Source organism: Enterobacter quasimori (assembly GCF_018597345.1).
Classification (GTDB): domain Bacteria; phylum Pseudomonadota; class Gammaproteobacteria; order Enterobacterales; family Enterobacteriaceae; genus Enterobacter; species Enterobacter mori.
The window spans coordinates 797,581-1,021,524 of sequence record NZ_JAHEVU010000001.1 but is presented as its reverse complement, the minus strand read 5'-3'; the positions used below and the strand labels follow the sequence as shown (position 1 = coordinate 1,021,524).

Genomic DNA, 223,944 nt, shown 5'->3' with positions numbered 1-223,944 from the left:
GAACCGCATCAACAACGTGCGTACCATGCGCGGCCTGCAGTTTGCGGAAGATGCCAGCCCAATGGCGCACCCGATTCGCCCGGATAAAGTCATCGAGATGAACAACTTCTACACCCTGACGGTGTACGAAAAGGGCGCTGAAATCATCCGCATGATCCACACCCTGCTGGGCGAAGAGAATTTCCAGAAAGGGATGCAGCTCTATTTCGAGCGTCACGACGGCAGCGCCGCCACCTGCGACGATTTCGTCCAGGCAATGGAAGACGCGTCCAACGTGGATCTGTCCCATTTCCGCCTCTGGTACAGCCAGGCCGGTACACCTGTTGTGACCGTTAAAGACGACTACAATCCGGAGACCGAGCAGTACACCCTGACCATCAGCCAGCGCACGCCGCCAACGGCCGAGCAGGCGGAGAAACAGCCGCTGCACATTCCGTTCAGCATTGAGCTGTACGATAACGAAGGCAAAGTGATCCCCCTGAAGAAGGGCGGTCACCCGGTACACAGCGTGCTTAACGTCACTCAGGCGGAGCAGACGTTTATTTTCGATAATGTCTACTTCCAGCCGGTACCTGCGCTGCTGTGCGAATTCTCCGCGCCGGTAAAACTGGAGTACAAGTGGAGCGATCAGCAGCTGACGTTCCTGATGCGTCACGCGCGCAATGACTTCTCTCGCTGGGATGCAGCGCAGAGCCTGCTGGCAACCTACATCAAGCTGAACGTGAACCGTTATCAGCAGGGCCAGCCGCTGACGCTGCCGGTTCATGTTGCGGATGCCTTCCGCGCGATCCTGCTGGACGAGAACATTGACCCGGCTCTGGCGGCTGAAATTCTGACCTTACCGTCCGCGACTGAAATCGCCGAGCTGTTCGAGATTATCGACCCGATTGCGATTGTCGCAGTGCGTGAAGCGCTAACCCGCACGCTGGCTGCCGAACTGGCGGATGAGTTCCTGGCCATTTACAACGCCAACAAGCTGGATGCGTACCGTGTTGAGCATGCCGATATCGGCAAACGTTCCCTGCGCAATACCTGTCTGCGCTATCTGGCCTTTGGTGAGGTGGAGCTGGCGAACACGCTGGTCAGCAAGCAGTATCACGAAGCCGATAACATGACCGACGCGCTGGCTGCGCTCGCCGCAGGCGTGGCCGCCGAGCTGCCGTGTCGTGATGCGCTAATGCAGGAGTACGATGACAAATGGCATCAGGATGGTCTGGTGATGGATAAATGGTTCATTCTGCAGTCCACCAGCCCGTCCGCCGATGTGCTGAGCACCGTACGCAGCCTGCTGAAGCACCGCTCGTTCACCATGAGCAACCCGAACCGCGTGCGTTCTCTGATAGGCGCGTTTGCCAGCAGCAACCCGGCAGCCTTCCACGCGGAAGACGGCAGCGGCTATCAGTTTATGGTGGAAATGCTGACCGAGCTGAACAGCCGTAACCCGCAGGTGGCGTCGCGTCTGATTGAGCCGCTGATCCGCCTGAAACGCTACGATGCGAAGCGTCAGGCGAAGATGCGTGCCGCGCTTGAGCAGCTGAAAGGGCTGGAGAATCTGTCTGGCGATCTGTACGAGAAGATTGCTAAAGCGTTAGCGTAATATAAGTTAACCCTCCCTCTCCCTGTGGGAGAGGGCCGGGGTGAGGGCATCAGGCATTAGCCTTAGCTCGCTGTAACTCTATGCTCCCCCGCTTCATCACTCGATCTAATACCTCAGCTTCGAGCTCCGCCAGTCTTACCGAGCCCACGCGACGCGGGCGCGGGATATCCACCGTCAAATCCAGACCAATCTTCCCGTCCTCTATTAACAGCACCCGGTCCGCCATCGCGACGGCCTCGCTCACGTCATGCGTTACCAGCAGTACCGTAAAGCCATGCTCCTGCCACAGGGACTCAATCAAATCCTGCATTTCAATCCGCGTCAGTGCGTCAAGCGCGCCCAGCGGTTCATCAAGCAACAGCAGGCCGGGACGGTGAATCAACGCGCGCGCCAGCGCCACGCGCTGCTTCTGCCCCCCTGAAAGCGCAGCAGGCCACTCGCCTGCGCGGTTTTCCAGCCCGACGGCGGCCAGCGCCTGACGTGCGTTATCCCGCCAGCTGCCCTTCAGGCCGAGACCGACGTTATCGATGACCGTTTTCCACGGCAGCAGGCGCGCGTCCTGGAACATCATGCGCGTATCGTCCTGAATATTGGCCAACGGCGTTGTCCCTGCCAGGATTTCGCCGCCGTTGGGGGCTTCCAGCCCGGCCAGAAGGCGTAGCAGCGTACTCTTGCCGCCGCCGCTGCGTCCGACAACGGCCACAAATTGTCCGGCGGGAATATGCAGATCCAGCCCGTTGAGAATAGTATTTTCGCCGTAGCGTTTGGTGACGCCGTTAAGCAGTAACGGCGTCCCCTGGTTCAGTCGTGCAGTATTCATGCTTTTGCCTCCTGAAGGGTATAAGCCGGGTTCCAGCGCAGCCAGCTGCGCTCCAGCCACTGGGCGCTGACGTCGGCGAGTTTGCCGAGCAGGGCGTAAAGGATGATGGCCACCACCACCACGTCGGTTTGCAGGAATTCACGGGCGTTCATCGCCAGATAGCCAATGCCGGAGTTAGCCGAAATGGTTTCCGCCACAATCAGCGTCAGCCACATCAGGCCGAGCGCAAAACGCACCCCAACCATAATCGAGGGCAGGGCGCCCGGCAGGATCACGTGTATAAAGAGAGAAAAACCGGACAAGCCATAGCTCCGCGCCATTTCGACCAGACCGCGATCGATATTGCGGATGCCGTGCCAGGTGTTGATATAAATCGGGAAAAGCGTGCCCAGCGCCACGAGGAAGATCTTGGCGCTCTCATCAATGCCAAACCACAGGATAACCAGCGGGATCAGCGCCAGATGCGGCACGTTGCGCAGCATCTGTATAGACGTATCCAGCAGCCGCTCACCCCAGCGCGAAAGGCCGCTGATCAGGCCCAGAACCAGACCGATACTGCCGCCGATGGAAAACCCAATCACGGCGCGCCATGAGCTGATCGCCAGATGCTGCCACAGCTCTCCGCTCACGCTCAGCGACCAGAACGCTTCAACAACGCCCTCCGGAGAGGGCAGAATGCGGCTCGACAGCCAGCCGGTGGACGACGCGAGCTGCCAGAGGGCCACGATGCCGACGGGTAAAAACCACGGCGCGGCGCGCAGCAGCCATTTTTGTGAGGTGGCAGACATGGTCACTCCTTAGCTCTGCGCGGCTTTTCGTGGAATAAATTCGTTCGCCACGGCTTCGCCCTGAAGCTGGAGTTGCTGCGGCTGCGGAATTTCCGGGATGGCGACATCCAGGTGCGGGAATAACAGTTCGCCCACCTTGTAGGCCTCTTCCAGATGCGGATAGCCGGAGAGGATAAAGCTGTCGATGCCCAGGTCTGCGTATTCATTAATCCGCGCGGCCACCGTTGGACCATCGCCGACCAGCGCTGTACCTGCGCCGCCGCGTACCAGACCAACACCCGCCCACAGGTTCGGGCTGATCTCCAGGTTCTCGCGCTTGCCGTTGTGCAGGGATGCCATCCGGTGCTGCCCGACGGAGTCGGTTTTAGCAAACGCGGCCTGCGCCTTCGCGATGGTCTCATCGTCCAGATGCGAGATCAGCCGGTCGGCAGCCTGCCAGGCTTCCTCATTGGTTTCACGCACAATCACATGGAGGCGAATACCGAAGCGCACCTTCCGGCCGTGGGCTGCCGCTTTGGCGCGGACCTGGGCAATTTTTTCTTTCACCAGTTCAGGCGGCTCGCCCCAGGTCAGGTAGAGATCGACCTGCTCGGCGGCCAGATCCTGGGCTACATCCGACGATCCGCCAAAGTAGAGGGGAGGGCGCGGCTGCTGTACCGGCGGGAAGTAGAGTTTCGCGTCGCGAACGTGAATATGCTTGCCTTCGAAGGTGACGGTTTCACCTTCCAGCAGGCGTCGCCAGACGCGGGTGAACTCGGCAGAGGCTTCATAGCGCTCCGTGTGATCGAGGAACACGCCGTCGCCCGCCAGCTCCTGCGGATCGCTGCCCGTCACCAGGTTAAACAGGGCGCGGCCGTTGGACAGTCTGTCCAGCGTTGCCGCCTGACGCGCCGCCACGGTAGGAGAGACGACGCTCGGGCGTAACGCCACCAGGAACTTCAGACGCTGGGTGACCGGGATCATCGACGCGGCGACCAGCCAGGCATCTTCACAAGACCGTCCGGTCGGGATCAGCACCCCGGTGAAGCCGATTCGGTCCGCCGCCTGCGCAATCTGCTGCAGATAGCCATGGTCAACCGGGCGTGAACCCTCTTCTGTGCCAAGATAGTGTCCATCACCGTGGGTGGGTAAAAACCAGAAAAGATTCAGACTCATGATTTAGCTCCTTCTTTGCCCGCGGGCTGCCAGATGCGTTCGCGAATAGTGACCTGTTTTGGTACCAGGCGGTTTTGATAGAAGAGGTCAGCGGTTTGCTGCTGAAGCGCGGCGACGTGTGCGTCAACGGGCGTGATGGTGGTCGGCGGACGGTGGCTGAGATAGCTCGCGATCACCGGCTCAGGTAAGCCCATCGTTTTCGCCAGCAGGGTAATGCTTTCCTGACGCTGGCTCTGGGTCAGGGCATCGGCCTGGGTAAAGGTGTCCAGCACGCCCTGAATGAACGCGCCGTTTTTCTCCGCGTAAGGACGTGCAGCGAGGTAGAACGAACCGGTCTGCTTCAGCGTGGTGCCGTCTTTCAGCACCCGCACGCCGCCCTGCAGTAATGCGGCGGAGTAGTACGGATCCCAGATGGCCCAGGCATCCACGTTCTTCTGCTGGAACGCGGCGCGCGCGTCGGCAGGCGTCAGGTAGACGGGCTGAATGTCGGTGAACTTAAGCCCGGCCTCTTGTAGGGCGCGCAGCAGCAGGTTGTGTGAGCTGGAACCTTTCTGAAAAGCCACTTTGTGGCCTTTAAGATCGGCAACGCTTTTAATCTCGCTATTTTCAGGTACCAGAATGACCTCGGCTTTCGGTTTAGCGGGTTCGACGCCCACATAGACCAGATCGGCCCCGGCAGCCTGAGCGAAGATAGGCGGAATATCACCCGTGCTGCCTAAATCGATACTGCCGACGTTCAACGCCTCCAGCATCTGGGGGCCTGCAGGGAACTCTACCCAGGAGAATTTGGTGTCCGGGAAGCGTTTTTCCAGAAGCTGGTGGCTTTTCGCCAGCACCATGCTGACGCTGCCTTTCTGATAGCCGATGCGCAGGCTTTCCGGCGCGGTTTCCGCCGCATGAGCCAGCGATGACAGAGCCACCAGCCCTGCCAGCCCGATACGTGTCAATGCTTTAAACATGAGCGACTCCTTGCGACGGATTAAAAGCGGGAACCTGGATATCCCGGCGATGCAGCGCATGCCAGAAGGTTTCCAGTGCGGCATCAAGGCGGGTTTGCAGATTCGGCGTAAAGTGGGGTTTGTGTTGATAGTCGATGACCTGTGAATCATCTGCGAAAACGCCGTGCAGGATCTCCTGTGCTTTCAGGGCGTTAAGCACCGGTTTCAGGGCGTAATCCACCGCCAGTAAATGGGCAACCGTACCGCCCGTAGCCAGCGGCAGTACGACTTTGCCGTCCAGCGCGCGCTCCGGGAGCAGGTCGAGCAGGGTTTTCAGTGCGCCAGAAAAAGAGGCTTTATAAATGGGAGTCGCCACAATTAGGCCATCAGCCCCCTTGAGCTGCTCAATCAGGGTTTTAAGCGCGGGACTGTCGAAACGGGCATAGAGCAAATCTTCAGGTTCGAAGTTATGCAGATTCCAGTGGCACACTTCCACATCCAGAGCCGTGAGCTTTTCGCGGGCATATTCCAGCAGGGCGCTGGAACGCGAGGGGAACCGTGGACTACCAGCCAGGGTGATGACGCGCATGTTTGCTCCTTATAACTAATTGTTTGCTTTTATCTAACATTCATAACAATTTTAAGGAGTGTGACATCGCCGGGTTATTCCACTAAATGATTTATCTGCAATTTAAATGCGAAAAAGTGCATAAGAAACAGGCGCGGAAGTAAACGTTTGCGTTTTGCGTGATTTTTTTGCCGCAGGTCAATTCCCTTTCCGGGCGGGATCGCACATAATCCCCTCCCGGTTTGCACACCGGGAATCCAGGAGAGTTCATGTACTACCCCTTCGTTCGTAAAGCCCTTTTCCAGCTCGATCCTGAGCGCGCTCATGAATTTACATTCCAGCAATTACGTCGTATTACAGGCACGCCTCTGGCTGCGCTGGTGCGTCAAAATGTGCCGGAAAAACCTGTCCAATGCATGGGCCTGACCTTTAAGAATCCGCTGGGCCTGGCGGCCGGTCTGGATAAAAACGGTGAATGTATTGATGCCCTGGGCGCGATGGGGTTTGGCTCCATTGAAATCGGTACCGTTACGCCGCGTCCGCAGTCGGGAAACGACAAGCCGCGTCTGTTCCGCCTGGTCGAAGCTGAGGGTTTGATCAACCGCATGGGCTTCAACAACCTCGGTGTCGATCATCTGGTTGAGAACGTGAAAAAATCCCATTTTGATGGCGTATTAGGCATCAATATTGGTAAAAATAAAGACACGCCGGTAGAGCAGGGTAAAGATGACTATCTGATTTGTATGGAAAAAGTCTATGCCTATGCCGGTTATATTGCGGTGAATATTTCTTCACCCAATACCCCTGGCCTGCGTTCATTACAATATGGCGACGCGCTGGACGATCTTCTGAGTGCCATTAAAAATAAACAAAACGAACTCCAGGCGATCCACCATAAATATGTTCCGGTAGCGGTTAAGATCGCGCCGGATCTTTCTATTGAAGAATTGATCCAGGTTGCTGACAGTTTGGTGCGTCATAATATTGATGGTGTGATAGCAACCAATACGACGCTCGATCGTTCTCTCGTTCAGGGAATGAAAAACTGTGACGAAGCGGGTGGGTTAAGTGGCCGTCCGGTACAATTAAAAAGTACGGAAATTATTCGCGCACTGTCTGCTGAATTACAGGGACGTCTGCCCATTATTGGCGTGGGCGGTATCGACTCTGTTATCGCTGCCCGCGAGAAGATGGCTGCCGGGGCATCACTGGTGCAAATTTATTCCGGCTTTATTTTTAAAGGCCCGCCATTGATTAAAGAAATCGTTACTCATATCTAATCTTTTCTCCTAATCAGACAACCAGGGCTTTATTTCCGGCCCTGGTTGTTTTATATTCCGTCACTGTTGCTTATTTAGTCATTATAGTCTTTTATTAATGGTGTTATAAACGAGGCGGCAAACAGGACATTTTTAGTACAGGACGTTTGGGGACGGGAGAGACACATGCGAATTAAACCTGACGATAACTGGCGCTGGTATTTTTGCGACGAGCACGATCGCATGATGCTCGATTTAGCCAATGGCATGTTGTTTCGTTCACGTTTTCCGCGCCGAATGTTAACCCCGGACGCTTTCTCGCCGTCAGGCTTTTGCGTGGACGATGCGGCGCTTTATTTCTCTTTTGAAGAAAAATGCCGCGATCTGGTGCTCTCGAAAGAGCAGCGTGCCGAGCTGGTATTAAACGCGCTGGTGGCCATCCGTTTCCTGAAACCGCAAATGCCAAAAAGCTGGCATTTTCTTGCACACGGCATGAGCTGGACCCCGGCAACGGGCGATGCGGCAAGCGTCAATCTGAGCGATACCGCAGAAGAGGTGAATTTACTGGTCGTGGAACCCGGTGAAAACGCCGCGCTCTGTTTGTTAGCGCAGCCCGGCGTGACCATTGCCGGGCGAGTCATGCAGTTAGGTGATGCGATTAAAGTCATGAATGACCGGCTGAAACCACAGCTGCGCGCTGATTCGTTCAGCCTTGAACAGGCCGTTTAAGCTTCCAGCTGAACGGACGTTTTCGGCACACAGCTGCAGCATAAAATCGTACCGTCATCACCTACCGCCGATTTCTTCAGCGCAGTGACTTCACCCTCGACCAGTTTGATTCGACAGCATCCGCAAATACCAGCCCGACAGGAGTAAGGTACGCGGATCCCTGCCTGTTCCAGTTGCTCAAGTAATACCTGCTGATTGTTGCCACGGATAACCTTACCCTGCCAGTGAATATCGACCCCTGACGAGGGCGCGGATTCGATATCAACAAACTCCTCTTCCTGGCTGGAACCATAAATCCTGGCGGGACCACGGGTGAGGATTTCTACTTCGTCACCGACGCGGATCGCACCGCTGGAGCGCGGGATCAGGTTCTGACCGAAATCCACATCACCGCTGTCCTGGGCGGTACGGAATGACTGCAACGTTTTCAACGGTTCGCCGGAAGGGTGCTTCTGGCCTTTCTCCGGGCTGACAGTGGTGAAAATACAGCGACTACAGGGCTTCACCACGTCGAAAATCACGCTGCCGATGCGGATCACCTTCCAGGTATCTTCGTCCCAGGCGTCGGCACCCGTCACTACCAGGTTTGGGCGGAACTGCTCCATCTGAACGCTGGCTTTGCAGCGGCCTTGTAAATCACGCAGCGAGGCTTCGTTGGTCAGCAGGAACGGGAAGCCATCGGCGAAGGAGAGGGGAACGGCGTCGTGGCGCTTCACGCGACGCGTCAGTTCAGGCCCAACCCAGCGCAGCTGCACGTCGCGGGAGAAGAAGCCGCTCAGCCAGCGGTTAATCTCATCCGGGGCGATGCGCGCGGTAAAATGGTTACCCCACACTTCCGTTGGCGCATCGACGGGCGCAAAATCAGCAAAGCGAATCACCGCGCTGGAACCGTCCGGCGCGGTCAGGTGCAAACCGTCGTGAAGCGGGGAAGGGGTAAAGCGAACCATCTGAGGGAACTGGCGTGCGGTAATGAACGTGCCGTCAGGCTCGGTGACCATAAAAATACGATCGAAGGCGAATCCGCTCATGTCGGCCAGCGCGTGAGAGACGCCGATGCCGCGCATGGATTTCACCGGATGAATAAAAAGCCTGGATAACGTCGCCACTGCACACTCCCTCGAATGAAAATAAGCCTTCAACTTTATGACATACACGCCATATTAGCTATAATGCGCGACAATTTTCTAAGAGTAAAAGTGACGATATGAATTCTCTGTTTGCCAGTACGGCCCGTGGGCTGGAAGAGCTGTTAAAAACTGAACTGGAAAGCCTGGGCGCGCAAGAGTGCCAGGTGGTTCAGGGTGGTGTCCATTTTGAGGGCGACACGCGGCTTATTTACCAGAGCCTGATGTGGAGCCGCCTGGCGTCGCGCATCATGCTGCCGATGAAGGAGTGCAAGGTCTATAGCGATCTTGACCTCTATACCGGCGTACAGATGATCGACTGGACAGAGATCTTCACGCCAAATGCCACCTTTGCGGTGCATTTCAACGGCGTGAACGACGAGATCCGCAACAGCCAGTACGGTGCCCTGCGCGTAAAAGACGCCATTGTGGACTGCTTCACGCGTAAAAATAAGGAACGTCCAAACGTCGATCGCGAAAACCCCGATCTGCGTATTAACGTCTGGCTGAACGGCGACACAGCAAGCATCTCTCTCGATCTGAGCGGCGCGGGCCTTCACCTGCGCGGCTACCGCGATCGTACCGGCATGGCACCCATCAAAGAGACCCTGGCGGCCGCCATCGTGATGCGCTCCGGCTGGCAGCCTGGCACGCCGCTGCTGGACCCGATGTGCGGTTCCGGTACGCTGCTGATTGAAGCGGCTATGCTGGCAACCGACCGCGCGCCGGGACTGCACCGCGGTCAGTGGGGGTTTAAAGGCTGGGCACAGCATGACGAAGCGCTCTGGAAAGAGGTCAAAGACGACGCGCAGACCCGCGCGCGCAAAGGCCTGGCGGAGTATACCTCCCACTTCTACGGCTCGGATAGCGACCCGCGCGTCATTGAGCGCGCGCGCAGCAACGCCCGTCGCGCCGGTATCGGCGAGCTGGTCACCTTCGAGGTGAAAGACGTGGCGAACCTGACCAACCCGCTGCCGAAAGGCCCGTACGGAACTGTGATCAGCAACCCGCCATACGGCGAGCGTCTGGACAGCGAACCGGCGCTGATTGCCCTGCACAGCCTGCTGGGCCGCAATATGAAGGACTACTTCGGCGGCTGGAACCTGTCTCTGTTTAGCGCCTCGCCGGAGCTGCTGAGCTGCCTCCAGCTGCGCGCCGATCGCCAGTTTAAGGCGAAAAACGGCCCGCTGGACTGCGTGCAGAAAAACTATCATCTGGCGGAGAAGGCGGCCGACAGCAAGCCGTCCGGCGTGGCGGAAGATTACGCCAACCGCCTGCGCAAGAACCTGAAGAAATTTGAGAAGTGGGCGAAGCAGGAGGGCATTGAATGCTACCGCCTGTACGACGCCGACCTGCCGGAATACAACGTGGCGGTTGACCGCTACGCGGACTGGGTGGTGATTCAGGAATATGCGCCGCCGAAAACCATAGATGCGCAAAAAGCGCGTCAGCGCATGCTGGACGTCATTGCCGCCACCATTGCCGTGCTGGGTATTGCGCCGAACAAGCTGGTGCTGAAAACGCGTGAACGTCAGAAAGGCAAAAACCAGTACCAGAAGATGGGCGAGAAGGGCGACTTTATCGAAGTGGGCGAATACAACGCGCGCCTGTGGGTCAACCTGACCGACTATCTGGATACCGGTCTGTTCCTCGACCACCGTATCGCCCGCCGCATGCTGGGCCAGATGAGTAAAGGCAAGGACTTCCTGAATCTCTTCTCCTATACCGGCAGCGCCAGCGTGCATGCCGGTCTGGGCGGCGCGCGCAGCACCACCACGGTGGATATGTCACGCACCTATCTGGAGTGGGCGGAGCGCAACCTGCGTCTTAACGGCTTAACCGGACGTCAGCATCGCCTGATGCAGGCCGACGTGCTGGGCTGGCTGCGCGATACCGACGAGCAGTTTGACCTGATCTTTATCGATCCGCCGACCTTCTCCAACTCCAAGCGTATGGAGGATAGCTTTGACGTACAACGCGATCACCTGCGCCTGATGACCGACCTGAAGCGCCTGCTGCGCAAAGGCGGCACCATTATGTTCTCGAACAACAAACGCGGCTTCCGTATGGATCATGACGGCCTGGCAGCCCTGGGACTGAAAGCACAAGAAATCAGCCAAAAAACGCTGTCTCAGGACTTTGCCCGTAACCGTCAAATCCATAACTGCTGGTTGATTACCGCGGTCTGAAAGGAAAAATAAATGTCTTTAATTAGTATGCACGGCGCGTGGCTCTCTTTCAGCGACTCACCGCTTCTCGACAATGCAGAACTGCACATCGAAGATAACGAGCGCGTCTGTCTGGTGGGCCGTAACGGCGCGGGTAAATCCACGCTGATGAAAATCCTCAACCGTGAACAGGGTCTGGATGACGGGCGTATTGTTTACGAGCAGGATCTGATTGTCTCCCGCCTGCAGCAGGATCCACCGCGTCACGTGACCGGCAGCGTTTACGATTTCGTGGCGGAAGGGATCTCCGAGCAGGCCGAATACCTGAAGCGCTATCACGAGATTTCGCATCTGGTGATGACCGATCCGAGCGACAAAAACCTCAACGAACTGGCGAAAGTGCAGGAGATGCTCGATCACCACGGTCTGTGGCAGCTTGAAAACCGCATTAATGAAGTACTGGCGCAGCTCGGTCTGGAACCCGATATGGAGCTGTCGGCGCTCTCCGGCGGCTGGCTGCGTAAAGCGGCCCTTGGCCGCGCGCTGGTCAGCGGGCCGAAGGTGCTGCTGCTGGACGAACCGACCAACCATCTGGATATCGAAGCGATCGACTGGCTGGAAGGTTTCCTGAAAACCTTCAGCGGCACCATCATCTTTATCTCGCACGACCGTTCGTTTATTCGCAATATGGCGACGCGCATTGTCGACCTCGACCGCGGCAAGCTGGTGACCTATCCCGGCGATTACGATACGTATCTGCTGGAGAAAGAAGAAAACCTGCGCGTGGAAGAGCTGCAGAATGCCGAGTTCGACCGCAAGCTGGCGCAGGAAGAGGTCTGGATCCGCCAGGGCATCAAAGCCCGTCGTACCCGTAACGAAGGCCGCGTGCGTGCCCTGAAGGCGATGCGTCGCGAGCGTAGCGAACGCCGTGAAGTGATGGGCAGCGCCAAAATGCAGGTGGAAGAGGCGTCCCGTTCCGGCAAGATTGTCTTCGAAATGGAAAACGTCAACTATCAGGTTGACGGTAAGGTGCTGGTAAAAGACTTTTCCGCTCAGGTTCAGCGCGGCGACAAAATTGCGCTTATTGGCCCGAACGGCTGCGGTAAAACCACGCTGCTGAAGCTGATGCTGGGCCAGCTGCAGGCCGACAGCGGCCGCATTCACTGCGGGACCAAGCTGGAGGTCGCCTACTTCGACCAGCACCGCGCGGAGCTGGATCCGGACCGTACGGTGATGGACAACCTCGCCGAAGGCAAGCAGGAAGTGATGGTGAACGGCAAGCCGCGGCACGTGCTGGGCTACCTGCAGGACTTCCTGTTCCATCCGAAACGCGCCATGACGCCGGTGCGCGCGCTGTCCGGCGGCGAGCGAAATCGTCTGCTGCTGGCGCGCCTGTTCCTGAAGCCAAGTAACCTGTTGATTCTCGATGAACCAACCAACGATCTGGATGTCGAAACGCTGGAATTACTCGAAGAGCTCATTGACGGCTATCAGGGTACCGTGATGCTGGTGAGCCACGATCGTCAGTTCGTTGACAACACCGTGACCGAGTGCTGGATTTTTGAAGGTGAAGGGCGGATTGGTCAATATGTCGGCGGTTATCACGATGCAAAAGGGCAGCAGGCGCAGTCGCTGGCGACGAAGCAGTCAAAGTCCAAAATAAGTTCTGAACCTGCTGTAACAAAAGCAGAAACTGTCAAGAAAACCTCGGCTAAACTAAGCTATAACCTGCAGCGCGAACTGGAGGGGCTACCGCAGCGTCTTGAAGAGCTGGAGGCCGCGCTTGAGGATCTGCAAAAACAGGTTGCTGATGCGTCATTCTTTACTCAATCGCATGACTATACTCAGAAAGTACTGTCAGAACTGTCCGCGGCTGAAAAAGCCCTGGAAGAAGCATTTGAGCGCTGGGAGTACCTTGAGTCTCTGAAAAACGGCGCATAAACAGGGATAACATATGTGTGACCAGCACCATGCCGACAGGCATATTTTATGCTCGCAATGCGATATGCTCGTGGCGTTGCCAGAGCTTGGTCACGGACATAAAGCCCTGTGTCCACGTTGCGGCGCAACGTTGACGACGGAGTGGGACGCGCCAAGGCAGCGTCCCACTGCTTATGCCCTTGCTGCATTGTTCATGCTGCTGCTTTCCAACCTTTTTCCTTTCATTTATATGAAAGTGGGCGGCATGACCAGCGAGGTCGATCTGCTTGAAATTCCTGGCGTGATGTTCTCGGAAGATTACGCCAGCCTCGGCACCTTTTTCCTTCTCTTTGTCCAAATCGTCCCGGCGTTCTGTCTGGTGGTGATCCTTTTGCTGGTAAACCGCGTCAGGATGCCCGCATCCCTTAAAATTAAACTCGCACGTATCCTGTTCCAGCTGAAAAGCTGGGGGATGGCCGAGATCTTTCTGGCGGGGATTCTGGTCAGTTTCGTCAAGCTGATGGCCTATGGTGATGTGGGAATTGGCAGCAGCTTTATTCCCTGGTGCCTTTACTGTGTATTACAGCTGCGCGCCTTCCAGTGCGTAGACAGGCGATGGGCGTGGGATGACATCGCGCCAGCACCAACGCTTTCGCAGAGGGTGAAAGTCGGTGTGCCGGGTATCCGTCAGGGGCTGCGCTCTTGCTCATGCTGTACCGCCGTTCTGCCCGCGGATCTCGATGTGTGTCCTCGCTGCGAAACGAAAGGCTATGTACGTCGTAAAAATAGCCTGCAGTGGACGATGGCGTTGCTGGTCACGTCAATCATGCTCTATCTGCCAGCCAATATTCTGCCCATTATGATCACCGATTTACTCGGCGACAAAATGCCCTCAACCATCCTTGCTGGGGTCATCTTGCTGTGGGGCGAAGGATCGTATCCGGTGGCTGGCGTGATCTTCATCGCCAGTATTATGGTGCCAACCTTAAAAATGATCGCTATTGCCTGGCTGTGCTGGGACGCGAAAGGCCACGGCAAACGCGACAGCGAACGCATGCACCTGATCTACGAAGTTGTTGAATTTGTTGGCCGCTGGTCAATGATTGATGTGTTTGTTATTGCCGTTCTCTCTGCGCTGGTGCGCATGGGAGGACTGATGAGTATTTATCCCGCAATGGGAGCGCTAATGTTTGCGTTGGTCGTGATTATGACCATGTTTGCGGCCATGACCTTCGACCCTCGTTTATCGTGGGATCGTGAGCCCGAGTCAAGCCATGAGGAAGAGTAAGAGCATGGAAAATAAGAGTGGAGAGGCGAAAGTGCAGAAGGTCAAGAACTGGTCTCCGGTGTGGATTTTCCCCATCGTAACCGCGCTGATCGGTGCATGGATCCTGTTTTATCATTACAGCCATCAGGGACCGGAAGTCACGCTTATCACCACCAATGCAGAAGGTATTGAGGGGGGCAAAACCACCATCAAAAGCCGCAGTGTGGATGTGGGGGTGGTTGAAAGTGCAACCCTGACGGATGATTTGACGCACGTTGAAATCAAGGCGCGTTTAAATTCCGGTATGGAAAAATTGCTGCATGGCGACTCGGTTTTCTGGGTGGTTAAACCGCAGGTAGGACGTGAAGGGATCAGCGGGTTGGGGACGCTGCTGTCCGGCGCCTACATTGAGCTGCAGCCGGGTAAAAAAGGGAGCCAGCCGGGTCAATACGAGCTGCTGGACTCTCCGCCGCTTGCGCCACCGGATGCGAAAGGCATTCGCGTGATCCTGGACAGTAAAAAAGCGGGCCAGCTCTCGCCTGGCGATCCCGTGCTGTTCCGCGGCTATCGCGTGGGTTCAGTTGAAACCAGTACGTTTGACGCGCAAAAACGCACCATTAGCTATCAGCTCTTCATCAATGCGCCAAACGATCGTCTGGTCACCAGCAACGTCCGCTTCTGGAAAGACAGCGGGATCGCGGTAGATCTGACCTCGGCGGGTATGCGCGTTGAAATGGGCTCCCTGACCACGCTGTTTGGCGGCGGCGTCAGCTTTGACGTGCCGGAAGGGCAGGATTTGGGCCAGCCGGTTGCAGAGAAAACGGCGTTCAGGCTCTTTGACGATCAAAAAAGTATTCAGGATGCGCTCTATACCGATCACGTTGATTTCCTGATGTTCTTTAAGGACTCGGTTCGTGGTCTTCAGCCGGGGGCACCGGTCGAGTTCCGCGGCATTCGACTCGGGACGGTTGGACAGGTTCCGTTCTTCGTGCCGGGTCTTCAGCAGATGCTGGATGACGATTACCGTATTCCGGTGCTGATCCGCATTGAGCCGGAGCGTCTGCTTAACCAGATTGGCGAAAATCAGGATATTGCCACCCATATCAGCCAGCTGATGGAACGCGGCCTGCGCGGCTCGCTGAAAACCGGAAACCTGGTCACCGGCGCGCTGTATGTGGATATGGACTTCTATCCTAAAGCGCCAGCGATTACCGGTATTCGTGAATTCGGGGGCTATAAAATTATCCCAACGGTCAGCAGCGGTCTGGCGCAAATCCAGCAGCGTTTGATGGATACGCTCGATAAGATTAACAATCTGCCGCTTAATCCGATGCTGGAAGCCGCGACCGGTTCGTTACATCAAAGTCAGGCGACGATGCAACGTCTGCAAACGACGCTGGATAACATTAATAAGATCACGGCAAGCCAGTCCATGCAGCAGCTGCCGCAGGATATGCAGAAAACGTTGCGTGAACTCAACCGTAGCATGCAGGGCTTCCAGCCGGGTTCAGCGGCGTACAATAAGATGGTGGCCGATATGCAACGTCTTGATCAGGTCTTACGTGAACTGCAGCCTGTGCTGAAAACGCTCAATGAGAAGAGCAACGCACTGGTGTTCGAAGCGAAAGATAAAAAGGATCCTGAGCCGAAGAGGGCAAAACAATGAAAAAATGGCTAGCGATTGCAGGAGCGATGGTATTAACGGCCTGTAGCTCAGGTAGTGATAACAAAAGCTACTATCAGTTACCGCTGACGACCCAGGCGAGCGCACAAAGCACCGCCTCGCAGGGCAACCGTCTGTTATGGGTAGAGCAGGTTGCGGTGCCGGATTATCTGGCTGGCAACGGCGTGGTGTATCAAACCAGCGATGTTCAGTACGTTATTGCCAACAATAACCTGTGGGCCAGCCCGCTGGATCAGCAGTTGCGCAATACGCTGGTGGCGAATCTCGGCAGCCAGCTTCCTGGCTGGGTTGTAGCGTCACAGCCGCTGGGAAGCGACCAGGACACGCTTAACGTCACCGTGACGGGTTTCCACGGACGCTATGATGGCGTCGTTGTGGTGAGTGGAGAATGGCTGCTGAATCATCAGGGACAGCTGATTAAGCGTCCTTTCCATCTGGAAATGAAGCAGCAAAAAGATGGATATGATGAGATGGTGAAAGTGCTGGCCCAGGGTTGGGCGCAGGAGTCTGCGAGTATCGCCAGAGAGATTTCCAGACTGCCATAAGTAAAATTCATCGACAAAAGCCGCCGTCAGATCCCCGCTGATTGCGGCTTTTTTTTCGTTTTGGCTTCAGGTTGTTACTTGTGCTGCATCACATTTTTTGTACAAATGATCTTCTGCTTAGCTCACAATTATGACACCCGTATGAATTTTGAACGTTGACGCTGAGGCTAATTCGGGTTATTCGTTATCTGTGCTTGCACACTTTGCAATCACTGTTTTCTTTCCACCAGACAAAAGAATGAGGGAAACGAGGCATGAAGAGACAGAAACGAGATCGCCTGGAAAGGGCTCATCAACGTGGTTATCAGGCTGGCATCGCCGGACGTTCTAAAGAAATGTGTCCCTATCAGACTTTGAACCAAAGGTCTCAATGGTTAGGGGGCTGGCGAGAAGCCATCGGAGACAGGGCAGTACTTGCTTGATAGCGTCTCTTTAAAAAAGAAACCTCCGCAGAGCGGAGGTTTCGCCTTTCTGAAGCAGCTAAAAGTCGGGCTTAGAAAGCAGAGGTATCCTGGAACAGACCCACTTTCAGATCGTTCGCGGTATAAATCAGACGACCATCTACCAGCACTTCACCATCCGCCAGGCCCATGATCAGACGACGGTTAACGATGCGCTTGAAGTGGATACGGTAGGTCACTTTCTTCGCGGTAGGCAGTACCTGACCAGTGAATTTCACTTCACCCACGCCCAGCGCGCGGCCTTTGCCTTCACCGCCGAGCCAGCCCAGATAGAAGCCAACCAGCTGCCACATCGCGTCGAGGCCCAGGCAGCCAGGCATTACCGGATCGCCAATAAAGTGGCAACCGAAGAACCACAGGTCCGGGTTGATATCGAGTTCTGCTTCTACGTAACCCTTATCGAAGTTACCGCCGGTTTCGGTCATTTTCACGACACGGTCCATCATCAGCATGCTTGGGGCCGGTAACTGTGGGCCTTTAGCGCCAAACAGTTCACCACGACCAGAGGCAAGAAGGTCTTCTTTTGTATAGGATTCGCGTTTATCTACCATGTTCTCAGTAAGCCTTATTTTAGTGAAGGACGCAGGATAGCTAACACGTGTACGCTGAACAAGTCCGATCAGTTTGAACTAAACCAACTTAACCAGCGTAACGGCCAGGGATAACGATGACGAGCATCCGGCTGTGTTGCCTGAGCAATGCGCTCCTGAATGGTCTGCATCAGCGTGGTTTGACCCTCGCCATCCCATACCAGGTTTGTCAGTAAGGGTAGTGCATCCTCAATGCCTTCGATGGCCCACAGGGTGAATTGTTCCTGTTCCACCGCATCAAGCAGTGCCTGACTCAGGCTCAAATGGCGCGCGTTTGGCGCAGGGATAATAACGCCCTGTTTGCCGTTTAACCCACGCTGCTGACAAATAGAGAAGAAGCCTTCGATTTTCTCGTTCAGACCACCGACCGGCTGGGCGCGGCCAAACTGATCCACGGAACCCGTAATGGCGATGTTCTGATTAATCGGGACTTCCGCCAGGGCGCTGATCAAGGCGCACAGCTCGGCCATTGAGGCGCTATCGCCGTCGACTTCACTGTAGGACTGCTCGAACGTCAGGGACGCAGAGAAGGGGATCTGCTGCTCAAGCTGCAGCTCGGACATCAGGAAAGCCTGCATGATCATCATGCCTTTAGCATGAATGTTGCCACCCAGCTCCGCTTTCCGCTCAATATCCGTAAATTCACCGTCGCCAATGTGAACAACACAGCTGATACGGGAGGGCTCGCCGAACGCACGGGGATGGCCGGGGAACTCGATCACGGACAAGGCGTTAATCTGACCGATTCGTTCGCCTTCGGTCTCGACCAGAATCTGTTCCAGCAGGATTTCATCCTGCATGCGGTCGGCAAGATAGCCTTCGCGCCACTCACGCTGAGCAAGCATCTGGGACAATTGTTCGCCTGTAAACGCGCCTTCGCCGCCGATCGCACCCACTTCACGCAGCTGTTTGCCGATCCAGAGTGGGCAAAGCGGCAGGGTTTCCTGGTCGCCGGTGTAGCGAACCGCTTCGCGGATTAAGCCCGGCCATGCGTCAGCCGCAGGGGTTGGCAGCGCAAAACGTTCAGCAACGGCCATCACCCACTGGCACCACTGCGCCATATCATCCGCATCGGCAATTTGAATGTTGTCTTCGTATTCGCTGTAAATCGCCTGATCCGCCAGTTCTGGCTCCATTTCCTGGAAGTCGGCCAGAGACTCACGATCCCCCGTCAGCACGACGGTTAGAGAGAGCGGCATGGACGGGATGGATACAGGCAGAGGGCGAGACTCGTCATAGCCTACCCAGTCGAAGCGCTGCTGGCTGACGATCGTTTTCAGACGCATCCACAGCAGCGGTTGCGACATCAGGGTGCGCAGGGAAATAATAAGTACGCCGCCATTTGCGCGATGCACCAGCCCTGGCTGCAGGGAGAGCTCACCGTTAAACTGACGAAGACAACCAAACAGTTGTTCTGCTTCGACCCAGTTAGCGGTAACCACTTCGCCCTGCGCTGCAAAACGGTCATCAGCCTGCGTAGCGGGGGCGAAAGTGACATTATGCCCTGTGATACGATACTCGCCGCCGAAAACAGCATTCGCTTCCGGTTTCAGCTCGCGCATGGCATCACCCAGAAGCGTCAAATACTCGGCTTCTTCCGGGGCTTTGAGCAGCATGAAGGGAGATGTCGCCCATGGGCTTAACACCTGCTCCAGCGCGTAATGCAAACGCGGTTGTGTATCGCTAAGTATGAATTCGTGTTCTTGTGCGAGGCCTGGCTGTGCAAACAGTTCCTGATAGCTCTCGGTATCCGGAACCAGGTCACGCCATGCTAGTTTCGTAATGGTCAAAGTTGATGTTTTTTAGTCAGATGTAAAACCGTGGAGTATACCGTAAGCGGGGGGCTCTTCCCAAGCAGGATTGGGGATTTCAGTGAGTGAATCTCAAGCGATGTTTCACAGGATATGATTTCTTTTCAGCAGATTGCCAAAAAACTGATATTCTGAACAGAGTTACATGGTAACACTGAGATCGCAATGAAATATCAACAACTGGAAAATCTCGAAAGCGGCTGGAAATGGAAGTACTTGGTCAAAAAGCACCGTGAAGGGGAGTTGATCACCTGCTACATCGAAGCCAGCGCTGCGCAAGAAGCCGTGGATATTTTGCTGACCCTCGAAAATGAACCGGTACAGGTGAATAGCTGGATTGAGAAGCATATTAATCCCGCCCTGTTAAACCGGATGAAGCAAACTATCCGCGCGCGGCGAAAACGGCATTTTAATGCCGAGCATCAGCACACCCGTAAAAAATCAATTGACCTGGAGTTTATGGTCTGGCAGCGTCTGGCGGGGCTAGCGCAACGGCGAGGAAAAACGCTGTCAGAGACCGTAGTACAACTGATTGAAGATGCCGAGCACAAAGAGAAGTATGCCAGCCAGATGTCGACGCTGAAGAACGACCTTCAGGCTCTGCTGGGTAAAAAGTAGTTTCTTACTTTTCTTCAGACAATAAAAAACCCCGCATGGCGGGGTTTTTTTATAAGACGATAACTTATGCCGCAGGCTGAGTTACAACGTCTTTGATACCTTTAACTTCGATCTCAACGCGACGATCTGGTGCCAGGCAGTCGATCAGTGCAGCGCGAGCTTTCACGTTGTCACAGGTAGAACCGGTCACTGGGTTAGATTCGCCCATACCACGTGGGGAGATCTTGTTAGCTGGGATACCTTTAGATACCAGGTAATCAACTACAGACTGAGCACGTTTCTCAGACAGTTTCTGGTTGTAAGCGTCAGAACCGATACGGTCGGTGAAGCCCAGAACCACTACAGAACCATCTTTAGGATCCAGGTTGCTCAGCTGGGTGTACAGCTGATCCAGTGCCTGCTGACCTTCTGGTTTCAGGGTAGCTTTGTTGAAGTTGAACAGAACGTCAGACTTCAGAGTGAAGTGCTTGGTCTGTACTTCTGGAGCTGGAGCCGGAGCTGGAGCTACGATTGGTGCAGCATCTTCCTGCTGACCGAAACGGTAGGAAACACCAACGCTCAGCATGCCGTTGTCTGGACGAACGCCAACGGTAGCACCGTCACCAATGTTGTTAACCCACTGGTATTCCAGACGGGTAGCGATGTCACGGGTCATAGCCCACTCAACGCCACCAGCGAATACTGGGGAAACACCGGTGTCATGGTCGTCGCCAGCACGGTTGTTGCTGGAGTCTGCACGCCATACCATGCCGCCCAGACGGGTGTACACGTCCAGATCGTCAGTTACTGGGTAACCCAGTTTAGCGGTCAGCTGTACGCCTTGAGCTTTGAAAGCGCCATTGATGTTGTCGCCTTTGTATGGCATACGACCTAACCAGTCGTAACCCATTTCAAAACCAACATACGGGTTAACCTGATAGCCACCGAACGCGCCTGCACCCAGCTGGCTCTCGTGAGTCGGGCCATCGTTGTTCAGGCTGCTGTTGTACCAGCCGGTGTCATGGAACTGAGACCAGCCCAGTTTACCACCTGCATACCAGGTATTATCTTTCGGAGCGGCCTGCGCTACGGTAGCGAAGCCAGCCAGTGCCACTGCAATCGCGATAGCTGTCTTTTTCATTTTTTGCGCCTCGTTATCATCCAAAATTTGCCATGAAGATCTCTGCAGAGAAATCACGGTTAAATCCTTCACCGGGGGGCGTGGTCAAATATAAATCTACCGATATCTTCGGCTTAGGCCGAGCACCCCTGGCGATGTAAAGTCTACAACGTAGATGAAAACTTACAAGTGTGAAGTCTGTCAGGCATATGAAAAAAAAAGTTCCGTATACCTAATATTTAACATTTTTTGAACGAAAATTGTGCAGCTAAATTAACGAGAACCGCTCCAGACAAGCCTTGCCGAAGATTTGACGCGTTGAACTATTTCTGCATCTTATGGTCGAAAAAAATTCCAGGAAAAATCTTAATTTCACTCAATGATACAAATTTGAGTGAATTTTTAGCCCGGAATGTTGTCCTCTGCGATAAGAATCTGCACGAACCGGTCGCATAATAAACCCCATCGCGTGACCTTCTTCCGCTGCTTCCGTCAGTCTCAGGTGTTCCTCTTCCGAGAGTTCCTCAGGCAGCCATCCGATCACCACACTGTAATTCCCTGTACGTAAGGCCCGAATCATTGAATCTACCGTATCGCAGGGTGAGAGTTGGTTAATCTGCATCACTTTCGCCAGCGGCAGGCCCGCAGACAGAACCCACTCGCGGCTTAATTTTTGCTGTGGCGTCAGCCAAAGCTGCCAGCGTGATTGCTGACCAAGCTGTTGCAACAGCGGCAGTAATAAGAGTTGCGTCAACAGAGGCTGGTCTTCACGGTAAACCACTTCACTGATAAGCCCTGTAGAATCACGCCCGACGGATTTCTGCGCGACATTGCCAGCGGTAGAAGAGAGAGATGTTGAGCGATTTGCATAGCCTGAAGTGTACATATTCATTCCAGCCCTGTGGTTACTGTATGGATATACAGTAACCCCTGTATGCATAAAGATCAACCTCATTTTCGGAAAGAGACTCGCAAATTTCACCCATTCTTGGTGCGCCATAAAAAATCATCTTGCCCTCCAGCAATAAGTTGCCTATTTTCCTGCTAACGGATCCGTTAGTGAGAAATATCGTTGTTAATAATTGATTTTTAATGGAATTATCATGAAAAAGATATCTTATGAGCGGATTTATAAATCGCAGGAATACCTCTCACCGTTAGGCGAAATTCATCATCGGGCGCTATTTGGTGGGTACACTCTGGCGGTGGATAACGCGGTGTTCGCGATGGTGTCTGAAGGAGAGCTTTACCTTCGGGCCTGTGAAGAGAGTGCCAGGTATTGTGTAAAAAACGCCTCTTCGTTTCTGACGCTAATGAAACGAGGCCGTCCCGTCCTGCTTAATTACTATCGGGTGGACGACGGGCTGTGGCAGGACAGGGACAAATTGCTCCAGCTTTCCTCCTTTGCTCTCGACGCGGCAAGGAAAGAGCGCTGCCAGCGCCATCAGCGCAACCGGCTAAAAGATCTTCCGAACCTGACCTTTCAACTTGAGGTGCTGCTTTTAGAAGCAGGCATCACTAATGAGGAAACCTTACGGGAACTGGGCGCCAGGAAATGCTGGTTAAAGATGAGATCCAAAAACAAGGCCTTAAGTATAAAGGTGCTGTTCGCGCTGGAAGGTGCCATCGAAGGGCTACATGAAGCGGCGCTCCCGGCCGACATTCGCCGGGAGCTGACAGAGTGGTTTAATGCGCTGCCCGAGAGTCAGGAGCATCATTCCTCAAGGTAGCGATCTGCTGCTGCAGCCGGCAGATTTCCGGCAGCAGGGCAATCAGCAGGCCGATTTGCTGCAGGACCAGCGGTGCTTTGTTGTCGGCACCCGGATCAAGGTGGGCAATACGTTGGGCCAGTTCATCCAGCGATTGTTGAACGCGCGGCTCATCGGCTGGCCGATGATGTAGGGCATCATCGACGTAGCAGACAGCATCATCCAGTAAGGCAAGAATGCCCGGGTTGGTCAGTTTCTCACGGTGTGCGCCCAGCGTAGAAATATAGCTAGTGAACGTATGATTCAGACACAGCAGACGAAAAGCGGTTTCACGAATTTCCGCGGTGGCGCGCGGTTCCGTGGACATGTTCGAGACCACCGACGCCAGTTCGGCATCGCTGTTATGCGCATCGCGCCGGGCAATGCGATAAGCAAGGCGGTTATCGCGCCCCTGGTGGTATTGCTCCAGGATCGCATCAAGGTACCGGCAGTTTGCATTCATCGCCCTGTCTAACACCCGCGGCAAATTACGAAAACGCCAGTCGGGCCAGATGAAACTCACCGCCGCCCAGGCGATAGCGCAGCCAATGAGCGTGTCGATCACGCGGGGCAGGGCAACTTCAAACCCTTCTCCCAGCAGGTTAAAGCACAGTAAAACCAGCAGCGTGATGAACATCGTCGCGTGGGCGTATTGCACATTACGGAAGGCGAAGAACAGCACGCCGGTAATGACGATCAGCACCAGTTGGCCCTCGATGGACGGCACGAAATAGAGCACCGGCAGACCAATGGCGACGCCTACCAGCGTTCCAATAATACGTAACGCCAGGCGGTGGCGGGTGGCGTTATAGTTGGGCTGGCAGACAAACAGGCTGGTGAGCAGGATCCAGTAGCCGTGGTGTAAACCGGTTATTTGAATAAACGCGTAACCCACGCACAGCACCAGTGACATTCTCACCGCGTGACGAAACAGGGCAGATTCCGGCGTAAAATTGCGGCTCAGCCGCAGCCACATGTCGCTAACGCTATGCACGCTGTCATCAGCAAGCTGATTATCGGCATCGTTGCCCGGCATGGCCATCGCCTGTTCGGATTCAATGGTCGCCAGCTGAGCATCGATTGCCCGCAGGTTATTAAGCAAAAACCCCAGCGCTTTTATATGTTCCGGTGCGGTTCCACTGGCCTGCACGCGGTCGATTGCCGCATCAAGATGGCTAAACGCGCGCTCAAACCGCGGGTCATGCTGATAGGGCGTCCGCAGCAAAATTGAACGCGCTAGCTGCTGACACGCCTGAGACTGCATTGAAAGTAACCGCTGGAAGCGGAACATTACGTCGCTGTAGCGGAACGTTTCACGCAGGGCGGCATACTGAACGTGTGAAGAGCTGGCGCGCTCATGGATGTCCTGCGCGGCAAAGTAGTAGTGAAGCGTTCTTCGCGTCCCGCGTTGGCCGCGGTCTCCGCGCAGGCGGGTCAGAAGGGAGGCTTTGGTCTGGTTCAGCGTGGCGACCAGTTGGCCGTTTGCCAGCGCCAGATCGTAAAGAGGGGCCTGGCTTTCCTCTTCGATATCCGGGTCAAACAGCCGGGATTTCAGCTCCAGATAATGAGCCAGCTGTTCATAGCTGCGGGCAAGGTTATCCTGCAGAGGGCGCACCGGGAAGATGAGGTGCCCGGTTAACGTCAGCAGGTTATACCAGATGGCCCCCAGCAATAGCAGCACGGGTTGCTGGTACCACTGATCGTACAGGGACACACCCAGCATGGTGTAAATAGCAATCAGCAGCGCGCCAAATGCGATGGTGGCATAACGCTGTCCAAGCCCGCCGAGCAGAATAAAGCCGCTGGTGGAGAGCGTAAGGCCTAAGGCAAACAGCCAGGGCCACGGGAAGAGCAGCTCGACAGACGCGGACGCAATAAAGAAACAGACAAGAGTGATAACCAGGTTGCGCAGACGCCCGGCCAGACGGTCATCGAGGTCCGCAAGCGCCCCCGCAACCACCCCTAACGTGAGCGGAATCGTGAGCTTAACGTCATTCAGCCACCACGGCAGAGCAACGGTGCCACAGAGGGCGATAAAAATTCTGACGTTATAAAGCCAGATGCTGTTCCAGGTATAACGGCGAAGCAGTGGGCTTAGCATGAGCGCGGCCAGTCCTTATTACTGAAAACGACGGCGAGCATTGGCCTCACGCGCGGCTTGCGCCACCTCAACCGGGACGACCCTACGTCCAACCGGCCACAGGGCAATGACGGCAATTTTAAAGTTCGCGATCCCAACAGGAATGCCAATAATCGTCACGCACTGGGCGATACCGGCAAAAATGTGCATCAGGCACAGCCACCAGCCAAAGAAAATCAGCCACAGAATATTCAGCACGGTGCCGCCGGTATTCATCAGCGCGTTTTTACCTTCCGGGTTCAGCTCATCGACGTGGACAGCCTCATTACCGTAGGGAATAAAGGAGAGTTTGGTGATTTCCCAGCAGGAGCGCGTCAGCGGCAGGGTAAAGATAAGCACGATGCTGACCAGAGTGGCAAAAAGCCAGGAAAGGGTGGTGGCAAAACCGCCCAGCACAAAATTCAACACATTCAGAACGGTACGCATAAACCCTCACTTCCTTTCGATAAAATTAACGCCCACTGATTGTAACGTTTTTTTAGGCTGGAGCACCTTAAAACTGGCAGTTAAACTATCAGGCAAATTATCTTTTCGTGGATCCGGCTGGATATGGAACTGAAAGCAACGTCAATGGGCAAACGCTTGGCTCAACACCCTTACGACAAGGTTGTGCTCCTTAACGCGGGAGTGAAAGTCTCCGGGGAACGCCACGAATATCTCATTCCCTTCAATCAAATGTTGGCGATCCACTGTAAACGTGGGCTGGTGTGGGGCGAGCTGGAGTTCGTTTTGCCTGCCGATAAAGTGGTGCGCCTTCACGGCACCGAGTGGGGGGAAACCCAGCGTTTTCATTACCATCTGAACACGCTCTGGCAGCAGTGGAGCCAGGATATGAGCGTGATTGCCGCCCAGGTTTTGCAACAGGTACTGGATGAAATCGCGCAGAGCGATGCCCAACATAAATGGCTCACGCGCCAGCAAACGGCGGGACTGCAGCAAAAAATAAAACAGGCGCTGACTGCGTTGCCGTTCCCCGTGGCGCGTCTCAATGAGTTTGATAATTGCCGCGATGCATGGCGGAAGTGCCAGGCATGGCTGAGCGATATTGATAAAAGTCGCCTTGCGCATAACCAGGCCTGGACCGATGCCATGCTCACCCAATACGCTGATTTCTTCAGCACGGTTGAGTCATCGCCGCTTAACCCTGCGCAGGCGCGTGCGGTGGTCAACGGTGAACAATCTCTGCTGTTGCTGGCGGGAGCCGGGAGCGGTAAAACCTCGGTGCTGGTGGCTCGCGCAGGCTGGCTTCTGACCACGGGCGAGGCCGTTGCAGACCAGATTCTGCTGCTGGCATTTGGCCGCAAAGCCGCACAGGAGATGGACGAACGTATCCAGGCGAGACTGCATACCCAGGATATCTCGGCCAGAACGTTTCATGCGCTTGCATTGCATATCATTCAGCAGGGCAGCAAGAAAGTCCCGTCCATCAGTAAGCTGGAAAACGACACGCAGACGCGCCAGGCGCTGTTCATTGAAACGTGGCGGCAGCAGTGCAGTGAGAAAAAAGCACAGGCAAAAGGCTGGCGTCAGTGGCTGGAGGAAGAGCTGAACTGGGCGGTGCCGGAAGGCAGTTTCTGGCAGGATGACAAGCTGGCACGTCGGCTCGGCTCGCGTCTCGATCGTTGGGTCAGCCTGATGCGCATGCACGGCGGTTCGCAGGCCGAGATGATTGAAAGTGCCCCGGAGGCGATCCGCGCGGTGTTTTCAAAGCGCGTGAAGCTGATGGCTCCGATGCTAAAAGCCTGGAAAACGGCACTGAAAGAGGAGAACGCCGTCGATTTCTCCGGGCTTATCCATCAGGCCATTATCATTTTAGAGAAGGGGCGTTTCGTCAGCCCGTGGAAGCACATACTGGTGGATGAGTTTCAGGATATCTCTCCGCAGCGTGCCGCACTGCTCTCGGCGCTGCGGGCGCAGAACAAACATACGTCGCTGTTTGCGGTGGGGGATGACTGGCAGGCCATCTATCGCTTTAGCGGGGCGCAGCTTTCACTGACGACAGCGTTTCACCACTATTTTGGCGAAGGCGATCGCAGCGATCTGGACACCACCTACCGCTTCAATGCGCGCATTGGCGAAATAGCCAACCGCTTTATCCAGCAGAACCCGCACCAGCTGACCAAACCGCTCAACAGCCTGACGCCGGGGGATAAAAAAGCGGTCACCCTGTTAGCAGAAGATCAGCTTGAGCCGCTACTGGATAAACTGAGCGGCTACGCGAAACCCGACGAACGCATTCTGGTGCTGGCGCGCTATCATCACCTCAAACCGGCCGCGCTGGAAAAGGCCGCTACACGTTGGCCGAAACTGCAGCTTGAATTTATGACAATTCATGCCAGCAAAGGGCAGCAGGCGGATTATGTCATTGTGGTGGGGCTTAAAGAGGGCAGCGACGGTTTCCCGGCCCCGGCCCGTGAGTCGGTGATGGAAGAGGCCCTGCTGCCGGTGCCGGAAGATTTCCCGGATGCAGAAGAGCGACGTCTGCTGTATGTGGCGATAACCCGCGCGCGTCATCGCGTATGGCTGTTGTTCAATAAAGAGGAGCCATCCGTGTTTGTCGATATTCTGAAGAGTATTGATGTGCCGGTGGCGCGTAAACCATAGCGATGCCCGGCAAGATTTTGTAGGCCGGGTAAGGCGCAGCCGCCACCCGGCAAAAAAGCTACTTCAGTCTCTCGGAAAGATAGCGCTGATAGTCCGGGATCAGGATATCAACCGGCGAATTAAACTGCGGCGATTCGATGATGAAATCCGCCGTCGACAGGTTCGTTGCCACCGGGATGTTCCACACCGTCGCCAGGCGCAGCAGGGCTTTCACGTCCGGGTCGTGTGGAACCGCATTCAGCGGATCCCAGAAGAAGATCAGCACATCAATTTTCCCTTCCGAAATCTGCGCGCCGACCTGCTGATCCCCGCCCATCGGGCCGCTCAGCATGGCGTTCACCTCCAGACCCGTTTCGCGCTGGATCAGGTTACCGGTGGTGCCGGTCGCGGAGAGGGCGTGCTTTTCCAGCAATGACTGATGGCGGCGAACCCAGTTAAGCAGCATTTGTTTACAGTGATCGTGCGCAACCAGAGCAATGTGTTTGCGTTCCGGGAGCGTGCGTGTTGTCAGTTCCATAATCATATCCATCAGGTTAACTGACTACACGATGACGGGAACCGCCTGATGCTGCAAGAGAAAGGCGTAAAAAATGTGGCTTACGACGAAGGTTGTTGTTTTGCCCACTGTAAAAAGCGGGCGCGCGTATCGGGATCGGCCTGCTGAAACCAGAATTTCAGGCGTTGCTCCGTCAGCGTCTGGGACTGAGGCGGAATAACATCCAGCTCTGAAACACCGGATAACAGCGTACTGTCGTCGGCCATCATGGTGGCAAACTGCGGAAGAGAGGCGCGTTTGCCCGCTTTGTTATAAGACTCGGTTGCGGCCTCGTAGTCCGTGCCTTTTGGCGAGGTGGTTAGCGCCAGAATATCAAGCTTCACCGGGATCGGCATCGAATCCCCATCCAGCAGCTCAACGCGCGGCGCGGCGTCGAAAGCGACGGACTCTTTTTCGCTCTCAAGCCGCGGCAGGGTAATATTTACCTGACTGACCCGCTGGGTATTAAAGCTGACAATCAGTGGGGGAGAGATGTACATCCGTTGTTCATGGTTCGCAAGACCGATCGTTTTTTCTACCCGAAACACCAGCTGGTGCGGCCCGTTATCCAGTTCGATGCTCTCTGCGCCGCGCAATAATGAACTGGAGACTTTTTTTCCGTCCAGCACCAGCAGGTCAATATCAGTCGAGAGCCGAAGCGTGGTTGCAAAAACGCAAACCGGCATCACTAACGCAATCACAGCAGAGACAATGCCGGTTTTCATAGGTGACTCCAGTTGAAAATTATACCCGCAAGAATGTATCAAAATTTTTCGATAATCACGTTTACTAACATATAGACATAAATCACCGTTTTGCCCTCATACATCTGTATGGGATGGATGGTTGAGATGTGCGCTTTGGCGTACACTTTGTAAAAAGCCTGGAGAAAAAGCATGAAAGAGAATGATATTGCCGAGATTTTGACATCCACGCGCACTATTGCGCTGGTGGGTGCCAGCGATAAACCGGATCGCCCAAGCTATCGCGTGATGAAATACCTTCTCGATCAGGGCTATCACGTGATCCCCGTTTCGCCGAAAGTGGCGGGAAAGACGTTATTAGGCCAGCAGGGCTACGCCACGCTTAACGATGTACCGGAAAAAGTGGACATGGTGGATGTGTTCCGTAATTCCGAAGCGGCATGGGGCGTCGCGCAGGAGGCGATTGCCATTGGTGCGAAAATGCTGTGGATGCAGTTGGGCGTCATCAACGAACAGGCTGCCGTGCTGGCGCGCGAGGCGGGTTTACAGGTGGTTATGGACAGATGCCCGGCGATTGAAATCCCCCGGCTGGGGCTGGCGAAGTAAAAAAAAGGCCCGATTACCGGGCTTTTTTTACACGCTCAGTTGCGCAGGCGCGGCGCCTGCAACTGCTTGCGGATAGTCTGCGCTAATTCATCCATCGTGGGTTGCTCCGGATGTTCATCCTGCAGTTCGCTGCTTAACTGCGCCTCAGCGAGATAGGTGTGAACGGGTTGCCCGTCGTCACCTTCCATCACCACGTGGTACCAGGGCGCGGCACGAAGCTCTGCATTAACCGCCAGCTCGTCGGCTGAGGGTTCGTCAAGGGAATACTCCGGGTCGATATCCACGACCACACCCAAATACCCAAGCAAGGTGTGGCGGACCTGCTGGCCGATACCGAATTTGCTGGCAATCATAGTCACCTCCCGGGAAACATTACTTACACACGATGTGAGGGCAATATTTCTCTTTTCAAGTTACATGACGCGACAGGCAAACCCTTTCAGATACAGCCCTTCCGGGTAGGTAGCGATCACCGGATGATCGGCCGCCTGACGGAACTGCTCTATAAATTGTACATCACGACCAGCATCTATTGCGGCATCGGCGATGATTTTCTGAAATAAATCTGTGGTCATCAGGCCGGAGCAGGAGAAGGTCAGCAGCACGCCGCCCGGGTTCAGCAGCTGGATAGCCAGCATGTTGATATCTTTGTATCCACGGCAGGCACCCATCAGCTGGCTTTTGTTTTCCACAAACTTGGGTGGATCCATCACGATGACGTCGAACTTCTCGCCCTGGTCGCGATATTTACGCAGCAGCTTGAAGACGTCATCACGCACAAACTCCGCTTTGCTCAGGTCCAGCTTGTTTAGCTCAACGTTCTGTTTTGCCACGTCCAGCGCTTCCTGCGAGGTGTCCACGCTCACCACCTGAGCACAGCCGCCCATCAGCGCCGAAACGGCAAAACCGCCCGTGTAGGAGAAGCAGTTCAGCACGCGCTTGTTCGCCACGTACTGACGGGTTGCCAGACGGCTATCGCGCTGGTCGAGGTAGTAACCTGTTTTGTGGCCGCCCTGAATATCCACCAGCAGCTTCATGCCGTGTTCTTCGATAGGCAGCAGGGCTGGCGGTAATTCACCGGTAACTGGCCCTTGCGTCAGCTCCATGCCTTCTTTTTTACGCACCGCCACATCGCTGCGGTCGTAAATGGCGCACTGTGGGAACAGCGTTTGCAGCGCGCTAATCAGCGCGGCACGCTGGTATTCCGCTCCGGCGCTCAGGAGCTGTAGCACCATAAAGTTACCGAAGCGATCGATGGTCACGCCCGGCAGGCCGTCGGACTCACCGGCAATCAGGCGGTAGCTGTCCAGCCCGTCGCGTTTTGCCAGCCACTCACGCCACTGCTGAGCCTGCTGCAGACGACGCACGAAGAAGTCGATGTCGATGGTTTCATCTTTATCGAACGTCCAGACGCGCGCGCGGATCTGCGATGCTGGCGAGTATGCGCCGCGCGCTAACCATTTCCCCTGATGGTCAACGATATCGATGGTTTCACCGAGGTTGGCTTTACCTTCCATACGCGCAACCGCGCCGGAAAAGACCCAGGGATGGCGGCGCAGCAATGACTTCTCGCGCCCTTTGGCTAACACTAAACGTACACTCATAATTTGCTGTTCTGTCGATTGCATGGAAATGGCGCGTAGATTAGCACATTCAGCAAGGCGCAATCATCTGCGGATGCCGTTGAGCGTTTCGGCACAAAATCAAATCGCTTAGGCACATTAGGGCATGGTTGCGTGCTTTATCTTAGGGCTTCCGGTTCAGCAGAGGAAATACCCATGAAAAAGCGCAGCGTCATCACAATAGCCGCTCTGACGGCAATGAGTTTTCAGGCTTTCGCAGCACCGTCTTTCAGCATGACCAGCCGGGATATTTCCGGTGAACGGCGGTTAGCGTCACCGCAGGTGTTTGAGGGATTTGGCTGCCACGGTGGGAATACCTCACCGCGGCTGGCGTGGACAAATCCGCCCGCGGGTACGAAAAGTTTTGCCGTCACGGTCTATGACCCGGATGCGCCTACCGGCAGCGGCTGGTGGCACTGGACAGTAGCCAACATTCCCGCGAAGACAATGACGCTGCCCGCTGACGCCGGTAACCCCAATGGAGAAAAATTACCTGCTGGCGCCGTGCAGGGGCGTAATGATTTCGGTTATTCTGGATTCGGCGGCGCATGTCCGCCCGCAGGCGATAAGCCTCACCGTTATCAGATGACCGTCTGGGCGCTGGACGTGGATAAGCTGCCCGTCGACAAAAATGCCAGCGGCGCGCTGGTCGGCTTTATGCTCAATAGTCACGTTCTGGCAAAGGTTCAGTTAACGGCAACCTACAGCAGATAAGGATGGCGGGGTGCAGGAGTTCCATTTTCGACATAAACATCTCACGGCGGGTGAAGTGAGTGCCAGCAAAATGCATCGCCTGCACCAGGTTAAGCTCTTTTTTCCGGCGATTTGCCATATCACTCACGGCAGTAAGGTGATTGTGCAGGACGACAACCGCCTGGTGGCAACCCGGGATGAGCTCATCATTATTCCTGCCAATACGGCGATGGAGATCATTAATCAGCCTGCAAATGGTCTGTTTCACTCGGACTTGCTGATGTTATCGCCGGAAATTGTTGCCGAGTTTAAAGCGCATTACCTGAAATCCTGGCCGCGCACGGCGCTGCATTCGCTCTGTGCTCCGCTGAGTGAAGGGCTTGCGTTTATGTGGGATAACCTGCTGCACGCCGTGCGTCAGGAGTTACCGGAGGCGCTGCAAAAACATCAGGCCTTCGGTCTGTTGCTGGCCTTGCTGCATGACGGCGTGGCAGGCCCGCTGCTTATCGAGCGAAGCAATAACCTGACCGAGCAGGTGCGGCAGTTTATTATGCTGTCGCCCGCCAGAGCCTGGACCGCGCAGGACGTCGCCAGCCGTCTCGCAGTAAGCGTACCGACGCTGCGCAGGCGGTTACGCGAGGAGTCTCAGAGTTTTCGCCAGATTGTGGAGGAGGTGAGGATGGCCGTTGCGCTGTCACAGCTACAGTCAACCCGATTACCGATCGGCGAAATCGCATTACAATGTGGTTATCTGTCCAGCTCTCGTTTCACCGCCCGTTTTCGGCAACACTACGGCTGTTTACCGAAAACGCTACGTTAAGGAGAAGAAGAATGTCTAAAGTCTGCACCATTGCCTGGGTTCACGGCGTCGTTCAGGGCGTCGGGTTCCGATACAGCACCCAGCGCGAGGCCGTTCAGCTTGGGCTAACGGGATACGCGCGCAACATGGACGACGGCAGCGTTGAGGTGGTCGCCTGCGGCGAAGCGGAGCAGGTCGACAAGCTGGTGGCGTGGCTGAAAGCGGGCGGGCCGCGCAGCGCGCGGGTTGATAAGGTCTTAACGGAACCGCATCAACCCGGTCGGGAGTACGTTAACTTCGGTATTCGCTATTAAATGCACTTCACCGGCTTTGGCAGGCCAGCAATCTTTGTTGCCTGTTTTGCCGGGCCTTTTGGAAACAGGCGATAGAGATAGCGGCTGTTGCCTTTCTCTTCACCGAACTTATTGGCCATGGCTTTGACCAGCATGCGGATGGCCGGAGAGGTGTTGAATTCGAGATAGAACTCGCGCACGAAGCGCACCACTTCCCAGTGTTCGGGGGAGAGGACGATACCCTCTTTCTCCGCAATCACCGCTGCCAGCGCTTCACTCCACTGGCCACTCTCTTTAAGATAACCGTCGTTATCGGTCTCGATCTCTTTGCCTTCAAAACTCAACATAATCATTCACGCATCAGTCAAAAACCGCAGCAGTGTACCAAAAAACAAAGCCCCGCATAAGCGGGGCCAGATTTACATTGCTGTGGCTTTAATCGCGGCTGGCGAAGCCCAGGATGCTCAGCAGGCTGACGAAGATATTGTACAGCGACACATACAGGCTCACGGTAGCGCGAATATAGTTCGTCTCACCGCCGCGAATGATGTTGCTGGTTTCAAACAGGATGGCACCTGAAGAAATCAGAATAAACACGGCGCTGATCGCCAGATGCAGGGCAGGCAGCTGCAGGAAGATGTTCGCCACCATACCCACCAGCACCACCACGACACCCGCCATCAGCATACCGCCGAGGAAGGACATGTCCTTACGGGTGGTCAGCACGTAGGCCGAGCAGCAGAAGAACACCAGTGCGGTACCGCCCAGCGCCATACCGATAAGGTCACCCATACCGGCAGACAGATAGGCATTCAGCATCGGCCCCAGGATATAGCCCAGGAAGCCGGTGAAGGCAAACGCAGACAGAATACCGACCGGTTTGTCAGCGGTTTTGTAGGTCAGGAACATCAGACCATACATCCCCACCAGCGTCAGGATCAGCCCCGGAGACGGCAGCATCAGCACGGTGCTGGCGGTGGCGGTGATCGCTGAAAATGCCAGCGTCAGGCTAAGCATGAAATAGGTATTGCGCAGCACCTTATGGGTACTGAGTAGCGATGTGCGGTCGCGTGAAGATGTAATTATACGATCCATGAGTCACTCTCTTATGACAGATGTAATTAACGGCAAGAATAGGAAACGGCGCGCCAGTCTCAAAGTGGTTTTACCCATCTTTACTCAGCACGTTAGCGCTGATGCTGGTTATTTCTTCTGCAAAAATCATTTCCCACAGGATGAACAGCGGATTACGAATTTTATTCAGATCAACCTCTTATAGGTTACTGAAAAATATTGCCTTATTTCAATGCGGGCGCTAAGAGTTATTCCCGGATCGTCATAAAACAGACAATAAGGCGAAGGACATGAAACCACAAACACGCACTAACTTTACACTCTCTTTGTTAACCGCGGCCATACTGTGCACCAGCACGGCAAGTTGGGCGGCTAACGTGCCGGCAGGAACCCAACTGGCAGAGAAGCAGGAACTGGTCAGGAACAACGGTAATGAGCCGGCCTCGCTCGACCCGCATAAAGTCGAAAGCGACGTCGAATTCAATATTATCAGCGATTTATTCGATGGGCTGGTCAGTGTCTCCCCGGCGGGGGACATTCAGCCACGGCTGGCGGAAAAATGGGAGAACAAGGACAACACCGTCTGGACGTTCCATCTGCGCCCGGGCATCACCTGGAGCGACGGCACTGCCATCACCGCGGAAGATGTGGTCTGGAGCTGGCAGCGTCTGGTTGATCCTCAAACCGCTTCACCGTATGCCAGCTATCCAGGCAACATGCACATTGTGAATGGTGCGGATATTGCGCAGGGGAAAAAAGCACCCGATACGCTGGGCGTGAAAGCGATAAACGACACCACGCTGGAAGTCACATTGACGCAGCCTAATGCGGCATTCCTGGCCATGCTGGCGCACCCGTCACTGGTGCCGGTGGACAAAGTGCTGATTGGCCGCTTCGGCGACAAGTGGACCAAGCCTGAACATATCGTTACCAGCGGTGCCTATAAGCTGTCCCAGTGGGTGGTCAACGAACGCATTGTGGCGGAGCGCAACCCGCGCTACTGGGATAATGACCATACCGTGATTAACAAGGTGACGTATCTGCCTATCACCTCCGAGGCCGCAGATGTGAACCGCTATAAAGCGGGCGAAATTGATATTGTCTACACGGTGCCGATCAACCAGTTCGCTCAGCTCAAAAAAACGCTGGGCAGCGAGCTGGATGTCTCTCCGCAGCTGGCAACCTATTACTACGAATTTAATACCACCCGGCCGCCGTTCAACGACGTCCGCGTGCGCAAGGCGCTGAACATGGCGCTCGATAAAGACATCATTGCCGGGAAAGTATTAGGGCAGGGGCAGCGTCCTGCGTGGCTCATCAGCCAGCCGGATATCGGCGGCGTTAAGCTACAGAACCCGGATTACGCCAGCTGGCCGCAGGACAAGCGCATCGCTGAGGCGAAAAAATTGCTCGAAGCGGCCGGGTATAACGCCAGCCATCCTCTGCGCTTCAACCTGCTCTATAACACCTCTGAATCGCACCAGCGTATCGCGATTGCGGCCAGCTCCATGTGGAAAAAGAACCTCGGCGTGGAGGCGAAGCTGCAAAATCAGGAGTGGAAAACCATGCTGGATACCATGCATACCCACAACTTTGACGCGGTGCGTTACGCCTGGATTGCCGACTACGACGACGCGGCGACATTCCTGAACAACTTCCGCACCGGCGACAGCGAAAACACCAGTCAGTACAGCAATCCGGAATACGACCAGGCGCTGGTGAATGCCGCAAAAGCCAAAACAACGGAAGAGCGGGGTAAGTTCTACCAGCAGGCGGAAGATCTGCTGGGACGTGATGTGCCCGCCATTCCGGTGTATCACTACGTCCGTACGCATCTGGTCAAACCGTGGGTGGGCGGATTTACGCCGGATAAGCTGGGGTACTATTACACGAAGGACATGTACATTAAAAAACACTAAGCCTGTGCTGATAAAATCGTCGATGTGTTGTCAGTTCAACCGATTAAACACGTTTTGACTATTTTTACAGCGAACGAATGCCGCGACTCTTTACAGCACGCAGAGAGGTGTTTATAGTTCGGCTCACTTAGGAAGCGTGGCCGAGCGGTTGAAGGCACCGGTCTTGAAAACCGGCGACCCGAAAGGGTTCTAGAGTTCGAATCTCTACGCTTCCGCCAAATATGAACCCCAGGTTGCTCGTCAACCTGGGGTTTTTCTTTTTGTTTTAACGCGGATTTGCCCTTCACCAGATTCTGGCCATTCCTTCGCTTGCCGGGCGAACGAGCGTAAAACCAAATTTTGCATAAAGCTCAGGCACATCCGCCATTAAACAAACGTAGGCACCTTTGCAGGCATGGTTATCCAGCCAGGCAACAAGCGTTTCCATAATGACTCTGCCAAGCCCTTGCCCCTGATAAAGGGGATCAACGGCGACGTCGACAATATCGAAATTCAACGCACCGTCCCCCACGATTCGCCCCATACCCACCGGTTTACCCTCACACAGAATATGCATGCCATAACAGCTGCCGGGCAGCGCTTTTCGTGCCGCCTCCAGCGGGCGAGGGCTAAGGCCCGAAATTTCGCGCAGGCGGCAAAAAGCCTCTGCAGTGGGGACGGTTTCAACCACGGTATAGTTATCAGGCATAAAAAAACTCCAGTCAGTGTCAGTAAGGTGCTCCAGTCTGGCAGTAAAACTGACTAAAGACGATTTCACGGATCGATCCACTTCACACTTTTAACCTCCCGCTATTTCCCTGTAAAAAACAGGCGTTATCATTCACACCGCAAATATCTTTTCATCTCTCACCGAGGCTTTGATGCTGGAGAATGTTTTCATCAGATAATCAGTTTCCCGCTCTTTTCAGGACGGACTGGTTATCGCTGCGCTTAAACCTTACGCACGCACCTGCGGGTGTGGGCTTGTTTTTACGCATGATGATTACACAGGTTTTCCAGTATGAATTTATCCCGTCAGGAACAACGTACCTTACACGTTCTCGCCAAAGGTGGACGTATTGTGCACGTCCGCGACAGTTCTGGCCGCGTCACGTCCGTTGAGTGCTACACCCGTGAAGGGCTGGTGCTGAGCGACTGCACGCTTAACGTCTTTAAAAAACTCCGCACTAAAAAGCTGATCCGGTCCGTGAACGGGCAGCCTTATCGCATCAATACTACCGGGCTGAACAACGTTCGCGCCCAGTTGGATAATCGTTAAGCGGAATAAACAACGCCACCCTTGGGTGGCGTTGGCGGACGGTGGATCGTGCGAAATGTAGGCCGGGTAAGCGCAGCGCTACCCGGCAAGAAAGGTGACGTCTAAGAGCGGATAAAGGCCAGAATGTCCGCGTTGATGGTATCCGCATGGGTGGTATGCATCCCGTGCGGGAAGCCCGGATAAACTTTCAGTACGCTGTTCGCCAGCAGCTTGTCCTGCAGTAGAGCAGCATTTTTATACGGCACGACCTGATCGTCGTCGCCCTGCAGCACCAGTACGGGAACCGTGATGGCTTTTAAATCCTCCGTCTGGTCGGTCTCTGAAAACGCCTTAATTCCCTCATAGTGCGCTTTTGCGCTTCCGATCATTCCCTGACGCCACCAGTTCTGAATGGTGCCCTGTGAAACCTCGGCCCCCTCCCGATTAAAACCGTAGAAAGGACCGCTGGCGACGTCGAGGTAAAACTGGGCGCGGTTAGCCGCCAGCGCCTTGCGGAAACCGTCGAAAACCTCGATGGGCGTCCCACCGGGGTTAGCGTCCGTTTTTACCATCAGAGGAGGGACGGCGCTGACGAGTACCGCTTTGGCGACGCGCCCCTGCGGTTGTCCGTATTTCGCAACATAGCGCGCGACCTGGCCGCCCCCGGTGGAGTGGCCGACGTGCACGGCGTTGCGCAGGTCCAGGCTTTCAACCACGGCCGACGCATCGGAGGCATAATGATCCATATCGTGGCCTTCACTCACCTGATCCGAACGCCCATGGCCACGACGGTCGATAGCGATAACGCGATAGCCTTCCGCAAGGAAGAAGAGCATCTGGTTATCCCAGTCATCGGCACTCAAAGGCCAGCCGTGGTGGAAAACAATGGGTTGCGCCTCTTTTGAACCCCAGTCTTTGTAGAATATGTTGACGCCGTCTTTCGTTGTTACGAATGCCATACCGCAAACTCCTCAGTTAAAGGCAACATGATCGCAGGCTGAAAGGCTCACACCCTCATCGCCCTAATCGATCCGGCTTTTTGACGTTCACCGTACCGGTAGAACCTTTAAAGTGTAGGAGAAATTCTGGAGGTAGAAGGTTTCATTACCGTTAAAGGCAGCCATACACCCGCTGGCTGCGGCGGAACGGGCCTTACGTTTTACACCTCGGTTGAATGAGTTTTGCGCAGGCATGGAGAAATAGAAAAATTCCTGCTTTACAAGGCGCTAATAGGTGTTTATAGTGCGCCTCACTTTGGAAGCGTGGCCGAGCGGTTGAAGGCACCGGTCTTGAAAACCGGCGACCCGAAAGGGTTCTAGAGTTCGAATCTCTACGCTTCCGCCAAATTCGAAAACCCTGCGATAGCAATATCGCAGGGTTTTTTCGTTTTACAGCGCAATCACCAGTTCCCCGGAATGGCTCCGCGAGCAGCACAGTGCAACCTGCTGGTCCGGCGCGCCTTTTTCCGCCTCCGACTGCACGCTATCCCGGTGATCCACCACGCCGTCAATCACCGGGGTCAGGCACGCGCCGCAAATCCCCATTTCACAAGACAGCGGTACCGCTACGCCGTTTTCCTGCAATACCTGGGCGATGGTTTTATCCGCAGGCACCGGCCAGCGTTCGCCGGTGGAGGCCAGTTTAACCGTAAAGATCTCGCCCGCGACGCCGCCTGTGACAGGGGATGCGGGTTGAAACGCCTCGCTGTGAAGATGGGCGTCATCCCATCCCTTCGCCGTGGCGACCTCACACACTTTTTCCATAAACCCTGCTGGACCGCAGATCCAGGCGTGAAGTCCCGCATCAGCCGCCGGAAGATGCTCACCCAGCGCTGTGCGCGGGCTGATGGTATGAATGATGCACTCACCGCACTGCGAGAGCTCGCGCGCAAACGCCGCGCTTTCGCGCTTCCTGACGTAATAGTGCAGCGTAAACGGCGTTCCGGCCGCCGTCAGCTGCAGGGCCATCGCATACAGCGGCGTAATGCCAATGCCCGCCGCCAGGAGCAAAACCCGCTCAGCCTGCTGAAGCGGAAACAGGTTGCGCGGGGCCGATATCATCAGCTTCTGCCCGGGACGCAGCGTCTCGTGAACGTAGCGCGACCCGCCGCGCGAGGCGGTTTCCCGGCCCACGCAGATAAGATAGCTCTCTTCCTTACAGGCCCCGGTCAGGGAATACTGGCGCACCACGCCGCAGGGCAGGTGGACATCAATGTGCGCGCCGGGCTGCCACGGCGGCAGCGCTTCACCGTCTTCAGCCACCAGCCTGACGGCGAGGCTTTTGTCGCCCTCGCGCCACAGCCCGTCAACAATCACGCTCAGCATAGCGGCCTCCGTCATACCAGGAAAAATTCGCCAAAGCCCATCTTCTTCAGTCCCCGACGGTAGGCAATTGAGCTTTTATCGGCGGGAATATGGGCTTCCAGGGTCAGATCCAGCGGCAGGCTTTCCGGGCGCTGGGTTTCCACCATCAGACGATCTTCCTCGAAGATGCGCAGGTTAAAGGCATGCACGTCTTCCACCGGAATATGCAGGTCAAAATTGCGGGCGATAGGGGCGAACATGCGGGTCACGCGCGACGACACGGGCGACGCGGCGTTCATAATGACCAGTCTCGACTCTCCCGGAAAATGAATCGTCAGGGTGGCGGTGAACGGCAGATGCATTTCAAAATGGCGCAGCCACTGGAAGCCTTCTGGCGCCTGCACGGGTGAACCGGCGGGATAGTTGCTCACGGCGCTCCAGTAATCCGCCACGAAGCCGAACGGCGTCTCCCGGGGCTGATAGTCGGGCACAAGCTGATTATTGGGATCGGCAAAAGTATCGGTGTGGATCCACGCAAAGTGCGCCACGTCCAGAAACCCCTCCACCTGTCGCCCGGCGAAGCCATTCACCTCAAACGCCGGGCAGTTGATCTGCTGAAAGCCTGCGTCATCCCAGTGCGGCATGGTGGGCAGCGGCGCAGGTTTGTCCGGGTCAAAGGCCAGGCAGGTCCAGATCAGGCCGAAGCGCTCCTCCACGGCGTAGTTAATCAGGTTCAGCTTCGCCGGAACGGGCTGGTCGGGGCTGGAGGGAATGCGGTTGCAGCGCCCGTCCTCTCCAAAGCGTAAGCCATGATAGGGGCAGATAATCCCGTGCTCGTCGTGAAAGCCGAGCGTCAGCGGCACGCCGCGGTGCGGGCAGACGTCCCGGGCGACCACGACCTGGTCGTTAATGCGGTAAATCACCAGCTGTTCATCCAGCAGGGTCGCCTTGACCGGCGCCGGGCCGACGTCGCAGGCGCGCGCGACCGGATGCCAGCATTTCGCCAGGCGCAGCCAGTCCTCTGGCTCAAAGGTACAGTGGGCGGGTGGCGTCGGTTCTCTTTTCATCGTTATCCCTCTTACGTTCAGCCTAACGGGCCGCCCTGAATGGTCTCGCACAGACCGTTGATGATGCGCTCGCCAGTCTCCTCTTTGAGCTCCTGATACCAGGCCTGCGTCAACGCCATGTCTTTCCCGTGGGTGACGTCGCAGCGCTTGCGCGCCTTCAGCACCAGGTCGCGCACCCGGTCGCAGCGCAGCGCTTCGTACTGCCGCAGCGCCAGCGTAATGCTGTGGTTTTCACGCAGGCATTCCCCCAGCACGACGGCGTCTTCCATCGCCGCACAGCCGCCCTGGCCAATATCCGGCGTGGTGCTGTGCGCGGCATCGCCGAGCAGCGCGACGTTGCCGCGCACCAGGCTGTCGAACGGCTCAATATCGTGGATTTCAATGCGGTTGGTCGTTTCAGGATCCAGCGCCGCGATAAGCGTCTGCACAGGCGGCGCCCAGCCGCGGAAATAGCCCGTGAGATCGGCGCGCAGGGTGGTGCGATCCTCCGCCAGGCCCGCGGGCAGCGGCACGTCAAAAAAGAAGTAAAACCGTCCGCCGGAGACGGGCATCAGCGACACGCGTTTGCCTTCGCCAACGAAGGTGGTCCACTGGTGCGCCGGGGCAATCTCTTCATCAATCTTCACCAGCCCGTTCCAGTTCACGTACCCGGCGTAGCGGCGCTCCGGGGTGTATCCCAGCACGTACGGACGAACCGCCGAGTGGCTGCCGTCGGCGGCAATCAGAAAATCGCCTGTTGCCGTGGTGCCGTCGGTGAAGGTCACGCTCACGCCCGAGTCGTCTTCATGAACGTGTTCCACACGCTTGCCGAACTGCACCCTGTCGCGCCCCCAGAAGTCCAGCATTTCGCGCTGAAGCTCAGCGCGCGAGACGGGGCAGGGGCGCCCGCCGGTACGCTCAACCAGCGGAGCAAGGCTAAAGCGGGTCAGGGTTTCGCCGCGCCGGTAATCCTTATAGGCCATAAAACGCATCGGGCCGCCGTAGGTCTCGATGATGTCGCCCATGCCGAGGTGCTGCATGCATTTCACGCCGTTAGGCCAGATGGAGATGGCCGCCCCGACGGGCCTGATCTCTTTTACGGCTTCAAACACGGCACAGTCGATGCCCGCTTTCTTCAGCGCGACGGCGGCGCTCAGGCCGCCAATTCCCGCACCAATAACGATTGCTTTCATGCTTCTCTCCTTTTGCAGGGTGTAAAAACATTCAGCAATTTGCGTACCAGGCTGCATAGTGGCGAAAACGGCGTTGTGAGCGGTGAGTTTGCACTGCTAAGGTGCGCAAACGCGGTGAAGGTGCCTTTTTATGAATCAATAATTTCCTGTTGAGCTATACGGAATCGACTGTTTCACACCTGCGCTCAGAATGGCGTGGTTTGTGCAAGAGCCCGGAGGATGACAATAAAGGAGACGCTATGATCGCACTGCACGAGTTCAATCATCTTCCCCACGAAAAGGCGTTAGCGCTGATTCACCCCTGCGTGGCGCTTCCCGACTGGGCTGAGGCACTTGTTCGCGGGCGGCCTTACTCAAGCCGGAGTGAAGTGTTCAGCACGGCGAAAGCGCTGACGCAAAACTGGGGCGACGCGGCGCTGGCGCAGGCCCTGAGCGCCCACCCGCGCATCGGGGAAAAGCCGGCGGGCTCACAGGCAGAGGCGGCGCTGTCGCGTCAGGAGCAGGGCGCGGTAAATGAAGGCGATGCTGCACTTGCGCGGGCGCTGCGCGAGGGCAACGCCCGCTACGAGGCCCGCTTCGGGCGCGTCTTTCTGATCCGCGCGAAGGGACGCAGCGGCGAAGACATTTTACAGGCGCTGCACGCGCGTCTGGAAAACAGCGACGCGCAGGAAGTACGGGACGCGCTGGAACAGCTACGGGAAATTACGTTACTACGTCTGGAAGGAGTCATTAGCGAATGAGCACACTCAGCACCCATATTCTGGATATTTCGACGGGCAAACCCGCAGAGGGCGTGACGGTTCATCTCGAACGGGAGGGCGAAATCATGGCTACGGGCGTGACCAACGTAAAGGGTCGCATCACCGAATTTGTCCCTTTCCTGCCAAAAGGTCGCTATCGGCTGGTGGCGGAGATCGGCGCGTGGTTTAGTGAAACCGGTCGCGACACGCTCTACCCCTGCGCGCAAATTGATTTTGTGACGGGAGAAACGGCAGGCGAGCACTTCCACCTGCCGTTTGTGATTGCGCCCGGCGGGTGGTCAACCTACCGGGGCAGCTGACCACACCCGCTCGCCGTTAACCCAGGTCTCGCTGATGTTGCGCTCGTCGCCCAGGGTCATCAGCACGAAAAGCTGCTCGTAGATATCCTGACAGCGGCGATTGCGCAGGCGCTGCAGCGGCGTCACGTCAGGATCGATAACCACGAAATCCGCCTCTTTGCCGGGCGCGAAGTTGCCAATCTTATCGTCCAGCCGGAGGGCGTGCGCGCCGCCCAGCGTGGCGTGATAAAAGGCCTCGCTGGCGCGCAGGCGGTAGCTCTGAAGCTGGCCCACCTTGTAGGCTTCCCCCAGGGTGTGCAGCATGCTGAAGGTGGTACCTGCGCCGACGTCGGTGCCGATGCCCATCCGCACCCTGTGCTGCCAGCAGGCGGGCAGGCGAAACAGCCCGCTGCCGAGAAACAGGTTAGAGGTGGGGCAAAACGCCACCGCCGAACCGGTGTCATGCAGGCACTGCCACTCGCTGTGGTGAAGATGAATCGCGTGGGCAAACACGCTGCGCTCGCCGGTCAGGCCGTAGTGGTGATACACGTCCAGATAGCGCTCGTGCTCCGGCCAGAGGTCGCTCACCCAGGCTACTTCGTTGGGGTTTTCGCTGAGATGGGTCTGCAGCCAGGTATCCGGGAACTCCTCTCTCAGCAGGCTGACCGCGGCAAGCAGCTCGGGTGATGAGGTCGGGGCAAAGCGCGGCGTAATGGCGTAGCCCAGGCGTCCCCGGTGATGCCAGCGCTGGATCAGCGCCCGCGTCTGCCGGTAGCTCTGCTTCGCGTCTTCGCTCAGGTAGTCCGGCGCGTGTCTGTCCATCATCACCTTTCCGGCGATAAGGCGCATGTCGAGGCGCAGGGCTTCGGTAAACAGCGCCTCGACCGATTCCGGATGCAGCGTGCAAAACACCATCGCGGTGGTAGTGCCGTTGCTCACCAGCTGCTGTATGAAAAATTCGGCGATCTCTTTCGCGTAGGCCTCATCGGCAAACTGGCTCTCCACCGGGAAAGTGTAGGTGGTCAGCCACTCCAGCAGCTGTTCGCCAAAGGCGCCGATCATCTCCGTTTGCGGGTAATGGACGTGGGTGTCGACAAAACCGGGCAGCAGCAGCCTGCCGCGCAGGTCGGTGTAGCCCTTGCGGGGGTCAAGATACTGCTCGCCCTCCTGCCACGGCATCTGCGCCAGGATTTTCCCGCTCTGGATAAACAGCAGGCCGTCCTCAAGGTAGCGCGCGTGTTGGGCAATCGCGTCTGCGCTGTCGCAGACCCGGGCAATATCGAAAAATGCACCGCGTATCGCAGTCTGGTACTCCATCATGGTTCCTGCCTTAGTGTTTGCGTAGCGGGGTGATAAGGCGCAGCAAGAACGGTGCCAGAACGAAAGGGCCGCAGATAATCTGCGGCCGGAGGGAGGGGTTACTCTTTTTGCGTCACCACGCGGGAACCGAACGACGTCGCGCCTGCCGTCTCGCGCTCTTCACGCGCCAGCCAGCGGTAGGTGACGCCGCCGAGGAAGACGCCGATGAACCAGCTGAAGTTCGCCACCTCATGCAGGGCCGGGATAAAGCTAATTACCAGACCGACGGCAACGGACGGGATCAGCGCGCCAATGGCTTTCGGGTTAAAGCCGTTGTGGTACCAGTATTTGCCCTTTGGCGTGTCGTCGAACAGATCGTCGACCGACACCTTGCCGCGCTTAATCAGGTAGAAGTCGGCAATCAGAATGCCGAACAGCGGGCCGATAAACGCCCCGAGCACGTCCAGGGTGTAGTGGATAAGCTCCGGCGAGTTGAACAGGTTCCACGGGGTGAGCAGGATCGAGCCGACGGCGGCAATCATGCCCCCGGTGCGGAAGCTGATTTTCTGCGGCGAGCAGTTAGAGAAGTCAAATGCCGGCGAGACGAAGTTCGCGACGATGTTGATCCCGATGGTGGCGGTGATCATCGTCAGCAGGCCAAGCGCTACGGCCAGATCGTTGCCCACGCGGCTGACGGTCTCGATCGGATCGGTGATCATGCGGCCAAACAGCGACTGGGTGCCGGAGACAATCACCACGGTGACGATGGAGAACAGCAGGAAGTTAAACGGCAGCCCCCAGCGGTTGCCGCGGCGGATCTCCCCCATGCTTTTGCCGTAGCGGGAGAAATCGCCAAAGTTGAGCAGCGGGCCGGAGAAGTAGGAGACCACCAGCGCCGTGGCGGTGATCATCTGCCAGGTCTGCTCGCCCGCGCTCAGGGATTTGCTGGCGAGGGTAAAGGAGATCCCGTCGAAACCGGTCTTGTATACAATCCAGCCGGCGAGGGCCAGCATCACCACGTAGACCGCCGGACCGGCGATATCAATAAAGCGCTTGATGGCGCTCATGCCGTGCCAGAAGACCATCGCCTGCAGGACCCACATGATGGCAAAGCAGATCCAGCCCAGATGCGACAGGCCCAGGAACGCGCCGGTAGTAAGTGAAGAGAGCGACGGCCAGAACTTCAGCGCCACCAGCATCAGGGCGTTGGCGGCCAGATAGGTCTGAATCCCGTACCACGCAAAGGCGATAAGCCCGCGGATCACCGCCGGAATATTGGCCCCGAAGACGCCAAACGCCTGACGGCTGATCACCGCATAGGGCACGCCCGCCATCTGGCTCGGTTTGGCCACCAGGTTGGCGCACAATTGCACGATGCAAATCCCCACCAGCAGGCAAAGCAGAACCTGCCAGCTTGCCAGCCCGAGCGTAAAGAAGCTCGCGGCGACAACATAGCCCCCCATGCTGTGGACGTCCGACATCCAGAACGAAAAGATGTTGTACCAGCTCCAGTTCTGGTCACGCGTCGGTGCCAGATCCTCATTGCAAAGACGTGGGCTGTAAACCGCACCGGAATCAGCGGCCGTACCCTGCTGCGCGTTTTGACTGTTTGGCATGAAACCTGCTCCTGTGAATGAAAACCCGTTGAGTGGGAGTGCAAACGGTGTTGCAGGATCCAGGCCAAAATAATAAATCTTGTATGCAATATTTTATTTTTATGTATACGATTCGATAACGGAAAGTAAAATTCGGAGTGGTAAATGAACAACATAAACGCCCTGCAGACCGCGCCAGACCTGCATGAAAAAGACGAATCGATCTTTCAGGCGCTGATGACCGCGATTGTCGAACACCAGCTGCTGCCGGGGAGCAAACTGCCGGAAGAGGCGCTGGCCGAGGTCTTTGGCGTAAGCCGAACGGGCATCCGCAAGGTGCTTCAGCGACTCGCGGCTGTGCAAATGGTCACCCTGACGCCCAAGCGTGGTGCACACGTCGCCAGCCCGACGGTGGAAGAGGCGCGGCATATCTTCCGCACCCGCGCCCTGCTGGAGGTCGCCAACCTGCCGGACGTGCTGTCGCACTGCCAGCCGCCGCACCTTGCCGCGCTGGAAGCCATTATTCGCCAGGAGCAGCAGGCGCACGAGGCCTACGACGGCCCGGCGGCGATCCGCCACTCCGCCAATTTCCACATTCAGCTGCAGGCCATCTCCGGCAACCAGGTGCTTACTGAGATGGTGACCGGCCTGAGCCAGCGCTCGTCGCTGGTGATCGCCACCTGGGGCGCGCCGTGGCGTCAGGGCTGCCGCTGCAACGATCACGAACAGCTGGTGGATCTGCTGCGCCAGAAGGCGCTTGAGCCATTAAGCGATGCCCTAATGCACCATTTTGAACATATTGTCGCCAGCCTCTGCTTCGAGCGGGCGGGCGAGTGCCTGCCTGATTTTGCCCGGCTGTTTGCCGGCCACAAGGAGTCGTAATGTCTGTCTGTATACAAGTGATCAACCCCAACACCAGCCTCGCGATGACGGAAACCATCGGCGCGGCGGCCCGCGCGGCGGCGGCGCCGGGGACGGAGATCCTCGCGGTCTGCCCGAGCGCGGGCGTGCCGTCGATAGAAGGCCACTTTGATGAGGCCATCGCCGCCGTTGGTGTTCTGGAGCAAATTAAAAAAGGCAGGGAGCAGGGCGTGGACGGTCACGTGATCGCCTGCTTTGGCGATCCCGGACTGCTGGCGGCGCGCGAGCTGGCGCAGGGGCCGGTGGTAGGAATTGCGGAAGCCGCCATGCATATGGCGACGCTGGTGGCGACGCGCTTTTCGGTGGTCACCACGCTGCCGCGCACGCTGATCATTGCCCGTCATCTGCTGCACCAGTATGGCTTTCAGGGCCATTGTGCGGCGCTGCATGCCATTGACCTTCCGGTACTGGCGCTGGAAGACGGCAGCGGTCTGGCGCAGGAGAAAGTGCGCGCGCGCTGTATACAGGCGCTGAAAGAGGACGGCTGCGGCGCCATCGTGCTCGGCTGCGGCGGCATGGCGACCCTGGCGCAGGAGCTGACCCGCGAGCTGCGCGTGCCGGTGATCGACGGCGTCAGCGCGGCGGTGAAGATGGTGGAATCGCTGGTGGCGCTGGGGCTGTCGACCAGCAAGCACGGGGATCTGGCGTTCCCGGAGAACAAAGCGTTAAGCGGGCATTTTCAGGCACTGAATCCATTTTAATTTTTGGGGGTGGCAATGGGGCTTTTCGAACAGGATTATCCGCGGGATCTGCGCGGCTACACGGGCAACCCGCCGCACGCGCGGTGGCCGAACCAGGCGCGCATCGCCGTGCAGTTTGTGCTCAATTACGAAGAAGGGGCGGAAAACCACGTTCTGCACGGCGATGCCGGTTCCGAGCAGTTCCTGTCGGACATCATCGGCGCGGCCAGCTACCCGGACAAACACATGTCGATGGACTCCCTCTACGAATACGGCAGCCGCGCCGGGTTCTGGCGGATCCATAATGAATTTCAAAAGCGCGGCCTGCCGCTGACGGTCTTCGGCGTGGCGATGGCGCTGGCGCGTCACCCGGAGATCGTCGAGGCAATCAAGGCCGCGGATTACGACGTGGTCAGCCACGGCTGGCGCTGGGTCCACTATCAGAATATGGATATCAACCAGGAGCGCGAACACCTGCACAAGGCGGTGCAGGTGCTGACCGACCTGTTCGGCAAGCCGCCGACGGGCTGGTACACCGGGCGCGACAGTCCCAACACCCGCCAGCTGGTGGTAGAGCACGGCGGTTTTGACTACGACAGCGACTACTATGGCGATGATTTGCCCTTCTGGACGGAGGTGGCCTGCAGTGACGGCTCCCGTAAACCGCACCTGATTGTGCCGTATACGCTGGATGCGAACGACATGCGCTTCGCGACCGCGCAGGGGTTTAACACCGCCGAGCAGTTTTATACGTATCTGAAGGACAGTTTTGACGTGTTGTACGAAGAGGGGGAAAGCGCGCCGAAGATGATGTCCATCGGCATGCACTGCCGCCTGCTGGGGCGACCGGGGCGTTTTCGCGCGCTGCAGCGGTTCCTGGATTATGTGCAGCAGCACGAGCGGGTGTGGGTCTGTACCCGCCAGCAGATTGCCGACCACTGGCGGGAGGTGCATCCGTTTCAGAAGTAAGTGTGCCGTGTGTTGCCGGGTGGCGGCTGCGCCTTACCCGGCCTACAGGACGTCGCATGCCCGTTGGCGTTACACCATCAAACTCACCTGCGCCGCCACAATGCGCCATCCACAGGCAAACCGTACCCACGTCTGCTGCTGGCGGCCAATGCGTTCCGTGCTCTCGCGGGTAAACTCGGTGCTGCACACGGCATAATCCTCCCCAAAGGTGGTAATCACGGTGTGGCGCAGCGTCCGCTGCAGCCCGGCGGCGGGGCGCGCCGCGCGAAAGGCGCGGATTTCATCGATACCGTACAGGTTTTCACCCGCCCCCAGCCGCACCGTGTTTTTGTCGTGCCAGAACAGCTCGTCCAGCACCGCAACGTTGTTGCTCACCAGCGCGTCTTCATAGCGGTAAAACGCGGCGGTCACCTCGGCAACCACCCACGGCAGGTTAATGTCATCGTGATTCATCATGCTGCTATCTCCGCCGGACGGGCATCGGTGATGCCGCTCTCCTCCAGAACCCGCGCGACGCGCAGGCAGGCCTGCTCGTTAAACGGCGCGGCAATCAGCTGCAGGCCAATCGGCGCACCCTGGGCGGTGCGCAGCGGAACGGTGGTCACGGGCAGGCCCAAAAAGGATATCGGCTGGGTCAGCATCCCCATGCTGGCGCGAATGGGGAGCGGCTGGCCGTTAATCTCCATGGTCTGCTCGCCCGCGAGCGTCGCACTGCGCGGCGTTGCCGGCGCGATCAGCACGTCGGCCTGCGCGAAGAGGGTTTTAAACGCCTGCCGGGCGTGTGCGCGAAACCGCTGGGCCTGTATATACCAGGCGGAGGGGATCATCGCCCCGGCCAGCAGCCGTTCGCGGGAATGCGGCTCAAAACGCTCGGGCTCGCGGCGAAGCGCAGGCAGGTACTGGTTTCCCCCTTCGGAGGCGCTGATGATAAACGCTGCCGAGCGCGCCAGCTCGGCGTCCGGAAACTGCAGCTCATCCTGCACGTCGAGCGCCTTCGCCACCCGCGCCACGGCGTCTCTGGCGTCCGTGTCGCACCAGGTGGTGAAGTAGCCGCCGAGCACCGCGCAGCGCAGGCCGTCAAGCCCGCGATCGAGCAGGGGGGGCGTCTGCTCGCGGGAGCTCTCTGCCTGAAAACCGTCGCTGCTGTCCCGCCCCTGCAGCGCGTCATACACGGACGCCAGGTCGCACACGCGGCGGGCAAAGGGACCGATATGATCCAGGCTCGCGACAAACGGATGGCTGCCGGATCGCGACAGGCGGCCAAAGGTGGGCTTCAGGCCATAGATGCCGCACAGGGAGGCCGGAACGCGAATCGAGCCGTTGGTGTCGGTGCCGAGCGAAAAGTGCACCAGCCCGGCGGCCACGGCGGCGGCTGAACCACCGGACGACCCGCCCGCAATGCGCGCCAGATCGTGCGGGTTACGCGTCGTGCCGTAGTGGCTGTTTTCGGTAGTGAAGCCGTAGGCGTAGGCGTCCATATTGACCATCCCGGTCAGCAGCCCGCCCGCGCTGCGCAGCTGGCGCACCGCGAAGCCGTCAGCGGCCGCGGCGGGGCGCTGGCTGAACAGTTCGGCCCCGGCGAGAGTGGTGTGACCGGCAACGTCGAACAGGTTTTTCACCGCATAAGGCACGCCCGCCAGCGGCGGCAGGGGACGCTTTTCCCGTCGCAGGGTATCAATATTGTCGGCCTCGGCGAGCATGCGTTCTTCGGTCACGGCGGTCCAGGCATTGATCTGTGGGTTCACGCGCGCAATCGCCTCCAGCGTCTGGCGGGCAATCTCGCGAGCGCTCAGCTCGCCGGCGTTAAGCGCATGCTGGATCGCGCCGATACTCATCTCGTGTAGCCTCATGCTTTATACACTCCTGCAATCTCCAGGCGGTCATCGAGCGGCAGCGCCATCAGCGGGGCGGCCATGCTGGCAATGCGGCTGAACTGCAGCTGCAGCTCGGCGCGGCGGGCGTCGTCCAGCTCAACGCCGAGCACGGACTCCATTTGCGCCAGATAGGCCTGCCAGTCGGGTTGGTGTGTCGTCATTTTTTTCTCCTCAGAATCCGGCGGCCGCGCCGTTGCTGCGCGGGTCAAATGCCCCTTCGAAAAGCCCGTTGGGGTGGCGAACGATGGCACCCGCGTGGCCCATGGCTTCACTAAAGTCAGGGAAAAGCTCCACCTCGTGACCGAGTGCCTGCAGGCGCGTGACCGTCTCGGGTGAAAAACGCCCTTCAAGCTTTAAGGTGTCCGAGGTTTGTCCCCAGGTACGTCCCAGCAGCCAGCGCGGGCGGGTGATGCTCTCCTGCAGGGGGACGCCCTGAACAACGTAGCGGGTAAAGAGCGCGGCCTGGGTTTGCGGCTGCCCGTCGCCGCCCATCGATCCGTAGACCATCACGCGACCGTCCTTCAAACGCGCCGCCGCCGGGTTCAGGGTGTGGAACGGCTGTTTGCCCGGCGCGAGGGCCAGAAGATGAGCCGGATCGAGGCTGAACGATGCGCCCCGGTTCTGCCAGACGATGCCGGTATCGGGCAGCACCACGCCGCTGCCGAACTCGTGATAGATACTTTGGATAAACGACACGGCGAGCCCGCTTTTATCCATTACCCCCATCCACACCGTATCGCCGGGGCCTTTTCCGGTGCCCCACGGCGCGGCGCGGCGGTCGTCAACCCTGTTGGCAAGCGCCTGCAGAGCGGCGGGATCCAGCAGTCTCTGAACATCGGTTTTCAGCTCGCGCGGGTCGGTGATGTGGGCATCGCGCAGGCCAAAGGCCAGCTTGGTGGCTTCAACGATGCGGTGAATGGTGTCGGCATCGTCGGCTTCCGCCATGTTCAGGCGGTCGGTAATGCCGAGTATCGCCAGCGAGACCAGCCCCTGCGTCGGCGGGGCGTGGTTAAAGATCTCCCCCTGCTGATGCTGCAGCTTCAGCGGCGCGGTGCGTCGGGCGGCGTGCGCGTTGAGATCGGCCAGCGTCACGGGGAGATCCAGCGTCTCCATGCCGTGCGCCAGGACTTCCGCCAGCGGGCCGCGATAAAAGCTGTCCAGACCGTCTTCCGCCAGGCGCGTCAGGGTCGTGGCCATGGCGGGCTGGTAAAAGCGGCTCCCGACCTGCGGCGGCTTGCCGTCCACCAGCCAGGTTTCCGCGAAGCCGGGAACGTCCTTCAGCTCGTCGAATTTACTGGCCGTGGCATGGGCCTGAGAGGCCGTGACCGGGGTGCCGTTCTGCGCATAGTCAATGGCGTCGGCCAGCAGGCGAGCCAGCGGCAGCGCCTTGCCGGTCATCTCGCGCGAAACCTTCAGCGCCTCGTCCCAGCCGCTCACCGTACCGGCGACGGTCAGCGCCGCACGGGGCCCGCGATGGGGGATATGCGCCAGCCCGTCGTAGGCGGCGAGCGTTGCCAGCGTTCCCGCCGCGCCGCTGGCATCAATGGCGACAGGTTCGCCTTCCGGCGGCACGATGAGCCAGAAGCCATCGCCGCCCAGCCCGTTCATGTGCGGATAAACCACGGCAATGGTGGCCGCCGCGGCGACCATTGCCTCTATCGCGCTGCCGCCTTCGCGCAGCACCGCCAGCGCGCTCTGGCTGGCGAGATGGTGGGGCGCAACGGCCATGCCGTGCGTGGAGACATTACTTTGCATGAAGCGTCCTCGTAACCCTGAAAGTCACAAGGTGCTGCAAAAGCTGTTCCAGTTCTGAAAGAAAAGTTTCAGTAAACTGGCACGTATAATGAATACGCAGAATAAAAGGTACAATGTAATGAAACAAAAGTTACAGAGGCGCTATGGAACAGTTAGATGAACGTCTGAAAGCACAGTACCCGTCGCTGTCGCCGCAGGAGCAGCGGGTGGCGGATTTTATTTTCGATCATTTTGACGATCTCATTAGCTACAACAGCGCCGAGCTGGCGCAGCTGAGCGGGGTGTCGAAAGCCACGGTCAGCCGTCTGTTTAAGCGGCTGGGCTATGAGAAATATAAGGATATGCGCGACGAGCTGCGCACCCTGCGCCAGAGCGGGATGCCGCTCACCGATAACCGCGACGCGGTGCAGGGCAATACGCTGCTGGCGCGCCACTATAAGCAGGAGATGGCGAACCTGACCCAGTGGGTCAATGCCCTCGACGCGCAGCAGTTTGCCGACGCGATGGCCTGCATGGTTAAGGCGCGGCGCATTGTGATTATCGGCATGCGTAACGCCTATCCGGCGGCGCTGCACCTGCGCCAGCAGCTTCTGCAGGCGCGCGGTCAGGTGCTGGTCCTGCCGCAGCCGGGGCAGAGCCTGGGCGAGGAGCTGGTGGACTTAACGCCGGACGATCTGGTGGTGATGATGGCCTTCCGCCGCCGCCCGCGCATTATCCGCCCGCTGATGCAGCAGCTTCAGAGTAGCGGTATTCCGGTGCTGCTGATGTGTGAGCCGCAGGCGCACAGCCTGTTCCCGCTGGCGAGCTGGCAGCTCTGCGCCCCGCTGGACAGCGTCTCGGCCTATGACAGCTACTCCTCGGTCAACAGCCTGATCAACCTGCTGGCGAACGCCTTCCTGCATGAAATTCTCGATAAAGGCCGTCCGCGCATTCACGAAATTGCCTCCCTCTACCAGCAGCTGGACGAACTCGAACAGCGATAATGGGGCATCAGGCTGGTGCTTTGCATTAAAATGGTGCAGCTTTCGGGTCGGGAAAACGCACGTTTTTTCGACCCGTCCTTGTTTTATCAGGCTTTACAACAATATTCCCCGCTTCGCCTTATCTGGCACATTAGTTGCAAAATCACACTAAAAGAATCTTTTGTTTCATGTTAACGTTACGGGGAAGCACCATGAAAAAATTGTTGATTGCACTGGCCGGGGCCGCATGCCTCTTCACGCAGCTGCCGGCAAAGGCTGACCAGCTTCAGGATATCGAGAAGCGCGGCACCATTCGCATTGCCGTTCCGCAGGATTTCCCGCCGTTTGGCTCGGTGGGGACCGATCTGCAGCCGCAGGGCTATGACATCGACATGGCGCGCTATCTGGCCAAACAGATGAAGCTCAAGCTGCAGCTGGTGCCGGTGACCAGCGCCAACCGCGTGCCGTACCTGCAAACCGACAAGGTGGACCTGGTCATTTCCAGCCTCGGTAAAAACCCGGAGCGCGAGAAGGTCATCGACTTCAGCCGCGCCTACGCGCCGTTCTTCCTCGGCGTGTTTGGTCCGAAAGGTGCCGAGCTGAAGGATGCCGCCGCGCTGAGCGGAAAAACCATCGGCGTGACGCGCGGGGCGGTGGAGGACATGGTGCTGACCGGCCTGGCGCCGAAAGACGCGGACGTGAAGCGCTACGAAGACAACAACACCACGCTGTCGGCATATCTGTCCGGCCAGGTGCAGTACGTGGCGACCGGCAATCTCGTGGTGGCGGCCATTTCGCGCCAGAACGCGGCGAAAGCCCCGGTGCCGAGCTTTATGCTGAAAGACTCGCCGTGCTTCATTGGCCTGAAGAAAAACGAACCGGCCCTGAAGGCAAAAGTGGACGCGCTGATCGAGCAGGGCATTAAGGACGGCACGCTGAACGGTCTGTCTGAGCAATGGCTGAAGGCCCCGCTGCCGGCAAACCTTGGCGCCTGAGCCGATGACTGAGCAACTTGATTTTTCCGCCCTCTGGCCGCACTGGCCGGAGCTGCTGGCCGGACTGTGGGTCACTATTCAGCTGACGGTGATGGCCACCGTCGGCGGGCTGGCAACAGGGATTGTCGGGGCAGCGATCCGCAGCGGACGCACCACCTGGTACAGCCGGATTTGGGGCGGGTATGTGGAGATCATCCGCAACACGCCGTTTGTGGTGCAGCTGTTTTTCATCGTCTTCGGCCTGCCGAACCTGGGGCTGAAGATGACGGCGGGGGAAGCGGCGCTGCTGGCCATGGTGGTGAACCTTGGCGCCTACAGCACCGAGATTATCCGCGCGGGCATTCAGGTCACGCCGAAAGGGCAGTGGGAAGCCGGACGCGTGCTGGGGCTGACCCGCCTGCAGACCTTTATCCGCGTGGTGCTGCCGCCCGCGCTGCAGCGCATTTACCCGGCGCTGGTGAGCCAGTGCATCATCGTGATGCTCGGCTCGTCGGTGGTGTCGCAGGTCTCGTATGAAGAGCTGACCTTCGCCGCCAACCTGATCCAGTCCAGAACGTTTCTGAGCTTTGAGGTTTATCTGGTGACTACCGGCATTTACTTAGCGCTGTCGATTACCCTGCGCCAGCTGATGATGGCGGCAGGTCGCAAATGGCTGGGGGTGCAGGCATGATGACCACCTTTACCGACTGGGACATTATTCGCAACCTGCTGCTGGCCGGGCGCTGGACGGTGCTGCTGTCGCTGGTGGCGTTCGTCGGCGGCGCGGCGGTGACGCTGCCGCTCCTGCTGCTGCGTCTGACGGGTGGGCGCGCGGTGAGGCGCATCATTCGCTGCTATATCGAGCTGTTTCAGGGCACGCCGCTGCTGATGCAGCTGTTCCTGGCCTTCTTTGGCGTGGCGCTGTTCGGCATCGACGTTTCGCCGTGGACCGCCGCCTCGCTGGCGTTAACCTTCTACACCAGCGCGTTTCTGCTCGACATCTGGTTTGGCAGTATTCGCGCCTTGCCAAAAGGGCAGTGGGAAGCGTCGCGCTGTCTGGGGCTGACCTTTGGCCAGACCCTGTTTCGCGTGGTCGCCCCGCAGGCGCTGCGCATCGGCATCGCCCCGACGGTCGGTTTTGCCGTGCAGGTGATCAAGGGCACCGCGCTGGCGTCGATCATCGGCTTTATCGAGCTAACCAAGGCCGGGACGATGCTGACCAACGTGACGTATCAGCCGTTTAAGGTCTTTGCGCTGGTGGCGCTCGGCTACTTTATTCTGTGTTATCCGCTGTCGCGCTACAGCCGCTATCTGGAGACGAAATTCAATGCCTCTCATCACCATTAATCAGGTGCAGAAGTACTACGGCGATAACCACGTGCTCAAGGGCGTCGATCTGGATATCGACATGGGCCAGGTGATCTCCATCATCGGGCGCAGCGGATCGGGCAAAAGCACGCTGCTGCGCTGCATTAACGGCCTGGAAGGGTATCAGGACGGCAGCATCAAGCTGGGTGGCATGACCATTACCGACCGGGATTCCCAGGCGCGTGAAATCAGCCGCTCGGTCGGAATGGTGTTCCAGAGCTTCAACCTTTTCCCGCACATGACGGCGCTGGAGAACGTGATGCTCGCCCCGCGCCGGGTGCTGAAGAAAAGCGCCGCCGAATGTCGGGCGCTGGCGCAGCAGATGCTGGAGAAGGTTGGCCTCGGCGACCGTCTGGATTACTACCCGTCGAGCCTCTCCGGCGGCCAGCAGCAGCGCGTGGCGATTGCCCGCGCGCTGGCGATGTCGCCGAAAGTGTTACTCTGCGACGAGATCACCTCCGCGCTCGACCCGGAGCTGGTGGGCGAAGTGCTCAAAGTGCTGGAGCAGCTGGCGGCCGAGGGGATGACGCTGATACTTGTTACTCATGAAATGAATTTTGCCCGCGAAGTGGGCGACCGCGTGGTGTTTATGCACCAGGGGAAAGTCTGGGAGCAGGGCGACAGCAAAACGCTGTTCGCCAACCCGCAGACCACGGAACTGAAGCAGTTCATCTCCTCCGTGCGCGGCCTCAACTGATAAGGACTGAACAATGGATATCGCACGCTTTCCGCAAATCAACCCGCCCCAGCGCCTGCTGATGGGGCCGGGCCCGATCAACGCTGACCCGCGCGTGCTGCGCGCCATGTCGAGCCAGCTGATCGGCCAGTACGATCCGGCCATGACACACTACATGAACGAGGTGATGGCGCTCTATCGCGGCGTGTTCCGCACCGAAAACCGCTGGACGATGCTGGTGGACGGCACCTCCCGTGCGGGAATTGAAGCCGTCCTGGTCTCCGCCATTCGCCCGGGAGATAAGGTGCTGGTGCCGGTCTTTGGCCGCTTTGGTCACCTGCTGTGCGAAATTGCCCGCCGCTGCCGCGCGGAGGTGCATACCATCGAGGTGCCCTGGGGCGAGGTGTTTACCCCGGACCAGGTCGAGGATGCGGTTAAGCGTATTCGTCCGCGCCTGCTGCTGACCGTGCAGGGCGACACCTCCACCACCATGCTGCAGCCGCTCGCGGAGCTGGGCGCCATCTGCCGCCGCTACGACGTGCTGTTTTACACCGATGCTACCGCGTCGCTCGGCGGTAACGCGCTGGAAACCGATGCCTGGGGGCTGGATGCCGTCTCTGCCGGGATGCAGAAATGCCTCGGCGGCCCGTCGGGCACGTCGCCGATCACCCTGAGCGCGCGCATGGAGGAGGCAATCCGCCGCCGCAAATGCGTTGAGGAAGGCATTCGCACCGACGCCCACCGCGACGGCGACGAGGAGATGATCTACTCCAACTATTTCGATCTCGGCATGGTGATGGACTACTGGGGGCCGGAGCGGCTGAACCACCACACCGAAGCCACCACCGCCCTGTTCGGCGCCCGCGAATGCGCGCGGCTGATCCTGCAGGAAGGGCTGGAAAACGGCATCGCGCGCCATAAGCTGCACGGTGACGCATTGCTGAAGGGCATTCAGGCGATGGGGCTGGAGACCTTCGGCGATCTGAAGCACAAGATGAACAACGTGCTGGGCGTGGTGATACCGCAGGGCGTCAACGGCGACCAGGTGCGCAAGCTGATGCTGGAGGATTTCGGGATTGAAATCGGCACCTCGTTTGGCCCGCTGCACGGCAAAGTGTGGCGCATTGGCACCATGGGCTACAACGCGCGCAAAGACTGCGTGATGACTACCCTGAGCGCGCTGGAGTCGGTGCTGAACTACCTGAAGTTCACCACCACGCAGGGTGCCGCCATGCAGGCCGCGTGGGACCACTATCGCCGCGAGACGCCGCAATGAGCCCGGCAGCAGAACGGGTGATGGCGCGCGCCGACGCGCTGGCCGCCATCAGCGAAACCCCGGATGCGCTGACAAGGGTGTACCTCTCGGCGCAGCATCTGCAGGCCAACCAGCTGGTCGGCGAGTGGATGCGCCAGGCGGGAATGACCGTCTGGCAGGACGGCGTGGGCAATATCTGCGGTCGCTATGAGGGCCTGCAGGAAGGGGCGCAGGCGGTGCTGCTCGGCTCGCATCTGGACACCGTACGCAACGCCGGGCGCTACGACGGCATGCTCGGGGTGCTCACCGCCATCGAAGTGGTAGACAGCCTGCACCAGCAGGGTCTGCATCTGGCGCAGGCCATAGAAATTGTCGGCTTTGGCGACGAAGAGGGCACCCGTTTTGGGATCACCCTGTTGGGCAGCCGGGGCATCACCGGCACCTGGCCGCAGGGCTGGCTGGAGACGTGTGATGCCGGTGGCATCAGCGTGGCGCAGGCGATGGTGCAGGCGGGGCTCGATCCTGCCCGCGTGGCGCTCGCGGCACGCCATCAGGACGATTTCAGCGCCTGCCTGGAGCTGCACATCGAACAGGGACCCTGTCTGGAGCAGGAAGGGCTGGCGCTGGGCGTGGTGGAAGCCATTAACGGCGCGCGCCGCCTCAGCTGCCGCTTCACCGGCGAGGCCGGGCATGCGGGTACCGTGCCGATGAGTCACCGCAAGGATGCTCTGGCCGCCGCCGCCGAGTGGATGGTGCTGATTGAAAACACCACCCGACAGCAGGGCGGCAACCGGGTGGCGACGGTCGGTGAGCTGCGCTGCGTGCCCGGCGCGGTCAACGTGATCCCGGGCGAGGTTGCGCTCTCGCTGGATATTCGCGGCCCGCAGGATGCCCCGCTTGACGCGCTGCTCGCTGAACTGCTGGCGCAGGCGCAGGCGATTGCCGCGCGTCGCGGTCTGCGCTTCAGCGCCGAGGAGTTTTACCGTATCGCCGCCACGCCGTGCGATGCGCGTTTGCAGGATCTGCTGGGGCAGGCCGTTGAGTCGGTGCAGGGGCGCTCGTTATCCCTGCCCAGCGGCGCCGGGCATGACACCATCGCCCTGGCAGAACGCTGGCCGGTCGGCATGCTGTTTGTGCGTTGCAAAGGGGGCATCAGCCACCATCCGGCGGAATCGGTGATGGCTGACGATGTTGCCCTGGCGATTGAGGCGTTTGGGCGGGCGGTGAGAAAGCTGGCTGACGGTGGCGAGCGTTAAGCCACCGAACGCACCGCATCGTCGATATCCGCGCTCACCCGGACATCCTGCTCGTCAAAGACCATGCAGTGGCGATCGTCGAAGGCCACGTCTATCTTCTGCCAGGGCGCGAACTTCACGTCGCCCGGCAGCAAAATCTTCACGTTGTCATGGCCATAGCATTGCCCAAACAGGTAAGTATTGTTTCCCAGTCGCTCCACCACTTCACAGTTAAATTCCAGCCGCGTGCCGCTGTGAAGATCGGTGGTTAAATGTTCCGGACGGATGCCCAGCGTGACCTGACTGCCCGGCTGCAGCGGTGTGGTGGTTATCGCGAGCGTGAGCGACTTCTGCTGTGATAGCCTGACGTTAAGCTTGCCCGGCTGCCAGGCTTCAACGGTCGCCAGCAGAAAGTTCATCTTCGGCGAACCGATAAACCCGGCGACAAACTTATTCGCCGGCTTGTAGTAGAGATCCATCGGCGCGCCCATCTGCTCCACCTTGCCGTAGTTCATCACCACAATTTTATCGGCCAGCGTCATGGCCTCAATCTGGTCGTGGGTGACATACACCATGGTCGTTTTCAGCTCCTGGTGCAGGCGGGCGAGGTGCAGGCGCATCTCCACGCGCAGTTCGGCATCCAGGTTGGAAAGCGGCTCATCGAACATAAAGACGCGCGGGTTCCGCACGATAGCGCGGCCAATCGCGACGCGCTGGCGCTGGCCGCCGGAGAGCTGTTTGGGCTTGCGGTCCAGCAGGTGGGAGAGCTGCAGCGTTTTGGCGACCATCTCGACCTGATGGCGGATCTGATCTTTCGGCACTTTATTCACCTTCAGCCCGTAGCCCATGTTTTCGGCCACCGTCATGTGCGGATAGAGCGCGTAGGACTGAAAGACCATCGCCACCCCCCGGTGGGAAGGGGCGATGTCGTTCATCACCTCGTTACCGATCAGCACTTCACCCTCGCTTATCTCCTCCAGCCCGGCAATCATGCGCAGCATAGTGGATTTGCCACAGCCGGAAGGCCCGACGAATACGGCAAACTCACCGTCCTCTATATCAAGATTAACGTTGTGGAGCGTGACGGTGTCGCCAAAGCGCTTGGTGACATTCCTCAATTGTATGTTCGACATCAGTGTTCCCCAGGTAAACCGCCGAGTATGTTTTACGTATAACAATTGCGTTCAACGTGGCCGGACGGTGCAATTTGTCTGCCTTGACTATAACTTCCAGCATTCATGCGCCCTATACAGATATTCCATTAATGTTATGACGATCACACAACTTGCAGTTTTATGTAGAGTTATCATGATGTGAAGGGTAGCGTATAGCCAACCAAAGGCATTTGATGTCATACGTACAGCGCCAGTTTTATCAGGATATATAGCGGGGTTTGTAGGGCGTCAGATGCAATAACAACCATAAAATTGTTATACCTTCACATGAGGTTGATAATGAAAAAGAACATACTCGCTGCTCTGATCCTCTCTACGCTCGCGGTACAGGCTCACGCCACCGCGCAGCTTAACGTCTGGGAAGACATCAAGAAGTCGTCCGGTATTAAAGATGCGGTCGCGGACTTTGAAAAACAGTACGACGTTAAGGTCAACGTGCAGGAAACCCCTTACGCACAGCAGCTGGAAAAACTGCGCCTGGACGGCCCGGCAGGCATTGGCCCGGACGTGCTGGTCATTCCTAACGATCAGCTGGGCGGCGCCGTCGTGCAAGGGTTATTGACCCCCCTGAATCTGGACAATAAGCAGACCGAACAGTACACCCCGGCCTCGATTAACGCCTTCAAAATGGATAACGCCATCTACGGCGTGCCGAAAGCGGTTGAGACGCTGGTGCTGATCTACAACAAAGATCTCATCGACAAGCCGCTCAACTCGCTGCAGGACTGGTATGACTTTTCTAAACAGCAGCGCGCAAAAAACCAGTACGGTCTGCTCGCCAAGTTCGATCAGATTTACTACAGCTGGGGCGCGATCTCCCCGATGGGAGGCTACATCTTCGGTCAAAACGATAAAGGCGGCTATAACGCCAGCGACGTCGGCCTGAACAAGCCGGGCGCGGTAGAAGCCGTGACGTACCTGAAAAAATTCTACGCTGACGAGATTTTCCCTGCCGGCATAGTCGGCGACAACGGCCTGAACGCAATCGACTCCCTGTTTACCGAAAAGAAAGCGGCAGCCGTCATCAACGGCCCGTGGGCGTTCCAGCCGTATGAAGCGGCAGGCATCAACTACGGCGTGGCGCCGCTGCCCACGCTGCCGGACGGCAAGCCAATGAGCTCATTCCTCGGCGTGAAAGGCTACGTCGTTTCCACCTGGAGCAAGGACAAAGCGCTGGCGCAGAAATTTATCGAATTCATCAACCAGCCGCAGTACGTGAAAACCCGCTACGTGGCCACGCGGGAGATCCCGCCGCTGACCGCAATGATCGACGATCCGGTAATCAAGAACGACGAGAAGGCGAGCGCCGTTGCGGTGCAGGCCGCGCGAGCCACCGCCATGCCGGGTATCCCTGAAATGGGCGAAGTCTGGGGGCCGGCCAACGCCGCGCTGGAGCTGAGCCTGACCGGCAAACAGGATCCCAAAGCCGCGCTGGACGGCGCAGAGAAACAGGTCCAGATGCAAATCGAAGCCATGCAGGCCAGCAACCAGTAATTTTCTGACGTCGCAGAACGGGAGGCCACTCTCCCGTTTTATTGAAAGGAGTTGTCTGTGAGTATCATCCCGGAAAATTTTGCCAGACCGCACGGGGCCGGGCGTCACGCCTGGACCGGCCTGCTGCTGGCGGTCATCCCCGGCTTCGGCCAGTTCTATCACCGCCAGTGGCTGAAGGGCGTTATCTTCCTGGTGCTGCTGGCCAGTTTTATCGGCGTTTTTGCCGATTTCCTGCGCGAAGGACTTTGGGGGCTGGTGACGCTGGGGGAGGAAGTGCCGCGGGATAACTCCATCTTCCTGCTGGCAGAAGGGATCATTAGCGTACTGATCGCCGCCTTTGGCGTGATGGTGTATTACCTGTCGATGCGCGATGCCTGGGTTAACGGTCGAAAACGTGATGAAGGGCTGGGGCTAAACAGCGTGCGTAAGCAGTATCAGATGCTGCTGAGCGACGGCTTTCCGTATCTGATGATCACGCCGGGCTTTATTCTGCTGGTGTTTGTGGTGGTTTTCCCGATCCTCTTCGGTTTTGCCATCGCCTTTACTAACTACAATCTTTACCACACGCCGCCGGCTAAGCTGGTGGATTGGGTTGGGTTTAAGAACTTCGTCAATATTTTCACGCTCTCCATCTGGCGCTCAACCTTCTTCGACGTCCTGCAGTGGACGGTGGTCTGGACGCTGCTCGCCACCACGCTGCAATGTACCGTGGGCGTGCTGCTGGCTATCCTGGTGAACCAGAAAGACCTGCGCTTTAAGCCGCTTATCCGCACCATTTTCATTCTGCCGTGGGCGGTGCCGGGTTTTGTCACCATTCTGGTGTTTGCCGGAATGTTCAACGACTCTTTCGGTGTGATAAACAACGCCATTCTGGCCTTCTTCGGCATTGCGCCGAAAGCCTGGATGACCGATCCGTTCTGGACCAAAACGGCGCTGATCCTGATGCAGACCTGGCTCGGCTTCCCGTTTGTTTTTGCTATGACCACCGGCGTGCTGCAGGCGATCCCTGACGATCTGTACGAAGCCGCCACCATGGACGGGGCCAGCAGTGCGACCAAGCTGCGCACCATCACGCTGCCGCTGGTGCTTTATTCCATTGCGCCAATACTGATTACCCAATACACCTTCAACTTCAATAACTTCAACATCATCTACCTGTTCAATAACGGCGGACCAGCGGTGGTGGGGTCCAATGCGGGTGGGACAGATATCCTGGTGTCGTGGATCTACAAGCTCACCATGTCGTCGTCGCAGTACGCGATTGCGGCGACCATCACTATCCTGCTGTCGATCTTTGTCGTCGGCCTGGCGCTGTGGCAGTTCCGCGCCACCAAATCTTTCAAAAACGACGACATGGCGTAAGGGACGTAACAATGGCTCAATCACAAAGTATTAAACGTGAGAAGTGGGTACGCCTCTCGCTCTCCTGGCTGGTTATCGTGCTGGTGTCGACGATTATCATCTATCCGCTGGTGTGGACGGTCGGCGCGTCGTTTAACGCGGGTAATAGCCTGCTCAGCTCCTCAATTATTCCTGAGAACTTTTCGGTGCAGCACTATGCCGACCTGTTTAACGGCCAGGTGAACTACATGACCTGGTACTGGAACTCGATGAAAATCAGCTTCCTGACCATGGTACTGACCCTCATCAGCGTCAGCTTTACCGCCTATGCCTTTTCGCGCTTTCGCTTTAAGGGACGCCAGAACGGGCTGATGCTGTTCCTGCTCCTGCAGATGATCCCCCAGTTCTCGGCGCTGATTGCCATTTTCGTGCTGTCGCAGCTTTTGGGCCTCATCAACAGCCATCTGGCGCTGGTGCTGATCTACGTGGGCGGCATGATCCCGATGAATACCTACCTGATGAAAGGCTACCTCGACGCCATCCCGAAAGATCTGGATGAATCCGCGCGCATGGACGGGGCCAGTAATTTCCGGATTTTCATCGAAATTATCATGCCGCTTTCGAAGCCGATTGTGGCGGTGGTGGCGCTGTTCTCCTTCACCGGGCCGCTGGGGGATTTCATCCTCTCCAGCACGATTCTGCGCACCCCGGACAAATACACCTTACCCATCGGGCTCTATAACCTGGTGGCGCAAAAAATGGGTGCCAGCTACACCACCTACGCGGCAGGCGCGGTGTTGATTGCGGTGCCGGTAGCGATCCTCTATCTGGCATTACAAAAATACTTCGTCTCCGGCCTGACCTCCGGGAGTACCAAAGGATAATCATGAAAAGACTCAAACCTGCTTTACTTGCCGTTTGCCTCTCCTGTGGCCTTGCCGCGAGCGCGTTTGCGGCGGACGGGGTCAAAACGCGTCCTTTTAACGCCATGCCCGCGGACTTTATCAAGGGCGCGGATATTTCGACGCTGCTGGAAGCGGAACAGCACGGCGCCAAATTTTATAACCACAGCGGCCAGCAGCAGGACGCGATTGCGATCCTGAAGGCCAACGGCGTGAACACCGTGCGCCTGCGCCTGTGGGTTGATCCGCAGGATGCCGACGGCAACACCTACGGCGGCGGCAGTAATAATCTCGAAAACACCCTCGCGCTGGCGAAGCGCGTAAAGGCGCAGGGCCTGAAGCTGCTGCTCGATTTCCACTACAGCGATTTCTGGACCGATCCGGGCAAACAGTTTAAGCCAAAAGCCTGGGAGAAGATGGACTACCCACAGCTGAAAACGGCAATTCATGACTACACCCGCGACACGATTGCCCGCTTTAAGAAAGAGGGCGTATTGCCGGACATGGTGCAGATAGGAAACGAAATTAACGGCGGCATGCTGTGGCCGGAAGGAAAAAGCTGGGGGCAGGGCGGCGGCGAATTTGACCGCCTGGCCGGGCTGCTCAACGCCGCGATTGGTGGACTGAAGGAGAACCTGACCGACGGCGAGCAGGTGAAAATCATGCTGCATCTGGCCGAAGGCACCAAAAATGACACCTTCCGCTGGTGGTTTGATGAAATCACGAAGCGCGGCGTGCCGTTCGATATCATCGGCCTGTCGATGTACACCTACTGGAACGGCCCGATTAGCGCGCTGAAGACCAACATGGATGACATCAGCAGGCGCTATAACAAAGACGTAATTGTGGTGGAAGCGGCCTACGGCTATACGCTGGAGAACTGCGATAACGCCGAGAACAGCTTCCAGGCCAAAGAGGAAAAGGACGGCGGCTATCCCGGCACTGTTCAGGGTCAGTACGACTATATTCACGATTTAATGCAGTCCGTGATTGATGTGCCTGACCGTCGCGGCAAGGGCATCTTTTATTGGGAACCGACCTGGATTGCCGTTCCGGGCACCACGTGGGCCACCAAAACCGGCATGAAATATATCCATGACGAGTGGAAAGAGGGTAATGCCCGCGAGAATCAGGCGTTATTTGATTGCCAGGGCAAAGTGCTGCCGTCAATCACGGTATTTAACTAGTTTTTATCTTCATTCAGGACGTTTTAAATATGAATAAATTTGCGCCTTTAAGTCCAAAGGTCGCGGCGTTATTGCATGGCGCCGACTATAACCCGGAGCAATGGGAGAATTACCCCGGTATTATTGAAAAAGATATCGCCATGATGCAGCAGGCGAAATGTAATGTCATGTCGGTGGGGATATTTAGCTGGGCGAAACTGGAGCCTCAGGAAGGGGAATATGATTTTGCCTGGCTGGACAGCATTATTGAAAAACTCTATGCGGCGGGCATTCATATATTTCTCGCTACGCCGAGCGGCGCGCGTCCGGCATGGATGTCGCAAAAATATCCTGAAGTGCTGCGCGTCGGGCGCAACCGCGTCCCCGCGCTGCACGGCGGGCGTCATAACCACTGCATGTCGTCTCCGGTTTACCGCGAAAAGACGATGAAAATTAACCGCCTGCTGGCGGCGCGTTATTCGCATCATCCGGCGGTGCTGGGCTGGCATATCTCCAATGAGTACGGCGGCGAATGCCACTGTAGCCTGTGCCAGGAACGCTTCCGCGACTGGCTAAAGGCGCGCTACAAAACCCTCGACGCGCTGAACCATGCGTGGTGGAGCACCTTCTGGAGCCATACCTACACCGACTGGTCGCAGATTGAGTCCCCCGCGCCGCAGGGAGAAATGTCGATTCACGGCCTGAATCTCGACTGGCGCCGCTTCAATACCGCGCAGGTCACCGATTTTTGCCAGCATGAGGTGGCACCGCTGAAGGCCGCCAATGCCGACCTGCCGGTGACGACCAACTTTATGGAGTATTTCTACGATTACGACTACTGGCAGCTGGCGAAAGCGATCGACTTCATCTCCTGGGACAGCTACCCGATGTGGCACAAGGAGAAAGACGAAACGCAGCTGGCCTGCTATACCGCCATGTACCACGACATGATGCGCAGCCTGAAGGGCGGTAAACCCTTTGTGTTAATGGAGTCCACGCCGAGCACCACCAACTGGCAGCCGACCAGCAAGCTGAAAAAGCCGGGGATGCATATTCTCTCCTCTATTCAGGCGGTGGCGCACGGGGCGGATTCTGTGCAGTACTTCCAGTGGCGTAAGAGCCGCGGGTCGGTGGAGAAATTCCACGGTGCGATTATCGATCACGTGGGGCATCTTGATACTCGCGTCGGGCGCGAAGTGACGCGTCTGGGGGAGATGCTGGCCCGTCTGCCTGAGGTGGTGGGGTGCCGAACTGACGCGCGCGTGGCCATTATCTTTGACCAGCAAAACCGCTGGGCGCTGGACGATGCCGAAGGCCCGCGCAACATGGGGCTGGAGTACGAAAAAACCGTCAACGAACACTATCGTCCGTTCTGGGAAAAGGGCATCGCGGTCGACGTCATCGACGCTGACGGCGATCTGAGCCGCTACGCGCTGGTGATTGCCCCCATGCTCTACATGGTGCGCGAAGGTTTCGCCGAGCGGGCGGAAGCCTTTGTGGCCGCGGGCGGGCATCTGGTGACGACCTACTGGAGCGGGGTAGTGGATGAGACCGATCTCTGCCACCTCGGCGGTTTCCCGGGCCCGCTGCGCAAGCTCCTCGGCATCTGGGCGGAAGAGATTGACTGCCTGGGCGAGGGGGAGCGAAACCTGGTTCAGGGGCTGGCGGGCAATGCGGCGGGCCTGCAGGGGCCGTATCAGGTCAGGCATCTGTGCGAGCTGATCCATACTGAATCCGCGCAGGCGCTGGCGACCTACCGGGATGATTTCTACGCCGGTCGCCCTGCGGTGACGGTCAACCGCTTTGGCAAAGGCAAGGCGTGGCACGTGGCGTCGCGTAACGATCTGCCGTTCCAGCGCGATTTCTTTGCCGGGATTATCGACGAGCTGGCGCTGCCGCGCGCGGTCGAGGAGGATTTCCCGCCGGGCGTGGTCGCGACGGCGCGCACGGATGGCGAAACCGCCTGGGTGTTTGTGCAGAACTACACGGCCCAGCAGCAGCTCATCACGCTGCCGCAGGGGTATACCGACTGCATGACCGATGCCGCCGCTGCGGGCGATACCGTGCTGCTGGCGTGGGACTGTCGGGTGCTTAAGCGCAAAGCGTAGTTGATTTTCTCCCTCTCCCTGTGGGAGAGGGGTGGGGTGAGGGCATCAGACTGCACCGCCCGGGCAAAAAAGCACAAAACGCCTGCTCCCCGAGCAGGCATTTTTTTATCTGCATAACAGAGAGGCGTATTATGGACAGTCAAATTACCCAGCGTTTAATTCCGGCATTTGGTGGCGACGATAATATCGAGCACGTCGAAGCCTGTATTACCCGCCTGCGCGTGACGGTAAAAGATTTAAATAAGGTCGATTCACAGGCGTTACAGAATGAGGGGGCGCTGGGGGTGATTATTATCGGTCAGCAGGTGCACGCTATATTCGGCAGGCAGTCTGATACATTACGGAAATTATTAGACGAACATTTTAATCAGTAAATATAAAAAAGGGATAGCCAAAGTAATGGCTATCCCAAAGCAGTAAAATAGACTGCAGGTTGTTGGAGATACGATAACGATTAACGCAAATTATAAATTAAGACTTACCACCAGGCCTCGACCTGCACACCGAAGTTCCAGGTATTATTCGCGGTGCCATCTTCGAAGGATTGCCCTTTTTCGGAGTCATTCAGGTAAGAGGCAAAGACGCGCAGCTCAGGACGCGACATAAAATCAGGTCCATCTGCCAGCCCCAGCGCGAGGGTGTACTTCTCGCCGCTCTGCTTGTACTTAGCCCCGTCGGTGTAAGTATCTTCCTGATAGAATCCGCCCACTTCGCCAATCAGACGCACGTACTCGGTGAACTGATACTGCGCGCGCCCCACCAGCGATACCAGGCGTGATTTGTCCGTGTACTGCGTGGTGTCGTCTGCCGAGCCCCATGTCAGGACGTGGTTAAAGGAGAACTTGTCGGTAATCGGAATTAAGCCGGTGTTAATCACGCGGTAGCCGGTGGCGTCGTTCACGTAGTTCCACATGTCGTACCAGCCCCCACCCTGTGACACCATGTTCTGGGCCAGACCTTTATTGGCGTACTGCAGCACCAGCTTGTTATAGCCGCCAAACATATCCTGGCTGATCTCACCGGTGACCATTACGCCGTTATCGGCCTCGTACAGCCCGCCGTACTCTTTCTGCTTGTTGGTCGGGTTTGGCATGGCGTAATCAATACCCACTTCCGTCCACGCGCCCGCCCACGGCTTCCAGCCCGCATAGCGAAGGTCGATGTAATTGATGTTAACGTCGCTGTCGCCATCCACGCGGTAGTCCACGTCGTTGGCATCGCCGCGGATCCACGCAACGGAGACTGCGCCCGGGCCAAGCGTGTAGTTCTCGATACCCGCACCGGAGCCGGAAATATTCCAGTATTTGGTATCAATGATGTGCAGGTCATGGCGCTGGTAGTAGCGCTTACCGCCCCAAATCACCGCATTGGGATCCCCGGGGATCAGCCCCTTGATCTGCAGGTTAAGCTGGCGCAGGCCGAACTGGGCATCGTCATCTAAGGTGGTTTCATTGTCGTTGGAGCCGTCTGAGACCATGCTCACCATGCTGTCGAGATAGAAACTGACGTCGTTCTTTTTGTATACCTCGGAGCCCAGCTCCAGCTCGCCGTAGGTGTCGGCCTCGTTACCCAGACGGCCAATTTTGTTTTTTTGCCACTCCTCCATCCCACCATCCCGTGAGACGCCCACGCCGGAGCGAAGATATCCATGAAAATCAATCGGTACTGAAGACGCTGCAAACAGCGAAGGCGATGCCAGCGCGGCAGCCAACGCAACAGATACAGAGCGGATCGTCGTGTTCATTGTAACCCTCTTATTGTTTTGTAATACGTTCACAAATCCGCTGTCATAAAATGCCTAAACCCGTTAACTGGCAATTGCACGATCCGAAATGTGTGATTAACTGCAAATAAAATAGACAATTTTGTTACGAGTAATGAGATCGGACACAAATTATGGCATTGTGAGCGTCATACTTTTTGATGGTGTTATGCCCACAGCGAGAGGGTGGTAAGCGTTTTTTTTCAGCACCCCTGTTACAATCAGCGCATAACAACATAAGGAACCGGACCATGAAGTCGAAAAGCGCAACGTTAGAGGACGTGGCACGCCATGCGGGCGTCTCCTATCAGACCGTGTCCAGGGTACTGAATAAATCTGCCAATGTATCCGACGCCACGCGCATCAAGGTGGAGAAATCCATAGAGTTATTGCGGTATGTACCCAACCGACTGGCTCAGCAGCTGGTGGGCAAGCAGAGCCAGACCGTTGGGCTGGTGACCATTTCGCTGGCGCTGCACGCGCCTTCGCAGGTTGCGGCGGCGGTGAAACGCTATGCCAATGTGGAAGGCTACCAGGTACTGATCTCAATGATTGATGAGAACGTCAACCACAGCATCCAGGATTCCATCAACGAGCTGAAATCCCAGCTGGTGAGCAAAGTGATCATCAACGTGCCGCTGGAGGCTGAAGCGGCGCAGAAAATCGCCGCCGACAACGACGACATTGTCTGCCTGTTCCTCGACGTTGACCCGTACAGTTCCGTGTTTAACGTTTCGTTTAATCCGGCGGACGGCACCCGCGCCAGCGTCAAATATCTTTACGAGCTGGGGCATCGCGACATTGCCCTGCTGGCGGGGCCGACGTCTTCCGTCTCGGCGCAGTTGAGGCTGAAAAGCTGGATCGAGACCCTGAAGGGCTACGGCCTGGAGCCAGCATCGGTCATTCGCGGCAACTGGGATGCGCAAAGCGGTTATTCGGGAGCGTTGCAAATGCTGCGGGAGACGGCGCAGTTTACCGCCGTGCTGGTGGCGAACGACCAGATGGCGCTCGGCGTGCTGAGCGCGTTCCATCAGCAGCAGATTTCAATTCCGGGCGAGAAGTCGGTGATTGGCTACGATGACACCTATGAAAGCTCATTCTTCTACCCGGCGCTGACGACGGTATCGCTGGATTTAGATCTGCAGGGTAAAGAGGCGGTGCGCCGCATTCTCGACAGCGGTGAAGAGAGTGTCCAGCGCATGTCCTCGATTTTACCTGCCCGTCTGGTGGTGCGTCAGTCCACCGGGCCGAAAGGGGAGAAAGGGAAAAACCTGCAGGCGCTTGCCCAGCAGCTGCGTGAGATCGCGCATCAGCTCGGCGATGCGTAGCGAAGTGAGCACCTCAATCACGTGCGTGAATGAGGTGCTCGCAAGCTTACTCCAGCCCCAGCGTGTACTGGGCAATTTTGAAGTAGATAATCAGCCCGGTACCGTCGATAAGCGTCGCGATAAACGGCGCGGAGACGACCGCCGGGTCGATGCCGCAGCGCTTGAGCACCATTGGAATCACGGACGAGACAATCGCACTCCAGAGCGTAATGCATACCAGCGTCAGGCTGACGATAAGCGTGATCTCCAGGCCGATACCCATCATCCAGGCGCGGATACACCCGGCGATACCGAGCGTGGCGGCAATCATCAGCGAGGTGGTCATCTCTTTGCGCAGCACGCGCCCGACGTCGCGAAGGTGGACTTCCCCCAGCGCCATGGCGCGCACCAGCGTGGAGGTGATCTGCGTCCCGCTGTTGCCGCCCGTGCCAATCAGCAGCGGAATAAAGAACGCCAGCGCAATGGCGGACTCCAGCGCCTCCCCGAAGTGCTGGATCACCGAGCTGGTATACGCTTCCGCGACAAACAGCAGCAGCAGCCAGACGGAGCGTTTTTTCCACAGGCTAAAGGCGCTGGTTTCCAGATACGGCTTTTCCAGCGGCAGCGTTGCACCCTGAAGCTGAGCATCTTCGGTGACGTCATCTTCCAGCAGATGGGCGATCTCGCGCTCGGTCAGGCAGCCGACGAGCTTGCCGTGGGTGACCACGGGCACCACATCCGCGCCGCCGTGCGCCAGCAGTCCCGCAACGTCGGCACGTTCATCCTCCGGTTTGACCTGCAAAAACTGCGAAATCATCAGCGATTTTACCGGCTGCACCGTATCGGCGGTCTGCAGCAATTTGCGCACGGCAACCATCCCCGCCAGGCGGCCATGGTCTTCGATAAAAATATGCGACGGAATATCATCGTCTTTTAATTTTTCGAAAAACTGTTCGCGCGCCAGCGCCACGCATAATGCAATATCGAGGACAATAAAATCGGTATTCATATATTGCGCGATCGCGCTGTCATTGAATGCCAGGTTCTGGTTGTGAATAGCGTAAGACATAGTGAATTCCCTTTGAATAATAACATCTCTCAGGGGCGAGCAAGACAGGGCATGTCGAAGAGGAGATCCCCACGTCCTGGGTTCAGCACTGTACACCGTATCCCGTAAGGGAAGTTATACTGACAAAGCCTTGATTCGACAGTGCCTGTTTTACCCTGTGCCGGTTCTCTCGAACCCACCAGAGCGATAACGTGTATTTGTACAGGAGCCTCGCCATAACGAGATCGTTGTAAAACGTGAGAGATAATACGCTTATTTTATTTTATCGCTCAGGAAATTAAATAATGTTTAAGAACGGTTTAGGAGAATCAAATTAATAAAACGTTGAGGGTTTATTTAAGGTCATTCATTTCTAATGGAGGATTATATAATCAATAGCGGAGAAGATCATGGCGTGGTTTGATAATCTGCTGAATCATTTTGCGCTGTATCCGGCACATCTTTTCGGGCTGTTATTTATGATGGCGCTGAGTAAATCGACGGTGCTGATCTCCTCCGTGCTGCCGCCCGCTTCGGTAATGCTGCTGGCGGGCATGACCGTCAGCCAGGCGAGCATGCATCCTGCGCTGGCGTGGCTCGCCGTGGTGTTGGGGGCAACGGCGGGCTCGGTGCTGAACTACCATATCGGCCAGCTGATGGGGCACACCCGGCTGGTCATGCGTTTTACCTCAAAGCATGCCGACAAGTTCTTGCGGGTACAGCATCAGCTGCAAAAGAACGGTGTCATCGTGCTCTTTACGTCGCGCTTTCTGGCGGTGTTGCGTTACATCGTGCCGCTGGCGGCGGGGATGCTCAGGCTGAATGCAGCAAAGGTCTACGCCGTCAGCCTGCTTTCCGCCAGCGTATGGGCGGCGCTGTACGTCGGCATCGTCACCGGCATCAGCGCCTTTTGAGTTACAAACTTCCCATGCCGCCGTCCACCAGCAGCTCCGTTCCCACCGTGTAGCTCGACTCGTCGGACGCCAGATAGAGCGCGGCTTTTGCCAGCTCCGTCGTCGAGCCCATTCTGCCGAGCGGCACCAGCTTGATGACCTCTGCCATCATCGCGTTAAGCGCCTCGTCGCTTAGGCCCGTCTTCGTAAACGCCGGGGTTTCCACCGGACCGGGGCTCAGGCCGTTGACGCGGATCCCGCGCGGCAGCAGCTCCGCCGACAGCGTGCGCGCCAGCGACAGCAGGGCGGCCTTGCTCGCGGCATACACGCTGCTGGTGGGCAGGCCGATGCGCGCGCTCACGGAGCCGCAGAGGATCACCGACGACGGGTTATTCAGCAGCGGCAGCAGAGCCTGAATTAAAAAGAACGGTCCCTTCAGGTTGATGTCCATCAGGCGATCCCACGCATCCTCCTGCCAGGCTTCCAGCGGCGCGTGCGTCACGTCGCCGGCGTTGAGAAACACCGCGTCCAGGCGCGGCCAGCGGGCGGCGAGGGTTTCCGCCAGCGCTTTCTGCGACGCGATATCGCCCGCATCGGTTGGGATCACCCAGGCCTTATCGCCCAGAATGCGCTCTGCTTCGGCGAGGGTGTCCGGTTTGCGTCCGGTCACGGCGACGCGCGCGCCTTCGGCGATAAACGCCTGCGCGGTGGCAAGACCGATGCCGCTGGTGCCGCCGGTAATCAGCGTATATTTATCTGTTAAACGACCCATGTTCTTCTCCTGAAATGTCACTGGAGAAAGCACTATAGAAACGTTAGTATCGAAAGGAAACCAGGTACCAAATGGATACTAAAGAGGCAAGAGGTGTGCTATGGCAGAAATGCTGGACGCGTCATGCGAAAAAAAATCTGAGGTTTACACCTGCCCAATGACGCAGTTTGTGAACCTGATTTCCGGTAAATGGGCGATCCCGATCCTCTATCGCCTGATTATCCTCAATACGCCCGTGCGGTTTGGCGAACTGCTGAGAGCGGCCGCGCCCATCACCCAGAAAGAGCTGACGAAGCAGCTGCGCCTGTTTGAACAGCGCGGGCTGGTGACGCGGACGGTCTATCCGGAGATCCCGCCGCGCGTGGAGTATCAGATAACCGACCTGGGGCTAACCCTTCAGGATGCGCTTTCTCCGCTGGCCGCCTGGGTGAGCGAGTACGGCGACCAGCTGGAGCGTTAGGCTAGCGTTTTACGTAGCGCGGTGCCGGAATGCCGGTGCGCGCGCTGCTAAACAGCTCAAGGCGCGCCGCTTCGTAGCGCTCCCACAGGCCTTCGTCATGCATCGGCGGGATGGTGATCGGTTCGCCCTGATCCAGACCCGCCAGCGACGCATCCACCATATCGTCGGTGGTCATCACCGATCCTTCCGGCAAATCGTCCACCGTGACGCCTGAATGGCTCCAGATTTCCGTCGCCGTGGCGGCGGGCAGCACGGCCTGAATGCGCACATTGCTCTCGGCAAACTCTTCCTGCAACCCTCGTGTAAAGCTCAGTACCCACGCTTTGGTGGCGCTGTAGAGCGCGCTGCCCGCCCGCACATGCAGGGCCAGCACCGACGCGATATTGATCAGCGTGCCGCGATTGTTCTGCGCCAGGCGCGGCAGGATGGCGTAGGTCAGACGCATCAGCGCCGTGGTATTCAGGGTGTTAATGGCCTGATGCTGCGCCACGTCACCTGCGAGGAACGGCGCCATCTGGGCGGTGCCCGCGTTGTTAATAAGCGTGTCAATGGCGGTATTGCTGCGCAGCTCCTCTTCCACGGCGCGGATCCCGGTTTCGTCGGTGAGATCGGCCACCAGAATATCGACGGCCACGCCATAGCGCGCGTGCAGGTCGGCAGCGAGGGTTTTCAGGCGATCCTCGCGGCGGGCAACCAGCACCAGGTTAGCACCGCGCGCGGCAAGACGATCGGCATAGACGGCACCAATCCCGGAAGAGGCGCCCGTAATCAGGGCGGTGGTGATTTGCGTAGTCATCGTGTGTTACCTCAAGGCAAAGTGGGTTATTTGGTTTCAAGATGAAACTGAATTAACTTTCTGCCACTTGGTTTTATAATGCAACCATTTTGGTAGGCATTTTGTGCTTTTGTCGTCGGGAACGATCAGGAGGGGAGTTTAGCCACGATCTCTTCAGGCGTCAGTTCCCGCCCATCGTCGGCAATAAGCGCCAGCCTGCGCAGGGGTTTGCGCTGTTCGCTATCGACCAGCACGGTGCCGCATTCGTTTTCAGCAAACAAAAATTCATTGCCCCACTGGGACAGGGCAACCAGCACGGTTTGCAGGGCGCGTCCCTTTTCGGTCAGGACGTATTCCTGCCAGGCGCTGCCGTCGGACGCGGGCTGAAGCCGGAGGATCCCTTCGTCGACCAGCAGCTTCAGCCGCGTGGTCAGCATGTTTTTCGCGATACCGAGGCTTTTCTGGAACTCGCCGAAGCGTTTAATCCCGCGCAGCGCGTCGCGCACGATCAGCAGCGACCACCAGTCGCCGATGATATCCAGCGAACGGGCGACGGGGCAGGTGCTCTCTTCAAGGCGGGTACGTTTCACGGTCAATTCTCCGGTAGGGTGTGGTTTTATTATAAAACTAATTGGCATACACCGTAAGCACGTTAATCATCACTTTGAGAAATGCTTCCCGAAAAAGCTGTCACGAATGTGTCACACTCCCCGCAACAATAAAACGCGTGAGGAATAAGGGATGAGAAAAGCACTACTCGCAGTTGCAGTCGCAGGTACCCTTTCAGTGACCTTTGGCGCACAGGCGCAGGAGACGCCAGACGGATATCAGCTGGAGCAAGTTTTAATCATGAGCCGTCACAACCTGCGCGCGCCGCTCGCCAATAACGGCAGCGTGCTGGAGCAGTCCACGCCGAAGCAGTGGCCGGAGTGGGAAGTGCCGGGCGGTCAGCTCACCACCAAGGGTGGCGTGCTGGAAGTCTATATGGGCCATTACATGCGCGAGTGGCTGGCGCAGCAGGGAATGGTAACCACCGGAGAATGCCCTCCAGCGGATAGCGTTTATGCCTATGCCAACAGCCTGCAGCGCACCGTCGCCACCGCGCAATTCTTTATCACCGGCGCGTTCCCGGGGTGCGACGTTCCCGTGCACCATCAGGAAAAAATGGGCACCATGGATCCGACCTTCAATCCGGTGATTACCGACAACTCACCGGAATTCCGTGAAAAAGCGCTGAAGGCGATGGAGACGGAACGGCAGAAAATGCAGCTTGGCGAAAGCTATAAGCTGCTGGAGCAGATGACGAACTACGCGGATTCTCCGTCCTGCAAAGAGAAAAAGGTCTGCTCGCTGGCAGACGCGAAAGACACCTTCAGCGCCGACTATGAAAAAGAGCCAGGCGTATCCGGGCCGCTGAAGGTGGGTAACTCGCTGGTGGACGCGTTTACGCTGCAGTATTACGAAGGTTTCCCGGCCGACCAGGTGGCCTGGGGCGAAATCAAGACCGACCAGCAGTGGCGCGTACTGTCGAAGCTGAAGAACGGCTATCAGGACTCGCTGTTTACCTCCACCGAGGTGGCGCAAAACGTGGCGAAGCCGCTGGTGAAGTATATCGATAAAACGCTGGTCACCGACCAGGCGAAAGCGCCTAAGATCACACTGCTGGTGGGGCATGATTCGAACATTGCTTCCCTGCTCACTGCCCTCGATTTCAAACCGTATCAGCTGCACGACCAGCAGGAACGTACCCCGATTGGCGGCAAGATTGTCTTCCAGCGCTGGCATGACAAAAATGCCAACCGCGAGCTGATGAAAATTGAGTATGTCTACCAGAGCTCAGAGCAGCTGCGTAACGCCAGCGTGCTGTCGCTGCAGTCGCCTGCGCAGCGCGTGACGCTGGAGCTGAGGGGCTGTCCGGTGGATGCGAACGGCTTCTGCCCTGTCGATAAATTCAATGCGGTCATGAATAACGCGGCGAAGTAAAAGAGAACCCCCCCCGCTTCGGCGGGGGGGTAACGCTTAGACGTTTTTACGTTCGATGGTTTGCTCGCCCCAGAAGAGCGAGTCTTTATCCGTTTTTTCGAAGGCGCGCACCAGCACCTCATCATTACCTTCCTCCCAAATCTGCTCGGCCAGCTTTTCATCGTATTTCGCGACTTCAAAGATAGCTTCGGCAATCTCCGGAGAGGTATTGCGTAAACTTGCCCATTCGCCCACGTGGTGAGCTTTGGATTCTTGAGTTGGCATGCTTGTCCTCCTGTTGGGTGTTAGCCGTTCAGTTTTTTGGCCAGACCCGCGACGTGTTCACCCTGATAGCGGGCGATAGCCAGTTCTTCATTGCTTGGCTGGCGTGAACCGTCCCCACCGGCAATGGTGGTTGCACCGTAAGGCGTACCGCCGCGCACCTGGGAAACGTCAAACAGCTCCTGCGCGCCGTAGCCAATCGGCACAATCACCATCCCATGATGAGCAAGGGTCGTCCAGGTTGAGGTAATCGTCTGCTCCTGACCGCCGCCGGTCCCGGTAGAGCTGAATACGCTGGCGAGTTTGCCGTAGAGCGCACCGGATGCCCAAAGTCCGCCGGTTTGATCGAGGAAGGTGCGCATCTGGCCTGACATATTGCCGAAGCGGGTCGGGGTGCCGAAGATAATGGCATCATAATCCGCCAGCTCCTGCGGGGTGGCGACCGGGGCGTTTTGCGTTTTTCCCCCGGCTTTCGCAAAGGCTTCCGCCTGCATGGTTTCCGGTACGCGTTTCACCACAACCTCAACGCCATCAACCCTGTTTGCACCTTCTGCTACCGCGTGAGCCATGGTTTCAATGTGTCCATACATGGAATAATAGAGCACCAGAACTTTTGCCATTTTGCATCACTCCTCGTTTGTTTTTTCTGACAGCGGATCGCTGCGTTCTTTTAAAGATATGCCATCACAGCCAGACTGCAAAAATGAACGGCATTTCTTTGATTTATAACAATATGATTACAAAAATGGCTTTGTAGCAAAATGAAACAACTTTCTCTCAGTCGAATTTTGAAATGATAAGAAAGGCTTATGAGTCACCGTCGCGTCCTCTCACCCAAAAGACTGAGATCATGTTGCAGAATATTACCTCTGGCTTGCTGGATAGCGGCATTCCACTAAGCTTAGTTTCACGCGGCACAGATAAAGGCACTGTCCTTGAGCCGCGAGGTGAAAGAATCCTCTTTTACTGAATGCAATATGATGTCTAATGTTTCACACTCTGGAGGTTAGAGATGGCAAACCATCGTGGTGGTTCAGGTAATTTCGCTGAAGACCGTGAAAGAGCATCAGAAGCAGGTCGTAAAGGTGGCCAGTCTAGCGGGGGTAACTTCAAAAATGACCCTCAGCGCGCATCAGAGGCTGGTAAAAAAGGGGGTAAAAACAGCCACGGCAGCAATAAGTAACACGCCGGGTTAAACCCCTGCCGCCGGGATCTCCCGGCGGTTTTTTTATTTCTGCAACATTGAACTGTAACCAAAGGCAACGCACACTAGAGAATTGATCTTAATTGCGAGTGCCGCATGTCTGTCTCACGCTTCAAATTCTCCGTAAAACCGCAGGAAGCCATCCTCATTCTCATCACCATGTTCTGGGGCGGGACGTTCCTTGCCGTCCAGTACGCGGTGACCCTCAGCGATCCGTTCTTTTTTGTTGGCCTGCGCTTTGCGACGGCGGCGCTTGCCGTAGGGCTGATTTCGCTTAACACGCTGCGGGGGCTGACGCTTAAAGAGCTTAAGGCCGGCGTGGCGATTGGTGTGGCGATAGCGATGGGCTACAGCCTGCAGACGTGGGGATTGCAGACCATCTCCAGCAGCAAATCCGCGTTTATTACCGCCATGTATGTGCCGCTGGTGCCGCTATTGCAGTGGCTCTGTCTCGGCAGAATGCCGGGCCTGATGTCCTGTATCGGCATCGTGCTGGCGTTTATCGGTCTGATCTTACTGGCCGGGCCGGAAAACAACCTCCTGGCGCTGGGGCCGGGCGAGATCATCACCCTCGTCGGGGCGGTTGCGATTGCGGCGGAAATTATTCTGATCAGCGCCTGGGCGGGCAAGGTCGACGTCAAACGGGTGACGGTGGTACAGCTCGCCACCGCGTCGCTGGTGGCGTTTGCGACGATGGTGCCGGCAGGGGAGTCCGTACCGCCGATGTCCACTGGGCTGATTGTGGTCGCACTGGGGCTGGGTATCTTCAGCGCCATTATTCAGGTCACCATGAACTGGGCGCAGCGCAGCGTATCGCCAACCCGCGCGACGGTCATCTACACCGGTGAACCTGTCTGGGCGGGCATTTTCGGGCGACTGGCCGGGGAACGTCTGCCGCTGCTGGCCCTGGTGGGCGCGGCATTTATTGTCGCCGGGGTGCTGGTGAGCGAGTTGAAGTTAAACAAACGACGTAAGGCGATTGCCGGGTTGGGCGCAGAACAAGGGGCAGATCGCTAGCAGCGTGCTGCCCGTTTTGCCCGGCGGCGCTTCGCTTGCGCGGGCCTACAACAGGCATGTAGGCCGGGTAAGCGTAGCGTCACCCGGCAAAAAAGCAGCACTCATTTCAGGTGGAGGGGGTGATGGCTTCTCCTTGCGTTTCATCCCCTTTTCGGCGGCTCAGCAGGGCGTTAAGCAGGATCGCGCCGAAGGTCGCCGTGCCAATCCCGCCAATCGTAAACCCGCCCAGCGTCAGGGCAAAATCGCCCGCGCCCAGCACCAGCGTGACCGCCACCATAATCAGGTTGCTGTTCTGGCTGAGATCGACGTGGTGCTGCACCCAGATGCGCGCCCCGGCCACGGCGATCAGCCCAAACACCACAATCGATGCGCCGCCGATAACCGGTGACGGAATAGTGTGGATCAGCGCGCCAAATTTCGGTGAGAAACCGAGCAGTATCGCCATCACCGCCGCTGCGACGAAGACCAGCGTGGAGTAGACTTTGGTGACCGCCATCACGCCGATGTTTTCGGCATAGGTGGTGACGCCGCTGCCGCCTACGGAACCGGAGAGCATGGTTGCCAGCCCGTCACCGACGAACGCGCGGCCCATGTACGGATCCATACTGCGCCCGGTCATTCCCGCGACCGCCTTCAGGTGGCCTAAGTTCTCCGCCACCAGGATCACCGCCACCGGTGCGATAAGCATCATCGCCTGAGCGTTAAAGGTGGGTGAGGTCACCTGCGGCAGGCCGAACCAGGCAGCCTGGTGCAGCAGCGTAAAATCAACCGGTTTGCCCAGGCCAAAAACGTTCGCCAGCAGGGCGTAGACCAGGCAGGCGACAATCAGCCCAACCAGGATCAGCAGACGCTGGATCATGCCCCGCGTAAACACCGCCACCACGCCGATGCACAGCACCGTGATCACCGCCATCCAGCTTTCAAACGGCGAGGCGGAGACGCTTCTGACCGCAATCGGTGCGAGGTTCAGACCAATCGCCATCACCACGGCGCCCGTCACGACGGGGGGCATCATGCGCTCGATCCAGCGCGTGCCGATTTTCATGACCACCAGACCAATCAGGGTATACACCAGGCCGCAGGCGATGATGCCGCCGAGGGCCACGCTCAGGTTGGGGTTGATCCCCTGGCCGTTAAACCCGGTGGTGGCGATGACCACCCCGACAAAGGCGGCGCTGGAGCCGAGATAGCTGGGCACGCGCCCGCCGGTAACAAAAAAGAACAGCAGGGTACCGATACCCGACATCAGAATAGAGAGGTTGGGATCGAGTCCCATCAGCATCGGCATCAGCACCGTCGCGCCAAACATGGCAACCGCGTGCTGCACGCCCATCACCATCGTCTGCCCGAGCGGGAGGCGTTCATCCGGCGCGACCACGCCTGCTTCTGTGGAGGTCGATTTCAACTGCCAGTGGGGAAATCCGAACATGGTCTGTCTCCTTAAGGCGGGTTAACAGGCGGGTCGCATCAGCGCATGGTAGCCGCGGTCAAACCACACCAGCCCTTGCGGCGCGGGGTGGCGAATAATCGAAACAATGTCGCAAAACAGAATGTCGTGGGTACCGACGCTGACCACCTGGCTGATGCGGCAGTCAAACGAGGCCAGCGCATCCTCCAGGCGCGGGCAGCCGGTGTCGCCCGTCTGCCAGCGGGCGGCGGCGAAGCGTTCTTCCATCGGCGTTTTGCCGCCAAACAGGTTTGAGAGCGGCTCCTGCCCGGCGCTCAGGGTATTCACGCACAGGGTGCGGTTTTCGCTGAACGTCGGCCAGACGGACGCGCCGCGGTTCAGGCACACCAGCAGGGTGGGCGGGGAATCCGTGACGCTGCACACCGCGCTGGCGGTGAAGCCCGCCATCCCCGCCGGACCGTCGGTGGTGATGATATTCACCGCCGCGCCGACGCAGGCCATGGCATCGCGAAAGGTTTGTTTATCCGGTGTCGTCATCATCGCTCCTTACGCCAGCCCGCAGGCATCGTCGAAGGCCAGGCGCGGCAGGCGGCCGTAAAGTTTGCCCGGGTCGCCGTAGCCAATGTTGATCAGCAGATTGCTTTTAAGCGAGGTGCCGGTGAAAAAGGCCTCGTCGACCTTTTGTCGGTCAAAGCCCGACATGGGGCCGGTGTCCAGCCCCAGGGCGCGACAGGCGAAAATCAGGTAGCCGGCCTGCAGCGAGCTGTTGCGAAAGGCGGTCTCTTCCGCCAGCGCGGGGCTTGCGGTAAACCAGCTTCTCGCATCGCCGTGCGGGAACAGTTCAGGCAGGCGTTCGTAGAATTCACCGTCCCAGGCGACAATCGCCGTGACCGGAGCGGTGAGCGTTTTCTCCAGGTTGCCGCTGGAGAGGGCCGGGCGCAGCTTCTCTTTTCCCTCTGCGCTTCGCACAAACACAATGCGCGCCGGGGAGCAGTTGGCGGACGTTGGCCCCCATTTCATCAGGTCGTAGATTTCGCGCAGCGTCTCGTCGCTGACGGCAATATCCTGCCAGCCGTTATGGGTGCGGGCGCCGGTAAACAGCGTTTCCAGCGCGGTGGGATTAATGGCTTCGCTCATTACAGCTCCTTATAAAGCGTGTTCATTACTGTGCAGCAGGCTGGCCAGCCCGTTCAGCAGCAGGGTGTTAAAGGTGTCCGGCTCGGTGACGTTGCAGGCATGGCCACCCTGGCGCATCACCACGCTGTGGCTGTGTGGGATCGCCGCCTGCAGCTCGGACGAGCAGACAGCGGGCACCAGCATGTCGTCGGCGGAACAGATAATGTGTACCGGGCAGCGAATGCGCGCGGTATGGCGTCGGAAGTCGGCTTTTTTCAGTGCGCTTAGTCTGCGCAGCAGATTGGTTTTACCCTGGAAATGGGCCAGCGCCAGCGCTTCTTCTGCCTCCAGGCGAGGCGCGCGGGCGGCCATCCAGTCTGCCGGGTAGAGAAACAGCGGCTGCGCCTCGACCCAGGCCTGCGGGCCGCCGGAATGCAGCAGACGTTCGCGAACGTCAAAACAGCGGCGGGTATGGGCATTGAGGGTGAGCCAACCGTTAATACACACCAGCGAAGAAACCGCGTCGGGTTTATCAATCGCCAGCTGCAGGCCGACCAGCGCGCCCAGCGCGTGGCCCACGACGGTGTAGCGTAAGATCCCGGCATCCGTAAGCGCCTGAGCCAGTTCATCGGCCATCTGCGCCAGGCTATAGCCTTCAGGAAGGGTATCCGGGTTATTACCCGTCCCTCGCTGGTCATAGCACACCACCTGATACTCCGGTTCCAGCGCGGCCAGCTGGGGCAGCCAGTAGCTGCCGCTGCCGCCGAGACCGGCTATAAGGACCACCACGGGCGCACCCTCATACGGGGGCGGTGAGACGGAGAGTTTCATGGCCGCCTCACTTCGCAATGTGCGCAACGGTGGCGATTTCAATCAGCGCGTCCGGCTTCACCAGCCCGCACTGAATGCAGAACCGCGCCGGCTTATCGCCGGGGAAGAACTCGGCGTAAATCTCGTTAATCGCGGCGTAGTTTTTCCAGTCGGTGATAAAGATGCTGTTGAAGGTCACATCCTCCATCGTGCCACCCGCCGTTTCGATCACGGTTTTGATCGTCTCCAGCACGTGGCGGGTTTGCGCCTTTGGGTCGTTGATAAACACCACGTTGTTGTCTTTATCAAACGGCAGCGTGCCGGAGACATACACCACGCCGTCGGCGAGGGTGCCGGGGACAAACGGGGCGATGGGCGTGCTGGTGCCCGGCGGGATGATTACGGATTTCGGCATCGTGTGTCTCCTCAGGCGATACGGGCGAGCGGAGGATTCAGGGCGTCGCAAAACTCGGCGACGCTGCTGACCCAGCCAAAAAAGGTTTCGATATTGAACAGGGCCGCCTTCTGGGCGAACTCCGGCCCGGCCTGATGGGTCGCGTCTTCCAGCACCACGCCGAAATACTCGAGGAAAAAGCCGTCGCGCAGGGTCGACTCCACGCAGACGTTGGTGGCAATGCCGGTGAACACCAGGTGGCGAATGCCCCGGCTGCGCAGCAGGCTGTCGAGCGGCGTGTTGAAAAAGCCGCTGTAGCGCGGTTTCGGCAGGACGATATCGCCCGCCTGCGGGACCAGCTCATCCACCAGCTGATAGTCCCAGCCGCCCTTCGCCAGCAGTTTGCCCTGCAGCTCGGGCCGTTTACGCATGGTTTTCAGGGCGTTCGACTTGTGGAAGTTGGGCGAGCCGGGGCCACCGGCCTCAACGTACTGGTCATCCCAGCCGTTCTGGAACCATATGATAAGCATGCCCGCTGCGCGCGCGGCGGCGACGGCGGTTTTGATGTTCTCAATCACCGGCCGGGTGGCGGAGACGTCGAACCCCGCCAGGTCCAGATAGCCGCCCTGGCTGGCATAGGCGTTTTGCATGTCCACCACGATCAGCGCGCTCTGCTCCGGCGCAAAGGTGATGGCTTCCGGGCGTGCGTTAAGGGTCGTCATTACGCCACCTCCTTCGTGACGGCAGGGATGTGGGCGCGGCACTGCATCAGCGGCTGGATGCGCTCGCCGAAGGTCTCCACGCCGGTCAGGAAATCGTCGAAGGTCAGCAGGACGCCTTCCGCACCGGGAACGGCCGCCACTTCATCGAGCATTCTGGCAACGCTGGCGTACGAGCCGACCAGCGTGCCCATGTTGATATTGACGGCGGAGGTCGGGTCGGCCATCTGACGAACGTTGGTATCCGCCCCGGAGCGGGTGTCCTTCTGGCTCTGCTCGGTGAGCCAGCTCAGGGCTTCCTCGTCGGCGCCGTCCTTATAGCGCTCCCATTTTGCGCGCGCGGCGTCGTCGGTTTCGTCGGCGATCACCATAAACAGCACGTAGGAGCCCACGTCGCGCCCGGTTTTGTCGGCGGCTTCTTTCATGCGCGCGGCGGTCGGGGCGAAGGCGGCAGGCGTGTTAACGCCTTTACCGAAGCAGAAGTTAAAGTCGGCGTACTTCGCCGAGAATGCCATTCCCGCGTCGCTCTGCCCGGCGCAAATCACCTTCATCGGCACCGACGGCTGCGGGCTGACGCGGCAGTCGTTCATGGTGAAGAAGTCGCCCTTGAAATCGCTTTTGCCGGTACCCCAGAGATCGCGCAGGACCTGCACGTACTCGGTCAGGTAGTCGTAGCGACGCGAGAAGTAATCGTCACCCGGCCAGAGCCCCATCTGCTCGTACTCGGGTTTTTGCCAGCCGGTCACCAGGTTGACGCCAAAGCGTCCGCCGGAGATGGAGTCGATGGTGGAGGCCATGCGCGCCACGATCGCCGGGGGCAGGGTGAGGGTGGCTGCGGTGGCGTAGATCTGGATCCGCGAGGTGACCGCGGCCAGCCCGGCCATCAGGGTGAAGGACTCCAGGTTGTGGTCCCAGAATTCGGTTTTGCCGCCGAAGCCGCGCAGCTTGATCATCGAAAGCGCAAAGTCGAAATGGTAGTGCTCCGCTTTCTGCACGATGGCTTTATTCAGCTCAAAGGTCGGCATGTATTGCGGTGCAGCGGTCGAGATAAGCCAGCCGTTGTTGCCGATGGGTACAAATACGCCAATTTTCATCACGAACCTCTCTTCATTTCAGTGTGGGGTGAAAGTCAGACGTGGCGCTGCATCCTGCATATCCTGTTTAGCCTCGTGAGAAAGGATTTGCAAAGGGGATGCCAGTTTTCGAAATTGCTTTGTTATTAATGTGTTAATTAGGAGTTGGTGAATTGGATGTAAATAAAGTGGACTAAATGGTCAAAAGAAATGCACGCAAAGCAGGCAACGGTGCGCGATAGCGGTGCAGGGCGATGAGGGGAATGAAGCACGATCCCAGTGCGGGCCGGGATCGAAGGTTAGCATTTATTGTGGCTTCACGCATAAAAACGTCTTTTATTTCATTGCATAAGCCTGGATTAGTCTCCACAACAACCGACCCATAGGTAATCGATAGATATCGCTATGAGCATCCCCACCTGTACCAAAGGAATTGAATTGTGTAATTCCGTTTGATGTATCAATGTAATCAATAACTCTTGCCCCATTAATACCGTTAAGAGGATTTGCACATTTTTCTGATGTATCACCACGGTTGCATAGTGAAAATTTACCTTTTTTTTCTGTAGCTGATGTATCTGAGGCAGTCATACAGTGAAATGTTCCCGAGTAAACTGGTTGCGTACAAGCTTTCACATAACTTTTCACTGCTCCTGCAGGGTCAGTCCATTTCGCAAATTTTACTGCTGAGTCGAATTTCGATGCTGTTAATACTAATTTAGTATTACCCAACCTCATGTAGTCTCTGTATGGCGCTCCTTCTTCACTTAACCCAGGAAAGAACCTGTTGATACTCATGGCACCCTGCAATGACACAGCTAAATCTACAGGGCTCGAGACCGTGGTGTCATTTTTTATTAATGGACTGCTAAATAGCGCTCGAGTCATAGCGCGAGCACCGAAACTATGACCTATGGCGATGACAGGAAGTTTGATGCCTGATTCGCTTATGCTCTCAGGTATAGTTTGATTGATAATTTTATTAAGCCAGATGAGACCCAGTTCGTCCGCATCGTTTGCTTTGTTTGGGTAACTGGCAACATTATCTAGTCTTGTGGACCAATATGAAGGCCAGGTAATACCAATTACGAGCGGCCTAAAATGAAGGTTATTTTTTTCGGAGGAGTTTATGACTCGTACTCTGGGGATTAGCATGTTACTTGTGGAACTTGAAGGGTTTTCTTTAACATCATCCTGTTGTTCAAGAGAGGCTGTTATTATATTCCCAGTAATGTCATTAAAATTACGAATTGCGTCACTTTGAGACGTATTCCAACCCATAACGATGATCAGAATATGGCTATAAGCGCCACTTTTAAGATCATGCTTGAGATTGCTTTTAAGCGCAGTAAGCCCAACGTCACTATTTTTATAAAATGAGTATAATTTAGCGTCACTTGCATCTTTAATCGAACTTGAAATGTCACATGCATTCCACCCGCTTATTTTAGCTATGTCGACACTTGATTTATCAACCAACTCTTTTGATATATAGGAGTTATAAACAAAACAGTAATTACTAGTAATATAAGGAGTGACTGATTTTTCATTTATGATATTAAAGTCATTTTTTATGATGTGAGAGATAAACATGGATTTTATATTGTATTTTGTAAGTGATTTTATTTCACTTGGTCCGCCAATAATTCCTTTTGGTGATTTTTCAACCCCAATGATATATCCGGGGCTGTGAAGGGCTATACCTGAAGGATAATATAACATTGAATGAAAACTTCGAGTGGTTGAGTCATTGAGCTCAAGTTTTTTTTCATAAGGAGCCATTACCGTATCAGCATTGCTACAGTTGCTGGCAGCAGAACAAAACATGATGGTGAAAATTTTTGATAATTTCATGTGCTTTTACCCAATCAAGTGCTGTGATTTGAATTTTTTTTGAATGCAATAATTCATAAACAATAGAATCTATTTATAAAAAGACCTTAATATCACTTAAAAACAATTCAATGTGTTAAAGAATAAATGTGATTTGTTCTCATGCCCCCCATCAAATAGTTTTCTAATCATAAAAGCACAGTGGTTCAAGTTCGAGTAGGTAACTTCATTAAACTTAGACCTGCTTAAAAACAACTCCAGTGATTTCCGTTTAGAAATGAAAATAACATTAAAATACTGAGTTTTATTTTTATTGTGGTGTTTAATTTCATGGCATTAAACTCTGTCAGGATTTTATTGATTTTACTTTGGTAGAATAGAAAGCTTTAACAATAGATTCATTCACCAAATGAATAAATGGTGTATTGAAAAAAGCATCAGTCTGTTTCTAAAAAAATTTATGGTTCATATAGTTTTAGCAACCGCACCAGGCACTAAGCGGACCGTCTACAGGACCGAGTAGTCAGCGATAAAGAAGGGGTAACAGCATTCGCACCTGACCTCCCACAACAGCTTTTCTTTTTCGATTTTGCACTGAGCCTGTACCCCAAAATGTCGAGAGAAAGCAGGGCTTTTGCTATGCTATGGCAAACCAATAAGGAGAGCGGGAATGACACAAGGCGCAGTGAAAACACCGGGTAAACGTTCGCAGGCGGTGAGTGCGAAAAAGCAGGCCATTCTGAGCGCAGCGCTGGATACGTTTTCGCAGTTTGGCATCCACGGCACGCGTCTGGAGCAGGTGGCGGAGCAGTCCGGGGTATCCAAAACCAATCTGCTCTACTATTACCCGTCGAAAGAGGCGCTCTATGTCGCGGTGATGCAGCAGATCCTCGATATCTGGCTGGCGCCGCTGAAAGCCTTCCGCGAAGAGCTGGCCCCGCTGGTGGCGATCAAAGAGTACATTCGCCTGAAGCTGGAGGTGTCGCGCGATTACCCGCAGGCATCACGGCTGTTCTGCCTTGAGATGCTGCAAGGGGCGCCGCTGTTGCAGGCGGAGCTGACCGGAGATTTAAAACAGCTGGTGGACGATAAGTCGGCCATTATCGCCGGATGGGTGGCCAGCGGAAAACTGGCCCCGGTCGATCCGCATCATCTGATCTTTATGATTTGGGCCTCCACCCAGCATTACGCTGACTTTGCGGCCCAGGTCGAGGCGGTGACCGGAAAAACGCTCCAGGACGAAGCGTTTTTCCACAGCACCCTGGAAAACGTGCAGCGGATGATTATCGAAGGGATCCGCTTGCGCTAGTTCCCCTGCGGGAGAGGGCAGCTTAAGTCGCCCTCTTCACACTGCATCAGCGAGGCCAGAAACGCTTCGCGCTCCACGGTTTTCTCCGCCAGGCACTGATTCACGATCATCGGCTGAACGCTTCCCCCTTCCGTCCCCGAACCGATAAACGCGCAGTCCGCATCGCGCAGGGTAATCCACGCCTGCTGCGCTTTTTTCAGCAGGTCGCGCTGGGGGGCAGCCGCGCGCTTGATGGCGGCCTGATAGGTCTGGTTGAGCTTTTTATCGGCAGCCTGGTACTGCTGCGCGCTACAGGTATTCAGCTCAAGCTGGGTGGTCGCTTTGTCGCACTCGTCGGCCAGCGCGCTGGCGCTGAGCAGCAGTGCTGCGCCTGCAAGAAATACTCTTTTCATCATTCCCTCCGTGTAAAAAAAAGCCGGATGCGCTGCGCTTATCCGGCCTGGGGTGATTTTGTAGCCCCGGTAAGCGTAGCGTCACCGGGGAGAGTTTACACGATTAACCGATGGTCATCAGGCTGGCGTTACCGCCTGCCGCCGCGGTGTTGACGCTGAGCGAGCGCTCAACGTACAGACGCTCCAGCAGCAGGTTGGTTTCCCCGCGCGCGAAGCCCTGCACGGAAACGATGGCACCGCTGCGGGCCGCAACCTGCTCGCAGAGCTCGCGCAGCTGGTCGGAATCACCGTGATAAATTACGGCATCAAACGGCTGCGTCAGCAGCGTATCGGCCTTCGCAAAGCGAATGCGCGCCGAGACCGCTTTCGGCAGCTGTTTGGCGAGATCGCGATGCAGCGCATCTTCCGGCCACAGCACTTCACAACCGGTTGCCACCGCGGCCGCCAGCTGAACCAGCGCGTCCTGCTCGTTATCGGCCACGCACAGTACGCGCTCGCGCGGCATCAGCGTCCAGGTGTTGCGCTCGCCGGTCGGCCCCGGCAGCAGACGCTGGGTGCCCGCCTGCGCCAGCTCGCCGTACTGCTGCGCGACGGCACGCAGTTCAGGACGTTTTTCCGCCCAGGCGATCAGCGCCTCCAGCGGTTGGGTTAGGACGGTTTTCACCTGCGTATCCACCGGATAGTGTGCGTCCTGACGCGCCAGGGTCACGCCCAGGGCGTTCTCCGGACGGTTAGCGAGCAGACGGTACAGGTAGAGCGGGCCACCCGCTTTCGGACCGGTGCCGGAGAGACCTTCACCGCCGAACGGCTGCACGCCCACGACCGCGCCAACCATGTTGCGGTTAACGTACAGGTTGCCCACTTTGGCGCTGCCGGTGACCTGCGCGATGGTTTCGTCGATACGGGTATGCACGCCGAGCGTCAGGCCATAGCCGGAGGCGTTGATCTGCTCAACCAGCTCGTTAAGGTTGTTACGGTTGTAGCGCACCACGTGCAGTACCGGACCGAAGACCTCTTTTTTCAGCTCGTCGAAGCTCGCCAGCTCGATAAGCGTAGGCGGCACAAAGGTGCCGGTCCGCCATTCGCGGGCATCTTCGCTGTTTTCACGCACCGCCTGGAACACCGGACGGCCTTTCGCGCGCATGGTCTGAATGTGGTTTTCGATGTTGGCTTTGGCTTCCGCGTCGATCACCGGCCCGATGTCGGTGGTGAGACGGCCCGGGTTGCCCATGCGGCATTCGGCCATCGCGCCGCGCAGCATCTTCAGCGTGTGGTCCGCCACGTCGTCCTGCAGGCACAGCACGCGCAGGGCGGAGCAGCGCTGACCTGCGCTGTCGAACGCGGAGGCCAGCACGTCAACCACCACCTGCTCGGTGAGCGCGGAGGAGTCAACGATCATGGCGTTCATGCCGCCGGTTTCCGCGATGAGCGGCGTAGGACGGCCCTGCGCATCCAGACGGGTGGCAATATTACGCTGCAGCAGCGAGGCCACTTCGGTCGAACCGGTAAACATCACGCCGCGCACGCGGTTATCGGAGGTCAATTTGGCACCCACGGTTTCACCGCGGCCCGGCAGCAGCTGAACCACGCCCGCCGGCACGCCGGCTTCCAGAAGAATGTTGATGCCCTGCGCGGCAATCAGCGGGGTCTGCTCTGCCGGTTTTGCCAGCACGCTGTTGCCTGCGGCAAGCGCGGCGGCAATCTGGCCGGTGAAGATCGCCAGCGGGAAGTTCCACGGGCTGATACAGACGACCGGGCCGAGCGGACGGTGGGTTTCGTTGTCGAAATCATCGCGCACCTGACCGGCGTAGTAGTGCAGGAAGTCGACCGCCTCGCGCACTTCGGCAATGGCGTTGCTGAAGGTTTTACCCGCTTCGCGCACCAGAATGCCGATGAGCGACTGCATCTGATCTTCCATCAGCACCGCCGCGCGCTCCAGAATGGCGGCACGCTCCTGCGGCGGCGTGGCGAACCAGATAGGGGCGTTATTTACCGCGCTGTCCAGCGCCTGATCCACTTCCGCATCGGTGGCTTCACGCACGTAGCCGACGATATCTTTTGGCTCTGCCGGGTTGATGACCGGCTGCATGTCGCCGTCAGCAACGGGCTGTTCCAGCATCGGTTTGGCCTGCCACTTCTGCAGCGCGCTGTTGAGCAGGGCAGAGGAGAGCGACGCCAGACGGTGTTCGTTGGCGAGATCCAGACCCGCCGAGTTGACGCGGCCTGCGCCGTACAGCTCGCGCGGCAGGGCAATCTTCGGATGCGGCAGGCCAATCTGGCCTTCCTGCGCAGCCATCTTCTCTACGGCCTGCACCGGGTCGGCCACCAGCTCGTCCAGCGGCAGGGTGGTGTCGGCGATGCGGTTAACGAAGGAGGTGTTCGCGCCGTTTTCCAGCAGACGACGCACCAGGTACGCCAGCAGGGTTTCGTGGGTGCCTACCGGAGCATAGATACGGCACGGGCGGTTCAGCTTGCCGTCCGCCACTTTACCGGTCACCTGCTCGTACAGCGGTTCGCCCATGCCGTGCAGGCACTGGAACTCGTACTGGCCCGGATAGTAGTTTTGTCCGGCCAGGCTGTAGATTGCCGCCAGGGTGTGGGCGTTGTGGGTGGCGAACTGCGGATAGATCAGGTTCGGCACGCCGAGCAGCTTTTTCGCGCAGGCGAGGTAAGAGACGTCGGTATAAACCTTGCGGGTATAGACCGGGTAGCCTTCCAGCCCTTCCATCTGGGCGCGTTTGATTTCGCTGTCCCAGTAGGCCCCTTTCACCAGGCGGATCATCAGGCGACGGCGGCTGCGGCTGGCCAGGTCAATCAGGTAATCAATGACGAACGGGCAGCGCTTCTGGTAGGCCTGAATAACGAAGCCGATGCCGTTCCATCCCGCCAGCTCCGGCTCGAAGCACAGTTTTTCCAGCAGGTCGAGGGAGATCTCCAGACGGTCGGCCTCTTCGGCGTCGATGTTAATGCCGATATCATACTGGCGCGCCAGCAGAGTCAGGGACTTCAGGCGCGGGTAGAGCTCTTCCATCACCCGGTCGTACTGCGCGCGGCTGTAGCGCGGGTGCAGGGCGGAGAGCTTAATCGAGATGCCCGGGCCTTCATAAATACCGCGACCGTTGGACGCTTTACCGATGGCGTGGATCGCCTGCTGGTAAGAGACCATGTAGGCCTGCGCGTCGGCGGCGGTCAGGGCCGCTTCGCCGAGCATGTCGTACGAGTAGCGGAAACCTTTATCTTCCAGCTTGCGGGCGTTCGCCAGCGCTTCGGCAATGGTTTCCCCGGTGACGAACTGTTCGCCCATCAGGCGCATCGCCATGTCCACGCCCTTGCGGATCAGCGGCTCGCCGCTCTTGCCGATGATGCGGTTCAGGGAGCGGGAGAGGTTGGCTTCGTTATGGGTGGAGACCAGCTTGCCGGTAAACAGCAGGCCCCAGGTCGCCGCGTTAACGAACAGCGACGGGCTGCGGCCAATGTGGGAATGCCAGTTGCCGTTGCTGATCTTGTCGCGGATCAGCGCGTCGCGGGTGGCTTTATCCGGAATACGCAGCAGCGCTTCCGCCAGGCACATCAGCGCCACGCCTTCCTGCGAGGAGAGGGAGAACTCCTGCAGCAGACCCTGAACCATCCCGGCGCGGCCGGCGGCGGTCTTCTGGTTGCGCAGCTTGTCGGCTAACTGATACGCCAGGCTGTGCGCCTGCGCGGCAATAGCTTCCGGGAGGCGAGCCTGCTCCAGCAGCATCGGCACCGCGTCGGTTTCGGCGCGGCGGTACGCGCCGGTAATGGCGGCGCGGCTGACGGACTGCGGCAGGATCTGCTCGGCGAATTCGAGGAACGGCTGATGGTTCTCGTCGCCAGCGGCTGGCGCTTCCTCGCTTTCGTTCGCTGCACCGGCCAGCAGGGCAGGCAGTTCCGGCAGACCTTCATCGCTCTCAAGTCTTTCGAGATAGTTAAAAATCGCCTGCTTAATTAACCAGTGCGGCGTGCGGTCAATGCGGGTTGCTGCGGTCTTAATCCGTTCGCGGGTTGCGTCATCCAGCTTAACCCCCATGGTGGTCATACCCATGCCAAAGCTCCTGTTGTGCTTTCATCGTGTTTGGTCGTTAGCGTGAAATATCCCCCATGTTGCAACTTTGTGCAACCGTGTTAAATGTGACTTGGTTTGCAACCCGGAAAATGAATGGATTGTTAACGAATGGTTAGCTGGAAAAACGCGCTGGCTTTTGGGCTGGAAGCCTGTTTTTATGCGGGAGTTAACACTTTTCAAAGGTGCAACCCGTAAAAGCGTGAGCGAGTGCAACCTATAGGAAACTCGTATCAAACCGGGGATGAAATTGATGTAAATGCAGTGTTAAATCGTTTGTCAGCGGGATGCGCATACGGCAGGATAGCGCGCCCAACAGAAACACAAGATACATTCACCTCGTTCCGGTGATCATATAACAAGGCAGCCCGGATGGCTGTCGCTCGACATTTTGGAGAATTTGAATGGCTATTAGCACACCGATGCTGGTGACATTTCTCGTTTATATTTTTGGCATGATCCTGATAGGGTTTTTGGCATGGCGTTCAACAAAGAACTTTGACGACTACATTCTGGGCGGACGCAGTTTAGGCCCGATGGTCACCGCGCTTTCTGCGGGGGCTTCCGACATGAGCGGCTGGCTGCTGATGGGCCTGCCGGGCGCGATTTTCATCTCCGGTATCTCTGAAAGCTGGATCGCCATCGGTCTGACCGTCGGCGCGTGGATCAACTGGAAGCTGGTGGCAGGCCGTCTGCGCGTGCATACCGAGGCCAACAACAACGCCCTGACGCTGCCTGACTACTTCACCGGACGCTTTGAGGACAACAGCCGCGTGCTGCGCATTATCTCTGCGGTGGTGATCCTGGTATTCTTCACCATCTACTGTGCCTCCGGCATCGTGGCGGGCGCGCGCCTGTTCGAAAGCACCTTCGGCATGAGCTATGAAACCGCCCTGTGGGCCGGTGCGGCGGCAACCATTCTCTATACCTTCGTGGGCGGGTTCCTGGCGGTAAGCTGGACCGACACCGTGCAGGCGAGCCTGATGATCTTTGCCCTGATCCTGACACCGGTGATTGTGATTTTTACCGTTGGCGGCTTTGGCGATTCGCTGGAAGTGATCAAGCAGAAGAGCATCGAAAACGTCGACATGCTGAAAGGGCTGAACTTTGTGGCCATCGTCTCCCTGATGGGCTGGGGCCTGGGCTACTTCGGTCAGCCGCACATCCTGGCGCGCTTTATGGCGGCGGATTCTCACCACACCATCGTTCACGCGCGTCGCATCAGTATGACGTGGATGATTCTGTGTCTGGCGGGCGCGTGTGCGGTCGGCTTCTTCGGGATCGCCTACTTCAGCAATAACCCGGCGCAGGCGGGTGCGGTAAACCAGAACGCCGAGCGCGTGTTTATCGAGCTGGCGCAGATTCTGTTTAACCCGTGGATTGCCGGTATTCTGCTCTCCGCGATCCTTGCGGCGGTGATGTCCACCCTGAGCTGCCAGCTGCTGGTCTGCTCCAGTGCGATCACCGAAGACCTCTATAAGGCCTTCCTGCGCAAGGGCGCGAGCCAGAAAGAGCTGGTGTGGGTAGGGCGCTTTATGGTGCTGGTGGTGGCGCTGATTGCCATCGCGCTGGCGGCCAACCCGGAAAACCGCGTGCTGGGCCTTGTGAGCTACGCGTGGGCGGGCTTTGGTGCGGCGTTTGGTCCGGTCGTGCTGTTCTCCGTCATGTGGTCCCGTATGACCCGTAACGGCGCGCTGGCGGGGATGATCATCGGTGCGGTTACCGTTATCGTCTGGAAACAGTTCGCGTGGCTGGGCCTGTACGAAATCATCCCGGGCTTCATCTTCGGCAGTATCGGTATCGTGGTGTTCAGCCTGCTGGGTAAAGCACCGTCTGCCTCCATGCAGAAACGCTTTGCGGAAGCTGACGCGCATTACCACTCGGCACCGCCGTCTAAGCTGCAGCCGGAATAATTTTCTCACGCAGTACCGTAGGCCGGGTAAGCGCAAGCGCCACCCGGCTTTTTTCTTGCCAAAATCCGTATTTTCCTGTGATATCCATGTGCTTATAACAATGAGGATAGCGAAGCATGACAATCAAAACAGGGTTGATGGCGGCGGCATTATTGATGCTGGCGGGCTGCAACGCGCCATCGCAGCATGCGGCGGTAGAAACCTGCAAAGCGGATAACCAGATGCAGCAAACCACGCTCTATTTCGGCTTAAACCGTCCTGCCGGGGCGCAGATCACCAGCAACGAGTGGCAGCAGTTTGTTGACCAGGACGTGACGCCGCGTTTTCGCGATGGCTTAACGGTATTTGATGCCCGCGGGCAGTGGCTGGGGAATGACGGGAAAGTGGCGCGTGAGCCGAGCAAGGCGCTGATGCTGATCCACGGTAAAGATGCGCAGAGCGAGAAGAACATCGAAGCGCTGCGCGGGATTTATAAATCACGCTTCGCGCAGGAGTCGGTGATGCGTGTCGATCAGCCGGTGTGCGTGCAGTTTTAATGAAAACGGCGGGATAACCCGCCGTTGTTGTTTTGTCGGCCGGGATCGCTGCGCGCCACCCGGCATTGCATCAGAGCACCAACCCCGCAAAGCTCGCCGACAGCAGGCTCACCAGCGTTGCGCCGTACACCAGACGCAGACCAAACCGCGACACCACGTTACCCTGCTGCTCGTTCAGGCCCTTAATCGCCCCGGCCACGATGCCGATGGAGGCGAAGTTAGCAAACGACACCAGGAAGACGGACAAAATGCCCAGCCCGCGCGGGGACATCTGATGGGCGATTTTTTGCAGCTCGATCATCGCCACAAATTCATTCGCCACCAGCTTGGTCGCCATAATGCTGCCCGCATTTAAGGCATCGCTCAGCGGAATACCCACAAGCCATGCCAGGGGATAAAATACATAGCCCAGGATCTGCTGGAAGCTCATGCCAAATACGCTGGAGAAGAGGGCGTTAACGGCGCTAATAAGGGCAATAAAGCCAATCAGCATCGCCAGAATAATCATCGCCACCTTAAAACCGGCCAGAATATACTCGCCCAGCATCTCGAAGAAGCTCTGGGATTCATGCAGTTTTTCAAGCCGGATATCCGGCTCCGCTTCCGGGCGCGTCGGGTTGATGACCGTGAGAATAATAAAGGTGCTGAACATGTTCAGAATCAGCGCCGCGACGACAAATTTGGCGTCGAGCATGGTCATATAGGCACCGACAATCGACAGGGAGACCGTTGACATGGCCGTGGCCGCCATGGTGAACAGACGGCGAGAGGAGAGATCGCCCAGCACGCCTTTGTAGGCAATGAAGTTTTCCGACTGACCGAGGATCAGCGAACTCACCGCGTTAAAGGATTCCAGCTTGCCCATACCGTTCAGCTTTGACAGCAGCGTACCGATGACCCGAATAAAAATCGGCAGGATCCGCCAGTGCTGAAGAATACCAATCAGCGCGGAAATAAAAATAATTGGACACAGCACGCCGAGGAAAATGAACGCCAGCCCTTTTTCACCCATACCGCCAAAGACGAAATTCGTCCCTTCGGCCGCAAATTTAAGCAGCGATTCGAAGAAACCGGAGACGTATTTAATAATAAACAGGCCGCTTTCTGCATGCAGGAAAAAGAATGCCAGCGCGATTTCAATAACAATCAGCTGTAAAACAAAACGAATGCGAATTTTTCGGCGGTCGAAACTCACCAGCCAGGCAAGCGCAAGAATAATCACCAGCGCCAGCAGGAAATGGATAATCTTAAACATGGTTTATTTTCAGTTAGTTTTCGAGGCGGATATTTAGCCACAGCGCTGATTAACCGTAAACGGGCATTTTCGTTATAACTTATAAACGTAATCGTAACGGATGGAATTATTATCCTGCAACGCGGTTACAACTCGTCATCAAAAGGCCACATATTTCGCTTGTTTTTCTTCTTGCCGTAATGATAATCACTATCACAAGAATTTACCTTTCTTTGCATCAGTTGACCGCGATAAACATTTAAGGTGTCGGCATGTTTGTTCCATTTCTCATTATGTTACGTGAAGGCCTTGAAGCGGCCCTGATTGTCAGCCTTATCGCCAGCTATCTGAAGCGAACCCAGCGCGGACGCTGGATTGGCGTCATGTGGGTTGGCGTCTTCCTTGCCGCGGCGCTCTGCCTGGGCCTGGGTATCCTCATCAATGAAACCACCGGCGAATTCCCCCAGAAAGAACAAGAGCTGTTCGAAGGGATCGTCGCCGTGATTGCGGTGGTTATCCTCACCTGGATGGTGTTCTGGATGCGTAAAGTCTCCCGCAACGTGAAGGTTCAGCTGGAGCAGGCGGTGGACAATGCCCTGCAGAAGGGGAACAACCACGGCTGGGCGCTGATCCTGATGGTCTTTTTTGCCGTTGCGCGTGAGGGGCTGGAGTCGGTCTTCTTCCTGCTGGCGGCGTTTCAACAGGATGTGGGTATCTGGCCGCCGGTTGGCGCGATGCTCGGGCTGGCAACCGCCGTTGTACTGGGCTTTCTGCTCTACTGGGGCGGCATTCGTCTCAATCTGGGCGCCTTCTTCAAGTGGACCAGCCTGTTTATTCTGCTGGTGGCCGCGGGTCTGGCGGCAGGGGCGATTCGCGCCTTCCACGAGGCGGGCCTGTGGAACCACTTCCAGGACGTGGCGTTCGATCTCAGCAACGTTCTCTCCACCCATTCACTGACCGGCACCCTGCTTGAAGGTATCTTCGGCTATCAGGAAACGCCGAGCGTCAGCGAAGTGGCGATGTACTTTATCTATCTGGTTCCGGCGCTGGTGCTGTTCGCTATGCCGCCGCGTACCGGCACCCAGGCGACGCGCGTTGCGCCGTAATGTGTAATTTAGTTACAACATACTTTTAAAGGGAAGAGTCATGGCAATTCAGTTCCGTCGTAGTGCGTTATGCGCAGGCATTGCCGCGCTGTTCGCTTCTTCATTCTCTGCCTGGGGCGCTGATGTTCCTCAAGTCAAAGTGACCGTCAATGATAAACAGTGCGAGCCGATGACCATCACGGTCAACAGCGGCAAAACCCAGTTTATCATCCAGAACCACAGCCAGAAGGCGCTGGAGTGGGAGATCCTCAAAGGCGTAATGGTGGTGGAAGAGCGTGAAAACATCGCTCCTGGCTTCAGCCAGAAGATGACCGCCAACCTGCAGCCGGGTGAGTACGACATGACCTGCGGCCTGCTGACCAATCCGAAAGGCAAGCTGATCGTCAAGGGCAACGCCACGAAGGATGCCGCGAAGGGCGAAGCGCTGCTGAGCCTGGGCGAGGCCATCACCGCCTATAAAGCCTACGTCACCAAAGAGACGGCGGACCTGGTTGCGGGCACCAAAGCCTTTACCGATGCGGTGAAAGCCGGGGATATCGAAAAAGCGAAATCCCTGTACGCGCCAACCCGTCAGCACTACGAGCGCATCGAGCCGATTGCCGAGCTGTTCTCTGACCTGGATGGCAGCATCGATGCCCGTGAGGACGATTACGAGCAGAAGGCCGCCGATCCGAAATTCACCGGCTTCCACCGACTGGAAAAAGCCCTGTTTGGCGACAACTCCACCAAAGGGATGGAGAAATACGCCGAGCAGCTGAACGGCGACGTGCTGGAGCTGCAAAAGCGCATCAGCGAGCTGGCCTTCCCGCCGTCAAAAGTGGTGGGCGGCGCGGCCGGCCTGATTGAAGAAGTAGCTGCCAGCAAAATCAGCGGTGAAGAAGATCGCTACAGCCACACCGACCTGTGGGACTTCCAGGCTAACGTCGACGGCGCGCAGAAAATTGTCGATCTGCTGCGTCCTCAGCTGCAAAAAGAGAACGGCGAGCTGCTGGCCAAAGTGGATGCCAACTTCAAAAAAGTCGACACCATCCTGGCGAAGTACCGCACCAAAGACGGGTTTGAAACCTACGACAAGCTGACCGACGCTGACCGCAACGCGCTGAAAGGCCCGATCACCACCCTGGCGGAAGATCTCTCCCTGCTGCGCGGCGTTCTGGGTCTGGACTAAGCATAATGAACAAGCATGACGAGCACGACGTGGCGGAACCTTCCCGACGTCGTTTGTTAAAAGGGGTAGGGGCGCTGGGCGGCGCGCTTGCCCTGGCAGGCGGCTGCCCGGTGGCGCATGCGGCGAAACCGCAAAGCGCCCCCGGCACCCTGTCGCCGGATGCGCGCATGGAGACGCAGCCGTTTTATGGCGAGCATCAGGCGGGCATTCTGACGCCGCAGCAGGCATCTATGATGCTGGTGGCCTTTGATTCGCTGGCCAGCGATAAAGCCGATCTGGAACGCCTGTTCCGCCTGCTGACGACGCGCATCGCGTTTCTCACCGCGGGCGGTCCGGCACCGGAAACGCCAAATCCGCGTTTGCCGCCGATGGACTCCGGTATTCTCGGGGCGTTTATCGCCCCGGATAACCTGACCATTACCGTGTCGGTGGGCGAGTCGTTGTTTGATGAGCGCTATGGCCTGGCAAAACAGAAGCCGAAAGCGCTGCAAAAAATGACGCGCTTTCCAAATGATTCCCTCGACGCGGCGCTGTGCCACGGCGATCTGCTCCTGCAGATTTGCGCCAATACCCAGGACACGGTGATCCACGCCCTGCGCGACATCATCAAACACACGCCGGATCTGCTGAGCGTGCGCTGGAAGCGGGAAGGATTTATCTCGGACCACGCCGCCCGCAGCAAAGGGAAAGAGACCCCGGTGAACCTGCTGGGCTTTAAGGACGGTACGGCCAACCCGGACAGCCACGATAGCGCGCTCATGAAGGAGGTGGTGTGGGTCACTGCCGATCAGGGCGAACCGGCATGGGCGGTGGGCGGCAGCTATCAGGCGGTGCGGATTATTCAGTTCCACGTGGAGTTCTGGGACCGCACGCCGCTCAAAGAGCAGCAGACGATCTTTGGTCGGGATAAGCAAAGCGGGGCTCCGCTCGGTATGAAGAACGAGCATGATGTGCCTGACTACGCCCGCGATCCCAATGGCGATGTAATTGCGCTCGACAGCCACATTCGCCTTGCCAACCCGCGCACCAAAGAGACGCAGTCGAGCCTGATGATGCGTCGGGGCTACAGCTATTCGCTGGGCGTGACCAACTCCGGTCAGCTTGATATGGGGCTGCTGTTTGTCTGCTATCAGCACGATCTGGAGAAAGGCTTCCTGACCGTACAGAAGCGGCTCAACGGCGAAGCGCTGGAAGAGTATATTAAGCCCATCGGCGGCGGTTATTTCTTTGCCCTGCCTGGCCCGCGCGACCGGAACGCGTACCTCGCTCAAGGGCTGATCGAAGCCTGATAATCGTCCCTGCGATAGTTCGCGGGGACATTATTTTTTCATATGACTATCTTGTTGTTATATTTCTGTAATATTTCTATATAAGACTGAATCCACTGCAGGTGCAGTCTTAAAAGTTGCATTCAGGTAAAATAAATGTTGCATTTGTGATAACTCCTGATGTACTTAAGATAAGACAGCGGTAGTTCCCGGCAGTGATGCTGAATCACTATGGAGATCGCGAATGGTTGCGTCCTGTACTGGACAAGGTAAACATAACAACCGCAGCACCCGGCGCGGAGGCTCAGACTCCGGCAGCGATTTCCTCACCACTAAATTCTCCCCCATCCCTCAAGAATCTGATTCGACCGACGTGCAGAACGGTGCGCGTAGCTGTTCCGTATCGTCATCCGATAAAGCAAGCAATGGCTTACAAGGAAGCCAACCCTCTGATGTTCGTGCGCATAATCGTGCCGACGCTGGCGCGTGTGATGAATACCAACAACTCAAGGTGCTATCCATGGGAAGACAAAAAGCAGTGATCAAAGCTCGTCGCGAAGCAAAACGTGTGCTGAGACGGGATTCACGTAGCCATAAACAGCGTGAAGAAGAATCGGTCACCTCGCTTGTGCAGATGAGTGGCGTAGAAGCAATTGGCATGGCCCGAGACAGCCGTGATAATTCTCCAATTGTGGCGCGCAATGAGGCTCAGGCGCACTACCTGAATGCTATCGAGAGTAAACAGCTCATCTTTGCAACCGGTGAAGCCGGATGCGGGAAAACCTGGATCAGTGCAGCCAAAGCGGCGGAAGCGCTGATCCATAAGGACGTGGAGCGCATTATTGTTACCCGTCCGGTACTGCAGGCTGATGAAGATCTCGGCTTCTTGCCCGGTGATATTTCGGAGAAGTTTGCCCCGTACTTCAGGCCCGTCTATGACGTGCTGGTGAAGCGGCTGGGTGCATCCTTCATGCAGTACTGCCTGCGACCAGAGATTGGCAAGGTGGAAATCGCGCCGTTCGCCTATATGCGCGGACGTACATTTGAAAATGCGGTCGTTATTCTTGACGAGGCTCAGAACGTGACCGCAGCGCAAATGAAGATGTTCTTAACGCGCCTCGGGGAGAACGTGACGGTTATCGTTAACGGCGATATTACCCAGTGTGACCTGCCGTCCGGCGTGAAATCCGGGCTGAGCGACGCCATGTCACGTTTTGAGGAAGATGAGATGATTGGGGTGGTACGTTTCACCAAAGATGACTGCGTGCGCTCGGCGCTCTGCCAGCGCACGCTGCAAGCGTATTATTGAGTTTGCTGTTGCGTTCAAGGCCCGGGAAACCGGGCTTTGTTTTTTGTGCGGGCATGTTGTCGGGTGGCGCTGCGCTTACCCGACCTACAATACCCGTAGGCCTGGTAAGCGCAGCGCCACCAGGCATAAAGAGCGCAGGGAGTCTCAAGGTTCGAATCCCCTGGTGCGATCCAAAAGAAAAAAGCCCGTACTTTCGTACGAGCTCTTATCTTAAATATGGCGGTGAGGGGGGGATTGACTCGCTTCGCTCGCCCTGCGGGCAGCCTGTTCGCTACGCTCTCAGTCTGTCCAACTGGCTGTCGCCAGTTGTCGAACCCCGGTCGGGGATTCTCATCCCCCCGCAGGCGTGCAACATGCGAAAAAAAAGCCCGCACTTTCATGCGAGCTCTTCTTCAAATATGGCGGTGAGGGGGGGATTCGAACCCCCGATACGTTGCCGTATACACACTTTCCAGGCGTGCTCCTTCAGCCACTCGGACACCTCACCATATTGTTTTGCTGCCTGACCGCTTGGGGGGCAACGGGGCGCTACTATAGGGAGTTGCGCTAAAACGGTCAAGCAGATTTTCTCTATTCGTGTGCGTTCGGTTAAGCCTTAATCAGCTCTTGTCGCAGCACGGCTTATTAACGCTGTGAATCGAGCACTTCGCTGTTTTTCACCACTTCCTGTGCTTTGCCGTAGCTTTCGATCAACAGCTGATAAGCAGGGAAGATGTGGGTGTATACCTCAGCCCACTCGGCCGCGTCTTCACGATTCCATGTCCGCTGGATCTCAGAGGCCACAGCCGCCGTATCCATTGGCACCACGCCAGCCTGCACAACACGCGCCAGGGTGATCTCCTGGGCCATCTTGCTGTAGGTGCCGGAGGCATCAATCACCGCAAACACTTTATACCCATCCGCAACCGCGCTGATTGACGGGAAGGCCATGCAGACGCTGGTGATAGTGCCCGCGATAATCAACGTCTTACGTCCGGTCGCTTTTACCGCCGCAACAAACTCTGGGTTGTCCCAGGCGTTGATTTCACCTTTACGGGCAACATATTGTGCATGCGGCGCGTTAGCGTGGATCTCCGGGATCAGCGGTCCGTTCGGCCCCTGAGGTACGGACGCCGTAGTGATAACCGGGATCTTCGCCAGAGTAGCGATCTTCGCTAACGCCGCGGCACGAGCACGCAACTCCGGCATTGGCATGTCACCAACGGTCTGGAACAGACCGCTCTGGTGATCGATAAGCAACATCACCGCATCGTTAACATCAATAACCGGACGGGTGCCATTAAAATTAGCAGGTGTAGACATCTTCTTCTCCTTTATTACTTTCAGATCTGGCCGAAGCGGCCGGAGTTGAAATCACGAATAGCTTCCGCGATCTCGGTTTTAGTGTTCATCACAAACGGGCCATAGCCGACGATGGGTTCATTGAGCGGCGCGCCGGCCATCAGCAGCACTTTGGCATCGCTGCTTGCCTCAAGGTGCAGTTTGTCGCCTTCCTGACTCAGCACCACCAGCTGGGCTTCTCCCGCCTGAGCAGTGCCGTTCACCGTAACGTGACCTTCCAGCACCACCAGCGCCGTGCTCCAGCCTTCCGGCTGAGCGAGCGTAAGGTGGCTTCCCTGATTAAGGGCGAGATCCCAGACGTTCAGCGGCGAAAAAGTGTGCGCAGGGCCGGTAATATCGTCGTAGCGTCCGGCGATAACCCGTATCGTTCCGCCGTTGTCCGGCAGCGTCACCACCGGGATGTCGGCTTTCGTGATGCTCTGGTAGCCCGGCGTCGCCATTTTGTCTTTGGCCGGCAGGTTGACCCAAAGCTGCATCATTTTCAGTTCACCGCCTTTCTGCGAGAACGCGCTGGAGTGGAACTCCTCGTGCAGGATGCCTGCGCCTGCCGTCATCCACTGCACGTCGCCGGGGCCAATGACGCCACCTTTACCCGTGGAGTCGCGGTGCTCCACTTCACCGGAATAGACGATGGTGACCGTTTCAAAACCCCGGTGAGGATGCTGGCCTACGCCGCGTTTCGCGCCGTCTGCCGGAAAGGTGTACGGGCCCGCGTAGTCCAGCAGCAGGAACGGACTCAGCGGCTCGCCGTGGGTTTGATAAGAGAACATTGAACGGACCGGGAAACCATCGCCAACCCAGTGCTGACGAGGAGCGGTATAAACGCCTGTTACGTTTTTCATGATTTACTCCTGATGTTCTGTTGATGTAATTAGCTTATATTCAGAGTTAATGTCCCGGTAGATAGTGAAAATGGCATTCACTGTTCCTAAAATAGAACAATGAGGGTTTATGCAGGATCTCAATGACTTCGTCTGGTTTGTGAAGGTGGTCGACTACGGTGGGTTTGCGGCGGCGGGAAGGGCGCTTGACCAACCCAAGTCCAAACTGAGCCGCAGGATCGCGCAGCTGGAGGAGCGGCTTGGCGTACGGTTGATACAGCGCACGACGCGGCAGTTTACGGTGACGGAAGTGGGGCAGACTTTCTATCAGCACTGTAAGGCAATGCTGATAGAAGCAGAAGCGGCAGAGGAGGCCGTTGCTGCGCTGCAGGCTGAGCCGCGCGGCGTCGTCAGGATCACCTGTCCCGTCACGTTACTGCACGTCCACGTGGGACCGATGCTGGCGCGGTTTATGGCGCGCTACCCCGGGATTAATCTCCAGCTTGAGGCCACCAATCGTCGGGTCGATCTTGTTGGCGAAGGTATTGATGTGGCTATCCGCGTGCGTCCGCGTCCGTTTGATGACAGCGACCTGGTGTTAAGGGTGCTGGCTGACAGGGGGCATTGCCTGGTGGCAAGTCCGCAGTTGATTGAACGTATGGGTAAACCGCGAATGCCTTCCGAGCTCAGTGAATGGCCTGGATTAAGTATGGGGGCCGGTAAACAGGTGCATAAATGGGAGCTCAGTGGTCCAGAGGGGGCGAAAGCGGAGATCCACTACGCGCCGCGCTTTATTACCACCGACATGCTGGCACTGCGGGAAGCGGCGATAGCGGGCGTGGGCGTTGTGCAGTTGCCGATATTGATGGTGAAGGATCAGCTTGCGTCAGGTGAACTGGTACGGGTGCTGGACGCGTGGGAACCCCGACGGGAAGTGATTCACGCGGTTTATCCTTCGCGGCGCGGCATGCTGCCGTCGGTCAGGACGCTGGTGGATTTTCTGACTGAAGAGTATGCGAAGATGGTGGAAGAGTAGCTTTTTTGTAGGTCGGGTAAGCGCAGCGCCACCCGACATAAAGAGCGCAGGGAGTCTCAAGGTTCGAATCCCCCTCAGGCATGCAACATACAAAAAAAAGCCCGTACTTTCGTACGAGCTCTTCTTCAAATATGGCGGTGAGGGGGGGATTCGAACCCCCGATACGTTGCCGTATACACACTTTCCAGGCGTGCTCCTTCAGCCACTCGGACACCTCACCATATTGTCATCCCGTTGTTGCCGGGACGGGCGCTAATGTAAGGAAAAGCCGAACTGGCGTCAACCCACTTTTTCAGTAATTTAGCGTATTTAGACAAACTTCAGGCAACCTGACTCCTAAATGTGCACAAAGCGCCTCTTTTATCAGCAACGCGGTTTCCTGATAAATTTGTTATGCTGGCAATCCACTTGAAAATGAAAACAAAACAGCGCACTAAAAGGCAGGAATGACCATGGATATTCTCTTCTATCACCCTACATTTGATACCGATTACTGGATTAACGCACTTTCGGCGGCGCTGCCCGGCGCACGCGTACGCGAGTGGAAGCGTGGCGATAATGAACATGCTGACTATGCGCTGGTCTGGCACCCGCCAGTTGAGATGCTGCAGGGCCGCAGGCTGAAGGCGGTTTTCGCCCTGGGCGCGGGCGTTGATTCGATACTCAGTAAACTGAAAGCGCATCCAGAAATGCTGCCTGACAATATTCCGCTGTTCCGTCTCGAAGATACGGGGATGGGCCAGCAGATGCAGGAGTATGCCGTGAGCCAGGTGCTGCACTGGTTCCGCCGCTTCGACGATTATCAGGCCTTTAAACAGCAATCTCACTGGGAGCCGCTGCCGGATTATCGACATGAAGATTTCACCGTCGGGATCCTCGGCGCAGGTGTGCTCGGCTCAAAAGTGGCAGAAGCACTCGCTCCGTGGGGCTTCCCGCTGCGCTGCTGGAGCCGCAGCCGTAAGGATTATCCGGGCGTCGAGAGTTATGCCGGAACGGATGAGCTTCCTGCATTCCTGAAAGGGACACGCGTGCTTATCAACCTGCTGCCGAATACCGCCGAAACGGTGGGCATTATCAATAGCACTCTCCTGAACCAGTTATCCGAGCAGAGCTATTTGATGAACCTCGCGCGCGGGGTCCATGTCGTGGAAGGCGATCTGCTGAAGGCGCTGGACAGCGGAAAGCTGAAAGGCGCCATGCTGGATGTCTATAGCCGTGAGCCGCTGCCCGCGGAAAGCCCGCTGTGGGCGCACCCGCGCGTGGCGATGACCCCGCACGTGGCTGCCGTGACGCGTCCGGCTGAAGCGGTGGCGTATATATCGCATACCATCAGCGAAATGGAAAAGGGCAACCCGGTGACCGGGCAGGTCGACAGACAGCGCGGCTACTAACGGAAACCCGGCGTTCGCCGGGTTTTTGCTAATATTCGCCGCTGATAACTGCTATCCTTTGGAAAAACCGCAGAGGAGAGAAAGATGTATCCCGTAGACCTGCACATGCACACCGTCGCCAGCACCCACGCGTATAGTAACCTCCATGATTATATCGCCCAGGCTAAGCTCAAGGGCATCAAGCTTTTTGCGATTACCGATCATGGCCCGGATATGGCGGATGCGCCGCACTACTGGCATTTTGTGAATATGCGGATTTGGCCACGTCTGGTGGACGGTATCGGGATACTGCGCGGCATTGAGGCGAACATCAAAAATACCGACGGTGAGATCGACTGCACCGGCCCGATGGTGACCTCTCTTGACCTTATCCTTGCCGGTTTCCATGAGCCGGTCTTTGCGCCGCAGGATAAAGAGACCAACACCGCGGCGATGATTGCCACCATTGCCAGCGGCAATGTGCACATTATCAGCCACCCCGGTAACCCGAAGTATCCCATTGATATTCAGGCTGTCGCGCAGGCGGCAGCAAAACACCGCGTGGCGCTGGAGATTAATAACTCCTCCTTTGTTCACTCGCGTAAGGGCAGTGAAGCCAACTGTCGCGAAGTGGCGGCCGCCGTGCGCGATGCGGGCGGCATGGTGGCGCTCGGTTCGGATTCGCATACCGCGTTTACGCTGGGTGATTTCAGTGAGTGTATGAAAGTATTAAATGACGTTGATTTCCCGGAAGCGCAAATCCTGAACGTGACGCCACGCCGCATGCTCGATTTCCTCGAGTCGCGCGGAATGGAGCCGATTGCCGAATTTGCCGATCTTTAATTGTGTAATGGAATAAAAAATGAACGAGTTCTCCATCCTTTGCCGCGTGCTGGGTACGCTCTATTATCGCCAGCCGCAAGACCCGCTGTTGGTTCCGCTTTTCACGCTGATCCGTGAAGGCAAGCTGGCGCAGAACTGGCCGCTGGAACAGGATGATTTGCTGGAACGTCTGCAAAAAAGCTGCGACATGCAGCAGATTTCAACGGATTACAATGCGCTGTTTGTCGGTGACGAGTGCCGTGTTTCGCCGTACCGTTCTGCCTGGCAGGAAGGGGCGACGGAAGCAGAAGTGCGTGCGTTTCTCTCCGAGCGCGGGATGCCGCTGAGCGATACGCCGGCCGATCACATCGGTACGCTGCTGCTTGCGGCCTCCTGGCTCGAAGACAACGCCGGTGATGACGAAAATGAAGCCATCGAAACCCTGTTTGAAACCTATCTGCTGCCGTGGGTTGGGACGTTCCTGGGAAAAGTAGAGGCCCATGCAACCTCGCCATTCTGGAGAGCCCTGGCACCGCTGACGCGTGATGCGATTGCTGCGATGTGGGATGAGCTCGAAGAAGAAAATGAAGAGTGATTCGGATCACGAAAATCCTGCAACGATACATTTCAACTTGCACATAATGTGCTTCTGATCGCATTTCTATGGCGCGCTTCTGCTAAGATGCGCGCCATGAACATATTACTTTGTATTGCACTGACAACAGGCATTCTCTCCGGTATCTGGGGATGGGTGGCCGTGTCTCTCGGATTGCTTAGCTGGGCCGGGTTCCTCGGCTGCACCGCCTATTTCGCCTGCCCGCAGGGTGGCGTCAAAGGGCTATTCATCTCCGGATGTACCCTGATGAGCGGTGTGATTTGGGCGCTGGTGATCGTGAAGGGCAGCGCGATGGCGCCTCACCTGGAGATCCTGGGCTATGTCATGACGGGCGTGGTCGCATTTTTAATGTGCGTTCAGGCAAAGCATTTGCTGTTGTCGTTCGTACCGGGAACGTTCATGGGGGCCTGCGCGACCTTTGCAGGGCAGGGGGACTGGAAGCTGGTCGTTCCCTCGCTGGCGCTGGGACTTCTCTTCGGCTATGCCATGAAAAACAGCGGCCTGTGGCTGGCAGCACGACGAGAAAAAGCGCAAAACATCACCGCGGTGAGTGAATAAAAAAAGGCGAGACAGGGATCTCGCCTTTTTTATGCGCTTTCGATCAGGATTCCGGCGGCACCGACATATCGCGGTATTTGACCAGTACCGGGTTTTGCGCTTCTGATTTGTTCTGCAGATCCCACAGACCGCGATCGATACCATCGTTAATCAGGAAGATAACCCCGGTTTCGATAGCCGACATCAGACACAGCATCACCGGTTCGTTAGAGGTATACCCAATTTCACCCTCCAGCAAACGCTGGTAGTCGATGAAGCGGAATACCCCGGCCTGAACTTCATACGAGAGAATGGTTTTGCTGGTGTTCACGGAGGATAAGATCTCACCCGTGCTCACGTTAACCACGCGCAGGTTGACGGCAATCTGGTCGAGTTGATACTGGGTGTCAGCACCGATACCGAAGTAACGCGCACCTGCTCCCCCCGATTTCACGTTACTTTCGTAACCGATAATCGAGCCTTCAACCATGATATTGGCCGCGGTAAGCGACTGAAGTGGCATACGATTATTCACGCCAACGGTTCCGTTTTCCTGCGCGGCGCGGATGATTTTTCGTTCATTCAGCAGGTTTTGCAATCCCTGGCGTTCCAGAGGGATAAACCAGCGTGAATCCTTCAGGGCAGTGACCAGCATGGCGGTTGCGCTCTGCGGCACGGCCGTAGAGAAGTTACTCGCCGGATACGGTTTAAACTGTCCTGTTTCATCCTGAATGTTATATACCGAGACAAATATCTTACCGGTTGGTGTCGGCAGATGGGTTAAATCGCGGTAGCTTTGTGCCCGAGGCATTAATGTTGGCTTAGCGGCTTCTTTGGGTGGAGCAGTTAAACAACCGCTCAATAAGCACACTGCAACAATGATCAAAAAGCGCTGCATGATAATTGTCCTTATTTGGGGGTTGTTTAAAAATCAGTCGAACTGGTTTGCAAACCCGACACCTGGATTGTCGATGTTTTTCCGGTTTTGCGATCCGTTACGTTCAACTGAAGTTGCCCATCTTTGTTGGCGATATCGACGATAAAGTCGTTAGTCACCATGCGGCCGGGTTTACCGGTATTAATATTGGTTAATAAGCCACCTAATATTTGCGACTGGATGGCCTGGGTGAAGTTATCCAGCGCTGACGGGGTTTCGATACCGAAATCGTCGTCAAAGCTTGGGTCTTTGTAAGAGTTTTGAGCCTGGGCTTCGTTAAGCATGAATGCCCCGTTGTTCGGGTTGCCGCCAAAATTAGGGTTGCGGAACTGGAAGGTCATATTCCCGGCCCAGCTTAGCGGTGCAATGAGCATTAACGAAATCACTGTGTGTGCGAGACGCATTACAGCCTCCGAAATAAGTATCGTTGCTAGAACTCATCTTTTGCTAAATCGCCTGTACTCAGCAGGGCTTTATCTAACTGCAGACGATTAATAGCTTCTTCTGTTTGTGCCAGGGCAAAAGCGACGTTCTGATCGAAGTCTCTTTTGGTGGGGAACAGGAAGGTCTGGTAAATAACATCCTGATTGGCTGTTATTGTGATCCAGCTTCCCCACCGTGCACTGGGCCGTTCGTTGATTGTTAAGTTACCGGGGTAGTCACTTTCCCATTTATCGCTGAAGGCGCGGTAGAAATCGTGCCCGATAGATGTGACGGTGTGGTCGGTTAACAATCCGGGAACCTCAACTTCCACTGCCTGGAGGTTCCCGGCCGCAAGCAGGAAACCTGCTGCAGCAATCCAACTCAACGTGCGTTTCATGCTATTAACGCCTGAGGTTATCGTTTGCCCATGAAACGGCCTGAGTCCGGTTTTTAACAGCTATCTTCTTGAAAAGATTATAAAGGTGCGTCTTGACCGTATTTTCGCTGATAAATAACGAACGGGCGATTTCAATGTTTGAAGCACCAATGCGCAACTTGTTAAGGATCTCTTTCTCACGATGCGTCAGCAGTGCAGACTCAGTACTGTTGTAGCGATAATTTCCGGAGTGTGTAATGAGGTAGCTGGCAAGCTTTTGCGAGAAATAGCATTCGCCTCGCAATATGCCCTGCAAGCCTTCCACGACACGATTCTCTTCTTCAGTGACGTAGAACACGCCATTGATATGCGGCCAGCTTTCTATGTCTCTAAAAGGATATTCATCAGGGGTATTCAATAATAACACGCGGATATTATTGTTTTTCCTGCTTAAGTTATCTTGCCAGTAATGGATCAGCTTTTTATCCGCTTCCATCATATCGAGCAGAATGATACTGCCAGGTGCAATGTCATCAAAAGAACGTTGAATATTATGCAATTTCCCGTTCAATGAAAGAGATTGCTTTAAATGCTGCAATAATGCTGTCGCTTGTAAAGAAGGTTTGGTGATCAACAATAATGTATGACCATGTAAACTATGGACTTCATTAAACATGATGAAACCCCACTTTATTTATGACACCCGGCAGTTATCCCTTGTTAATAGATAAGGAATACCAGAAGCACTGACAGATGTGGCACTGCTGTGTGTAGAATCAAACCATTCCTCCAGAGGAGGACGGAAATAAAAATAAAATGACTTACTACTGTTTTCAATCTAGCTATTACAAACGTTAAAGCAAGTGTTAATCATGTAACTAAATGTAAAATTCAATATTAAATTGTGTATTTACGGTAATAAATTAGTTTTTGTTTAAGATAAAAGTTGTACACGAGAATAACACTGCACACATTTTAAAAATCATACAAATAATTATAGTTGTATGAAAAAGAACAGTTTTTATAATTCTGATCCCACCGGTAAAAGGTATGAGACACATAAGAAAACTAAGCCTTCCCTCATCAGGGCATTCCTTCTTAAGAAAACTCACCCTGTGTGACAAGGTTTCCAGATTGTCTCGCTTGGATGTGGTGAAGCCAGGCTGCGTAAGGCTGGACAAGAAACCTGCCATTGTACAGGATCTGAGAGAGACGATTTTTTTCTCGCGCTAAACCTAACGTCTGTCAGCGTATTTTTAGCGGAATTAATACTTTGAGGTGAAGTCATTAATTAAAATAAGCCGCGCGGGTGAGATATTTAAATTGTTTCGACAGACATACTCTTTTTCGTAACGCGGCGTTAACAAAAAAACGATTCGCGTTTGTGCATGAAGAAACGTTATTTTGTGTATAGCCAGGTCCAGGGTGACAACATGAAAAACAGAACGTTATTTATGATGTTTACATTACTGGGTGCGCCTGGATTTGTAACCGCAGGCGGTTCGGACTTAGCCGGTTCTGAATATAACTTTGCGGTTAATGAATTAAGTAAGTCTTCCTATAATCAGGCAGCCATTATTGGTCAACAGGGTTCAGGTAATTCTACTGATATTCGTCAGGACGGTTCCAAATTAATGTCCGTTGTCTCTCAGGAGGGGGGAGGCAACCGAGCGAAGGTTGATCAATCAGGAACTTATAACCTTGCTTATATCGATCAAGATGGAAATGGTAATGACGCGAGTATTAAGCAGGACGCTTTTGGTAATACCGCAATGATTATCCAAAAAGGGTCGGCTAACAGAGCGAGTATTACGCAGTATGGTACGCAGAAAACAGCAGTTGTAGTGCAGAGACAGTCACAAATGGCCATCCGCGTTATTCAACGTTAGGGCGTTGTGGCGACTTAATCAATCCGATGGGGGTTTACCATGAAACTTTTTAAAGTGGCAGCAATTGCAGCAATCATCGTTTCTGGCAGTGCTTTCGCAGGTGCGGTACCTCAATTTGGCGGCCACGGTCATGGCCACGGTGGCGGTAATAGTGGTCCTGACTCAACCCTGAGCATTTACCAGTTTGGTGGCGGCAACTCTGCTCTTGCCTTGCAAACGGATGCGAGAGATTCAGAAGTGACAATTACCCAGCATGGCGGCGGTAACGGTGCTGATGTTGGACAAGGATCTGATGACAGCACCATCGATCTGCTGCAGAAAGGCTTTGGTAACAGCGCAACCATTGACCAGTGGAACAGCAAAAACTCCGTCATCGATGTTAAACAGTACGGCGGCGGCAACGGTGCGGCAGTGGACCAGACAGCATCTGGATCGACTGTTACCGTGCACCAGGTCGGCTTTGGCAACAATGCGACCGCACATCAATACTGATTTCAAATCTGTGCTACAAAAAACAGGGCATTTGCCCTGTTTTTTTTCGGGAGTTCATCATGAATACCTTAATTCTCCTTGCCGCGCTTTCCAGCCAAATAACCTTTAAAACATCGCAGCAGGGAAATATGACCACCATTATTCCCCAGGTTACCCTGACGCATGCGTGCGATTGTCAGGTTCAAATTTTGTCCGTTCGCCAGGGAGAGGGAGGCCAAAGTACCTCACGCCAGCAAAATACCTTATCTATACCCGCTAATCAGACGATTGATTTGATGAGACTGAGTTTAAATATTGGCTCAGGGGATACGGTGAACATTACGGTCACCGTCTCTGACGGAAAATCGCTGCATTTATCACAACAATGGTCGCCTGCAGAACGCTCGCTTTAATCATTCACGAAATCAATGGTTTGGGAATGTGGCGGGAGTTGAAAGGTGTAACTATGATGTTATCAGGAGCTGAACACGTTTCGCTGTTCAATTACCTGATACGGCGTTGTCATACTGGAGCGTTTTTACCCCTCAAGGATGATTTATTTTGAGGAGTACTGCTTGTGACCAAATCTACCGCTCTGCTCATCTCAGGTTTTAGCCTGATTGTCTCGGCTTTTATGACACCCGCATTTTCAGCAACGGTTGTTGAAGGCGGTGTTATCCATTTCCGCGGTGCCATTGTTGCCGATCCCTGTGAGATTACTCCCCAACATCGTCAGTTCGCGATGTCCTGCCCGGAAAATAACCGTATTCAGACCCGGATGGTCAGCTATGAGGATGCACTGAATGGGCGCTCGGCCTATCCGGGGCTGACAACCGTGAGTATGCATTATCTCAATCCTGAAAAAACGCTGGCCGTTGTTAAGGTGGAATATCGCTAGCCGTTTTAAACGATAGTTTTTTCTGTCCCTTCCCTCTGCGATACACTTAAGAAAAAGGCGGGTAGCAGGGGGAATGTATGAGACCGCAAATCGACATTATTCACGGCGATATCACAACGTTACATGTTGATGTGATCGTCAATGCAGCGAATTCATCGTTGCTCGGGGGAGGCGGCGTGGATGGCGCTATTCATCGCGCTGCCGGACCGCAATTGCTCGAAGCCTGTAAGGCCGTGCGTCAACAACAGGGGGAATGCCCGCCGGGGCATGCCGTCATTACGCTGGCAGGGGATCTGCCCGCCAAAGCCGTAATTCACGCCGTGGGACCGGTGTGGCAGGGGGGCGATCGCCACGAGGCTCGGATCCTTGAGGATGCTTACCGTAACTGCCTGCGCCTCGCTGCGGACAATGGCTATAAAACCCTGGCGTTTCCTGCCATTAGCACCGGTGTTTATGGCTATCCCAAAGCGGCTGCCGCGACCATTGCGGTGAATACCGTTTACCACTACCTTTCCCTGAAGCCCATGCCGGAAAAGGTCATCTTTGTCTGTTTCGATGAAGAAACCACGCATCTCTACCAGAGACTTCTGACCCAGCGTGGAGAAGAACTGGACGGCTGATACAAAAGCGGCGCCCTATTGGCGCCGCTTTTTCGATCACGCTTTAACCTGCGGTTTTCCGGAGAAGAGGAACCGCAGTAGCGGGATCCGCAGATGGATTTCGTACAGCACGATGGCAATCCCAATCACGAAGACCAGCCCGGTGAAGAAGCCCAGCGTGTTGGAAGCAATGTGCGGGGTAATGTAAGCGCCGAAGAACAGCGTCAACGGGTGATGCACCAGATAAATGAACAGTGACGCATTAACGAAATAGGTTACGCGACTGGATTTAAAGTTCAGCAGGCGGTGGCCGAGAGCAAACACCACGTTCACCATCCACAAGCCCAGCAGCATGGTAATGACACTTTCCGTTTCGTACATCCACGCGTCACCGCTGCCGTAGCGCTGATTGAGAAGATAGGCCACGAAGGCAAGGGCGGCACCGACAGCACACCAGGGCGACGGTTGGGTAAACAGCGCCTTTAACTGCGGATAGACAAACGCCAGCGCTCCCACCAGGAAGAAAGGAATGTAGAACAGCGACTGCATCACCACGAAATTAAACAGCCCGTCGCTCAGGATGGGTGGATAGACAATGAACAGCGTGCGTCTGATGGCCGCGTAGACAATCCCCAGCAGCAAAAAGAGCAGGGACAGTTTACCGAGCGTAATGTTGGCAAAGAAAGTGTCTGACGTAGCGCTTAAATGACGGCGCAAACGGCTGAAGATGACCAGACTGACAGTGGTAAGAACCACCAGAACCAGCAGGAACCAAAGGTGTGAAACCAGCTCCCAGACCAGCGTATTGTACTTTTCATACAGCGACAGGTTAGGCCAGTTTTCCGCTTTGCCTTTCACATACTGCAGCATAATAAATTGCGGCAGCGTCAACAGGGGGATAGCGGTGAGCATCGGTATCCCGACGCGCTCTACGCGCACCTTCCACCATCGCTTAAGCGGGTAGCGCAAAAACAGCATATAAGAGAAATAGCCGGATATGACAAAAAACACCTGCATACGGAAGGCGTGAATGAAGTCATTGAACAGCGTCAGCCACCAGGAGGGCATTTGGCTGTTCACGTGCCAGGTGTGGCTGGAATAAATCAATGAAATGTGAAAGGGGATCCCCAATAGCATCAGCCATGCCCGGATCGAGTCGAGGAAATATTCACGTTGTACGGGTGTTGTGCTCATATAACTCAGTACATTCTCAGACTAATCGTCTTATCCCTAAGACGCATAATGGTTACATTCGAAGCCAACCCTACACCAAGACCGACACCCTGTCTCCAGGATAAGCACGCAAAGTGAAAAGCGGGTTCTTTCATTTGCTTAATCCCTGAGCCAGCGAGCTGAACAAAGCAGTGATAATGTTGTCGGATTGCCTGAGTTTCCATTAAAATGGATCGGATCGATATAAGCACACAAAGGGGGAAGTGCTTACTTATTATGAAACATAAATCACAAATGATGAAAATGCGTTGGTTGGGTGCGGCAGTGTTGTTGTCCCTGTATACCTCATCGGCCTGGTCCTTTACCATCGATGACGTTGCTAAACAGGCCAAGTCTATGGCTGGCAAGAGCTACGAAGCGCCAAAAAGTAACCTGCCCTCCGTTTTCCGTGACATGAAGTACGCGGACTATCAGCAGATCCAGTTCAATCACGACAAAGCGTACTGGAACAACGTTAAAACCCCGTTCAAGCTTGAGTTTTATCATCAGGGTATGTATTTCGACACGCCGGTTGCTATCAATGAAGTGACGGCAACCGCGGTACGTAAAATCAAGTACAGCCCGGATTATTTCAATTTCGGCGATGTGCAGCACGACAAAGAGACGGTTAAGGACCTGGGCTTCGCTGGCTTCAAAGTGCTTTACCCAATTAACAGCAAAGATAAAAACGACGAAATCGTCAGCATGCTCGGTGCCAGCTACTTCCGCGTGATTGGCGCAGGGCAGGTATACGGGCTTTCCGCGCGTGGTCTGGCTATTGATACCGCGCTGCCATCAGGTGAAGAATTCCCACGTTTCCGTGAGTTCTGGATCGAGCGTCCAAAACCAACGGATAAACGTCTGACAATCTATGCGCTGCTGGACTCCCCTCGTGCAACCGGCGCATATCGCTTCGTGATCATGCCGGGACGCGACACTGTCGTTGACGTGCAGTCCAAAGTTTACCTGCGCGATAAAGTGGGCAAGCTGGGTGTTGCACCGCTGACCAGTATGTTCCTGTTCGGGCCGAACCAGCCGTCTCCGGCGACCAACTTCCGCCCGGAACTGCATGACTCTAACGGTCTCTCTATCCATGCCGGTAACGGCGAGTGGATCTGGCGTCCGCTGAATAACCCGAAACATCTCGCGGTGAGCAGCTTCGCGATGGAAAATCCGCAGGGCTTTGGTCTGCTGCAGCGTGGCCGTCAGTTCTCTCGCTTTGAAGACCTGGACGACCGTTACGATCAGCGTCCAAGCGCCTGGGTAACCCCGAAAGGTGACTGGGGTAAAGGAAAAGTCGAGCTGGTCGAAATTCCAACCAACGACGAAACCAACGATAACATCGTCGCTTACTGGACCCCGGACCAGCTTCCGGAAGCCGGTAAAGAGATGAACTTCAAATACGCCATCACCTTTAGCCGTGACGAAGACAAACTGCACGCGCCGGATAACGCGTACGTGATGCAGACCCGCCGTTCAACGGGTGATGTGAAGCAGTCAAACCTGATCCGTCAGCCTGACGGCACCGTGGCTTTCATCGTGGACTTCGCGGGCCAGGACATGAAAAAACTGTCCCCGGATACCGCCGTGACTGCGCAGGCGAGCATCGGTGATAACGGTGAGATCGTTGAAAATGCCGTACGTTACAACCCGGTAACGAAAGGGTGGCGTTTGACCCTGCGCGTGAAAGTGAAAGATCCGAAACAGACCACTGAAATGCGCGCTGCGCTGGTCAGCAACGATCAGCCGCTGAGTGAAACCTGGAGCTATCAGCTACCTGCCAATGAATAATACATCTGAATATATCGATGCCATGCCGCTGACGGACATAGAAAAAGCGGCACTGCCTAAAAGCGACATCCGTGCGGTACACACCGCGCTGGATGGCGATCGTCGTCAGTTTACACGTGATGATGATACGCCGCTGGGGTCAGTAAAGGCGCGTCTGGAGCAGGCCTGGCCAGACTCGCTGGCAGAAGGACAGCTGATCAAAGACGACGAAGGGCGCGATCAGCTTCAGGCGATGCCGAAAGCCACGCGTTCTTCTATGTTCCCCGATCCGTGGCGCACCAACCCGGTGGGTCGCTTCTGGGATCGCCTGCGCGGACGTGATGTTACGCCGCGCTATTTGTCGCGTCTGACCAAAGAAGAGCAGGCCTCAGAGCAGAAGTGGCGTACTGTCGGAACGATCCGTCGTTACACGCTGCTGTTGCTGACGCTGGCGCAGACGGTGGTGGCAACCTGGTACATGAAGACCATTCTGCCGTATCAGGGCTGGGCGCTGATCAACCCGGCTGACATGGTAGGCCAGGATATCTGGGTCTCCTTCATGCAGCTGCTGCCGTACATTCTGCAAAGCGGCATTCTGCTGTTGTTTGCCGTGCTCTTCTGCTGGGTCTCGGCGGGTTTCTGGACCGCACTGATGGGCTTCCTGCAGCTGCTGATGGGGCGTGATAAATACAGTATTTCAGCGTCAACGGTCGGGGATGAACCCCTTAATCCTGAGCACCGTACTGCGCTGATTATGCCTATCTGTAACGAAGACGTTGACCGCGTGTTTGCGGGGCTGCGCGCAACCTGGGAGTCTGTTAAGGCGACCGGTAACGCAGAGCATTTCGACGTTTACATCCTGAGCGACAGCTACAACCCGGATATCTGCGTAGCAGAACAAAAAGCCTGGATGGAGCTGATTGCGGAAGTGCAGGGCGAAGGGCAGATCTTCTACCGCCGCCGCCGCCGCCGTGTGAAGCGTAAAAGCGGTAACATCGATGACTTCTGCCGTCGCTGGGGCAATCAGTACAGCTACATGGTGGTCCTGGATGCCGACTCCGTGATGAGCGGCGACTGTCTGAGCGGTCTGGTCCGCCTGATGGAAGCCAATCCGAACGCCGGTATCATTCAGTCTTCGCCAAAAGCGTCCGGTATGGACACGCTCTATGCGCGCTGCCAGCAGTTCGCAACCCGTGTGTACGGCCCGCTGTTTACGGCTGGTCTGCACTTCTGGCAGTTGGGTGAATCCCACTACTGGGGCCACAATGCGATTATCCGCGTGAAGCCGTTCATTGAGCACTGCGCGCTTGCGCCGCTGCCGGGTGAAGGGTCTTTTGCCGGGTCGATTCTGTCGCATGACTTCGTGGAAGCAGCGCTGATGCGCCGCGCAGGGTGGGGCGTCTGGATTGCCTACGACCTGCCAGGCTCATACGAAGAACTGCCGCCGAACCTGCTGGATGAGCTCAAGCGTGACCGTCGCTGGTGCCACGGTAACCTGATGAACTTCCGCCTGTTCCTGGTGAAAGGTATGCACCCGGTTCACCGCGCGGTATTCCTGACCGGCGTGATGTCCTATCTCTCTGCACCGCTGTGGTTTATGTTCCTGGCGCTGTCGACTGCCCTACAGGTGGTTCATGCCCTGACGGAGCCGCAATACTTCCTGCAACCGCGCCAGCTGTTCCCGGTGTGGCCGCAGTGGCGTCCGGAGCTGGCAATAGCGCTGTTTGCGTCGACAATGGTGCTGCTGTTCCTGCCTAAGCTGCTCAGTATCATTCTGATCTGGTGCAAAGGCTCGAAAGAGTATGGCGGTTTCTGCCGCGTGACGCTCTCGCTGCTGCTGGAAGTGCTGTTCTCCGTGCTGCTGGCGCCGGTGCGCATGCTGTTCCATACCGTGTTTGTGGTCAGCGCCTTCCTCGGCTGGGAAGTGGTCTGGAACTCACCGCAGCGTGATGACGACTCCACCCCGTGGGGCGAAGCCTTCATGCGTCACGGTTCGCAGCTGCTGCTCGGTCTGGTGTGGGCGGCCGGGATGGCGTGGCTGGATCTGCGCTTCCTGTTCTGGCTGGCACCGATTGTCTTCTCGCTGATCCTGTCGCCGTTTGTGTCCGTGATCTCCAGCCGTTCAACGGTGGGGCTGCGTACCAAACGCTGGAAGCTGTTCCTGATCCCGGAAGAGTATTCTCCGCCGCAGGTGCTGGTGGATACCGACAAGTATCTGGAGCAGAACCGCAGCCGTTCGCTGGATGATGGCTTTATGCACGCGGTGTTTAACCCGTCATTCAACGCCCTTGCGACGGCAATGGCGACCGCGCGTCACCGCGCCAGCCAGGTGCTGGAGATCGCTCGCGATCGCCACGTTGAGCAGGCGCTGAACGAGACGCCGGAAAAACTCAACCGCGACCGCCGTTTGGTGCTGCTGAGCGACCCGGTCACCATGGCGAGGCTTCACTATCGCGTGTGGTCTGCTCCGGAGAAATACTCTTCGTGGGTGGGCTACTACAAAGAGCTGAAGCTGAATCCGCTGGCGCTGAAGGCGAAGTAAGCTGCTAAGTAGGGCGGGTAAGCGAAGTGCACCCGCCAGATAAAATACCGGCTGCGAGGCCGGTATTTTTTTAGAGGTAATGAATGAAAATAATTGTCGTGGTGTTGATGACATGTCTGCTCAGCGGCTGCGGCAGCATTATCAGCCGCACTATTCCGGGGCAAGGTCACGGGAATCAGTATTATCCCGGCGTCAAATGGGACGTACGAGATTCCGCCTGGCGCTACCTGACCGTGCTCGATCTGCCGTTTTCGCTGATCTTCGACACGCTATTGCTGCCCATCGATGCCAGCCACGGCCCTTACGAGTAGTGAGAGCTTAACGTTCGTCCCACTCGTCGGCTGCGGTCTGGCCCTCTTCGGTATCCAGCGGCGGTTCGAGTTGAAATTCTCCCTCATCCCATTCATGCAGGGTATTTTCCTCAAGCCATTCCTGGCGTAATTCAATTTCGTCGTAATCGCCGTCGAAGACGGCCTGGGCACCTTCACCGCTCAATATCGGCAAACATTCTCCCTCTTCACCGTCGTCGGCAAAGAATTCGGCCTGCCACATAATATCGCCGTCCTGCAGGACATATTTTTGGATATTGAGTTGTTGCACGTCAGCATCTTCTTCCTCAATGCCGGGATTATCGGCGAGGAATTCTTCACGAGCGGCATCAATTGCTTCTTCCAGCGTGGCGTACATGGTCATCGGTGTCTCCCTGTTTTTCATGAAGGTATTCAGGGAAAGAATAGCTGATTCTCTGATTTTGCAAGTATGAATGCGAAAATAAGCCGTCAGGCATTTGTCTTATTCAGTTCAGAACGCATCGTCCGGGACAAACTGAGCCAGGAATAAATGGCGTTAAACAGCACGACACCGGCCGTGACGATAAAAACGGCGCGAAAGCCGAAGCTGGCGGAAATCCCCGCCCCGACAAGCGGCCCGGTGACGTTGCCGATATCACGAAACGACTGGTTATAGCTAAAAATACGTCCGGCGATTTGGTTCGTTGAGTTGTAGACCAGCAGGGTCTGTACGGCAGGTAATAACGCACCGTCTGCCGCGCCGAGCAAAAAGCGCAGCAGGCCGAGTTGCCAGGGTGAGTGCACCATCGCCATCGGGATGAGTAACAGAACGGAAATCACCAGGGCACAAATCAGGATCTTTTCGGGCCCAACGCGGTCGCCGAGTTTGCCCAGCCTTGGCGCGCTAAGCAGTGCCGCCACGCCAGGTACTGAAGCAATCAGCCCGCTGATAAAGGCAATATTACTGACGTTGCCCGCCAGATCGCGCACGTACAGCGTTAAAATAGGGGCGATCGACCCGGTCGCCACCTGAATGATCATGGTTGTCACGAACAGGCTCAACACCAGTTTGGGGTTTTTCAGCGAGGTAAGAACATCCCGCGCATGAAGCATCTCTTTTTTGGCGACCGGCGTGAATTTTTCACGGATGCAGAGCAAGGTGACGACAAAGCAGAGGAACAGCACGCTGGCGGTGATGAAAAAGACGGGCCGCAGGCCGTAGCTATCCGCCAGCAAGCCGCCCGCCAGAGGTCCAAGAAGCGCACCGCTGACGCCACCCGTTGAGAGCGTACCGAGAGCCCAGCCGCTTTTATGGCGCGGAATTTGTGTGGCAATCAGGGCGTTAGCATTGGGAATGAATCCGCCCAACAGGCCAAGCAGTGCGCGCAGCACCAGGAACTGCCAGACGTTTTGCGCCACGCCCATCAGCGCCATAATGATGGCCATCCCCAGCGCTGAACGCAGCAGCATAATTTTTCGCCCCTTGCGGTCGGCAAGGCCGCCCCAGAATGGCGAAGCGATGGCGGAAAACAGAAAGGTGATGCTAAACACCAGACCTGACCACATATTGAGCGCGCTGTGGCCCGTAACGCCAAGCTGTTCAACGTAGAGAGGCAGGAAAGGCATGACCAGGCTGAACGCCGCGCCCGTCAGAAAGCAGCCGAGCCAGGCAACCGCGAGGTTACGTTTCCAGTTTATGGGAGCATCTGAGGGTGACATAACTCTCCGCAAATTAAGATACAGTGCGCCGGGAAGGGGAAGTAATAAGCGTGCTAATTATGCGCCTGGGTCAGGATTGCCGCAATGAGGGGGAGCTTTTAAAGCTAAAACAGCATGCGGCCCGGAGGCCGCATGACAATCAGTATCGGGAGGGAACGCCCTGCGGGCGCGTTTTAAAGCGGCGATGAAGCCACATGTATTGCTCTGGTGCCAGCATGATGCATTTCTCTACGATACCGTTCATCCAGCGCGCGGTGGTTTCTGCGTCGTCCAGAGGCGGCGTGAGCTCTGGCTCAAGCATGATGAGCTGATAGCCTGAACCATCCGGCTTGCGGCGTGGGACAAAGGGAACAATGGCCGCTTTAGACATTCGGGCGAGCATCCAGGTCCCCGTGGTGGTCGCCGCTTCATCGACGGCAAAAAACGGCACAAACACGCTGGATTGCGGGCCGTAATCGTGATCGGGGGCGTACCAGACCACCTCACCGGATTTGAGGGCGCGGATCATGCCCTTCAGATCTTTACGGTCAATCATGCTTTTGTTAGAGCGCATGCGGCCATTGGTCTGGATGAGATCGATGACCGGGTTGTCATTCGGCCGATATACGCCAATACCAGGCGCCTGCATGCCAAACATCCGCGCGCCGATTTCAAGCGTCAGGAAATGGACGCCAATCAACAGTACGCCGGTCTGATTAGCCTGCAATGTGTGCACGGGCTCCATACCGGTTCCGGCAACCTCCGTCCAGCGGGCCATTCTTTTGTCCGACCAGAACCATGCAATGCCTGTTTCCATCAGCCCCATGCCAACGGATTCGAAATTTTTAACTACCATATCGTGACGATCTGTCTCGCTCATCTGCGGGAAACAGAGTTCGAGGTTGCGGTAAGCAATCCTGACGCGGCGTTTCATCAATTTCCGCGCAACGTGGCCGATCCCCTTACCGAGGCGGAAAATAACCGGGTAAGGTAGCTGTACGATAAGCCACAACAAGCCAATGCCAATCCAGGTCAACCAGTAGCGGGGATGCAAAAGGGCGGCAGTAAATTTCGGTAACTGGGTCATGTCTGTCCTGTGTTCTTACGTCCTGAATGGCTATTCTCGCATTTTTTAGTACGTAGCCAAAATGTCTGTCATCGAAACGTGCACGAATCCAGCAATTGTTAATCCTGGTAAATCAGGTAGGCTGAAATGTAGCGTAAATTGTGTGGATGTAAATTAGCTTTGTTTGCTATATGATGCCGACCGATTTTAATTCTCTAACGATTGCAGGACTTGTACACCATGCCAGTGTTACACAACCGCGTATCGAATGAGATGTTGAAAGCGCGTATGTTGGCTGAAACCGAACCGCGCACGACTATCTCGTTCTACAAATACTTCACTATCAACGATCCACAAGCGACCCGCGATGAACTCTATCAGGCATTGACTGCGCTCAATGTCTTCGGGCGCGTCTATCTGGCGCATGAAGGTATTAATGCGCAAATCAGCGTGCCGGAAAGTCAGGTCAACGCCTTCCGTGATTTTCTTTACGGCTTCGATCCGGCGCTTAATGGCTTACGCCTGAACATTGCGCTGGATGATGACGGGAAATCGTTCTGGGTTCTGCGCATGAAAGTGCGCGAGCGTATCGTGGCTGACGGTATTGACGATCCCAGCTTTAATGCCGGCGACGTCGGGGAATACCTCAAGGCCGCTGAAGTGAACGCCATGCTTGACGATCCTGATGCGGTCTTTATCGATATGCGCAACCACTATGAGTACGAAGTGGGCCATTTTGAGAACGCGATGGAAATTCCGGCTGATACCTTCCGCGAGCAACTGCCGAAAGCGGTTGAGATGATGCAGGAACATAAAGACAAAAAGATCGTGATGTACTGCACCGGCGGGATCCGCTGTGAGAAAGCCAGTGCGTGGATGAAGCACAACGGTTTCAGCAAGGTCTGGCACATCGAAGGCGGCATCATTGAGTATGCGCGCCGCGCGCGCGAGCAGGGCCTGCCGGTGCGCTTTATCGGCAAAAACTTTGTCTTCGACGAGCGCATGGGGGAGCGTATTTCCGACGACGTGATCGCCCACTGCCACCAGTGCGGAACGCCTTGCGATACGCATACCAACTGCAAAAACGACGGTTGCCACCTGCTGTTTATTCAGTGTCCAACCTGCGCTGAGAAATTTAACGGCTGCTGTAGCGAGCTGTGCAGCGAAGAGAGCGTGCTGCCGGAAGACGAGCAGCGTCGCCGTCGCGCAGGTCGCGAAAACGGGAACAAGATTTTTAATAAATCCCGCGGACGTCTGAATACCAAACTGGGTATTCCCGACCCTGAGTAATGAATATGCCCGACGGGAAATACCGCCGGGCATTTTTTTATCCTTTCTGCTGAACGCCTTCGACGGAAATAATCAGTTCCACATCCTGAGATGCCGGGCCTAAATCCGTGGTGATGTTAAAGTCTTTCAGATGAATTTTACCTGCGGCTTCAAAACCGGCGCGTTTCCCGCCCCACGGATCGTCACCCTGACCGAGCAATTTCGCATTCAGAGTGACGGGTTTGGTCACGCCATTAAGCGTCAGGTTGCCGGTAATATCCAGCTTATCACCGTCCTTTTTCACGCCGGTAGAGGCAAACGTCGCCTGCGGGAATTTCGATACGTTCAGAAATTCTGCACTGCGTAAATGTTTATCACGCTCGGCGTGGTTGGTATCCACGCTATTGGTATTAATGGTGACATTGACTTTATCCGCTGCCGGATTTTTCTCGTCAAAAGTAAAGGTGCCATCAAAATCCTTAAAGGTGCCATAGAGCCAGCTATAGCCAAGATGCTGAATACGGAAATTGACGAAGGCATGTTGGCCCTCTTTATCAATTTTATAATCAGCCGCAACAGCAGAACCGGTGGTGAATAACAGTGAACCTAAGGCGATGCCCAGCAGGTGTTTTTTCATTTTATGCTCCAGAGTCAGAGGACGAACGGCCAAGCATGCGCTTCAGCGTGTCGTCTTTATCGATAACGTGATGTTTGAGGGCCGCAAGCCCGTGAAGGACAGAAAGAATAACCACGCTCCAGGCCAGCCACAGATGGACAACGCCAGCGGTATCCGCCTGGACGGCAGCATCGCTGAGGGTGGCGGGAACGTCAAAAAGTCCAAAGACGCTGATCGGCTTGCCATCCGCTGTTGAAATAAGGTATCCGCTAATCAGAATGGCAAAAAGCAGGGCGTAGAGAGCAATATGGGCCGCGACAGCGCTCACGCGCGTGAATTTACCGTGGGTTTTCGGCGCGGGCGGCGGCGGGGAAATATGTCGCCAGACGACGCGAACAACCAGACCCATCATCAACAGGACACCTATGCTTTTATGCAGTTCCGGTGCCTGGTGATACCAGCCGTCATAATAGCTTAACGTGACCATCCAGAGTCCAAGCCCGAACATAGCATACACCGCAAGCGCGAATATCCAGTGCAAACCTATGGATATTATTCCGTAGCGATGGGGGGTATTACGCAATTGCATAGGAGATACCACTCAAATTCATTCGAGCAATAAAAATGAACGGGAACAGAGGATATTGCAACTGAAATAAGCAGATAACCTTTTTAATTTAATTTATTTCAGCGTATTTGAAGGTGTTGCGTGGATGTATTTCAAAAGCTTCGAGCAATAAAAATCAGGAGGAATCAGTGGATGCGTTAAAACATAATTAATCTCAAGAAGTGTCAATAAACGTCAGCGTTTCTTTTCAATAAAATACAATGTAAATAACATCAATGATGGCCAGCAGCGCCCACAATAACAGATAGAGCATAAAATGCTCGCGAATATTATTGACGAGTAAGTCGACGATCCTGCGCATCATTTTTCCTCAGATAAAAGAGGCTCCGGAGATCCGGAGCCTGGCGGGTATTATCCGTTAAAACGTGAGAGCGAGAAGGGCTGCAGATCAAATGGCGGCGTAATACCCTGCGCAAACTGCGCGGCAATTTCGCCAAGCACGGAGGCAAACTTGAAACCGTGGCCGCTTAGGCCGGTAATGAGCAGCGTGTTGTCATGCTCCGGCAGGGTATCAATAATGAAATCTTCATCTGGCGTATTGTCATAGGTGCAGGCCGCGCCGTAGAGCAAGCCGCCAACGCCCGGCAGGATAGTGCGCAGGAACATGAACGCCTCTGAACCATCCTGAGGGTACGCGCCAAAAGGTTTACGCTCCTCAGGCGTGGAGATCATTTGTCCGCCGTTGTGTTTGCCAATCTTGAGCGCGTCCTTCTCTGACGGGAAGCCGTAGAACTGATCGCCATTCGGTAACTCGCCGGTGAATGCCGGGAATTTATTCTGCGTGCTGTAACGCCCGTCTGACTGGAACCAGGAGAAGACTTTGCGCACGGGCTGAATGGGCAGATCCGGGAGCAGTTTTGTTACCCAGGTTCCGGCGCTAATTAGCAGCCGAGACGCAGAATAGTCACCGTCAGCGGTGGTGACGGTGACACCGTCAGCATGATGGGTAATGCCGCTTACGGGGCAGTTGAACAACTGGGCACAGCCGGCTTTTGCCGCCAAAGCAATCCATGTCTTAATGGCCGCCTCACAGTGCAGTACGCCCGAGTTGGCTTCAAACAGCCCGATGTAATCATCCGGAACGGCGATCTCCGGCCAGCGTTGCATAATGCCGTTCGCATCCAGACGTTCAACATCAAGATTAAATTCCTTCGCGCTCTGTTCCACGTTCGCAAGAAATGCAGAACTGGCCGGGCCAAGGTTGATAATCCCCGTGCGGTCAAAAATGCGTTCTTCGGTCAGCGTTGCCAGTTCATCCCACAGCGTCTGGGCGCGTAAGACCAGCGGGACATAGCGCTCCCCTTCACCATAGGCGTGGCGAATAAGACGGGTATCACCGTGATGGCTACCTTCCGCGTGCGGAGGAAGGTGGGCATCAATCATCAGAACCTTCAGACCGGCCTGCGTTGCGTAATAACCGGCAGCAGAACCTACGGAACCGCTACCAATAATGATTAAGTCGTATCTCATATGCATCTCGTTAACTCACGCTTTGTTAGCAGAGTAATTAACTATGCGGGCTGACACAAGGGAGAAATAAATAAGGCACCACAAGGGTGCCTGTTGAGTGAAAAATGGGCATCTTACTAATGCCGTTTATACTCATTTTCCTGATAGTCGCCAGATTCTATTTTTGCGATACCTGCTTCTAAAATAGAAATAAACTGACGGGCGACGTCTGTTGTAAGCCACAGCGTCTGTCCAACTTCCGCTTCGTCACGGTTGAGTTGATTTGGGGTCTGGTAGTGCAAACGCAGCATCAGCGCATCGTAGCTATCTACGGTACTGATATCCCAGCCGACAAGCGGGTGGGTCTGGATGACTTCACTATTCTTTTCCATTATAACCCCCTAAATGCGTGTTAGAAGACAACGGCTTTGAGGTTCAATGCATGTTTTTCTGAAAGCATCTTCAGTATACAAGTAATAAGGGTTCCGAAGAGAAAAATAAACAGCTGGCGACACATTTTTCTGCGTTTTAGGATTCTTCGAACAATAAAACACCGTCTTGTTCACGATTTTCTAAGAAGATGCTGAAATAATTTGAACTTATCCAGGATAAAAAGACAAAAAAAAGCCGGGGCGACCCGGCAAAACAATGAGGGAGCAAGGTTAATCCGTGATGAACCAGTCGTCGGCGCTTTCCCACGTTTCCTGCAGGATTTCGCTGATACGATCTTTGTCTTCTTTTGCACCGCCGATGACGGAGAGGTTGTTTGCGGCCGCGTAACGTACCGTTACGGCGCCATCATTATCAGGAAAGGTGCTGTGAATACGACGGGATAATTCACCCGCCAGCGCATCGAGTGCGCCAGCAGGCAGAACGGTTGTTTTGGCAATGGTGACTTCAATACGCATAAATGCCCCCTGTGTAATATACTGTTTATATATACAGGTATATTATGCGTTTGACAACAAGAGGCGTTGATTTTTTAACGTTTTACCGTCCAGTTTACGGTTTCACCGGCCAGGAATGGGATCAGCGTGTCGTCCGTCAACGGAATTGCCTCGTCCACCTGGCTTGCTTTGCGCTCCAGCTCGATGAAGCTGTCATTCACCGGCAGGCCATAAAAGCGTGGGCCGTTGAGGGAGCAGAACGCTTCAAAATGTTCCAGCGCATTCATCTCTTCAAACACGGTGGCATAGCTCGCCAGCGCAGTAGGAGCGTTGAAGCAACCCGCGCAGCCGCAGCTGGCCTCTTTACGATGACGCGCGTGCGGGGCGGAGTCGGTACCCAGGAACGCGCGGGAGAAACCGCTCGCAACCAGCTCGCGCAGGGCTTGCTGGTGGATATTGCGTTTGAGGATCGGCAGGCAATAGAGGTGGGGGCGCACGCCGCCAACCAGCATGTGGTTACGGTTAAACATCAGGTGCTGAGGCGTGATGGTGGCGGCGATAAGATCGTTGCCATCGCGAACATATTCCGCGGCGTCTTTGGTGGTGATGTGTTCAAACACCACCTTGAGGGCAGGCAGACGCTGGCGCAGCGGTTCCATTACCGTTTCGATAAACCGGGCTTCACGGTCGAAGATATCAATCTCGGCGTGCGTCACTTCCCCGTGTACCAGCAGCGGCATGCCCAATTTTTGCATCCGTTCCAGAACGGGCATGATGGCGTCAATGCTGGTCACACCGTGGCTGGAGTTGGTGGTGGCATTGGCCGGGTAGAGTTTCGCCGCGGTGAAGACGCCTTCGTTAAACCCGCGTTCCACTTCGTTCGGGTCCAGTGAATCGGTCAGGTAACAGGTCATCAGCGGGGTGAAATCATGCCCCGCCGGAACGGCGTCAAGAATGCGCTGGCGGTAAGCCATCGCGGCATCGACGGTCGTGACTGGCGGAACCAGGTTAGGCATAACAATCGCGCGGCCATAAATTTCGCTGGTGTAGGGCACGACGGTTTTCAGCATATCGCCATCGCGCAGATGGATATGCCAGTCGTCAGGGCGGCGGATTTTAAGAACCTGGGGTTGTGCAGTCATGGAAGCTCCGGCTTGTCAGTAATCAGTCATAAGGATGGCTGTTTTTGCCGGACACAAATCATAAGCGGAAACGTTTTCGTTTGCACACTTTTCTGCGAAAAAAAAGGGCGCTTCCGCACCCTTCAGGTTAATCGGTGAAAGGAATAATGATTTCTCCCGGTTTCACCTCTATCCCTTTTGCATATTTTTTCGCGAGCGCTTCACCCTTACTCTTGTCTTCGCTCAAGACATAGGCGGGTTGCTGGTTGAAGTAATTACGCAACGACTGATTCAGATAAGGCATCAGGGTTTGCAGTACCGGCTTCATTTTGTCCGGCGTGACGACCGCATCGACGATCTCCATTTCCTGCAGGAAAATGGCCCCTTTCTCTTTGTTGAAGACCGGCAGCGCCTTGAGCTTCAGCTTAATATCGGCTTTCTGGTTGCCGAATAACGAGGTCATATCCAGCGTGGCGTCACCGGAAAGGGTGACTTTGTTCGGCTCTTCGCGACCAATCTGGCTGGCGAGATTGCTGAGGACGATATGGGCATCGGCAAGGCCCGGAACGCCGATGTCTTTGGCAAAGTTATTATGTTTTTCCAGCGCCTGATTAATTTCCTGCTCACTGACGGTGTACTGCGTAAGCTGGTTACAGCCCACCAGCAGGCCACTCACAATTAACGCAGCGGCAATGACAATCTTCTTCATAGTGTTCCTCAACGAAAAATCGGCGCATCTGTCCTGATACGCAAGTATGTCAGTGTGACCAGGGAGAAACCAGCAGAAAAAACTGAGAATTGAGGCGGGAAAGGATGCCCGCCAGAAAGAAGAACTAGGCGCCGGGTTCGAGCATGCCGCTCGCGCTGCGCTTCTGGCTGAATTGCCACCACAGGGCCAGCAGGGTCATAAAGCCTACCACGCCGAGCATCATCCAGGGCAGTTCCGGCTGGCCCAGCGCTTTACCGGCGTCGAACAGCCAGCCGCCTCCGGCATAGCCCAGCGCGCCGCCAAGGGCGAGCCCAAGTCGACTGAACCCCATATAGCTGCCACGCGCGCGCGCATCGGCCAGTGAGGCGCTCAGCGTTTCACGCGCGGGTTCGGCAACGATTGAGCCGATGTAGAAGGTGCAAATCAGCATGAACAGCTGCTGCAGCGAATTCACCAGCCCAATGGGCATCATGCTCAGCGTCATCAGCAGAAGCCCAGCCATCAGGCGATGCTCCAGACGAAAGCGCCGCTCGCTCCAGCGGGCGATCGGGTAGAGGAGCGTCAGTGACAGGCAGGCCTCAATGGCATACATCCACTTCACGGCGGCAGGGGTTCCCGCAATGTCGTTAACCATGATCGGCAGCATCAGCATGACCTGCACCGCCAGCATGTAGTACCCCGTCAGGGTGAGCACATAGGTGACAAAGCGTTTGTCGCGCAAAACGCGGCCCAGACCTTCTCGCACCGGTGCTTTCACCGTCGACAGTTTCCACGCGGGCAGGAACAGGCCATTGAACAAGGCGCAGAGAATAAACAGCACCGCACCGGTCGCACAGACCAGACGGAAATCATACTGCAGGAGCCAGCTGCCCAGCAGTGCACCAATCACCGCGCCGGCGCTATCCTGCATCATCAGAATCGAGAAGAAGCGTCCCCGGTGCTGCGGGCGGATCAGCTTCACCACCAGCGCGGTACGCGGCGGATCGAACAGGGTGCCGCCAATCCCGGAGAGGAAGCAGGAGAACCACAGCAGCCAGGGCTCGTGGGCGATTGCCATCGTGGCAAAGCCTGCCGCGCGTAACAGCATGCCGGTAACGATCATCGGTTTAGCGCCGAAGCGGTCAGCAATGGCCCCGCCAAAGACGCCCAGACCCTGCTGGACAAACTGGCGCAACCCCAGTGCAATGCCAACCATTAATGCCGCCCAGCCCATCTGATCGACAAAGCGGATCGAAATAAGCGGAAAAACGACAAAAAAGCCGAGCACGACCAGCATGTTATCGACGAGCAGGAAATATTTACCCAGGCTCCTGGCCTGTGTTACGCGGGACATTTTCCCTCCAGGGAAAATAAGAAGGTGAGCACGCTAACATTCTGCGGTGTCGCCGCGTTTTTTCCCACCCCCGGGCGTGACAATATTTTTTTATCAAAAGGGTGCTTTGATAGAGAGTTCTCATCGAAAAATGTGAAAAGAGGTCAAAATGGTATGTCACTGTTTTCACAGACGGCGCAGGCGCAGGTATAGTAAAGCTAATGGGTAGAACAGAAGTGACGGGAAGGAGTGGTATCGATGTTTGGCTATCGCAGCAATGTGCCAAAAGTGCGTCTGACAACGGACAGGCTCGTCGTTCGTCTGGTGCATGAACGTGATGCCTGGCGTCTGGCGGATTATTACGCCGAGAATCGCCAGTTTTTAAAGCCCTGGGAACCCGTTCGGGACGAGAGCCATTGTTACCCCTCCGGCTGGCAGGCGCGTCTCAGCATGATCGCGGAATTTCACAAACAGGGCAGCGCGTTTTATTTCGCGCTGCTGGATCCGGAAGAAAAAGAGATTATCGGCATCGCCAATTTTTCTAACGTGGTGCGAGGATCGTTCCACGCCTGCTATCTCGGCTACTCTATCGGTCAGAAATGGCAGGGGCAGGGGCTGATGTTTGAGGCGTTAACGGCGGCGATCCGCTACATGCAACGCACGCAACATATCCACCGTATTATGGCGAACTACATGCCGCATAATCAGCGCAGCGGGGATTTGCTGGCGCGCCTGGGCTTTGAGAAAGAGGGCTACGCCAAAGACTATCTGCTTATCGATGGCGAATGGCGCGATCATGTCCTCACCGCATTAACCACCCCGGACTGGACTGCAGGTCGTTAAGGAGAAAAGATGAAATATCAGTTAAGCGGTGCAGAAGCGCGCGTGATTGGGTGCTTGCTCGAAAAACAGGTTACCACGCCGGAGCAGTATCCGCTCTCTGTCAACGCCGTGACCATGGCCTGCAACCAGAAAACCAACCGCGAGCCGGTGATGAACCTCAGCGAGCATGACGTTCAGGACGTGCTGGATGCGCTGGTCAAACGCCACTACCTGCGCACCGTCAGCGGCTTCGGTAATCGCGTCACTAAGTATGAACAGCGCTTTTGTAACTCTGAATTTGGCGACCTGAAGCTGAGCAGTGCGGAAGTGGCGGTCATCACCACGCTGTTGCTGCGCGGGGCCCAAACGCCAGGAGAACTGCGCACGCGCGCTTCCCGTATGCATGAGTTCAGCGATATGCAGGAGGTCGAACAGACGCTTGAAGGGCTGGCGGCTCGTGAGGATGGCCCGTACGTCGTGCGTCTCGCGCGCGAGCCGGGCAAACGCGAAAGCCGCTATATGCATCTGTTCAGTGGGGATGTGGATATTTCAGTTAAATCCATTGCAGCCGATATCAATGCTGGAGATGTCGATTTGGTTGCCCGCGTGGAGGCACTGGAAGACGAGGTTGCCGGGCTGAAACAGCGTCTGGATGCATTGCTGGCACATTTGGGAGACTGATGGTGAAAAAATTACGCATTGGCGTGGTGGGGCTGGGCGGTATTGCACAGAAAGCCTGGCTGCCGGTTTTGGGGGCGGCGACGGACTGGACGCTGCAGGGGGCATGGTCACCCACGCGCGAGAAGGCCGAGCGGATCTGTGAAACCTGGCGCATGCCGTATGCCAGCTCGCTTCAGGCGTTAGCCCGGGAGTGCGATGCGGTATTTGTGCATACCTCAACGTCTACCCACTATCAGGTGGTGAGCGAGTTGCTCAACGCGGGTGTCCACGTCTGCGTGGATAAGCCGCTGGCGGAAAATGTTCAGGATGCCGAGCGGCTGATTGAGCTTGCCGCGCGCAAAAAGCTGACGCTGATGGTGGGCTTCAACCGACGCTTCGCGCCGCTTTATCAGCAGTTGAAAGCGCAGTCGGGCGCGCTCGCCTCTCTGCGGATGGATAAACACCGCACCGACAGCATTGGGCCGAACGATCTGCGCTTCACCCTGCTGGATGATTATCTTCACGTGGTGGATACGGCGTTATGGCTGACGGACGACAATGCGCAGCTGAAAAGCGGCACTCTGCTGACAAACGATCAGGGGCAGTTGGTCTACGCGGAACACCACTTTGCCGTTGAGCATCTTCAGGTGACTACCAGCATGCACCGTCGGGCCGGTAGCCAGCGTGAATCCGTGCAGGCAGTGACCGACGGCGCGCTGGTCGACATCACGGACATGCGTGAGTGGCGAGAAGAGAAGGGCAACGGCGTGGTGACGCTGCCCGTTCCCGGCTGGCAGAGTACGCTGGAGCAGCGCGGGTTTGTTGGGTGCGCTCGTCACTTTATCACCTGCGTGCAAAATCAGACGGTTCCTGAAACCTCCGGCGAGCAGGCGATACTGGCGCAGCGCATTGTGGAAAGGCTCTGGCGCGACGCCATGAGTGAATAACTCGCTGTAACATCTGCGGATAGTAATTCGTTGAAATCCGGTTAGACTAAGCGCCGCTTGTTGGCATTGCCGGGTGGCGCTTAGGTTTACCCGGCCTACAAATCCGTATGGTTCTGGAAATTCACGTTAATGAACTTATTAAAATCGCTGGCGGCCGTCAGCTCGATGACCATGTTTTCCCGCGTGCTCGGCTTTGCGCGCGACGCCATTGTGGCAAGGGTATTTGGTGCAGGGATGGCCACGGACGCCTTCTTCGTCGCGTTCAAATTGCCGAACTTATTGCGCCGTATTTTTGCGGAAGGCGCGTTTTCCCAGGCCTTCGTGCCGATTCTCGCAGAATATAAAAGCAAGCAGGGCGAGGATGCGACCCGCGTTTTTGTCTCTTACGTCTCGGGGCTGCTCACCCTGGCGCTGGCGGTGGTGACCGTCATCGGGATGCTGGCCGCGCCCTGGGTGATTATGGTCACGGCACCGGGCTTTGCGGATACGGCGGATAAATTTGCCCTGACCTCGCAGCTGCTGCGCATTACTTTCCCCTATATTCTGCTGATCTCGCTGGCCTCGCTGGTGGGGGCGATACTCAATACCTGGAACCGCTTCTCCGTCCCGGCGTTTGCGCCGACGTTTCTTAACGTCAGCATGATCGGCTTTGCACTGTTTGCCGCGCCGCATTTCAACCCGCCGGTGCTGGCGCTGGCCTGGGCCGTGACCGTGGGCGGCGTGCTGCAGCTTGCTTACCAGCTGCCGCACCTGAAGAAAATTGGCATGCTGGTTCTGCCGCGCATCAATCTCAAAGATGCCGGGGCGATGCGCGTGATCAAGCAGATGGGACCCGCCATTCTTGGTGTCTCCGTCAGCCAGATCTCACTCATCATCAACACCATCTTTGCCTCTTTCCTGGTGTCCGGCTCGGTCTCCTGGATGTACTACGCTGACCGTCTGATGGAGTTTCCGTCCGGCGTGCTGGGCGTGGCGCTGGGGACGATTCTGCTTCCGTCGCTGTCGAAAAGCTTTGCCAGCGGCAACCACGATGAGTATTGCCGCCTGATGGACTGGGGGCTGCGTCTCTGCTTTCTGCTGGCGCTGCCGAGCGCGGTGGCGCTGGGGATTCTGGCGAAACCGCTGACGGTGTCGCTGTTCCAGTACGGTAAATTTACCGCCCATGACGCCGCCATGACCCAGCAGGCGCTTATCGCCTATTCGGTAGGGTTGATGGGGCTGATTGTCGTGAAGGTGCTGGCGCCGGGATTCTATTCACGCCAGGATATCAAAACGCCGGTGAAAATCGCCATCGTGACGCTGATTATGACTCAGTTGATGAACCTGGCGTTTATTGGTCCGCTGAGACACGCCGGGCTGGCGCTGTCGATCGGTCTGGCGGCCTGCCTGAATGCCGGGCTGCTGTACTGGCAGCTGCGCAAGCAGGATATTTTCACGCCGCAGCCGGGCTGGTCGCGTTTTCTTGTGCGTCTGGCGATCGCGGTGCTGGTGATGTCGGCGGCATTGCTGGGCATACTGTATGTCATGCCGGACTGGTCAGCGGGCACCATGCCATTCCGCCTGATGCGCCTGATGGCCGTTGTGGTGGTCGGCGTGGTGGCCTACTTCGCCACGCTCGCGGTGTTGGGATTCAAGGTGAAAGAGTTCACCCGCCGTACGGCATAAACGCCAAAAGGGGAGTTCACCTTATGGTGCTCCCCTCCGCCTGATTTGCCGCTAAGGCGTCAAATCGAAATCTTTTTCCCGCCCGTAATGCGTGCCGTGGCCGTCTGACCATCCGCACCGTACAGCCCCGGCTCTTTATGGGGCTTTAATACTTCCAGAGCCTGCTGATTACGCACCATCTGTCCCTCAAGTAACCAACCGTTATGCTGGTTGAGATCGCGCAGATGCTGAGTTTTTTCCGTAATCGTTTGCCAGCGTTCGACAATTTCATCGTTGGCGCTGCGCTTCTGATCCTGTTCAGCGCGTCGCTGCTGCTCAAGGTAATCCAGCGTCGCCAGAAGCGAACTTTTGTCTTCAGTAATGCGTTGCAACGCGCTGCCGTTGATTTGACCCGAAGACAGGTGTTGTTGTTCAGCATCCATTACCGTTTTCAGGTCGTTCAGGACAACCGTCATCTGATCCAGTATTTCTGACAGTCGACTCATACGGTTATTTACTCTGTAAGAAACTCTGCGCTTCCTCGATCAGCGCGTCAGCGATTTTGCTGGTATCCATTTTCAGCTCGCCGTTACGAATGGCCGTTTTCAGCGCTTCAACACGTTCCATGTTGATATCGCTGCTGCCCGGCTGCATCAGTTTCGCCTGCGCGTCGCTCAGGGTCACGCTGGTGCTATTAGCCGTAGACGGTTTTTCCAGACGCGTTTTCTGCGCGGGTGCGTCATTCGTTTCGCGAGGTTGTACAGTGCTAACCGGCTTCAGGGCTGATGTACGATCAATGCTCATAGTGTTGTCCTCATCGAGGGTTCGCGGCGTTTGCGCCTGACATCATCATTAGTTGAATATTTATCGGCACGTACCGCGAAATCTTTAAAAAGATTATAGGTTAATCAGAATATTCCCATCAGCATCGACGGTTCCGCTCACCACCTGGCCTGAGGACATTCTGACGCGGGCGTTTTGCGCCACCGCGGCATTGTTTAACGCTTTCCCTTCACTGTTGATGCTAAAGCCATCTCCGTTGGCCACCACCATCACCTGTTGACCTGCTTTTACCCGCCATGCCTGACGCAGCATGGCGAGCTGTATCGGCTGGCCTGGCGCGACGTCGCGCAGGCTGACGGCATCCTGTGCCTGGTTAATATCCAGCATTGTGCGCGGCGGCAGCTGATCCAGACGGCCGCGCTTCAACGTCACGCTGTTTGTCTGCAGTACGCTGCCGCGCGCAATGGGCACGGCGGCGACAACATAATTGCCCGTCGCCTGAACTGCAACCTGCAAATAGCGTTTTTCGTTGGCGCAGCGTGCCAGCACGTTCACATTCCCCCAAAGCTTTGTGAACCCCACCACGCTGAAGGACGGCTGGTCACACGTCGGGTACAGATTCGGTGGCGTGCGCACGGTAACGGTCACGTCATCGCTAAAGCCTGCCAGTTTTTCAGCAAAAAAAGCCGTTAGCCGATCCTGTAACCCTTCAGCCTGCGCCAGAGGGCTTAACAGCAAGAGAGCCGCCACCAGACCACGTTTTAACGTTTGCATTGAAAGTTCCACCGTTTCCAGAGTTGAACGAATTCTACCTGCAGTGGTTTTGCATCAACGGAATAAATAGCGACGCATTTTGCGCTTATTCCGTCGATAGGGGAGACCGGGTGAGATTTAAGCTGTGAACTGAAATTTTGCCATCAGCGGAGGAGACATGCTCGATAAACTCGACGCCGCGTTACGTTTTCAGCAGGAAGCGCTCAACTTACGCGCCCAGCGGCAGGAGATTTTAGCCGCCAATATTGCCAACGCCGATACCCCGGGGTATCAGGCGCGCGATATTGATTTTTCCAGTGAACTTAAAAAAGTGATGGAGCGTGGACGTGCCGAAGGAACGGGTGTCGCACTTGCACTGACATCCTCACGCCATATTCCTGCTCAGGCGATGACCGCGCCCACGACCGATTTACTTTATCGCATTCCCGACCAGCCATCGCTTGACGGCAACACCGTCGACATGGACCGGGAGCGTACGCAGTTTGCCGATAACAGCCTGCAATACCAGACGGGTCTGACCCTACTCGGCGGACAAATTAAAGGCATGATGACCGTCCTGCAAGGGGGCAACTAATCCATGGCTTTGCTGAATATTTTTGATATCGCCGGCTCGGCGTTAACGGCACAGTCCAAGCGTCTGAACGTTGCCGCCAGTAACCTCGCTAACGCCGACAGCGTAACCGGTCCTGACGGACAGCCCTATAAAGCGAAACAGGTGATCTTTCAGGTCGATGCTGCACCGGGTGCGGCGACGGGCGGCGTGAAAGTCTCTGACGTGGTGGAGAGCCAGGCGCCGGACAAGCTGGTGTATGAACCGGGCAACCCGCTCGCCGATGCCAGTGGTTACGTGAAGATGCCTAACGTGGATGTGGTCGGTGAGATGGTGAACTCGATGTCCGCCTCGCGCAGCTATCAGGCAAACGTCGAAGTGCTCAACACCGTGAAGAGCATGATGCTCAAAACACTCACTCTCGGCCAGTAAAGGAGACACGCATGTCCATTGCCGTCAGTATGAATGACCCAGCGAATACGGGGGTCAGCAGTGCCAGTACGACCTCCGGTTCCAGCTCCCTGACCGGAAGCAGTGCTAACGATCTGCAAAGCAGCTTCTTAACGCTGCTGGTGGCGCAGCTGAAGAACCAGGATCCTACCAACCCGATGCAGAACAACGAACTGACCACGCAGCTTGCGCAGATCAGTACCGTGAGCGGCATTGAGAAACTGAATACCACGCTCGGCTCCGTCTCCGGTCAAATCGACAACAGCCAGTCTTTGCAGGCAGCCAACCTGATTGGTCACGGGGTGATGATCCCGGGGACCACTATTCTGGCTGGCACCAGCACCACCGATGGCACCTCAACCACCACCACCACGCCGTTTGGCGTTGAGCTGCAGCAGGCGGCTGACAAAGTGACCGCGACGATCACCGACTCGACCGGTGCCGTGGTACGCACCATCGACATCGGTGAGCTGAAAGCCGGTGTGCATACCTTCACCTGGGATGGCAGCCTGACCGACGGCACCAAAGCGCCAAACGGTTCCTATAAGGTGGCGATCAGCGCCAGCAGCGGGACCACCCAGCTGGTTGCGCAGCCGCTGCAGTTTGCACTGGTACAGGGCGTCATCAAAGGTAGCGATGGCAACAAACTGGATTTGGGTACCTCTGGTACCACCACACTCGACGAAGTTCGGCAGATTATCTAAGCCTTTACACTTATCAGGAGTAAGTCATGGCCTTTTCTCAAGCGGTCAGCGGCCTGAATGCTGCGGCCACCAACCTGGACGTCATTGGCAACAACATCGCCAACTCCGCGACCTATGGTTTTAAATCCGGTTCGGCCTCGTTTGCCGATATGTTTGCAGGCTCTAAAGTCGGCCTGGGCGTTAAAGTCGCAGGGATCACCCAGGACTTTACCGACGGTACGACGACCAATACCGGTCGTGGTCTGGACGTTGCCATCAGCCAGAACGGTTTCTTCCGTATGGTGGATTCCAACGGCTCTGTGTTCTATAGCCGTAACGGCCAGTTCAAGCTCGACGAAAACCGTACCCTGGTGAACATGCAGGGGATGCAGTTGACCGGCTATCCGGTTGCCGGTACGCCACCAACGGTGCAGACCGGTGCGAACCCACAGGCGATTACCATCCCTAACACCCTGATGGCTGCGAAGGCGACCACAACGGCAACCCAGCAGATCAACCTGAACTCCACGGATGATGCGCAGACTGCCGCGTTCGATGCGACTAACCCGGATACCTACAACAAAAAAGGGACCGTGACCGTATTCGATACCCAGGGTAACGCCCACAACATGTATGTCTACTACGTCAAAACGGCGGACAACAAATGGGATCTGTACACCCAGGACGGTAGCGTAGCGGGTTCTCCAGCAACCAAAGCCGCCCAAATGAGTTTCGACAGCAACGGTAACCTGGCAGGCGTGTACAACTACAACGCGGCTGGCGTGCTAAGCACGACGCCAAACGCCACGCCATCAATAGAAATTACCACCGGTTCTATCAGCGGGGCAGATGCAGCGCAGTTCAACCTGAACTTCCAGAACTCCATGCAGCAGAATACCGGTGCTAACAACGTTGTCGCGACCACCCAGAACGGCTACAAGCCGGGCGATCTGGTGAGCTATCAGATTAACGACGACGGTACCGTTGTGGGTAACTACTCCAACGAACAGACGCAGGTTCTGGGTCAGATCGTGCTGGCAAACTTCGCTAACAACGAAGGCCTGAAATCTGAAGGCGACAACGTATGGTCTGCAACCCAGTCCTCCGGCGTTGCGCTGCTAGGCACGGCGGGTACCGGTAACTTCGGTACGCTGACCAACGGCGCGCTGGAAGCCTCTAACGTGGATCTGAGTAAAGAGCTGGTGAACATGATTGTCGCGCAACGTAACTACCAGTCGAATGCGCAGACCATCAAAACGCAGGATCAGATCCTCAACACGCTGGTTAACCTGCGTTAAGCGGCTAACAGGAACGCGCAATGGATCACGCAATATATACAGCGATGGGCGCGGCAAGCCAGACGCTCAATCAGCAGGCCGTTACCGCCAGCAACCTGGCAAACGCCTCCACGCCGGGCTTTCGCGCGCAGCTCAATGCGCTGCGTGCGGTGCCGGTCGAAGGGCTTTCATTGCCTACGCGTACGCTGGTGACGGCATCCACTCCCGGTGCCGATATGACGCCGGGCCAGATGGATTACACCTCGCGTCCGCTGGACGTTGCCCTTCAGCAGGACGGCTGGCTGGCGGTGCAAACGGCAGACGGCGGCGAAGGCTATACCCGTAACGGTAATATCCAGGTGAGTGCAACCGGGCAGTTGACCATTCAGGGTCATCCGGTGATGGGCGAAGCCGGTCCGCTCACGGTACCGGAAGGTTCGGAGCTGACCATCGCGGCAGACGGCACCATCTCGGCGCTGAATCCGGGCGACCCGGCCAATACCGTTGCGCCCGTCGGGCGTCTGAAGCTGGTTAAAGCGGAAGGCAAAGAGGTGCAGCGCGGCGATGACGGCATGTTTCGTCTGACCCAGGCGGCACAGGCCACCCGTGGCGCTACCCTCCAGGCTGACCCGAGCATTCGCGTGATGTCCGGCGTGCTGGAAGGCAGTAACGTCAAGCCGGTTGAAGCCATGACCGACATGATCGCCAGCGCCCGCCGTTTTGAAATGCAGATGAAAATTATCAGCAGCGTGGATGAAAACGCGAGCAAGGCTAACCAACTTCTGGCTATGAGTTAACAGGACTCCTTATGATCAGTTCTTTATGGATCGCGAAAACAGGCCTGGACGCGCAGCAAACCAACATGGATGTGATTGCCAACAACCTGGCAAACGTCAGCACCAATGGTTTCAAGCGTCAGCGTGCGGTTTTCGAAGATTTGCTTTACCAAACCATTCGCCAGCCGGGCGCGCAGTCTTCTGAGCAAACGACGCTGCCGTCTGGTCTGCAGATCGGCACCGGCGTGCGTCCGGTAGCGACCGAGCGTCTGCACAGCCAGGGCAACCTGTCTCAGACCAACAACAGTAAAGATGTGGCCATCAAAGGGCAGGGTTTCTTCCAGGTGCAGCTGCCTGACGGTACCTCTGCCTATACCCGTGACGGCTCGTTCCAGGTGGATCAGAACGGCCAGCTGGTGACGGCGGGCGGTTTCCAGGTTCAGCCTGCTATTACCATTCCGGCGAATGCCCTAAGCATCACCATCGGGCGCGACGGTATCGTGAGCGTCACCCAGCAGGGCCAGGCCGCACCCGTTCAGGTTGGACAGCTCAACCTGACCACTTTCATGAACGATACCGGTCTGGAAAGCATTGGTGAGAACCTCTACACCGAAACCCAGTCCTCCGGTACGCCAAATGAGAGCACGCCGGGTCTGAACGGCGCGGGTCTGCTGTATCAGGGCTATGTTGAAACCTCGAACGTTAACGTGGCGGAAGAGCTGGTGAATATGATCCAGGTCCAGCGCGCGTATGAAATTAACAGTAAAGCAGTGTCGACGACCGACCAGATGCTGCAGAAACTGACGCAACTCTAAGGTGCAGTCCGGTGCGGTTAACGCCGCACCGGCTCCCTGTTTTCGAAGATGAAGGCAATGCAAAAAAACGCGGCGTTTCGTTATCCGATACTGACTGTTCTGGCCGTCACCCTCAGCGGGTGTGCCTGGATCCCGTCTAAACCATTGGTCGAGGGTGCGACTACCGCCCAGCCCGTTCCCGGCCCTGCGCCCGTGGTGAACGGCTCCATTTTCCAGACCGCACAGCCGATTAACTACGGCTATCAGCCGCTGTTTGAAGATCGTCGCCCGCGTAACGTCGGCGATACGCTGACCATTGTGCTGCAGGAAAACGTCAGCGCGAGCAAGAGCTCGTCGGCGAACGCCAGCCGCGATGGCAAAACCAATTTTGGCTTCGACACCGTTCCACGCTATCTGCAGGGCCTGTTCGGCAATGCGCGTGCGGATGTTGAGGCGTCTGGCGGCAATACCTTTAACGGTAAAGGTGGCGCGAACGCCAGTAACACCTTCAGCGGCACGCTGACGGTGACGGTTGACCAGGTGCTGGTTAACGGCAATTTACACGTTGTGGGTGAAAAACAGATCGCCATTAACCAGGGCACTGAGTTCATTCGCTTCTCGGGTGTGGTTAACCCTCGCACCATCAGCGGCACCAACACCGTACCGTCCACCCAGGTGGCGGACGCGCGCATTGAATACGTCGGTAACGGCTATATCAATGAAGCGCAAAATATGGGCTGGCTGCAGCGTTTCTTCCTTAACTTATCGCCGATGTAAGCGAGGTGACCCATGTTTAAAACGATCTTCGCCGTGGCGCTGGCGCTGGTGGCAACCTTCGCTCAGGCTGACCGTATTCGCGACCTGACCAGCGTTCAGGGCGTGCGCGAGAACTCGCTGATTGGCTATGGCCTGGTGGTGGGGCTGGACGGTACGGGTGACCAGACTACCCAAACGCCGTTCACCACCCAGAGCCTGAACAACATGCTTTCGCAGCTTGGCATTACCGTGCCTGCGGGGACCAACATGCAGCTGAAAAACGTGGCTGCGGTGATGGTGACCGCGTCCTATCCGGCGTTTGCGCGTCAGGGGCAGACCATCGACGTTGTTGTCTCCTCCATGGGTAACGCCAAAAGCCTGCGCGGCGGCACGCTGTTGATGACGCCGCTTAAGGGCGTCGACAGCCAGGTCTATGCCCTGGCGCAGGGTAACATTCTTGTTGGCGGTGCCGGTGCCTCTGCGGGCGGGAGCAGCGTGCAGGTGAACCAGCTGAACGGCGGGCGCATCACTAACGGAGCCATCATCGAGCGCGAGCTGCCAACCCAGTTTGGCACAGGAAACACCATCAACCTGCAGCTCAATAATGAAGACTTCACGATGGCGCAGCAAATTGCCGACACCATCAACCGCAGTCGCGGCTACGGGAGCGCCACGGCGCTTGACGCGCGTACCGTGCAGATCCGGACCTCTTCGGGTAACAGTAACCAGGTGCGTATGCTGGCGGATATCCAGAATATGGAAGTGAACGTGCCGGTGCAGGATGCCAAAGTCATCATCAACTCGCGCACCGGGTCGGTGGTGATGAACCGCGAGGTGTCGCTGGACAGCTGTGCCGTGGCGCAGGGTAACCTCTCCGTCACGGTGAACCGCTCTGCCAACGTCAGCCAGCCGGACACGCCGTTTGGCGGCGGTCAGACGGTGGTGACGCCGCAAACGCAGATTGATTTGCGCCAGAGCGGCGGCTCGCTGCAAAGCGTCCGTTCCAGCGCGAACCTGAACAGCGTGGTGCGGGCCCTGAATGCGCTGGGCGCGACGCCGATGGATCTGATGTCGATACTGCAATCGATGCAAAGTGCAGGCTGCCTGCGCGCCAAACTGGAAATCATCTAATGCTGACCGATAGCAAGCTGCTGACCGGTGCCGCCTGGGATGCCCAGTCGCTCAACGAACTGAAAACCAAAGCAGGTAAAGACCCGGCGGCGAATATCCGCCCGGTCGCCCGCCAGGTGGAAGGGATGTTCGTACAGATGATGCTGAAAAGCATGCGTGAAACCCTGCCGAAAGACGGGATGTTCAGCAGCGATTCCACGCGGCTTTACACCAGCATGTATGACCAGCAGATTGCGCAGCAGATGACTGCTGGTAAAGGGCTCGGTCTGGCTGACATGATTGTCAAGCAGACCGCCGCCGCGCAGGGTATTCAGCCTGAGGATCAGCCGCAGCAGGTGCCGATGAAGTTCGACATCGAAACGGTGACCAGTTATCAGAACCAGGCGCTGACGCAGATGGTGCGTAAGGCCATGCCGAAGCCCGCAGAGACGCGCGACGAGCCGCTCTCCGGCGACAGTAAAGACTTCCTGGCGCAGCTTTCTCTGCCAGCGCGACTGGCCAGCGAGCAAAGCGGGGTTCCGCATCACCTGATCCTGGCCCAGGCGGCGCTGGAGTCGGGCTGGGGGCAGCGTCAGATCCGTAAGGAAAACGGCGATCCGAGCTTCAACATCTTTGGCGTGAAAGCCACCTCCAGCTGGAAGGGGCCGACAACCGAGATCACCACCACCGAATACGAAAACGGCGCGGCAGTGAAGGTTAAAGCCAAATTCCGCGTTTACAGCTCCTACCTTGAAGCATTGTCAGATTACGTCGGACTGCTAAGCCGAAACCCGCGCTATACCGCCGTGACGCAGGCATCGACGCCGGAGCAGGGCGCGCAGGCATTGCAGAATGCGGGATACGCTACCGATCCGAACTATGCGCGCAAGCTCACCAGCATGATCCAGCAGCTGAAATCGATGGGTGAGAAGGTGAGTAAAGCCTATAGCACCGATATTGAAAATCTGTTCTGAAAGTTCTCAAGTCCCGGTGGAGGCTGCCGATAACCTTCATCAGGACTCGTGTCTGAAAGTATAAAAGGAACCCCCATGTCCAGTTTGATTAACAGCGCCATGAGTGGCCTCAGTGCGGCACAGGCGGCACTTAATACCGTAAGTAATAATATTTCAAGCTATAACGTGGCAGGTTACACCCGCCAGAACACCATTCTGGGCGCGGCTAACAGCACGCTGACCGGCGGTGGCTGGGTGGGCAACGGGGTTTATGTCTCCGGCGTGCAGCGTGAGTATGACGCCTTCATTACCAACCAGCTGCGCGCCGCACAGACGCAGAGCAGCGGGCTGACAACGCGCTATCAGCAGATGTCAAAGATTGACGACGTGCTGTCTGATACCACCAACTCGCTCTCAACCACGCTGCAGGATTTCTTCAAGAGCCTGCAAACGCTGGTGAGCAACGCAGAAGATCCGGCTGCGCGCCAGACGGTGATCGGCAAAGCGGATGGCCTGGTAAACCAGTTTAAAACCAACGATCAGTATCTTCGCGATCAGGATGCGCAGGTGAACACCGCGATCGCGACCAGCGTGGATCAGATCAATAACTACGCGAAGCAGATAGCCAACCTTAACGATCAGATTTCCCGTCTGACCGGCGTTGGCGCGGGCGCATCGCCGAACGAACTGCTCGATCAGCGCGATCAGCTGGTGAGCGAGCTGAACAAGATTGTGGGTGTGGACGTTACCGTGCAGGACAGCGGTACGTACAATATCTCCTTCGCGAACGGTTACACTCTGGTGCAGGGCAGTACTGCCAGCCAGCTGGCTGCGGTGAAGTCCAGCGCTGACCCGTCGCGCACCACGATTGCCTACGTGGATGCAGCGTCTGGAAACGTTGAGATCCCGGAAAAGCAGATCACCACAGGGTCACTGGGTGGGCTGTTGACCTTCCGTTCTGAAGATCTGGATAAAGCACGTAACGCCCTTAACCAGATGGCGCTGGCGTTTGCCGACGCGATGAACACCCAGCATGAAGCCGGGTTCGACGCCAACGGCGACCCGGGCGGCAAGCTGTTCGACTTCGGCTCACCTTCCGTGCTGAGTAACAGCAAAAACACCGGCAGCGCGTCGGTAACGGCGAGCGTCACGGACAGCTCTGCGGTGCAGGCGACGAACTATAAGGTTGAGTACAACGGAACCAACTGGACGGTCACGCGTCTGTCTGACAAAACCAGCTTTACCGCCACGCCGGACGGCAGCGGTAATCTGTCGTTTGACGGTCTGAACGTGAACATCACCGGTGCGGCCAACCAGAAAGACAGCTTCATCGTGAAGCCGGTGAACGACGTCATTATGAATATGGACGTCGCAATCAGCGATGAATCCAAACTCGCGATGGCCTCCGCCAGCGACAGCGGCGATAGCGACAATACCAACGGCCAAAAACTGTTGGATCTGCAGAGCGCGAAGGTGGTGGGGAATAACAAAACCTTCAACGATGCGTATGCCTCACTGGTCAGTACGGTGGGGAGCACCACGGCATCGCTGAAAACCAGCAGCGCCACGAAAGACAACGTGGTGACGCAGCTGACCAAGCAGCAACAGTCGATCTCCGGGGTTAACCTGGATGAAGAATACGGCAACCTGCAGCGCTATCAGCAGTACTACCTGGCGAATGCGCAGGTTCTGCAAACGGCGAGCACGCTGTTTGATGCGTTGATCAACATTCGCTAAGGCCGGGGTTAAAAAATGCGTATTAGTACTCAAATGATGTATGAGCAGAGCATGCGCGGAGTGACGAGCTCCCAGAGTCTCTGGCTTGGCTATGGTGAGCAGATGTCAACCGGCAAGCGCGTAAACCGTCCTTCCGATGACCCGATTGCGGCATCTCAGGCTGTAGTGCTCTCCCAGGCGCAGACGCAGAACAGCCAGTATGCGCTGGCGCGTTCTTTCGCCACGACCAAGGTGTCGCTGGAAGAGAACGTGCTGAAAGAGGTGACGAATGCGATTATCACCGCGCAGGAAAAAGTGGTTAACGCCGGTAACGGAACCCTGAGCGATGATGACCGACAGTCTCTTGCCACCAACCTGCAGGGGATCCGCGATCAGCTGATGAACCTGGCAAACAGCACCGACGGTAATGGACGCTATATTTTTGCGGGTTACAAAACGGAAGCGGCGGCATTCGACGAGACGACCGGCACCTATAACGGCGGCTCTACGCCAATCAGCCAGCAGGTTGACGCCGCGCGTACCATGCAAATCAGCCACACGGGCAGTGAAGTTTTCGATACCTTCACCAGTAACGCGAAACCGGAGCCGGACGGCAGCGCGCCGGAAACCAACCTGTTTAAGATCCTGGATACCGCTATCGCAGCGCTGAATACGCCGGTTGAAGGCGACCAGACAAAAGCCGATGCGTTTACGGCGGCGATGGACAAAACCAACCGCGGCCTGAGCAACTCGCTGAACAACGTGCTGACCGTGCGTGCCGATCTGGGGATTAAGCTGGACGAGCTGGGCAAACTGGATTCGCTGGGCGATGACCGTGCTTTGGGGCAAACGCAGCAAATGAGCGATCTGGTCGATGTGGACTGGAACTCGGTGATCTCTTCTTACTCCATGCAGCAGGCGGCCCTGCAGGCGTCTTATAAAGCATTTAGCGATATGCAGGGGATGTCCCTGTTCCAGATGAATAAATAACGTCTTGACCTCTTAGAACATGTCTCGAAACTGGGCATGTTTTGACTGCCCAGTCCGCATGGACTGGGCATTTTTTTTACACGGTTTCAGCCTGAGCGGATGTCACCCGGGCGTTTTCAACCCGTCTGATGATCAGGGCAATAACGCCGCACAGGGTTGCCAGCGCCACCACGCCAGACCAGCCAGCCATCGTATACATCTTGCTGCCCAGGGCCGAGCCTAACGCCATCCCGATAAACACCACCGTAAAGAGCAGGGCGTTCAGGCGACCGCGTGCCTGCGGCTCAAGGCTGTAGACCAGATTCTGGTGGGCCACCAGGCTTGACTGCAGGCCAAGGTCAAAACCGACGGCGGAGACGGCAATCAGAATCAGCTGCCCGTGGACGCCGAGGGCGGGCATCAGGAACATCAGCGCAAACGAGACGGTGACGAGCGCGGCACCCAGCTGCGTTACTTTTCCTGCGCCCAGTTTATCCGCCAGCCCGCCTGCCAGCGGCGCGGCTAATGCCCCGGCGGCACCAGCGATACCAAACCCGCCCGCCACGGCGCTGCCGAGGTGGTAGCGTTCCAGCAGCATAACGGCCAGCGTTGACCAAAATGCGCTAAAGGCAATCGACAGAAAACCCTGAGCCAGCGCCGCGCGACGCAGCGCCGGGTAACGACGCCACAGGTGTTCCATGGAACGCATCAGCGCGGGATAGCTCAGCGTGGAGTGAATAGCAAAACGGGGGAGTAGGGCCCACATCACCGCGCCGACAAAGGCAATGCTTGCCGCAGCCAGCTGATACATCACCCGCCAGCCAAAGGCTTCACCGACCACGCCGCTGACGGTTCTCGACAACAATATGCCCAGCAGCAGACCTGTCATGACGGTGCCCACGGTTTTCCCTTGCTTACCTTCAGGGGCGAGGATAGCGGCAGCGGGAACGATATCCTGCGCCATGGTGGCGGCCATGCCAATCAGCAGGCTTGCCAGCAGCAGCGAAGGGAGTTGCCCGGTGAGGCTACAGCCCAGAAGAAACAGTGCCAGGGCGGCACTTTTAATCAGAATCAGCGTCCGGCGGTCATGACGATCGCCAAGGGGCAGCAGGAAGAGGATGCCGAGCGCGTACCCGGCCTGGGTCAGCGTCGGAACCAGGCCCATTCCTTCAATACTCAAATGAAGGTCTGCGCCCATCAGCGGCAGTAAAGGCTGTGCGTAGTAAATGGATGCCACGCTGAAACCCGCACCCAGAGCCAGCATTAATATCACCCAGCGGCTCACGGCATGGGAGGCAGTTGTTGTGTTCATAAGACGTTCCTCAGTCATAGTGTGAGGCTATTTTTTATCACCACGCCTTGCGGCGGTAGACGGGCTGATGGTAAAACGCTTATACGTTAAGCGTATGACAGAGGAAAGTATGAAGCGAGTTGAGCGTATAGACAGGGTGGAACTGATGCGAACCTTTGTGCGCATCGTGGAAACCGGCTCGCTCTCGGCAGCGGCAAGGCAGCTTTCGACGACCCAGGCTACGGTAAGCCGTCGTTTGCAGTCTCTGGAGACGTTACTCGGGGCTCGCCTGCTGCTGCGTACCACCCACGCCACGAGGCTCACTGACGACGGTGAACGCTGCTATCAGCATGCCAGGCGGGTGATTGACAGCTGGCTGGCGCTGGAGGATGAGGTCGGGCAGGCGGAGGATGAACCGGTTGGGGTGTTGCGGGTGCGGGCACCGCACGCCTTTGGTCAGGAACAGCTTCTGAAACCGTTGACGGATTTTTTACAGCGCTATCCTCAGCTTTCCGTTGAGTGGATGTTGAATGATAAGTCGGTGGATTTCCTCAGCGACAATATTGATTGTGCGATCCGCGTGGGCGCTGAGGTCGATCCCGCGACGGTTTCCGTTCAGCTGGCTGAAGTACCACGCTCCGTCGTCGCCTCTCCGGCGTTGCTGGCTCGCTTCCCAAAGGTGAGCAAGCCAGAGGATTTGCAGGCGCTGCCCTGGATTGCCATCAGCACCTTCTACCAGCGACACGTTGAGCTGTTTGATGGTGCGGCGCAGCCGACACGCATCGCCATTACGCCGCGTCTGAGCACGGACAGCCTGTACGTGGCGCGAAATACGACCCTGACCGGGCTGGGGGTGGCGCTGGTATCAAGCTGGACGGTGAAAGAGGACATTCAGGAAGGGCGCTTAATCCATCTTCTGCCCGAGTGGCAGCCCACGGCGCTGCCTGTCCATCTGGTGTATCCGTGGTCGCGATACTACCCGGCGCGCTTGCGTCGTTTTCTGGAGATGATGAAGCAGGTGATGCCGGGTATAGCCGGAATGAGAAAGCCAGCAAATTCGCAATAAAAAAGCCGACCCTGAGGTCGGCTTTTCATCTTAACGCGTGTTACTCAACAGACTGGGGGCGAGTTGCCGGTGCAGTCGCCTGATGCGTCGCGCTGTGACCACCTGCGGAACCTTTGCCCTCAAAGTTGAACTCCGGGCGAACCCAGTCGCTTTGACGCGGCGCTTCCGGCACGTACTCAGGCGCAGGGGCGCGAGTCATGGGTGCCGTTGCAACATGTGCTGCCGCAGGCGCAGCGGCCACCGGTGCTGGTTTCACCTCAGGCGCTGGAGCGTCTTCAGATTCACGAACCGGTTCAACATCAAGTTCAACTTCCTGAACCACCTCTTCTGTCACCGTTTCGATAACATCGTCAGCGGTGTCTTCAACCGGCGCGGCGGCTTCAACCTCTTCAGCAACCTCTTCGGCCACAACCGCGTCTTCTTCGGCGATGAACTGCGGTGCGGCATCAACCGGAGCAGCAATCACTTCAGGGTGGGTGGTTTCCACTTCAACCGCGTGCGGGGCTTCGGCTTCCACAGCCTGCGGCTCAACCACCGTCGCTGCTGCAGCCACAACCACAACCTCTTCAGCTGCAGCGACAGGTGCAATCACCTCTTCGGTGACAGCCTGTTCTTCAACAACCTGCTCCGGACGAGTAACCGGGTAGCGGATCCAGACTTTACCGGATGCCATTTCAGGTGATGCACACGCGATGGCTAACGGCATTGGAGACTGAGATGGGTAACGCTCGTCACGATAACGGCGACGACGCTGACCGCTCACGCGCAGGTGACGAGGAGAACGGCGTGAACGACGCGGCATGCCTGCGTTGTCACGACCTTCGCCGTTATCATCCTGCTCGGCGTTGTTCTCTACCACCGCCGGGAGATCAACTTTCGCCAGCTGGGTCTGCGGCGCGCTTTCGGCGACGGGTTCCGTAACAACAGTTGTCTCTTCGGTAGTTTCAGAAGCAAAACGGACCTTCTGACTCAGCTGGCGCTGCTTACGACGCGGCATGACCTGAGTACGTTCTTCCTGCTCAGCGTCTTGCTGTTCAACAGGCTCTTCGCGGTTCAGGTTTTTAACTTCCTGCTGCGCCTGACGCTTCTCGTCGTTGCGACGACGATTTCGCTCGCGGCGCGGCTGCTGCTGCTCGTCGCGCTGTTTGCTCTTCTCGGACTCATCGCCCGCCGGTTGGCGAGTTTCGCGAACTTCAACATTCTGCTGCTGTTTCTCGCGACGGTTGCGGCGGTTGTCTTCGCGTTGCTCACGGCCTTCGTTGTTGTCAGAACGGCTGTCACGACGATCGCTACGGTCGCTGCGGTCATTACGATCGCGGCGGTTGTTCTGGCGCTTACGACGATCCTGCTGACGCTCAGGCTTCGCTTCTTTCGGTGCTTCTTTCGGCTGCTCCGGCTGAACTTCTTCGCCAGCAAACATCTTCTTCAGCGCGCCGAAGAAGCGGCTCAGAAGACCAGGTTGCGCTGGCTGGGCTTTCGCCACCTCTGGCGCAGTTTTTTGCGCTGCAGGTTTAGCCGCTGGTTTTTCCAGCACGGCTTCCGGCGGCGCTTCCGGCATAATGAAGGTGGCTAATGCAGGCTGCTCAGGCAGTTTACGCTCGGCAGGCTCTTCATCGGATGGCAGTGCCATCTCTTCTTCATGCAGCTTCGGCAGCAGGTAGCTGAGGGTGGTCGTCTCTTCGCCCTTACGCACACGCAGCACGTGATAGTGCGGGGTCTGCATCTGGTCGTTTGGCACGATGATGCAGCGAACGCCGCCCTGACGTGCTTCGATTGCGCTTACCGCTGCACGTTTTTCGTTAAGCAGGTAAGAGGCAACGGGCACCGGCACAATGGCGTGAACTTCTTTGGTGTTCTCTTTCAGCGCTTCTTCTTCAATCAGACGCAGAATAGAGAGGGACAGCGATTCGTTATCGCGCACGGTACCGGTACCGGAACAGCGTGGGCAAACGTGATGGCTGGACTCACCCAGTGATGGGCTCAGACGCTGACGGGACATCTCCAGCAGGCCAAAGCGTGATATATGGCTGATCTGGATACGCGCACGATCCTGACGCACCGCTTCGCGCAGACGGTTTTCAACCGCACGCTGGTGACGAACAGGGGTCATGTCGATGAAGTCGATAACGATCAGACCGCCCAGGTCGCGCAGGCGGAGCTGGCGGGCGATTTCATCAGCGGCTTCAAGGTTGGTGTTGAAGGCGGTCTCTTCGATATCACCGCCGCGGGTTGCACGCGCGGAGTTGATGTCGATAGCGGTCAGCGCTTCGGTGGTATCGATAACGATAGAACCACCGGATGGCAGACGCACTTCACGCTGGAAGGCGGATTCAATCTGGGATTCAATCTGATAGTGGCTGAACAGCGGGATTTCACCGGTGTACAGTTTAATTTTGCTGGTGAAATCCGGACGGCCCAGCGCGGCGATGTGCTGGCGCGCCAGTTCAAGCACTTTCGGGTTATCAATCAGAATTTCGCCGATGTCCTGACGCAGATAGTCACGGAAAGCACGCACGATAACGTTGCTTTCCTGGTGGATCAGGAACGGAGCAGGGCGGCTCTCAGCCGCTTTCTTGATGGCTTCCCAGTGCTTCAGACGGAAGCTTAAGTCCCACTGCAGCGCTTCGGCAGATTTGCCGACGCCTGCGGTACGCACGATAAGCCCCATGCCGTCCGGCAGTTCAAGACTTGCCAGCGCTTCTTTCAGCTCGGTACGATCATCACCTTCGATACGGCGAGAGATACCACCCGCACGCGGGTTGTTTGGCATCAGAACCAGATAGCTCCCCGCAAGGCTGATAAAGGTTGTCAGTGCGGCACCTTTGTTGCCACGCTCTTCTTTATCAATCTGGACGATAACTTCCTGACCTTCACGCAGAACATCTTTGATGTTTGGGCGGCCATGGGCGTTGTAGTTGGCAGGGAAATATTCGCGGGCGATTTCTTTAAGAGGGAGGAAACCGTGACGCTCAGCACCGTAATCGACAAATGCAGCTTCAAGGCTTGGTTCAATGCGGGTGATTTTACCTTTGTAAATGTTCGCTTTTTTCTGTTCGTGTCCAGGACTTTCGATATCCAGATCGTACAGGCGCTGCCCATCCACAAGGGCGACACGCAACTCTTCTTGCTGAGTTGCGTTGATTAACATTCTTTTCATCGTAACTTACTCGTTATTCTTACATTGACGACAAAGCTGCGGGCAAGGTGACGCTTTCCGGGGTATGAACCGATGGCCTCGTGTCTGTTCACGTCGCCAACCTCACGGTTGTCGCTCGCTTAAGAGGCGCAGAGTGTCGGTTGCCTGTATTTCATACGGAAACACAGCGCAATTATCAGGGGAATTGCCTGGGTAGAACTCTCCAGAAAACAATCCTTATACCGGGAAGTACTGCAACCCGCAGCCCGCTAACTGCCTGAAAGATCAATACGTCTTACGCCATTGCTGCGTGGATGATCGGTCAGACAAAATTGGTCATTCCGTCGACATCCTTACTTAACCTGGATTTAACACGGAAAACAGCCTCATTATTCCACTGCTCGCCGGGTTATAGCAAGATGACTTTTACCAATTATCACCCGGTTACTCACAGTTTCTTCACTTCGAGGTGGTGATTGGTTTAATAACCACCAAATCGATTGCGCGAAACGGGGCGCAGGCCGGATAAAAGTAAATATAAGCATAGAAAAATGAGTGGCGCTAATGGCTGACGATATTTAGAATCGCCAACCATGAAAACAGAGACTCCAGCCGTAAAAATTGTTGCTATCGCGGATGACTATGCGGGGCAACGCATCGATAACTTTTTGCGCACCCAGTTGAAAGGCGTGCCAAAAAGCATGATTTACCGCATCCTGCGCAAGGGCGAGGTGCGGGTTAACAAAAAACGCGTGAAGCCTGAGTATAAGCTCGAAGCCGGTGACGAAGTGCGTATCCCGCCGGTTCGCGTGGCAGAGCGTGAAGAAGAGGCGGTTTCGCCTAAGCTGCAAAAAGTGGCTGCGCTGAGTGACGTCATCCTTTATGAGGATGACCATATTCTTGTGCTGAACAAACCGTCAGGTACAGCCGTACACGGCGGCAGCGGCCTGAGCTTTGGCGTGATTGAAGGGCTGCGCGCGCTTCGACCGGAAGCCCGTTTCCTGGAGCTGGTGCATCGCCTGGATCGTGATACCTCCGGCGTGCTGCTGGTGGCGAAAAAGCGTTCTGCGCTGCGTTCTTTGCACGAGCAGCTTCGCGAAAAAGGGATGCAGAAAGACTACCTGGCGCTGGTTCGCGGGCAGTGGCAGTCCCATGTAAAAGTGGTGCAGGCACCGCTGTTGAAAAATATTCTGCAGAGCGGCGAGCGCATTGTGCGTGTGAATCAGGAAGGGAAACCGTCCGAGACGCGCTTTAAAGTTGAAGAGCGCTATGAATTTGCCACGCTGGTGCGCTGCAGCCCGGTGACGGGGCGTACCCATCAGATTCGCGTGCATACCCAGTTTGCCGGGCATCCTATTGCGTTTGATGACCGCTATGGCGACCGCGAGTTTGATAAGCAGCTGGCGGGCACGGGGCTGTCGCGTCTGTTCCTGCATGCGGCTGCGCTGAAGTTTACGCATCCGAATACCGGTGAAGTCATCCGTATTGAAGCGCCGCTGGATGAGCAGCTGAAACGCTGTCTTAAGGTTCTGCGTGGCTAAGGTAAAAGTAAAACGGCAACGAAGTTGCCGTTTTTAATGTTTGCACCCTCTCCCGGTGGGTGAGGGCATCAGGCCGCAAAGATCACATCGTCAGCGGATTACACGCTTCTCGCCTTAACATCTGGCACAGTGCAATCAACGGCAATCCGACCAGCGCATTTGGGTCACGACCGTCCAGCTTGTCGAACAGCGCAATCCCTAGCCCTTCACTTTTAAAACTCCCCGCGCAGTCGAGTGGTCGCTCACGGCGCACATAATCCATAATCTCTTGCTCGCTGAGATGGCGAAAGTGCACGTCGAACGGCTCGCATTCCGTTTGCAGGTGGCCTGAGGCGGAGTTATAGAGCGCCAGCCCTGTATAAAAGGTCACGATAGTGCCACGTGCACGCAGAAGTTGTTGGCAGGCCTTCTCTTCCGTATGCGGCTTGCCGGTGATTTCGCCGTCCAGCGCGCAAACCTGATCGGAGCCTATAATCAAATGGGCGGGATAACGTGCGGCCAGCGATTGCGCTTTCTGTTGTGCGAGACGGGTCACCAGATGACGCGGGGATTCGCCCGGCTGTGGCGTCTCATCAACCTCTGGCGCGGCGCATTCAAACGGGATCCCGAGCTTTTCCAGCAGCATTCGACGGTAGGGTGAAGTGGAGGCGAGAACGAGATTTGGCATATTTTTATCACCAGATATAGCGTATCGATGCCAGCCATTTTAAACTACAGGCCGCAATGTGTGCGAATAATTGGCAAAAGGCAGCTCTGGTTGCCTTTTTCTTTGACTCTATGACGTTACAAAGTTAATATGCGCGCCCTATGCAAAAGGTAAAATTACCCCTGACTCTTGATCCGGTTCGTACGGCTCAAAAACGCCTTGATTACGAAGGAATCTATTCTTCCGATCAGGCTGAGCGTATTGCCGAATCCGTAGTCAGTGTGGACAGTGATGTAGAATGCTCCATGTCGTTCGCTATCGACAACCAGCGTCTCGCCGTTTTAACCGGTGATGCAAAGGTAACGGTAACCCTCGAATGTCAGCGTTGCGGGAAACCGTTTGTACAGCATGTTCACACAACGTATTGTTTCAGTCCCGTTCGTTCTGACGAACAGGCTGAAGCACTCCCGGAAGCGTATGAGCCGATTGAGGTTAACGAATTCGGTGAAATCGATCTTCTGGCTCTGGTTGAAGATGAAATCATCCTCTCCTTGCCAGTGGTTCCGGTGCATGATTCTGAACACTGTGAAGTGTCCGAGGCGGACATGGTCTTTGGGGAACTGCCTGATGAAGCGCAAAAACCAAACCCATTTGCCGTATTAGCCAGCTTAAAGCGTAAGTAATTAAGGAGTAAGGTCCATGGCCGTACAACAGAATAAACCAACCCGTTCCAAACGTGGCATGCGTCGTTCCCATGACGCGCTGACCGCAGTTACCAGCCTGTCTGTAGACAAGACTTCTGGTGAGAAACACCTGCGTCACCACATCACCGCTGACGGTTTCTACCGCGGCCGCAAGGTTATCACTAAGTAATCACGCGTTAGCGTGATTAGGCTTAGTGAGGATTTCCCCGTGCAAACGGGGAAGTTACCGAACCAGGCTGCGACGATACCTTGACACGTCTAACCCTGGCGTTAGATGTCATGGGGGGAGATTTTGGCCCTTCCGTGACAGTGCCTGCAGCATTGCAGGCACTGAATTCTAATTCGCAACTCACACTTCTTTTAGTCGGCAATCCCGACACAATCACGCCATTACTTGCAAAAGCTGACTTCGAACAACGTTCACGTCTGCAGATCATTCCTGCACAGTCAGTTATTGCCAGTGATGCCCGGCCATCGCAGGCTATACGCAATAGCCGTGGCAGCTCTATGCGCATTGCGCTGGAGCTGGTGAAAGAAGGGCGAGCGCAGGCTTGCGTCAGTGCGGGAAATACCGGTGCGCTGATGGGGCTGTCGAAATTATTGCTCAAGCCCATTGAGGGTATTGAGCGCCCGGCGCTGGTGACGGTGTTGCCGCATCAACAAAAGGGCAAAACGGTGGTGCTGGATCTCGGTGCTAACGTTGATTGTGATAGTACAATGCTGGCTCAGTTTGCTGTGATGGGGTCGGTGCTGGCTGAAGACGTAGTGGGAATTCACAATCCCCGCGTTGCGTTACTGAATATTGGTGAAGAAGAGACCAAAGGCCTGGACAGCATTCGTGACGCTGCCGAATTGCTCAAGCAGGTTCCCTCCATCAACTATATTGGTTATCTCGAAGCCAATGAGTTGCTGACGGGTAAGACCGATGTATTAGTGTGTGATGGCTTCACCGGAAACGTAACGTTGAAGACTATGGAAGGGGTGGTGCGAATGTTCCTTTCTCTGCTGAAATCGCAGGGGGAAGGTAAAAAAAGCGCCTGGTGGCTCATTTTATTAAAGCGTTGGTTACAAAAAAGCCTGACGCGGCGATTCAGTCACCTCAACCCCGACCAGTATAATGGCGCCTGTCTGTTAGGATTGCGCGGCATCGTGATTAAGAGTCACGGTGCGGCCAATCAGCGAGCCTTTTCCGTCGCGATAGAACAGGCAGTGCAGGCGGTGCAGCGACAAGTTCCTCAACGGATTGCCGCTCGCCTGGAATCTGTATTAGCTAAAAGTGACTGAGCGTACATGTATACGAAGATTTTAGGTACCGGCAGCTACCTGCCAACACAAGTGCGTACCAACGCCGATCTTGAAAAAATGGTAGATACGTCTGACGAGTGGATTGTCACGCGCACAGGTATCCGTGAACGTCGTATCGCCGCGCCAGACGAAACCGTGTCCACCATGGGTTACGAAGCCGCACAGCGCGCTATCGAAATGGCTGGCATCGATAAAGAACAGATTGGCTTGATCGTGGTCGCCACCACGTCGGCTACGCATGCCTTCCCAAGCGCAGCGTGCCAGGTGCAGAACATGCTCGGCATTAAAGGCTGCCCGGCATTTGACGTTGCTGCCGCGTGCGCAGGTTTCACCTACGCGCTGAGCGTTGCCGATCAGTATGTTAAGTCTGGCGCCGTGAAGTACGCGCTGGTGATCGGCGCTGACGTGCTGGCGCGCACCTGTGATCCAACCGATCGCGGGACGATCATTATTTTTGGTGATGGTGCGGGTGCGGTGCTGCTGGGGCAGTCCGAAGAGCCGGGCATCATCTCCACGCATCTGCATGCCGACGGTAGCTACGGCGAGCTGTTGACCTTGCCAAACGCCGATCGCGTTAATCCGGACAGTTCGATTTACCTGACCATGGCAGGAAACGAGGTGTTCAAGGTGGCGGTGACTGAGCTTGCACACATCGTTGATGAAACGCTGGAAGCGAACAACCTTGAGCGCTCCGCGCTTGACTGGCTGGTGCCGCATCAGGCGAACCTGCGTATCATCAGCGCAACCGCGAAAAAGCTGGGCATGTCGATGGATAACGTTGTGGTGACGCTTGATCGTCACGGCAACACCTCTGCGGCGTCGGTACCGTGCGCATTTGATGAAGCGGTACGCGATGGACGAATCAAACGGGGCCAACTGGTCTTGCTTGAAGCCTTCGGTGGCGGGTTCACCTGGGGTTCCGCGCTGGTTCGTTTCTAGGATAAGGATTAAAAAATGACGCAATTTGCTTTTGTGTTCCCGGGGCAGGGCTCTCAAACCGTTGGGATGTTGTCTGAAATGGCAGCACACTATCCGGTCATTGAAGAGACTTTCCGTGAAGCTTCTGATGCACTGGGTTATGATCTGTGGGCGTTGACTCAGCAGGGACCTGCCGAAGAACTGAACAAAACCTGGCAAACTCAGCCAGCACTGCTGACCGCGTCCGTTGCGCTGTGGCGTGTCTGGCAGCAGCAGGGCGGCAAAACGCCTGCACTGCTCGCAGGCCACAGCCTCGGTGAATACTCTGCACTGGTGTGTGCCGGTGTGATCGCGTTTGCTGACGCGGTACGTCTGGTGGAACTGCGCGGTAAATTCATGCAGGAAGCGGTGCCGGAAGGCACGGGCGGTATGTCTGCCATCATCGGTCTGGATGACGCTGCAATTGCAAAAGCGTGTGAAGAATCTGCTGAAGGCCAGGTGGTCTCACCGGTGAACTTCAACTCGCCGGGCCAGGTGGTGATTGCCGGTCATAAAGAAGCGGTTGAACGTGCCGGTGCGGCCTGTAAAGCTGCGGGCGCGAAACGTGCGCTGCCGCTGCCGGTCAGCGTGCCGTCCCACTGCGCGCTGATGAAGCCAGCCGCCGACAAACTGGCGGTTGAGCTGGATAAAATTACGTTTAACGCACCGACGATTTCCGTTGTAAACAACGTCGATGTGAAATGCGAAACCGCGCCGGAGGCAATCCGTAACGCGCTGGTTCGCCAGCTTTACAGCCCGGTACAGTGGACCAAAACCGTTGAGTTTATGGCGTCTCAGGGCGTTGAGCATCTGTATGAAGTCGGTCCAGGTAAAGTCCTCACCGGCCTGACAAAACGTATTGTTGATACCCTGACTGCCTCGGCCATTAACGAGCCGGAAGCACTGTCAGCGGCACTCGCGCAATAAAAGAGGAATACCATGAGTTTTGAAGGAAAAATCGCACTGGTTACCGGCGCAAGCCGCGGTATCGGGCGTGCAATTGCTGAAACACTGGTTGCGCGCGGCGCGAAGGTGATTGGTACCGCAACCAGCGAGAATGGCGCTCAGGCCATCAGCGAGTATCTGGGTGCGAATGGTAAAGGTCTGGTACTCAATGTGACCGAACCAGCATCTATCGAATCTGTTCTGGAAAATATTCGCGCAGAGTTTGGCGAAGTCGATATTCTGGTCAATAATGCCGGGATCACTCGCGACAACCTGCTGATGCGAATGAAAGATGATGAGTGGAACGATATTATCGAAACCAACCTGTCATCTGTATTCCGTCTGTCAAAAGCGGTAATGCGCGCTATGATGAAAAAGCGTCATGGTCGTATTATCACTGTTGGTTCTGTGGTTGGTACCATGGGAAATGCTGGTCAGGCTAACTACGCTGCGGCGAAAGCAGGTCTGATTGGCTTCAGTAAGTCGCTGGCACGTGAAGTCGCGTCCCGCGGTATTACTGTAAACGTTGTTGCTCCGGGCTTTATTGAAACGGACATGACGCGTGCGCTGACCGATGATCAGCGTGCGGGTACGCTGGCGGCAGTTCCGGCGGGTCGTCTTGGCGACCCTAAAGAAATCGCCAGCGCGGTTGCATTTTTAGCCTCTGACGAAGCGGGTTACATCACTGGTGAAACCCTTCACGTCAATGGCGGGATGTATATGGTTTAATCACGATGAAAAATATTTGCGTTATTGTAGGGGTTGGCCTCAAAATAACGTAAAATCGTGGTAAGACCTGCCGGGATTTAGTTGCAAATTTTTCAACATTTTATACACTACGAAAACCATCGCGAAAGCGAGTTTTGATAGGAAATTTAAGAGTATGAGCACTATCGAAGAACGCGTTAAGAAAATTATCGGCGAACAGCTGGGCGTTAAGCAGGAAGAAGTTGTGAACTCCGCTTCCTTCGTTGAAGACCTGGGCGCAGATTCTCTTGACACCGTTGAGCTGGTAATGGCTCTGGAAGAAGAGTTTGATACTGAGATTCCGGACGAAGAAGCTGAGAAAATCACCACCGTTCAGGCTGCCATTGATTACATCAACGGTCACCAGGCGTAAGTGAACATCTCCAGGCGGTCATTCGACCGCCTGAGTTTTATCTTTTTTAGTCCCACGAATCTCTTTTTTTATCCCTCCCTGGAGGACAAACGTGTCTAAGCGTCGTGTAGTTGTGACCGGACTTGGCATGTTGTCTCCTGTCGGCAATACCGTAGAGTCCACCTGGAAAGCTCTCCTTGCCGGTCAGAGCGGCATCAGCCTAATCGACCATTTCGATACTAGCGCCTATGCAACGAAATTTGCTGGCTTAGTAAAGGATTTTAACTGTGAAGAGATCATCTCGCGCAAAGAACAGCGCAAGATGGATGCCTTCATTCAATATGGAATTGTCGCTGGCGTTCAGGCCATGCAGGATTCTGGCCTTGAGATTACGGAAGAGAACGCATCCCGTATCGGCGCCGCTATCGGCTCCGGGATCGGCGGTCTTGGACTGATCGAGGAAAACCATTCATCCCTGATGAACGGCGGCCCGCGTAAGATCAGCCCGTTCTTCGTTCCGTCCACGATTGTTAACATGGTGGCAGGTCACCTGACCATTATGTTCGGTCTTCGTGGGCCAAGCATTTCCATCGCTACCGCATGTACGTCCGGCGTGCATAACATCGGCCAGGCCGCGCGTATCATTGCGTACGGCGATGCAGATGCTATGGTTGCGGGCGGTGCTGAAAAAGCCAGTACCCCATTGGGTGTAGGCGGTTTTGGTGCGGCGCGTGCGCTGTCTACCCGTAATGATAACCCGCAGGCGGCGAGCCGTCCGTGGGATAAAGACCGTGACGGTTTCGTGCTGGGCGACGGTGCGGGTATGATCGTACTGGAAGAGTACGAACACGCGAAAAAACGCGGTGCGAAAATTTATGCTGAAGTCGTTGGCTTCGGCATGAGCAGCGATGCCTACCACATGACGTCTCCTCCGGAGAACGGTGCGGGTGCTGCGCTGGCGATGGAAAACGCGATTCGTGATGCGGGTATTACCCCAGCACAAATTGGCTACGTCAACGCGCACGGTACTTCTACACCTGCGGGCGATAAAGCAGAAGCTCAGGCTGTTAAGTCTATCTTCGGCGAATCTGCCAGCCGCGTAATGGTGAGCTCCACGAAATCCATGACCGGTCACCTGTTGGGTGCGGCGGGTGCAGTAGAGTCAATCTACTCCATCCTTGCGCTGCGCGATCAGGCTATTCCGCCAACCATCAACCTGGATAACCCGGATGAAGGTTGCGATCTGGACTTCGTTCCTCACGAAGCGCGTCAGGTTAGCGGTATGGAGTATACCCTGTGTAACTCCTTCGGCTTCGGCGGGACTAACGGCTCTCTGATCTTCAAAAAGGTCTGAGCCTGACTGCACGATAGCGATTAAAAAAGGTCCGCTTGCCGGGCCTTTTTTATTAAGCGTAATCCCCTTGTCCGGTTAAAGACATCCTGCCAGACTGAACCCCCACGCATCAGGAGACATCATGTTTTTGATCAATGGCCTTGAGCAGGAGAGTCTGCCTGCGAGCGACAGAGCAACGCAGTTTGGTGATGGCTGCTTTACGACGGCGCGAATTATTGACGGGCAAGTATGCCTGCTCGACGCGCATATCCGCCGTCTGCAAACGGCCTGCGAAACCTTAACGATCCCCTTTCAACTCTGGGACACGCTGCGGCGTGAGATGAGCCAACTGGCGTCAGAGAAGAGCAGTGGCGTGCTGAAAGTCATCATCAGTCGCGGTAGCGGAGGGCGGGGTTATAGCCGGGCCGGCTGTGAGAACCCCACGCGCATACTCTCCGTATCCGCTTACCCTACACATTATGAAAGCTGGCGCAAAGATGGCGTCACGCTGACGCTGAGCCCGATACGACTGGGCCGCAACCCCATGCTGGCCGGAATTAAACACCTCAATCGCCTTGAACAGGTGCTGATTCGTACTCATCTTGAACAGACGGACGCTGATGAGGCGCTGGTTCTTGACAGCGAAGGGGTCATTACGGAATGCTGTGCGGCTAATTTACTCTGGCGGAAGGGCCGTGATGTTTTCACACCTTCACTGGAGCAGGCTGGGGTGAAGGGCATTATGCGTCAGTTTTGTTTGCAACAGCTGGCACGCTCGGGTTTTCGCGTTGTCGAAGTTAGCGAAAGGGAAGAGGCGCTACTGACCGCTGATGAAGTTATCGTTTGTAACGCGTTGATGCCTGTTTTACCCGTCCGTGCCTATGGCCAACAGGTCTGGTCATCGCGCGAACTGTTTCAGTTTTTAGCCCCGTTATGTGAGCAAACCAGATAGTCATGAAGAAAATGTTGCGCTTTGTTCTCCTTCTCATCGTTGTGCTGGGTATCGCCGGCGGCGCGGGAGTGTGGAAAGTCCGTCAGCTGGCGGAGAGTAAAATCCTGATTAAAGACGAGACGATTTTCACCCTTAAAGCCGGTACCGGGCGCATTGCGCTGGGTGAGCAGCTTTACGGGGATAAGATCATTAACCGCCCGCGCGTCTTCCAGTGGTTACTGCGCCTTGAGCCTGAACTGTCTCACTTCAAAGCCGGTACGTACCGCTTTACCCCTGGTATGACCGTCAGGCAGATGCTGCAGGTGCTGGAGAGCGGCAAAGAGGCCCAGTTCCCGCTGCGGTTTGTTGAGGGGATGCGCTTAAGCGATTACCTCAAACAGCTGCGCGACGCACCCTATATCAAACACACGTTAAAAGACGACAGCTATCAGACGGTCGCTGAGGTGCTGAAATTCGAGCATCCTGAATGGGTGGAAGGCTGGTTCTGGCCGGATACCTGGATGTACACGGCGGGCACAACCGACGTTGCTATTCTGAAACGCGCACATAAAAAAATGGTCGCGGCGGTAGAGTCAGCGTGGGAAGGGCGTGCAGATGGCCTGCCCTATAAAGATCAAAACCAGTTCGTCACCATGGCCTCGATCGTTGAAAAAGAGACGGCCGTTGCGGCAGAACGCGATCAGGTCGCATCCGTATTCATCAACCGTCTGCGCATCGGCATGCGTCTGCAAACCGATCCCACGGTCATCTACGGCATGGGCGAAAGTTATAGCGGCAAGATATCCAGAAAAGATCTGGAGACGCCAACAGCGTATAATACCTATGTGATTGCGGGACTGCCGCCAGGCCCAATTGCGACGCCGAGTGAAGCCTCATTGCGAGCCGCGGCGCACCCGGCCAAAACACCGTATCTCTATTTTGTGGCTGACGGAAAAGGGGGGCATACCTTTAATACCAACCTTGCCAGCCATAATCGCTCTGTTCAGGACTATCTGAAGGCACTTAAGGAAAAAAATGCGCAGTAAATACATTGTCATTGAGGGACTCGAAGGGGCGGGTAAAACCACCGCCCGCAACGTGGTGGTTGATACGCTAAAAGCGCTTGGCGTTGCGGACTTGGTGTTTACCCGTGAACCAGGCGGTACGCAACTGGCTGAAAAGCTGCGTAGCCTCGTGCTGGATATCAAATCCGTTGGCGACGAGGTCATCACTGACAAAGCCGAAGTGTTGATGTTCTACGCGGCGCGCGTGCAGCTGGTAGAAACGGTGATCAAACCTGCACTGGCGGAAGGTAAATGGGTGATTGGCGATCGTCACGACCTGTCGACCCAGGCATATCAGGGCGGTGGTCGGGGGATTGACCAGACGATGTTAGCAACGCTGCGCGACGCCGTGCTCGGTGATTTCCGTCCCGACCTGACGCTTTATCTGGACGTGACGCCCGAAGTCGGCCTGAAGCGTGCCCGCGCGCGCGGCGAGCTGGACCGCATCGAGCAAGAGTCTTTTGACTTCTTCAACCGTACCCGCGCGCGCTACCTTGAACTGGCGGAGCAGGATGCCTCCATTCGTACTATCGATGCAACACAGTCTCTGGAAGAGGTGACGCGCGCTATTCAGAAGACGGTCGCGCAGTGGCACCAGGAGCAGCCGGCATGAAATGGTATCCATGGTTGCGCCCGCACTTTGAGCAGTTGATCAACAGCTATCAGGCGGGGCGGGGCCATCATGCGTTACTGATTCAGGCATTGCCAGGAATGGGCGATGATGCGCTGATTTACGCCATCACCCGTTTCCTGATGTGTCAGCAGCCGGAAGGGCATAAAAGCTGCGGTAAATGCCGTGGCTGCCAGCTGATGCAGGCGGGCACGCATCCGGACTATTACACGCTGGAGCCTGAAAAGGGCAAAAGCACGCTCGGGATTGACGCCGTGCGTGAAGTCAGTGAAAAACTGTATGAACACGCGCGGCTTAACGGGGCCAAAGTGGTCTGGCTGAAAGATGCCGCGCAGCTTACCGAGGCGGCGGCGAACGCGCTGCTCAAAACCCTGGAAGAGCCACCGGAGAAAACCTGGTTCTTCCTGTCATGTCGTGAACCGGGACGATTACTGGCGACGCTGCGCAGTCGCTGTCGTCTTCATCACCTCACAGTACCTCAGGAAACATGGGCGCTCACCTGGCTGGAACGCGAAGTGACGGTGTCACAAGACGCGGCCCTGACTGCGCTACGTCTGTGCAGCGGCGCGCCAGCGGCGGCTCTGGCGTTGCTTCAGGCGGATGTCTGGTCGCAGCGTGAAACGCTGTGTCGTGCCGTCGAATCCGCGCTGGATAGCGGCGACTGGTTGAGTTTGCTGCCTGCCCTGAACAGCGATCAGTCGACCGAGCGCCTGCACTGGCTGGCCGCTTTACTGCTGGATGCGCTCAAACTTCAACAGGGGGCAACGCTTCTGACCAACCTCGACGTCTGGTCGCTGGTGAACACCCTGGCGAATCGCCTGTCGGGCGTCTCGTTGCGCGCTATCCTTCATGATGTTTGCCAGAGTCGCGAACAGCTTTTGACAGTAACCGGCCTAAATCGCGAGCTTTTACTGACAGACCAGTTACTGCGAATCGAACACTACCTGCAACCGGGCGTCACACCGCCTGTTTCCCATCTCTGAGAGAGACATTATGTTTTTAGTCGACTCACACTGCCATCTTGATGGCCTGGATTATCAATCTCTGCACAAAAACGTCGATGACGTGCTGGAAAAAGCCGCCGCCCGCGACGTCAAATTCTGTCTGGCTGTGGCAACCACGCTGCCGGGCTACCGCTCCATGCGCGAGCTGGTGGGCGTTCGCGATAACGTGGTGTTCTCCTGCGGCGTGCATCCATTGAATCAGGACGAGGCGTTCGACGTTGAGGATCTGCGCCGACTGGCAGCAGAGGAGGGCGTGGTGGCGATGGGGGAGACCGGGCTTGACTATTTTTACACGCCGGAAACTAAATCACGCCAGCAGGCGTCCTTCCGCCACCATATCCGCATTGGCCGCGAGCTGAACAAACCCGTCATTGTGCATACCCGCGACGCGCGTGCGGATACCCTGGCGATCCTCCGGGAAGAAAACGTGACGGATTGCGGTGGCGTACTACACTGTTTCACAGAAGACAGAGAAACGGCGGGCAAGCTGCTTGATTTGGGGTTTTATATCTCGTTTTCGGGGATCGTGACGTTCCGTAATGCTGAGCAGCTGCGCGATGCTGCGCGCTATGTTCCGCTCGATCGCATTCTGGTGGAAACAGACTCGCCGTATCTGGCACCGGTGCCGCATCGCGGCAAAGAGAACCAGCCGGCGATGACGAGAGACGTGGCTGAGTATATGGCCGTTCTGAAGGGCGTCAGCATTGAAGAGCTGGCTCGCGCGACGACGGAAAATTTCTCCACGCTGTTCCACATCGACCCCGCCCGCCTGCAATCTGTCTGATACACCTGTTTTTTTTAGGCTCGTAATTAATAACTAAAGCGAGTAAAGTTCACCGCCTCATTTGGGGCGGTGATGGTGTTTTTAGACACATCCAGACATGCTTTTTGTAAATATCTGAAAGTTTTTTGGCCGTCTTGAACTGAAACGTGATAGCCGTCAAACAAACCCAGAGGGAATTATTTTACTCTGTGTAATAAATAAAGGGCGCTTAGATGTCCTGTCCACGGCACGGTACTCCCCCCGGGCCAATGCGTGAAAGCGTAAAAAAAGCACAAATACTCAGGAGCACTCTCAATTATGTTTAAGAATGCATTTGCTAACCTGCAAAAGGTCGGTAAATCGCTGATGCTGCCAGTATCCGTACTGCCTATCGCAGGTATCCTGCTGGGCGTCGGTTCTGCTAACTTCAGCTGGCTGCCAGCCGTAGTTTCCCACGTGATGGCCGAAGCAGGCGGTTCTGTTTTTGCTAACATGCCGCTGATCTTTGCGATCGGTGTTGCTCTGGGCTTCACCAATAACGACGGCGTTTCTGCGCTGGCTGCAGTGGTTGCCTACGGCATCATGGTGAAAACCATGGCGGTGGTTGCGCCGCTGGTTCTGCATTTACCGGCTGAAGAGATCGCCGCGAAACACCTGGCGGACACCGGTGTTCTGGGCGGTATCATCTCCGGTGCGATTGCAGCATATATGTTTAACCGCTTCTATCGCATCAAGCTGCCTGAGTATCTGGGCTTCTTCGCGGGCAAGCGTTTCGTTCCGATCATCTCTGGTCTGGCAGCGATTTTCACCGGTGTGATCCTGTCCTTCATCTGGCCACCAATCGGTTCCGCTATTCAGACCTTCTCTCAGTGGGCTGCTTACCAGAACCCGGTTGTGGCGTTCGGTATCTACGGCTTCATCGAGCGCTGCCTGGTACCATTTGGTCTGCACCACATCTGGAACGTTCCATTCCAGATGCAGATTGGTGAATTCACCAACGCGGCAGGTCAGGTATTCCACGGCGATATCCCACGCTACATGGCAGGCGACCCAACTGCAGGCAAACTGTCTGGTGGCTTCCTGTTCAAAATGTACGGTCTGCCGGCTGCTGCGATTGCAATCTGGCACTCTGCTAAACCAGAGAACCGTGCAAAAGTGGGCGGTATCATGATCTCCGCAGCGCTGACCTCGTTCCTGACCGGTATCACCGAGCCGATCGAGTTCTCCTTCATGTTCGTTGCGCCGATCCTGTACATCATTCACGCTGTACTGGCTGGCCTGGCGTTCCCAATCTGTATCCTGCTGGGTATGCGTGACGGTACGTCCTTCTCTCACGGTCTGATCGACTTCATCGTTCTGTCCGGTAACAGCAGCAAACTGTGGCTGTTCCCAATCGTGGGTGCGTGCTATGCCGTTGTTTACTACACCATCTTCCGCGTGCTGATCAAAGCACTGGACCTGAAAACTCCGGGTCGTGAAGATGCAACTGAAGACAGCAAAGCAGGCGTGACCAGCGAAATGGCTCCGGCACTGGTAGCCGCGTTCGGTGGTAAAGAGAACATCACTAATCTGGACGCGTGTATCACTCGTCTGCGTGTGAGCGTTGCCGATGTCGCAAAAGTTGACCAGCCGGGCCTGAAAAAATTGGGCGCAGCAGGTGTTGTTGTTGCAGGTTCTGGCGTTCAGGCAATCTTCGGTACCAAATCCGATAACCTGAAAACCGAAATGGATGAGTACATCCGCAACAACTAAGTTGTGATGTGGGGAGACTGAGGCAGCCGAATGGCTGCCTTTTTTATTTGTGCGGCCTGTTCAGCCCGGTGGCGGCTACGCCTTACCGGGCCTACGTGAAACGAATCGTCACCCGGCGAGAAGCGCGAACAAAAAAGGGAGCCATTCGGCTCCCTATTAATACGTCTGAGCGCTCAGAACTGGTAGCTTGCCGTTACGCTGACGTTTCGGGGTTCACCATAAACCAGTGAGCCCTGGACGTTGGTATCGTAAGTCTTGTCGAACAGGTTGTTCAGATTCCCCTGCAGAGAGAAATTCTTCGTGACCTGATAGCGGGTGAAGAGATCAACCAGCGCATAGCTGCCTTGTTCCGCGCGCCACGTGCCGTAAGGCGTAGCAACGTCGCTGTATACGCGGTTTTGCCAGTTAACGCCGCCGCCGACGGTCAGCGCAGGCATCGCTGGCAGACGGTAGCTGGTGAACAGTTTAACCGTCGTACGCGGCAGGTAAGGGTTAACGTCTTTGCCGGCACTGTCTTCAGCCAGGTAGCGCGTCGCGCCAAAGGTCATTTGCCAGTTATCCGTCAACGCGCCGTTAATTTCAAATTCAACGCCTTTACTTACGGTGCCGTCTACGCCTTCATAAGCGGTATCGGTTGACCCCTGAATCACGCGCCCCGTACTCTGCGCCACGTTATCCTGCTCGATGCGGAAGACAGAGAGCGTCGTGGTCAGTCGGCTGTTCATCCAGTCCGACTTCAGGCCCACTTCATAATTGTTGCCGGTGATCGGGTCGAGATACCTGCCGGTGCTGTCACGGTAGTTCTGTGGCTGGAAGATGGAGGTATAGCTGGCATAGGCGGACCAGTTATCATCAATGTCATACACTAGACCCGCATACGGCGTGGTATGGTTTTTTTCCATACCATACGTCATGGTGTCGACGCTCCAGTTCGTATAGCGGGCACCGAGGATCAAATGCAGCGGATCGGCCAATGAAATGCGCGTCGCGGCGTAGAGCGATTTCATATTCGTTTTGTCGTCCTGGGCCAGCGCCTGCGATCCCCAGTTTGTTTCCGGGAAATGGCCATCATAGTCGTAGAAATTACCGAATTCGTCCGGATACACGTTCGCCCACGCGTTGGTGTAACGGTTGGTTTGACGACTGAAGCTGCCGCCGAACATCACGGTATGCTGGCGGCCAAACAGGTCGTAGCTACCATCGGCAAACAGATCGAAAGCATCGACCTTACGCTTCCCGCTGTTCCAGCCCGTACCGCCGATGTAGCCGTAGTCCGGTCCATAATTCGAATAAGGCCCAACCAGCATGCCGGTTGATTTGTCCACATAGGCGTCGAGGTACAGGGCTTTACTGTCGAATTTGGCCTCGGTATGGGTGGCATTCAGCGTGGCCTGCCAGGTGTCGGCAAAACGCTGCCTGAAGGTGGCGAAAACTTTGTTGAACTCTTTGTCGTTATAGGCCCAGTCAGGCGCGGTGCTGTGGGCGCGATCGTAATGCCTTACGCTACCGTCTGTGTTCCAGCGCGGTAGGCCGCCCCAGGTCTGGTTGTTCACGTCAATGCGCTGGTATTCGTAACCTGCCGAGAATGACGTGGTATCGCCCAGATCCGCATCAAGAATGCCCGAGAAGAACGTTTTCTTTTGATTGTAGTTATCGAGCCAGGAGTCATTATCCTGATAGCCCGCCACGATGCGGCCACGCAGATTGCCATCGTCGGTTAACGGGCTTTGCAGATCCATCACGTAACGCTGTTTGTTCCAGCTGCCGTATTCCGCAGACAGATTGCCTTTGAACTCGCGGCTGGTGGCATGTTTACGCACCATGTTGATCGCTGCCGACGGGTTACCCGTGCCCGTCATCAAGCCGGTCGCCCCACGCACCACTTCCACGCGCTCAAACAGGGCGGTATCCGAGAGGGCATCCCCGAGGTTCCAGCGAGATTCAAAATAGGTGGGGATACCATCAATCATGTAGTTGTCGATCTCGAAACCACGTGAGTAATAGCTGCTGCGATCGGAGTCTGCGGTGTTTTTGCTGATCCCCATCGTGTTATCCATCACATCTCCCAGCGTTTGCAGCTGCTGATCTTCCATACGTTGTTCACTGACAATGGAGACTGACTGGGGGATATCGCGCTGGACCATCTGCATTTTGGTGCCGATGGTGGTGGTTTTGACGCTGTAATCCTGCTCTTCGCTGGACGCGTCTGGCTGGGAAGTACCGTCAACGACGAGTGTTTCCTCGTTTGGGGCGGCGAAACTTACGGTTGGCATCAGTGCCATAGCAATGCAGGCTGCCAGCAACGAAGGCGTTGCAACAGGCTGACGTTGCCCATCCCTGGTATGATTAATGAAAGACATCATCAAACCCTTAGTGAATGGTGAAGGTGGTATGCGTCAGTCCCATAGCCGGGCTGGCGTCGTATTCTTTGTTAAAAACGCGCATGAAAATGCAAATGCGAAATATACGCATTGTTATTAGCACTGTAAACAGATGTTTCGGACGAAACTGAAATAATGTTTCAGAGGAATAATGTCGTCTGGCGGTCACTCTCCAGCCAGCTGGTGAGGGATCGGGAAAGAAATCGAGGGAGAAGGTTGAAAGGACAGGAGAAACTCGCTCATACTCTTGCGTTGTATCACACTGTCGTAAAGACTGTATGTGTGAATAGCGGACGCATCACGCCAGATTAATCAAAAAAGGAAAAGGTCATGGCCGAAGAAACGATTTTCAGTAAAATTATCCGCCGCGAAATCCCGTCGGATATCGTCTTTCAGGATGAGTTGGTGACGGCTTTTCGGGACATTTCACCTCAGGCGCCGACGCATATCCTTATCATTCCAAATATTCTGATTCCTACCGTCAATGATGTGAAAACCGAGCATGAAGTGGCGTTAGGCCGTATGCTAACGGTAGCCGCGAAAATTGCTGAGCAGGAAGGCATCGCTGAAGACGGCTATCGTTTGATCATGAACTGCAATCGCCACGGCGGTCAGGAAGTTTATCATATCCATATGCATCTTCTGGGTGGGCGACCGCTGGGACCGATGCTGGCACATAAAGGTCTTTGACATGTTAACAGGGCGTATTGCAGCGCTGATGATAACGCTGGTGATAGCAGGGTGCAGCGCGCGTCCTGCGATCCCCGTCAGCGACGAACAGACGCTGGTGATGGAGTCCTCAGTCCTTGCTGCTGGCATTACGGCAGAGCAGCCTTCGCTGACCATTAGCGAAATCCAACCTTCTGCTTCCTCTACGCTCTATAACGAAAGACCTGAGCCAGTGACGGTACATTACCGCTTCTACTGGTATGACGTAAGAGGTCTTGAAATGCATCCGCTTGAGGCGCCGCGTAGCGTGACCATTCCGGCAAGATCGTCGGTGACGCTCTATGGCAGCGCTAACTATTTGGGTGCGCATAAGGTGAGACTTTATCTTTATCTGTAAGGGGTGATCCTTGATTAAAAATATGAGCCGTTATGTGCTCTTAAGTGCGTTTGCACTTTTCCTCGCAGGGTGTGTGACGCGTACTGAACAGCCTGCGCCAGTGGATGAGGCGAAACCGGGTACGGAACAGCCGACACAGCCAACGCAGCCTGTGCCAACGGTGCCTTCTGTCCCGACCATTCCGGCGCAGCCTGGCCCAATTGAGCACCCGGACCAAACGTCCCAGCCTGCGCCGCGCGTGCGTCACTATGACTGGAATGGCGCAATGCAGCCTATGGTGGGCAAAATGTTGCAGGCTCAGGGCGTGACGCCGGGAAGCGTACTGTTGGTGGATAGCGTAAATAACCGCACCAATGGTTCACTCAACGCGGGCGAAGCGACGGAAACGCTGCGTAACGCGTTAGCAAACAACGGCAAATTTACCCTGGTTTCGACACAGCAGCTGGCGGTAGCCAAGCAGCAGTTGGGCCTGTCGCCGCAGGATAGCCTGGGCTCGCGCAGCAAAGCGATAGGCATTGCGCGCAACGTTGGCGCTCAGTATGTCCTCTATTCTAACGCCACCGGTAATGTAAACACGCCTTCGCTGCAGATGCAGCTGATGCTGGTTCAGACAGGTGAAATTATCTGGTCAGGGAAAGGTGCCGTTACGCAACAATAGCTGCACGCGTGACGAGATTCTGACGCGTTATTTTCCTCAGTATCGCCTTATCGCGCCGCAGGCCCACTCCGGGCTTGGCGACGCGAGCTGCATCATTGAGCAGGGCGAACATCGGCTGGTGCTGCGACAGCATCACGATATTTCTGCCCCTGCCTCCCACTTTCGCCGACAGTTTCGTACGCTGAGGCGCTTGCCTGCGGATCTCGTGCCGAAGCCCTGTTTTTATACGCAGGGCTGGATGGCGGTAGAGTATCTTGCGGGGGAGATCAAAAGCGCGCTTCCGCATACTCCCACGCTCGCCGCGATGCTGTATCATCTTCACCGCCAGCCCTGCCTGGGATGGCGGGTCACGCTGTTACCGCTGCTGGAAAAATACTGGCAGCAGGCCTCGCCCGACAGACGAACGCCATTGTGGCTTGCGCAGCTTAAACGGTTGCGAAAGCGAGGGGAACCGCAGCCCTTACGGCTTTCGCCGTTGCATATGGACGTCCACGCCGGGAATATTGTACATACGCCCGCGGGGGCCAGGCTCATCGACTGGGAGTATGCCGGGGATGGCGACGTGGCGCTGGAGCTGGCGGCGGTCTGGATGCCGGATGATGCCTCCCGTGAGCAGCTTATACTGGCCTATGCCCGTGAAGCGCAGATGGATGCGTTAATGCTGATGCGGCAGGTCAGGCGGTGGCGACCCTGGGTATCCATGCTGATGGCGGGCTGGTTTGAAATGCGCTATCAGCAATCAAACGACAAACACTTTATTACGCTGGCAGATGACGTCTGGCGTCAGTTACAAACTAAAGGATAAGAGAGGTTCGTGTGGGTCCAGTCATGTTGGATGTCGAAGGGTTTGAGCTGGATGCGGAGGAGCGCGACATTCTGGCGCATCCGCTGGTAGGGGGGCTGATTCTGTTTACCCGCAACTACCACGATCCGGCACAATTGCGCGAACTGGTTCGTCAGATCCGCGCGGCGTCCCGTAACCATCTGGTGGTCGCGGTGGACCAGGAGGGCGGGCGCGTGCAGCGCTTCCGCGAGGGTTTTACCCGCTTGCCTGCCGCACAATCTTTTGCTGCGCTGCTGGGTACGGAAGAGGGCGGTAAACTGGCGCAGGATGCTGGCTGGCTGATGGCGAGCGAGATGATTGCGATGGATATCGACATCAGCTTTGCTCCCGTTCTGGATGTGGGCCATATCAGCGCCGCGATTGGCGAGCGTTCATACCATGAAGATCCGCGCATTGCGCTGGCCATAGCCACCCGTTTTATCGACGGGATGCACGCAGCGGGCATGAAAACCACCGGCAAACACTTCCCGGGACATGGCGCAGTGACGGCAGATTCTCACAAAGAGACGCCGCGCGATCCGCGTCCGGAAGCGGAAATCCGTGCCAAAGATATGTCGGTGTTCCGTTCGCTTATCACCGATAACAAGCTTGATGCCATCATGCCTGCACACGTGATTTACAGCGATGTCGATCCGCGTCCGGCCAGCGGTTCACCGCACTGGCTGAAAACGGTGCTGCGTCAGGAGCTCGGCTTTAACGGCGTGATTTTCTCCGACGATCTGTCGATGGAAGGGGCGGCAATCATGGGCAGCTACGCGGAGCGCGGGCAGGCATCCCTGGACGCAGGTTGCGATATGATCCTCGTCTGCAATAATCGTAAAGGGGCCGTCAGCGTGTTGGATAACCTGTCGCCGATCAAAGCAGAGCGTGTTACACAATTGTATCATAAAGGTTCATTTAGCCGTCAGGAGCTGATGGATTCGGCGCGCTGGAAGACGGTCAACGCCCAGCTTGATGCACTGAATGAGCGCTGGCAGGCACATAAAGCCAGCCTGTAAACCCTCCCGGAAGGCGTAGCGTGGTGAGAAGACAATGATCATCTATTTACACGGTTTTGACTCAAACAGTCCTGGTAATCATGAGAAGGTGCTGCAGCTGCAGTTTATCGATCCGGATGTACGGCTGATCAGCTACAGCACGCGTCATCCGAAGCATGATATGCAGCATCTGCTCAAGGAAGTGGACAAGATGTTACAGCTCAACGTCGATGAACGCCCGCTGATCTGCGGCGTGGGGCTGGGGGGCTACTGGGCCGAACGCATTGGCTTCCTGTGCGACATCCGCCAGGTCGTGTTCAATCCCAACCTGTTCCCGAACGAGAACATGGAAGGCAAAATTGACCGCCCGGAAGAGTATGTCGACATCGCCACCAAGTGCGTGAGTAACTTCCGTGAGAAAAACCGCGACCGCTGTTTAGTGATCCTCTCTCGGCAGGATGAGGCGCTGAACAGCAGCAGGGCGGCAGAACTGCTGCATCATTACTATGAGATTGTCTGGGACGAGGAACAGACCCACAAGTTCAAGAATATCTCTCCGCATCTGCAGCGCATCAAAGCCTTCAAAACGCTGGGCTAAGCCAAAGCCTGCCACCCGAAACCCGGTACGCCTTTGCGACCGGGTTTCTTTTTGTCCAGAATTGTCTACTTTTAAGCCATCAAAACTTGATGCATATCAATTTTGGTATGACCAATGCGCCTGACGTGTTATTCTCAATTCACCTGAATGGTTTCAGTGCTGTAACCTGTTGTTAATTAAGGGTTATTTTTATAACTTTTACTTAACAATTGGTTAATAATTTGAGGGGGTCACGTTGACTACGCCATTGAAAAAGATAGTGATTGTAGGCGGTGGTGCTGGCGGGCTGGAGCTGGCCACACAGCTGGGTAAAAAGTTGGGTCGCGGCAAAAAAGCCAAAATTACGCTGGTGGATCGCAACCATAGCCACCTGTGGAAACCGCTGCTGCACGAAGTGGCGACCGGTTCGCTGGATGAGGGCGTGGACGCGCTGAGCTATCTGGCGCATGCGCGCAATCACCATTTCCAGTTCCAGCTGGGATCCGTGGTGGATATCAACCGTGAAAGCAAAACCATTACTCTGGCCGAACTGCGTGATGAAAAAGGTGAACTGCTGGTTCCTGAACGCAAGCTGGCGTATGACACGCTGGTCATGGCGCTGGGCAGTACCTCTAACGACTTCAACACGCCGGGCGTGAAAGAGCACTGTATCTTCCTCGATAACCCGCACCAGGCGCGTCGTTTCCATCAGGAAATGCTAAACCTGTTCCTGAAGTACACCAGCAATATGGGGGCGAACGGTAAGGTTAATATCGCCATTGTCGGCGGCGGCGCGACGGGCGTTGAGCTGTCTGCTGAGCTGCACAACGCGGTGAAACAGCTGCACAGCTACGGTTACAAAGGGCTGACTAACGAAGCGCTGAACGTGACGCTGGTTGAGGCCGGAGAACGCATTCTGCCTGCGCTGCCGCCGCGTATTTCCGGTGCGGCGCACAATGAGCTCACCAAACTGGGCGTGCGGGTGCTGACGCAGACCATGGTGACCAGCGCTGACGAAGGCGGCCTGCATACTAAGGACGGCGAGTATATCAAAGCGGATCTGATGGTCTGGGCGGCGGGCATCAAAGCGCCTGATTTCATGAAAGAGATCGGCGGGCTGGAAACCAACCGCATTAACCAGCTGGTGACAGAGCCGACGCTGCAAACCACGCGTGACCCGGAAATCTTCGCTATTGGTGACTGTGCATCCTGCGCCCGTCCTGAAGGTGGATTCGTGCCGCCGCGCGCCCAGGCCGCACACCAGATGGCAAGCCTGGTGCTGCACAACATCCTGGCGCAGTACAAAGGCAAGCCGATGAAGGCCTATGTCTACAAAGACCATGGTTCTCTGGTGTCTCTGTCAAACTTCTCTACCGTCGGCAGCCTGATGGGTAACCTGATGCGCGGCTCGATGATGGTAGAAGGGCGGATTGCACGCTTCGTGTATATCTCCCTTTACCGTATGCATCAAATTGCGCTGCACGGCTACTTCAAAACCGGTCTGATGATGCTGGTCGGCCGAATCAACCGCGTGATCCGCCCTCGACTGAAGCTGCACTGATATTTCTCTCCCTCCGGGCCATCCGGAGGGTTTTTTTAGCATTTCATGCTGTACATTACACTTTGCGTGCTTAAGAGTTCTCTCAAACACGATATATCTCCCCCATACGGCCATTTTTTAATCCTTTGTCTTATTGGCGAGGACTGACCCCTGCTGCAAAATAGTTTCCAATAGCAACAAAGGAGGAAGTCCCGTGAATAAATCAATGTTGGCGGGTATAGGGATTGGCGTCGCTGCTGCGCTAGGTGTGGCTGCCGTAGCCGGTCTCAACGTACTTGATCGTGGCCCGCAGTATGCGCAGGTTGTTTCCGCTACCCCGATTAAAGAAACCGTGAAAACCCCTCGTCAGGAGTGCCGTAACGTCTCCGTGACTCACCGTCGTCCGGTTCAGGATGAAAACCGCATTGCCGGTTCAGTTCTCGGGGCCGTAGCCGGTGGCGTGATTGGTCATCAGTTTGGTGGCGGACGTGGTAAAGATGTGGCGACGGTTGTAGGGGCACTGGGTGGCGGCTATGCCGGTAATCAGGTGCAGGGCGCCATGCAGGACAACGACACGTACACCACCACGCAGCAGCGCTGCAAAACCGTTTATGACAAGTCAGAAAAAATGCTGGGCTATGACGTAACCTACAAAATTGGCGACCAGCAGGGCAAAATCCGCATGGATAAAGACCCTGGCACCCAGATCCCTCTGGACAACAATGGTCAGCTAGTACTGAACAACAAAGTGTAAAAAAGATGTTCTCTGAACTTAGCTCCTCATGCGCTCAGGCTGAGGAGCTTTTTTTTTGCCTTAAAGTTTAAGCAGTTCAGGCCACAGACGCAGCGTGGTTTGCGTAATACTCTGCAGTTTTTCAAGCGTAGCCCCTTCACGGGCGCTAATGGACATACCCTGTAAAATACAGCTCAGGTATTGCGCCAGCTCCTGCGGGCGGCAATGCGCCGGGATTTCACCGCGCTGCTGCCGCTGGGCCAGAAACGTACTTAACGTCTCCTCCTGCATGGCGTGGCGGGATTTCACCGTATTGGCAATCTCTTTCGACGACGCAGCAAGCGTGGCGGAGGTGTTGATCATAAAACAGCCCGCGGGCGTGTCTTTGCTGGTAAAGCAGGTCGCGACGGCGCAGAAATAGTCCTGCAACGCCTGCTCAACGCTTTTCTCTTCGCAAAAAAGCTGCGCCTCGTGTTTTGCCGCAAAGCGCGAGATGTATCTGTCCAGCACTGCCCTGAACAGCCCCTCTTTGTTGGTAAATTCCGCATACAGCGTGGGTGCCTTGGCGCCGGTCGCTTCGACCAGATCGGAAAGCGAGGTCGCTTCGTACCCATGTTGCCAGAAGAGTGTCATGGCCTTATCGAGCGCCGCATCCCTGTCGAACACTTTTGGTCGGCCACGGCTTTTCTTTGCGCAACTCGTGACTTCGGTTGTCATTTGCCGTTGGTCCTCAGTTGGTTTGTTGAATGACCATTATAAAAATAAACCCATCCCGCGACCAGCGTAGTTTGCTTAAAAATAAATTAATCATATGGGTATGAAAATTAACGGAAATAAAATTAATTTAACGGTCGTTATAAAAACATGTTGACGTGTGAGCTGGATCACATCTATCATTTACCTATCGATCGTTAAGTAAATAACTTACGACGCCCAATTCATCTGCCTAAAGGTAAAAATCATGAAAAACGTAAAAACCCTGATCGCTGCTGCTGTACTTAGCTCACTCTCTTTCGCAAGCTTCGCCGCTGTAGAAGTACAATCTACTCCTGCTGACCAACAAAAAGTGGGTACCATCTCTGCAAACGCGGGGACTAACCTGGGCTCTCTGGAAGATCAGCTGGCGCAGAAAGCGGACGAGATGGGGGCGAAATCGTTCCGCATCACCTCAGTGACCGGCCCTAACACCCTGCATGGTACTGCTGTTATCTATAAATAAGCCTGGCTGAACCCTCATTTATGCCACTGCTATAAAAAACGCCCTGCATTTGCAGGGCGTTTTTTTGGTACTTACAGTGACTGCGGAGTGACGTCTCCATGTCGCGTGACGTCGATTGGCATTCCTGAGCGGGCTTCCATCGCGCGCTCCATCACCACGCTATCGGTATTCGTATTCGATTTAAAGCTCACCATCGCGGCATTCAATGGAATGGGCAGCGTCTGCGGATCGTCACCGAGATGTTTTGATAATGGCTGATGAATTTCGACCAGCCGCACGCCGCCGGGCTCTTCCGAGGCCTTAATCGGCGTGTTGATAATGTTCACTTTTGTGCCCGGCGTAATCACGCTGTAGAGCGTCTTGATGTCGTCATCGCGCAAACGAATACAGCCGGAGCTGACGCGCATACCGATGCCGAAATCCGCATTCGTTCCATGCAGCAGATAAACCCCACCGTATGCCGCGAGGCGGATCGCGTGATGACCCATTGGGTTGTCCGGTCCCGCTGGCACGACTGCGGGCAGATCGATGCCCTGAGCTTTATAGCGTGCGCGAATATTTGCCGTAGGTGTCCAGGTTGGGTTAGCACGTTTATCCGACACGGTAGTGACCATGGTTGGCGTCAGCGTATCCCCGCCCAGCTGGCCGATACCGATTGGATAAACGGTCACTTCTTTTTTACCCGGCGGATAATAGTAAAGCCGAAGCTCGGCAAGGTTAATCACGATCCCCTGGCGCGGTGCATCAGGAAGAATGGTCTGAAGCGGGATCGTCAGCACGCTGCCAGCGCGCGGCACGTAAGGATCGACACCGGGGTTGGCCTGCAGCAAGGCCAGAAAGCCGACGTTATATTTTTTGGCAATGGCCTCCAGCGAACCCCCGTTATCTTCAACAACATGAAAACGGTTTTGCCCGACAACGTTGCTGCCAGGGGGGGGAAGGGGCCAGGTGTTTGCGCGCGCAGGCAGCGCAACGGCTACCGTAGCGGCAAGCGCAAGCAGGGTGATCCAGCGAGTAAAACGCGAAGCGGTCATTATCATAATCCCTATAAATGATAAGGTTATTGTTTTATAAAGGGTTAAAGATAATTATGGCGAACAGGTGTGTCGGGAAGATCGGGTGAAGTGCAAAGAGTTTGTAAATTCTCCCCCGTCAGCCAGGCGCTGGCGGGGGAGAAGATTACGCGATAGCGTTCTCTTCAAGCTGGCGCATAAAGTTGCGCACCCAGTCCATGCGGGTTTTGCGTTCTGCCAGTTCCTGAGTAAAACGCAGACGCGTCGGGCCGTCCAGGCGGAAGTGCTGCGGCTGTTTTTGCAGCAAACCAATCAACCACATCGGATCGACATGGTTTTTTTCCGCGAATTCAATCACGCCGCCTTTTTCATTCCCTTCGAGCTTGCGAATGCCCAGCTTTTGCGCCTGCTGACGAAGCCGCGCGATATCCAGCAGATTTCGCGCGGCATCCGGCAGCAGCCCGAAGCGGTCGATCAGCTCCACCTTGATCTCTTCCAGCTCGTTTTCTTTTTTTGCGCTGGCGATACGTTTGTAGAACGACAGACGGGTATTCACATCAGGAATGAAATCATCCGGCAGCAGGGAAGGCATACGCAATTCCACCTCGGTCTGCTGGCTGGTTAAATCTTCCAGCGACGGCTCGCGTCCGGCCTTCAGCGCATCGACGGCATTTTCCAGCAGCTCCATATAGAGCGAGAAGCCGATGGTCTCCATCGAGCCGCTCTGGTCTTCACCCAGCAGTTCACCGGCACCGCGGATCTCGAGATCGTGTGTCGCCAGCGCAAAGCCTGCGCCAAGGTCTTCCAGTGAGGCGATGGCTTCCAGACGCTTTTGAGCGTCGGTGGTCATCGCTTTCGGATGCGGCGTCAGCAGCCAGGCGTAGGCCTGATGGTGCGAACGCCCGACGCGACCGCGCAACTGGTGCAGCTGTGCCAGGCCAAAGTGATCCGCGCGTTCGATAATAATCGTGTTCGCGGTCGGGATATCAATACCGGTTTCAATGATGGTGGTACACACCAGCACGTTGAAGCGCTGGTGGTGGAAATCATTCATCACCCGCTCCAGCTCGCGCTCGCGCATCTGTCCGTGACCGATAGCGATACGCGCTTCCGGCACCAGCTCCGCCAGCCTGTCCGCCGCTTTTTGAATGTTCTCTACGTCGTTGTAGAGGTAGTACACCTGGCCGCCGCGCAGCACTTCACGCAGGATCGCTTCGCGCACCACCAGATTGTCATATTCGCGGACAAAGGTTTTTACCGCCAGACGGCGCGCCGGTGGCGTGGCGATAATCGACAGATCGCGCATGCCGCTCATCGCCATGTTCAGCGTACGCGGGATAGGCGTTGCGGTCAGGGTCAGAATGTCGACGTCGGCACGCATCGCTTTGATGCGCTCCTTATGGCGCACCCCGAAGCGGTGCTCTTCGTCGACGATCAGCAGCCCCAGATCTTTCCACTTCACGTCGCTTTGTAGCAGCTTGTGGGTGCCGATCAGGATATCGATTTTACCTTCACTGGCCTGTTCCAGAATTTGCGTCTGCTCTTTAGCGCTGCGAAAACGCGACAGCATCTCGATACGCACTGGCCAGTTGGCAAAGCGGTCGCGGAAGTTGTCGAAGTGCTGCTGGGCAAGCAGGGTAGTAGGCACCAGTACCGCCACCTGCTTGTTATTCTCCACGGCCAGGAAGGCGGCGCGCATGGCGACTTCAGTTTTACCGAAGCCCACATCACCGCACACTAAGCGGTCCATCGCCAGCGGCTGGCACATGTCGCTCAGCACCGCGTTAATGGCCTGCGCCTGATCCGGCGTGGTTTCAAACGGGAAGCTGTCGCAGAACAGCTGATACTGCTCTTTATCATGCTTAAACGCATAACCTTCTTTGGCCGCGCGCTGGGCATAGATGTCCAGCAGCTCGGCCGCCACGTCGCGCACTTTTTCCGCCGCCTTCTGGCGCGCGCGCGCCCAGGCGTCGCCGCCCAGCTTGTGCAGCGGTGCATTCTCTTCGGCACCGCCTGCATAGCGGCTGATCAGGTGCAGGGACGAGACCGGCACATAGAGTTTGGCGTCGTTGGCGTAGGTCAACATCAGGTATTCACCTTTGATGCCGCCTGCTTCAAGGGTGGTCATCCCCTGGTAGCGTCCGACGCCGTGCTCGAGGTGAACAATCGGCTGGCCCGGGTGCAGTTCGGCCAGGTTGCGGATCAGCGTGTCCGGGTTGATGGTGCGACGGCTATCCTGACGGCGGCGCGCCACGCGCTCGCCGAGAAGGTCGCTTTCGCAAATCAGCGCCACGTTGTTGAGCGTGTCGATAAACCCATGCTCAGCGGCACCGATCATCAGATAGCGACCCGTTCCGGTGGCGTCGTCCAGCCGCAAAATGCGCTTTGGCGCGATCTTAATGCGCCCAAGCAGTTCGCCTAACGCTTCGCGACGACCTTCACTTTCAACGGAGAAGACCACCGACCCGGTAAAGGATTCCAGGAACTTGCGCAGATTATCCAGCGGGGATTTTTGCTGCGCCTGTACGGAGAGGTCCGGCAGCTTTTGGAAGGCCAGGTTGGTATTGGCCGCTTTATCCGCGAGCGAGTCGGTTCTGAGCTGCATGCGCGGCCAGCGCTTCAGTTCGGCATTGAGCTCATCGCTGCGCAGCCAAAGCGTTTCCGGCGGCAGCAGCGGACGCATCGGATCCACGCCACGGTTCTCGAAGCGAGCGCGAGTTTCACTTTCAAAGCGGCTGGCGCTGGCGTCAATATCCCCGGTGTTGACAATCAGCGTGTTCGCCGGGAAATAGCTGAACAGCGCGGGCAGCGGCTCGTTGAAGAACAGGGGCTGCCAGTATTCGATCCCCGCAGGCAGAGTGCCTTTGCTGACCTGCTGATAAATGTGCTCGGCATCGCGCTTTACGTCGAACCTGTCGCGCCACTGGCTGCGGAACAGCTCGATAGCGGTTTTGTCCGTCGGGAATTCATGTGCGGGCAGCAGGTTGATGGATTCCACTTCTTCCAGCGTGCGCTGCGTGTCGGCGTCGAACACGCGCAGGCTGTCGATTTCATCGTCAAAGAAATCCAGGCGGTACGGCTGGTCGCTGCCCATTGGGTAAAGATCGAGCAGCGCGCCGCGGGTGGCGTATTCCCCGTGCTCCATCACCTGATCGACATGGCGATAACCGGCACCGTCAAGCTGCGCGCGCAGGGCATCACGCGACAGGCGCTGGCCTTTTTTCATCACCAGCGCGTGACCGTGCAGATAGCTGTGCGGGCAGACGCGCTGCATCAGCGTATTGACAGGCACAATTAACACGCCGCGCTGCATGGTCGGAAGCTGATACAGCGTAGACAGGCGTGAAGAGATGATCTCCTGATGCGGGGAGAAGCTGTCATACGGCAGCGTTTCCCAGTCGGCCAGGCTGGACACCAGGCTATCGGTAAATTGACGGATTTCGTCATGCAGGCGCAGGGCGTTTTGCATATCCGGGGCAATCAGCACCACCGGGCCGGGATGGCGCTCAGCGATTTCTGCCACCAGCGTGGCGCACGCCGCGCCCGTGAGTTCGCCCAGCTGGCGTTGGTCGCCTGCTTTAACAGGCAAGGTAAAGCGATAGTGTTCAGGCATGGCTATGTCAGAGTCTCTTATGGATATACCAACAGTATTGGGGCATATCACTGATACGCAATGTCTTTATTATCCTCGATCGTTTTGCATTAGCAAATTGTAAGCGCACGGGAGGCAATTCGCCCCCGACAAGGGGGCGGAGAGGGCATCAGCGGGTCGCCGTTGACGGGGAGAGCGTAGCGGGCGGGGAGAAAAAGACATCGCCAAAGAGAGAGGTGGAAATCTTGCGTATGCCAAGCCCTACAAGGGTGCAGACCAGCAGGCTGGCGAACGGATAAACCAGAATCAGCGTTAACTCGGCCCACGCCGGCCAGTACGCGGCATTCATTTCACCAATCAGGAACAGGCTAAAAGCCTCAATTAAAATGCGATGCGTGGTGTAAATCGCAATGGTATTCGAACCCACCACATTCAGCAGGTTTCCGGGATGGACGGCATAACGTTGCTCAACGCTGTAGAAAAGCTTCATGATCAGCACAATCGACAGCAGTGAGAGCGGGAGAGGAACGTTTGCAAACCACAGCACCACGGATACCGCCCCGAACGCGATCAGCGCCAGCCAGACGCGACCTATTTTCAGCCCCTTCATCCAGGCCATAAGCTGTGCACCGTACCACGAGCCCAGGCTGTAGTAGATCATGTTACGCACGACGCTGTTCATTCCCCACCACGGCAGCGGCAGGAAGTTAATGGCAATGCTCGCCAGCGCCAGCAGGCCCAGGACAGGCAGCTTCCAGCGGCTCAGCAGTTTGCACAGGGTGAAATAGACCACCAGGGCATACAGATACCACAGGCTGGTGCTGGCCGTGAGCATACCCAGAATAAAGCCCGAGACAGAGTCGGCGTAGGCCGCATTCGAGGAGGTTGCCAGTTCACGTTCCGGTGCGAGCCAGGCATTGAGGTGGGTCAGCGCCTGCCACTGCAGTATTCCCCATAGCGCCAGCACCCAGACGATGCTCCAGATGCGCTTGTCAAGGCTGGTGCGCCAGTCGACTTCGTCAATGTATCGGCGGATCAGAAAGCCGGAGATAAAGAAAAACACCGGCATGCGGAACGGTGCGAGATACAGGTTAAAATAGACCCAGCATTTGGCGAGAAGCCCTGACAGCGGATGCTGCAGCCCGCTGAGATGAGGATAAAAGGTGATGACCGAGTGGTAAATCACCACCAGGCAGATGCACAGCCCCTTTATCTGATTAATCCATAATGCTTTTTGTTTCATCGGTAACCAATACCTGTTTTGCCATAAACGAACGGGTAATTGTTCTAAAACGACAGAGAGATGTAACGGGTAACAGTCTGTATCAGGAGGTTTTTCGGAAAAGGTGGAGGTTGCAAGGTGAGTATTCAGACAATAGCACCCTGATTTATCTGAATTTTTCGGAAAAATGATTACCAAAGCTTACGGTTTCAGTCATTTACGCTTAACGGATTCGCTTATATACTCGTGGGTCTGCTATCAGCAAACAGACGGATTTCATGTATCAACCTGTCGCACTCTTTATAGGCTTACGTTACATGCGTGGGCGCGCCGCCGACCGCTTCGGTCGCTTTGTCTCCTGGCTTTCGACTATTGGCATTACGCTCGGCGTAATGGCTCTGGTGACGGTGCTTTCCGTCATGAACGGCTTTGAGCGCGAGCTGCAAAACAACATCCTGGGGCTGATGCCGCAGGCCGTTCTCTCCTCAACCAACGGTTCCGTGAACCCACAACAGCTGCCGGAAAGCGCGGCGAAGTTACAGGGCGTCACGCGCGTAGCGCCGTTGACGACCGGCGACGTGGTGCTGCAAAGCGCCCGCAGCGTGGCGGTCGGCGTGATGCTGGGGATTGATCCGGCCCAAAACGATCCGCTGACGCCGTATCTGGTTAACGTGAAGCAATCCGATCTGCAGCCCGGTAAATACAACGTTATCCTCGGCGAACAGCTTGCCGGCCAGCTTGGCGTCAACCGCGGTGACCAGCTGCGGGTGATGGTACCTTCTGCCAGCCAGTTTACGCCGATGGGGCGCCTGCCAAGCCAGCGCCTGTTCAATGTGATAGGTACCTTTGCCGCCAACAGCGAAGTCGACGGCTATCAGATGCTGGTGAACATTCAGGATGCGTCGCGCCTGATGCGCTACCCGGCGGGAAACATTACCGGCTGGCGCCTGTGGCTCGATCAGCCGCTCAAGGTCGATACCCTCAGCCAGCAAACGCTGCAGGACGGCACCAAATGGCAGGACTGGCGCGAGCGCAAAGGCGAATTGTTCCAGGCCGTTCGCATGGAGAAAAACATGATGGGGCTGCTGCTGAGCCTGATCGTGGCCGTGGCCGCATTTAACATCATCACCTCGCTGGGCCTGATGGTGATGGAGAAGCAGGGCGAAGTTGCCATCCTGCAAACCCAGGGGCTCACGCCGCGCCAGATCATGGCCGTATTTATGGTGCAGGGGGCCAGTGCCGGTATCATCGGCGCGCTGCTCGGCGCCGTGCTGGGGGCACTGCTTGCCAGCCAGCTCAATAACTTAATGCCGATCATCGGCGCGCTGCTTGACGGCGCGGCGCTGCCGGTGGCTATCGAGCCGCTGCAGGTGGTCGGTATTGCGCTGGCCGCGATGGCCATTGCGCTGCTTTCTACGCTTTATCCTTCCTGGCGCGCCGCCGCCACTCAACCCGCTGAGGCTTTACGTTATGAATAAGATCCTGTTGCAATGCGACAACCTGTCCAAACGCTATCAGGAAGGCACTGTGCAGACCGACGTGCTGCACAATGTGAGCTTTAGCGTGGGCGAAGGCGAGATGATGGCGATTGTCGGTAGCTCCGGCTCGGGCAAAAGTACGCTGCTGCATCTGCTGGGCGGGCTGGATACGCCAACCGAAGGCGACGTGATTTTCTCCGGCCAGCCGATGAGCAAAATGTCCTCCGCGGCGAAAGCCGAGCTGCGTAACCGCGAGCTGGGCTTTATCTACCAGTTCCACCACCTGCTGCCGGACTTCACGGCGCTGGAAAACGTGGCGATGCCGCTGCTGATTGGCAAAAAGAAACCGGCAGAAATTAACGCCCGTGCCAGCGACATGCTGAAAGCGGTAGGGCTGGGCCATCGCGGAAACCATCGTCCCTCTGAGCTTTCCGGCGGCGAGCGCCAGCGCGTGGCGATTGCCCGTGCGCTGGTCAACAACCCGCGCCTGGTGCTGGCGGATGAGCCAACCGGTAACCTGGATGCACGCAATGCGGACAGTATCTTCCAGCTTTTGGGCGAGCTGAACGCTTCTCAGGGCACCGCGTTTCTGGTGGTAACCCACGATCTGCAGCTGGCAAAGCGCATGGGGCGCCAGCTTGAGATGCGCGACGGCCATCTGAACGCGGAACTGACCCTGATGGGAGCAGAGTAATGGCGTCACCGTTATCGTTACTCATCGGTTTACGTTTTAGCCGCGGCCGCCGTCGCGGCGGCATGGTGTCGCTGATCTCCGTCATCTCGACCATCGGTATTGCGCTGGGCGTGGCGGTGCTGATCGTAGGCTTAAGCGCGATGAACGGCTTTGAGCGCGAGCTGAACAACCGCATTCTGGCGGTCGTGCCGCACGGGGAGATCGAGCCGGTTAACCAGCCATGGACGAACTGGAGCGATGCGCTCGCCAAAGTTGAAAACGTGCCGGGCATCGCCGCGGCTGCACCCTACATTAACTTTACCGGGCTGGTGGAGAGCGGGGTAAACCTGCGCGCCATTCAGGTGAAAGGGGTGAACCCGGCGCAGGAAGCGCGTCTCAGCGCGCTGCCGAACTATGTGCAGAACGGCGCGTGGGCCAACTTCAAGGCGGGCGAGCAGCAGATCATCATGGGTAAAGGCGTGGCCGATGCCCTGAAGGTGAAGCAGGGCGACTGGGTGTCAATCATGATCCCGAACGCCAGCGCCGACCACAAACTGCAGCAGCCTAAGCGCGTGCGCCTGCACGTCACCGGTATTCTTCAGCTGAGCGGTCAGCTCGATCACAGCTTTGCGATGGTGCCGATGGAAGACGCGCGCCAGTATCTCGACATGGGCGACAGCGTGACGGGCATTGCCATTAAGGTGAACGACGTCTTTAACGCCAACAAGCTGGTGCGCGACGCGGGCAGCGTGACCAATAACTATGTCTACATCAAAAGCTGGATCGGCACTTATGGGTATATGTACCGTGATATCCAGATGATCCGCGCCATTATGTATCTGGCGATGGTGCTGGTGATTGGTGTGGCGTGCTTTAATATCGTCTCGACGCTGGTGATGGCGGTCAAGGACAAGAGCGGCGACATCGCCGTGCTGCGTACCCTCGGGGCGAAAGACGGTCTTATTCGCGCCATCTTCGTCTGGTACGGTTTGCTGGCGGGGCTGTTCGGCAGCCTGTGCGGCGTGGTGATTGGCGTGGTGGTTTCCCTGCAGCTGACCCCAATCATCAACGGGATCGAAAAGCTTATCGGCCACCAGTTCCTGTCGGGTGATATCTATTTTATTGACTTCCTGCCGTCTGAACTGCACTGGCTGGACGTTTTTTATGTGCTGGTTACAGCACTTTTACTGAGTCTGCTGGCAAGCTGGTATCCGGCGCGTCGCGCAAGCCGAATTGATCCGGCGAGGGTATTAAGTGGCCAGTAATTACGTCATGATCTAGCGGCTTTCGGGTCGCCAGATCGAAAGAGGAATGCGTTTATGTATTATGGATTTGATATTGGCGGCACCAAGATTGCGCTCGGCGCGTTTGATAAAGACCTTAAACTGCAGTGGGAAACCCGCGTTCCCACGCCGCGCGAAAGCTACGACGAATTTTTAACCGCGATTGCCGCGCTGGTGGCGCAGGCGGATGAACGTTTCGGCGTGAAAGGCAGCGTCGGCATCGGTATTCCGGGCATGCCCGAAACCGACGACGGTACGCTTTACGCGGCCAACGTGCCTGCCGCCAGCGGTAAACCGCTGCGCGCCGATCTCTCTGCTCTCCTTGAACGCGACGTGCGTTTAGACAATGATGCCAACTGCTTTGCGCTCTCTGAAGCCTGGGACGATGAATTCCGTCGCTATCCGCTGGTGATGGGGCTGATCCTCGGTACCGGCGTCGGCGGAGGAATCGTCATCAACGGTAAGCCCATTACCGGCCGCAGCTACATTACCGGCGAGTTTGGCCATATCCGCCTGCCGGTGGATGCTCTCGAGGTGGTGGGGCGTGATTTCCCGCTGACCCGCTGCGGCTGTGGCCAGCACGGCTGTATTGAGAACTACCTCTCCGGCCGCGGGTTTGCATGGCTTTACGAACACTTCTATCATCAGAAACTTGAGGCCCCTCAAATCATTACCCTGTGGGAGCAAGGGGATGCGCAGGCGCGTGAGCACGTCGAGCGTTATCTGGATCTGCTGGCGGTGTGTCTGGGAAATATTCTCACCATCGTCGACCCGGATCTGCTGGTGATCGGGGGAGGGCTGTCAAACTTTACCGCGATTACGGAACGGTTGTCCGGGCGTTTGCCCCGACATTTATTGCCGGTTGCCCGCGTGCCGCGTATTGAACGCGCGCGACACGGGGACGCAGGAGGCATGCGCGGAGCCGCATTCCTTCATCTCACCGATTAGTTTACGAGGTTTCTATGCTGTCGCGTCGCCAGGGTCGACTCAGCCGTTTTCGCAAAAACAAACGCCGCTTGCGTGAGCGCTTGCGCCAGCGAATCTTTTTCAGAGACAGAATGATGCCAGAAGCGATGGATAAACCCAGAGTGGTGGTGCTGACCGGCGCGGGGATCTCCGCCGAGTCAGGAATTCGAACCTTCCGCGCGGCGGACGGGCTGTGGGAAGAGCACCGTGTCGAGGACGTGGCGACGCCGGAAGGTTTCGCCCGCGATCCGGACCTGGTGCAGGCGTTTTATAACGCCCGCCGTCGCCAGCTTCAGCAGCCTGAGATTGCGCCTAACGCGGCGCATCTGGCGCTGGCTAAGCTGGAAGAGGCGCTGGGGGATCGTTTTCTGCTGGTGACGCAGAATATCGATAACCTGCACGAGCGGGCGGGTAACAAAAACATCATCCACATGCACGGCGAGCTGCTCAAGGTTCGCTGCGCCTGGAGCGGTCAGGTGCTGGACTGGAAAGAGGACGTGCTGCCGGAAGACAAATGCCATTGCTGTCAGTTTCCTGCGCGTTTACGCCCGCACGTGGTGTGGTTCGGCGAAATGCCGCTGGGCATGGATGAGATCTACAGCGCGCTGGCGATGGCGGACGTGTTCATTGCCATCGGTACGTCCGGGCACGTCTATCCGGCGGCGGGATTTGTTCACGAGGCTAAACTCCAGGGCGCGCATACGGTAGAGCTTAATCTGGAGCCGAGTCAGGTGGGCAGTGAGTTTGAAGAAAAACACTATGGCCTGGCAAGTGAAGTGGTGCCAGCTTTTGTGGATAAACTCCTGAAGGGGCTGTAGTTGTGACGGGCGACATCGCGTCGCCCGTCACATCTCAACGACCTGCTTTTAACTTCTGATAATACTCTTCATAAAGACGGCTCGCGTCACCCACGTCGTTCTGCCATTCGCCTTTGCTGACGGTATCAGCATCAGGGTACAGCGATTTATCATTCGCGACTTCAGGGCTTAACAGCTTGCGTGCAGCCAGATTTGGTGTCGGGTAGCCGATGGTTTCAGCCACCTGTTTCGCCACGTCGGGGCGCAGCAGGAAGTTAATCAGCTTCAGCGCGCCGTCCACGTTTTTCGCGTTGGCCGGAATCGACAGGCTATCCATCCAGAAGATCCCGCCTTCTTTCGGCCAGACGATCTCCAGCGGCGTACCGGCCTGGCGGGCAACATACGCGGAGCCGTTCCACACCATCCCCAGATTCACTTCGCCTTCCATATATGGGTTTGCCGGGTTATCAGAGTTGAATGCCGCCACGTTAGGCATCAGCTTTTTCAGCTCGTTGTAGGCCGCTTCGATCTCTTTCGGATCGGTGGTGTTACCGGAATAGCCGAGTTTACGCAGCGCTATCTGGAACACCTCACGCGCATCGTCGGTTAACAGCAGGCTGCCTTTGTATTCCGGTTTCCACAGATCGGCCCAGCCTGTAACCGTTTTCGGATCGATGGCATCGCTGTTCACGCCAATAGCTGTCGCCCCCCAGATGTAAGGAATGGAGTAGTCGTTATTCGGATCGAACGGCTTGTTAAGCATCTCCGGGTCGAGATTGCCGAAGTTGGTCAGCTTCGTTTTATCGATCTTCTGGATCATGCCCTCTTTGCGCATTTTGTCGACAAAGTAGGTGGAGGGCACCACCAGATCGTACGCACCGTCTTTGTAGGTTTTGAGCTTGGCGTACATGGTTTCATTCGACTCATAGGTCGAGTAGATAACCTTGATGCCCGTCTCTTTGGTGAACTGTTCCAGTAGCCCGGGCGGCACGTACTCGGTCCAGTTGTAGAAGTAGAGCGTTTTGCTGTCATCAGCGTGCGCGGCACCCATGCCAAGCACCAGCGCCGCAGCGGCGAGCATTTTTTTCATTTCATTGTCCCCTGAGATTTTGTTTTATCACGAGCAATAACCTGGCTGGCAATCACCAGAACCAGCGAAAACACCAGCAGAATGGTCGCCAGCGCGTTCACCTCAGGTGAGACGCCGACTTTCACCATTGAATAGATCTTCAACGGCAGAATTTCATAGCTCGGCCCGGTCACGAAGGAGGAGACTACCACGTCATCCATCGACAGGGTGAAGCTAAGCAGCCATCCGGCCGCCACGGCAGGCATCGCCAGCGGCAGAATGATTTTACGCAGGATGGTCATCTCGCTGGCACCCAGATCTTTCGCCGCCTCCAGCATGCGCACGTCGAACCCTTTAAGACGCGCAAAGACGGTCACCACCACAAACGGCAGGCAGAAGGTGATATGCGAGAACAGCAGCGACCAGAAGCCAAGCTGTACGCCCAGCAGCATGAACAGCACCAGCAGCGAAATGGCCATGACGATATCCGGCGACATCATCACCACAAACAGCATGCCGCTGACGAACGGTTTGCCGCGAAAGCGGTAGCGGTAGAGCGCGACGGCGGTGAGCGAGCCAATCAGCGTCGCGAAGGTGGCGGAGACGATCGCCATCGTCAGCGAGTGCTGAGCGGCCTGCAGCAGGCTGTCGTTGTTCATCAGCAGGCTGTACCAGTTGGTGGTAAAGCCCTGCCAGTTAATCCCAAAGCGCGAGCTGTTAAACGAGTTCACGATCAAAATAACGATCGGGATATACAAATAAGCGTAAATGGCGGTCATAAAACCGCCGCGAAGCAGTCGACCGATCATTCGAGTTCCACCTTTTTATTCAGCAGCCGTGAGGCGCGCCAGTAGACCAGCAGCATCAGACCCATCACCACCGTCAGCGTAATGCTGGTGGCCGAGCCGAACGGCCAGTCGCGGATGTTGAGGAACTGACTCTTGATTACGTTACCGATCAGCAGGTTTTTCGCCCCGCCCATCAGATCCGACACGTAGAACAGGCCCATCGCCGGGAGCATCACCAGCAAGCAGCCCGCGATAATGCCGGGCATCGTCAGCGGAATAATGATACGGATAAAGGTCTGCAGCTTACTGGCACCCAGATCTTTTGCCGCTTCCAGCAGCGGTTTATCCAGCTTCTCAATGCTGGAGTAGAGCGGCATCACCATAAACGGCAGCAGGATATAAACCAGGCCGACAATCACCGCGCTCGGGGTAAACATGATGCGTATCGGCGTATCAATCACCCCCAGCCACAGCAGAAACTCATTCAGATAACCCTTTGTGCTGAGGAAAATCTTCAGACCATAAATACGGATGAGCGAGTTGGTCCAGAAGGGAACAATCAGTAAAAACAGCAGCAGGGGGCGTACCTTTTGTGGCAGGCCCGCGAGAAACCATGCGAAGGGATACCCCAGCATCAGACAGGCGAGGGTGGCAATCAGCGCCATATTGAGCGAGTGCAGCAGAACGTCAAAATAGAGCGGATCGAGCAGGCGCGCGTAGTTGTCCAGCGTAAAGACCAGCTTAACGAAGTTTGCTTCGTCGCGGGTCAGGAAGCTGGTGGCGATTATCATCAGGTTGGGTAAAAAGACAAACAGCACAAGCCAACCGACGATCGTGGCAATCACCACATTCTGGAATTTACTTGTGTTCTTCATCAGCCAGCACAACCTCCCAGCTTTCTACCCAGTTGATAACCATTTTCTGGTCGAGAGAGTGGTCGAAGTCCGGGTCGTCCTCGTTAAAGAACTCGCTGACCATCACCATCTTGCCGTTTTCCAGCTCAACAACGGACTCCAGCGTCATCCCCTTGTAGTTGCGCTCGCGGATATAGCCGATTAACCCTTCGGCCTCGGTATTGCCGTGAATTTCCTCAACGCGCAGATCTTCCGGGCGCAGCAGAACGTTAAGCTTTTGTCCCTTTTCAACGGGGAAATTCACCGTGATGGCACACTCCCGTCCTTCAACGCGGGCCCGGACGCGCTGGTCGTCCAGACGCTCAATCACCGTGGCGTCGAATATATTGATCTCGCCAATGAAGCTAGCGACAAACAGATTCTTCGGCTCTTCGTAGATTTCACGCGGCGTGCCGTCCTGCTCGATTTTGCCGTCACGCATCACCACGATGCGGTCAGACATGGTCAGGGCCTCTTCCTGATCGTGGGTGACGAAGACAAAGGTAATGCCGAGCTTGCGCTGCAGGGCCTTGAGCTCGTTCTGCATCTGCTTGCGCAGCTTGTAATCCAGCGCGGAGAGGGATTCATCCAGCAGGAGCAGACGCGGCTTGTTGACCACGGCGCGGGCGATGGCGACGCGCTGCTGTTGGCCGCCGGAAAGCTGATGGGGTTTACGCTGGGCAAACTCTTCCAGCTGTACCATCCGCAGGGCGTCGGTAACGCGCGGTGGGATCTCAGCGGCAGGCGTTTTTTGCATCCGCAGGCCAAACGCCACGTTCTCAAACACGGTCATGTGTGGGAAGAGGGCATAGCTCTGAAAGACAGTGTTGACGTGACGGTCTTCGGCGGGAACCTGGGTGATGTCCTGGTTTTCAAGATGGATATGGCCGTTATCGACGCTTTCCAGCCCGGCGATAAGGCGCAGTACGGTTGTTTTGCCGCAGCCGGAGGGGCCAAGCAGCGTCAGAAACTCACCGTCATTGATGGTGAGAGTGAGGTCGGAAATGACGTCCTTGCCATCAAAACTTTTACGAATTCGTTCCAGTTTCACCAGCGGTGAACGGGTTTGTGTATTCAATTTTTGCGCTGTCCCATATAGACGCCTCAGGCAGCAGACTGAAGCGGGGTTTGTGTGTAACCACCTTGGTGACTCGTAATGAGGGCGGACATTCTACGGCAATCCCCTGCAATCGCCAATCCTTGTCACTGATTCATAAGCTACATTTACTAACGCATAACGATATAAACGGAAAATATTCTCGTTTGCGGGATAAAAGTGACCTGACGCAATATTTGCGTTTTGATGCTTATTGATAATGTTGTCACAAAAAGTGAGGGTGACTGCATGGATAAATTACTTGAGCGTTTTTTACAGTACGTTTCGCTGGATACCCAATCTAAGCCGGGTGTTCGCCAGGTGCCGAGCACCGAAGGCCAGTGGAAGTTATTAAATCTGCTCAAAGAGCAGCTTGACGCCATGGGGCTGGTCAACGTCACGTTAAGCGAGAAAGGCACTGTGATGGGAACGCTGCCGGCGAATGTCGACGGGGATATCCCGGCGATTGGCTTTATCTCCCATGTCGACACCTCTCCGGATTTTAGCGGTAAACATGTAAACCCGCAGATTGTGGAAAACTACCGCGGCGGCGACATTGCGCTGGGCATCGGCGACGAAGTGCTTTCGCCCGTCATGTTCCCGGTGCTGCACCAGCTGCTGGGCCAGACGCTGATCACCACCGACGGCAAAACGCTGCTGGGGGCGGATGATAAAGCGGGCATTGCCGAAATCATGACCGCGCTGGCGGTGCTGAAGGATAAAAACATCCCACACGGGGATATCCGCGTGGCCTTTACGCCGGACGAAGAGGTCGGCAAGGGGGCGAAGCACTTCGACGTGGAGGCCTTTAACGCGCAGTGGGCCTATACCGTTGACGGCGGCGGCGTCGGTGAACTGGAGTATGAAAACTTCAATGCCGCGTCCGTCACGATCAAAATTGTCGGCAATAACGTTCACCCCGGTTCGGCGAAAGGCGTCATGGTGAACGCGCTGTCGCTGGCGTCACGAATTCATGCGGAAGTCCCGGCGGAAGAGAGCCCCGAACAGACCGAGGGGTATGAAGGGTTCTATCACCTGACCAGCATCAAAGGCACCGTGGACAGCGCGCAAATGCACTACATCGTTCGCGACTTCGACCGCAAAGCCTTTGAGGCGCGCAAGCGTAAGATGATGGAGATCGCCAAGAAGGTGGGGAAAGGATTACACCCTGATTGCTACATTGAACTCATCATCGAAGACAGCTATTACAACATGCGCGAGAAGGTGATGGCGCATCCGCATATTCTCGATATCGCCCAGCAGGCGATGCGCGACTGCGATATTGAACCGCAGCTGAAGCCGATTCGCGGCGGTACTGATGGCTCGCAATTGTCGTTTATGGGATTACCTTGCCCGAACCTGTTTACCGGCGGGTATAACTACCACGGCAAGCATGAGTTTGTGACGCTGGAAGGAATGGAAAAGGCGGTGAAGGTGATTGTGCGGATAGCTGAACTGACGGCAAAACGCTGAGAAAACGCCCGGTGGCGCTTCGCTTACCGGGCCTACGGCATCACGCTTTTGTAGGCCGGGTAAGGCGCAGCCGCCACCCGGCGAATATCACCGATCAGTCCTCAAAGAACCAATACCCGCTGTTCACCAGCGCGGCCAGCATCGCGAGGAAGGACGGGTCTTCCAGCGCGTCGCCAAAGGTATCGGCAGTGAGCACCAGATGGCTGGCAATCGCTTCCAGCGCCGGACGGTGTGGAGAGTCCAGCTTTTCGCCGTTGACGAAGACATCTTCACCAATGCGCAGCACGCGTAACCCACCGAGGCGAACCAGCTTGTCACCCTGTTGCAGGGCATCATAAATCTCATCGGCCTGATAGGGCGGCTCCGGCGGCGCAACGTCCAGCTCGTGGCGTGACTGGCTGACAAACTCACCAAACCACTGTTTAAAGTGTTCCGGCTCGTTGATCAAATCCAGCATCATGCCGCGCAGCTTATCAAGCTCTTCCGGCAGGATGTCAGCAGGGTGTTCACGCGATGGCACGTCCGGGTCGCTGTAGCGGTAGCTGCCCAGCTCGCGCTGGAGAACGTAGTCAGCGAAGCCGCTGATCATTTCGCGCCCGCTTGGCGCGCGGAACCCCACGGAGTAGTTGAGCGAGTTTTCCAGGGAGTAACCTTCGTGCGGGAATCCCGGCGGAATGTAGAGAATATCGCCCGGCTCCAGCTCTTCGTCGATGATCCCTTCAAACGGGTCAACCTGAAGCAGGTCCGGATGCGGGCAGTGCTGTTTCATCGGTACTTTGTCACCCACGCGCCAGCGACGGCGGCCGGTACCCTGAATGATAAACACGTCGTACTGATCCAGATGCGGGCCGACGCCGCCACCGGGAACGGAGAAGGAGATCATCAGATCGTCCATTCGCCAGTCGGGCAGGGCGCGGAACGGGCGCATTAAGGCGGCGGTAGGCTCATGCCAGTTGTTGACCGCCTGCACCAGTAAAGACCAGTTATTTTCGCCCAGGTGATCGTAGCTTTCGAAAGGACCGTGGCTGACCTGCCATTTTCCGTCCTGGTGGCTGACCAGGCGGCTGTCGACTTCATTTTCCATGGCCAGGCCGGCCAGCTCGTCAGGGGAGATAGGATCGACAAAATTGCTGAACCCGCGTTTGAGAACCACCGGGCGTTTTTGCCAGTAGCGCTCGATAAACTCGGGCCAGTTAAGTGCTAAGTGATATTCCATATTTTTTTATTCCGCAGGCTCTTATTGAGTCGGATTATAACGGAAGCTCAGGAGCCTGAGTGCGAGATCCGCGCATTTTTCACATAACGGGTCAAGTATCGTTCGATGTGGGATGCTGACGGCCAAAAATAGCCTCCATTCGCGCACCGCCCAGCAGGCTTTCACCCGTTTCAATTTTGCCATCGTACTGATCGACAATCTCCCGGGCGACGGCTAACCCCACCCCCTGACCCGGACGCAGCGTATCGGCGCGTTGACCACGATCAAACACCACTTCACGTTTATTGCGGGGAATGCCGGGCCCGTCGTCTTCAACGATGATGTGCAGCTCGTTATCCGTCTGGCGCGCGGACACTTCCACAAACTCCAGGCAGTATTTACAGGCGTTATCGAGCAGGTTACCCATCACTTCCATGAAATCATTTTTCTCGCCCACGAAGCTGATTTCCGGCGAGATATCGAGGCTGATGTTCACCCCTTTACGCTGATACACCTTGTTCAGCGCGGAAGTGAGGTTGTCCAGTAAAGGTGCCACCGGATGCAGCTCGCGGCTCAATAACGCACTTCCTGAACGCATGCTGGCGCGATGGAGATAATAGCCAATTTGCTGCGAGATGCGACTGATCTGCTCAAGCATCACAGGCTCTGCGTCATCAACGCTGAGCGTTGAGCTACGCATGGAACGCAGCGTGCTCTGCATGACCGCCAGTGGCGTCTTAAGGCTGTGCGTCAGGTCGGTGAGCGTGGTGCGGTATTTATCATAGCGTTCGCGCTCGCTTTTCAGCAGGCGGTTAAGATTACGCACCAGGCTGGTGAGTTCACGCGTGGTTTCCGGGTTGAGCTTTTCACGATGATGTTCTTCCAGCTCGCGAACCTCTTTGGCCAGTGATTCTATCGGACGTAAACTCCACCATGCTGCGACCCACAGCAGAGGGATAACCAGCAGAAGATTGGCGGCCAGAACGTACACGAACCAGCTCCAGACCATATAAGAACGCTTAAGCTCAACCGGAATGGTGTCGATCACCACGATGGTCAACTGCGGCATGTTCATGGTAGCGGGATAGAGATTAATGGCGACGGAGTGGGTCATCTCCGTGTCGTCGTCATCCTCGCGTATCTCATTCAGCTTTTGCTGAAGGGCGCGATCGTCATGCAGCAATGCGCTGGTTGAATTGAGATCGGCCTCAATCTCATGAAAACCATTCGTCCTGAGCCATTCAGGGCGAATGCGTTTTTTTAGCCAGGGTACGTCGCGCTGAGCCCACAGCAGTTTGCCTTTTTCATCATAAATTAACGCCAGCGTTGGGCTTTGCTGATTGAGGTGCTCAGGCATATCCACGGTAATGTGGTTATCTTCCCACTTCGCCAGGGTATAAAACAGGTTACTTTCGCCGCGTAACAGACGGAAGGTTGTTTTATCGAAGCTCACGCTATACCCGACCAGCGCCACTATCCCATAAGAAAGAGAAAGCACCAGCACCACGGCAGCGGTTGCCAGCAGAAAGCGCACCCGCAGCGAAAGGGGCAGAAAGTGTCGTGAAATCCCTTTCATTAGCGTAATTCGAACAGGTAACCCTGACCACGAACCGTGGTGATCACGTCCTGCGGGTATTGCGCCTGAATTTTTTTGCGCAAACGTCCCATCAGCACGTCAATGGTGTGGCTCTCCCGTAGCTCGGCATCCGGGTAAAGCTGGAGCATTAAGGAATCCTTGCTCACCACTTTGCCGTTATTACGGATAAGCGTCTCCATGATGGTGTATTCGAACGCCGTCAGCTTGACCACTTCATTGTTAATAGAAAATTCGCGGCGGGAAAGATCAACCTGGAATGGCGGAAGGGAGATAACCTGCGAAGCATGACCGCTGTTGCGACGTAACAGCGCCTGCATGCGCGCAGCGACTTCTTCGATATGAAACGGCTTCGTCACGTAGTCGTCCGCACCCGCGCTGAGCACTTCCACTTTATCCTGCCAGCCTTCACGGGCGGTCAGGACCAGCACCGGCAGAGAGACGTCATGGCTGCGCCAGCGACGGATCAGCGAGAGACCGTCTTCATCCGGCAAGCCTAAATCGACAATGGCGATATCCGGCAGGTGTTCATTGAGATAATAATCGGCTTCTTTTGCATCTTCAGCATCGTCCACCTGATGTCCCATCTCCTGAAGCTGAACTTTCAGGTGATGACGTAGCAATGCGTTATCCTCAACAACCAGTACGCGCATCATCTCTTCTCCCTAAATAATTGGTATGAATAGTTTAACGCTGATTATGTTGTTGTGGTGATAAACATTGACTAAACCGGGGAAAAGCATCCCCCTTTTCGGGCGAAAAGGGGGAGAGAGGGTTACTTCAGCTCGTCAACCATTGTGACGGCGCGACCAATATAATTCGCCGGGGTCATCGCCTTGAGACGCGTTTTCTCGTCCTCCGGCAGTTCCAGACCGTCGATAAACTGCTTCATGCCTTCAGCGTCCACGCGTTTGCCACGGGTCAGCTCTTTCAGCTTCTCGTACGGTTTTTCAATGCCGTAACGGCGCATCACGGTCTGGATTGGCTCTGCCAGCACTTCCCAGTTGTGATCCAGTTCGTCCAGCAGACGATCGCGGTTCACTTCCAGTTTGCTCACGCCTTTCAGGGTGGACTGATAGGCGATCAGCGCGTAGCCAATGCCTACGCCGAGGTTACGCAGTACGGTGGAGTCAGTCAGGTCACGCTGCCAGCGGGAAACCGGCAGTTTGCTCGCCATATGCTGCAGCATGGCGTTCGCCAGGCCCAGGTTGCCTTCGGAGTTTTCGAAGTCGATTGGGTTTACTTTGTGCGGCATGGTGGAAGAGCCGATTTCACCGGCGATCGTTTTCTGCTTGAAGTGGTTCAACGCGATGTAGCCCCACACGTCGCGATCGAAGTCGATCAGGATGGTGTTGAAGCGCGCGATGCAGTCAAACAGCTCGGCGATATAGTCGTGCGGCTCAATCTGGGTGGTGTACGGGTTCCACTGAATACCCAGAGAGGTCACGAACTCTTCGCTGAACTGGTGCCAGTCCACTTCCGGATAGGCGGCGATGTGGGCGTTATAGTTGCCAACGGCACCGTTGATTTTGCCGAGGATCTCAACCTGTTCCAGCTGACGATACTGACGCTCCATACGGTATGCCACGTTTGCCATCTCTTTACCCATGGTAGAGGGGGTAGCCGGCTGGCCGTGGGTACGGGAAAGCAGCGGAATGTCGCGATATTCCGCGGACAGCGCTTTTACCGCGTCGATGATTTTACGCCAGTAAGGCAGCACCACCTCTTTGCGCGCGGTGGAGAGCATCAGCGCGTGAGACAGGTTATTGATGTCTTCAGAGGTACAGGCAAAGTGAATGAATTCAGACACGGCGTGCAGGGCAGGAACGCTTTCCACTTTCTCCTTCAGGAAGTACTCAACCGCCTTCACGTCGTGGTTGGTGGTGCGTTCAATGGTCTTAATGCGCGCGGCATCTTCTTCATTGAAGTCAGCAACGATTTTATCAAGGTAATCGTTTGCCTTTTCGTCAAAAGCAGGAACTTCCTTGATTGCTGCCTGGGCGGCCAGCTTTTGCAGCCAGCGTACTTCAACCTGAACACGGAACTTCAGCAAACCATATTCGCTGAAGATCCCGCGCAGCGCGCTGACTTTATCGCCGTAGCGTCCATCGACAGGGGATACGGCGGTCAGTGAGGATAATTCCATAATTCGCAACTCCGGGAGGTTAACAATGAGCAAGAATTTGTTTTGCCTGAGTGGTCAGGCGATTACGAGAAAACATTAACTGCAGGCGGCCGCCGCCAACCTGATGCCACAGCACGGCGGCGCGGATGCCCGCCAGCAGCGAGGCGCGAACCTTCGCCTGAACCTGCGGGCTTTGCAGCACAGCAGGCGAGCCGGTGACCTGAATGCGCGGGCCGAGCGGGCTGATGACGTCGACATAAATCCCCGCCATCGCGCTCAGCAGCGTTTCCGACTGCAGGTCAAAATGATCGAGCTGACGCTGCAGCCCGGCAATGCGATCGCCCAGCGTATTCATTGCGCCTTTTGCGGCGTTTAGCTTACGTTCCAGTACCATCAGGCTTAAGGTGTAGCGGGTCAATTCCGCGTTTAAACCCTGGCGGTTGCTGGCATTGAGCACGCCGAGCAGGGTTTCAAGACCGAGACGAAGATTGGCTTCACTGCCGCCGAAAACACCCAGCGTAGAGCCCGGGTTGAGATCGATAACGCTGTTAAGTGAAACGTGCAGAGCATCGGCGTCGCAGTGACCCTGATGCGCCAGCTGTTGCACCAGACGGGCTGACTGGCAAATTCCCGCCAGCGCCAGGGTGATGTCATAATAGTTCTTCGCCACACGCTCTCCTTTATGTGTGCAATCGGTTAAACAGCGGGCAGCGGCAGGCGCTGTTCAATGATCCCGCCGCCCAGGCAAATTTCGCCGCTGTAAAAAACAGCGGACTGACCCGGCGTAACGGCAGAAACAGGTTCGTCAAAACGCACCTCTATGCGATCGTCATCCAGTGCGGTGACGGTGCAGGGAATATCCGTCTGGCGGTAGCGCGTTTTCACCGTGCAGCGCAGCGTGCCGTTCAGCGGCTCACGATCGACCCAATGCAGCTGCTGCGCGATAAGCCCAACGGACATCAGGCGCGGGTGGTCGTGACCCTGAGCAACAACCAGAATATTGTTTTCGACATCTTTGTCGACCACGTACCACGGATCTTCGCTACCTTCTTTCGTCCCGCCGATACCCAGACCTTTACGCTGGCCGAGGGTGTGGTACATCAGGCCCTGATGCTGGCCAATTTCATCGCCGTCAACGGTGACGATTTTCCCCGGCTGTGCGGGCAGGTAGCGGCCCAGGAATTCCCGGAATTTGCGCTCGCCGATAAAGCAGATGCCGGTAGAGTCTTTTTTCTTCGCGGTGATCAGGTCCAGCTCTTCGGCGATTTTACGCACCTGCGGCTTTTCCAGCTCGCCGACAGGGAACAGGCTCTGGGCGATTTGCTCGTGGCTCAGCGTATAGAGGAAGTAGCTTTGATCTTTGTTGCCGTCCAGACCGCGCAGCAGTTGGCTTTTGCCATTCACGTCTGCACGACGCACGTAGTGACCGGTCGCAATGTAGTCTGCGCCCAGATCTTCCGCGGCGAATTCCAGGAAGGCTTTGAATTTGATCTCTTTGTTGCAGAGAATATCGGGGTTCGGCGTGCGGCCCGCTTTGTACTCTTCGAGGAACAGTTCAAAGACGTTGTCCCAGTATTCTGCGGCAAAGTTTACGGTGTGCAGTTCAATGCCGAGCTTGTCGCACACGGCCTGCGCATCGGCGAGATCCGCAGCGGCAGTGCAATATTCCTCACCATCATCTTCCTCCCAGTTCTTCATGAACAGGCCCTCCACCTTATAGCCCTGTTGCTGTAACAGGTAGGCGGAAACGGAGGAATCGACACCGCCGGACATGCCGACGATCACTTTTTTCTGGCTATTATCTGACATGGAATACTCACGACATTGAACTTCAAGGCGGCGTATTCTATCACGCCCCCCCACCGTTGACACCCTCTGTAAACGGCCAGTTAAATTCTCCGATGACATCCAGCGGCAGGCGACCCGCAGACTGCCAGCAGCGGATGCTTTCCGCAACCAGCGGCGAGCGCAGGTTTGGCGCGTTCAGGATCTCGTCGGCGGTCACCCACAGGCAGCGATCGATATCGTCATCCTGCGGTTCAGTGGCGCACGTTTCGCTAAGCTCAACGGCGAATAAAAAGCGCAGAAAGGGGGTGCTGTCGGGCGCGATCCACTGGTGCATACGGATGAAGTGCTGGGGCTCAGCGTGAATCCCGGTCTCTTCCCACAGCTCGCGTTTCGCGGCCTGCAGGAGGGTCTCATTGGCTTCAAGATGCCCGGCAGGCTGGTTCCACAGCGCTTTGCCGTTAATGCTCTCTTCGACAACCAGGAATTTACCCTTAGCGTGGACCACGCAGGCAACCGTGACATGAGGTTTAAACATAGTGACTCCTTAAGGGGTGACGTCTCGCCATTCACCGTTTGCCAGCGTTTCCAGGGTGTAGTTACCCATAGCGTAGCGAATCAGACGCAGGGTAGGGAAGCCAACGTGCGCGGTCATGCGGCGAACCTGACGGTTACGGCCTTCGTAAAGGGTGATTTTGAGCCAGCTGGTCGGAATGGATTTGCGTTCGCGGATCGGCGGGGTGCGCGGCCACAGCCACTCCGGTTCATTCACGCGTTCAATACCTGCCGGCAGGGTGGGGCCGTCGTTCAGCGTGACGCCTTTACGCAATTTTTCCAGCGTTTCTTCGTCCGGCTCGCCTTCGACCTGGACGAAGTAAATTTTGCCGGTGCGTTTCCCGGGCTGCGTGAGCTTCGCCTGCAGGGCGCCGTCGTTGGTTAAGACCAGCAGGCCTTCGCTGTCGCGGTCCAGACGGCCCGCTGCGTAGACGCCCTGAACAGGTATATAGTCCTTCAGCGTGCTGCGCCCAGCCTCATCGGTGAACTGCGGCAAAACATCGTAGGGTTTATTGAACAGAATCACCCGCTTTGGCTGGGTTTCTTGCGGTCGTCTGGCGGCTTGTCGCGAGCTGAATCGCTCAACCCGGTGTTTTGTAAAAGAAGTTTTCTTCATGGTATTTTCAGGCGTTATCAATTGCCGCATTATAGCCTAATAACGAAGACCTTTCATGGCGCAGGACAATCAGGTACTATCGAAGGGCTCATTACAATTTATTAACATAAGATCAGTAACAACCAGAAGCGCTCGAAGGAGAGGTTAATGGAAAGCAAAGTAGTTGTTCCGGCGGAAGGTAAAAAGATCACCCTGCAAAACGGCAAGATTAACGTTCCTCACAATCCGATTATCCCGTTCATTGAAGGCGACGGTATCGGTGTAGACGTTACCCCGGCAATGCTGAAAGTGGTTGATGCCGCTGTTGAGAAAGCCTACAAAGGCGAGCGTAAAATTTCCTGGATGGAAATTTACACCGGTGAGAAATCGACTCAAGTTTATGGCCAGGACGTCTGGCTGCCAGCAGAAACGCTGGACCTGATCCGCGACTACCGCGTTGCTATTAAAGGCCCACTGACGACGCCAGTTGGCGGCGGTATCCGTTCCCTGAACGTGGCACTGCGTCAGGAGCTGGACCTGTACGTGTGTCTGCGTCCGGTTCGTTACTATCAGGGCACCCCTAGCCCGGTTAAGCACCCTGAACTGACCGACATGGTTATCTTCCGCGAAAACTCAGAAGACATCTACGCGGGTATCGAATGGAAAGCGGACTCTGCTGACGCAGAAAAAGTGATTAAATTCCTGCGCGAAGAGATGGGCGTGAAGAAAATTCGCTTCCCTGAGCATTGCGGTATCGGCATTAAGCCGTGCTCCGAGGAAGGGACCAAGCGTCTGGTGCGCGCGGCCATCGAATATGCAATCACCAACGACCGTGACTCTGTGACCCTGGTTCACAAAGGCAACATCATGAAGTTCACCGAAGGCGCGTTCAAAGACTGGGGTTACCAGTTGGCGAAAGAAGAGTTCGGCGGTGAGCTAATCGACGGTGGCCCATGGCAGAAGATCAAGAACCCGAACACCGGCAAAGAGATCATCATTAAAGATGTGATCGCCGATGCGTTCCTGCAGCAGATCCTGCTGCGTCCTGCTGAATACGACGTCATCGCCTGTATGAACCTGAACGGTGACTACATCTCTGACGCTCTGGCAGCACAGGTTGGCGGTATCGGTATCGCCCCTGGTGCGAACATCGGTGACGAGTGCGCCCTGTTCGAAGCGACCCATGGTACTGCGCCTAAATACGCAGGCCAGGACAAAGTGAACCCAGGCTCAATTATTCTGTCCGCAGAAATGATGCTGCGTCATATGGAATGGTTCGAAGCCGCAGACCTGATCGTTAAAGGTATGGAAGGCGCGATTAACGCGAAAACCGTAACTTACGATTTCGAACGTCTGATGGAAGGCGCTAAGCTGCTGAAATGTTCAGAGTTTGGCGACGCGATTATCGCGAATATGTAATCCAGACTCTGGGTTAAACACGAGCGGGGGCCTGAGGGTTCCCGTTTTTTTTGCCTTTGCGGCGTTGACTCCAGGCTTTGGTCAGGGGATATACTCGCTACAATCCTCTTTAACCGTCAGACTCAAGAATGATTATGAACAACGAAATCCCACTTAAATTTTATGACATCGTCGATGAATACTCGACGGAATCGGCTGAAGCCGTGAGCGACTCTGAGCGTGACGGCCTGGCACATTATTTCCAGCTGTTGCTTACCCGTTTGGCAAATAACGAGGAGATCAGCGAAGAAGCCCAGCAAGAGATGGCCAACACGGCAGGGATCCGCACGATGCGTATAGATGATGTTGCGAACTTCCTTAACCAGTGGGGCAACGAGTAGCGCAGGGGTGCTATCTGAATAAGTGATGCATGCCAACGTCATCAATTAATGTTTTGATGTCGGAAGATATTCATTCCCGATAACTATCTCCCTGAATATGTATGCTGGCTAACGCACTTTTTAGTGCATTAGCCATTTATCAATGCCCCAGGAATCTTATTTCGTGAATACTTCCAGCTTAAAACCAAGACGGGTGGTTTCATTTGCATGGCTTAAGTACAATTTATTTTCCTCTTATACTGACCTTTGCTACAGTGACAAGCGTTGTGAGCCAGGGATATCAGGCGTGATAAGGTGGATTAGCTCGTGCATGTGAAAAACGCGTTTAACACAACAACCATTACCGTCATCATCGTCTCACTCATTATTTCGCTGTCGCTTGTCGTTCAGATCGCCACGTCCAGGCAGCAATCAATTCAACAAATTAATACCAGCGTTGCCAACCTGAGCCATACCCTCGATGTGTACACTGAGGGGATTATGCGCCAAAGTGAAATGTTGATTACCACCGTCGCTGACATGATTGAAATTTATGGCATGACGCCGCAGCAGGCTGTGAATATTCAGCGGATAATAACAAATCAGGATGATTTACTTTCTCAGATAAATAATGTCGTCGTCTACGATGCGAAAGGGGATATCTTCACGGCATTGCATGAGGGGTTTTCCGGTTCCCGTAAAGGGGCAGACAGGCCATTTTTCGTCTATCACAAAGAAAATAAAAATTCGCAGCTTTTTATTGGTCAACCTGTGGTGAGCAGAACAAACGGTAAATGGGTGATTACCATCAGTCGACGCCTGGAAACGCACTCGGGAGCCTTTAACGGGGTTGTCGTGGTCACGCTGGGTATCGAAAACTTTCTTGCGCTATACGGACAGATTAACATTGGTCATTCTGGGGTTATTGGTTTAACGACGCAAACCGGTGTATTACTCGTTCGGCACCCTTTTAAAAATAACTATATTGGCGCGATTGTTTCTGACTCACCCCTCTTTAAGGAGTATCTCAAGGTACAGAATGCCGGGATAGCCAGTTCCGTCTCGCGGTTTGATAAAATCGAACGCATCTACGCGTTTGAGAAAAACAGACGCTATGGATTGGTGACGACCGTGGCGGTCAGCAAGGAGGAGGCGCTGTCTCCCTGGCGCAAGCAGGCCATTCAGCTCGCCGTGGTTATTCTTATTTTAACCGCCGTGCTGATCGTGGCTTCCTACTTTTTGTATGTGGACTTATCCAGAAAAAATCGGGTTAACAAAGAGCTTCAGATCATTGCCTCTGAAGATGCATTGACCGGGCTTTTCAATCGCCGCGCATTTGATGAAAAGATCCTGTCTGAAATTGCGCGCTGTGCGGCTGACAACTCCCCGATTTCGGTGCTGATCGTGGATGCGGATTTCTTCAAAAAATACAATGACAACTATGGGCACCCGGAAGGGGATCGCTGTCTTAGTCTTCTGGGAGATTGCCTCAGGAAAAGCCTTACCCGGGACAACCAAATTGTGGCGAGATACGGCGGCGAGGAATTTGCGCTCATCTTGCCTGACGCCGATATCGAGGAGGCGTGCCGACTTGGCAAATCCATTATTCGCAATGTCTGTTCCCTGAATATTGAACACGATTTCAGCCCCTTTGGCCGGGTAACGGTAAGCGTAGGGGTCTCTACCGCGCGTGCCGTGGAGATTGCAGGCAGCCAGCAGAACATTATTATTGCTGCCGATCGTGCGCTCTATCAGGCAAAACGGGCCGGGCGAAACCAGCACGCCTTTATTGCAGTATGATGTGTCTGTCCTGCAGGCAAAAAAAGCCCACTCAAGAGTGGGCAAGAAATACTGGAAGCAATGTGAGCAATGTCGTACTGAATACCCGAGTATTTCACTCAACTATTCAGTGTTGAGAAAGATAATCTTTCTCAACAAAAGATGCAACCCCACACTTCATGTGGAACGGCATTTTTTATAGCTCAGATTTTACTCAAACAAACCCTGTGATGCTTATCACAAATTTCCTTTCTTAAATCCTGTGCTATCCTTTTCTGTGTCGTTGATTTAATGACAAAAACCATACAGAGAGGAAAGCTATGGGAATTTTATCCTGGATTATCTTTGGGCTGATTGCGGGGATCCTGGCGAAGTGGATTATGCCGGGCAAAGATGGTGGTGGTTTCTTCGTAACCGTAATACTGGGGATTGTGGGTGCAGTCGTTGGCGGCTGGATCAGTACCCTGTTCGGGTTTGGCAAAGTGGATGGCTTCAATTTTGGCAGCTTTGCCGTCGCGGTGATTGGCGCCCTGGTGGTTCTGTTTATCTACAGAAAAATCAAAAGCTAACTCTGTTATTTTGCTGAAAAAGGCTGCCGGATGGCGGCCTTTTTACATTGGCGGTTTACCACCAGCCAAGCTGTGAACCTGCGACAGCCACGATTGCCACGACCAACATAATGATGGTTGTTTTTCTCATTTATGCCCCCGGCGCAGCGTAACCGCCAATGAAAAACCAGGCCAAAAAAATCACCGCCGTTATAAAAATAACAACCGGGAAGAGGATCCCTATTCGCATGCCATCACCTTTATCCTGTTACGTAACGCCGTAGAGTGTACGGCGTTAATCTATCTTGAGAAAGCGTGTTTTGCTTTTTCCTTTTTTGTCTTGATACATCGCTATATCTGCCGCCTGTAACGCGCTGTCCGCATCGGTGCTGGTGGGATCGACTTCGACGATACCCAGACTCGCGCCCGGATACACAATATGAACCTGACCGAGCCAGTATTCACCCGCAATACGGGCGCTAAGCCGGGTTTTCAGCAGATTAATTTGCGTCTTTTCGGCTTCCTCTGTGCTTTGACTCAGACAGGCTACCAGAAACTCATCGCCGCCTAACCTTCCGACGATCTCGTCCTCGGTCTGTTCGTCAGTGAGTCGCTTGCCCACTTCGATCAGGAATCGATCGCCCGTCTCGTGCCCGAAGCGATCGTTAATCAGTTTGAAATCATCCAGATCGATAAACGCAATAATGGCGTTGCGTTTGAGGTGTTTAGCTAAGGAAAACAGGGTGGTGAGATTCTCGAAAATCGCCCGACGGTTGGGTAACCCCGTTAGAGCATCGGTATAAGAGTGGGCGATGAGCGCTGCATTGGCTTCGCGAAGCTGGGCCACCAGGGACTCTTTTTGAATATACTGGGAAATTAAACCGGCAAACAGCTTCAGCACGTGTTCACCGCGCTCGCTTAGCTGCTTCTTCTCCGTGCTGGTCGCGCACAGGGTCCCGTAAAGCGAACCATCAGCCAGGTGAATCGGGATACTCATGTAGGTTGTAATCCCAAGCGCTTTTGCGGCTTCGCAATCAGGCCAGCGCCCCGCCACATCGTTGCTGAACAGAGTATCGCTGTCTATCGCCCGCTTGCACAGGGTATCCCCCCACGGAACGCTCAGCCCTTCAGGGATCTGCATCTGCTTACTGTTGCGGGCATAAAGAATATGCTGCAACCGCGCGTTGATATCCACCTTTGTCAGGTAGGTGGATTCCATTTCAGTCACAATTTCCAGCATCTCCAGCAGCTGGCGTACAAGACTTTCTAAGGATTGCTCGGTGGCGAGTGTTTCAGAAACACGGGCAAGGATGATATCCGACATGACGTGGGCTGACTCCCATACAGAAGACGTCTGCATCTGCATGTTATGCTGAAATTTTACAATTCCGACATAGTAAAACATGAATATAACAAATTTTATACATTCTCGGGGCGATTCTGGAGACAAAAAGGCCCCGGTGCTGTGACCGGGGCAAAGACATCTTGATTACGGAATGATGTTCTCTGGTCATGTCGAGAACACGCTGCACTGTAAGGGGCAAAAGTGCAGTTACGATGGAGAAATCATGGAGAAAACCCTCCTGACCCGTTACCCTGACGTTTTCAGGACGCTTTAAGGATCGCGATGATGAAATATCTGTTACTGGCGCTGGCGTTACCGCTCGCGGCGTGCACAACAAAAGCCACTCAACCTGACGCCCCCATGCCGCCGCAGGCGGTAGGAATGGCGAACCCGGCCTCCGTGTATTGCCTGGAGAGAGGGGGCGAACAGATCCCGGTGCAAAGTCCGCAGGGTGTGCGTACCGAGTGCAAACTGCCTGGCGGTGAAGTGATTGATGAATGGGATCTCTACCGTCGCGATCGTCCGCAACCTGCCAGGTGACAGCGGGATACTGTCTGCGATACACTTCTCTTTAGGATTATTCTTAGCCAGTTTCTGGCGATATTGACCGCGAGAGAAGTATGTTTCAGTTAAAGCCGGGCAGCCTGGCGATTATCATTGGCGCGCGTACGCCAGCTGGCCGCCGCAACGTTGGAAAATCTGTGGAGCTGTTTGGTCTTTGCCAGCCAGGTCAGCGTTTTGTTAATCCAGTAAACGGCGTGATGACGCAGCTGCCTGCAACGGCGGACCGTGCGCTGTGGCTGGTGACGGGTGATGTCTATGCGTTTGATAACCAGCATGGCTTTGCGTTTGTCCGCCCGGAACATCTGCTGCCGCTGACGCCGGACGAAACATCGCAGACCTGTGATGAACTGACGATCGGTTGATTACAGATGGCGCAGCCAGTCAGCCAAAACCAGGGCATGATTTTGCGCTTCGTCTTTAGCGCCGTAGAGCAGGGTTAAGGTCTGCCTGTTTGCCAGAGCTGCCAGGCGCTGGCCTTCGTCCTTATGCTGCGCCAGTTCTTCCCGATACGCCTTACTGAAGGCAGTGAAATCAATCGTTTCGCCGTGAAATGCTTTGCGCAATTCATTTGAAGGCGCGAGCGTTTTACACCATTCATCATACGCGAGGTCTGTTTTTTTCACCCCACGTGGCCACAACCTGTCCACCAGAACCCGATAACCGTCGTCCTGACTGGCCCGATCGTACAGGCGTTTGCACTGAATCATATTTCACCCCTCCCAATTTAAGGTATTGTGATAATTGCAGAAGATCGGTAGTCTGAGGTTCCTTATGTTATCTGATAATTCTTTGGCATAAGGACTCCCTCATGGAACACCTCCCGGTTAAAACGACGCTGCGCATTGCCCTTGTTGGCGATTATAACGCTGATGTGGTTGCGCATCAGGCGATCCCACTGGCAATTGACGATGCCGCTGCTGTACTGGATCTCACCGCCGATTATGACTGGCTTGCGACAACGGAGCTGACCAGTCCGGAAGACCTGGTAGGCTATGATGCCATCTGGCTGGTGCCTGCAAGTCCCTATAAGAACACCGAGGCGGCCTTCATCGCCGCACGCTACGCCCGTGAAAACAGTATTCCCTTCCTCGGGACCTGCGGTGGATTCCAGCATGCATTGATTGAGTACGCGCGCAATGTGCTTGGCTGGAGCGATGCGGCTCACGCCGAAACGGATACCGAAGGGACGATGGTGATTGCGCCGCTGACCTGCTCGCTGGTGGAAAAAACCGATGCCATTGAACTGCGCAACAATACGCTCATCGCGAAAGCCTATGGAAAGCCGGAAATTGTAGAGGGTTATCACTGCAACTATGGCGTGTCGCCAGAATTTGCGCAGGAGCTGGAGAGCGGTGATATGCGCGTGACGGGCTGGGACGAACAGGGCGACATTCGCGCAGCCGAACTGGTTACGCATCCGTTCTTTGTGATCACCTTATTCCAGCATGAACGTGCAGCGCTTGAAGGGCGTCCGGTGGTGCTGGTGCAGGCGATGCTGCGCGCGGCACGCGGATAAAACAAGGGCAGACTATCGGGTCTGCCCTTGTCATTAGCGGGGTGCGATCTCCCGGTCACGCCCGGCAAGCACGCCGCAAACCGCCATCACCGCGGCGGCCAGCGCGCAGGCCAGCAGTGGAATGCGCCAGTCCCCGGCTGTGTCGTGAATTTTCCCCATCAGCGGTGGCCCGCAGGCGGCCAGCAGATAACCAATCGACTGCGCCATACCGGATAACGCCGCCGCCTGGTGCGCAGAGCTGGCGCGCAGACCGATGAAGGTCAGGCCGAGGATCATGGTCGCACCCGAGCCAAAGCCAAACACCAGCGTCCATATTACCGCCATGTCAGGGGCAAACCAGAACCCCGCCGCGCTCACCGCGCACATCAGCGCCACGATACCGGCGATCCCGCGCTGATCCTTCAGGCGCTGGAGGAGCAGTGGGATAGCAAGACCCGGCACGGCGGTGGCCAGCTGTAGCAGGCCGTGCATCGAGCCTGCCTGTGTTTCGCTGTAGCCGTGGCTGAGTAAAATCGCCGGCAGCCAGCCGATGATCACGTAGTAAATCAGCGAGTTGATTCCCAGAAACAGAGTCACCTGCCAGGCAAGGGCAGAGCGCCAGATGGCGCGATTGTGCAACGCGCCTGCGCCGGTCACGGTGGCAGCAGGCGTCTGACGCCACTGCGGCAGCCACAGCAGCAGGGCGACCAGCGGGAAGATCATCAGCATCAGCAGCGCGCCGTGCCAGCCCGCATCACCCAGCGCCAGGGGAACAATCAGCGCGGAGCCCAACGCAGCAGACGCCCCCATTGTCAGGGAATACGCCCCGGTGAGCTTAGCCACCTGACCCGGGAAATCGCGCTTGATTAACCCCGGTAACAGCACGTTGCCCAGTGCGATGCCGCAGCCAATGACCGCCGTACCGATAAACAGCAGAGAGGCCGAAGGCAGGGAGCGTACGCCTATTCCGGCGCAAATCAGCAGCAGGGCGAGAAACAGGCTGCGCTCCATGCCGATACGGCGGGCAACGCCTGCGGCGAGGGGAGAGATTAACGCGAATGCCAGCAGAGGCAGCGTGGTGAGCAAGCCCGTTTGTGCGGTGGTTAAGCCGTAGTCCTGACGGATGGTGTCAAGCAGCGGCGCCGCCCCGGTAAAGGTGACGCGAAGCGTGGTGGCAATCATCAGGATGCCTGCAATCAGCAGCGCGCCCTGTTTTCCTGACGTTCGAATAGCTGTAGTCATTATGTTCTCATAGGTTCAAGCGAGCGCACACAATACCGATTTTCCGCATGGTTGAAATCAAGCTAAAATGACAGTTTATCGCTAATATCGGACAACTTTATGATCGGTCTTGGGCTGGATGGCTACGATCCCGATAGCCAGCACGACGCTGCGGTGGCGTTTCGCATCCGCGTGGTGGCTGAAGAACAGCATATTCCGCTGCATCATCACCGTAAAGGTCAGCTGATTCTGGCGCTGGGGGGGGCGATCACCTGCGATGTGGAAAACGCTATGCTGATGGTGCCGCCGCAGTATGCCGTATGGGTTCCGGGAGAGATGCCGCACAGCAATAAGGCCACGCCCGGCGCACAGCTGTGCTTCTTGTTTATTGAACCCGGGGCCGTCAGCTTGCCCGATCGCTGCTGTACCCTGAAAATCTCCCCGCTGGTGCGGGAACTTATTTTGTCGCTGGCGGATAGATCGCGTGAAGAGCTGCGCCTTGCCGCCACAACGCGGCTGGTGGAGGTGCTGTTTGATGAGCTGCCGCGTCAGCGTCAGGAGCATTTGCAGCTGCCCGTCTCACCACACCCCAAAATTCGCCTGATGACAGAGAAGATGGCTGAAGAGCCCGCTGAGTGGCAAACGCTGGCACAATGGGCGAACCACTTCGCCATGAGCGAGCGCAACCTGGCGCGGCTGGTGGTAAATGAGACGGGGTTAAGCTTCAGGCGCTGGCGACACCAGCTGCAGTTGATTGTCGCCTTGCAGTTGCTGATTGGTGGGAACTCCGTGCAGCAGGTGGCACAGTCACTGGGATATGACTCCACCACCGCCTTTATTACCATGTTCAAGAAAGGGTTGGGGCAGACGCCTGCGCGCTATATTGCCAGCCTGACTACGACTTCCCAATAAACAGCGAAACCAGCCCGGCGGCAATCAGCGGCCCCACCGGTACGCCGCGGAACAGGGCGACGCCGAGCACGGTGCCTACCAGCAGGCCCGCCACCAGCGAGGGCTGGCTGCTCATCAGCGTGACGCCGCGACCGCCCAGCCACGAGACAAAAATACCCACCGCGATCGCCACCAGCGATTTCCAGTTCACGAACGAATGCAGCAGCGTCGAGGCGGGAAGCGTGCCGCTGGCGATCGGGGCCATCACGCCGATGGTCAAAATGATAATCCCGATCGTGAGGCCCTGTTTTTCTATCCACGGGAAAAAGGTATTGAGCGGGGTCACGCGCACAATAATCAGCACCAGAATCGAGATGGCGACCGTGGTGTTATGGCTGACAAAGCCGAGCGCGGCGAGTGCCAGAAGAATGAGCAGAGTAGGGTCAAACATAGGGAGTCCTAGCCAAAATAATTAACCTGCTTACTGTACGCGCAAACGCGACGCAGGACAGTTTTAAAAAGATTTTATTGTTGTCATAACCTTGTCATTTACGCGGATTAAAACGGAGGCAGATATCGCAAAAGGGGTCGCCATCATGAACGATCACATGTTTGTTGAAACGCTGATTATCTCCTCATCGTTTTTCGCTATTGCCGTGATTCTCGTCGCCTCCGTACTGTTTCTGGAAAGAAAAGGCTGACGGGGTCGTCAGCCTTAGCGGTTACGCTTTATGGAAGGTCACCAGCTCAGGACGGGCGATGCGCAGGTAATCCTGGGTATCCATAATGACGGATTTCTCCAGCAGGCCCGCGTTAAACGCGATTTCGTCGAAGCGCTCGAACAGCAGCGGGTCGGCCACCAGCACCAGGTCAGGATGGAAGCTAAAGGGCGGGATAGCGCCGAAAACGCAGGCGGTCAGGGTATCGACTTCCGCCGGGCTGGCGAGCGAGGCCTTAAGCCCGCCAAAATGGCTGGCAAGCTGGCTCAGGTCGGCCTGCAGGTCGGCGGCCAGGATCGCCAGAACGTGTTTTTTTACGCCGTTGCCTTTTACTTTGCACACCAGCGCTTTCGCGCCTTGCTTCAGATCGGTCCCGCGAATTTCACTTACCGCTTCACATTTCCCCACCGCCTCGTGCTCCATCACCCGAAACCGCGCGCCCTGCTCGGTAAGTAAGGTAATCAGCTGCTGGTGAGTTGTCGTCCCAATAACATCTTCAGACATAACGATTTTCCCGGTAATAAACCCATTTGCAGCTTGCTACATTATCACGGGATGAACGGGGTCGAAAGAAAACAGCCAGCGGATTCGCTGGCTGCTGGGTTTATGCATTGCTGGTGGCAGACTGCTTGTGGAACAATTCGATGATCTTTATTTTATTGTTTTATAAGGTTAATTTCTCTTCCCCAAATCATCCCCAAAACAAATCCCCAAAACTCATATAACGTCAGCTTATAATTTGGTTCTTTCTTAAGGTTATCTATCTCGCTAAATCACAAGTTTGTTCCATTCAAGACCGCGATCATCTCCATACATTGTGCTCATCGCTTCAGTTTTATGCCCAAGCAAGGTTTTGACATCAATACCCTGTGCTTTATAGGTTCTCGATGAAAGCGAACGCTGCTCATGAAATGGGGGAAGGGCAATACAATCCTTTGGCCAGCAAATATTTGCTTTATCTCTCGCTTCCTTGAAATACTTTGATATTGTTTTTTCAGGAACATGAGAACCAGCTTTACCGTAAGCATGATGTTTCACGTGGTGTATCAGATATGGACTCACAACTCTGTCTCGACACTTACTTATTACTTCTGCAAGCGTCATTCCAATAGCATCACACCGTAAATTTAAAGGAATAGCTAACTTCATTCCTGTTTTACTCTGGGTTATATGAAGATGGTTATCCCATATGTCACTAAACTTCATCGCTACTATATCCCCAATACGTTGACCGGTTACCAAAGCCAAAAGCATGGAATTCTGAGCACATGGTGGCAATGTTCCCGCGCTTTCATAGATTAGCTTCCATTGTTCGATACTGAGCCTGCTTCGTTTGACCTTTGCTATCGGATTTTTAACTGCTAAAGCAGGATTGTATCCGGGTTCAACCTCACCAGCATGCTGTGCCTCCTTAAATACGTCGTTAAGCACGCTCCTGATCAGCTGGCCCATTCGATGTTTACCTTCAGACTTATATTCATCAATAATTTTTGCGATTAACTTCGTGTCAACATCTTTTAGGCGAACGTTAGGAGCTCTGTCAGCCAGAACTTGAGCACATAACCTCCTGGATTTCACGGTCGGTTTTTTTATTTCTCCGTCACGCATCCTTTCCATCTGAATATCTACGTATCTTTTTATCCAATCCGCAACTCGAATTCCTTTCTCTTTTTTATCTGTCTTCTTAATGGCTATATCTATAAGAGCGAACGATTGACGTGTTTCCTGCTCAGATGTTATCCGATTCAACTCCGTAGCAGCAGATTTCGCTGCCTCTTCATCTGTTCCAAAACCGACAAATGTTCCAGTGATAGGGTGGCGATATTGCCAGTAGATTTTTGATGTACGTTTATCCAACTTGCAATACAGGTTAGGTATTTTAACGTTATGCTTTCTGGGGCGAGCTGCCATTTATTGCTTTCTCCACTAACTGGCGAGCCTTGTCTGATAATGATGATGAAATATCAACATTGCTTACCATGCCAATAAAACGAGCGTCCTCATCTATAACCCAGCGCCGACCTTGCTTTAAAGCAGGTGGGAAAGTTTGCTTGGTCTTGGCTATTTTGTTCAGTGCTGAGTTGCTTAATGGATATTTGAATCCATTAGGACCCGACGCCCACTCATGAAGTGTTACTAACTGCCCCATACGTTGATCCCCACTTAACCGGCTGCACCCGGCTATCTCTTATTGAAAATGCAAGATGAGCAGCCACCACGTAGCCCATCATTGCAAGTACGACATCTTTTTGTTTCGGTGTAATAGAGCTGGTGGACCATTTCCTTTGGCATGAGGACTGGCATCGGCACGCGGATAACCAGCTTTTTGAGCCTGTCTATCTCGGCTGCATGCTCCAGCGCGATATCTTTCCAGTCCTGCGCTTCGGCCATCCACCAAGCTATGTCGGATTTATAGCGGCGAGTGCGCCGCTGCTTGAGTTTGCTCACCATGGCAGCCACCCCATTTGCTGAAGTGCGCCGAATGCCAGCAGCACGAACATCACGAAGTCGAATGGGTTAGGCATCACTCATCATCCTCATCCCAATCATCGTCGTTATCGTCAACCGCCCACAAAAGCGGATTGGTAGCTTTGCTTATCTGGCTTGCATATCCGCTGCGCCCAAGACTTCTCAGCACGTTGTACATCTCAAACATCTCAGTGCGTTCATCGCCAATTTCCAACTGACAGGCCAGTGCGTGACACTCTGTAGCAATCGAGGCTAACTTTTGGATGAATTCTGCTTTACTCACGGCTTCACCTCCTGCTGCGGTGCTGCTGGCATTGCGCAAGCTTCTACTGCTGCCTCATGAATTCGCTTTATGGTGTCCCAGCCAACGGGGATTTCAGCATCCCACCCGCCTGTATGGTTACAGTCTTCACAACCTTCACCTACGCATGACTGACAAACGATGCGGTATTGAACATGAAACTCTCCGCATAGCGCGCCTTTGGCTCCATTATCGGCAGTCAGCTTTAGTGGCATGATGCAGTAACCATCCGGAATCACCGGGGAGTTTCCAGCTTCAGCCAATCCAGCCTTCTTGCCTGCCTGATAGCACTCACGCTGCGTCATCACGTAACCGGGATAATCCGGCATTACTGCAGTCTCACCTTCACCTACCGGAGCCGGTGGGGCTGCTTCAAGTTCAGCAATGTGATTCCTTTGCCATGCCACGAAATCAGTCAGTGATTCGACGTTGTACTTTTCGCAGAGTGCGTCGTGAATTGCGGCTTTGCGCTGGATTTCGGTATCTGCACCCTGAAGCATGGCGGCGCGGACAGTTCGGGCAATGCGTTCGCGTAGCTGCTGCGTTCCGTGGTATTCGACAGAGATATCGCGCAGCTCATTTACCAGCTCACGAATCTGATGGTCTTTCATAGATACCGGCGCTGGCGGGGCGGTGTAAAGTGGCGTTACTTCTCGCAGCGGGTCGGCGTAAGCATTGCCACTATCGAAGCTGACGTTGTTTTTTGCGCCACCGCCTGACAGTAGCCACGCCACAGGCTGCGCTTCGAGCGATGCCAGCGCGATTTCAGCTATCGCAGCACTAGCCCTGGCTTCTCTTCCTGACAAATTATTGGCTGTCATTGCCTTTTCAACATCAAGAATCGCAGTAGCGAATTCGATTAACTGCTCTTTGGTGAATTCTTTGGTAATAGTGCTCATGCTGCGCTTCCTTCTGGTTTGTTGACTATTACGCCGTCATAAACTTCTTTCAGGTGCCCACGTAAATCCATGCGCCGCAGCGCGCTGAACATGTAATCGCACTCAGCTTGTTTGTTGGCCTGAAATGGCTTGCTGTCACGGTTTACCCATTCCCAGTTACCTGGCCAACCATGCACTTTCTTAACCCGGCCTTTGACGACGTGAAGCAATCCCCAACCAAGAGGCAGGTCTTCAATGTTCACAATACCCGGCTCGCTAATCATGAAGCGCCAATCCCCCATGCCCTTCTCTGGTTCAATGCGGAAAGGTTTCTTACGGTCTGCCAGAAGGTCTGACCGGGAGCATTTGGCCTCTATCAGACAGCTAGCGCCGTTGCGAAAGCCGATCGCATCAGCCTGCTCGCCATAAGGAGTCCATGCGCGAAACCGGTCATGGAAAGCTACCTTAAAACCATTCTTTTGCAGAAAGCTGCAGGCAATCTGGCAGAGTTCGTCGTGCGATAAAGCCATGCTCACTCTCCTTTAGCGGCTGCGGCCAGAGCCGACTTAGACGCATCAATATCCCACTGCGCATCACCACAGCACAGAATCCCGTTTGATGCTTCGTGGCCAAACGCCTCTGTATGCTCGATAAAACCGTGCGCGCACTGGAGATGGTGTGACAGATCAGCAATCCGCTTCTCTGCCTCTCTGAACTTATCTGCCCACCGATTACAGGCCATGAAAGCCATTCGCCGCTGTGATTCAACCTCAGCGATCCTATTCTCTGCGGCTTCCAGCTCATCCAGCAGCGCCAGCACGGTGGCAGGGTTTGCTGCAGCGATGAACATAGCCTTAGCTGCTGCACGTTGCTGCCCGTCAAATCCAGCCCACTTAACCACATCGCCGCAACGATTATCGCCAGGCGTGTGAACGGAATACGTTTTTGATTTCGTGTCAATAAAGGCACACCACTCATCGGCGCCCGTCTTCTCGGCCGCTTCACGTAATGCGCGTTTGTCGATGCTGCTCATTGTGCGGCCTCCATTGCAGGTAACTCAGAAAGCTGTTGAAACCCCTCTTCGAGTTCGCAAAATTCTATCGAACCAGTGAATTCAGGCTCATTAAGCTTCAGGCGAACAAAATCAGCAGATGCCGGATCGAGATTCACAGTCCACCAACCATATTCATCTCTGCTGGCACCGCTTCCGTCATACTCGACATCCGCTGACAGGCCTTTCTCTTTAAGAATTTTGTTAATTTTGCGACGAGTGCTCATGACTGCACTCCTTTGCGAAGCTGGGCGGCTATGGCTTTATGCTCATCAATAATTTGCGATGCTTCTGCATGGGCCAAACCTTCGAGAGAGATAACACCTGTGTCACTTATCCCGGCCAGGCTAATCAGTTCAACAAGGCGGCGCGCTTTCTTAACGCTAATTTCTGGCGCTATAACGCTGCGGGTGACTTTCTTCTTGCCCTTTGCGGCAGCAGAAGCTTTATCCTTCTGAAGAACCTCACCGGCCTTTTCGCCGAACTCTTTTACTCGGTCAACGGCCACATCTACGGACACGGTCCCGGATTTAACTTCTTTCTGAACGTCGTGGTTAGCTGTGCTCAGAAGCAGAAGCTTTTCGACAGTAGGAACAGACTTGTTGACCAGTTTTGCGATCTCGCTGGTGGTCTGATTGAAGGCGTTATGCAGCTCCTGGATAACTGCAGCCTGTTCCATATCGGAGAGTGGCAGTTGGTTGTTACTGGTCATGATGCGCGCCAGTCGCTGCACATCGTTGCCGTTGAACGGCATGATGTGGATGCGGTCTACTGGCTTGCCAGCTTCAGCACAGCGCACATAGCAGCGACGACGGCGGTGACCTTCCACAACCCATACGCCACCTTCATCACGGGCGATAACTTCCAGCGGTGGAACTGATCCGCCGTTCATCAGGTAGTTAAACAGGTCATCATCAGCCTGTCTGGTGCGCTCATCGTCTTCACGTTTGTTGAAACCTTCACGAACATGAATTTGCTCGAGGCTGATTAACATCCCGGTATCGGTACGCTTGATAGTCCCGTCACGGGTCATTTGCTTGAATGAGTTAGCCATTAGAGAGCAACCTCGCTATTCATGGAAATGACCACAGGAGATAGCTCACGCAATTCTCGCTGAGCTTCCAGCAGATGCATGTTGGTAGGCGTTTTGGTATGGCGCTCTTCGATGCGGTCGCACTCTTTGGCCCAGCTGGCAACATCCTCACGCAGCGTAGCGTTCTGCTCAGCCAGTACCTTACGCTGAGCCATCGCTTCACAAAGCGCGACGCTGGTATAGTCAAGGCGGTTAGCCAGTTCGTTAACCATCCAACCATAAGCGGCAGGAAGGAGAAGGGCGGCCTTGCGAGCTGCGTCAATAAGCTTCTCTCTGGTCATGCGTGGTTGTAACTCGTTGACGTTCTGTGTGTTCGTCATGGTTAGTTTCTCCGTGTTATAAGCGCTCTGCACAGCGCTGATTTTTGGTTGCACGAATCCCTCGCCTGATGGCGACAAAAATAAAGGGGTTTCGTTTTAGTAAGCACCCAACCAGGGCACTTAGTGAAACGGGCGGCTGCCACCGCCAGTTAGTTTCTCCACAATTGGAAGCGCGTTCTCCTGAGGTTGATTTAACGACTGAGGCCTCTCAAGGAACCGGCTGAACGCGCTTTCAGTTGTGAAAAGGGGCGGTCGACATTAAGGACATTCAAAACTGCCGACCGCCAAGACTACACACAGCATGTGGTACAGCTACTACGGTTAACACAACTGGAAGCGCACTCCGTTCGTTTACTTACCTGTCATCCACAACCGATAGTTGATGGAGTGCGCTTTCATGTTGTGTGCCGGGATTCCACCGGCTCCCATCTGTTTTTATAGCCACTCAGATATCGTCTGGGCTGTCACCTTATCGCCACGCTGGTGAAACGTCTCTGGCTGTCGTACTTGCCTGGCTTGCACATTCCGGCTACCCGCTGGATCTGGAAAAAGTAATGCAAGGAATCCCCGGACCGCTGCGGCACATGTGCCATATGCCGTACTGCTAACCTACCGATGGTCTTAAACATCATCACCCCGGCGCATATTGAGTATCACCAATAGTAATTAAATGGTCAACACCTGTAGTGATAAAAATATCATCAGTAGTGTTAACTTTATGATTGTTAAGGTGAAAAAAGATGCAAAAAAAGGAGCCGGAAGGCTCCTTATTCGAAGATATTTTCAGGCCATTGGGCCTTAACAACTTTGCCTATTATCCTGCAATTCTCATTACATTCAATGGCCTGATAGCGAGGGCTGGGGTTTAGAGGTTCAAGCCATGGCTTCCCATCTTCTCGAACATATTTTTTAAAAGTGACCTCTGAATCGTTGAAGATACCTGCAACACAGAAATCACCAGGCTCAACATCCTGTTCTGGATCTATGAGTATAAGCATTCCCTCAGGAAAACTCGGTTTTACTCCTGGCGGGGCAGTCATCGAATGACCTGATACCTCAAGCCAAAAGGCAGAATCACTGGCTTTAACAGTAGTTGAAACCCATTCCTTCGCGTCTCGTTCTGTGTATGTATTAACCGGGCAAAATGAGCCAGCCTGTACTTCGGTTAATAGCGGGTATTCATACACAGAGGAATGACTCCTTCCGTTCGCAATCGCCTCAAACATAGCTGATATCTCAGCTGCAAGGGATGGGCTGAAATCATCGACTTTTACTCCGAGAATTTTAGCGAACTGTGCAGCATGGGTAGCGTTGATAGCATTTGTGCCATTCAGTAACTGAGCGACACCACTTTGGCCCATACCCATTTGTTCAGCCAAAGTCTCCTGTGAGAGCCCCAGCGCTTTTTTCTTGGACTCAAAGATAGCTTTCAGCCTGTTGGCATCGGCAATTTGTTCGGCGGTCAATGGTTTCTTTTTCATTCTCATAATTTATCACCGCACGGCATAATTACCAATCACCGCTAGTGTTGACATATTTATCACTAACAGTGATACTCCTTATGTGCAAACCACGAGGAAAACCAATGAAGATTATTCCGCTATCTGAATATGTTTTGGAAAACGGTCAGGCCAAAACAGCTGAAGCTCTTGGGGTATACCAAAGTGCCATCAGTAAAGCCCTCAAGCGTAATCGCAGGGTAAATATCCTAGTTAATGAAGACGGGAAAATTGAAGCCGAGGAAGTACGACCATTCCCTAACAAAAACAAACCTGCTGATCCTGACGTTGCAGTAACACCGTAACCCAGCAATCAGCATTTCGTAACTACCAAAGGAAAAACAACATGGTAGAGCCAAGCCTGAAAGAAGTAGTTAAAGCGATGTGCAAAGCGTACCCAGGAGGCCGTGAAGCTATGGCCGGTGCTCTTGGCATGTCAGTAACGCAGTTCAACAACAACCTGTACGAGAAGAACGGCTGCCGCTTCTTTGAAGTGAACGAGCTGGAAGCGATGGAAGACATTTCAAACACGTCTCTCCTGGCTGATTACTTCGCGCAACGTCGCGGCGCTTTGCTGGTGGATGTTCCGCAGCTGGAAGACCTTGATCGCGTAGACCTGTTTACCCGCGCTATGAGAACTGCAGCAGCACGTGGTCAGGTTGATCAGATTATCCAGAAGGCCCTGGAAGATGGAGTGATTGAACCGCATGAAGCTGAAGAGATTCACGAACATCACCGCCGTCACCTGGCTGCGCGTGAAGAAGAAATCCGCGCGATTGTCGCGCTGTTTAGCCGTAAGAAAACCCAAAAGAAGTGACGCCCGCGAGTGTGCAGCTCCGGGCGTCGTGGCGTGTCGTATTCAGTGGAGAAACTAACGCATGAACAGTTTAAACCGATTAAGGCCAGTGAAGCAATTCAGATGCCTTCCACTGGTGGGAAAAGACTCCCCGTTCGGCTATGTGGAGAGATTAAACGACCAGCCTGGTGAGAACAACTACCAGCCTGAGAACGCGATGGTAGAGGCTTTTGCTCAGATGAACGAGAAGGGGCGTGAGGAATGGCTGAAGTTGACCGGCGATTCAGAGACCACAGAGGTATCACCGTCCACGTCATCAGATGGGAGCCACAGACTCGACGCGTTATATACCTTCGCGAAGGGTACGATCATGAGTGCTTCAGCCCTCTTGAGCAATTCCAGCGTAAATTTACAGAGTTAAAGGACGATCATGAGCCTGTTAATGCCATCCCGCCCGATAGTGATTAATCCTGACCTTGCTTACAGCATTGGGCTGAACGAGGCCATTGCGTTGCAGCAGGTTAATTACTGGCTGAAAGAAACCACCTCCGGACTGGAGCGTGACGGCGTGCGCTGGATTTACAACACCAATGAGCAGTGGCTGGAGCAGTTTCCGTTCTGGTCTGAATCCACCCTGAAGCGCACATTCACCCGCCTGAAAAACCTTGGCGTACTCAAAGTTGAGCAGCTGAACAAGTCTCAGCGCGACATGACGAACTATTACACGATCAACTACGAAAGTGAGCTTTTAGATGAGGTCAAAGTGACCAAATCGAAGAGTTCAAAATGCACTCTTCCATCAGGTCAAAATGAACCGATGGAAGAGGTCAAAGTGGAACGTTCCATCGGTTCAAAACGAACCGCTCTCATCAGGTCAAATTGCACTGATGTTCTTACAGAGAATACAACAGAGAATACTACAGATATTAAAAACCCTATTTGTCCGGTTGCGCCGCAACCAGACGACAGCGATCCGGCAATGCGTGTCTTATCCCATTTTAACGAGGTTACCGGGTCGTCATACGGGAAGGGAGGACGCAACAAAACTGTTTTGGGATATATCAGGGGAAGGCTTTCCGAGGACTACAGCGCTGAAGACCTGATGCTGGTGGTGGACTACCTAACAGCAAAATGGGCAGATGATCCAAAAATGGATGATTACCTTCGCCCTAGCACTCTCTTTGGACCAGAAAATTGCGTTGAGTATTTTGATAAGGCTCAAAAATGGCAAAAGCGCGGAAGGCCTGCGTGTGTCAAAGGACGTTGGCAACTCAGCAGTAGCTCTGACCCAAACTTTAAAGCCAACTTCCAGAACGTTGATTACAGCGTTCCAGCCAACTCAGGTTTCCGCGTTTCCGGAGGTACTCAATGAGCTTTCTCAAAACTATCCAGTTGTTCGTTGCCAATAACCCTGGACTGACGAACAAGCAGATTGCCGCAGCGCTACCTGATTACGAGTTGCATAGCGTTCAGCGTGCGGTATGTCGCCTGGTCATGCTTAACCGCGCTGAGCGAAAAGGTGTGCGTCCTAACTTCCGTTACTACGCAAAAGCTCCGACAGGACCTATTGGGCCGATCATCCCACGCTCACCGATCGAAAAAGCTGAAGTAATCCCTGAGCCAAAACAGGAAACAGCACCAAACCCGGCTGTCATTGCGATGATGGACAAGGCTAAAGAGTTATCTGACAAGGGGCTTTATCTGCGTGCTGCGACCGTTCTGATGGAGGCATTCAATCGCTCAAAGAACGAAACCATGCGATCCAAAATTCTCAAAGAGCGTAAGCGCTGCCTGAACATGGTTCAGAGAGCTAAGCCATCTGGTGATGGATGGTGTCTTGCTGGCCGAGCGAGGAACGTTTGATGATCCACTTCCACGGAGGACCAATCACGCCTGACACCTGCGCACTGAAAGCCTGGAAAGGTCGCCATGCGTTCATCAGCTTCGCAAACCCAGGGCAACTAAAGCTTGCCAGTGAGGTAACTCAATCTTTCGCACTGGATAACGGAGCCTTCAGCTTCTGGGATAAGGGCCAGCCTGTTAACTGGTATGACTATTACGAATTCGTTAAGGAGTGGATGAATCACCCTCGTTTCGCATTTGCAGTTATCCCTGATGTTATAGGTGGAACCAGCGAAGAGAACGATGCGCTTATAGCTGAATGGCCTCACGGTAAATTCGTCGGTGCACCTGTCTGGCACATGAGCGAACCTGACGAGCGTTTTATTCGTCTCTGCCATGAGTTTCCTCGTGTTTGCATCGGTTCAATGGGTGAATACGACGCAAAGAGACCACGCGCCTGCAGGGCAAAATTGCGAGACCTTATCCGGCACGTAGTCGATTCAAATGGCTATCCGATTACCAAGCTTCATGGCCTTCGCATGCTGAATAAGGACATTTTTACTCACATACCGCTTTCATCAGCTGACAGCACGAACGTCGCACGCAATATCGGAATTGATAAGGCATGGGATAAATCAGCCTATGCGCCAGCCAGCAAAGAAACTCGCGCTGCCGTCCTCGTTGAGCGTATTGAGGCATTTAATAGCGCCAGCGCTCTCAAGTACGACGCATTGCGGGACCGATTTACTCCACAACTGGCCTTAGAAATCTGAGGGGAAGATTAGGATGAAATACTCACTGATTTACGCCGACCCAGCCTGGGAATACGGAAACACGGTGAGCAATGGCGCTGCCACCAATCATTACGGCACGACGAAGCTTATCGACATGAAACGCCTCCCTGTTTGGGACCTTGCTGCTGATGATGCTGTTCTTGCCATGTGGTTCACCGGCACGCATACCCGCGAGGCCATCGAACTGGCTGAAGCATGGGGCTTTAAGGTCCGCACGATGAAGGGCTTCACCTGGGTTAAGTTCAATCCTCTGGCAGAGCAGCACATCAACAAAGCGCTCCAGGCTGGTGGAGTGGAGGACTTTTACGACTTCCTCGAACTGCTGAACGTACAGACCCGCATGAACGGCGGAAACTACACCAGAGCCAATACCGAGGACATGCTGATCGCCACCAGGGGCAATGGTCTTGAACGTCAGTGCGCCAGCATCAAACAGGTTATCTACAGCCCACTTGGTGAGCACAGCCAAAAGCCAGCAGAGGCGCGTTTCCGTCTGGAGAAGCTTTACGGTGATGTTCCGCGCATCGAAATGTTCAGCCGTTGCGGTGCGCCAGGCTGGGACCACTGGGGAAATGAATCTGAATCACCGGCTGTTGAGCTTATTCCGGCAGTGGCCGTTCCAATGGGCAAACCTCAGGAGCGTGCTGCATGAAAAAACTATCTACAGAGCAGGAAAACGCGGTGCGTGACGTCGCCCGTCAATGCTCAGATGCCATTAAGAAAGCCCTGAAGACAAAGCCTAAGCCAAGTTGGAACGAGGCTGTACCTCCAATCCTGAAGGAGTACCACGAGAAGGTTAAACCAATGGGCGTAAGCCTGGTGATGTTCAACAGCGTAATCGGACGCCTGAACGGGCGCTATGGAGTCGAGTCATGATCGAATTAACGTCACGTCAGAGTGAAGTGCTGGACGCCATAGCGCTCTACAAGGACAGAACGGGATTCCCGCCGACGATGCTTGAGCTTGCCGGTTTAATTGGCTGCGCATCACCGAATGCTGCTGCTGAGCATGTGAAGGCGATTCAGAAGAAGGGTTACATCACCGTTGCTCCTGGCGCTGCCAGGGGCATTACCATCGTCAAAACGGAATCTGATGAAGGTCCGGTGTCGATCATTAAAGACCTCTTATCCGGTGGAGACCAGGCAAGAGATAAAGCTGTTGAATGGCTTAAGAAACAGGGAGTTACTTTATGAAACTGGTGCTCCCCTTCCCGCCGAGCGTAAACGCCTACTGGCGAGCCCCGAACAAGGGGCCGTTAAAAGGTCGTCATCTTATCAGCGCCAAAGGAAGGGCATATCAAAGCGCCGCCTGCGTGGCTATCGTCGAGCAGTTGCGATTCCTTCCCAAGCCTTCAACCGCACCGGCCGCCGTCGAAATTATGTTATATCCACCGGACGAACGCCGTCGCGATATCGACAACTACAACAAGGCTCTGTTTGACGCGCTTACTCACGCTGGCATTTGGGAGGATGACAGTCAGGTTCAGAGAATGCTGGTGGAGTGGGGGCCGAAAGTACATGGCGGAAGGGTCGAGATATCCATAACCAAGCATCAGCCAGCAATGGGGGGAATTGTGTGAGAGCCATACTGACACCTGAGGTAGCACCACTGTCCGGAGTGGTGCTTTTCCGCCCAGGAAACGAGCTGCTGTGGCTGTTCCGTCGTGGGCGGGTGGTGATTGAAACGCCTGCCGAGGCAATCCAGCACCTGCCTTCTGGACTTATTCCAGACGCGCACCAGCCGCTGACAGATGATGACAGTATTCAGGCTATTTTTGCGAATGAACGGGTTATCCAGCGCGCTGGTGGCCTGAGTGGACTTGATGCCTGGCTGGAAAGAAAATTTGAATGTCAGTGGCCTCATACAGACTGGCATGCCAGAGACTTCACCGTGATGCGGCATGCACCCGGCAGTATTCGTCTTTGCTGGGGGTGTGATAACCAGTTACGTGAACAAACCACTGAAAGACTGGCAGGAATTGCCATGCAGAACCTGGTAAAATGGTTACTAGAAAGGGTGAATATTATGCTGGGATTCAGCGAAGACCACACCCTGACGCTTCCGGAGTTCTGCTGGTGGATGGTACGTAACGATCTGGCTGACCTTATTCCTGAATCAGTGGCGAGCAAAGCCCTCAGGATTAAGCCTGAATCGCATAGTTCCGTAATGAGGGAAAGCGACATTGTTCCGTCGTTACCTGCGACTGAAATCCTCCAGGAGAAGGTGAAGAAGGTTGTCTCCGTTGAGGTAGACCCTGAGTCACCGGAATCTTTCATGCTGAGGCCAAAGCGCCGCCGCTGGGAGAATGAGAAGTACACCCGCTGGGTAAAGTCGCAGCAGTGCAGTTGTTGCAATAACCCGGCAGATGATCCCCACCACCTGATAGGCCACGGGCAGGGTGGAATGGGTACCAAAGCGCATGACCTGTTTGTGATACCGCTGTGCAGAGCGCATCACGACGAGTTGCACGCTGATCCTGTGGCATTTGAAGCGAAGCACGGCGACCAGTTAACGCTGTTGTTTCGGTTTTTAGATCGTGCGCTGGCTATCGGCGTATTAGCATGAACAGTGGAGATAACATGCGTGATATTCAGATGGTTTTAGAACGCTGGGGCGGGTGGGCTGCGAGTGATAGCTCAGGCGTTGATTATTCGCCGATCGCCGCTGGTTTTAAGGGGCTGCTTCCCCAGACCAGTAAAACTCGCCTGTCTTGTTCTGATGATGACGCCTTGGTCATTGAGGGATGCCTGGCACGCTTGCAGAAGAAGAAACCCTATGAGCATTCGCTGTTAGTAGCTCATTATCTATACGGTATTTCTAAGCGGAAGATAGCTAAAGCGCGAAAGAAGGATGAGAAACTTATTCGTATCGAGTTTCAGATGGCCGAAGGTTTTATAGAAGGGTGCTTGAGTATGCTAGACATAAAATTAGAAATGGATTTGTAATATATGTGGCCACCTAGCGGTGGCCTTTATTATCTTTTGATGAGAGGTAAAAAACTTTGTGCATCAACGAATAAAGGTTTATTTAATGGGTGTACTAATACACCATTGCAATAAATATCAAAAATGAACCTAAATTCTTGTTCGTGTTGAAAGTTTATAGGTTTAACCATGTGCCCCTCCGAAAGATAGTATCTAATTTCATCATGATTTTTGTAGAATTTCAAATTGTCAATTTCAATATCTCGTTGTGTGTATTTAATACGATTGGCATACCATCGAAGATTCAACGGCTTACCTTTTATCGATGTCGTAAATAGTTCTTCATCTTTATTGGTTCTATTGATGACTTCTTTAAGGATAGCGACAGAAGTAATATCTCCGAATAGATTTATCCTATCGCTGTGAAAATACCAAAAATCATCATATTCTTTAAAGATATCATGACATAGAAGTGCATTTGATAGTGCAGACATGCAAAAAATATATCTGTTTAATTTCAGTAATGAACTTGCTGCGGAATATCTTTTAGCGTAAATGTGGTTAGGAAATATTGGATTGGGACGCAACTGTAAATCTTTAAGATGAAAGTTGCTGGATGCATGGCTAAAAGTGTTTATTTCATTGAAGAGCGGTATTGGCATATGGAAATTATTTAAATCGAAAAATAAATTTATAGAGCCTTCATGTCTATCAGCGATTTGTTCATCTTCTGTATCACGGTACTCTGTTAATGTGCCTATTTTTATGGTCTTCCTGTTCCAAATATTATCTCTTTGATAGCAGCTTTTAACGAGGTACATGACTGTCTCCTTATGCAAAAAAAAATTATCACAAATGCTTACGCGGTCCGCAATTAGTTTGTTAATGTGTTAAGAGTGGTTTCTACGACACGGACTTAAAACGACTTATAAACCTCGCCACAACGGGGTTCTATCACTTTAGAAGGCTGCCTACGGGCGGCCTTTTTTGTTTCCCCTCGTTCTGAGAGGACTCACGGCAAGTAGAGGGGGCTAAATGTCCGATCCTGTTTCTGGCACTACGGTAGCGGCTGGTGGTCTGATGGGTGCCAGCATGTTCGGCCTGGCAACCGGCATTGATTATGGTGTGGTGTTTGGCGCTTTTGCTGGCGCGGTGTTCTACGTCGCTACGGCGGTTAATATCAGCCGTCTTAAGCTGGTGGGCTACTTCATTACCTCATTCATCTTCGGCGTTATCGGAGCACCTTTGCTTGGTTCTTACTTCTCCAAATGGACGGGGTATAGCGACAGGCCACTTGATGCGCTGGGCGCGGTA

The 223,944-nt window shown here is 55.6% G+C and carries 239 protein-coding genes, 4 tRNA genes, 1 other RNA gene, 1 pseudogene and 1 riboswitch (2 of these 246 cut by a window edge); of the genes and pseudogenes, 133 read left to right on the top strand and 112 right to left on the bottom strand.

Annotation, left to right across the window (positions count from 1 at the left end; translation table 11 throughout):
* Positions 1–1,597, top strand: partial view of an aminopeptidase N gene (pepN, locus tag KK102_RS05005; protein ID WP_216357085.1) — the 3' portion only. 1,016 nt of this gene lie to the left of the window's left edge; the window shows 1,597 of its 2,613 coding nt (coding positions 1,017–2,613); its start codon lies off the left edge, out of view; the stop codon is at positions 1,595–1,597.
* A gap of 49 nt (positions 1,598–1,646) precedes the next feature.
* On the opposite strand, the gene ssuB is transcribed toward pepN, so the two are convergent.
* From ssuB to ssuE, 5 genes are read right to left on the bottom strand one after another with little or no spacing between them, the layout of a single operon-like run.
* Entirely contained in the window at positions 1,647–2,417 is a 771-nt protein-coding gene (gene ssuB, locus KK102_RS05000; RefSeq protein WP_216357084.1) for an aliphatic sulfonates ABC transporter ATP-binding protein, read from the bottom strand.
* Complete coding sequence (gene ssuC / locus KK102_RS04995) at positions 2,414–3,205, bottom strand: aliphatic sulfonate ABC transporter permease SsuC (RefSeq protein ID WP_023311016.1); 792 nt, start codon at positions 3,203–3,205, stop codon at positions 2,414–2,416. The genes ssuB and ssuC overlap by 4 nt, the downstream gene beginning before the upstream one ends.
* Before the next feature lie 9 nt (positions 3,206–3,214).
* Positions 3,215–4,360 carry an FMNH2-dependent alkanesulfonate monooxygenase gene (ssuD, locus tag KK102_RS04990; RefSeq protein ID WP_010429320.1) on the bottom strand — a complete coding sequence of 382 codons (1,146 nt, stop codon included), beginning with the start codon at positions 4,358–4,360 and terminating at the stop codon, positions 3,215–3,217.
* Positions 4,357–5,319: a sulfonate ABC transporter substrate-binding protein gene (locus KK102_RS04985; protein WP_126543612.1), complete on the bottom strand. Its 963-nt coding sequence runs from the start codon at positions 5,317–5,319 to the stop codon at positions 4,357–4,359. Before KK102_RS04985 ends, ssuD begins: the two co-directional genes overlap by 4 nt.
* Positions 5,312–5,887 (bottom strand): NADPH-dependent FMN reductase, encoded by a 576-nt coding sequence (gene ssuE, locus KK102_RS04980; RefSeq protein ID WP_010429323.1) that lies wholly within the window; start codon positions 5,885–5,887, stop codon positions 5,312–5,314. The genes KK102_RS04985 and ssuE overlap by 8 nt, the downstream gene beginning before the upstream one ends.
* A gap of 248 nt (positions 5,888–6,135) precedes the next feature.
* Here ssuE and pyrD point away from each other — a divergent pair, with 248 nt between their 5' ends.
* Together pyrD and zapC are read left to right on the top strand one after the other, a co-directional pair.
* A complete protein-coding gene (pyrD, locus tag KK102_RS04975) occupies positions 6,136–7,146 on the top strand; it encodes a quinone-dependent dihydroorotate dehydrogenase (RefSeq protein ID WP_126543613.1) in 1,011 nt (336 codons plus the stop codon).
* A 165-nt stretch (positions 7,147–7,311) separates the two neighbouring features.
* Positions 7,312–7,854 (top strand): cell division protein ZapC, encoded by a 543-nt coding sequence (gene zapC, locus KK102_RS04970; protein WP_126543614.1) that lies wholly within the window; start codon positions 7,312–7,314, stop codon positions 7,852–7,854.
* On the opposite strand, the gene KK102_RS04965 is transcribed toward zapC, so the two are convergent.
* Positions 7,851–8,960 carry a YcbX family protein gene (locus tag KK102_RS04965; RefSeq protein ID WP_126543615.1) on the bottom strand — a complete coding sequence of 370 codons (1,110 nt, stop codon included), beginning with the start codon at positions 8,958–8,960 and terminating at the stop codon, positions 7,851–7,853. The genes zapC and KK102_RS04965 overlap by 4 nt on opposite strands.
* A gap of 98 nt (positions 8,961–9,058) precedes the next feature.
* On the opposite strand from KK102_RS04965, the gene rlmKL reads away from it, so the two are divergent.
* The 6 genes from rlmKL (at position 9,059) to rmf (ending at position 16,984) form a co-directional block, all read left to right on the top strand.
* On the top strand, positions 9,059–11,167 hold the full coding sequence (rlmKL, locus tag KK102_RS04960; RefSeq protein ID WP_044596863.1) for a bifunctional 23S rRNA (guanine(2069)-N(7))-methyltransferase RlmK/23S rRNA (guanine(2445)-N(2))-methyltransferase RlmL: 2,109 nt from the start codon (positions 9,059–9,061) through the stop codon (positions 11,165–11,167).
* Positions 11,168–11,179: 12 nt separating this feature from the next.
* Positions 11,180–13,087, top strand: a complete 1,908-nt coding sequence (locus tag KK102_RS04955; protein ID WP_126543616.1) for an ABC transporter ATP-binding protein — start codon at positions 11,180–11,182, stop codon at positions 13,085–13,087.
* A 13-nt stretch (positions 13,088–13,100) separates the two neighbouring features.
* Complete coding sequence (gene pqiA / locus KK102_RS04950) at positions 13,101–14,354, top strand: membrane integrity-associated transporter subunit PqiA (RefSeq protein ID WP_126543617.1); 1,254 nt, start codon at positions 13,101–13,103, stop codon at positions 14,352–14,354.
* Between the two features lie 4 nt (positions 14,355–14,358).
* Complete coding sequence (pqiB, locus tag KK102_RS04945) at positions 14,359–15,999, top strand: intermembrane transport protein PqiB (RefSeq protein WP_089598371.1); 1,641 nt, start codon at positions 14,359–14,361, stop codon at positions 15,997–15,999.
* Entirely contained in the window at positions 15,996–16,562 is a 567-nt protein-coding gene (gene pqiC / locus KK102_RS04940; RefSeq protein ID WP_126543618.1) for a membrane integrity-associated transporter subunit PqiC, read from the top strand. Before pqiB ends, pqiC begins: the two co-directional genes overlap by 4 nt.
* A 254-nt stretch (positions 16,563–16,816) precedes the next feature.
* Entirely contained in the window at positions 16,817–16,984 is a 168-nt protein-coding gene (gene rmf / locus KK102_RS04935) for a ribosome modulation factor (protein WP_010429337.1), read from the top strand.
* Positions 16,985–17,055: 71 nt separating this feature from the next.
* On the opposite strand, the gene fabA is transcribed toward rmf, so the two are convergent.
* The gene (gene fabA, locus KK102_RS04930) at positions 17,056–17,574 is read right to left on the bottom strand and encodes a bifunctional 3-hydroxydecanoyl-ACP dehydratase/trans-2-decenoyl-ACP isomerase (RefSeq protein WP_010429339.1); all 519 of its coding nucleotides are present in this window, start codon (positions 17,572–17,574) and stop codon (positions 17,056–17,058) included.
* Positions 17,575–17,642: 68 nt separating this feature from the next.
* Complete coding sequence (locus KK102_RS04925; protein ID WP_216357083.1) at positions 17,643–19,403, bottom strand: AAA family ATPase; 1,761 nt, start codon at positions 19,401–19,403, stop codon at positions 17,643–17,645.
* Between the two features lie 186 nt (positions 19,404–19,589).
* Between KK102_RS04925 and matP the strand changes: the two genes are divergently transcribed.
* Positions 19,590–20,042, top strand: coding sequence for a macrodomain Ter protein MatP (matP, locus tag KK102_RS04920; protein WP_010429344.1), 453 nt, complete (start codon positions 19,590–19,592; stop codon positions 20,040–20,042).
* A 64-nt stretch (positions 20,043–20,106) separates the two neighbouring features.
* Here matP and ompA read toward each other — a convergent pair whose 3' ends face one another.
* On the bottom strand, positions 20,107–21,162 hold the full coding sequence (gene ompA / locus KK102_RS04915; protein ID WP_126543620.1) for a porin OmpA: 1,056 nt from the start codon (positions 21,160–21,162) through the stop codon (positions 20,107–20,109).
* Between the two features lie 355 nt (positions 21,163–21,517).
* Positions 21,518–22,027 (bottom strand): SOS-induced cell division inhibitor SulA, encoded by a 510-nt coding sequence (gene sulA / locus KK102_RS04910; protein ID WP_126543864.1) that lies wholly within the window; start codon positions 22,025–22,027, stop codon positions 21,518–21,520.
* A gap of 217 nt (positions 22,028–22,244) precedes the next feature.
* Here sulA and KK102_RS04905 point away from each other — a divergent pair, with 217 nt between their 5' ends.
* Positions 22,245–22,871 (top strand): TfoX/Sxy family DNA transformation protein, encoded by a 627-nt coding sequence (locus KK102_RS04905; RefSeq protein ID WP_042719042.1) that lies wholly within the window; start codon positions 22,245–22,247, stop codon positions 22,869–22,871.
* Here KK102_RS04905 and yccS read toward each other — a convergent pair.
* Both yccS and KK102_RS04895 read right to left on the bottom strand, forming a co-directional pair.
* A complete protein-coding gene (gene yccS / locus KK102_RS04900; protein ID WP_089598375.1) occupies positions 22,828–24,990 on the bottom strand; it encodes a YccS family putative transporter in 2,163 nt (720 codons plus the stop codon). The genes KK102_RS04905 and yccS overlap by 44 nt on opposite strands.
* Before the next feature lie 18 nt (positions 24,991–25,008).
* Entirely contained in the window at positions 25,009–25,455 is a 447-nt protein-coding gene (locus KK102_RS04895) for a YccF domain-containing protein (RefSeq protein ID WP_100165146.1), read from the bottom strand.
* 123 nt (positions 25,456–25,578) lie between these two features.
* On the opposite strand from KK102_RS04895, the gene helD reads away from it, so the two are divergent.
* Positions 25,579–27,633: a DNA helicase IV gene (gene helD, locus KK102_RS04890; protein ID WP_216357082.1), complete on the top strand. Its 2,055-nt coding sequence runs from the start codon at positions 25,579–25,581 to the stop codon at positions 27,631–27,633.
* A gap of 58 nt (positions 27,634–27,691) precedes the next feature.
* Here helD and mgsA read toward each other — a convergent pair whose 3' ends face one another.
* Both mgsA and csgI read right to left on the bottom strand, forming a co-directional pair.
* Entirely contained in the window at positions 27,692–28,150 is a 459-nt protein-coding gene (gene mgsA / locus KK102_RS04885) for a methylglyoxal synthase (RefSeq protein ID WP_008499922.1), read from the bottom strand.
* Positions 28,151–28,230: 80 nt separating this feature from the next.
* Entirely contained in the window at positions 28,231–28,893 is a 663-nt protein-coding gene (gene csgI / locus KK102_RS04880) for a curli synthesis inhibitor (RefSeq protein WP_174339306.1), read from the bottom strand.
* 171 nt (positions 28,894–29,064) lie between these two features.
* Between csgI and KK102_RS04875 the strand changes: the two genes are divergently transcribed.
* Positions 29,065–29,478 (top strand): CoA-binding protein, encoded by a 414-nt coding sequence (locus tag KK102_RS04875; RefSeq protein WP_216357081.1) that lies wholly within the window; start codon positions 29,065–29,067, stop codon positions 29,476–29,478.
* Positions 29,479–29,513: 35 nt separating this feature from the next.
* Here KK102_RS04875 and hspQ read toward each other — a convergent pair whose 3' ends face one another.
* Entirely contained in the window at positions 29,514–29,831 is a 318-nt protein-coding gene (gene hspQ / locus KK102_RS04870) for a heat shock protein HspQ (protein WP_013097248.1), read from the bottom strand.
* Positions 29,832–29,891: 60 nt separating this feature from the next.
* Entirely contained in the window at positions 29,892–31,082 is a 1,191-nt protein-coding gene (rlmI, locus tag KK102_RS04865) for a 23S rRNA (cytosine(1962)-C(5))-methyltransferase RlmI (protein ID WP_216357080.1), read from the bottom strand.
* Positions 31,083–31,256: 174 nt separating this feature from the next.
* On the opposite strand from rlmI, the gene KK102_RS04860 reads away from it, so the two are divergent.
* The 3 genes from KK102_RS04860 to yccX are packed head-to-tail and all read left to right on the top strand — an operon-like array spanning position 31,257 to position 32,906.
* Positions 31,257–31,814, top strand: coding sequence for a kinase inhibitor (locus KK102_RS04860; protein ID WP_126543624.1), 558 nt, complete (start codon positions 31,257–31,259; stop codon positions 31,812–31,814).
* 10 nt (positions 31,815–31,824) lie between these two features.
* Positions 31,825–32,613: an AraC family transcriptional regulator gene (locus tag KK102_RS04855; protein ID WP_216357079.1), complete on the top strand. Its 789-nt coding sequence runs from the start codon at positions 31,825–31,827 to the stop codon at positions 32,611–32,613.
* 11 nt (positions 32,614–32,624) lie between these two features.
* On the top strand, positions 32,625–32,906 hold the full coding sequence (gene yccX, locus KK102_RS04850) for an acylphosphatase (protein WP_023617863.1): 282 nt from the start codon (positions 32,625–32,627) through the stop codon (positions 32,904–32,906).
* Here the strand turns inward: yccX and tusE are convergent.
* Both tusE and yccA read right to left on the bottom strand, forming a co-directional pair.
* The gene (tusE, locus tag KK102_RS04845; RefSeq protein WP_010429378.1) at positions 32,903–33,232 is read right to left on the bottom strand and encodes a sulfurtransferase TusE; all 330 of its coding nucleotides are present in this window, start codon (positions 33,230–33,232) and stop codon (positions 32,903–32,905) included. The genes yccX and tusE overlap by 4 nt on opposite strands.
* 88 nt (positions 33,233–33,320) lie before the next feature.
* On the bottom strand, positions 33,321–33,980 hold the full coding sequence (gene yccA, locus KK102_RS04840; protein WP_023335168.1) for an FtsH protease modulator YccA: 660 nt from the start codon (positions 33,978–33,980) through the stop codon (positions 33,321–33,323).
* 269 nt (positions 33,981–34,249) lie between these two features.
* On the opposite strand from yccA, the gene KK102_RS04835 reads away from it, so the two are divergent.
* Both KK102_RS04835 and KK102_RS04830 read left to right on the top strand, forming a co-directional pair.
* The gene (locus KK102_RS04835; protein WP_216357078.1) at positions 34,250–35,878 is read left to right on the top strand and encodes an ABC transporter substrate-binding protein; all 1,629 of its coding nucleotides are present in this window, start codon (positions 34,250–34,252) and stop codon (positions 35,876–35,878) included.
* A 130-nt stretch (positions 35,879–36,008) separates the two neighbouring features.
* Positions 36,009–36,096 (top strand) — tRNA-Ser (locus KK102_RS04830).
* A gap of 65 nt (positions 36,097–36,161) precedes the next feature.
* On the opposite strand, the gene KK102_RS04825 is transcribed toward KK102_RS04830, so the two are convergent.
* Positions 36,162–36,566, bottom strand: coding sequence for a GNAT family N-acetyltransferase (locus KK102_RS04825; protein WP_216357363.1), 405 nt, complete (start codon positions 36,564–36,566; stop codon positions 36,162–36,164).
* 312 nt (positions 36,567–36,878) lie between these two features.
* On the opposite strand from KK102_RS04825, the gene KK102_RS04820 reads away from it, so the two are divergent.
* Positions 36,879–37,136, top strand: a complete 258-nt coding sequence (locus tag KK102_RS04820) for a YjhX family toxin (protein ID WP_032674491.1) — start codon at positions 36,879–36,881, stop codon at positions 37,134–37,136.
* Positions 37,137–37,237: 101 nt separating this feature from the next.
* On the opposite strand, the gene KK102_RS04815 is transcribed toward KK102_RS04820, so the two are convergent.
* On the bottom strand, positions 37,238–38,074 hold the full coding sequence (locus KK102_RS04815; protein ID WP_216357077.1) for an alpha/beta fold hydrolase: 837 nt from the start codon (positions 38,072–38,074) through the stop codon (positions 37,238–37,240).
* A gap of 297 nt (positions 38,075–38,371) precedes the next feature.
* Between KK102_RS04815 and KK102_RS04810 the strand changes: the two genes are divergently transcribed.
* Positions 38,372–38,459: transfer RNA gene (locus KK102_RS04810), tRNA-Ser, on the top strand.
* A 44-nt stretch (positions 38,460–38,503) separates the two neighbouring features.
* Here the strand turns inward: KK102_RS04810 and KK102_RS04805 are convergent.
* Genes KK102_RS04805 through hpxO form a run of 3 tightly spaced genes read right to left on the bottom strand, consistent with a single transcriptional unit; the run spans position 38,504 to position 41,657 of the window.
* Entirely contained in the window at positions 38,504–39,439 is a 936-nt protein-coding gene (locus KK102_RS04805) for a PDR/VanB family oxidoreductase (protein WP_216357076.1), read from the bottom strand.
* A gap of 11 nt (positions 39,440–39,450) precedes the next feature.
* Positions 39,451–40,485 (bottom strand): molybdenum cofactor-independent xanthine hydroxylase subunit HpxD, encoded by a 1,035-nt coding sequence (hpxD, locus tag KK102_RS04800; RefSeq protein WP_216357075.1) that lies wholly within the window; start codon positions 40,483–40,485, stop codon positions 39,451–39,453.
* Between the two features lie 17 nt (positions 40,486–40,502).
* The gene (gene hpxO / locus KK102_RS04795) at positions 40,503–41,657 is read right to left on the bottom strand and encodes an FAD-dependent urate hydroxylase HpxO (protein WP_216357074.1); all 1,155 of its coding nucleotides are present in this window, start codon (positions 41,655–41,657) and stop codon (positions 40,503–40,505) included.
* A gap of 239 nt (positions 41,658–41,896) precedes the next feature.
* Here hpxO and uraD point away from each other — a divergent pair, with 239 nt between their 5' ends.
* Together uraD and uraH are read left to right on the top strand one after the other, a co-directional pair.
* The gene (gene uraD, locus KK102_RS04790) at positions 41,897–42,397 is read left to right on the top strand and encodes a 2-oxo-4-hydroxy-4-carboxy-5-ureidoimidazoline decarboxylase (protein WP_216357073.1); all 501 of its coding nucleotides are present in this window, start codon (positions 41,897–41,899) and stop codon (positions 42,395–42,397) included.
* A complete protein-coding gene (gene uraH, locus KK102_RS04785) occupies positions 42,394–42,717 on the top strand; it encodes a hydroxyisourate hydrolase (RefSeq protein ID WP_216357072.1) in 324 nt (107 codons plus the stop codon). The genes uraD and uraH overlap by 4 nt, the downstream gene beginning before the upstream one ends.
* Here the strand turns inward: uraH and guaD are convergent.
* Entirely contained in the window at positions 42,697–44,016 is a 1,320-nt protein-coding gene (gene guaD / locus KK102_RS04780; RefSeq protein ID WP_216357071.1) for a guanine deaminase, read from the bottom strand. The genes uraH and guaD overlap by 21 nt on opposite strands.
* Before the next feature lie 98 nt (positions 44,017–44,114).
* Complete coding sequence (locus KK102_RS04775) at positions 44,115–45,611, bottom strand: NCS1 family nucleobase:cation symporter-1 (protein WP_216357070.1); 1,497 nt, start codon at positions 45,609–45,611, stop codon at positions 44,115–44,117.
* Positions 45,612–45,755: 144 nt separating this feature from the next.
* Here KK102_RS04775 and KK102_RS04770 point away from each other — a divergent pair, with 144 nt between their 5' ends.
* From KK102_RS04770 to puuE, 3 genes and pseudogenes are all read left to right on the top strand, one after another.
* Entirely contained in the window at positions 45,756–46,472 is a 717-nt protein-coding gene (locus KK102_RS04770; RefSeq protein ID WP_216357069.1) for a GntR family transcriptional regulator, read from the top strand.
* Positions 46,472–47,340: pseudogene (locus tag KK102_RS04765) on the top strand (aspartate/glutamate racemase family protein); the annotation flags it as partial. The gene KK102_RS04770 and the pseudogene KK102_RS04765, both read left to right, overlap by 1 nt.
* Complete coding sequence (gene puuE, locus KK102_RS04760) at positions 47,228–48,160, top strand: allantoinase PuuE (protein ID WP_216357068.1); 933 nt, start codon at positions 47,228–47,230, stop codon at positions 48,158–48,160. The pseudogene KK102_RS04765 and the gene puuE, both read left to right, overlap by 113 nt.
* A 69-nt stretch (positions 48,161–48,229) precedes the next feature.
* On the opposite strand, the gene hpxZ is transcribed toward puuE, so the two are convergent.
* From hpxZ to hpxW, 4 genes are read right to left on the bottom strand one after another with little or no spacing between them, the layout of a single operon-like run.
* Entirely contained in the window at positions 48,230–48,616 is a 387-nt protein-coding gene (gene hpxZ, locus KK102_RS04755) for an oxalurate catabolism protein HpxZ (protein ID WP_126543639.1), read from the bottom strand.
* Complete coding sequence (locus KK102_RS04750) at positions 48,613–50,010, bottom strand: AtzE family amidohydrolase (protein WP_216357067.1); 1,398 nt, start codon at positions 50,008–50,010, stop codon at positions 48,613–48,615. The genes hpxZ and KK102_RS04750 overlap by 4 nt, the downstream gene beginning before the upstream one ends.
* The gene (gene hpxX, locus KK102_RS04745; protein WP_216357066.1) at positions 50,007–50,195 is read right to left on the bottom strand and encodes an oxalurate catabolism protein HpxX; all 189 of its coding nucleotides are present in this window, start codon (positions 50,193–50,195) and stop codon (positions 50,007–50,009) included. The genes KK102_RS04750 and hpxX overlap by 4 nt, the downstream gene beginning before the upstream one ends.
* Before the next feature lie 10 nt (positions 50,196–50,205).
* Positions 50,206–51,789, bottom strand: coding sequence for an oxamate amidohydrolase (hpxW, locus tag KK102_RS04740; protein ID WP_216357065.1), 1,584 nt, complete (start codon positions 51,787–51,789; stop codon positions 50,206–50,208).
* A 143-nt stretch (positions 51,790–51,932) separates the two neighbouring features.
* Between hpxW and hpxU the strand changes: the two genes are divergently transcribed.
* The 7 genes from hpxU (at position 51,933) to hpxK (ending at position 58,280) form a co-directional block, all read left to right on the top strand.
* Complete coding sequence (gene hpxU, locus KK102_RS04735; protein ID WP_023311063.1) at positions 51,933–52,772, top strand: MurR/RpiR family transcriptional regulator HpxU; 840 nt, start codon at positions 51,933–51,935, stop codon at positions 52,770–52,772.
* Positions 52,773–52,963: 191 nt separating this feature from the next.
* The gene (locus KK102_RS04730) at positions 52,964–53,746 is read left to right on the top strand and encodes a transporter substrate-binding domain-containing protein (protein ID WP_008499846.1); all 783 of its coding nucleotides are present in this window, start codon (positions 52,964–52,966) and stop codon (positions 53,744–53,746) included.
* A 4-nt stretch (positions 53,747–53,750) separates the two neighbouring features.
* Complete coding sequence (locus KK102_RS04725) at positions 53,751–54,416, top strand: amino acid ABC transporter permease (RefSeq protein WP_048027626.1); 666 nt, start codon at positions 53,751–53,753, stop codon at positions 54,414–54,416.
* On the top strand, positions 54,416–55,072 hold the full coding sequence (locus KK102_RS04720; RefSeq protein ID WP_216357362.1) for an amino acid ABC transporter permease: 657 nt from the start codon (positions 54,416–54,418) through the stop codon (positions 55,070–55,072). Before KK102_RS04725 ends, KK102_RS04720 begins: the two co-directional genes overlap by 1 nt.
* Positions 55,053–55,790, top strand: a complete 738-nt coding sequence (locus KK102_RS04715) for an amino acid ABC transporter ATP-binding protein (RefSeq protein WP_023327069.1) — start codon at positions 55,053–55,055, stop codon at positions 55,788–55,790. The genes KK102_RS04720 and KK102_RS04715 overlap by 20 nt, the downstream gene beginning before the upstream one ends.
* Before the next feature lie 13 nt (positions 55,791–55,803).
* Positions 55,804–57,045 carry a pyridoxal-phosphate-dependent aminotransferase family protein gene (locus KK102_RS04710; RefSeq protein WP_126543643.1) on the top strand — a complete coding sequence of 414 codons (1,242 nt, stop codon included), beginning with the start codon at positions 55,804–55,806 and terminating at the stop codon, positions 57,043–57,045.
* The gene (gene hpxK / locus KK102_RS04705; RefSeq protein WP_216357064.1) at positions 57,042–58,280 is read left to right on the top strand and encodes an allantoate amidohydrolase; all 1,239 of its coding nucleotides are present in this window, start codon (positions 57,042–57,044) and stop codon (positions 58,278–58,280) included. Before KK102_RS04710 ends, hpxK begins: the two co-directional genes overlap by 4 nt.
* Here the strand turns inward: hpxK and KK102_RS04700 are convergent.
* Positions 58,277–59,392, bottom strand: coding sequence for an ABC transporter ATP-binding protein (locus KK102_RS04700; RefSeq protein WP_216357063.1), 1,116 nt, complete (start codon positions 59,390–59,392; stop codon positions 58,277–58,279). The genes hpxK and KK102_RS04700 overlap by 4 nt on opposite strands.
* A gap of 321 nt (positions 59,393–59,713) precedes the next feature.
* Here KK102_RS04700 and KK102_RS04695 point away from each other — a divergent pair, with 321 nt between their 5' ends.
* The 6 genes from KK102_RS04695 (at position 59,714) to KK102_RS04670 (ending at position 66,819) form a co-directional block, all read left to right on the top strand.
* A complete protein-coding gene (locus KK102_RS04695) occupies positions 59,714–60,928 on the top strand; it encodes an extracellular solute-binding protein (RefSeq protein WP_216357062.1) in 1,215 nt (404 codons plus the stop codon).
* Between the two features lie 57 nt (positions 60,929–60,985).
* The gene (locus KK102_RS04690) at positions 60,986–62,290 is read left to right on the top strand and encodes a carbohydrate ABC transporter permease (RefSeq protein ID WP_061715575.1); all 1,305 of its coding nucleotides are present in this window, start codon (positions 60,986–60,988) and stop codon (positions 62,288–62,290) included.
* Between the two features lie 11 nt (positions 62,291–62,301).
* Complete coding sequence (locus KK102_RS04685) at positions 62,302–63,153, top strand: sugar ABC transporter permease (RefSeq protein ID WP_042715482.1); 852 nt, start codon at positions 62,302–62,304, stop codon at positions 63,151–63,153.
* 2 nt (positions 63,154–63,155) lie between these two features.
* Entirely contained in the window at positions 63,156–64,358 is a 1,203-nt protein-coding gene (locus tag KK102_RS04680; protein WP_216357061.1) for a glycoside hydrolase family 53 protein, read from the top strand.
* Positions 64,359–64,387: 29 nt separating this feature from the next.
* Positions 64,388–66,445 (top strand): beta-galactosidase, encoded by a 2,058-nt coding sequence (locus KK102_RS04675; RefSeq protein WP_216357060.1) that lies wholly within the window; start codon positions 64,388–64,390, stop codon positions 66,443–66,445.
* Positions 66,446–66,576: 131 nt separating this feature from the next.
* Positions 66,577–66,819 (top strand): PTS sugar transporter subunit IIB, encoded by a 243-nt coding sequence (locus tag KK102_RS04670; RefSeq protein ID WP_072250618.1) that lies wholly within the window; start codon positions 66,577–66,579, stop codon positions 66,817–66,819.
* A gap of 104 nt (positions 66,820–66,923) precedes the next feature.
* Here KK102_RS04670 and KK102_RS04665 read toward each other — a convergent pair whose 3' ends face one another.
* Positions 66,924–68,189 (bottom strand): maltoporin, encoded by a 1,266-nt coding sequence (locus KK102_RS04665; RefSeq protein WP_126543650.1) that lies wholly within the window; start codon positions 68,187–68,189, stop codon positions 66,924–66,926.
* 269 nt (positions 68,190–68,458) lie between these two features.
* Here KK102_RS04665 and KK102_RS04660 point away from each other — a divergent pair, with 269 nt between their 5' ends.
* A complete protein-coding gene (locus KK102_RS04660) occupies positions 68,459–69,535 on the top strand; it encodes a LacI family DNA-binding transcriptional regulator (RefSeq protein ID WP_216357059.1) in 1,077 nt (358 codons plus the stop codon).
* Positions 69,536–69,581: 46 nt separating this feature from the next.
* Here KK102_RS04660 and KK102_RS04655 read toward each other — a convergent pair whose 3' ends face one another.
* Positions 69,582–70,583, bottom strand: coding sequence for a magnesium transporter (locus tag KK102_RS04655; RefSeq protein WP_216357058.1), 1,002 nt, complete (start codon positions 70,581–70,583; stop codon positions 69,582–69,584).
* A gap of 60 nt (positions 70,584–70,643) precedes the next feature.
* Positions 70,644–70,813, bottom strand: a riboswitch (M-box (ykoK) riboswitch).
* 159 nt (positions 70,814–70,972) lie between these two features.
* Here KK102_RS04655 and KK102_RS04650 point away from each other — a divergent pair.
* Positions 70,973–71,476 carry a DedA family protein gene (locus tag KK102_RS04650; RefSeq protein ID WP_216357057.1) on the top strand — a complete coding sequence of 168 codons (504 nt, stop codon included), beginning with the start codon at positions 70,973–70,975 and terminating at the stop codon, positions 71,474–71,476.
* Between the two features lies 1 nt (position 71,477).
* On the opposite strand, the gene KK102_RS04645 is transcribed toward KK102_RS04650, so the two are convergent.
* Positions 71,478–72,227, bottom strand: a complete 750-nt coding sequence (locus tag KK102_RS04645) for an SDR family oxidoreductase (RefSeq protein ID WP_216357056.1) — start codon at positions 72,225–72,227, stop codon at positions 71,478–71,480.
* 100 nt (positions 72,228–72,327) lie between these two features.
* Here KK102_RS04645 and KK102_RS04640 point away from each other — a divergent pair, with 100 nt between their 5' ends.
* The gene (locus tag KK102_RS04640; RefSeq protein WP_216357055.1) at positions 72,328–72,687 is read left to right on the top strand and encodes a winged helix-turn-helix transcriptional regulator; all 360 of its coding nucleotides are present in this window, start codon (positions 72,328–72,330) and stop codon (positions 72,685–72,687) included.
* Position 72,688: 1 nt separating this feature from the next.
* On the opposite strand, the gene KK102_RS04635 is transcribed toward KK102_RS04640, so the two are convergent.
* The gene (locus KK102_RS04635) at positions 72,689–73,483 is read right to left on the bottom strand and encodes an SDR family NAD(P)-dependent oxidoreductase (protein WP_216357054.1); all 795 of its coding nucleotides are present in this window, start codon (positions 73,481–73,483) and stop codon (positions 72,689–72,691) included.
* A 125-nt stretch (positions 73,484–73,608) separates the two neighbouring features.
* Positions 73,609–74,052, bottom strand: coding sequence for a winged helix-turn-helix transcriptional regulator (locus KK102_RS04630; RefSeq protein WP_216357053.1), 444 nt, complete (start codon positions 74,050–74,052; stop codon positions 73,609–73,611).
* Positions 74,053–74,203: 151 nt separating this feature from the next.
* On the opposite strand from KK102_RS04630, the gene agp reads away from it, so the two are divergent.
* On the top strand, positions 74,204–75,445 hold the full coding sequence (agp, locus tag KK102_RS04625; RefSeq protein ID WP_216357052.1) for a bifunctional glucose-1-phosphatase/inositol phosphatase: 1,242 nt from the start codon (positions 74,204–74,206) through the stop codon (positions 75,443–75,445).
* Positions 75,446–75,481: 36 nt separating this feature from the next.
* On the opposite strand, the gene KK102_RS04620 is transcribed toward agp, so the two are convergent.
* Positions 75,482–75,709 carry a YccJ family protein gene (locus KK102_RS04620; RefSeq protein ID WP_008499832.1) on the bottom strand — a complete coding sequence of 76 codons (228 nt, stop codon included), beginning with the start codon at positions 75,707–75,709 and terminating at the stop codon, positions 75,482–75,484.
* 20 nt (positions 75,710–75,729) lie between these two features.
* The gene (gene wrbA, locus KK102_RS04615; RefSeq protein WP_010429487.1) at positions 75,730–76,326 is read right to left on the bottom strand and encodes an NAD(P)H:quinone oxidoreductase; all 597 of its coding nucleotides are present in this window, start codon (positions 76,324–76,326) and stop codon (positions 75,730–75,732) included.
* A 392-nt stretch (positions 76,327–76,718) separates the two neighbouring features.
* On the opposite strand from wrbA, the gene KK102_RS04610 reads away from it, so the two are divergent.
* On the top strand, positions 76,719–76,889 hold the full coding sequence (locus KK102_RS04610) for a con-10 family general stress protein (protein ID WP_001273664.1): 171 nt from the start codon (positions 76,719–76,721) through the stop codon (positions 76,887–76,889).
* A gap of 117 nt (positions 76,890–77,006) precedes the next feature.
* A complete protein-coding gene (locus tag KK102_RS04605; protein WP_126543658.1) occupies positions 77,007–77,927 on the top strand; it encodes a DMT family transporter in 921 nt (306 codons plus the stop codon).
* A gap of 106 nt (positions 77,928–78,033) precedes the next feature.
* Here KK102_RS04605 and rutG read toward each other — a convergent pair whose 3' ends face one another.
* The 8 genes from rutG to KK102_RS04565 form a co-directional block, all read right to left on the bottom strand.
* Positions 78,034–79,356, bottom strand: coding sequence for a pyrimidine utilization transport protein G (rutG, locus tag KK102_RS04600; protein WP_126543659.1), 1,323 nt, complete (start codon positions 79,354–79,356; stop codon positions 78,034–78,036).
* Between the two features lie 21 nt (positions 79,357–79,377).
* The gene (gene rutF, locus KK102_RS04595) at positions 79,378–79,872 is read right to left on the bottom strand and encodes an NADH-dependent FMN reductase RutF (protein WP_023327078.1); all 495 of its coding nucleotides are present in this window, start codon (positions 79,870–79,872) and stop codon (positions 79,378–79,380) included.
* A gap of 9 nt (positions 79,873–79,881) precedes the next feature.
* The gene (locus KK102_RS04590) at positions 79,882–80,472 is read right to left on the bottom strand and encodes a malonic semialdehyde reductase (protein WP_126543660.1); all 591 of its coding nucleotides are present in this window, start codon (positions 80,470–80,472) and stop codon (positions 79,882–79,884) included.
* A 9-nt stretch (positions 80,473–80,481) separates the two neighbouring features.
* Complete coding sequence (rutD, locus tag KK102_RS04585) at positions 80,482–81,282, bottom strand: pyrimidine utilization protein D (RefSeq protein ID WP_216357051.1); 801 nt, start codon at positions 81,280–81,282, stop codon at positions 80,482–80,484.
* A 7-nt stretch (positions 81,283–81,289) separates the two neighbouring features.
* The gene (gene rutC / locus KK102_RS04580; protein ID WP_216357050.1) at positions 81,290–81,676 is read right to left on the bottom strand and encodes a pyrimidine utilization protein C; all 387 of its coding nucleotides are present in this window, start codon (positions 81,674–81,676) and stop codon (positions 81,290–81,292) included.
* An 11-nt stretch (positions 81,677–81,687) separates the two neighbouring features.
* Positions 81,688–82,377, bottom strand: a complete 690-nt coding sequence (gene rutB, locus KK102_RS04575) for a pyrimidine utilization protein B (protein WP_216357049.1) — start codon at positions 82,375–82,377, stop codon at positions 81,688–81,690.
* Positions 82,377–83,468: a pyrimidine utilization protein A gene (gene rutA, locus KK102_RS04570; RefSeq protein ID WP_216357048.1), complete on the bottom strand. Its 1,092-nt coding sequence runs from the start codon at positions 83,466–83,468 to the stop codon at positions 82,377–82,379. Before rutA ends, rutB begins: the two co-directional genes overlap by 1 nt.
* Before the next feature lie 315 nt (positions 83,469–83,783).
* Positions 83,784–85,301 (bottom strand): hypothetical protein, encoded by a 1,518-nt coding sequence (locus tag KK102_RS04565; RefSeq protein ID WP_244991845.1) that lies wholly within the window; start codon positions 85,299–85,301, stop codon positions 83,784–83,786.
* 649 nt (positions 85,302–85,950) lie between these two features.
* On the opposite strand from KK102_RS04565, the gene rutR reads away from it, so the two are divergent.
* Positions 85,951–86,589 carry an HTH-type transcriptional regulator RutR gene (gene rutR / locus KK102_RS04560; protein WP_216357047.1) on the top strand — a complete coding sequence of 213 codons (639 nt, stop codon included), beginning with the start codon at positions 85,951–85,953 and terminating at the stop codon, positions 86,587–86,589.
* On the opposite strand, the gene KK102_RS04555 is transcribed toward rutR, so the two are convergent.
* Positions 86,586–86,981, bottom strand: a complete 396-nt coding sequence (locus KK102_RS04555) for a lysozyme inhibitor LprI family protein (RefSeq protein ID WP_126543665.1) — start codon at positions 86,979–86,981, stop codon at positions 86,586–86,588. The genes rutR and KK102_RS04555 overlap by 4 nt on opposite strands.
* 103 nt (positions 86,982–87,084) lie before the next feature.
* Positions 87,085–91,047, bottom strand: coding sequence for a trifunctional transcriptional regulator/proline dehydrogenase/L-glutamate gamma-semialdehyde dehydrogenase (putA, locus tag KK102_RS04550; RefSeq protein WP_126543666.1), 3,963 nt, complete (start codon positions 91,045–91,047; stop codon positions 87,085–87,087).
* Between the two features lie 422 nt (positions 91,048–91,469).
* Between putA and putP the strand changes: the two genes are divergently transcribed.
* Positions 91,470–92,978 (top strand): sodium/proline symporter PutP, encoded by a 1,509-nt coding sequence (gene putP, locus KK102_RS04545; RefSeq protein ID WP_126543667.1) that lies wholly within the window; start codon positions 91,470–91,472, stop codon positions 92,976–92,978.
* A 116-nt stretch (positions 92,979–93,094) separates the two neighbouring features.
* Complete coding sequence (locus tag KK102_RS04540; RefSeq protein ID WP_032648964.1) at positions 93,095–93,514, top strand: DUF3574 domain-containing protein; 420 nt, start codon at positions 93,095–93,097, stop codon at positions 93,512–93,514.
* Between the two features lie 70 nt (positions 93,515–93,584).
* Here the strand turns inward: KK102_RS04540 and KK102_RS04535 are convergent, their stop codons facing one another.
* On the bottom strand, positions 93,585–94,769 hold the full coding sequence (locus KK102_RS04535) for a NupC/NupG family nucleoside CNT transporter (RefSeq protein ID WP_216357046.1): 1,185 nt from the start codon (positions 94,767–94,769) through the stop codon (positions 93,585–93,587).
* Positions 94,770–95,020: 251 nt separating this feature from the next.
* Here KK102_RS04535 and efeU point away from each other — a divergent pair, with 251 nt between their 5' ends.
* The 4 genes from efeU to phoH all read left to right on the top strand — a co-directional run bounded on the left by efeU (position 95,021) and on the right by phoH (position 99,599).
* Positions 95,021–95,854 carry an iron uptake transporter permease EfeU gene (gene efeU, locus KK102_RS04530; protein ID WP_126543670.1) on the top strand — a complete coding sequence of 278 codons (834 nt, stop codon included), beginning with the start codon at positions 95,021–95,023 and terminating at the stop codon, positions 95,852–95,854.
* Positions 95,855–95,894: 40 nt separating this feature from the next.
* The gene (efeO, locus tag KK102_RS04525) at positions 95,895–97,022 is read left to right on the top strand and encodes an iron uptake system protein EfeO (RefSeq protein WP_216357045.1); all 1,128 of its coding nucleotides are present in this window, start codon (positions 95,895–95,897) and stop codon (positions 97,020–97,022) included.
* Positions 97,023–97,027: 5 nt separating this feature from the next.
* Entirely contained in the window at positions 97,028–98,311 is a 1,284-nt protein-coding gene (gene efeB, locus KK102_RS04520; protein WP_216357044.1) for an iron uptake transporter deferrochelatase/peroxidase subunit, read from the top strand.
* Positions 98,312–98,810: 499 nt separating this feature from the next.
* Positions 98,811–99,599, top strand: a complete 789-nt coding sequence (phoH, locus tag KK102_RS04515; RefSeq protein ID WP_008503509.1) for a phosphate starvation-inducible protein PhoH — start codon at positions 98,811–98,813, stop codon at positions 99,597–99,599.
* A 217-nt stretch (positions 99,600–99,816) separates the two neighbouring features.
* Here phoH and KK102_RS04510 read toward each other — a convergent pair.
* From KK102_RS04510 to KK102_RS04495, 4 genes are all read right to left on the bottom strand, one after another.
* A non-coding RNA gene (locus KK102_RS04510) (RtT sRNA) lies at positions 99,817–99,954 on the bottom strand.
* A 44-nt stretch (positions 99,955–99,998) separates the two neighbouring features.
* Positions 99,999–100,086: transfer RNA gene (locus tag KK102_RS04505), tRNA-Ser, on the bottom strand.
* Positions 100,087–100,223: 137 nt separating this feature from the next.
* Entirely contained in the window at positions 100,224–100,901 is a 678-nt protein-coding gene (locus KK102_RS04500) for an isochorismatase family protein (protein WP_032638688.1), read from the bottom strand.
* A 20-nt stretch (positions 100,902–100,921) separates the two neighbouring features.
* Positions 100,922–101,782: a pirin family protein gene (locus KK102_RS04495; protein WP_216357043.1), complete on the bottom strand. Its 861-nt coding sequence runs from the start codon at positions 101,780–101,782 to the stop codon at positions 100,922–100,924.
* A gap of 109 nt (positions 101,783–101,891) precedes the next feature.
* On the opposite strand from KK102_RS04495, the gene KK102_RS04490 reads away from it, so the two are divergent.
* Positions 101,892–102,797, top strand: a complete 906-nt coding sequence (locus KK102_RS04490) for a LysR family transcriptional regulator (RefSeq protein WP_216357042.1) — start codon at positions 101,892–101,894, stop codon at positions 102,795–102,797.
* 132 nt (positions 102,798–102,929) lie between these two features.
* Here KK102_RS04490 and KK102_RS04485 read toward each other — a convergent pair.
* Positions 102,930–103,017: transfer RNA gene (locus tag KK102_RS04485), tRNA-Ser, on the bottom strand.
* A gap of 232 nt (positions 103,018–103,249) precedes the next feature.
* Between KK102_RS04485 and ghrA the strand changes: the two genes are divergently transcribed.
* From ghrA to KK102_RS04465, 4 genes are all read left to right on the top strand, one after another.
* Positions 103,250–104,188: a glyoxylate/hydroxypyruvate reductase GhrA gene (gene ghrA / locus KK102_RS04480; protein ID WP_126543676.1), complete on the top strand. Its 939-nt coding sequence runs from the start codon at positions 103,250–103,252 to the stop codon at positions 104,186–104,188.
* An 84-nt stretch (positions 104,189–104,272) separates the two neighbouring features.
* Complete coding sequence (locus KK102_RS04475) at positions 104,273–105,010, top strand: phosphatase (protein ID WP_126543677.1); 738 nt, start codon at positions 104,273–104,275, stop codon at positions 105,008–105,010.
* A 19-nt stretch (positions 105,011–105,029) separates the two neighbouring features.
* Complete coding sequence (locus KK102_RS04470) at positions 105,030–105,584, top strand: TorD/DmsD family molecular chaperone (protein ID WP_216357041.1); 555 nt, start codon at positions 105,030–105,032, stop codon at positions 105,582–105,584.
* 96 nt (positions 105,585–105,680) lie between these two features.
* Positions 105,681–106,163, top strand: coding sequence for a DUF1097 domain-containing protein (locus KK102_RS04465; RefSeq protein WP_126543679.1), 483 nt, complete (start codon positions 105,681–105,683; stop codon positions 106,161–106,163).
* 43 nt (positions 106,164–106,206) lie between these two features.
* On the opposite strand, the gene csgG is transcribed toward KK102_RS04465, so the two are convergent.
* From csgG to csgD, 4 genes are read right to left on the bottom strand one after another with little or no spacing between them, the layout of a single operon-like run.
* On the bottom strand, positions 106,207–107,040 hold the full coding sequence (gene csgG, locus KK102_RS04460) for a curli production assembly/transport protein CsgG (RefSeq protein WP_010429561.1): 834 nt from the start codon (positions 107,038–107,040) through the stop codon (positions 106,207–106,209).
* A 26-nt stretch (positions 107,041–107,066) separates the two neighbouring features.
* Entirely contained in the window at positions 107,067–107,483 is a 417-nt protein-coding gene (gene csgF, locus KK102_RS04455; protein WP_010429564.1) for a curli production assembly/transport protein CsgF, read from the bottom strand.
* A gap of 26 nt (positions 107,484–107,509) precedes the next feature.
* On the bottom strand, positions 107,510–107,899 hold the full coding sequence (gene csgE, locus KK102_RS04450) for a curli production assembly/transport protein CsgE (protein ID WP_010429567.1): 390 nt from the start codon (positions 107,897–107,899) through the stop codon (positions 107,510–107,512).
* Between the two features lie 4 nt (positions 107,900–107,903).
* Positions 107,904–108,554, bottom strand: a complete 651-nt coding sequence (gene csgD / locus KK102_RS04445) for a biofilm master transcriptional regulator CsgD (protein ID WP_010429571.1) — start codon at positions 108,552–108,554, stop codon at positions 107,904–107,906.
* Between the two features lie 757 nt (positions 108,555–109,311).
* Between csgD and csgB the strand changes: the two genes are divergently transcribed.
* From csgB to ymdB, 5 genes are all read left to right on the top strand, one after another.
* Positions 109,312–109,767, top strand: coding sequence for a curli minor subunit CsgB (gene csgB, locus KK102_RS04440; RefSeq protein WP_108418057.1), 456 nt, complete (start codon positions 109,312–109,314; stop codon positions 109,765–109,767).
* A gap of 39 nt (positions 109,768–109,806) precedes the next feature.
* Positions 109,807–110,259 carry a curli major subunit CsgA gene (gene csgA / locus KK102_RS04435; protein ID WP_126543680.1) on the top strand — a complete coding sequence of 151 codons (453 nt, stop codon included), beginning with the start codon at positions 109,807–109,809 and terminating at the stop codon, positions 110,257–110,259.
* Positions 110,260–110,318: 59 nt separating this feature from the next.
* Positions 110,319–110,651: a curli assembly chaperone CsgC gene (csgC, locus tag KK102_RS04430; protein WP_126543681.1), complete on the top strand. Its 333-nt coding sequence runs from the start codon at positions 110,319–110,321 to the stop codon at positions 110,649–110,651.
* 164 nt (positions 110,652–110,815) lie between these two features.
* A complete protein-coding gene (locus tag KK102_RS04425; protein WP_126543682.1) occupies positions 110,816–111,136 on the top strand; it encodes a type 1 fimbrial protein in 321 nt (106 codons plus the stop codon).
* Between the two features lie 77 nt (positions 111,137–111,213).
* Positions 111,214–111,756 carry an O-acetyl-ADP-ribose deacetylase gene (gene ymdB, locus KK102_RS04420; protein WP_126543683.1) on the top strand — a complete coding sequence of 181 codons (543 nt, stop codon included), beginning with the start codon at positions 111,214–111,216 and terminating at the stop codon, positions 111,754–111,756.
* A gap of 36 nt (positions 111,757–111,792) precedes the next feature.
* Here the strand turns inward: ymdB and mdoC are convergent, their stop codons facing one another.
* Positions 111,793–112,929: a glucans biosynthesis protein MdoC gene (mdoC, locus tag KK102_RS04415; protein ID WP_126543684.1), complete on the bottom strand. Its 1,137-nt coding sequence runs from the start codon at positions 112,927–112,929 to the stop codon at positions 111,793–111,795.
* A gap of 273 nt (positions 112,930–113,202) precedes the next feature.
* Here mdoC and mdoG point away from each other — a divergent pair, with 273 nt between their 5' ends.
* The 3 genes from mdoG to KK102_RS04400 all read left to right on the top strand — a co-directional run bounded on the left by mdoG (position 113,203) and on the right by KK102_RS04400 (position 117,570).
* Positions 113,203–114,738, top strand: coding sequence for a glucans biosynthesis protein MdoG (gene mdoG / locus KK102_RS04410; protein ID WP_126543685.1), 1,536 nt, complete (start codon positions 113,203–113,205; stop codon positions 114,736–114,738).
* A complete protein-coding gene (gene mdoH, locus KK102_RS04405) occupies positions 114,731–117,259 on the top strand; it encodes a glucans biosynthesis glucosyltransferase MdoH (RefSeq protein WP_216357040.1) in 2,529 nt (842 codons plus the stop codon). The genes mdoG and mdoH overlap by 8 nt, the downstream gene beginning before the upstream one ends.
* An 83-nt stretch (positions 117,260–117,342) precedes the next feature.
* A complete protein-coding gene (locus KK102_RS04400) occupies positions 117,343–117,570 on the top strand; it encodes a YceK/YidQ family lipoprotein (protein ID WP_010429597.1) in 228 nt (75 codons plus the stop codon).
* A gap of 7 nt (positions 117,571–117,577) precedes the next feature.
* Here KK102_RS04400 and KK102_RS04395 read toward each other — a convergent pair whose 3' ends face one another.
* The 3 genes from KK102_RS04395 to KK102_RS04385 form a co-directional block, all read right to left on the bottom strand.
* On the bottom strand, positions 117,578–117,952 hold the full coding sequence (locus KK102_RS04395) for a MysB family protein (protein ID WP_100167059.1): 375 nt from the start codon (positions 117,950–117,952) through the stop codon (positions 117,578–117,580).
* An 86-nt stretch (positions 117,953–118,038) separates the two neighbouring features.
* On the bottom strand, positions 118,039–119,268 hold the full coding sequence (gene mdtG / locus KK102_RS04390) for a multidrug efflux MFS transporter MdtG (RefSeq protein WP_216357039.1): 1,230 nt from the start codon (positions 119,266–119,268) through the stop codon (positions 118,039–118,041).
* 139 nt (positions 119,269–119,407) lie between these two features.
* Positions 119,408–120,334 (bottom strand): Kdo(2)-lipid IV(A) acyltransferase, encoded by a 927-nt coding sequence (locus tag KK102_RS04385; RefSeq protein WP_126543688.1) that lies wholly within the window; start codon positions 120,332–120,334, stop codon positions 119,408–119,410.
* A gap of 219 nt (positions 120,335–120,553) precedes the next feature.
* On the opposite strand from KK102_RS04385, the gene trhO reads away from it, so the two are divergent.
* On the top strand, positions 120,554–121,603 hold the full coding sequence (trhO, locus tag KK102_RS04380; protein ID WP_216357038.1) for an oxygen-dependent tRNA uridine(34) hydroxylase TrhO: 1,050 nt from the start codon (positions 120,554–120,556) through the stop codon (positions 121,601–121,603).
* A 37-nt stretch (positions 121,604–121,640) separates the two neighbouring features.
* Here trhO and KK102_RS04375 read toward each other — a convergent pair whose 3' ends face one another.
* The 9 genes from KK102_RS04375 to mdtH form a co-directional block, all read right to left on the bottom strand.
* Positions 121,641–122,219: a YceI family protein gene (locus tag KK102_RS04375; protein ID WP_126543690.1), complete on the bottom strand. Its 579-nt coding sequence runs from the start codon at positions 122,217–122,219 to the stop codon at positions 121,641–121,643.
* Position 122,220: 1 nt separating this feature from the next.
* Positions 122,221–122,787, bottom strand: a complete 567-nt coding sequence (locus KK102_RS04370; protein ID WP_126543691.1) for a cytochrome b — start codon at positions 122,785–122,787, stop codon at positions 122,221–122,223.
* A 226-nt stretch (positions 122,788–123,013) separates the two neighbouring features.
* Positions 123,014–123,127: a DUF2770 family protein gene (locus tag KK102_RS04365; protein WP_010429609.1), complete on the bottom strand. Its 114-nt coding sequence runs from the start codon at positions 123,125–123,127 to the stop codon at positions 123,014–123,016.
* Positions 123,128–123,177: 50 nt separating this feature from the next.
* Positions 123,178–124,296, bottom strand: coding sequence for an N-methyl-L-tryptophan oxidase (gene solA, locus KK102_RS04360; RefSeq protein WP_126543692.1), 1,119 nt, complete (start codon positions 124,294–124,296; stop codon positions 123,178–123,180).
* A gap of 116 nt (positions 124,297–124,412) precedes the next feature.
* Positions 124,413–124,667 carry a biofilm formation regulator BssS gene (gene bssS / locus KK102_RS04355; protein ID WP_003858012.1) on the bottom strand — a complete coding sequence of 85 codons (255 nt, stop codon included), beginning with the start codon at positions 124,665–124,667 and terminating at the stop codon, positions 124,413–124,415.
* Positions 124,668–124,937: 270 nt separating this feature from the next.
* Positions 124,938–125,183, bottom strand: coding sequence for a DNA damage-inducible protein I (dinI, locus tag KK102_RS04350; RefSeq protein WP_126543693.1), 246 nt, complete (start codon positions 125,181–125,183; stop codon positions 124,938–124,940).
* 74 nt (positions 125,184–125,257) lie between these two features.
* Positions 125,258–126,304, bottom strand: a complete 1,047-nt coding sequence (gene pyrC / locus KK102_RS04345) for a dihydroorotase (RefSeq protein ID WP_216357037.1) — start codon at positions 126,302–126,304, stop codon at positions 125,258–125,260.
* Positions 126,305–126,431: 127 nt separating this feature from the next.
* Positions 126,432–126,992, bottom strand: a complete 561-nt coding sequence (locus KK102_RS04340; protein ID WP_010429621.1) for a lipoprotein — start codon at positions 126,990–126,992, stop codon at positions 126,432–126,434.
* Positions 126,993–127,116: 124 nt separating this feature from the next.
* Entirely contained in the window at positions 127,117–128,325 is a 1,209-nt protein-coding gene (gene mdtH / locus KK102_RS04335; protein ID WP_216357036.1) for a multidrug efflux MFS transporter MdtH, read from the bottom strand.
* A gap of 237 nt (positions 128,326–128,562) precedes the next feature.
* Between mdtH and rimJ the strand changes: the two genes are divergently transcribed.
* The 4 genes from rimJ (at position 128,563) to murJ (ending at position 132,398) form a co-directional block, all read left to right on the top strand.
* Positions 128,563–129,147 carry a ribosomal protein S5-alanine N-acetyltransferase gene (gene rimJ, locus KK102_RS04330; RefSeq protein ID WP_010429626.1) on the top strand — a complete coding sequence of 195 codons (585 nt, stop codon included), beginning with the start codon at positions 128,563–128,565 and terminating at the stop codon, positions 129,145–129,147.
* A 9-nt stretch (positions 129,148–129,156) separates the two neighbouring features.
* Positions 129,157–129,807, top strand: coding sequence for a YceH family protein (locus tag KK102_RS04325; protein ID WP_216357035.1), 651 nt, complete (start codon positions 129,157–129,159; stop codon positions 129,805–129,807).
* A gap of 2 nt (positions 129,808–129,809) precedes the next feature.
* On the top strand, positions 129,810–130,733 hold the full coding sequence (locus tag KK102_RS04320; protein WP_216357360.1) for a Gfo/Idh/MocA family protein: 924 nt from the start codon (positions 129,810–129,812) through the stop codon (positions 130,731–130,733).
* 129 nt (positions 130,734–130,862) lie between these two features.
* Entirely contained in the window at positions 130,863–132,398 is a 1,536-nt protein-coding gene (gene murJ / locus KK102_RS04315) for a murein biosynthesis integral membrane protein MurJ (protein ID WP_126543697.1), read from the top strand.
* Between the two features lie 59 nt (positions 132,399–132,457).
* Here murJ and flgN read toward each other — a convergent pair whose 3' ends face one another.
* The 3 genes from flgN to flgA form a co-directional block, all read right to left on the bottom strand.
* Positions 132,458–132,883 (bottom strand): flagella biosynthesis chaperone FlgN, encoded by a 426-nt coding sequence (flgN, locus tag KK102_RS04310; protein WP_108418043.1) that lies wholly within the window; start codon positions 132,881–132,883, stop codon positions 132,458–132,460.
* A 4-nt stretch (positions 132,884–132,887) separates the two neighbouring features.
* Complete coding sequence (gene flgM / locus KK102_RS04305; RefSeq protein WP_126543698.1) at positions 132,888–133,181, bottom strand: flagellar biosynthesis anti-sigma factor FlgM; 294 nt, start codon at positions 133,179–133,181, stop codon at positions 132,888–132,890.
* 93 nt (positions 133,182–133,274) lie between these two features.
* A complete protein-coding gene (gene flgA / locus KK102_RS04300; protein ID WP_126543699.1) occupies positions 133,275–133,934 on the bottom strand; it encodes a flagellar basal body P-ring formation chaperone FlgA in 660 nt (219 codons plus the stop codon).
* 157 nt (positions 133,935–134,091) lie between these two features.
* Between flgA and flgB the strand changes: the two genes are divergently transcribed.
* From flgB to flgL, 11 genes are all read left to right on the top strand, one after another.
* Positions 134,092–134,508 carry a flagellar basal body rod protein FlgB gene (flgB, locus tag KK102_RS04295; protein WP_010429643.1) on the top strand — a complete coding sequence of 139 codons (417 nt, stop codon included), beginning with the start codon at positions 134,092–134,094 and terminating at the stop codon, positions 134,506–134,508.
* A 3-nt stretch (positions 134,509–134,511) separates the two neighbouring features.
* Positions 134,512–134,916 (top strand): flagellar basal body rod protein FlgC, encoded by a 405-nt coding sequence (gene flgC, locus KK102_RS04290; RefSeq protein ID WP_126543700.1) that lies wholly within the window; start codon positions 134,512–134,514, stop codon positions 134,914–134,916.
* Positions 134,917–134,927: 11 nt separating this feature from the next.
* Entirely contained in the window at positions 134,928–135,638 is a 711-nt protein-coding gene (flgD, locus tag KK102_RS04285; protein WP_126543701.1) for a flagellar hook assembly protein FlgD, read from the top strand.
* A 26-nt stretch (positions 135,639–135,664) separates the two neighbouring features.
* Entirely contained in the window at positions 135,665–136,915 is a 1,251-nt protein-coding gene (gene flgE / locus KK102_RS04280) for a flagellar hook protein FlgE (RefSeq protein ID WP_126543702.1), read from the top strand.
* A 20-nt stretch (positions 136,916–136,935) separates the two neighbouring features.
* Positions 136,936–137,691, top strand: a complete 756-nt coding sequence (locus KK102_RS04275) for a flagellar basal body rod protein FlgF (RefSeq protein WP_010429655.1) — start codon at positions 136,936–136,938, stop codon at positions 137,689–137,691.
* A gap of 11 nt (positions 137,692–137,702) precedes the next feature.
* Positions 137,703–138,485 (top strand): flagellar basal-body rod protein FlgG, encoded by a 783-nt coding sequence (gene flgG, locus KK102_RS04270; protein WP_000625853.1) that lies wholly within the window; start codon positions 137,703–137,705, stop codon positions 138,483–138,485.
* A 57-nt stretch (positions 138,486–138,542) separates the two neighbouring features.
* The gene (gene flgH / locus KK102_RS04265; protein WP_126543703.1) at positions 138,543–139,241 is read left to right on the top strand and encodes a flagellar basal body L-ring protein FlgH; all 699 of its coding nucleotides are present in this window, start codon (positions 138,543–138,545) and stop codon (positions 139,239–139,241) included.
* Between the two features lie 12 nt (positions 139,242–139,253).
* Positions 139,254–140,351 carry a flagellar basal body P-ring protein FlgI gene (locus KK102_RS04260; RefSeq protein WP_216357034.1) on the top strand — a complete coding sequence of 366 codons (1,098 nt, stop codon included), beginning with the start codon at positions 139,254–139,256 and terminating at the stop codon, positions 140,349–140,351.
* Positions 140,351–141,304 (top strand): flagellar assembly peptidoglycan hydrolase FlgJ, encoded by a 954-nt coding sequence (gene flgJ, locus KK102_RS04255; RefSeq protein ID WP_010429665.1) that lies wholly within the window; start codon positions 140,351–140,353, stop codon positions 141,302–141,304. Before KK102_RS04260 ends, flgJ begins: the two co-directional genes overlap by 1 nt.
* A gap of 75 nt (positions 141,305–141,379) precedes the next feature.
* Positions 141,380–143,020 carry a flagellar hook-associated protein FlgK gene (gene flgK / locus KK102_RS04250; RefSeq protein ID WP_126543705.1) on the top strand — a complete coding sequence of 547 codons (1,641 nt, stop codon included), beginning with the start codon at positions 141,380–141,382 and terminating at the stop codon, positions 143,018–143,020.
* A gap of 15 nt (positions 143,021–143,035) precedes the next feature.
* On the top strand, positions 143,036–143,989 hold the full coding sequence (flgL, locus tag KK102_RS04245) for a flagellar hook-associated protein FlgL (RefSeq protein WP_216357033.1): 954 nt from the start codon (positions 143,036–143,038) through the stop codon (positions 143,987–143,989).
* A 76-nt stretch (positions 143,990–144,065) separates the two neighbouring features.
* On the opposite strand, the gene KK102_RS04240 is transcribed toward flgL, so the two are convergent.
* Positions 144,066–145,280 carry an MFS transporter gene (locus KK102_RS04240; protein WP_216357032.1) on the bottom strand — a complete coding sequence of 405 codons (1,215 nt, stop codon included), beginning with the start codon at positions 145,278–145,280 and terminating at the stop codon, positions 144,066–144,068.
* A 67-nt stretch (positions 145,281–145,347) separates the two neighbouring features.
* Between KK102_RS04240 and KK102_RS04235 the strand changes: the two genes are divergently transcribed.
* On the top strand, positions 145,348–146,325 hold the full coding sequence (locus tag KK102_RS04235; RefSeq protein WP_216357031.1) for a LysR family transcriptional regulator: 978 nt from the start codon (positions 145,348–145,350) through the stop codon (positions 146,323–146,325).
* Positions 146,326–146,365: 40 nt separating this feature from the next.
* Here KK102_RS04235 and rne read toward each other — a convergent pair whose 3' ends face one another.
* Positions 146,366–149,482 carry a ribonuclease E gene (gene rne / locus KK102_RS04230; RefSeq protein ID WP_216357030.1) on the bottom strand — a complete coding sequence of 1,039 codons (3,117 nt, stop codon included), beginning with the start codon at positions 149,480–149,482 and terminating at the stop codon, positions 146,366–146,368.
* A gap of 572 nt (positions 149,483–150,054) precedes the next feature.
* Between rne and rluC the strand changes: the two genes are divergently transcribed.
* On the top strand, positions 150,055–151,002 hold the full coding sequence (gene rluC, locus KK102_RS04225) for a 23S rRNA pseudouridine(955/2504/2580) synthase RluC (protein WP_126543710.1): 948 nt from the start codon (positions 150,055–150,057) through the stop codon (positions 151,000–151,002).
* 82 nt (positions 151,003–151,084) lie between these two features.
* On the opposite strand, the gene KK102_RS04220 is transcribed toward rluC, so the two are convergent.
* The gene (locus KK102_RS04220) at positions 151,085–151,669 is read right to left on the bottom strand and encodes a Maf family protein (protein WP_216357029.1); all 585 of its coding nucleotides are present in this window, start codon (positions 151,667–151,669) and stop codon (positions 151,085–151,087) included.
* Positions 151,670–151,809: 140 nt separating this feature from the next.
* On the opposite strand from KK102_RS04220, the gene yceD reads away from it, so the two are divergent.
* The 14 genes from yceD (at position 151,810) to ptsG (ending at position 164,136) form a co-directional block, all read left to right on the top strand.
* On the top strand, positions 151,810–152,331 hold the full coding sequence (yceD, locus tag KK102_RS04215; RefSeq protein ID WP_126543712.1) for a 23S rRNA accumulation protein YceD: 522 nt from the start codon (positions 151,810–151,812) through the stop codon (positions 152,329–152,331).
* Positions 152,332–152,347: 16 nt separating this feature from the next.
* Positions 152,348–152,521 carry a 50S ribosomal protein L32 gene (gene rpmF, locus KK102_RS04210; protein ID WP_003857964.1) on the top strand — a complete coding sequence of 58 codons (174 nt, stop codon included), beginning with the start codon at positions 152,348–152,350 and terminating at the stop codon, positions 152,519–152,521.
* 80 nt (positions 152,522–152,601) lie between these two features.
* The gene (gene plsX, locus KK102_RS04205) at positions 152,602–153,636 is read left to right on the top strand and encodes a phosphate acyltransferase PlsX (protein ID WP_010429690.1); all 1,035 of its coding nucleotides are present in this window, start codon (positions 152,602–152,604) and stop codon (positions 153,634–153,636) included.
* Between the two features lie 6 nt (positions 153,637–153,642).
* Positions 153,643–154,596 carry a beta-ketoacyl-ACP synthase III gene (locus KK102_RS04200; RefSeq protein ID WP_216357028.1) on the top strand — a complete coding sequence of 318 codons (954 nt, stop codon included), beginning with the start codon at positions 153,643–153,645 and terminating at the stop codon, positions 154,594–154,596.
* Between the two features lie 15 nt (positions 154,597–154,611).
* Positions 154,612–155,541 (top strand): ACP S-malonyltransferase, encoded by a 930-nt coding sequence (gene fabD / locus KK102_RS04195; protein WP_216357027.1) that lies wholly within the window; start codon positions 154,612–154,614, stop codon positions 155,539–155,541.
* Positions 155,542–155,553: 12 nt separating this feature from the next.
* Positions 155,554–156,288 carry a 3-oxoacyl-ACP reductase FabG gene (gene fabG / locus KK102_RS04190; RefSeq protein ID WP_010429699.1) on the top strand — a complete coding sequence of 245 codons (735 nt, stop codon included), beginning with the start codon at positions 155,554–155,556 and terminating at the stop codon, positions 156,286–156,288.
* 154 nt (positions 156,289–156,442) lie between these two features.
* On the top strand, positions 156,443–156,679 hold the full coding sequence (gene acpP, locus KK102_RS04185) for an acyl carrier protein (RefSeq protein ID WP_003857954.1): 237 nt from the start codon (positions 156,443–156,445) through the stop codon (positions 156,677–156,679).
* Between the two features lie 91 nt (positions 156,680–156,770).
* Entirely contained in the window at positions 156,771–158,012 is a 1,242-nt protein-coding gene (fabF, locus tag KK102_RS04180) for a beta-ketoacyl-ACP synthase II (RefSeq protein WP_126543715.1), read from the top strand.
* Positions 158,013–158,133: 121 nt separating this feature from the next.
* A complete protein-coding gene (pabC, locus tag KK102_RS04175; protein ID WP_216357026.1) occupies positions 158,134–158,943 on the top strand; it encodes an aminodeoxychorismate lyase in 810 nt (269 codons plus the stop codon).
* A gap of 2 nt (positions 158,944–158,945) precedes the next feature.
* Positions 158,946–159,968: a cell division protein YceG gene (gene yceG / locus KK102_RS04170; protein WP_126543717.1), complete on the top strand. Its 1,023-nt coding sequence runs from the start codon at positions 158,946–158,948 to the stop codon at positions 159,966–159,968.
* Positions 159,958–160,599: a dTMP kinase gene (gene tmk, locus KK102_RS04165; protein ID WP_216357025.1), complete on the top strand. Its 642-nt coding sequence runs from the start codon at positions 159,958–159,960 to the stop codon at positions 160,597–160,599. The genes yceG and tmk overlap by 11 nt, the downstream gene beginning before the upstream one ends.
* Positions 160,596–161,600 carry a DNA polymerase III subunit delta' gene (holB, locus tag KK102_RS04160; RefSeq protein ID WP_216357024.1) on the top strand — a complete coding sequence of 335 codons (1,005 nt, stop codon included), beginning with the start codon at positions 160,596–160,598 and terminating at the stop codon, positions 161,598–161,600. Before tmk ends, holB begins: the two co-directional genes overlap by 4 nt.
* Before the next feature lie 10 nt (positions 161,601–161,610).
* Positions 161,611–162,405 carry a metal-dependent hydrolase gene (locus tag KK102_RS04155; RefSeq protein WP_126543720.1) on the top strand — a complete coding sequence of 265 codons (795 nt, stop codon included), beginning with the start codon at positions 161,611–161,613 and terminating at the stop codon, positions 162,403–162,405.
* 297 nt (positions 162,406–162,702) lie between these two features.
* Positions 162,703–164,136 (top strand): PTS glucose transporter subunit IIBC, encoded by a 1,434-nt coding sequence (gene ptsG / locus KK102_RS04150; RefSeq protein WP_100167033.1) that lies wholly within the window; start codon positions 162,703–162,705, stop codon positions 164,134–164,136.
* Positions 164,137–164,309: 173 nt separating this feature from the next.
* Here ptsG and fhuE read toward each other — a convergent pair whose 3' ends face one another.
* Positions 164,310–166,496 (bottom strand): ferric-rhodotorulic acid/ferric-coprogen receptor FhuE, encoded by a 2,187-nt coding sequence (fhuE, locus tag KK102_RS04145; protein WP_216357023.1) that lies wholly within the window; start codon positions 166,494–166,496, stop codon positions 164,310–164,312.
* Positions 166,497–166,847: 351 nt separating this feature from the next.
* Here fhuE and hinT point away from each other — a divergent pair, with 351 nt between their 5' ends.
* From hinT to KK102_RS04105, 8 genes are all read left to right on the top strand, one after another.
* On the top strand, positions 166,848–167,207 hold the full coding sequence (gene hinT, locus KK102_RS04140; protein WP_010429724.1) for a purine nucleoside phosphoramidase: 360 nt from the start codon (positions 166,848–166,850) through the stop codon (positions 167,205–167,207).
* 1 nt (position 167,208) lies between these two features.
* Positions 167,209–167,583: a YcfL family putative periplasmic lipoprotein gene (locus KK102_RS04135; protein ID WP_126543722.1), complete on the top strand. Its 375-nt coding sequence runs from the start codon at positions 167,209–167,211 to the stop codon at positions 167,581–167,583.
* Between the two features lie 10 nt (positions 167,584–167,593).
* On the top strand, positions 167,594–168,241 hold the full coding sequence (gene lpoB, locus KK102_RS04130; protein ID WP_089599887.1) for a penicillin-binding protein activator LpoB: 648 nt from the start codon (positions 167,594–167,596) through the stop codon (positions 168,239–168,241).
* Positions 168,222–169,046, top strand: coding sequence for a thiamine kinase (gene thiK, locus KK102_RS04125; protein WP_216357022.1), 825 nt, complete (start codon positions 168,222–168,224; stop codon positions 169,044–169,046). The genes lpoB and thiK overlap by 20 nt, the downstream gene beginning before the upstream one ends.
* An 11-nt stretch (positions 169,047–169,057) precedes the next feature.
* Positions 169,058–170,083 (top strand): beta-N-acetylhexosaminidase, encoded by a 1,026-nt coding sequence (nagZ, locus tag KK102_RS04120; protein ID WP_216357021.1) that lies wholly within the window; start codon positions 169,058–169,060, stop codon positions 170,081–170,083.
* Between the two features lie 34 nt (positions 170,084–170,117).
* On the top strand, positions 170,118–170,660 hold the full coding sequence (gene ycfP / locus KK102_RS04115) for an alpha/beta hydrolase YcfP (protein WP_089599890.1): 543 nt from the start codon (positions 170,118–170,120) through the stop codon (positions 170,658–170,660).
* Between the two features lie 235 nt (positions 170,661–170,895).
* Positions 170,896–172,200 carry an NAD(P)/FAD-dependent oxidoreductase gene (locus KK102_RS04110; RefSeq protein ID WP_023335290.1) on the top strand — a complete coding sequence of 435 codons (1,305 nt, stop codon included), beginning with the start codon at positions 170,896–170,898 and terminating at the stop codon, positions 172,198–172,200.
* A gap of 193 nt (positions 172,201–172,393) precedes the next feature.
* Positions 172,394–172,933: a glycine zipper 2TM domain-containing protein gene (locus KK102_RS04105; protein WP_029485037.1), complete on the top strand. Its 540-nt coding sequence runs from the start codon at positions 172,394–172,396 to the stop codon at positions 172,931–172,933.
* A 60-nt stretch (positions 172,934–172,993) separates the two neighbouring features.
* On the opposite strand, the gene comR is transcribed toward KK102_RS04105, so the two are convergent.
* Positions 172,994–173,629, bottom strand: a complete 636-nt coding sequence (gene comR, locus KK102_RS04100) for a TetR family copper-responsive transcriptional repressor ComR (RefSeq protein ID WP_010429744.1) — start codon at positions 173,627–173,629, stop codon at positions 172,994–172,996.
* A 244-nt stretch (positions 173,630–173,873) separates the two neighbouring features.
* Between comR and bhsA the strand changes: the two genes are divergently transcribed.
* Positions 173,874–174,131: a multiple stress resistance protein BhsA gene (gene bhsA, locus KK102_RS04095; protein WP_006174713.1), complete on the top strand. Its 258-nt coding sequence runs from the start codon at positions 173,874–173,876 to the stop codon at positions 174,129–174,131.
* 71 nt (positions 174,132–174,202) lie between these two features.
* Here bhsA and ldtC read toward each other — a convergent pair whose 3' ends face one another.
* The 3 genes from ldtC to KK102_RS04080 form a co-directional block, all read right to left on the bottom strand.
* Complete coding sequence (ldtC, locus tag KK102_RS04090) at positions 174,203–175,168, bottom strand: L,D-transpeptidase LdtC (protein WP_126543868.1); 966 nt, start codon at positions 175,166–175,168, stop codon at positions 174,203–174,205.
* A gap of 142 nt (positions 175,169–175,310) precedes the next feature.
* On the bottom strand, positions 175,311–178,757 hold the full coding sequence (mfd, locus tag KK102_RS04085) for a transcription-repair coupling factor (RefSeq protein WP_216357020.1): 3,447 nt from the start codon (positions 178,755–178,757) through the stop codon (positions 175,311–175,313).
* Between the two features lie 148 nt (positions 178,758–178,905).
* Positions 178,906–179,979: an acyltransferase family protein gene (locus tag KK102_RS04080; RefSeq protein WP_216357019.1), complete on the bottom strand. Its 1,074-nt coding sequence runs from the start codon at positions 179,977–179,979 to the stop codon at positions 178,906–178,908.
* A gap of 257 nt (positions 179,980–180,236) precedes the next feature.
* Between KK102_RS04080 and lolC the strand changes: the two genes are divergently transcribed.
* From lolC to cobB, 5 genes are read left to right on the top strand one after another with little or no spacing between them, the layout of a single operon-like run.
* On the top strand, positions 180,237–181,436 hold the full coding sequence (gene lolC / locus KK102_RS04075) for a lipoprotein-releasing ABC transporter permease subunit LolC (protein ID WP_216357018.1): 1,200 nt from the start codon (positions 180,237–180,239) through the stop codon (positions 181,434–181,436).
* On the top strand, positions 181,429–182,130 hold the full coding sequence (lolD, locus tag KK102_RS04070; RefSeq protein WP_010429765.1) for a lipoprotein-releasing ABC transporter ATP-binding protein LolD: 702 nt from the start codon (positions 181,429–181,431) through the stop codon (positions 182,128–182,130). Before lolC ends, lolD begins: the two co-directional genes overlap by 8 nt.
* Positions 182,130–183,374, top strand: a complete 1,245-nt coding sequence (gene lolE / locus KK102_RS04065; RefSeq protein WP_216357017.1) for a lipoprotein-releasing ABC transporter permease subunit LolE — start codon at positions 182,130–182,132, stop codon at positions 183,372–183,374. Before lolD ends, lolE begins: the two co-directional genes overlap by 1 nt.
* A gap of 54 nt (positions 183,375–183,428) precedes the next feature.
* Entirely contained in the window at positions 183,429–184,340 is a 912-nt protein-coding gene (nagK, locus tag KK102_RS04060) for an N-acetylglucosamine kinase (RefSeq protein ID WP_216357016.1), read from the top strand.
* 14 nt (positions 184,341–184,354) lie between these two features.
* Positions 184,355–185,176: a Sir2 family NAD+-dependent deacetylase gene (gene cobB / locus KK102_RS04055; protein ID WP_010429776.1), complete on the top strand. Its 822-nt coding sequence runs from the start codon at positions 184,355–184,357 to the stop codon at positions 185,174–185,176.
* Between the two features lie 34 nt (positions 185,177–185,210).
* On the opposite strand, the gene potD is transcribed toward cobB, so the two are convergent.
* From potD to potA, 4 genes are read right to left on the bottom strand one after another with little or no spacing between them, the layout of a single operon-like run.
* Positions 185,211–186,245, bottom strand: a complete 1,035-nt coding sequence (gene potD / locus KK102_RS04050; RefSeq protein WP_126543729.1) for a spermidine/putrescine ABC transporter substrate-binding protein PotD — start codon at positions 186,243–186,245, stop codon at positions 185,211–185,213.
* Positions 186,242–187,033: a spermidine/putrescine ABC transporter permease PotC gene (gene potC / locus KK102_RS04045; RefSeq protein WP_126543730.1), complete on the bottom strand. Its 792-nt coding sequence runs from the start codon at positions 187,031–187,033 to the stop codon at positions 186,242–186,244. Before potC ends, potD begins: the two co-directional genes overlap by 4 nt.
* On the bottom strand, positions 187,030–187,887 hold the full coding sequence (gene potB, locus KK102_RS04040) for a spermidine/putrescine ABC transporter permease PotB (RefSeq protein ID WP_216357015.1): 858 nt from the start codon (positions 187,885–187,887) through the stop codon (positions 187,030–187,032). Before potB ends, potC begins: the two co-directional genes overlap by 4 nt.
* Positions 187,871–189,013, bottom strand: coding sequence for a spermidine/putrescine ABC transporter ATP-binding protein PotA (gene potA, locus KK102_RS04035; protein WP_216357359.1), 1,143 nt, complete (start codon positions 189,011–189,013; stop codon positions 187,871–187,873). Before potA ends, potB begins: the two co-directional genes overlap by 17 nt.
* 237 nt (positions 189,014–189,250) lie before the next feature.
* Between potA and pepT the strand changes: the two genes are divergently transcribed.
* A complete protein-coding gene (gene pepT / locus KK102_RS04030) occupies positions 189,251–190,474 on the top strand; it encodes a peptidase T (protein WP_126543733.1) in 1,224 nt (407 codons plus the stop codon).
* Positions 190,475–190,568: 94 nt separating this feature from the next.
* On the opposite strand, the gene KK102_RS04025 is transcribed toward pepT, so the two are convergent.
* The 8 genes from KK102_RS04025 to rluE all read right to left on the bottom strand — a co-directional run bounded on the left by KK102_RS04025 (position 190,569) and on the right by rluE (position 198,374).
* A complete protein-coding gene (locus KK102_RS04025) occupies positions 190,569–191,690 on the bottom strand; it encodes a ribosomal protein uL16 3-hydroxylase (RefSeq protein WP_126543734.1) in 1,122 nt (373 codons plus the stop codon).
* Positions 191,691–191,781: 91 nt separating this feature from the next.
* On the bottom strand, positions 191,782–193,245 hold the full coding sequence (gene phoQ, locus KK102_RS04020; RefSeq protein ID WP_211445989.1) for a two-component system sensor histidine kinase PhoQ: 1,464 nt from the start codon (positions 193,243–193,245) through the stop codon (positions 191,782–191,784).
* Positions 193,245–193,916 carry a two-component system response regulator PhoP gene (gene phoP / locus KK102_RS04015; protein WP_010429800.1) on the bottom strand — a complete coding sequence of 224 codons (672 nt, stop codon included), beginning with the start codon at positions 193,914–193,916 and terminating at the stop codon, positions 193,245–193,247. The genes phoQ and phoP overlap by 1 nt, the downstream gene beginning before the upstream one ends.
* 122 nt (positions 193,917–194,038) lie before the next feature.
* A complete protein-coding gene (gene purB / locus KK102_RS04010; RefSeq protein ID WP_216357014.1) occupies positions 194,039–195,409 on the bottom strand; it encodes an adenylosuccinate lyase in 1,371 nt (456 codons plus the stop codon).
* A gap of 19 nt (positions 195,410–195,428) precedes the next feature.
* Positions 195,429–196,058 carry a high frequency lysogenization protein HflD gene (gene hflD, locus KK102_RS04005; protein ID WP_010430005.1) on the bottom strand — a complete coding sequence of 210 codons (630 nt, stop codon included), beginning with the start codon at positions 196,056–196,058 and terminating at the stop codon, positions 195,429–195,431.
* A 26-nt stretch (positions 196,059–196,084) separates the two neighbouring features.
* Positions 196,085–197,197 (bottom strand): tRNA 2-thiouridine(34) synthase MnmA, encoded by a 1,113-nt coding sequence (mnmA, locus tag KK102_RS04000; RefSeq protein ID WP_126543737.1) that lies wholly within the window; start codon positions 197,195–197,197, stop codon positions 196,085–196,087.
* 40 nt (positions 197,198–197,237) lie between these two features.
* Positions 197,238–197,711: an NUDIX hydrolase gene (locus tag KK102_RS03995; protein WP_126543738.1), complete on the bottom strand. Its 474-nt coding sequence runs from the start codon at positions 197,709–197,711 to the stop codon at positions 197,238–197,240.
* A gap of 9 nt (positions 197,712–197,720) precedes the next feature.
* Positions 197,721–198,374, bottom strand: a complete 654-nt coding sequence (gene rluE, locus KK102_RS03990; RefSeq protein ID WP_216357013.1) for a 23S rRNA pseudouridine(2457) synthase RluE — start codon at positions 198,372–198,374, stop codon at positions 197,721–197,723.
* Positions 198,375–198,491: 117 nt separating this feature from the next.
* On the opposite strand from rluE, the gene icd reads away from it, so the two are divergent.
* The 4 genes from icd (at position 198,492) to KK102_RS03970 (ending at position 202,449) form a co-directional block, all read left to right on the top strand.
* The gene (gene icd / locus KK102_RS03985) at positions 198,492–199,742 is read left to right on the top strand and encodes an NADP-dependent isocitrate dehydrogenase (protein WP_008500752.1); all 1,251 of its coding nucleotides are present in this window, start codon (positions 198,492–198,494) and stop codon (positions 199,740–199,742) included.
* A 134-nt stretch (positions 199,743–199,876) separates the two neighbouring features.
* Entirely contained in the window at positions 199,877–200,122 is a 246-nt protein-coding gene (locus KK102_RS03980) for a YmjA family protein (RefSeq protein WP_126543741.1), read from the top strand.
* Positions 200,123–200,428: 306 nt separating this feature from the next.
* On the top strand, positions 200,429–201,901 hold the full coding sequence (locus KK102_RS03975) for a sensor domain-containing diguanylate cyclase (protein WP_126543742.1): 1,473 nt from the start codon (positions 200,429–200,431) through the stop codon (positions 201,899–201,901).
* Between the two features lie 299 nt (positions 201,902–202,200).
* Positions 202,201–202,449: a GlsB/YeaQ/YmgE family stress response membrane protein gene (locus tag KK102_RS03970; protein ID WP_010430025.1), complete on the top strand. Its 249-nt coding sequence runs from the start codon at positions 202,201–202,203 to the stop codon at positions 202,447–202,449.
* A gap of 55 nt (positions 202,450–202,504) precedes the next feature.
* Here the strand turns inward: KK102_RS03970 and yoaJ are convergent, their stop codons facing one another.
* Genes yoaJ through KK102_RS03955 form a run of 3 tightly spaced genes read right to left on the bottom strand, consistent with a single transcriptional unit; the run spans position 202,505 to position 203,752 of the window.
* Positions 202,505–202,579 (bottom strand): protein YoaJ, encoded by a 75-nt coding sequence (yoaJ, locus tag KK102_RS22355; RefSeq protein ID WP_126543869.1) that lies wholly within the window; start codon positions 202,577–202,579, stop codon positions 202,505–202,507.
* On the bottom strand, positions 202,580–202,678 hold the full coding sequence (locus tag KK102_RS03960) for a YoaK family small membrane protein (RefSeq protein WP_010430030.1): 99 nt from the start codon (positions 202,676–202,678) through the stop codon (positions 202,580–202,582).
* A 45-nt stretch (positions 202,679–202,723) separates the two neighbouring features.
* On the bottom strand, positions 202,724–203,752 hold the full coding sequence (locus KK102_RS03955; protein ID WP_216357012.1) for a sensor domain-containing diguanylate cyclase: 1,029 nt from the start codon (positions 203,750–203,752) through the stop codon (positions 202,724–202,726).
* A 306-nt stretch (positions 203,753–204,058) separates the two neighbouring features.
* Between KK102_RS03955 and KK102_RS03950 the strand changes: the two genes are divergently transcribed.
* Positions 204,059–204,313 carry a putative hemolysin gene (locus KK102_RS03950; protein WP_126543743.1) on the top strand — a complete coding sequence of 85 codons (255 nt, stop codon included), beginning with the start codon at positions 204,059–204,061 and terminating at the stop codon, positions 204,311–204,313.
* Between the two features lie 80 nt (positions 204,314–204,393).
* Positions 204,394–204,699, top strand: a complete 306-nt coding sequence (locus KK102_RS03945; protein WP_042714215.1) for a periplasmic protein — start codon at positions 204,394–204,396, stop codon at positions 204,697–204,699.
* On the opposite strand, the gene KK102_RS03940 is transcribed toward KK102_RS03945, so the two are convergent.
* The gene (locus tag KK102_RS03940; protein WP_126543744.1) at positions 204,700–205,044 is read right to left on the bottom strand and encodes a DUF488 domain-containing protein; all 345 of its coding nucleotides are present in this window, start codon (positions 205,042–205,044) and stop codon (positions 204,700–204,702) included. It lies immediately after the preceding gene.
* A gap of 101 nt (positions 205,045–205,145) precedes the next feature.
* Between KK102_RS03940 and KK102_RS03935 the strand changes: the two genes are divergently transcribed.
* Positions 205,146–205,853 carry a CTP synthase C-terminal region-related (seleno)protein gene (locus tag KK102_RS03935; protein WP_216357011.1) on the top strand — a complete coding sequence of 236 codons (708 nt, stop codon included), beginning with the start codon at positions 205,146–205,148 and terminating at the stop codon, positions 205,851–205,853.
* Between the two features lie 33 nt (positions 205,854–205,886).
* Here KK102_RS03935 and KK102_RS03930 read toward each other — a convergent pair whose 3' ends face one another.
* On the bottom strand, positions 205,887–207,074 hold the full coding sequence (locus tag KK102_RS03930) for a CynX/NimT family MFS transporter (RefSeq protein WP_216357010.1): 1,188 nt from the start codon (positions 207,072–207,074) through the stop codon (positions 205,887–205,889).
* A gap of 99 nt (positions 207,075–207,173) precedes the next feature.
* Here KK102_RS03930 and KK102_RS03925 point away from each other — a divergent pair, with 99 nt between their 5' ends.
* Complete coding sequence (locus tag KK102_RS03925; RefSeq protein ID WP_126543746.1) at positions 207,174–207,965, top strand: AraC family transcriptional regulator; 792 nt, start codon at positions 207,174–207,176, stop codon at positions 207,963–207,965.
* On the opposite strand, the gene KK102_RS03920 is transcribed toward KK102_RS03925, so the two are convergent.
* Positions 207,949–208,395, bottom strand: coding sequence for a DUF441 domain-containing protein (locus KK102_RS03920; protein ID WP_024908579.1), 447 nt, complete (start codon positions 208,393–208,395; stop codon positions 207,949–207,951). The two genes, KK102_RS03925 and KK102_RS03920, sit on opposite strands and share 17 nt — an antisense overlap.
* A 145-nt stretch (positions 208,396–208,540) precedes the next feature.
* Between KK102_RS03920 and yoaI the strand changes: the two genes are divergently transcribed.
* Positions 208,541–208,645, top strand: a complete 105-nt coding sequence (gene yoaI / locus KK102_RS03915; RefSeq protein WP_010430055.1) for a small membrane protein YoaI — start codon at positions 208,541–208,543, stop codon at positions 208,643–208,645.
* Positions 208,646–208,666: 21 nt separating this feature from the next.
* On the opposite strand, the gene KK102_RS03910 is transcribed toward yoaI, so the two are convergent.
* The 12 genes from KK102_RS03910 to KK102_RS03855 form a co-directional block, all read right to left on the bottom strand.
* Positions 208,667–209,167, bottom strand: a complete 501-nt coding sequence (locus KK102_RS03910; protein WP_216357009.1) for a YbaK/prolyl-tRNA synthetase associated domain-containing protein — start codon at positions 209,165–209,167, stop codon at positions 208,667–208,669.
* A 264-nt stretch (positions 209,168–209,431) separates the two neighbouring features.
* Complete coding sequence (locus KK102_RS03905; protein WP_216357008.1) at positions 209,432–210,574, bottom strand: phage integrase Arm DNA-binding domain-containing protein; 1,143 nt, start codon at positions 210,572–210,574, stop codon at positions 209,432–209,434.
* Positions 210,549–210,812 (bottom strand): excisionase, encoded by a 264-nt coding sequence (locus KK102_RS03900; protein WP_008500733.1) that lies wholly within the window; start codon positions 210,810–210,812, stop codon positions 210,549–210,551. The genes KK102_RS03905 and KK102_RS03900 overlap by 26 nt, the downstream gene beginning before the upstream one ends.
* 32 nt (positions 210,813–210,844) lie before the next feature.
* Positions 210,845–211,114: a hypothetical protein gene (locus tag KK102_RS03895; protein WP_216357007.1), complete on the bottom strand. Its 270-nt coding sequence runs from the start codon at positions 211,112–211,114 to the stop codon at positions 210,845–210,847.
* Between the two features lie 73 nt (positions 211,115–211,187).
* Positions 211,188–211,415, bottom strand: coding sequence for a hypothetical protein (locus KK102_RS03890; RefSeq protein WP_216357006.1), 228 nt, complete (start codon positions 211,413–211,415; stop codon positions 211,188–211,190).
* Positions 211,412–212,332, bottom strand: a complete 921-nt coding sequence (locus KK102_RS22200; protein WP_244991835.1) for a hypothetical protein — start codon at positions 212,330–212,332, stop codon at positions 211,412–211,414. The genes KK102_RS03890 and KK102_RS22200 overlap by 4 nt, the downstream gene beginning before the upstream one ends.
* Complete coding sequence (locus KK102_RS03880; RefSeq protein ID WP_216357005.1) at positions 212,329–212,841, bottom strand: hypothetical protein; 513 nt, start codon at positions 212,839–212,841, stop codon at positions 212,329–212,331. Before KK102_RS03880 ends, KK102_RS22200 begins: the two co-directional genes overlap by 4 nt.
* 2 nt (positions 212,842–212,843) lie before the next feature.
* Positions 212,844–213,344, bottom strand: coding sequence for an ead/Ea22-like family protein (locus KK102_RS03875; protein ID WP_216357004.1), 501 nt, complete (start codon positions 213,342–213,344; stop codon positions 212,844–212,846).
* Positions 213,341–213,589 (bottom strand): hypothetical protein, encoded by a 249-nt coding sequence (locus KK102_RS03870; protein WP_216357003.1) that lies wholly within the window; start codon positions 213,587–213,589, stop codon positions 213,341–213,343. Before KK102_RS03870 ends, KK102_RS03875 begins: the two co-directional genes overlap by 4 nt.
* Entirely contained in the window at positions 213,586–214,416 is an 831-nt protein-coding gene (locus KK102_RS03865; protein WP_216357002.1) for a ParB/RepB/Spo0J family partition protein, read from the bottom strand. The genes KK102_RS03870 and KK102_RS03865 overlap by 4 nt, the downstream gene beginning before the upstream one ends.
* The gene (locus tag KK102_RS03860; RefSeq protein ID WP_244991834.1) at positions 214,416–214,736 is read right to left on the bottom strand and encodes a hypothetical protein; all 321 of its coding nucleotides are present in this window, start codon (positions 214,734–214,736) and stop codon (positions 214,416–214,418) included. The genes KK102_RS03865 and KK102_RS03860 overlap by 1 nt, the downstream gene beginning before the upstream one ends.
* Positions 214,737–215,542: 806 nt before the next feature.
* A complete protein-coding gene (locus KK102_RS03855) occupies positions 215,543–216,262 on the bottom strand; it encodes a LexA family protein (protein WP_023305899.1) in 720 nt (239 codons plus the stop codon).
* Between the two features lie 98 nt (positions 216,263–216,360).
* On the opposite strand from KK102_RS03855, the gene KK102_RS03850 reads away from it, so the two are divergent.
* The 12 genes from KK102_RS03850 (at position 216,361) to KK102_RS03795 (ending at position 222,651) form a co-directional block, all read left to right on the top strand.
* Complete coding sequence (locus tag KK102_RS03850) at positions 216,361–216,579, top strand: Cro/CI family transcriptional regulator (protein WP_023305900.1); 219 nt, start codon at positions 216,361–216,363, stop codon at positions 216,577–216,579.
* 41 nt (positions 216,580–216,620) lie between these two features.
* Positions 216,621–217,091 (top strand): YmfL family putative regulatory protein, encoded by a 471-nt coding sequence (locus KK102_RS03845; RefSeq protein ID WP_058659033.1) that lies wholly within the window; start codon positions 216,621–216,623, stop codon positions 217,089–217,091.
* A gap of 240 nt (positions 217,092–217,331) precedes the next feature.
* Positions 217,332–217,538, top strand: a complete 207-nt coding sequence (locus KK102_RS03840; protein WP_216357000.1) for a DUF4222 domain-containing protein — start codon at positions 217,332–217,334, stop codon at positions 217,536–217,538.
* Positions 217,501–218,442, top strand: a complete 942-nt coding sequence (locus KK102_RS03835; RefSeq protein ID WP_216356999.1) for a conserved phage C-terminal domain-containing protein — start codon at positions 217,501–217,503, stop codon at positions 218,440–218,442. The genes KK102_RS03840 and KK102_RS03835 overlap by 38 nt, the downstream gene beginning before the upstream one ends.
* Positions 218,439–218,933, top strand: coding sequence for a hypothetical protein (locus KK102_RS03830; protein WP_216356998.1), 495 nt, complete (start codon positions 218,439–218,441; stop codon positions 218,931–218,933). Before KK102_RS03835 ends, KK102_RS03830 begins: the two co-directional genes overlap by 4 nt.
* Positions 218,933–219,685, top strand: coding sequence for a hypothetical protein (locus tag KK102_RS03825; protein ID WP_216356997.1), 753 nt, complete (start codon positions 218,933–218,935; stop codon positions 219,683–219,685). Before KK102_RS03830 ends, KK102_RS03825 begins: the two co-directional genes overlap by 1 nt.
* 13 nt (positions 219,686–219,698) lie before the next feature.
* Complete coding sequence (locus tag KK102_RS03820) at positions 219,699–220,358, top strand: MT-A70 family methyltransferase (RefSeq protein ID WP_216356996.1); 660 nt, start codon at positions 219,699–219,701, stop codon at positions 220,356–220,358.
* Positions 220,355–220,582, top strand: coding sequence for a hypothetical protein (locus KK102_RS03815; protein ID WP_216356995.1), 228 nt, complete (start codon positions 220,355–220,357; stop codon positions 220,580–220,582). Before KK102_RS03820 ends, KK102_RS03815 begins: the two co-directional genes overlap by 4 nt.
* Positions 220,579–220,899, top strand: a complete 321-nt coding sequence (locus KK102_RS03810) for a LexA family protein (protein WP_216356994.1) — start codon at positions 220,579–220,581, stop codon at positions 220,897–220,899. The genes KK102_RS03815 and KK102_RS03810 overlap by 4 nt, the downstream gene beginning before the upstream one ends.
* A complete protein-coding gene (locus KK102_RS03805; protein ID WP_216356993.1) occupies positions 220,896–221,285 on the top strand; it encodes a RusA family crossover junction endodeoxyribonuclease in 390 nt (129 codons plus the stop codon). The genes KK102_RS03810 and KK102_RS03805 overlap by 4 nt, the downstream gene beginning before the upstream one ends.
* A complete protein-coding gene (locus KK102_RS03800) occupies positions 221,282–222,271 on the top strand; it encodes a DUF968 domain-containing protein (protein ID WP_216356992.1) in 990 nt (329 codons plus the stop codon). The genes KK102_RS03805 and KK102_RS03800 overlap by 4 nt, the downstream gene beginning before the upstream one ends.
* A gap of 14 nt (positions 222,272–222,285) precedes the next feature.
* On the top strand, positions 222,286–222,651 hold the full coding sequence (locus tag KK102_RS03795) for an antiterminator Q family protein (RefSeq protein ID WP_216356991.1): 366 nt from the start codon (positions 222,286–222,288) through the stop codon (positions 222,649–222,651).
* Between the two features lie 29 nt (positions 222,652–222,680).
* Here KK102_RS03795 and KK102_RS03790 read toward each other — a convergent pair whose 3' ends face one another.
* The gene (locus KK102_RS03790) at positions 222,681–223,451 is read right to left on the bottom strand and encodes a hypothetical protein (RefSeq protein WP_216356990.1); all 771 of its coding nucleotides are present in this window, start codon (positions 223,449–223,451) and stop codon (positions 222,681–222,683) included.
* Positions 223,452–223,665: 214 nt separating this feature from the next.
* Between KK102_RS03790 and KK102_RS03785 the strand changes: the two genes are divergently transcribed.
* Positions 223,666–223,944, top strand: the 5' portion of a protein-coding gene (locus KK102_RS03785) for a phage holin family protein (protein WP_017145563.1). It continues 117 nt past the right edge of the window; the window shows 279 of its 396 coding nt (coding positions 1–279); it begins with the start codon at positions 223,666–223,668; the stop codon falls past the right edge of the window.

Excerpts from the sequence above, each read along its gene's own strand:
- rlmI (WP_216357080.1), bottom strand. The coding sequence starts at position 31,082 with ATGAGTGTACGTTTAGTGTTAGCCAAAGGGCGCGAGAAGTCATTGCTG.
- ghrA (WP_126543676.1), top strand. The coding sequence starts at position 103,250 with ATGGATATTCTCTTCTATCACCCTACATTTGATACCGATTACTGGATT.
- KK102_RS04700 (WP_216357063.1), bottom strand. The coding sequence starts at position 59,392 with ATGTCGAACATACAATTGAGGAATGTCACCAAGCGCTTTGGCGACACC.
- KK102_RS03895 (WP_216357007.1), bottom strand. The coding sequence starts at position 211,114 with ATGGTGAGCAAACTCAAGCAGCGGCGCACTCGCCGCTATAAATCCGAC.
- flgM (WP_126543698.1), bottom strand. The coding sequence starts at position 133,181 with ATGAGCATTGATCGTACATCAGCCCTGAAGCCGGTTAGCACTGTACAA.
- rluE (WP_216357013.1), bottom strand. The coding sequence starts at position 198,374 with ATGCGGCAATTGATAACGCCTGAAAATACCATGAAGAAAACTTCTTTT.
- KK102_RS03795 (WP_216356991.1), top strand. The coding sequence starts at position 222,286 with ATGCGTGATATTCAGATGGTTTTAGAACGCTGGGGCGGGTGGGCTGCG.
- KK102_RS04775 (WP_216357070.1), bottom strand. The coding sequence starts at position 45,611 with ATGCCAAACAGTCAAAACGCGCAGCAGGGTACGGCCGCTGATTCCGGT.
- KK102_RS04535 (WP_216357046.1), bottom strand. The coding sequence starts at position 94,769 with ATGTTTAAGATTATCCATTTCCTGCTGGCGCTGGTGATTATTCTTGCG.
- KK102_RS04400 (WP_010429597.1), top strand. The coding sequence starts at position 117,343 with ATGAAAATAATTGTCGTGGTGTTGATGACATGTCTGCTCAGCGGCTGC.
- KK102_RS03875 (WP_216357004.1), bottom strand. The coding sequence starts at position 213,344 with ATGAGCAGCATCGACAAACGCGCATTACGTGAAGCGGCCGAGAAGACG.
- KK102_RS04895 (WP_100165146.1), bottom strand. The coding sequence starts at position 25,455 with ATGCGTACCGTTCTGAATGTGTTGAATTTTGTGCTGGGCGGTTTTGCC.
- KK102_RS03845 (WP_058659033.1), top strand. The coding sequence starts at position 216,621 with ATGGTAGAGCCAAGCCTGAAAGAAGTAGTTAAAGCGATGTGCAAAGCG.
- holB (WP_216357024.1), top strand. The coding sequence starts at position 160,596 with ATGAAATGGTATCCATGGTTGCGCCCGCACTTTGAGCAGTTGATCAAC.
- rutC (WP_216357050.1), bottom strand. The coding sequence starts at position 81,676 with ATGCCGAAATCCGTAATCATCCCGCCGGGCACCAGCACGCCCATCGCC.
- KK102_RS03855 (WP_023305899.1), bottom strand. The coding sequence starts at position 216,262 with ATGAGAATGAAAAAGAAACCATTGACCGCCGAACAAATTGCCGATGCC.
- KK102_RS04385 (WP_126543688.1), bottom strand. The coding sequence starts at position 120,334 with ATGACCCAGTTACCGAAATTTACTGCCGCCCTTTTGCATCCCCGCTAC.
- solA (WP_126543692.1), bottom strand. The coding sequence starts at position 124,296 with ATGAGATACGACTTAATCATTATTGGTAGCGGTTCCGTAGGTTCTGCT.
- KK102_RS04275 (WP_010429655.1), top strand. The coding sequence starts at position 136,936 with ATGGATCACGCAATATATACAGCGATGGGCGCGGCAAGCCAGACGCTC.
- flgN (WP_108418043.1), bottom strand. The coding sequence starts at position 132,883 with ATGAGTCGACTGTCAGAAATACTGGATCAGATGACGGTTGTCCTGAAC.
- KK102_RS04370 (WP_126543691.1), bottom strand. The coding sequence starts at position 122,787 with ATGCAATTGCGTAATACCCCCCATCGCTACGGAATAATATCCATAGGT.
- KK102_RS04805 (WP_216357076.1), bottom strand. The coding sequence starts at position 39,439 with ATGCTGAGCGTGATTGTTGACGGGCTGTGGCGCGAGGGCGACAAAAGC.
- csgD (WP_010429571.1), bottom strand. The coding sequence starts at position 108,554 with ATGTTTAATGAAGTCCATAGTTTACATGGTCATACATTATTGTTGATC.
- flgB (WP_010429643.1), top strand. The coding sequence starts at position 134,092 with ATGCTCGATAAACTCGACGCCGCGTTACGTTTTCAGCAGGAAGCGCTC.
- KK102_RS03935 (WP_216357011.1), top strand. The coding sequence starts at position 205,146 with ATGGAACACCTCCCGGTTAAAACGACGCTGCGCATTGCCCTTGTTGGC.
- KK102_RS04860 (WP_126543624.1), top strand. The coding sequence starts at position 31,257 with ATGAAAAAGCGCAGCGTCATCACAATAGCCGCTCTGACGGCAATGAGT.
- KK102_RS04645 (WP_216357056.1), bottom strand. The coding sequence starts at position 72,227 with ATGGGTCGTTTAACAGATAAATATACGCTGATTACCGGCGGCACCAGC.
- trhO (WP_216357038.1), top strand. The coding sequence starts at position 120,554 with ATGCCAGTGTTACACAACCGCGTATCGAATGAGATGTTGAAAGCGCGT.
- flgH (WP_126543703.1), top strand. The coding sequence starts at position 138,543 with ATGCAAAAAAACGCGGCGTTTCGTTATCCGATACTGACTGTTCTGGCC.
- rutB (WP_216357049.1), bottom strand. The coding sequence starts at position 82,377 with ATGACGACCCTTAACGCACGCCCGGAAGCCATCACCTTTGCGCCGGAG.
- potC (WP_126543730.1), bottom strand. The coding sequence starts at position 187,033 with ATGATCGGTCGACTGCTTCGCGGCGGTTTTATGACCGCCATTTACGCT.
- flgJ (WP_010429665.1), top strand. The coding sequence starts at position 140,351 with ATGCTGACCGATAGCAAGCTGCTGACCGGTGCCGCCTGGGATGCCCAG.
- rutG (WP_126543659.1), bottom strand. The coding sequence starts at position 79,356 with ATGTTCGGATTTCCCCACTGGCAGTTGAAATCGACCTCCACAGAAGCA.
- csgC (WP_126543681.1), top strand. The coding sequence starts at position 110,319 with ATGAATACCTTAATTCTCCTTGCCGCGCTTTCCAGCCAAATAACCTTT.
- phoH (WP_008503509.1), top strand. The coding sequence starts at position 98,811 with ATGGGAAGACAAAAAGCAGTGATCAAAGCTCGTCGCGAAGCAAAACGT.
- putA (WP_126543666.1), bottom strand. The coding sequence starts at position 91,047 with ATGGGTATGACCACCATGGGGGTTAAGCTGGATGACGCAACCCGCGAA.
- KK102_RS04695 (WP_216357062.1), top strand. The coding sequence starts at position 59,714 with ATGAAAAAGAACATACTCGCTGCTCTGATCCTCTCTACGCTCGCGGTA.
- flgD (WP_126543701.1), top strand. The coding sequence starts at position 134,928 with ATGTCCATTGCCGTCAGTATGAATGACCCAGCGAATACGGGGGTCAGC.
- rutF (WP_023327078.1), bottom strand. The coding sequence starts at position 79,872 with ATGACGACACCGGATAAACAAACCTTTCGCGATGCCATGGCCTGCGTC.
- KK102_RS03955 (WP_216357012.1), bottom strand. The coding sequence starts at position 203,752 with ATGTCGGATATCATCCTTGCCCGTGTTTCTGAAACACTCGCCACCGAG.
- pyrD (WP_126543613.1), top strand. The coding sequence starts at position 6,136 with ATGTACTACCCCTTCGTTCGTAAAGCCCTTTTCCAGCTCGATCCTGAG.
- KK102_RS03820 (WP_216356996.1), top strand. The coding sequence starts at position 219,699 with ATGAAATACTCACTGATTTACGCCGACCCAGCCTGGGAATACGGAAAC.
- bhsA (WP_006174713.1), top strand. The coding sequence starts at position 173,874 with ATGAAAAACGTAAAAACCCTGATCGCTGCTGCTGTACTTAGCTCACTC.
- KK102_RS03920 (WP_024908579.1), bottom strand. The coding sequence starts at position 208,395 with ATGTTTGACCCTACTCTGCTCATTCTTCTGGCACTCGCCGCGCTCGGC.
- csgB (WP_108418057.1), top strand. The coding sequence starts at position 109,312 with ATGAAAAACAGAACGTTATTTATGATGTTTACATTACTGGGTGCGCCT.
- nagK (WP_216357016.1), top strand. The coding sequence starts at position 183,429 with ATGTATTATGGATTTGATATTGGCGGCACCAAGATTGCGCTCGGCGCG.
- KK102_RS04660 (WP_216357059.1), top strand. The coding sequence starts at position 68,459 with ATGAAGTCGAAAAGCGCAACGTTAGAGGACGTGGCACGCCATGCGGGC.
- KK102_RS04640 (WP_216357055.1), top strand. The coding sequence starts at position 72,328 with ATGGCAGAAATGCTGGACGCGTCATGCGAAAAAAAATCTGAGGTTTAC.
- fhuE (WP_216357023.1), bottom strand. The coding sequence starts at position 166,496 with ATGTCTTTCATTAATCATACCAGGGATGGGCAACGTCAGCCTGTTGCA.
- efeU (WP_126543670.1), top strand. The coding sequence starts at position 95,021 with ATGTTTGTTCCATTTCTCATTATGTTACGTGAAGGCCTTGAAGCGGCC.
- KK102_RS04555 (WP_126543665.1), bottom strand. The coding sequence starts at position 86,981 with ATGAAAAGAGTATTTCTTGCAGGCGCAGCACTGCTGCTCAGCGCCAGC.
- KK102_RS04475 (WP_126543677.1), top strand. The coding sequence starts at position 104,273 with ATGTATCCCGTAGACCTGCACATGCACACCGTCGCCAGCACCCACGCG.
- rimJ (WP_010429626.1), top strand. The coding sequence starts at position 128,563 with ATGTTTGGCTATCGCAGCAATGTGCCAAAAGTGCGTCTGACAACGGAC.
- ssuD (WP_010429320.1), bottom strand. The coding sequence starts at position 4,360 with ATGAGTCTGAATCTTTTCTGGTTTTTACCCACCCACGGTGATGGACAC.
- helD (WP_216357082.1), top strand. The coding sequence starts at position 25,579 with ATGGAACTGAAAGCAACGTCAATGGGCAAACGCTTGGCTCAACACCCT.
- KK102_RS03945 (WP_042714215.1), top strand. The coding sequence starts at position 204,394 with ATGTTTCAGTTAAAGCCGGGCAGCCTGGCGATTATCATTGGCGCGCGT.
- fabD (WP_216357027.1), top strand. The coding sequence starts at position 154,612 with ATGACGCAATTTGCTTTTGTGTTCCCGGGGCAGGGCTCTCAAACCGTT.
- efeO (WP_216357045.1), top strand. The coding sequence starts at position 95,895 with ATGGCAATTCAGTTCCGTCGTAGTGCGTTATGCGCAGGCATTGCCGCG.
- KK102_RS04325 (WP_216357035.1), top strand. The coding sequence starts at position 129,157 with ATGAAATATCAGTTAAGCGGTGCAGAAGCGCGCGTGATTGGGTGCTTG.
- hpxD (WP_216357075.1), bottom strand. The coding sequence starts at position 40,485 with ATGAAAAGAGAACCGACGCCACCCGCCCACTGTACCTTTGAGCCAGAG.
- ssuB (WP_216357084.1), bottom strand. The coding sequence starts at position 2,417 with ATGAATACTGCACGACTGAACCAGGGGACGCCGTTACTGCTTAACGGC.
- KK102_RS04025 (WP_126543734.1), bottom strand. The coding sequence starts at position 191,690 with ATGGAATATCACTTAGCACTTAACTGGCCCGAGTTTATCGAGCGCTAC.
- rutR (WP_216357047.1), top strand. The coding sequence starts at position 85,951 with ATGACACAAGGCGCAGTGAAAACACCGGGTAAACGTTCGCAGGCGGTG.
- murJ (WP_126543697.1), top strand. The coding sequence starts at position 130,863 with ATGAACTTATTAAAATCGCTGGCGGCCGTCAGCTCGATGACCATGTTT.
- flgE (WP_126543702.1), top strand. The coding sequence starts at position 135,665 with ATGGCCTTTTCTCAAGCGGTCAGCGGCCTGAATGCTGCGGCCACCAAC.
- pepT (WP_126543733.1), top strand. The coding sequence starts at position 189,251 with ATGGATAAATTACTTGAGCGTTTTTTACAGTACGTTTCGCTGGATACC.
- efeB (WP_216357044.1), top strand. The coding sequence starts at position 97,028 with ATGAACAAGCATGACGAGCACGACGTGGCGGAACCTTCCCGACGTCGT.
- KK102_RS03960 (WP_010430030.1), bottom strand. The coding sequence starts at position 202,678 with ATGCGAATAGGGATCCTCTTCCCGGTTGTTATTTTTATAACGGCGGTG.
- KK102_RS04905 (WP_042719042.1), top strand. The coding sequence starts at position 22,245 with ATGAAAAAGATATCTTATGAGCGGATTTATAAATCGCAGGAATACCTC.
- KK102_RS04200 (WP_216357028.1), top strand. The coding sequence starts at position 153,643 with ATGTATACGAAGATTTTAGGTACCGGCAGCTACCTGCCAACACAAGTG.
- KK102_RS04540 (WP_032648964.1), top strand. The coding sequence starts at position 93,095 with ATGACAATCAAAACAGGGTTGATGGCGGCGGCATTATTGATGCTGGCG.
- KK102_RS04710 (WP_126543643.1), top strand. The coding sequence starts at position 55,804 with ATGGATATCGCACGCTTTCCGCAAATCAACCCGCCCCAGCGCCTGCTG.
- yoaI (WP_010430055.1), top strand. The coding sequence starts at position 208,541 with ATGAACGATCACATGTTTGTTGAAACGCTGATTATCTCCTCATCGTTT.
- ssuC (WP_023311016.1), bottom strand. The coding sequence starts at position 3,205 with ATGTCTGCCACCTCACAAAAATGGCTGCTGCGCGCCGCGCCGTGGTTT.
- KK102_RS04605 (WP_126543658.1), top strand. The coding sequence starts at position 77,007 with ATGTCTGTCTCACGCTTCAAATTCTCCGTAAAACCGCAGGAAGCCATC.
- KK102_RS03980 (WP_126543741.1), top strand. The coding sequence starts at position 199,877 with ATGAACAACGAAATCCCACTTAAATTTTATGACATCGTCGATGAATAC.
- hinT (WP_010429724.1), top strand. The coding sequence starts at position 166,848 with ATGGCCGAAGAAACGATTTTCAGTAAAATTATCCGCCGCGAAATCCCG.
- zapC (WP_126543614.1), top strand. The coding sequence starts at position 7,312 with ATGCGAATTAAACCTGACGATAACTGGCGCTGGTATTTTTGCGACGAG.
- lolE (WP_216357017.1), top strand. The coding sequence starts at position 182,130 with ATGGCGTCACCGTTATCGTTACTCATCGGTTTACGTTTTAGCCGCGGC.
- mdoC (WP_126543684.1), bottom strand. The coding sequence starts at position 112,929 with ATGAGCACAACACCCGTACAACGTGAATATTTCCTCGACTCGATCCGG.
- pqiB (WP_089598371.1), top strand. The coding sequence starts at position 14,359 with ATGGAAAATAAGAGTGGAGAGGCGAAAGTGCAGAAGGTCAAGAACTGG.
- KK102_RS04235 (WP_216357031.1), top strand. The coding sequence starts at position 145,348 with ATGGTAAAACGCTTATACGTTAAGCGTATGACAGAGGAAAGTATGAAG.
- hpxK (WP_216357064.1), top strand. The coding sequence starts at position 57,042 with ATGAGCCCGGCAGCAGAACGGGTGATGGCGCGCGCCGACGCGCTGGCC.
- ymdB (WP_126543683.1), top strand. The coding sequence starts at position 111,214 with ATGAGACCGCAAATCGACATTATTCACGGCGATATCACAACGTTACAT.
- KK102_RS03925 (WP_126543746.1), top strand. The coding sequence starts at position 207,174 with ATGATCGGTCTTGGGCTGGATGGCTACGATCCCGATAGCCAGCACGAC.
- KK102_RS04655 (WP_216357058.1), bottom strand. The coding sequence starts at position 70,583 with ATGTCTTACGCTATTCACAACCAGAACCTGGCATTCAATGACAGCGCG.
- KK102_RS04565 (WP_244991845.1), bottom strand. The coding sequence starts at position 85,301 with ATGAAATTATCAAAAATTTTCACCATCATGTTTTGTTCTGCTGCCAGC.
- mdtH (WP_216357036.1), bottom strand. The coding sequence starts at position 128,325 with ATGTCCCGCGTAACACAGGCCAGGAGCCTGGGTAAATATTTCCTGCTC.
- KK102_RS03970 (WP_010430025.1), top strand. The coding sequence starts at position 202,201 with ATGGGAATTTTATCCTGGATTATCTTTGGGCTGATTGCGGGGATCCTG.
- hspQ (WP_013097248.1), bottom strand. The coding sequence starts at position 29,831 with ATGATTGCCAGCAAATTCGGTATCGGCCAGCAGGTCCGCCACACCTTG.
- KK102_RS04500 (WP_032638688.1), bottom strand. The coding sequence starts at position 100,901 with ATGTCTACACCTGCTAATTTTAATGGCACCCGTCCGGTTATTGATGTT.
- dinI (WP_126543693.1), bottom strand. The coding sequence starts at position 125,183 with ATGCGTATTGAAGTCACCATTGCCAAAACAACCGTTCTGCCTGCTGGC.
- KK102_RS04665 (WP_126543650.1), bottom strand. The coding sequence starts at position 68,189 with ATGAACACGACGATCCGCTCTGTATCTGTTGCGTTGGCTGCCGCGCTG.
- KK102_RS04620 (WP_008499832.1), bottom strand. The coding sequence starts at position 75,709 with ATGCCAACTCAAGAATCCAAAGCTCACCACGTGGGCGAATGGGCAAGT.
- KK102_RS04670 (WP_072250618.1), top strand. The coding sequence starts at position 66,577 with ATGGACAGTCAAATTACCCAGCGTTTAATTCCGGCATTTGGTGGCGAC.
- fabG (WP_010429699.1), top strand. The coding sequence starts at position 155,554 with ATGAGTTTTGAAGGAAAAATCGCACTGGTTACCGGCGCAAGCCGCGGT.
- KK102_RS03805 (WP_216356993.1), top strand. The coding sequence starts at position 220,896 with ATGAAACTGGTGCTCCCCTTCCCGCCGAGCGTAAACGCCTACTGGCGA.
- rlmKL (WP_044596863.1), top strand. The coding sequence starts at position 9,059 with ATGAATTCTCTGTTTGCCAGTACGGCCCGTGGGCTGGAAGAGCTGTTA.
- KK102_RS22200 (WP_244991835.1), bottom strand. The coding sequence starts at position 212,332 with ATGAGCACTATTACCAAAGAATTCACCAAAGAGCAGTTAATCGAATTC.
- KK102_RS04135 (WP_126543722.1), top strand. The coding sequence starts at position 167,209 with ATGTTAACAGGGCGTATTGCAGCGCTGATGATAACGCTGGTGATAGCA.
- KK102_RS03940 (WP_126543744.1), bottom strand. The coding sequence starts at position 205,044 with ATGATTCAGTGCAAACGCCTGTACGATCGGGCCAGTCAGGACGACGGT.
- KK102_RS04770 (WP_216357069.1), top strand. The coding sequence starts at position 45,756 with ATGAACAACATAAACGCCCTGCAGACCGCGCCAGACCTGCATGAAAAA.
- KK102_RS04815 (WP_216357077.1), bottom strand. The coding sequence starts at position 38,074 with ATGGCATTCGTAACAACGAAAGACGGCGTCAACATATTCTACAAAGAC.
- KK102_RS04465 (WP_126543679.1), top strand. The coding sequence starts at position 105,681 with ATGAACATATTACTTTGTATTGCACTGACAACAGGCATTCTCTCCGGT.
- uraH (WP_216357072.1), top strand. The coding sequence starts at position 42,394 with ATGAGCACACTCAGCACCCATATTCTGGATATTTCGACGGGCAAACCC.
- KK102_RS04750 (WP_216357067.1), bottom strand. The coding sequence starts at position 50,010 with ATGAGGCTACACGAGATGAGTATCGGCGCGATCCAGCATGCGCTTAAC.
- rutA (WP_216357048.1), bottom strand. The coding sequence starts at position 83,468 with ATGAAAATTGGCGTATTTGTACCCATCGGCAACAACGGCTGGCTTATC.
- guaD (WP_216357071.1), bottom strand. The coding sequence starts at position 44,016 with ATGATGGAGTACCAGACTGCGATACGCGGTGCATTTTTCGATATTGCC.
- puuE (WP_216357068.1), top strand. The coding sequence starts at position 47,228 with ATGGGGCTTTTCGAACAGGATTATCCGCGGGATCTGCGCGGCTACACG.
- KK102_RS03870 (WP_216357003.1), bottom strand. The coding sequence starts at position 213,589 with ATGAGCACTCGTCGCAAAATTAACAAAATTCTTAAAGAGAAAGGCCTG.
- mgsA (WP_008499922.1), bottom strand. The coding sequence starts at position 28,150 with ATGGAACTGACAACACGCACGCTCCCGGAACGCAAACACATTGCTCTG.
- KK102_RS04675 (WP_216357060.1), top strand. The coding sequence starts at position 64,388 with ATGAATAAATTTGCGCCTTTAAGTCCAAAGGTCGCGGCGTTATTGCAT.
- KK102_RS03905 (WP_216357008.1), bottom strand. The coding sequence starts at position 210,574 with ATGGCAGCTCGCCCCAGAAAGCATAACGTTAAAATACCTAACCTGTAT.
- csgE (WP_010429567.1), bottom strand. The coding sequence starts at position 107,899 with ATGAAACGCACGTTGAGTTGGATTGCTGCAGCAGGTTTCCTGCTTGCG.
- KK102_RS04610 (WP_001273664.1), top strand. The coding sequence starts at position 76,719 with ATGGCAAACCATCGTGGTGGTTCAGGTAATTTCGCTGAAGACCGTGAA.
- KK102_RS03900 (WP_008500733.1), bottom strand. The coding sequence starts at position 210,812 with ATGGGGCAGTTAGTAACACTTCATGAGTGGGCGTCGGGTCCTAATGGA.
- lolC (WP_216357018.1), top strand. The coding sequence starts at position 180,237 with ATGTATCAACCTGTCGCACTCTTTATAGGCTTACGTTACATGCGTGGG.
- wrbA (WP_010429487.1), bottom strand. The coding sequence starts at position 76,326 with ATGGCAAAAGTTCTGGTGCTCTATTATTCCATGTATGGACACATTGAA.
- KK102_RS03860 (WP_244991834.1), bottom strand. The coding sequence starts at position 214,736 with ATGACCAGAGAGAAGCTTATTGACGCAGCTCGCAAGGCCGCCCTTCTC.
- KK102_RS04635 (WP_216357054.1), bottom strand. The coding sequence starts at position 73,483 with ATGACTACGCAAATCACCACCGCCCTGATTACGGGCGCCTCTTCCGGG.
- KK102_RS03825 (WP_216356997.1), top strand. The coding sequence starts at position 218,933 with ATGATCCACTTCCACGGAGGACCAATCACGCCTGACACCTGCGCACTG.
- yceD (WP_126543712.1), top strand. The coding sequence starts at position 151,810 with ATGCAAAAGGTAAAATTACCCCTGACTCTTGATCCGGTTCGTACGGCT.
- KK102_RS04680 (WP_216357061.1), top strand. The coding sequence starts at position 63,156 with ATGAAAAGACTCAAACCTGCTTTACTTGCCGTTTGCCTCTCCTGTGGC.
- KK102_RS03830 (WP_216356998.1), top strand. The coding sequence starts at position 218,439 with ATGAGCTTTCTCAAAACTATCCAGTTGTTCGTTGCCAATAACCCTGGA.
- mdtG (WP_216357039.1), bottom strand. The coding sequence starts at position 119,268 with ATGTCACCCTCAGATGCTCCCATAAACTGGAAACGTAACCTCGCGGTT.
- cobB (WP_010429776.1), top strand. The coding sequence starts at position 184,355 with ATGCTGTCGCGTCGCCAGGGTCGACTCAGCCGTTTTCGCAAAAACAAA.
- rmf (WP_010429337.1), top strand. The coding sequence starts at position 16,817 with ATGAAGAGACAGAAACGAGATCGCCTGGAAAGGGCTCATCAACGTGGT.
- sulA (WP_126543864.1), bottom strand. The coding sequence starts at position 22,027 with ATGTACACTTCAGGCTATGCAAATCGCTCAACATCTCTCTCTTCTACC.
- KK102_RS03950 (WP_126543743.1), top strand. The coding sequence starts at position 204,059 with ATGAAATATCTGTTACTGGCGCTGGCGTTACCGCTCGCGGCGTGCACA.
- KK102_RS03995 (WP_126543738.1), bottom strand. The coding sequence starts at position 197,711 with ATGTTTAAACCTCATGTCACGGTTGCCTGCGTGGTCCACGCTAAGGGT.
- KK102_RS04835 (WP_216357078.1), top strand. The coding sequence starts at position 34,250 with ATGAAACCACAAACACGCACTAACTTTACACTCTCTTTGTTAACCGCG.
- KK102_RS03910 (WP_216357009.1), bottom strand. The coding sequence starts at position 209,167 with ATGTCTGAAGATGTTATTGGGACGACAACTCACCAGCAGCTGATTACC.
- rne (WP_216357030.1), bottom strand. The coding sequence starts at position 149,482 with ATGAAAAGAATGTTAATCAACGCAACTCAGCAAGAAGAGTTGCGTGTC.
- flgC (WP_126543700.1), top strand. The coding sequence starts at position 134,512 with ATGGCTTTGCTGAATATTTTTGATATCGCCGGCTCGGCGTTAACGGCA.
- KK102_RS04470 (WP_216357041.1), top strand. The coding sequence starts at position 105,030 with ATGAACGAGTTCTCCATCCTTTGCCGCGTGCTGGGTACGCTCTATTAT.
- KK102_RS04685 (WP_042715482.1), top strand. The coding sequence starts at position 62,302 with ATGGCTCAATCACAAAGTATTAAACGTGAGAAGTGGGTACGCCTCTCG.
- putP (WP_126543667.1), top strand. The coding sequence starts at position 91,470 with ATGGCTATTAGCACACCGATGCTGGTGACATTTCTCGTTTATATTTTT.
- KK102_RS04820 (WP_032674491.1), top strand. The coding sequence starts at position 36,879 with ATGAATTTATCCCGTCAGGAACAACGTACCTTACACGTTCTCGCCAAA.
- KK102_RS04725 (WP_048027626.1), top strand. The coding sequence starts at position 53,751 with ATGACTGAGCAACTTGATTTTTCCGCCCTCTGGCCGCACTGGCCGGAG.
- KK102_RS04490 (WP_216357042.1), top strand. The coding sequence starts at position 101,892 with ATGCAGGATCTCAATGACTTCGTCTGGTTTGTGAAGGTGGTCGACTAC.
- matP (WP_010429344.1), top strand. The coding sequence starts at position 19,590 with ATGAAATATCAACAACTGGAAAATCTCGAAAGCGGCTGGAAATGGAAG.
- KK102_RS04340 (WP_010429621.1), bottom strand. The coding sequence starts at position 126,992 with ATGAAGAAGATTGTCATTGCCGCTGCGTTAATTGTGAGTGGCCTGCTG.
- flgL (WP_216357033.1), top strand. The coding sequence starts at position 143,036 with ATGCGTATTAGTACTCAAATGATGTATGAGCAGAGCATGCGCGGAGTG.
- KK102_RS03835 (WP_216356999.1), top strand. The coding sequence starts at position 217,501 with ATGAGCCTGTTAATGCCATCCCGCCCGATAGTGATTAATCCTGACCTT.
- ptsG (WP_100167033.1), top strand. The coding sequence starts at position 162,703 with ATGTTTAAGAATGCATTTGCTAACCTGCAAAAGGTCGGTAAATCGCTG.
- flgA (WP_126543699.1), bottom strand. The coding sequence starts at position 133,934 with ATGCAAACGTTAAAACGTGGTCTGGTGGCGGCTCTCTTGCTGTTAAGC.
- hpxW (WP_216357065.1), bottom strand. The coding sequence starts at position 51,789 with ATGCAAAGTAATGTCTCCACGCACGGCATGGCCGTTGCGCCCCACCAT.
- mfd (WP_216357020.1), bottom strand. The coding sequence starts at position 178,757 with ATGCCTGAACACTATCGCTTTACCTTGCCTGTTAAAGCAGGCGACCAA.
- KK102_RS04955 (WP_126543616.1), top strand. The coding sequence starts at position 11,180 with ATGTCTTTAATTAGTATGCACGGCGCGTGGCTCTCTTTCAGCGACTCA.
- KK102_RS04985 (WP_126543612.1), bottom strand. The coding sequence starts at position 5,319 with ATGTTTAAAGCATTGACACGTATCGGGCTGGCAGGGCTGGTGGCTCTG.
- mdoH (WP_216357040.1), top strand. The coding sequence starts at position 114,731 with ATGAATAATACATCTGAATATATCGATGCCATGCCGCTGACGGACATA.
- hpxU (WP_023311063.1), top strand. The coding sequence starts at position 51,933 with ATGGAACAGTTAGATGAACGTCTGAAAGCACAGTACCCGTCGCTGTCG.
- bssS (WP_003858012.1), bottom strand. The coding sequence starts at position 124,667 with ATGGAAAAGAATAGTGAAGTCATCCAGACCCACCCGCTTGTCGGCTGG.
- lolD (WP_010429765.1), top strand. The coding sequence starts at position 181,429 with ATGAATAAGATCCTGTTGCAATGCGACAACCTGTCCAAACGCTATCAG.
- hpxO (WP_216357074.1), bottom strand. The coding sequence starts at position 41,657 with ATGAAAGCAATCGTTATTGGTGCGGGAATTGGCGGCCTGAGCGCCGCC.
- KK102_RS04495 (WP_216357043.1), bottom strand. The coding sequence starts at position 101,782 with ATGAAAAACGTAACAGGCGTTTATACCGCTCCTCGTCAGCACTGGGTT.
- fabA (WP_010429339.1), bottom strand. The coding sequence starts at position 17,574 with ATGGTAGATAAACGCGAATCCTATACAAAAGAAGACCTTCTTGCCTCT.
- pyrC (WP_216357037.1), bottom strand. The coding sequence starts at position 126,304 with ATGACTGCACAACCCCAGGTTCTTAAAATCCGCCGCCCTGACGACTGG.
- KK102_RS04720 (WP_216357362.1), top strand. The coding sequence starts at position 54,416 with ATGACCACCTTTACCGACTGGGACATTATTCGCAACCTGCTGCTGGCC.
- KK102_RS03810 (WP_216356994.1), top strand. The coding sequence starts at position 220,579 with ATGATCGAATTAACGTCACGTCAGAGTGAAGTGCTGGACGCCATAGCG.
- KK102_RS04240 (WP_216357032.1), bottom strand. The coding sequence starts at position 145,280 with ATGAACACAACAACTGCCTCCCATGCCGTGAGCCGCTGGGTGATATTA.
- pqiA (WP_126543617.1), top strand. The coding sequence starts at position 13,101 with ATGTGTGACCAGCACCATGCCGACAGGCATATTTTATGCTCGCAATGC.
- potD (WP_126543729.1), bottom strand. The coding sequence starts at position 186,245 with ATGAAAAAAATGCTCGCCGCTGCGGCGCTGGTGCTTGGCATGGGTGCC.
- KK102_RS04590 (WP_126543660.1), bottom strand. The coding sequence starts at position 80,472 with ATGAGCGAAGCCATTAATCCCACCGCGCTGGAAACGCTGTTTACCGGC.
- csgG (WP_010429561.1), bottom strand. The coding sequence starts at position 107,040 with ATGCAGCGCTTTTTGATCATTGTTGCAGTGTGCTTATTGAGCGGTTGT.
- csgI (WP_174339306.1), bottom strand. The coding sequence starts at position 28,893 with ATGAAAACCGGCATTGTCTCTGCTGTGATTGCGTTAGTGATGCCGGTT.
- agp (WP_216357052.1), top strand. The coding sequence starts at position 74,204 with ATGAGAAAAGCACTACTCGCAGTTGCAGTCGCAGGTACCCTTTCAGTG.
- csgF (WP_010429564.1), bottom strand. The coding sequence starts at position 107,483 with ATGCGTCTCGCACACACAGTGATTTCGTTAATGCTCATTGCACCGCTA.
- KK102_RS03790 (WP_216356990.1), bottom strand. The coding sequence starts at position 223,451 with ATGTACCTCGTTAAAAGCTGCTATCAAAGAGATAATATTTGGAACAGG.
- ssuE (WP_010429323.1), bottom strand. The coding sequence starts at position 5,887 with ATGCGCGTCATCACCCTGGCTGGTAGTCCACGGTTCCCCTCGCGTTCC.
- potB (WP_216357015.1), bottom strand. The coding sequence starts at position 187,887 with ATGAAGAACACAAGTAAATTCCAGAATGTGGTGATTGCCACGATCGTC.
- hpxX (WP_216357066.1), bottom strand. The coding sequence starts at position 50,195 with ATGACGACACACCAACCCGACTGGCAGGCCTATCTGGCGCAAATGGAG.
- KK102_RS04395 (WP_100167059.1), bottom strand. The coding sequence starts at position 117,952 with ATGACCATGTACGCCACGCTGGAAGAAGCAATTGATGCCGCTCGTGAA.
- KK102_RS03930 (WP_216357010.1), bottom strand. The coding sequence starts at position 207,074 with ATGACTACAGCTATTCGAACGTCAGGAAAACAGGGCGCGCTGCTGATT.
- phoP (WP_010429800.1), bottom strand. The coding sequence starts at position 193,916 with ATGCGCGTACTGGTTGTTGAGGATAACGCATTGCTACGTCATCACCTG.
- KK102_RS03850 (WP_023305900.1), top strand. The coding sequence starts at position 216,361 with ATGAAGATTATTCCGCTATCTGAATATGTTTTGGAAAACGGTCAGGCC.
- KK102_RS04260 (WP_216357034.1), top strand. The coding sequence starts at position 139,254 with ATGTTTAAAACGATCTTCGCCGTGGCGCTGGCGCTGGTGGCAACCTTC.
- yccA (WP_023335168.1), bottom strand. The coding sequence starts at position 33,980 with ATGGATCGTATAATTACATCTTCACGCGACCGCACATCGCTACTCAGT.
- rpmF (WP_003857964.1), top strand. The coding sequence starts at position 152,348 with ATGGCCGTACAACAGAATAAACCAACCCGTTCCAAACGTGGCATGCGT.
- mdoG (WP_126543685.1), top strand. The coding sequence starts at position 113,203 with ATGATGAAAATGCGTTGGTTGGGTGCGGCAGTGTTGTTGTCCCTGTAT.
- rutD (WP_216357051.1), bottom strand. The coding sequence starts at position 81,282 with ATGAAACTCTCCGTCTCACCGCCCCCGTATGAGGGTGCGCCCGTGGTG.
- KK102_RS03880 (WP_216357005.1), bottom strand. The coding sequence starts at position 212,841 with ATGGCTTTATCGCACGACGAACTCTGCCAGATTGCCTGCAGCTTTCTG.
- yccX (WP_023617863.1), top strand. The coding sequence starts at position 32,625 with ATGTCTAAAGTCTGCACCATTGCCTGGGTTCACGGCGTCGTTCAGGGC.
- ompA (WP_126543620.1), bottom strand. The coding sequence starts at position 21,162 with ATGAAAAAGACAGCTATCGCGATTGCAGTGGCACTGGCTGGCTTCGCT.
- KK102_RS04650 (WP_216357057.1), top strand. The coding sequence starts at position 70,973 with ATGGCGTGGTTTGATAATCTGCTGAATCATTTTGCGCTGTATCCGGCA.
- KK102_RS04375 (WP_126543690.1), bottom strand. The coding sequence starts at position 122,219 with ATGAAAAAACACCTGCTGGGCATCGCCTTAGGTTCACTGTTATTCACC.
- phoQ (WP_211445989.1), bottom strand. The coding sequence starts at position 193,245 with ATGAAAGGGATTTCACGACACTTTCTGCCCCTTTCGCTGCGGGTGCGC.
- acpP (WP_003857954.1), top strand. The coding sequence starts at position 156,443 with ATGAGCACTATCGAAGAACGCGTTAAGAAAATTATCGGCGAACAGCTG.
- KK102_RS04875 (WP_216357081.1), top strand. The coding sequence starts at position 29,065 with ATGAAAGAGAATGATATTGCCGAGATTTTGACATCCACGCGCACTATT.
- ycfP (WP_089599890.1), top strand. The coding sequence starts at position 170,118 with ATGATCATCTATTTACACGGTTTTGACTCAAACAGTCCTGGTAATCAT.
- csgA (WP_126543680.1), top strand. The coding sequence starts at position 109,807 with ATGAAACTTTTTAAAGTGGCAGCAATTGCAGCAATCATCGTTTCTGGC.
- tusE (WP_010429378.1), bottom strand. The coding sequence starts at position 33,232 with ATGTTGAGTTTTGAAGGCAAAGAGATCGAGACCGATAACGACGGTTAT.
- uraD (WP_216357073.1), top strand. The coding sequence starts at position 41,897 with ATGATCGCACTGCACGAGTTCAATCATCTTCCCCACGAAAAGGCGTTA.
- KK102_RS03840 (WP_216357000.1), top strand. The coding sequence starts at position 217,332 with ATGGCTGAAGTTGACCGGCGATTCAGAGACCACAGAGGTATCACCGTC.
- comR (WP_010429744.1), bottom strand. The coding sequence starts at position 173,629 with ATGACAACCGAAGTCACGAGTTGCGCAAAGAAAAGCCGTGGCCGACCA.
- KK102_RS04080 (WP_216357019.1), bottom strand. The coding sequence starts at position 179,979 with ATGAAACAAAAAGCATTATGGATTAATCAGATAAAGGGGCTGTGCATC.
- rluC (WP_126543710.1), top strand. The coding sequence starts at position 150,055 with ATGAAAACAGAGACTCCAGCCGTAAAAATTGTTGCTATCGCGGATGAC.
- KK102_RS04825 (WP_216357363.1), bottom strand. The coding sequence starts at position 36,566 with ATGCCTGATAACTATACCGTGGTTGAAACCGTCCCCACTGCAGAGGCT.
- KK102_RS03865 (WP_216357002.1), bottom strand. The coding sequence starts at position 214,416 with ATGGCTAACTCATTCAAGCAAATGACCCGTGACGGGACTATCAAGCGT.
- yceG (WP_126543717.1), top strand. The coding sequence starts at position 158,946 with ATGAAGAAAATGTTGCGCTTTGTTCTCCTTCTCATCGTTGTGCTGGGT.
- flgK (WP_126543705.1), top strand. The coding sequence starts at position 141,380 with ATGTCCAGTTTGATTAACAGCGCCATGAGTGGCCTCAGTGCGGCACAG.
- hpxZ (WP_126543639.1), bottom strand. The coding sequence starts at position 48,616 with ATGATGAATCACGATGACATTAACCTGCCGTGGGTGGTTGCCGAGGTG.
- KK102_RS04155 (WP_126543720.1), top strand. The coding sequence starts at position 161,611 with ATGTTTTTAGTCGACTCACACTGCCATCTTGATGGCCTGGATTATCAA.
- KK102_RS04715 (WP_023327069.1), top strand. The coding sequence starts at position 55,053 with ATGCCTCTCATCACCATTAATCAGGTGCAGAAGTACTACGGCGATAAC.
- mnmA (WP_126543737.1), bottom strand. The coding sequence starts at position 197,197 with ATGTCAGATAATAGCCAGAAAAAAGTGATCGTCGGCATGTCCGGCGGT.
- flgG (WP_000625853.1), top strand. The coding sequence starts at position 137,703 with ATGATCAGTTCTTTATGGATCGCGAAAACAGGCCTGGACGCGCAGCAA.
- yccS (WP_089598375.1), bottom strand. The coding sequence starts at position 24,990 with ATGCTAAGCCCACTGCTTCGCCGTTATACCTGGAACAGCATCTGGCTT.
- pqiC (WP_126543618.1), top strand. The coding sequence starts at position 15,996 with ATGAAAAAATGGCTAGCGATTGCAGGAGCGATGGTATTAACGGCCTGT.
- pabC (WP_216357026.1), top strand. The coding sequence starts at position 158,134 with ATGTTTTTGATCAATGGCCTTGAGCAGGAGAGTCTGCCTGCGAGCGAC.
- tmk (WP_216357025.1), top strand. The coding sequence starts at position 159,958 with ATGCGCAGTAAATACATTGTCATTGAGGGACTCGAAGGGGCGGGTAAA.
- KK102_RS04365 (WP_010429609.1), bottom strand. The coding sequence starts at position 123,127 with ATGCGCAGGATCGTCGACTTACTCGTCAATAATATTCGCGAGCATTTT.
- purB (WP_216357014.1), bottom strand. The coding sequence starts at position 195,409 with ATGGAATTATCCTCACTGACCGCCGTATCCCCTGTCGATGGACGCTAC.
- icd (WP_008500752.1), top strand. The coding sequence starts at position 198,492 with ATGGAAAGCAAAGTAGTTGTTCCGGCGGAAGGTAAAAAGATCACCCTG.
- KK102_RS04220 (WP_216357029.1), bottom strand. The coding sequence starts at position 151,669 with ATGCCAAATCTCGTTCTCGCCTCCACTTCACCCTACCGTCGAATGCTG.
- KK102_RS03815 (WP_216356995.1), top strand. The coding sequence starts at position 220,355 with ATGAAAAAACTATCTACAGAGCAGGAAAACGCGGTGCGTGACGTCGCC.
- KK102_RS04730 (WP_008499846.1), top strand. The coding sequence starts at position 52,964 with ATGAAAAAATTGTTGATTGCACTGGCCGGGGCCGCATGCCTCTTCACG.